Genomic DNA, 230,686 nt, shown 5'->3' on the forward strand with positions numbered 1-230,686 from the left:
GACTAACGCCGATATGCTTCGGGGAGCTGTAAGTAAGCTTTGATCCGAAGATTTCCGAATGGGGAAACCCACTATACGTAATGGTATGGTATCCTTACCTGAATACATAGGGTATGGAAGACAGACCCAGGGAACTGAAACATCTAAGTACCTGGAGGAAGAGAAAGCAAATGCGATTTCCTGAGTAGCGGCGAGCGAAACGGAATCTAGCCCAAACCAAGAGGCTTGCCTCTTGGGGTTGTAGGACATTCTATACGGAGTTACAAAGGAACGAGGTAGACGAAGCGACCTGGAAAGGTCCGTCACAGAGGGTAATAACCCCGTAGTCGAAACTTCGTTCTCTCTTGAATGTATCCTGAGTACGGCGGAACACGTGAAATTCCGTCGGAATCTGGGAGGACCATCTCCCAAGGCTAAATACTCCCTAGTGATCGATAGTGAACCAGTACCGTGAGGGAAAGGTGAAAAGCACCCCGGAAGGGGAGTGAAAGAGATCCTGAAACCGTGTGCCTACAAATAGTCAGAGCCCGTTAATGGGTGATGGCGTGCCTTTTGTAGAATGAACCGGCGAGTTACGATCCCGTGCGAGGTTAAGCTGAAGAGGCGGAGCCGCAGCGAAAGCGAGTCTGAATAGGGCGTTTAGTACGTGGTCGTAGACCCGAAACCAGGTGATCTACCCATGTCCAGGGTGAAGTTCAGGTAACACTGAATGGAGGCCCGAACCCACGCACGTTGAAAAGTGCGGGGATGAGGTGTGGGTAGCGGAGAAATTCCAATCGAACCTGGAGATAGCTGGTTCTCCCCGAAATAGCTTTAGGGCTAGCCTTAAGTGTAAGAGTCTTGGAGGTAGAGCACTGATTGAACTAGGGGTCCTCATCGGATTACCGAATTCAGTCAAACTCCGAATGCCAATGACTTATCCTTAGGAGTCAGACTGCGAGTGATAAGATCCGTAGTCAAGAGGGAAACAGCCCAGATCGCCAGCTAAGGTCCCAAAGTGTGTATTAAGTGGAAAAGGATGTGGAGTTGCTTAGACAACTAGGATGTTGGCTCAGAAGCAGCCACCATTTAAAGAGTGCGTAATAGCTCACTAGTCGAGTGACTCTGCGCCGAAAATGTACCGGGGCTAAATACACCACCGAAGCTGCGAATTGATACCAATGGTATCAGTGGTAGGGGAGCGTTCTAAGTGCAGTGAAGTCAGACCGGAAGGACTGGTGGAGCGCTTAGAAGTGAGAATGCCGGTATGAGTAGCGAAAGACGGGTGAGAATCCCGTCCACCGAATGCCTAAGGTTTCCTGAGGAAGGCTCGTCCGCTCAGGGTTAGTCAGGACCTAAGCCGAGGCCGACAGGCGTAGGCGATGGACAACAGGTTGATATTCCTGTACCACCTCTTTATCGTTTGAGCAATGGAGGGACGCAGAAGGATAGAAGAAGCGTGCGATTGGTTGTGCACGTCCAAGCAGTTAGGCTGATAAGTAGGCAAATCCGCTTATCGTGAAGGCTGAGCTGTGATGGGGAAGCTCCTTATGGAGCGAAGTCTTTGATTCCCCGCTGCCAAGAAAAGCTTCTAGCGAGATAAAAGGTGCCTGTACCGCAAACCGACACAGGTAGGCGAGGAGAGAATCCTAAGGTGTGCGAGAGAACTCTGGTTAAGGAACTCGGCAAAATGACCCCGTAACTTCGGGAGAAGGGGTGCTTTCTTAACGGAAAGCCGCAGTGAATAGGCCCAAGCGACTGTTTAGCAAAAACACAGGTCTCTGCGAAGCCGTAAGGCGAAGTATAGGGGCTGACACCTGCCCGGTGCTGGAAGGTTAAGGAGAGGGGTTAGCGTAAGCGAAGCTCTGAACTGAAGCCCCAGTAAACGGCGGCCGTAACTATAACGGTCCTAAGGTAGCGAAATTCCTTGTCGGGTAAGTTCCGACCCGCACGAAAGGTGTAACGATTTGGGCACTGTCTCAACCAGAGACTCGGTGAAATTATAGTACCTGTGAAGATGCAGGTTACCCGCGACAGGACGGAAAGACCCCGTGGAGCTTTACTGTAGCCTGATATTGAATTTTGGTACAGTTTGTACAGGATAGGCGGGAGCCATTGAAACCGGAGCGCTAGCTTCGGTGGAGGCGCTGGTGGGATACCGCCCTGACTGTATTGAAATTCTAACCTACGGGTCTTATCGACCCGGGAGACAGTGTCAGGTGGGCAGTTTGACTGGGGCGGTCGCCTCCTAAAGTGTAACGGAGGCGCCCAAAGGTTCCCTCAGAATGGTTGGAAATCATTCGTAGAGTGCAAAGGCATAAGGGAGCTTGACTGCGAGACCTACAAGTCGAGCAGGGACGAAAGTCGGGCTTAGTGATCCGGTGGTTCCGCATGGAAGGGCCATCGCTCAACGGATAAAAGCTACCCCGGGGATAACAGGCTTATCTCCCCCAAGAGTCCACATCGACGGGGAGGTTTGGCACCTCGATGTCGGCTCATCGCATCCTGGGGCTGTAGTCGGTCCCAAGGGTTGGGCTGTTCGCCCATTAAAGCGGTACGCGAGCTGGGTTCAGAACGTCGTGAGACAGTTCGGTCCCTATCCGTCGTGGGCGCAGGAAATTTGAGAGGAGCTGTCCTTAGTACGAGAGGACCGGGATGGACGCACCGCTGGTGTACCAGTTGTTCTGCCAAGGGCATAGCTGGGTAGCTATGTGCGGAAGGGATAAGTGCTGAAAGCATCTAAGCATGAAGCCCCCCTCAAGATGAGATTTCCCATAGCGTAAGCTAGTAAGATCCCTGAAAGATGATCAGGTTGATAGGTTCGAGGTGGAAGCATGGTGACATGTGGAGCTGACGAATACTAATAGATCGAGGACTTAACCATATAATATGAAGCAATGTTATCTAGTTTTGAAGGAATATGCCTTCAATAGTTTGGTGATGATGGCAGAGAGGTCACACCCGTTCCCATACCGAACACGGAAGTTAAGCTCTCTAGCGCCGATGGTAGTTGGGACCTTGTCCCTGTGAGAGTAGGACGTCGCCAAGCAACTAAAACACGAGTCAAATGACTCGTGTTTTTTCGTGTTTCTTTTTATAATTCATAGTAATTTAAAAAATCTTTACTTAAAGAATCGTTCTTTTGATTAAAGACTGGGAAATGTGGCTAGGATAGTGAATAAGCAAAAGAGTTGCAAATTTTTTTAATACGTATATAATTAAAGTCAAAGATAGTCAAAGTCAATAAAGGTGGCGGATAAATGAGAAATATATCTGATATCATTGAGAAATATCTAAAGCAAGTTATTGACTTAAGCAATAATAATGCGATTGAAATCAAGAGGAATGAGGTCGCTGATCGATTCGATTGTGTGCCGTCTCAAATCAACTATGTAATCAATACCCGTTTTACGTTAGAAAGAGGATTCGTAGTAGAAAGTAAACGAGGTGGAGGAGGTTACATTCGCATTATAAAAGTCAAACTGCATGATGATATAGACATTATTGATCAAATGCTTCATATGATTGATCATAGCGTTGCACAAGGAAATGCAGAAAGCATGATTATACGTTTAATAGAAGAGGGTATTATAACAAATCGTGAAGCTAAACTTATGTTAAGTGTACTAGATCGTTCTGTATTATTAATGGATGTTCCTTCTCGAGATGAACTTAGGGCTCGAATATTATGCGCAATGTTAAGAACACTGAAATATAAATAAATATAACTTTTGTTAAGAATGATAACTAAGATAATGCAGTTTAATATTGTAGGGATTTTGAAAGATGACATGTGCTTTTACTAAATGGATTAAGGAAAGAGAACAATCTAGTAATGTATGAAAAGTATCATGAGATAGATCGTTCCTGTTGTAAAGGTGGGGGATAGCGATGACTTGTCAAAACTGTAATATAAGACCAGCAACTTTACATTATACAAAAGTAATCAACGAAAAAAAGGCGGAAGTTCATCTTTGCGAGCAATGTGCAGAACAAAGTGGCTATACGTCTTTCTTTCAATCACCGCAGTCTAATTTTTCATTCCATGACCTATTAGCCGGATTATTGCATGGTGAACCAGCAATGTTTGAAGAAGGGCAAGATGCATTTTCAAATACAAATATATCAAGATGTCCAAATTGTAAGATGACATATGAACAATTTACAAAAGTGGGACGCTTTGGATGTGCTTCTTGTTACGATACATTTAAGGGGCATTTAAAACCATTGTTAAAACGTCTTCACGGTGGGCATACAGATCATTGTGGGAAAATTCCTGAACGTATAGAAGGAAATATCTACTTAAAGAAAGAATTAGATGAACTAAAACTCAATCTGAAACAATATGTACAGAAAGAGGAATTTGAGAAAGCGGCTGAAGTACGAGATAAAATTCGATGTCTTGTAAATCAGCTTAGTGAGCATAGAGAGGGGGAATAGTTCTATGTCACTGGACAGAATTATGAATGAAGCGATTAGTCCATGGATGAAGGGGGATGGCCCTGATTCTGATATTGTTTTAAGTAGTCGAATTCGTTTGGCTCGTAACTTTAAAAAATATCAATTCTCTACTATGCAAAACGAGGAAGAAGCTAAACAGATTCATGAGTTATTTAAGAAGAAGTTTATAAATAAACCTGTAGAACCTTTTGGGGAGTTTGAACTATTAAAAATGAATGAATTAAATCCTCTTCAAAGGAGAGTTTTAGTTGAGAAGCATTTAATTAGTCCAAATCTTGCAGGAACAGAATACGGAGCATGCCTACTATCAGAAAGTGAACATATAAGTATCATGCTTAATGAAGAGGATCATGTTAGGATTCAGTGCCTATTTTCAGGTTTACAGTTATCAGAGGCGCTTCAAAGTGCCAATCAAATAGATAACTGGATCGAGGAACAGGTTGAATATGCTTTTGATGAATCGCTTGGATATATTACGAGTTGCCCCACTAACGTCGGTACAGGATTAAGGGCTTCGGTAATGATTCATTTGCCGGGACTGGTTTTAACGAAAAGAATTAACCGTATTATACAAGTAATTCAAAAATTAGGGCTAGTAGTAAGAGGAATATACGGTGAAGGTAGCGAAGCGTTAGGTAATATATTTCAAGTGTCAAATCAAATGACACTAGGGAAGTCAGAAGAAGATATTATTGCAGATTTAAAGAGTGTCATTCAACAAATCATCCATCAAGAAAAAATGGCTAGAGAATTAATTGTACAAAATTCAAGTATTGAGCTTGAAGATAAAGTATATCGTTCTTACGGAATACTAGCTAACAGTCGTTTAATTCAATCTGCAGAAGCAGCCACTTGCTTATCAGATGTACGACTTGGTATTGACTTAGGATATATACAAGGTATATCGAGAAATATTTTAACTGAGTTAATGGTTCTTACTCAGCCGGGCATTTTGCAACAATATGCAGGAGGACCTCTAGGACCAGAAGAAAGAGATTATCGAAGAGCAACCTTAATCCGTGAGCGATTACGAATTGAACAAAATTAAGCGCAAGTAGGAGGCGATTTCTATGATGTTTGGAAGATTTACAGAACGAGCACAGAAAGTATTAGCTTTATCTCAAGAGGAAGCAATTCGCATTGGGCACAATAATATTGGAACAGAACATATTTTACTTGGGCTTGTACGCGAAGGTGAAGGAATTGCAGCAAAAGCGTTAATTGCTCTTGGATTAAGTCCAGAGAAAGTTCAAAAAGAGGTAGAAGCATTAATTGGACGTGGAACGGAAGCTTCTCAAACAGTACATTACACACCTCGTGCTAAAAAAGTTATTGAGTTGTCTATGGACGAAGCTCGTAAATTGGGCCATTCCTACGTTGGAACAGAACATATTTTACTTGGTTTAATCCGTGAAGGTGAAGGTGTAGCAGCACGTGTTTTAAATAATTTAGGTGTAAGCCTAAACAAAGCAAGGCAACAAGTGTTACAACTTCTTGGAAGTAATGAAGCTAGTTCAGGTCACCAAGGTGGTTCATCAACAAATGCGAATACACCTACACTTGACAGTCTAGCACGTGATTTAACAGTTGTTGCACGTGAAAATCGTTTAGATCCTGTTATTGGGCGTAGTAAAGAAATTCAACGTGTAATTGAAGTGTTAAGCCGTAGAACAAAAAACAATCCAGTATTAATTGGAGAACCTGGTGTAGGTAAGACAGCAATTGCGGAAGGATTAGCACAGCAAATTGTAAATAATGAAGTTCCTGAAACTTTAAGAGATAAGCGTGTTATGACATTAGATATGGGTACAGTTGTTGCTGGAACAAAATATCGTGGTGAATTTGAGGATCGTTTAAAGAAAGTGATGGATGAGATTCGCCAAGCTGGTAACATCATTCTATTTATTGATGAGCTTCATACGTTAATTGGTGCAGGAGGGGCAGAAGGTGCAATTGATGCATCGAATATTTTAAAACCATCTTTAGCACGTGGTGAATTACAATGTATTGGTGCAACAACTTTAGACGAATATCGTAAATATATTGAAAAGGATGCGGCATTAGAAAGACGTTTCCAACCAATTCATGTTGATGAACCAAACTTAGAAGAATCAGTTCAAATTTTAAAAGGTTTACGTGACCGTTATGAGGCGCATCACCGCGTATCTATTACAGATGATGCAATCGATGCGGCTGTAAAACTTTCAGATCGTTACATTACAGACCGTTTTTTACCTGATAAAGCAATCGATTTAATTGATGAGGCTGCATCAAAAGTGCGCTTACGTTCTTATACAACACCGCCAAACTTAAAAGAGCTTGAAGTGAAGCTTGAGGAAATTAGAAAAGAAAAAGATGCAGCTGTACAAAGCCAAGAATTTGAAAAAGCTGCTTCCTTACGTGATATGGAACAACGTTTACGTGAAAAGTTAGAAGATACAAAGCGTCAGTGGAAAGAGAAACAAGGACAAGAAAATTCAGAAGTAACAGTAGAAGATATTGCAAATGTCGTTTCCACATGGACACGTATTCCAGTTTCTAAACTTGCACAAACAGAGACAGATAAATTATTAAACTTGGAATCAATTTTACATGATCGTTTAATTGGGCAGGATGAAGCAGTTGTAGCTGTGGCAAAAGCTGTTCGTCGTGCGAGAGCGGGATTAAAAGATCCGAAACGTCCAATTGGCTCATTTATTTTCCTAGGACCGACTGGTGTAGGTAAAACAGAACTAGCGAGGGCTTTAGCAGAATCTATGTTCGGTGATGAGGATGCAATGATCCGCATCGATATGTCTGAGTATATGGAAAAACATTCTACTTCTCGCTTAGTTGGATCTCCTCCAGGATATGTTGGATATGAAGAAGGTGGACAATTAACAGAGAAAGTTCGTCGTAAGCCATATTCAGTTGTCTTATTAGATGAAGTAGAGAAAGCCCATCCGGATGTGTTTAATATTTTACTACAAGTATTAGAAGATGGCCGTTTAACAGATTCTAAAGGACGTACAGTTGATTTCCGTAATACAATTGTTATTATGACGTCTAATGTTGGTGCAGACGCATTAAAACGTAATAAACATCTTGGATTTAACGTACAAGATGAGAGCCGCGATTATTCAGATATGAAAGGTAAAGTAATGGATGAATTGAAAAAGGCATTTCGTCCAGAATTTTTAAACCGTATTGATGAAATTATCGTGTTCCATATGCTTGAGAAAAAACATATTCAAGAAATCGTAACTCTTATGGTGAATCAGTTGGTGAATCGCTTAAAAGAACAAGAGATTGAATTGCACTTAACAGAAGGAGCAATTTCAGCAATTGCTGATAAAGGATTTGATCGAGAGTACGGTGCTCGTCCGCTTCGTAGAGCAATTCAAAAACATGTAGAAGATAGACTATCAGAAGAACTGTTAAAAGGTGCTATTGAGAAAGGGCAAAAAGTTATCTTTGATATAGAAGGAGAATCATTTGTCATTCATAGTGCGGAAAAGGTAAAATAAGTATAGACAAACAAAGAGGGCTACGCGATAGCCCTCTTTCTTGTACGAGAAGGATAAACGTTTGTAGATGAAAGTGAAGTGAACTATAAAAGATATGGCTAAAAAGAAAACAAAATTCACATGTCAAGAGTGTGGTTATCAGTCGCCAAAATATATGGGGAAATGTCCTGGATGTGGTAAATGGAATACGCTTGTTGAAGAGATGGAACCAGTTGTATCATCAAGGCGCCTTAATTATGTCAATGCAATTCAATCAGAAGTAACAAAACCAAGACGCTTAACAGAGGTAGAAACAAATTCTGAGGCGCGTATTGAAACGAAATTTCAAGAGTTTAACCGTGTACTTGGTGGCGGGATTGTAGATGGATCTTTAGTACTTATTGGTGGAGACCCTGGGATTGGAAAATCAACATTGTTATTACAAATTTCATCGCAATTAGCAGATTCTTCATATGATGTACTATACATATCAGGCGAGGAGTCAGCAAAGCAGATTAAACTTCGTGCAGATCGTTTGCATGTAAAGGGTAGTAATCTATTTGTTGTAGCAGAAACTGATCTACAGCGAATTGCAGCGCACATTGAAGAGATGAATCCAGCTTTTGTTGTTATTGACTCTATTCAAACGATACATTTACCTGAAGTGACGTCAGCCCCAGGAAGTGTAGCGCAAGTACGTGAATGTACAGCGGAATTAATGAAGCTTGCAAAGACGAAAGGGATTCCTATTTTTATCGTCGGACATGTGACAAAAGAAGGGGCAATTGCAGGACCACGTATGCTAGAACATATGGTTGATGCAGTTCTTTACTTTGAAGGAGATCGTCACCATACATATCGTATTTTGCGAGCTGTGAAGAACCGTTTTGGTTCCACAAATGAAATGGGTATCTTTGAAATGAAGGAACTAGGTCTTGCAGAAGTACTAAATCCTTCTGAAATTTTCCTTGAGGAACGTCCAGTTGGAGTTGCAGGATCCACAGTGGTTGCTTCAATGGAAGGAACCAGACCGGTTTTAGTAGAAATACAAGCATTAATCTCCCCTACTAGTTTTGGAAATCCTCGAAGAATGGCGACGGGAATTGATCATAACCGCGTTTCACTTATTATGGCAGTGCTAGAAAAAAGAACAGGTTTATTGTTGCAAAATCAAGACGCATATTTAAAAGTCGCGGGTGGCTTGAAATTAGATGAACCAGCAATCGATTTAGCTGTTGCCTTAAGTATTGCTTCAAGTTTCAGAGATAAAGCTACTGCACCAACCGATGCGGTAATAGGAGAAGTAGGCCTAACTGGAGAAATAAGAAGAGTATCAAGAATTGAACAACGTGTACAAGAAGCAGCAAAATTAGGATTTCAACGTGCTATTATTCCTAGAAAAAATTTGGGAGGATGGACAATTCCAGATGGGATTGAGGTAGTAGGTGTTTCTAATTTAGGAGAGGCGCTTCGTTTGACATTAGGAGGCTAGGCTATGGAGGAAAACAAGCAACGTGTCAAAAGTATGATTAACATTCTACAGCTCGTTGCCCCAGGAACACCACTACGCGAAGGGATAGATAACGTACTTCGTGCGCAAACTGGAGGGCTAATTGTTCTTGGGTATAATGAGCAGATTAAAAGTATTGTTGATGGAGGATTTCACATTAATTGTGCATTCTCCCCGGCTAGTTTATATGAATTAGCAAAAATGGATGGGGCACTTATTTTAAATGAAACTGGGAGCAAAATTTTAATTGCAAATGCACAATTAGTTCCAGATCCATCCATTGATTCTATTGAAACAGGTATGCGTCACCGAACGGCAGAGCGTGTAGCAAAGCAGACGGCTAGCCTTGTTGTGGCTATTTCACAAAGACGTAACGTAATTACACTATATCAAGGGAACTTACGTTATACACTAAAAGATATAGGTGTAATTTTAACAAAGGCAAACCAAGCTATTCAAACGTTAGAAAAATATAAAGCTGTATGGAATGATGGGATTACGAATTTGGGCATTCTAGAATTTGAAGAGGTCGTTACAATGTCCGAGGTAGTTCACGTTTTACATAGTGTTGAAATGGTACTGCGTATTAAAAATGAAATAGTGAGCTACATTCATGAGTTAGGAACGGAAGGAAGGTTAATTCGTTTACAACTTACAGAATTACTAGCCGACTTAGAAGCAGAGGCAGCGTTATTAATTAAGGATTATTATCAAGAAAAAACGCAGGATCACCATCAAATTTTGAAAAAGTTACAAGATCTTGCAAATACACAGCTTTTAGAGGATAGCGATTTAGTTAAATTGCTTGGCTATCCAGGGCAAATGAGCTTAGAAGAAAGCGTGACACCGAGGGGATACCGAATCGCAAGCAAAATTTCTCGTGTTCCACCACTTATCATTGAAAATTTAATTAATCGATTTAAAACGCTACAAGGTGTTTGTCGTGCAACTATTAATGAATTGGATGATGTGGAAGGAATTGGGGAAGTTAGGGCGAAGAAAATACGAGAGGGCCTAAAAAGAATTCAAGAGCATCTCTATATGAGTAGACACAATTAAGAATATTACATTGATTCCATAATATAACGACACTAGAACATTTTTGGTATATGATATGGTATATTGGTAAATAAAACTATTTATATAAAAAAAACACGTCCGCTTTTGCATTCGGCGTTTTGATTAGCAAAACAATGGTTAATAATGAGTAGGAGGTGGTTGGATGTTAAAAAGGATCGTACAGCTCTTCTTTTTAGTGATCGGGGGAGCGTTAGGGATTTTTCTAATCCCAAAAGTTATTAATGTATTGGACGTCGGTGCTGTTCCTTGGCTTGAGGGATCGTACGTTCGTGCAATTATTGGTGCAATTATTTTATTTTTAACAACATTTTGGCTTGTGGATTATATTGTTCAACTTATTAAACATATCGAAGAAGCCCTTGTAAAGGCACCGGTAGCGGATGTTTTATTTGGTACATTAGGGTTGATCTCTGGTCTTATTGTTGCATATTTAATTTTGATACCAATTCGTGAATTCACGATTCCAGTCATTAGTACAGTATTACAAGTGTTCTTTACTCTTTTACTTGGTTATTTAGGATTCCAAGTAGGATTTAAAAAGAGAAATGAATTGCTAGGATTATTTACATTACCCCAGCGCGGAGGTAAGAAGAAAAACAATAGCGAGAACGAAGAGGTAGAGGTAGAAAAATCTACAACTCATTGGAAAATTCTCGATACAAGTGTAATTATTGATGGACGTATTGCGGATATTTGCCAAACGAAGTTTTTAGAAGGAACAATTGTGATTCCACAATTCGTATTAGAAGAGCTTCAGCATATTGCCGATTCTTCTGATGCTTTAAAGCGTAATCGTGGTCGCAGAGGATTAGACATTTTAAATCGTATTCAAAAAGAGCTACCAATTCCGGTGGAAATTTATGAAGGTGATTTTGAGGATATCCAAGAGGTGGATAGCAAGCTTGTAAAGTTAGCTAAAATCACTGGTGGAACTGTTGTAACAAATGATTTCAACTTAAACAAAGTTTCTGAACTACAAGGAGTAACAGTGTTAAACATTAATGATTTAGCAAATGCAATTAAACCAGTCGTACTCCCTGGTGAAGAATTAAGTGTTTATGTTGTGAAAGATGGTAAAGAACAAAATCAAGGTGTTGCATACTTAGATGATGGCACGATGATTGTAGTAGAAGACGGTAGAGAATATGTCGGTTCGCAACTTAATGTACTAGTTACAAGTGTGTTGCAAACATCGGCTGGTCGTATGATTTTCGCAAAACGTAAATTATTAGAAAAAGCATTATAAGTAGAGGGTTATTAATATGTATACATTAATTATTCCGGCAGCGGGTCAAGGGAAACGGATGGGTGCTGGCAAAAACAAGTTGTTCTTACTTATAAATGGAGTACCTATCATTGTGCATACATTACGTGCTTTTGAAAAAGATAAAGCATGTAAACGTATTATCATGGCAATTAACGAAGAGGAACGTCCTTATTTTGAGGAGTTAATACAGAAGTACCCGGTTGAAAAGCAGGTGCAATTTATTCAAGGCGGGGCTGAAAGACAAGATAGTGTGTATAATGCGCTTCAGTATGTGAGCGGAGTTGAGTATGTTCTCGTACACGATGGTGCGCGCCCGTTCGTAACGAATAAGATGATGCAAGATGTATTAACTGTAGCAGAGAAATATGGTGCTTCCATTTGTGCAGTGCCAGTGAAGGATACAATTAAGAAAGTAGAACAGGGTGTTGTTGTTGAAACGGTAGAACGTTCTCAGCTTAAAGCGGTTCAAACACCGCAAGGATTTTCTGTTCCTCTTTTATTAGAAGCTCATAGAAGTGCAAAGCAAAGTTGTTTTCTTGGTACAGATGATGCAAGTCTCGTAGAACGTGTCGGGAAGCAAGTAGGCGTGGTAGAGGGGAGTTACTATAATATTAAAGTGACGACTCCAGAGGATTTACTAATTGCTGAAAGTTTCCTTCATGTTCAGAAGAAATAGAAGTGATGGTATTATAGTAAAGAAAAGCTCGGCAGTTGCCGAGCTTTTCTTTATAGAGATAGCAATATAATATAGAATTCATAAAGTAGTTTAGATTGAGGAGGATGTAAAGAATGTTTCGAATTGGACAAGGTTTTGATGTACATGAATTTGCGGAAGGTAGACCGTTAATTATCGGCGGAATTACAATTCCTCATGAAAAAGGATTAATCGGTCACTCGGATGCAGATGTATTGTTACATACGATTGCTGACGCATGTCTAGGAGCAATTGCAGCAGGAGATATTGGAAAACATTTTCCTGATACAGATCCTGCCTTTAAAGATGCGGATTCAGCTGTATTGTTACAAAAGGTTTGGGAATTTGTGTGTGAACAAGGTTATGAGCTAGGGAACCTAGATTGTACAATTATTGCCCAAAAGCCAAAAATGGCACCGCATATTGAAAGCATGCGTAAACGCATTAGTGAACTACTAGAAACGTCTATTGATAATATTAATGTAAAGGCAACAACAACAGAAAAATTAGGATTTACAGGTAGAGAAGAAGGGATTGCTTCTCAAGCGGTTGTTTTATTACAGAAAAAATAGTGGTTTTTAATTCGTAAGATGGATAATCACGTTTTTTTGGTGTACAATTATAGAATGTGTTGACATTAAGATTGGAAGGTGTACCAACTATGGAAAAGCAAGTGAGAGTGCGCTATGCGCCAAGTCCAACAGGACACTTACATATCGGAAATGCGCGTACGGCATTATTTAATTATTTATTTGCTCGTCATCAAGATGGTAAGTTTATTATTCGTATTGAAGATACTGATGTGAAACGTAATGTTGCTGGTGGAGAAGAAAGCCAATTAAAATACTTGAAATGGCTCGGTATGGACTGGGATGAAGGTGTTGATGTTGGTGGTGAATTTGGACCATATCGTCAAACAGAGCGTTTAGATATTTATAAAAAATTATATGAAGATTTATTAGAGCGTGATTTAGCTTACAAATGTTATATGACAGAAGAAGAGCTAGAGGCAGAGCGTGAAGGACAAATCGCTCGTGGTGAAACACCGCGTTATGCAGGAAACCACCGTGATTTAACTGAGGAGCAAATTAAAGGATTTGAGGCTGAAGGCCGTATTCCAAGTATTCGCTTCCGTGTGCCGGCTGATAGCGACTTCACGTTTAAAGATATCGTAAAAGATGAAGTTGCATTCCATTCAAATGATTTTGGTGATTTCGTTATCGTGAAAAAAGATGGAATTCCAACTTATAACTTTGCGGTAGCGGTAGATGATCACTTAATGGAGATTACACACGTACTTCGTGGTGATGATCATATTTCAAACACGCCAAAACAAATGATGATTTATGAAGCTCTCGGTTGGGATATCCCGAAGTTCGGTCATATGACTTTAATTGTAAACGAAAGCCGTAAAAAGCTAAGTAAGCGTGACGAATCTATTATTCAATTTATTGAGCAATATAAAGAGCTTGGATATCTTCCAGAAGCAATCTTTAACTTTATTGCATTACTAGGTTGGTCACCAGTAGGTGAAGAAGAAATCTTCTCTCAAGATGAGTTTATCAAAATGTTTGATGCAGCTCGTTTATCAAAATCACCTGCATTATTTGATTCTCAAAAACTAAAATGGATGAACAACCAATATATGAAAAAACAAGATTTAGATACGGTTGTTGAACTAAGCTTACCGCATTTAGTGAAAGCGGGTCGCGTAGGTGAAAACTTAAGTGAACAAGAACAAGCATGGGTTCGTGATGTAATTGCTTTATATCATGACCAAATGAGCTTTGGAGCTGAAATTGTAGAGCTTTCTGAAATGTTCTTTAAAGATCATGTTGATCATGAAGAAGAGGGACAAGAAGTATTGAAGGGTGAACAAGTACCTGAAGTGCTTCGTACATTTGCCGATCAATTAGAAGCTTTAGAAGCAATGGAGCCAGCGGCGGTTAAGGCGGCTATTAAAGCAGTTCAAAAGGAAACAGGACATAAAGGTAAAAACCTATTTATGCCAATCCGTGTTGCTACTACTGGACAAACACATGGTCCAGAGCTTCCTAACGCTATTGCTCTTCTTGGAAAAGAAAAAGTTTTAAATCGTATTCAAAAAGTAATTGGTTAACATTTTCTAGGTTTAGCAATATAATAAGTATACCTAAAATCTAATAAGGAAAAGCGACGAGAAGGAGAAGTAGAAAATCAGGCTTTTTACAGAGAGAACCACCCTTAGGCTGGAAGTGGTTTATAAGCGGATTTTTGAAATGCCCCTTCGAGTCTTCTGTTGAACAGCGAAGTATTTCGCGGAACGTCTTAGGGCGCAAAGTAAACAGAAGCGGTGTAAACCGTTATCATGGATGAGTTTGAGGCTTCTTTAGCCTAAACAGAGTGGAACCGCGCTTAAAAGGCGTCTCTGTCTATATGACAGAGGCGTCTTTTTTTTATACCATGTAAATGGGTGTGAGTATAAGTTTTATCCCCTTGTATAAAGATTCAGGGGGAGTTAGGGGAGTTAGTTCACTCGAAAAAAGCAGCCCATAAAGGGGAGGGAACATCGATGTTTAAGAGGCTTCGGGAAGATATTGAAGTCGTTTTTGAACAGGATCCAGCGGCACGAAGTTATTTCGAAGTCATTTTAACTTACTCTGGATTACATGCAGTTTGGGGCCATCGAATTGCACATGCTTTTTATAAAAGGAATTTTTTCTTTATGGCACGTTGGATTTCGCAAGTTAGTCGTTTTTTTACTGGCATTGAGATTCATCCAGGAGCAACTATTGGTCGTCGTTTTTTCATTGATCATGGAATGGGGGTTGTAATTGGCGAAACGTGTGAAATTGGCGAAAACGTAACAATTTATCAAGGTGTCACATTAGGTGGTACAGGTAAAGAAAAAGGAAAGAGGCACCCTACAATTCAGGATAATGTATTAATTGCAACAGGTGCTAAAGTACTAGGTTCTATTACTGTTGGAGAGAATTCTAAAATTGGAGCAGGATCTGTCGTGTTGAAGGAAGTTCCTGCACATTCTACAGTTGTAGGTATACCTGGCCGAGTCGTTATTCAAAATGGAGTAAAGATTGGTCAAGAATTAAATCATTCTGATCTCCCGGATCCGATTTTTGATAAATTAAAGGTTATGGAAGCAGAACTTGATAAATTGAGAAAGCAACTCGAAGTAAAGGTAGAAAGGAAGGATAAAAATGACTATTCACATTTATAATACGTTAACGCGTCAAAAAGAAGAGTTTATGCCATTAGAAGAAAATAAGGTAAAGATGTATGTGTGCGGACCTACAGTGTATAACTACATTCACATTGGGAATGCAAGACCACCTATGGTATTTGATACAGTACGCCGTTACTTAGAATATAAAGGATATGATGTGCAGTATGTATCTAACTTTACTGACGTGGATGATAAATTAATTAAGGCGGCAAATGAATTAGGTGAAGATGTGCCAACAATTGCAGATCGTTTTGTTGAAGCTTACTTTGAAGATGTAACGGCACTAGGTTGCAAGCATGCAACGGTTCATCCACGTGTAACAGAAAATATGGATATCATTATTGAATTTATTCAAGAACTTGTGAATAAAGGGTATGCATATGAATCAGAAGGTGATGTGTACTTTAAAACGAAAGAATTCGAAGGTTACGGTAAATTATCACATCAACCGATTGCAGACTTACGTCACGGTGCACGTATTGAAGTAGGAGAAAAGAAACAAGACCCTCTTGACTTTGTTTTATGGAAAGCTGCGAAAGAAGGAGAAATCTTCTGGGAAAGCCCTTGGGGGAAAGGACGCCCAGGGTGGCATATTGAATGCTCAGCAATGGCGCGTAAATATTTAGGGGATACAATTGATATTCATGCTGGTGGTCAAGATTTAGCATTTCCTCATCATGAAAATGAAATTGCGCAGTCTGAGGCGTTGACAGGAAAAACATTTGCACGTTATTGGATGCATAATGGATATATTAATATTAATAACGAGAAGATGTCTAAGTCGCTTGGAAACTTCATTTTAGTTCACGATATCATCAAACAATATGATCCACAGTTAATCAGGTTCTTTATGCTATCGGTACATTACCGTCACCCAATTAACTTTAGTGAAGATTTATTGCAAAGTACGAATAATGGACTAGAAAGAATTAAAACAGCTTACGGTAACTTAAAGCATCGTATGGAAAGTAGTACGGATTTAACGGACCATAATGAAGAATGGTTAGCTGAAATGGAAAAATTCCAGGTTGCATTCGAAGAAGCGATGGATGATGATTTCAATACGGCTAATGCGATTACTGAATTATATAACGTAGCAAATCACGCAAATCAATATTTGTTAGAAGAACATACTTCTAAAATTGTAATTGAAGCGTATGTAAAACAACTTGAAACATTATTTAGTATTTTAGGATTAGAATTAGCGCAAGAAGAGTTGCTTGATGAAGAAATTGAAGCGCTAATCCAAAAGCGTATTGAAGCTCGTCAAAATCGTGACTTCGCATTATCTGATCAAATTCGCGATGATTTAAAAGGACGTAATATTATTTTAGAAGATACCGCTCAAGGTACAAGATGGAAAAGAGGATAAGAATGATTGATGCAAAGCAATTGAACAGCTTAGCGTTAGCATATATGGGTGATGCGGTATATGAACAATATATCCGCTATCACCTCCTTCAAAAGGGGAAAGTTCGCCCTAATCAATTACATCGATTAGGGACGAGCTTTGTTTCGGCAAAAGCACAGGCGAAAGTTGTTTATCATTTATTAGAGACGGCATTTTTGACAGAAGAGGAAGAGGCGGTATTAAGAAGAGGGCGTAATGCGAATTCGGGTACTGTTCCAAAAAATACAGATGTACAAACATATCGACACAGTACAGCCTTTGAAGCGCTAATCGGTTATCATCACTTGTTGAATAATCGTGAAAGATTGGACGAGATTGTATATAAGGCGATTGACGTTTTGGACGAAAAGGAAGGGAGCACATCATCATGAGTAGTGAATATATTATCGGACGTAACCCTGTAATTGAAGCTTTAAGAGCGGGGCGAGATATTAATAAAATTTTGGTAGCAGAAGGTGCTGCCAAAGGACAAGTGCAGATTGTACTAGCATTAGCAAAAGAGAATAAGGTTATTTTGCAACACGCACCAAAGAAGAAATTAGATCAATTGGTTGAGGGAAATCATCAAGGTGTAATTGCTCAAGTAGCTGCATATCAATATGCTGAGTTAGAGGATTTGTTTAAATTAGCAGAAAAACGCAATGAAGATCCGTTCTTCTTAATTTTAGATGAAATTGAAGACCCACATAACTTAGGTTCTATTATGCGTACTGCGGATGCAACAGGGGCTCATGGGGTTATTATTCCAAAAAGAAGAGCGGTGGGACTTACAGCGTCAGTTGCGAAAGCGTCGACTGGGGCAATTGAATATATTCCTGTTGCACGTGTAACAAATTTATCGCGTACAATTGATGAATTAAAAGAACGCGGACTTTGGATTGCTGGTACAGATGCCAAAGGGAAAACAGATTACCGTAATTTAGATGGTAATATGCCAATCGGACTAGTAATTGGTAGTGAAGGAAAAGGTATGAGTCGTATTATTGGTGAAAAGTGTGATTTCCTAATTACTTTACCGATGGTCGGTAAAGTTACATCCTTAAATGCTTCAGTAGCCGCAAGTTTGTTAATGTATGAGGTATATCGTAAACGTCACGAAATTGGTAAATAAAAAATGAACGATATTTTAATCGTTGACGGTTACAACATTATCGGGGCTTGGGGAGACTTGAAGAAACTGCGGGATGTAGATTTACAGTCATCAAGAGACGCACTTATTGATAAGATGGCGGATTATCAAGGCTATACAGGCACAAAGGTAATGATTGTCTTTGATGCCTATACAGTCTATGGTATTGAAAAAAAGATGAAACAATCGCGGGTGGAAGTAATATTCACGAGAAAGAATCAAACTGCAGATGAAAAGATAGAACAACTTGCGATTGAGCTTAGAAATATAAATACACAAATATACGTTGCAACTTCGGATTATACGGAGCAATGGATTATATTTGCGCAAGGTGCACTTCGAAAATCTGCGCGTGAATTAGAGTTAGAAGTGCAAGCGATGGAACAACAAGTAAGAAGGTGTACAAAAGACACGAAAGAAAAGCAACCCGCCATGCGAAAGATATTTAGTGAAGATATTACAGAAAAATTAGAAAAATTAAGAAGAGGAGAGCGTTGAGGCATTGACGCTCTTTATCTTTTTACTGTATAATATTGCTAAATATATAGCGGTCGGAGGGATCAAGGTGGAAGCAGGCTTCGTAAGTGTAGGCGACGTTACATTTCGTGATTTAGAGGATGAGGCAATCGTTGAGTTAGTTCGAAAAGGTAATACTGACGCTCTAGAATATTTAATTCACAAATATAAGAACTTTGTTCGCGCGAAATCAAGATCTTATTTCTTAGTGGGTGCCGATCGAGAAGACATTGTTCAAGAAGGCATGATTGGGTTGTTTAAAGCCATTCGTGATTATAAAGGGGACAAGCTGTCTTCGTTCAAAGCATTTGCTGAACTGTGTATCACTCGACAAATTATTACCGCTATTAAAACAGCAACAAGGCAAAAACATATTCCGTTAAATTCGTATGTGTCTTTAGACAAGCCAATTTACGATGAGGAATCTGATCGAACATTATTAGATGTTATTTCGGAATCGAAAGTAACTGATCCAGAAGAGATGATTATCAGTCAGGAAGAATATACAGACATAGAATCAAAAATATCTGAATTATTAAGCGATTTAGAAAGAAAAGTGCTCTCTTTATACTTAGATGGTCGTTCCTATCAAGAAATTTCAGAACAGTTAAACAGGCACGTGAAATCTATTGATAACGCATTGCAGCGTGTAAAAAGGAAATTAGAAAGATATATGGAGATGAGAGAGAGTACAACTTTAAATTCATAGCAAGTGCCGCAGGTGTAAAATAATTCACCTGTTTTCTTTTTGTTAAGAGAGTGAAAGTCATGACATTGACATTGTCTTTTGTTGTATGATACATTTTTAGGGACAATGTTACAAGGTTGGTGTAACTAATGAGGAAAAAAGTTGTACTCTCATGTGAAGAGTGTAAAAATCGAAACTACTCTACGATGAAAGATACGAGCTCAGTAGAGCGACTTGAGATAAAGAAGTTTTGTAAAACATGCAATAAGCATACAGTTCACAAAGAAACAAAATAAATAATACACTGGAGGTCCCGTAGATGCGTTTAACGAACTTTTTCGGCGATGTAGGTCGCGAAATGAAAAAAGTAAGTTGGCCTAAAAAAGATGAATTACTCCGCTCAACAACGACTGTTATCGCGACAGTTGTGTTCTTTGCGATTTTCTTCGCAGTGGTTGATATGGGCATTTCTTCTTTAATTCGGTTAATTCTTGGTTAATTCTTGAATAAGAAGCACTTATCCATGATATAATGTTATTTATAAGAACTGTGTAAAAGCCCGGTGAACGGGTTTTTTCATTTGCGCAAAAAAATGTACGTCAGGGAGGGAAGGACGCTCGTCCTAAATGAATGGAAAAAAGTTGGTATGTTGTCCATACTTATTCTGGATATGAAAATAAAGTAAAAGCAAACCTAGAGAAACGTGTAGAATCAATGGGTATGCAAGATAAAATTTTCCGTGTTGTTGTCCCGGAAGAAGTAGAAGTAGAAATGAAAAATGGTAAAGAAAAAATAACGAAAAGAAAAGTGTTCCCAGGTTACGTATTAGTAGAACTAATCATGACTGACGATTCTTGGTATGTTGTTCGTAATACGCCAGGTGTAACAGGTTTTGTTGGTTCTTCTGGTTCAGGATCTAAACCATCGCCTCTATTAGAAGAGGAAGTTGTTACCATCATGAAGCATATGGGAATGGACAATGAAGTGGTTGATTTCGAATTTGAACTTCATGAAACAGTGCGTGTAAATGAGGGGCCATTCGCGGATTATACAGGTGCGATTGAAGAAATTGATGTGGAAAAGAAAAAAGTTAGCGTGCTTGTAGACATGTTCGGTCGCGAGACTCCGGTTGAACTTGATTTCCATCAAATTGAAAAATTATAAAATGAAACTTGAAATGAATTGTAAAAAGTGATAATATCTTTTAAGTCAGTACGTCTTCGGTAACGGAGACGTTTTTTGAAAAAGATTTTATCATTATGATAAAATATGAAGTGGGAGGGCAAATCACTGCCCAATTGACCACATCACGGACTTAAGGAGGTGTGTCTCGTGGCTAAAAAGGTAATTAAAATAGTAAAACTTCAAATTCCTGCAGGTAAAGCTAATCCAGCTCCGCCGGTTGGTCCAGCATTAGGACAAGCAGGTGTTAACATCATGGGCTTCTGTAAAGAGTTTAACGCTCGTACAGCTGATCAAGCTGGTCTTATCATCCCTGTTGAAATTACGGTATTTGAGGACCGTTCATTCACTTTCATTACTAAAACTCCTCCTGCTGCTGTTCTTCTTAAGAAAGTAGCTGGTATTGAGTCTGGTTCTGGTGAACCAAACCGTAATAAAGTGGCAACTGTTAAGCGTGATAAAGTACGCGAAATCGCTGAAACTAAAATGCCTGACCTAAACGCTGCTAGTGTAGAAGCTGCAATGCGTATGGTTGAAGGTACTGCGCGCAGTATGGGCATCGTTATCGAAGACTAATTCGATTTGTTTTTTGTAAAAAAGGTTGCGGGTCTGGAATTCCAATTCGCAACCTTTATTATCGTAAATGATTATCATTTTTAAATAAATGGATGGGCGCACATCCTCGGGGGTTCCCGGAATGAAGGCGTAAACGTGGGAGGTTATTCCGCTAAAACCACATTCAAGGAGGAAACAAACATGGCTAAAAGAGGTAAAAAGTACGTTGAAGCTGCGAAGCTTGTTGATCGTGCATCTGCTTACTCTGCAACAGAAGCAGTAGAATTAGTAAAGAAAACAAACACAGCTAAATTTGATGCAACTGTAGAAGCTGCATTCCGTTTAGGTGTTGACCCTAAGAAAGCTGACCAACAAATTCGTGGTGCAGTTGTTCTTCCACACGGTACTGGTAAAGTACAACGTGTATTAGTATTCGCTAAAGGCGAAAAAGCAAAAGAAGCAGAAGCTGCTGGCGCTGAATTCGTAGGCGATGCTGATTACATCGGTAAAATCCAAAAAGGTTGGTTCGATTTCGATGTAGTAGTAGCAACTCCTGACATGATGGGTGAAGTTGGTAAACTTGGTCGTGTATTAGGACCTAAAGGTTTAATGCCAAACCCTAAAACTGGAACAGTTACTTTCGATGTAACTAAAGCTGTTAACGAAATCAAAGCTGGTAAAGTTGAATACCGCGTTGATAAAGCTGGTAACATCCACGTTCCAATCGGTAAAGTATCTTTCGAAGATGCTAAATTAGTAGAAAACTTCAAAACAATTGCTGACACGCTACAAAAAGCTAAGCCAGCTGCTGCAAAAGGTACTTACATGAAGAACGCAACTGTTGCTTCTACAATGGGACCTGGCGTACGCGTAGACGTTTCTACACTTGCGTAAAAATTGGAAGTTGACTTCTTAAAGAAGTTTTAATATAATCATTTATGTTGTGAATTTTAATAGTGTACCGTAGACAGTAGGAGTCGATTCGACTTAATTCCCTACCTAGGTGTTAATATACGAAGCGGAATCTTTTTTCTGTGACTATATGCCTCCATGTCTACAAGTTGGGCATGGAGGTTTTTAGTGCACTTTCGGTACATCTTCTATATAATCTACAGGAGGTGTAATAACATGAGCAAAGTAATCGAAACTAAACAACAAGTTGTAACTGAAATCGCTGAAAAACTTCGCGCGAGTAAATCTACAATTGTTGTTGACTACCGTGGTTTAACAGTTTCTGAAGCAACAGAATTACGTAAAAACTTACGTGAAGCTGGCGTTGAGTTCAAAGTTTACAAAAACTCTTTAACTCGTCGTGCTGCAGAGTCTGCTGAAATGGCTGAGTTAAACGAATTCTTAACAGGACCAAACGCAATCGCGTTCAGTAACGAGGATGTAGTTGCTCCTGCGAAAGTATTAAACGACTTCGCTAAAAAACATGAAGCTTTAGAAATTAAAGCAGGCGTAATCGAAGGTAAACTTGTAACACTTGATGAGGTTAAAGCTATCGCTACTCTTCCATCACGTGAAGGCTTACTTTCTATGCTTCTTAGCGTTCTTCAAGCTCCAATCCGTAACCTTGCACTTGCTACTAAAGCAGTTGCAGATCAAAAGGAAGAGCAAGGCGCTTAATTTTTTAAAAGATAATTACTTGTTATCTATAAAACAATACAAACCTATTTAAGGGAGGATATTTACAATGACTAAAGAACAAATCATTGAAGCAGTTAAATCTATGACTGTATTAGAACTTAACGACTTAGTAAAAGCTATCGAGGAAGAATTCGGCGTAACTGCTGCTGCTCCTGTAGCTGTAGCTGGTGGCGCTGGTGAAGCTGCTGCTGAGCAAACTGAATTTGACGTAGTACTTGCAAGTGCTGGCGCTCAAAAAATCAAAGTTATCAAAGCTGTACGTGAAATCACTGGTCTTGGCTTAAAAGAAGCTAAAGAATTAGTTGACAACACTCCAAAAGCAATCAAAGAAGGCGTTACTAAAGAGGAAGCTGAAGAAATGAAAGCTAAACTTGAAGAAGTTGGCGCTGCTGTAGAAGTTAAGTAATTAACTTTTGGTGCTTTTAAAAAAAGCTCGCTCTCATGCGAGCTTTTTTTTTAACTGTAAAGAAAAGAGGTGGCCATATGGCAGACCATTATTTTTCTAACGACCCTTCTAGTAAAAGTGATCGTAAACGATGGGAATTTACACTTCGTGAATCTCGATTTACTTTTTTATCTGACCATGGGGTGTTCTCGAAAAACGAAGTGGACTTTGGTTCTCGTCTTTTAATTGAAGCGTTTCAAATGCCAGATGTTAAAGGTAATGTGTTAGACGTAGGATGTGGGTACGGTCCAATCGGTTTGTCGTTAGCGAAAGAGTTTCAAGATCGTGAAATTCACATGGTGGATGTGAATGAAAGGGCCTTGGGACTTGCAAAAGAAAATGCCGCTAATAACAGAATCGAAAATATACGTATTTTGCAAAGTAGTGTCTATGAAAATGTAGATGGCAAGTATGCTGCTATTCTATCTAATCCTCCAATTCGTGCTGGTAAAGATATCGTGCATGAGATTTTAGAAAAGGCTGTGGAGTATTTAGTTTCAGGTGGAGAATTGTGGATTGTTATTCAAAAGAAACAAGGTGCGCCATCTGCGCTTAAAAAACTAGAAGAAGCATTTTCTGAAGTTGAAGTTGTAGAAAAGAAAAAAGGATATTATATCATAAAATCAAAAAAGCGTTGACGGTTATTTTTGGCTATGTTAACATTATACAATGCCAATATATGATTTTCTGCGTTGAGAAAGATGTATATTTTTGTTTCTCTTGGAAAAGATAGTAAAATCAGCAGATTATGAAACAGAATGATGGTTTTCTTATAGAAGCCATTTTTCTTTTTTGAGCAGATAGAAAGACTCAACGTATCTATCTTTAAGAGAAAAAACTACGCTAATAGCAGTAGTTGTATTTATTTGTGATTTTTGCACAAATTTTTTTGTGCATTTATAATACTCATGATTTGAGGGGTGAAGCAGTTGACAGGTCAACTAGTTCAATACGGACGCCACCGCCAACGAAGAAGTTATGCCCGTATTAGTGAAGTATTAGAGTTACCAAATCTTATCGAAATTCAAACCTCTTCTTATCAGTGGTTTCTTGATGAGGGTTTGCGAGAAATGTTCCAAGACATTTCTCCGATCGAAGACTTTACGGGAAATCTATCGCTTGAATTTATCGACTACAGCTTAGGTGAACCTAAATACTCTGTAGAAGAATGCAAAGAGCGTGATGTGACGTATGCAGCACCACTTCGTGTAAAAGTGCGTCTAATCAACAAGGAAACTGGTGAAGTAAAAGAACAAGATGTGTTCATGGGAGATTTCCCACTCATGACAGAGACTGGAACATTCGTAATTAACGGTGCAGAACGTGTTATCGTTTCCCAGTTAGTTCGCTCTCCAAGCGTATACTATAGTGGCAAAGTGGATAAAAACGGAAAACGTGGTTTTACTGCTACTGTAATTCCAAACCGCGGAGCTTGGTTAGAGTATGAAACAGATGCTAAGGATGTTGTATATGTGCGTATTGACCGTACGCGTAAACTTCCTGTAACTGTTTTGTTACGCGCATTAGGGTTTGGCTCTGATCAAGAAATCACCGAGCTTTTAGGTGATAACGAATACTTAAGCAATACGTTAGAAAAAGACAACACAGATAGCACAGAGAAAGCATTGCTTGAAATTTATGAGCGTCTACGCCCTGGTGAACCACCAACAGTAGAAAATGCAAAGAGCTTACTTGTGTCTCGTTTCTTTGATCCGAAGCGCTACGATTTAGCAAATGTAGGTCGCTATAAGATCAACAAAAAGCTACACATTAAAAACAGATTGTTTAACCAACGTTTAGCTGAAACACTGGTGGATCCAGAAACTGGTGAAATTTTAGCGGCAGAAGGAACAGTCTTAGATCGTCGTACACTGGATCGTATTCTACCTTACTTAGAGAAAAACATTGGATTCAAAACAGCGAAACCAATGGGTGGAGTGGTAGCAGGCGATGTTGAGCTGCAATCTATTAAGATCTATGCTCCAGAATCAGAAGGCGAACGATCTATAAACGTAATTGGGAATGCAAATATTACTCGTGATATAAAAAATATCACACCAGGTGATATTCTTGCTTCTATTAGCTACTTCTTTAACTTGCTATATAAAGTAGGGGATACAGATGATATTGACCACTTAGGAAATCGTCGTCTGCGTTCTGTAGGAGAGTTACTACAAAACCAATTCCGTATCGGTCTTTCTCGTATGGAACGTGTTGTTCGTGAGAGAATGTCGATTCAAGATACAAATGCAATTACACCACAAGCGTTAATTAACATTCGCCCGGTTATTGCATCTATTAAAGAGTTCTTCGGAAGTTCTCAGTTATCTCAGTTCATGGATCAAACAAACCCATTAGCAGAGTTAACTCACAAACGAAGACTATCTGCATTAGGACCCGGTGGTTTAACGCGTGAGCGCGCAGGCTTTGAAGTACGTGACGTTCACTACTCTCACTATGGTCGTATGTGTCCAATCGAAACACCAGAGGGACCAAACATCGGTTTGATTAACTCATTATCTTCGTTTGCGAAAGTAAATGAGTTTGGTTTCATTGAAACGCCATACCGTCGTGTTGACCCAGAAACTGGTCTTGTAACAGGGCAGGTTGATTATTTAACAGCAGATGAAGAAGATAACTATGTTGTAGCCCAAGCGAATATGAAATTATCTGAAGTAGGGGAATTCCTTGATGAAGATATCGTAGCTCGTTTCCGTGGTGAAAACATTGTCACAAATAAAGAACGCATCGACTACATGGATGTATCTCCAAAACAAGTAGTGTCGGCAGCGACAGCTTGTATTCCGTTCTTAGAAAACGATGACTCTAACCGCGCACTTATGGGAGCGAACATGCAACGTCAGGCGGTTCCGTTAATAAATCCGGAATCTCCGATTGTAGGTACAGGTATGGAGTACGTATCAGCAAAAGACTCAGGTGCTGCAGTAATCTGTAAACAGCCTGGTGTTGTTGAGCGCGTAGAAGCACGTGAAGTTTGGGTACGTCGTTATGTAGACGTTGACGGCCAAACAGTAAAAGGCGACTTAGATCGCTACAAAATGCAAAAATTCATTCGTTCTAACCAAGGAACTTGCTACAACCAACGTCCAATCGTAAGTGTTGGAGACCAAGTTGTAAAAGGTGAAATCCTTGCGGATGGTCCTTCTATGGAACTAGGTGAACTAGCGCTTGGACGTAACGTGCTTGTTGGCTTTATGACATGGGACGGTTATAACTATGAGGATGCGATCATCATGAGTGAGCGCCTTGTAAAAGATGATGTGTACACTTCTATCCATATTGAAGAATATGAATCAGAAGCTCGTGATACGAAGCTTGGACCAGAAGAAATTACACGTGATATCCCGAATGTTGGAGAAGATGCACTTCGTAATCTTGACGAGCGCGGTATTATTCGCGTCGGTGCTGAAGTAAAAGATGGAGATCTACTTGTTGGTAAAGTAACACCAAAAGGTGTAACAGAATTAACGGCAGAAGAACGTCTATTACATGCAATCTTCGGTGAGAAAGCACGTGAAGTACGTGATACATCACTACGTGTACCACACGGTGGTGGCGGTATTATCTTAGACGTAAAAGTGTTTAACCGTGAAGATGGCGATGAATTGCCACCAGGCGTGAATCAACTTGTACGTGCATATATCGTTCAAAAGCGTAAAATTTCTGAAGGTGACAAAATGGCCGGTCGTCATGGTAACAAAGGTGTTATTTCTCGTATTTTACCAGAAGAAGATATGCCTTACTTACCAGATGGTACGCCAATCGATATCATGTTAAACCCATTAGGGGTACCATCTCGTATGAATATCGGTCAGGTATTAGAGCTTCATCTTGGTATGGCAGCAAGATACCTTGGTATTCACATTGCAACACCGGTATTCGATGGTGCTCGTGAGGAAGATGTATGGGGCACAATTGAAGAAGCTGGTATGGCAAATGACGCGAAAACAATCCTGTATGACGGACGTACTGGTGAGCCATTCGATAACCGTGTATCTGTTGGTGTCATGTATATGATCAAACTTGCGCACATGGTTGACGATAAGCTTCATGCTCGTTCTACTGGACCATACTCACTTGTAACGCAGCAACCTCTTGGAGGTAAAGCTCAGTTCGGTGGACAGCGTTTCGGTGAGATGGAGGTTTGGGCACTTGAAGCTTATGGTGCCGCTTATACTCTTCAAGAAATCTTAACAGTGAAGTCTGATGATGTTATTGGACGTGTTAAGACGTATGAAGCAATTGTTAAAGGTGAAAATGTTCCAGAACCAGGCGTTCCTGAATCATTCAAAGTATTGATTAAAGAACTGCAAAGTTTAGGTATGGACGTTAAAATGATGTCTATCAACGACACAGAAATTGAAATGCGTGATACGGAAGATGATGATCATCAATCAGCAGATAAATTGAATGTTGAAGTTGAGACAACTAAGGAATAATTGGGATAACCTGTAGACTAAAAGGGAGGTAGGCCCCTTGATAGATGTAAATAACTTTGAATATATGAAGATTGGACTTGCTTCACCTGACAAGATTCGTTCTTGGTCATACGGTGAAGTTAAGAAACCAGAAACAATTAACTATCGTACGTTAAAGCCTGAAAAAGATGGCTTGTTCTGTGAGCGTATTTTCGGACCACAAAAGGACTGGGAATGTCATTGCGGAAAATATAAACGTGTACGTTATAAAGGTGTAGTTTGTGATCGATGTGGCGTTGAAGTAACGCGTGCAAAAGTTCGTCGTGAACGTATGGGTCATATCGAATTAGCTGCTCCTGTATCTCATATTTGGTATTTCAAAGGTATCCCGAGCCGCATGGGACTTGTCTTAGACATGTCCCCTCGCGCGCTTGAAGAAGTAATTTATTTCGCTTCTTATGTTGTAACAGAAAGTGGAGATACACCACTTGATAAGAAGCAATTACTTTCTGAAAAAGAATACCGTGCATATCGTGATCGATATGGCAGTACATTCCATGCTGCTATGGGTGCAGAAGCGATTAAAAAATTACTGCAAGACATCGATTTAGATAAAGAAGTAGACTTCTTAAAGGAAGAATTAAAAACAGCACAAGGACAACGCCGTACTCGTGCTATTAAACGTCTAGAAGTATTAGAAGCATTCCGTAACTCTGGAAATCACCCATCTTGGATGATCTTAGAGGTTCTTCCAGTTATCCCACCAGAACTACGCCCGATGGTACAGTTAGATGGTGGACGTTTTGCTACTTCTGACTTAAACGACTTATATCGTCGTGTAATTAACCGTAACAACCGTTTAAAACGTCTATTGGACTTAGGTGCACCAAGCATCATCGTTCAAAACGAAAAACGTATGTTACAAGAAGCTGTAGACGCATTAATCGATAATGGTCGCCGTGGCCGTCCAGTTACTGGACCAGGTAACCGTCCATTAAAATCACTATCTCACATGCTTAAAGGTAAACAAGGACGTTTCCGTCAAAACTTATTAGGTAAACGTGTTGACTACTCTGGCCGTTCTGTAATCGTTGTAGGACCGAACTTAAAGATGTACCAATGTGGATTGCCGAAAGAAATGGCACTTGAATTGTTTAAACCTTTCGTTATGAAAGAGTTAGTTGGAAAAGGATTAGCACACAACATTAAGAGTGCTAAACGTAAAATCGAGCGTGTACACCCTGAAGTTTGGGACGTTTTAGAATCTGTGATCAAAGAGCATCCAGTACTTCTAAACCGCGCACCAACACTTCACCGTCTTGGTATCCAGGCGTTTGAACCTACACTAGTAGAGGGTCGTGCAATCCGTCTTCACCCACTTGTATGTACTGCATACAACGCGGACTTTGACGGTGACCAAATGGCGGTTCACGTTCCGTTATCATCAGAGGCACAAGCGGAAGCTCGTATTCTTATGTTAGCGGCACAAAACATCTTGAATCCAAAAGACGGAAAACCAGTTGTTACTCCATCTCAAGATATGGTATTAGGTAACTATTACTTAACACTTGAGCGCGAGGGTGCAATCGGTGAAGGTATGGTCTTCAAAGATGCAAACGAAGCAATACTTGCATACCAAAATGGATATGTACATCTGCACACACGTGTTGCAGTTGCTGCGAGTTCGGTAAATAATGTAACGTTTACTGAAGAGCAAAAGAGTAAGCTTCTATTAACGACAGTTGGTAAATTAATATTTAACGAAATCTTACCAGAGTCGTTCCCTTATATTAATGAACCAACAAACTCAAACCTTGAAAAAGAAACACCAGCGGAATATTTCGTTGAAAAAGGTGCGAACATTAAAGAAATTATTGCTAGTCGCGAAGAAGTGGCGCCATTTAGCAAGAAAATCCTTGGTAACATTATTGCGGAAGTATTCAAACGTTTCCAAATTACGGAAACATCTCGCATGCTTGACCGTATGAAAAACTTAGGATTTAAATACTCTACAAAAGCTGGTATTACAGTTGGGGTATCAGACATTCTTGTATTAGGCGAAAAAAATGAAATTCTCCATGAAGCACAAGCAAAAGTAGATAATGTAATTAAACAATTCCGTCGCGGTTTAATCACGGAAGAAGAACGTTACGATCGCGTTATCTCTATTTGGAGTAATGCAAAAGATGTTATCCAAGGAAAACTGATGAAATCCTTGAATAAACGCAACCCAATCTTCATGATGAGTGATTCTGGTGCCCGTGGTAACGCATCGAACTTTACTCAGCTTGCTGGTATGCGTGGTCTGATGGCCAATCCATCTGGTCGTATCATTGAGCTTCCGATCAAATCAAGTTTCCGTGAAGGTTTAACAGTACTTGAGTACTTCATCTCTACGCATGGTGCGCGTAAAGGTCTTGCCGATACAGCACTTAAAACTGCCGATTCTGGTTACTTAACACGTCGTCTTGTAGACGTTGCACAAGATGTAATTGTTCGTCAAGATGATTGTGGGACAGATCGTGGTTTACTAATTGGTGCGATTAAAGAGGGTAATGAAGTTATTGAGTCACTATATGATCGTCTTGTTGGACGTTTTGCGAGAAAAACTGTAAAACATCCTGAAACAGGTGAAGTATTAATTGCTGAAAATCAATTAATTACTGAAGATATTGCTCATATCGTTGAAAAGTCGGGTGTTGAAACTGTAAATATTCGTTCAGCGTTTACGTGTAATACTCGCCATGGTGTATGTAAAAAGTGTTACGGTCGTAACTTAGCAACTGGTACAGACGTAGAAGTAGGAGAAGCGGTAGGTATTATCGCAGCTCAATCTATCGGTGAGCCAGGTACACAGTTAACGATGCGTACGTTCCATACAGGTGGGGTTGCCGGAGATGATATCACACAAGGTTTACCTCGTATCCAAGAGATCTTCGAGGCTCGTAATCCGAAAGGTCAGGCAGTTATCAGTGAAATCGACGGTGTTATCGCAGCGATCAACGATGTTAAAGATCGCCAAGAAGTAGTTGTACAGGGTGAAGTTGAAGCTCGTACGTATGCTATTCCTTACGGTGCTCGTCTGAAAGTAATTCTAGGACAGCCAATTAGCCACGGTAAAGAGTTAACAGAAGGTTCTATTGATCCGAAGGAATTACTAAAAGTAACGGACATTACAGCAGTTCAAGAATACTTATTACGTGAAGTTCAAAAAGTATACCGTATGCAAGGGGTAGAAATTGGTGACAAACACGTAGAAGTAATGGTACGTCAAATGCTACGTAAAGTTCGTGTAAGTGATGCGGGTGAAACAGATGTATTACCAGGAACATTACTAGACATCCATCAGTTTACTGATGCGAATGCGAAGGTGTTACTGAAAGGTAAACAACCAGCAACAGCTAGACCGGTTCTACTTGGTATTACTAAAGCTTCACTTGAAACTGATTCGTTCTTATCTGCAGCATCGTTCCAAGAAACAACTCGTGTTCTAACAGATGCAGCAATTAAGGGTAAACGCGATGAGCTTCTAGGATTGAAAGAGAATGTTATTATCGGTAAGCTTGTTCCTGCTGGAACAGGTATGAATCGTTATCGCCAAGTGGATCTTGTAAAAACAACACAAGATAACATGAATGTAGAAAACGATGAAGTTTATGTGGAACAGTAAAATTTTCCGTCGTAAATTTTGTATAAAAACAGCTAATCCTAGTTGACATTGTATGAGACAAAATGTTACTATAATCAAGGTTGCTCCTGAACGATGCTTTGGAGGATATTTATATGTCTTATCAAAAAGTGTCAAATGCTGAAAATGTAGTCGTTGGTTATAAACGAACATTGGAAGCAATCAAAAATGGTATAGTTAAAGAAGTTGTTATTGCGGAAGATGCTGATGTGCGGTTAACCCATGTTATCATTCGTACTGCCTTGCAACATAACATACCCATAACCAAAGTTGAATCAGTTCGTAAGCTTGGAAAAGTTTCGGGGATTCAAGTGGGAGCTTCAGCAATAGGAATAATAAGTTAAAACTGTTTTTGTGAGGAGAGAGCATTTGCTCTTCCTTGCAAAAACTTTGTTTTCAACTAATAATGAACCACCTGGATATGTGGTCATACAAACATGCGAAGGGAGGATAAACAAATGCCTACTATTAACCAATTAGTGAGAAATGGTCGTACTGATAAAGTATGGAAGTCTAAATCACCTGCGTTAAACAAAGGTTTTAATTCTTTAAAGAAAAAATCAACTGATATCTCTGCACCTCAAAAACGTGGTGTGTGTACTCGTGTTGGTACAATGACTCCGAAGAAACCGAACTCAGCGTTACGTAAATACGCTCGTGTACGTTTAACAAATGGTATTGAAGTTACAGCTTACATCCCAGGTATCGGTCATAACCTACAAGAGCATAGCGTAGTATTAATTCGCGGTGGTCGAGTAAAGGATTTACCAGGGGTACGTTACCACATCGTTCGTGGTGCGCTTGATACAGCTGGTGTTGACAAACGTATGCAAGGACGTTCTAAATATGGTACTAAGCGACCAAAACCTGCTAAAAAATAATAAACTTATAATGAAAGGAGGAACTCAATATGCCTCGTAAAGGACCTGTTGCGAAACGTGACGTGTTACCAGATCCAATGTACAATTCTAAGCTTGTAACACGCCTAATCAACAAAATGATGGTTGACGGTAAAAAAGGTAAATCTCAAACAATTCTTTATAACGCTTTCGAAATCGTTCGTGAACGTTCAGATAAAGAACCAATGGAAGTATTCGAGCAAGCTCTTAAGAACATCATGCCTGTTCTTGAAGTACGTGCTCGTCGTGTTGGTGGTGCTAACTACCAAGTTCCGGTTGAGGTTCGTCCAGAACGCCGTACAACTTTAGGTCTTCGCTGGTTAGTAAACTATGCTCGTCTTCGTGGTGAAAAAACTATGGAAGAGCGTCTAGCTTACGAAATCTTAGATGCATCTAACAACGCTGGTGCAGCTGTTAAGAAACGTGAAGACACTCATAAAATGGCAGAAGCTAACAAAGCATTTGCTCATTACCGTTGGTAGGATTCAACGTAAAATAAATGTAAGCATAAACCGCTTTATTTGTCGCTTATGGAAGTGTGGAGAGGGAGAATGCCTCTCCCTTTCGTTGGGCGCTCGTTTTACATAATGAGGGTACTGGACACTGGCATATGTAACAATATAAAGTGGCTTTTTTGCTACTTAAAATAAAATAATCCAATCCATATATGGAAGGAGCAAGACACCAAATGACTAGAGAGTTCTCTTTAGAAAACACTCGTAATATTGGTATCATGGCTCACATCGATGCTGGTAAAACAACAGCAACTGAGCGTATTCTGTATTACACAGGACGTATTCATAAAATCGGTGAAACTCATGAAGGTGCATCTCAGATGGACTGGATGGAGCAAGAGCAAGAACGTGGTATCACAATTACTTCTGCTGCAACTACAGCACAATGGAAAGGTCACCGTGTAAATATCATTGACACTCCAGGACACGTAGATTTCACAGTAGAAGTAGAACGTTCTTTACGCGTACTTGATGGAGCAGTAGCAGTACTTGATGCACAATCTGGTGTAGAACCACAAACAGAAACTGTTTGGCGTCAGGCTACTACTTATGGTGTACCTCGTATCGTATTCGTTAACAAAATGGATAAGATTGGTGCAGATTTCTTATACTCTGTAGGAACAATCCACGATCGTTTACAAGCAAACGCACATCCAATTCAGTTACCAATCGGTGCTGAAGATGAGTTCAATGGTATCATTGACCTTGTTGAAGAGTGTGCTTACATGTACGCTAACGATTTAGGAACAGACATCGAGCGTGTTGAAATTCCTGAAGAGCACAAAGAATTAGCTGAAGAATACCGTGGAAAACTTATTGAAGCGGTAGCTGAGCTTGATGAAGAAATGATGATGAAGTACCTAGAAGGTGAAGAAATCACTGTAGAAGAGCTTAAAGCTGGTATCCGTAAGGCTACAACTTCTGTTGAATTCTTCCCAGTAATCTGTGGTTCTGCATTCAAAAATAAAGGTGTTCAAATTCTGTTAGACGCAGTTATTGACTACCTACCATCTCCATTAGATGTACCTGCTATTAAAGGTACTCTTCCGGATACGGAGGAAGCTATCGAGCGTAAGTCTAGCGATGAAGAACCATTCGCAGCTCTAGCATTCAAAATCATGACTGACCCTTATGTTGGTAAGTTAACGTTCTTCCGTGTGTATTCTGGTGTGTTAAACTCTGGATCATACGTGAAAAACTCAACTAAAGGTAAGCGTGAGCGTGTAGGTCGTATCCTACAAATGCACGCTAACAGCCGTGAAGAGATTTCAACAGTTTACGCTGGTGATATCGCTGCTGCTGTAGGTTTAAAAGATACTACTACTGGTGATACTCTTTGTGACGAGAAGAGCCTTGTTATCCTTGAGTCTATGGAATTCCCAGAGCCAGTTATCTCTGTAGCTATCGAACCAAAATCTAAAGCTGACCAAGATAAAATGGGTACAGCATTATCTAAGCTTTCTGAAGAAGATCCAACATTCCGTGCTCACACTGACCAAGAAACTGGCCAAACAATCATCGCTGGTATGGGTGAACTTCACCTTGATATCATCGTTGACCGTATGCGCCGTGAATTCAAAGTGGAAGCAAACGTTGGTGCTCCTCAGGTAGCATACCGTGAGACTTTCCGCGCTGCTGCGAAAGTTGAAGGTAAGTTCGCTCGTCAATCTGGTGGTCGTGGACAATTCGGTCACGTTTGGATTGAGTTTGAACCTAATGAAGAAGGTAAAGGATTCGAATTCCAAAACAAGGTTGTCGGTGGTGTAGTTCCACGTGAATACATCCCAGCTGTTGGAGCGGGTCTTGAAGACTCACTTAAAAATGGTGTACTAGCTGGTTATCCACTAGTTGACATTAAAGCTGCGTTAGTTGACGGATCTTACCATGATGTTGACTCCTCTGAGATGGCGTTCAAAATCGCTGCATCTATGGCGCTTAAAGCTGCGGTTTCTAAATGTAGCCCAGTAATTCTTGAGCCAATGATGAAAGTTGAAGTTGTAATTCCTGAAGAGTACATGGGTGACATTATGGGTGACGTAACATCTCGTCGTGGACGTGTAGAAGGTATGGAAGCTCGCGGTAACGCACAAGTTGTTCGCGCTATGGTTCCACTTTCTGAAATGTTCGGTTATGCAACGGCATTACGTTCTAACACTCAAGGACGCGGAACATTCTCAATGACATTTGATCATTATGAAGAAGTACCGAAGTCTGTTTCTGAAGAAATTATTAAAAAAAATAAAGGTGAATAATTGATTTTTATCGATTGTTCAAGTATAACTACTTATGTAAGCTTAGAAAGTGAGACTTAAGTTTCATTTTCTAGTCTAAATATAAAATAACCTATATAAACTAAGGAGGAATTTAGAATGGCTAAAGCTAAATTCGAACGTTCTAAACCCCATGTTAACATCGGTACAATCGGCCACGTTGACCATGGTAAAACTACATTAACTGCTGCGATCACTACAGTTCTTGCAAAAGCTGGTGGTGCTGAAGCACGCGGATACGATCAAATCGACGCTGCTCCAGAAGAAAGAGAGCGCGGAATCACAATCTCAACTGCACACGTTGAGTACGAAACTGAAACTCGTCACTATGCACACGTTGACTGCCCAGGTCATGCTGACTATGTTAAAAACATGATCACTGGTGCTGCTCAAATGGACGGCGGTATCTTAGTAGTATCTGCTGCTGATGGTCCAATGCCTCAAACACGTGAGCACATCCTTCTTTCTCGTCAAGTAGGTGTTCCTTACATCGTTGTATTCTTAAACAAATGCGACATGGTAGACGACGAAGAATTATTAGAATTAGTTGAAATGGAAGTTCGCGACCTATTATCTGAATACGGATTCCCAGGCGACGATATTCCTGTAATTAAAGGTTCTGCTCTTAAAGCTCTTCAAGGAGAAGCTGAGTGGGAAGAAAAAATCATCGAATTAATGGCTGAAGTTGATGCTTACATCCCAACTCCAGAACGTGAAACTGACAAACCATTCTTAATGCCTATCGAGGATGTATTCTCTATCACAGGTCGTGGTACAGTTGCAACTGGTCGTGTTGAGCGTGGAATCGTTAAAGTTGGTGACGTAGTAGAAATCATCGGTCTTGCTGAAGAGAATGCTAATACAACTGTAACTGGTGTAGAAATGTTCCGTAAGCTTCTTGACCAAGCTCAAGCTGGAGACAACATCGGTGCTCTACTTCGTGGGGTTGCTCGTGAAGACATCCAACGTGGACAAGTTCTTGCTAAAACTGGCTCTGTAAAAGCACACGCTAAATTCAAAGCTGAGGTTTTCGTATTATCTAAAGAAGAAGGTGGACGTCACACTCCATTCTTCGCTAACTACCGTCCACAGTTCTACTTCCGTACAACTGACGTAACTGGTATCATCCAATTACCAGAAGGTACTGAAATGGTAATGCCTGGTGACAACATCGAAATGACTATCGAACTTATCGCTCCAATCGCTATCGAAGAGGGAACTAAATTCTCTATTCGTGAAGGTGGACGTACAGTAGGTTACGGTGTAGTTGCTACAATCGTTGCTGAGTAGTCTTTAATTAGATTATTAAAAACTCAAGGGATTCTCCCTTGAGTTTTTTTATTGCTTATTACTATAGAAGAAAGAGATGCATTTTCTATTTTTGAATGAGTTTCTTCTATAGTATATAAAACGAAAGTGACACCCAAAAACTGTAAGTTAAATAAGAGTAGATGAAAACTTGATATTCTTTAAAGTGCCATGTATAATAGCAAAAGTAGAGAAAAGCAGATGCAAACAAAAAGATGCTTGCATCTAGACGAATAACATTGTATAATAGACAATGTTGGTCTTTGACTGCGATGAAGTGGAAGGTTGCTGACACACCCGGCCGCTTTGCCATGGCATGGTGTGGGGAAATTTCCATGGAGAAGGTCTATTTTAGAAATAGGCGAACGAAGGAGGGAAAATAATGGCAAAAGAAAAAATTCGTATCCGTTTAAAAGCTTATGATCACCGTATTCTTGATCAATCAGCTGAGAAAATTGTAGAAACAGCTAAGCGTTCTGGGGCAACAGTTTCTGGTCCAATCCCATTACCAACTGAGAAGACTATTTACACAATTCTTCGTGCTGTTCATAAGTACAAAGATTCTCGTGAACAATTCGAAATGCGCACGCACAAACGTTTAATCGACATCGTGAGTCCTACTCCACAAACAGTAGATTCATTAATGCGTTTAGACTTACCATCTGGTGTAGATATCGAAATCAAATTATAATTCATATAACTTAAAAATGTAGGAGGTGTAACTCATGACCAAAGGAATCTTAGGAAGAAAGATCGGTATGACTCAAGTATTTGCTGAGAACGGTGAGTTAATCCCAGTAACGGTAATCGCTGCTAATCCAAACGTTGTTCTTCAAAAGAAAACAACTGAAACTGATGGCTACAACGCAATTCAGTTAGGATTTGAAGATAAACGTGAAAAGTTAACTAACAAACCTGAACAAGGCCACACTGCTAAAGCATCTACAACTCCTAAGCGCTTCATTCGCGAAATCCGCGATGCAGACGTGGACGGATTAGAGGTTGGTCAAGAGGTAAAAGTTGAAGTTTTCGCTGCAGGTGAAATCGTTGACGTAACAGGAATTTCTAAAGGTAAAGGTTTCCAAGGTGTTATTAAACGCCACGGACAATCTCGCGGACCTATGTCTCATGGTTCTCGCTATCACCGTCGTCCAGGTTCAATGGGGCCAGTTGCTCCGAACCGTGTATTCAAAGGCAAAAAACTTGCTGGACGTATGGGTGGAGACCAAGTTACTATCCAAAACTTAGAAATCGTTCAAGTTGACACTGAGCGCAACTTATTACTAGTAAAAGGTAACGTTCCAGGTGCTAAGAAATCTCTTGTAGTTGTTCAAGGCGCTGTGAAGGTTAGCAAATAATTCACAATAGGAAGGAGGAATTCCAATGCCAAAAGTTACTGTATATAACCAAACTGGTTCACAGGTTGGTGAAATCGAATTAGCTGAAGCTATTTTCGGTATCGAACCAAATGAAGCTGTACTATTTGAAGCTGTAATGATGCAACGTGCATCTTTACGTCAAGGTACACACAAAGTAAAAACTCGCTCTGAAGTTCGCGGTGGTGGTCGTAAACCATGGCGTCAAAAAGGAACTGGACGTGCTCGTCAAGGTTCTATCCGCTCTCCTCAATGGCGTGGTGGTGGTACGGTATTCGGACCTACACCAAGAAGCTATGCGTACAAACTTCCTAAGAAAGTTCGTCGTTTAGCAATCAAATCTGCATTAGCTACTAAAGTAGTTGAGAACAACATTGTAGTTCTTGAAGACCTAGTGTTAAATGCACCAAAAACAAAAGACATGGTAGCAGTACTTAAAGGATTAACTGTTGAGAAGAAAGCTCTTATCGTAACTGCTGATGCAAACGAATCTGTAGAGTTATCTGCTCGCAATATCCCAGGAGTAACAGTAATCACTGCTGATGGCGTAAACGTGCTAGATGTGCTTCATCATGATAAGCTAATCATGACAAAAGCGGCAGTGGAAAAAGTAGAGGAGGTGCTTGCATAATGAGAGATCCTCGTGATATCATTAAGCGCCCAGTTATCACTGAACGTTCTATGGAAATGATGGCTGAAAAAAAATACACGTTCGACGTGGACGTTAAATCTAATAAAACAGAAGTTAAAGACGCGATAGAAGCGATCTTTGGTGTTAATGTAGACAAAGTAAATATCATGAACTACAAGCCGAAAGCAAAACGCGTTGGTCGTCACGCTGGTTTTACTAGCCGTCGTCGTAAAGCAATCGTTAAGCTAACTGCTGACAGCAAAGAAATCGAAATCTTCCAAGGCGTTTAATTCTTACTAAAGAAGGAGGGAAATTGAGATGGGAATTAAAAAGTATAATCCAACTACTAACGGTCGTCGTAACATGACTACGAATGATTTCGCTGAAATCACGACCGACAGACCGGAAAAGTCTTTACTTGCTCCTTTAAGCAAAAAGGCTGGTCGTAATAACCAAGGTAAAATTACTGTACGTCATCAAGGTGGCGGACATAAGCGTCAATACCGTATCATCGACTTTAAGCGTAACAAAGATGGAATTCCAGGACGCGTTGCTACGATCGAATATGATCCAAACCGCTCTGCGAATATCGCATTAATTAATTACGTTGACGGTGAAAAACGTTACATTCTTGCTCCTAAAACTTTAGAAGTAGGTATGGAAGTTGTGTCTGGCCCTGAAGCTGACATTAAAATCGGTAACGCATTACCATTAATCAACATTCCAGTAGGTACTGTTGTTCATAACATCGAGCTTAAGCCTGGTCGTGGCGGACAATTAGTTCGTTCTGCTGGTACATCTGCTCAAGTACTTGGTAAAGAAGGAAAATACGTACTTGTACGTTTAACTTCTGGTGAAGTACGTTTAGTATTATCTGCTTGTCGCGCTTCAATCGGTCAAGTTGGTAACGAACAACACGAACTTATCAAAATCGGTAAAGCAGGTCGCTCTCGCTGGTTAGGTAAGCGTCCAACAGTTCGTGGTTCTGTAATGAACCCGGTTGATCACCCACACGGTGGTGGTGAAGGTCGCTCTCCAATCGGACGTAAGTCTCCAATGTCTCCATGGGGTAAACCAACTCTTGGATTCAAGACTCGTAAGAAAAACAAAGCGTCTGATAAATTTATCGTTCGTCGTCGTAAAAAATAATGGGATTGTAGTACGGTTCGCTTCAAGAACCGTACGCCAATCACGAAGGGAGGCACCAAAATGGCTCGTAGCTTAAAAAAAGGACCATTTGTCGATGATCACTTAATGAACAAAATGGAAAAATTAGTTGCATCTGAGCAAAAACAAGTTGTTAAAACTTGGTCTCGCCGTTCAACAATCTTCCCTCAGTTCATCGGACATACAATTGCTGTATATGATGGTCGTAAACACGTACCTGTGTACATCACTGAGGATATGGTTGGCCATAAGTTAGGTGAATTCGCACCAACTCGTACGTATAAAGGTCACCTTGCTGACGATAAGAAAACTAGAAGATAATGAGAGGAGGCACTTCAATGCAAGCTAAAGCAGTAGTGAGAACAGTTCGTATTGCTCCTCGTAAGGTTCGTTTAGTAGTAGACTTAATCCGAGGTAAGCAAGTGGGTGAAGCGATTGCTATCCTTAACCACACACCAAAAACTGCTTCTCCAGTTGTAGAAAAAGTTTTAAAATCTGCAATCGCAAATGCAGAGCACAATTATGAGATGGATATTAACAACCTAGTTGTTGAAAAAGTCTTCGTTGACGAAGGTCCAACGTTGAAACGTTTCCGTCCACGTGCAATGGGTCGTGCAAGCCAAATTAACAAACGCACAAGCCACATCACAGTTGTGGTATCAGAAAAGAAGGAGGGATAATCGATGGGTCAGAAGGTTAATCCAATTGGTCTTCGTGTCGGTATTATCCGCGACTGGGAATCTCGTTGGTTCGCTGAGAAAGATTATGCTACGTTATTACATGAAGACATCAAAATCCGTGAGTACATTACTGTACGCTTAAAAGATTCTGCTGTTGCTAAAGTAGAAATCGAACGTGCAGCAAATCGTGTAAATGTTACAATTCACACTGCGAAACCTGGTATGGTAATTGGTAAAGGTGGTACTGAAGTTGAAGCGCTTCGTAAAGCTCTTAACCAATTAACGGGCAAGCGTGTACACATCAACATTTTAGAAGTTAAGAGAGCTGATCTTAACGCTAAATTAGTAGGCGAAAACATCGCTCGTCAATTAGAAAACCGTGTATCATTCCGTCGTGCACAAAAGCAAGTTATTCAACGTGCTATGCGTGCAGGAGCAAAAGGTATTAAAACACAGGTTTCTGGTCGTCTTGGCGGAGCTGATATCGCTCGTGCAGAATCTTACAGTGAAGGAACTGTTCCACTTCATACACTTCGCGCTGATATTGACTATGCAGCAGTTGAAGCTGATACAACATACGGTAAATTAGGCGTAAAAGTATGGATCTACCGTGGAGAAGTCCTTCCTACAAAAAAGAAAGCTTCTGAGGAAGGAGGAAAATAATATGTTAATGCCTAAACGCGTAAAATATCGTAGAGAGCATCGTGGTAAAATGCGTGGTCGTGCAAAAGGTGGAACTGAAATCGCTTTTGGTGAATTCGGTTTACAAGCACTAGCTGCTTCATGGATTACAAACCGTCAAATCGAAGCTGCTCGTCGTGCAATGACTCGTCACATGAAACGTGGCGGTAAAGTATGGATTAAAATTTTCCCTTCTAAACCTTACACTGCAAAACCTCTAGAAGTACGTATGGGTTCCGGTAAAGGGGCACCAGAAGGCTGGGTAGCAGTAGTAAAACCTGGGAAAATTATGTTTGAAATTGCGGGTGTATCTGAAGAGGTAGCACGCGAAGCATTACGTCTTGCAGCTCACAAATTACCAGTGAAATGTAAATTCGTAAAACGTGAAGTAAATGGTGGTGAATCTAATGAAAACTAATGATATTCGTGAATTAACCACTGCCGAAATCGAAACAAAAGTTAAAGCTTTAAAGGAAGAGTTGTTTAATCTTCGCTTCCAACTTGCTACAGGACAATTAGAGAATCCAACTCGCATCCGTGAAGTACGTAAAGCGATTGCTCGTATGAAAACTGTAGTTTGTGAAAGAGAGATCGGAATTAATCGATAAATTGAGGGGAGGTTTGCATAGTGAGCGAACGTAACCAACGCAAAGTTTATACTGGTCGTGTTGTTTCTGACAAAATGGACAAAACGATTACAGTTTTAGTTGAAACTTACAAAACTCATTCCTTGTACGGAAAACGTGTTAAGTATTCTAAAAAGTATAAAGCCCATGATGAGCAAAACCAAGCGAAACTTGGCGATATCGTTAAAATCATGGAAACTCGCCCGCTTTCTGCTACTAAGCGTTTCCGTTTAGTTGAAATCGTTGAAGAAGCGGTTGTTATCTAAATAGACGAATCGGAATTTTTAGTCCGAAGGGAGGTTTCATAACATGATCCAACAAGAATCTCGTTTGAAAGTTGCTGACAACTCTGGTGCCCGCGAACTTTTAACAATTAAAGTATTAGGCGGCTCTGGTCGTAAATATGCTTATATTGGTGATATTATCGTTGCTACGGTAAAACAAGCAACACCAGGTGGCGTTGTTAAAAAAGGTGACGTTGTTAAGGCAGTAGTGGTACGTACGAAGAGCGGAGCTCGTCGTCCGGACGGTTCTTACATTAAATTTGATGAAAACGCAGCGGTTATCATCAAAGACGATAAGAGCCCACGTGGTACTCGTATCTTCGGACCAGTAGCTCGTGAATTACGTGATAGCAACTTCATGAAGATCGTTTCTTTAGCTCCAGAAGTTCTATAATTTAAGGTATTGCCTTGCTAAGGAGGTGCAGAATTAAGATGCATGTAAAAAAAGGTGATAAAGTTCAGGTAATCACTGGTAAAGACAAAGGAAAACAAGGTGTTATCCTTGTGGCTTTCCCAAAGCAAAACCGTGTTATCGTTGAGGGTGTTAACATCGTTAAAAAACACTCTAAGCCATCTCAATTAAATCCACAAGGTGGAATTATTACGAAAGAAGCACCTATTCACGTTTCTAATGTTATGGTATTAGATCCGAAAACAGGCGAACCTACTCGCGTAGGCTTCAAAGTAGAAGATGGTAAAAAAGTGCGTATTGCAAAAAAATCTGGTGAATTATTAGATAAATAATTTTCTTAAGAAAGGAGGTCACTTCATTGAATCGCCTTAAAGAGAAGTTCCAAAAGGAAATTACTCCTGCTCTAATGAGCAAGTTTAACTATAAATCTGTGATGGAAGTACCGAAAATCGAAAAGATCGTAATCAACACTGGTGTTGGTGACGCGGTATCTAACTCAAAAGCTTTAGACAATGCAGTAGAAGAATTAACTCAAATCGCAGGTCAAAAACCTGTTGTAACTCGCGCTAAAAAATCAATCGCTGGTTTCCGTCTTCGTGAAGGTATGCCAATCGGTGCGAAAGTAACTTTACGCGGTCAGCAAATGTATGAGTTCTTCGACAAATTAGTATCAGTTTCTTTACCACGTGTACGTGATTTCCGTGGTGTTTCTAAGAAATCATTTGATGGTCGTGGGAACTACACATTAGGTGTTAAAGAGCAACTAATTTTTCCTGAGATTGATTATGATAAAGTAAGTAAAGTCCGAGGTATGGACATCGTAATCGTTACTACAGCGAAAACTGATGAAGAAGCTCGTGAACTTTTAACACAATTCGGTATGCCATTCCAAAAATAATGGAAGCCAACGCTAAGTAGAGGAGGCGAAAACGTGGCTAAAAAATCTATGATCGCGAAACAAAAGCGTACTCCTAAGTTTAAAGTACAAGAGTATACACGTTGCGAACGCTGCGGTCGTCCGCATTCTGTATACCGCAAATTTAAGCTTTGCCGTATTTGTTTCCGTGAACTTGCATATAAAGGTCAAATTCCTGGTGTTAAAAAAGCTAGTTGGTAAAACCCACAAATGGGAAGGAGGTAAAACACATGGTGATGACAGATCCAATTGCAGACATGCTTACTCGCATCCGTAATGCGAACATGGTACGTCATGAGAAATTAGAGGTTCCTGCTTCTAAAATCAAAAAAGAGATCGCTGATCTTTTAAAACGTGAAGGTTTCATTCGTGATGTAGAATACATCGGGGATAACAAACAAGGTATCCTTCGTATTTTCCTGAAATATGGTGCAAACAATGAACGTGTAATCACTGGATTAAAACGTATCAGTAAACCTGGCTTACGCGTTTACGCAAAAGCTGATGAAGTACCTCGTGTACTTAACGGATTAGGTATCGCTCTTGTTTCTACATCTAAGGGAGTAATGACGGACAAAGACGCTCGTCAATTACAAACTGGTGGAGAAGTAGTAGCATACGTTTGGTAATATATATTTAAAACGAACGGAGGTGTGACCACATGTCTCGTATTGGTAAAAAGATTCTTGAAATCCCTGCAGGTGTTACTATTACAGTTGCAGAAGACAATACTGTAACAGTAAAAGGCCCTAAAGGTGAATTAACTCGTACTTTCAAAACTGATATGTCTATCAAAATTGAAGAAAATACACTAACAGTTGAGCGTCCATCTGAACAGAAGGAACACCGTGCATTACACGGTACAACTCGTGCTTTAATCGGAAACATGGTTGAAGGTGTAACTACAGGTTTTGCACGCGGACTTGAATTAGTCGGTGTTGGTTACCGTGCTCAAAAACAAGGTGATAAACTTGTTTTAAGCGTAGGTTATTCTCATCCAGTAGAAATGACTCCAGAAGCAGGACTTGAAGTTGAAGTACCTGTACCAACTAAAATCGTAATTAAAGGTATCGACAAGCAACGTGTTGGCGAATTTGCTGCTAACATCCGTGCTGTACGTGCTCCTGAACCATATAAAGGTAAAGGTATTCGTTACGAAGGCGAAGTTGTTCGTCGTAAAGAAGGTAAAACTGCTAAGTAAACCCGTTAGGTGAAAGAAAGGAGTGACAAGAATGATCACTAAAGCTGCTAAAAATGCGACTCGTAAGAAAAGACATGCACGTGTACGTGCTAAACTTACTGGTACTGCAGAACGTCCACGTTTAAACGTGTACCGTTCTAACCAACATATTTACGCTCAAGTTATTGATGATGTAAATGGTGTAACATTAGTAAGTGCATCTACTCTTGATAAAGACCTTGCTCTTAACGGTACTAGCAATACTGAAGCTGCTACGAAAGTTGGAGAATCAGTTGCTAAGCGTGCTGTAGAGAAAGGCGTTAAAGAAGTAGTATTTGATCGCGGTGGTTACTTATACCATGGCCGTGTTAAAGCTCTAGCTGAAGCTGCTCGTGAGGCTGGATTACAATTTTAATGGTCAAAGGAGGGAAAATTGATGCAACGCATTGACCCAAGTAAATTAGAACTTGAAGAACGTGTAGTTACGATAAATCGTGTCGCGAAAGTTGTTAAGGGTGGTCGTCGTTTCCGCTTTGCTGCACTAGTTGTAGTTGGCGATAAAAACGGTCATGTTGGATTCGGTACTGGTAAAGCACAAGAGGTACCAGACGCAATCCGTAAAGCTATCGAAGACGCTAAGAAAAACCTAATCGCAGTACCATTAGTTGGTACAACAATTCCACACACAATCAACGGTCATTTTGGAGCTGGTGAAGTATTCTTAAAACCTGCTGCTGAGGGTACTGGTGTTATTGCTGGTGGACCTGTTCGTGCGGTACTAGAATTAGCTGGTGTACAAGATATTCTTTCGAAATCTCTTGGTACTAACACACCAATCAACATGATTCGCGCTACTGTGAACGGATTAAGCGAACTTAAGCGCGCTGAAGATGTTGCAAAATTACGCGGTAAATCTGTAGAAGAGCTACTAGGTTAAGGAGGGAAAACAAATGGCGAAAAAGTTAGAAATTACCCTCACTCGTAGTGTAATTGGTCGTCCACAAGATCAACGTGCGACGGTAGAAGCTTTAGGTCTTAAAAAGTTGAATTCAACTGTAGTTAAGGAAGAAACTCCTGCTATTCTTGGTATGATCAACAAAGTTTCTCACCTTATAACTGTAAAAGAAGCTTAAGGATAACTCATTAATATAAGGAGGTGCCTGGGAATGAAACTTCATGAATTAAAACCTGCAGAAGGTTCTCGTAAAGTACGTAACCGTGTCGGTCGTGGTATCGGTTCTGGTAACGGTAAAACTGCTGGTAGAGGTCATAAAGGACAAAACGCACGTTCTGGCGGCGGTGTTCGTCTTGGCTTCGAAGGTGGTCAAACTCCACTATTCCGTCGTTTACCAAAACGCGGCTTCACAAACATTAACCGTAAAGAGTTTACTATTGTAAACTTATCAACGTTAAATCGTTTTGAAGATGGTACAGAAGTAACACCTGAATTATTGCTGGAAACTGGCGTTATCAGCAAATTAAACGACGGTGTTAAAATTCTTGCAAGCGGAGCAGTAGAGAAAAAATTAACTGTTAAAGCGCACAAGTTCTCTTCAAGTGCTAAAGAAGCAATTGAAGCAGCTGGCGGATCAGTTGAGGTGATCTAATGTTTCGTACAATCTCCAACTTTATGCGCGTTGCTGAGATAAGACGTAAAATATTATTCACTTTAGCGATGTTAGTCGTATTCAGAATTGGCACGTTTATCCCAGTGCCATTTACAAATGGAGACGTACTGAAAGCACAAGATCAATTAAATGCCTTAGGTATCCTAAATACATTTGGCGGTGGCGCCTTGAAGAACTTCTCCATCTTCGCGATGGGAATCATGCCGTATATTACAGCATCCATCATCGTGCAATTATTGCAGATGGATGTTGTTCCTAAATTTTCGGAATGGTCGAAGCAAGGCGAAATGGGCCGTCGTAAACTAACGCAATTCACGCGTTACTTTACAATTGTTCTTGCGTTTATTCAGGGGTTTGGTATGTCAATCGGTTTTAACGGTATGGTAGGTGGGCAATTAATTTTGAATCCAGGTTGGAGCACTTATTTATACATTGCTACGGTACTGACTGCTGGTACTGCATTTTTAATGTGGTTAGGTGAACAGATTACATCTAAAGGTGTAGGTAATGGTATTTCCATTCTTATCTTTGGTGGTATTGCCGCAGCGATCCCAAGTGTTATATCTCAAGTGTATCAACAACAGTTTCAAAATATCGGAGATCAATTGTTCATGAGTATCGTTAAAGTTGCATTGATTTTACTAGCTGTGCTAGCAGTTATTGTTGGTGTTATTTTCATTCAACAGGCTGTTAGAAAGATCCCAATTCAATACGCGAAGCGTGTAACAGGAGGGAATGGGAATCATGCTGGAGCACAAAACACTCATTTACCACTTAAGGTAAATAGTGCGGGTGTTATTCCAGTCATTTTTGCTGTTTCATTCTTAATTACGCCTCCAACTATTGCACAGTTCTTCCCGAAACATGATGTATCGCAGTGGATTATTGCAAACTTTAACTATTCTCACCCAGTGGGAATGATCATATATGTTGCGCTCATTGTGGCCTTCACATACTTCTATGCATTTGTTCAGGTTAATCCAGAGCAAATGTCAGAGAATCTAAACAAGCAAGGTGGATATGTTCCAGGTATTCGTCCGGGTAAGAATACAGAACAATATCTAACAAAAATCTTGTATCGTTTGACCTTTGTGGGATCAATTTTCCTAGCAGCGATTGCAATCTTACCAGTTATCTTTACGAAATTGGGAAATCTTCCTCCATCTGCACAGATTGGCGGAACGAGTATGTTAATCGTTGTCGGCGTTGCTTTAGAAACAATGAAGCAGCTAGAAAGCCAATTAGTAAAACGCCATTACAAAGGGTTTATCAAGCAGTGAGTAAGTGGGAAGAATTATCTTCCCTACATGCTCATGTACTGAGGGGGAACAAGGATGAACTTAATTTTAATGGGGCTTCCTGGTGCTGGTAAAGGTACACAAGCCGAACAGATTGTTGCCAAGTATAACATCCCTCACATCTCAACGGGAGATATGTTCCGTGCAGCTATGAAGGCTGAAACTGAACTTGGTTTACAAGCAAAATCTTTTATTGATAAAGGTGCGCTTGTTCCAGATGAAGTTACAATCGGAATTGTTCGTGAACGTTTAAGTCAAGAAGACTGTATTAAAGGATTCTTATTAGATGGTTTCCCACGAACTGTTGCACAAGCATCAGCTCTTGAAGAGATTATGAAAGATCTTGGCAAAAAAATCGATTATGTTTTAAACATTAATGTGGATTCAGGGTTGTTATTAACACGCCTTACAGGTCGTCGCATTTGTAAAGAGTGCGGTGCGACTTACCACTTAGAATTCAATCCGCCAGCAAAAGCTGATGTGTGCGATAAATGTGGTGGCGAATTATATCAACGCTCTGATGACAACGAGGAAACTGTAGCAAATCGTTTAGATGTAAATATTAAGCAAACAAAACCTTTGCTTGATTTCTACGGGGAGCTTGGTTACTTAGAAAGCATTAATGGTGAGCAAGATATCAATAAAGTATTTGCTGATATCGATGTTCTCATCGGGTGCTTAGCGTAATGATCATCTGCAAAACTCCTCGCGAGATAGAAATCATGCGAGAAGCTGGCAGGATCGTTGCTTTAACTCATCAAGAGTTGAAACAACATATTACTCCAGGAATTACAACGAAAGAGCTCAATCAAATAGCGGAAAAGACGATTCGAAAATATGGTGCTATGCCATCTTTTAAAGGATATAACGGATTTCCGGGGAGCATATGTGCTTCTGTAAATGAAGAGCTTGTACACGGGATTCCAGGGAAGCGTAAGCTCGAAGAGGGCGATATCATCAGTATCGATATTGGTGCGAAATACAATGGGTACCATGGAGATTCTGCATGGACATATCCAGTTGGAAACATTTCTGAATCTGTTCAAAAGTTACTTGATGTCACAGAAAAATCGTTGTATCTTGGTCTAGAACAAGTAAAACCAGGCGAAAGATTATCAAATATCTCACATGCGGTTCAAACCCATGCTGAAGAGAATGGATTCTCGATCGTTAGGGAGTATGTTGGTCACGGAATCGGGCAAGACTTACATGAGGACCCTCAAATCCCGCACTATGGTCCACCAAATAGAGGCCCTAGATTAAAGCCGGGAATGGTCATCTGTGTTGAGCCGATGGTGAATCAAGGAAGACGATATGTAAAAACACTATCTGATGACTGGACAGTGGTAACGGTAGATGGTAAATGGTGTGCCCACTTTGAGCACACGATTGCTCTTACAGAAGCAGGATACGAAATCCTTACCACTTTATAAGTAGCTGGCTCTCCGGGATTTCAGAGCAGTGTAAAATGTTACTGATTTGAAGAAGGGAGAACTATTGAATGGCTAAAGATGATGTAATTGAAGTCGAAGGTACCGTTCTTGAAACGTTGCCAAATGCTATGTTCAAAGTAGAATTAGAGAATGGGCATGTCGTATTGGCTCACGTTTCTGGTAAAATCCGTATGAACTTCATTCGTATTTTACCAGGAGACAAAGTTACGGTAGAATTATCTCCGTACGATTTAAATCGTGGTCGTATTACGTACCGTTTTAAATAATATAGCACTCCGTAATCTTTAAGGAGGTTCGAGACATGAAAGTAAGACCGTCAGTTAAACCAATCTGCGAAAAATGTAAAGTTATTCGTAGACGTGGAAAAGTAATGGTTATTTGTGAAAACCCTAAACATAAACAAAAACAAGGTTAATCAGAAGGAGGTGCATTCATAATGGCACGTATCGCAGGTGTAGATATTCCTCGTGACAAGCGCGTTGTTATTTCTTTAACTTACGTATTCGGCATTGGTCGCCCAACTGCTGAAAAAATTCTTACAGAAGCTGGTATTTCTTCGGAAGCACGAGTTCGTGATTTATCGGAAGATGAATTAGGACGTATCCGTGATATCATCGATCGTATTAAAGTTGAGGGAGACCTTCGTCGTGAAGTATCTCTTAACATTAAACGTCTAATGGAGATCGGTTCTTACCGTGGTCTTCGTCACCGTCGTGGTTTACCAGTTCGTGGTCAAAACTCTAAAAACAATGCTCGTACACGTAAAGGTCCACGTCGTACAGTAGCAAATAAAAAGAAATAATAAGTAAAGGAGGTTGAACTAACAATGGCACGTAAAACAAACACTCGTAAAAAACGTGTGAAAAAGAATATTGAAGCTGGTATAGCTCATATTCGTTCTACTTTCAACAACACAATCGTAACACTTACAGATACTCACGGTAACGCACTTTCTTGGTCTAGTGCTGGTGCACTTGGTTTCCGTGGATCTCGTAAATCTACTCCATTCGCTGCGCAAATGGCTGCTGAAGCTGCTTCTAAAGTTGCAATGGAGCATGGTTTAAAAACTTTAGAGGTTACTGTTAAAGGTCCTGGTGCTGGTCGTGAAGCTGCAATTCGTGCTCTTCAAGCGGCAGGTCTAGAAGTAACAGCAATTAGAGATGTTACTCCAGTTCCTCATAATGGATGTCGTCCACCAAAACGTCGTCGTGTGTAATTTTTCTGTATAGAATTTTCCCTTTTGTCTATAATGGATATGATGCATTATCGAGAAATTTCGTACAGAAACATCGCTTGTTGTGCACAATCGGGAACTGCCTAAGGGGGACTTTCGGTTAAACAGAGGTTCTTCCTTTGTTTAACCGGGGTTTCGACGTTTTGAAGGAGGGTTTAGTTAATGATTGAAATCGAAAAACCGAAAATCGAAACGGTTGAACTTAACGAAGATGCTAAGTATGGCAAATTCGTGATTGAACCGCTTGAGCGTGGATATGGTACTACTTTGGGTAACTCCTTACGTCGTATTCTTTTATCCTCACTCCCTGGTGCCGCTGTAACTGCTATCCAAATCGATGGCGTTTTACACGAATTTTCAACAGTAGAGGGCGTAGTAGAGGATGTTACTACGATGATCTTAAACTTGAAAAAGTTAGCTCTTAAAATCTACTCTGAAGAAGAGAAGACGTTGGAAATCGATGTACAGGGCGAAGGTATTGTCACAGCTGCTGATATTACTCACGATAGTGATGTTGAAATCTTAAATCCAGATTTACACATTGCAACGTTAGCAAAAAATGCGCATTTCCGCATGCGTTTAACTGCAAAGCGTGGCCGTGGGTATACGCCAGCTGTTGCAAATAAAAGCGAAGATCAACCAATAGGAGTAATTCCTATTGATTCTATTTATACTCCAGTATCACGTGTGACTTACCAAGTGGAAAAGACACGTGTCGGACAAGTGGCTAATTATGATAAGCTTACGCTTGATGTATGGACGGATGGAAGCATCGGGCCAAAAGAAGCTATCTCTTTAGGTGCCAAAATCTTAACTGAGCATTTAAATATCTTTGTTGGTTTAACTGACGAAGCACAAAATGCTGAGATTATGGTCGAGAAGGAAGAAGATCAAAAAGAAAAAGTTCTTGAGATGACTATCGAAGAACTAGATCTTTCTGTTCGTTCTTATAATTGCCTAAAACGTGCAGGAATTAATACTGTACAAGAGCTTGCGAACAAAACAGAAGAAGATATGATGAAAGTTCGTAACTTAGGACGTAAATCCCTAGAAGAAGTTAAACATAAACTTGAGGAATTAGGTTTAGGTTTACGTAAAGACGACTGAGGATTTAAACCCATCAACAAAGGAGGGAACTACGAATGGCATACAGAAAATTAGGCCGTACAAGTGCGCAACGTAAAGCTATGTTACGTGATTTAGCTACTGATTTAATTATCAACGAGCGCATCCAAACGACAGAAACTCGTGCAAAAGAACTTCGTTCTGTAGTGGAAAAAATGATCACTTTAGGTAAACGCGGAGATCTTCATGCTCGTCGTCAAGCAGCAGCTTTCATCCGTAATGAGGTTGCTAACGCTGAGACTGGTCAAGATGCACTTCAAAAATTATTCGCTGATGTAGCTCCACGCTATGCTGAGCGCCAAGGCGGATACACTCGTATTGCAAAAATTGGTCCACGTCGCGGAGACGCAGCACCAATGGTAATTATCGAGTTAGTATAATGATGATTAAAAGGGCAGGACAGTTCTTTTCAAGTAACTGGTCATGGCCCTTTTTTTTTAAGTATAAAAAAATAGGCTAACTTGGCGGAAGAAAGGGTGCCTTGTATTGAAAAAAGAGAAACTTCGGACAGAAAATATATCATTTCAATATCCTGGGGCAGCCTCTTATGCATTAAAAGATGTTTCGTTTTCCTTATATGAAGGAGAATGGGTATCTGTTATTGGACAAAATGGTTCAGGGAAGTCTACACTTGCAAAATTATTGAATGGCTTATTTTTACCGGAATCAGGGACAATTACTTTAAATGATACAATGATTTTATCAGAGGAAACAGTATGGGATGTTCGAAAGCAAATTGGGATGGTATTTCAAAATCCAGATAATCAATTTGTTGGAACGACAGTACAAGATGACGTTGTATTCGGCCTAGAGAACATCGGAATGCCAAGGGAGCAGATGATAGAAAGACTAGAACAAGCTCTGCAACTTGTCCGTATGGAAGATTTTTTAAATGAAGAACCCCATTCGTTATCTGGTGGACAAAAGCAGCGAGTCGCAATAGCAGGTGTTCTAGCACTTCAGCCATCTATTTTAATACTAGATGAAGCAACTTCAATGTTAGACCCTCAGGGGAGACGTGAAGTAGTAGAAACGGTCAGACAACTTGTTAATCAAAAGGGTATTACGGTGTTATCGATTACGCACGATTTAGAAGAAGCGGCACAGTCAGACCGTATTATTATTTTGAACAAGGGAGAAATATTAGAGGAAGGTATTCCAGAGAAAATTTTCAAATCCTCTCATATGCTCCAAGAGATTGGATTAGATGTACCTTTTTCGGTGAAAATAGCAGAATTATTAAAAAGAAATGAAATTCACTTGCAAAATACGCATCTTACAATGGAAAGCTTGGTGAACGAACTTTGGAGATTACATTCCAAAAAGTAGAACATCGTTATCAATATAAAACTCCATTTGAAAGACGCGCACTTTATGATGTAGACGTGTCGTTTCCAAGTGGGGGCTATTATGCCATTATCGGTCATACTGGTTCAGGTAAGTCGACGATGATTCAACATTTAAATGGTTTATTGCAGCCGACAAATGGTACGGTTCAAATTGGTGAACATTTAATTTCAGCAGGGAAGAAAGAGAAGAAACTTAAGCCGCTACGAAAAAAAGTAGGGGTTGTCTTTCAGTTTCCAGAACATCAACTATTTGAAGAAACAGTTGAAAAGGACATTTGTTTTGGGCCTACTAATTTTGGTGTATCTGAAGAAGAGGCGAAACAAAAGGCGAAAGATGCAATCCAGCTTGTTGGATTGGACATAGAGTTATTAGCACGTTCTCCGTTTGAATTAAGCGGTGGGCAAATGAGGCGTGTTGCAATCGCAGGTGTACTTGCGATGGAACCCGAAGTGCTTGTATTAGATGAACCTACAGCAGGGCTTGATCCGAAAGGACAGCACGAGCTCATGGAGATGTTTTACAATTTGCATAAGGAGCAGGGGCTTACAGTCATTCTTGTTACCCATAATATGGAGGATGCCGCTAAGTATGCAGATCAAATAGTGGTCATGCATAAAGGAACGGTCTTTTTGCAAGGAAGAGCAGAGGAAGTATTTTCACATGCTGATGAATTAGAACAAATCGGTGTGGATCTTCCAATGTCTTTAAAGTATAAACGTGCAATTGAAGAGAAGTTTGGTATTTCAATTTCGAAGGCTACCTTATCTTTAGAGGATCTTACTCATGAAGTTGTGCAGGTGTTACGAAAAGGTGGTCATGAATCATGCAGCAGTTGATTATTGGGAGATACATTCCAGGTCAGTCACTCATTCATCAACTTGATCCTCGTACGAAGCTGTTGATTGTCTTTTTATATGTATTTGTTGTTTTCTTAGCAAATAATGCGATTTCATATGGATTTTTATTTTTATATGCACTCATTGCTTTATTTTTTGCAAAAGTGCCGATTCGTTATGTGCTTTCGGGCTTAAAACCAATTTTATGGATTTTTCTTTTTACATTTTTCCTGCATATTTTTACAAATAAAGAAGGGGAAGTACTATTCCAGCTTGGTTGGTTTTCGATACATGAAAAAGGATTAGAGCAAGGGATCTACATTTCTATACGATTTTTCGTTATTATTTTAATGACGACATTATTAACGTTAACAACGACACCAATTGAGATTACAGATGGTTTAGAGACGTTATTAAAGCCGTTGAAGCGTATGAAAGTTCCTGTTCATGAAATCGCATTAATGATGTCAATTTCTCTTCGATTTATCCCCACATTAATGGATGAAACGAGTAAAATTATGAAAGCGCAGGCGTCACGTGGTATTGATTTTGCTGGAGGACCGATAAAAGATAGGATGAAAGCTATTATCTCACTACTCGTTCCACTATTTATCAGTGCTTTTAAGCGTGCAGAGGACTTAGCGATTGCGATGGAATCTCGTGGATATAAAAGTGGCGAAGGACGTACTAAATTTAGGCAACTACGCTGGAAAATAAGTGATACAGTAACAATTGTAAGCTTACTTTGTTTAGCTTGTATTTTGGCATGGGTGCGGTCGTAATGGAGAATAGAGAAATGGAAAGAATAAAATGTACAGTTGCATATGATGGCATTCATTTTTGTGGTTACCAAATTCAACCACAGCATCGTACTGTTCAACAAGAAATAGAGAAAGCATTGCAGAAGTTGCATAAAGGAGAACTTGTTCGTGTGCAGGCATCAGGCAGAACGGATTCTACCGTTCACGCCAAAGGACAAGTGATACACTTTGATACACCTTTGTCTCTTGAAGAGTGGCAATGGAGTAATGCTTTAAATACAATGTTGCCGGATGATATTATTATCAGGCAGGTAGAGAAAAAAACAGAAGAATTTCATGCACGTTACGGTGTCGAGAAAAAAGAATATCGCTATCGTGTATTATTATCAAAGACTGCGGATGTATTTCGTAGAAATTATGTATATCAATATCCATATCCGCTCGAAATAAACTCTATAAGAAAAGCGATTCCTTATTTTATTGGAACGCATGACTTTACTTCTTTTTGTTCGGCAAAAACTGACAAAAAAGATAAAGTGCGAACAATTTATGAAATCGAATTAATTGAGCAAGACGATGAATTAATTTTTCGCTTTGTAGGTAATGGATTTTTATATAATATGGTCAGAATTATTGTTGGTACGTTACTTAGCGTAGGCCAAGGAAAGCTTGATCCTGATAGTATTCCAGAGATTTTAGCGAAACAAAATCGCCAGTTTGCTGGAAAGATGGCTCCAGGTCATGGACTTTACTTATGGCAGGTAAACTATAACAACTAATCCTGGTGTAACATTTGCTTGACATTAGAAACTCAAAAGTATATCATAACATATGGTATTGTTTCTAAAACCACGATTAGCCCCGGAAGGAAATCGTGTTTAAGATAAACAATAGATTTTTTCTATGGAAAAGATAACGAGGAGGGAAACACATGCGTACGACTTTTATGGCAAAAGCTAACGAAGTTGAGCGTAAATGGTATGTGGTTGATGCTGAAGGTCAAACTTTAGGTCGCCTATCTACTGAAGTAGCATCCATTTTACGTGGTAAACACAAACCTACATTTACACCACACGTTGACACGGGTGATCATGTAATTATTATTAACGCTGAGAAAATTCATTTAACAGGTAATAAATTAAACGATAAAATTTACTACCGTCACACTAACCACCCAGGTGGACTTAAGCAAAGAACAGCTCTAGAAATGCGTACAAACTACCCTGTACAAATGTTAGAGCTTGCAATTAAAGGCATGCTTCCAAAAGGACGTTTAGGACGTCAAGTGTCTAAGAAATTAAACGTGTATGCTGGAGCAGAGCATCCACACCAAGCACAACAACCAGAAGTTTACGAACTTCGCGGATAATTAATTAAAGGAGGGCTTACTTTGGCACAGGTTCAATACTATGGCACTGGACGTCGTAAGAGTTCAGTAGCGCGCGTACGCCTAGTTCCAGGCGAAGGACGCGTTATTATTAACGGTCGTGATTTTGAAAACTATATCCCATTTGCTGCATTACGTGAAGTAGTGAAACAACCTCTAGTTGCAACAGAAACTTTAGGTAACTACAATGTACTTGTAAACGTAAATGGTGGTGGATACACTGGTCAAGCTGGTGCTATTCGTCACGGTATTTCTCGCGCTTTATTAAAAGCTGATCCAGAATACCGTCTAACATTAAAACGTGCAGGTCTATTAACTCGTGACGCACGTATGAAAGAGCGTAAAAAATACGGTCTTAAAGGCGCACGTCGTGCACCTCAGTTCTCAAAACGTTAATCAATTTCTTATTGCATCAACGTTTACAAAAGTTTTTTGGTTCAAGTTGGTGCAAATCAGCTTAAACCTCATAAAGAACTTAACAGATTTAAAGCATCGGCATCTTGCTGGTGCTTTTTTTCTGGCATTAATTCCAGATAATAATTTTGCGTTGTCTGAATGTTTATGTGTCCTAATCTTTTTGAAACATAAGCAATATCTATATCTTGGGCAAATAAAAAAGATGCGTGTGTATCTCTCAGACCGTGAAAGGTAGTTCTTTTAATGTTTAACCCTTTCAATAACTCTGCTAATCGTTCGGATTGTTTAAAGCCGCCAAAGCCAAAAATATAACCATTTTCCTTAACAGGAATCTTGCTAATAAGGAGATAAACTTCTTTGTTTATAGAAACATCACGTTTTGCATTTTGTGTCTTTAGTGAAGTATCATTGGAAGTAGGACTGATTGAGTGCCTAACTTCTATTCCGTATTCATATAGACTTTCTGGGCGAATAGCTAATAATTCCCCCCGTCGCATACCCGTTTCTAAGGCAAGTAATACAAGTAAGTTAAATTCCTCTTCTGGATGCTTTAAAACGTAATTACGAAGCTTTTTAAATTCGGTTATAGATAAAGCTCTGTTTCGCTTAGGTGGATTTTCCCCACGTGTTTTTACTAGACGAGCAAAATCATTTGAAATATAGCCACGAGCATATGCATCACGCAAAGATGTTTTTATTTTAAGAAGAACCTCATGTGTTGTTTTTCGAGAATGTGTTTTCGCATATTCGTCAATTTTCTTTTGAACGACAATATCATTTAAGTCTTTTAGTTGGATATCCTGAAATAAGTTTCTGATAACCCCTAAAGTACGAACATAATTTTGAAATGTTGTTTCCTTAACATCATTTACTTTTACAAGGTAAATCCAATTCTCGAAAAAATCCGCAAAGGTTGTTGTTCTTTGTGCAATTTCTTTGCCTTCTCCTTTCGCTAATTCCATTTCTAATGCCCAAAGTTGTGCTTCCTTCTTTGTCGGAAAAGTTTTAGAAAGCTTTTTATGTTTTCCTTGTTTGTATAAGGAAACTTGCGCCCGATACGATGTTCCTCTTTTTATAATACTAGCCATGCTATCAATCCCTCTCATAAAAATAGTTGATAGATGCCAGTTGAATACACCCGTATTGTATTCTGGATTTGGCATATTATCAACTATTAGTAATTTAAACAGAGTGTCTCTCGATAAAATTTATTAAAGACTTTATTGTGTATCGTTCTTGTCGACCAATCAAGAAACGTTCAAGATGCTTATTTGAACGAATATATTTATCAAATGATTTTGGGTCTATTCCTAAAAAACGGGATGCCTGTTCTCTTGTTAGTAAATACGGAAAAGGGAAACATTCCTTGTTTTCCATGTGTTGATACTCCTCTCTGTTCTTTTTTTGAGAAAAAAGAGATACTTAGAATAAGACAGTTTGCGAATGGTCTTTTGGCTTGTTATTATTTACTTTGTCTGGTTTATTTTTAATCCCATTGAGTACCTGTTTATATAATTTTTCTGATTTCAAAATTTGTAGTAGATCCTCATTCTTTGTTACTTCAATATATGGATTCGGTTCTTTGCTTGATTTTTCAAGGAAAAAATTATCTAGCTTGCTGTCATAAAAAGCAATTTGTATTGAATCTTTATCAAGGTACAAAACTAAGTTTATTCGTCTTGCTAGTTGCTTGAATGAATCAGTATGTAAGTCAAATTTCTTATTGTCCTCTATTATTTTTATATAAAAATCTCTAGGTTTATATGGGGAAGTGATAATAAAAATATTTGCTGTAAGTGGTTTATCAAAATATCGACTAGCTCCCATTACATCATCATTGAAAGGGTCAAGCATTTTTAGTAAATCACTGTATTGAAATATAGACGGTCTTAATTCGTCCAAAATAATAATTTTCTGACCTTGATAATGCTGAAATGGATCTCTACTAGAACCAGTAACAAAATAGTCTTCATCATATTTAGAAGCATAGTCTTTTGCAAGCCTTGTTTTTCCTACGCCCGAAGCTCCATATAACCAAATAACTTCAATGGATAGATTATTTTCCCTCATGTATTCTCTCCATTCATCTGCTACAATTTTCATACGCTTTTGATAAACGGAGTCAATACGGGTTTTAGCCTTCGCATATTGTGAACCTGATAGTTGTCTCTCTACCTCTTCCTTGGTGATTCCACCTATATATAATTTGTCTAGTAGTCCCTTGATAATCAATTCATCTTTTCCAGTTAAGGTAAATTTAACGCGCTTTTTCGCTTTTTCTATTAAATCTTTGTAGTCAAAGCTGGCTTCTACTTCATTGACATCATATTGATGTTGTTCTTGGGCATCAGTAGTAGCATGAATCAAATAAGAGTAACCGTTTGTAGAGTCTCCCTTCCATTGTTGAATATATTGGGGTCTATCCTTTAGTATTTTTGCAACATTGTCAATGCTTCTGGCATTTTCAAATTGTAACATTACATGAATGTGAGGTGTTTTAAGAGAACCATCTTCGTTCATATCCTTGTTGTGAAGGATACCAGCGTATTTGGTAGGGTTTAGCTCTTTTCTAATATGTTCTAAGCATTCTGTTAAGTCTTTAAAGGGTAAGTGTTCTAAATTTTGGACATACATCATATTTTTGGCTTTAACCATAGGACTAACCTCATTTCATATATATTGGCAACACTGACACTTTTAAAATAAGGGGTGATAACAAGCCCTCACCCCTTGATAATAAAGGCTTTCAACGTTTTGGCACCAATCTGTAATACTTTTTCTATGATTGGGTAGCGTGCTTTGAGTCTTTGACTCCGCACGCCACCCAATCACAGGATGATTACTATTCGATCAAACGGATATCGTCAGCCTTAATACTTAAAGTTGCTCTGTTATTAGCAACGAAAGGTGTTCCTACCGCATTGATTATTTCCACATAAGTTTGTGGTACTAGATTCTTTTTGTGTGGAATTGTAATATTTAGGATTTCTCCATTTGAAACATCGATGAGTCGATAAGAATATCCATCAACCGTTTCAGTACGCTCACCGTTAACGTATTTGAATTTTTCCCTTGGCTCTGCGTTTGTAGTTAATAAATCTTCCAAGTTAATGCTATAGCTTGCCATATTTATGGCTCCTTTCTCACCAAAGAAATTTTAATTTGCTTGAAAAAATTACTATATCTTTGGATTGCTCAGCTTTTATGGTCGTTCAGAGCTTTGGACATATTTTTAAATCATATTCTCCTTTTTCTTCCCAAGGCCCTTAGCTATTAAGCTATTAGCATGTCTAATATTGTACTCTGGGACAAAAACTTTTAGCATGTCCGAGCTATCCGTTTGTAAATATCCTTCTCCACGTTTCAAAGGTATGTAATCGTCTTTTTCCAAATCGGGAAATAACATGCGTCTAGACTCGTCTGATAGCCTGCCTAAGCCTAAGCGAATAGGGAAGTTATCACGTGCCCCATTCACAAAGTACGAAGAGTCAGCACGTTGTAACGCCATAATAATATGGACATTGAAACTTCGTCCAAGCATCAAAAGTTCTGCAATTTTCTTCTTAAAATCATCTGCTTCCTTCTTGTCTAAAACTGTTAAAAAACTAGCAAATTCATCAATAAATAAATAGAGTGGTGTTCTTGTTGTATCTGCTCCATTTTGTCGCTGATGAAATCTATCCAAAAAGTTTAATATGCCGCCTTTTGCTTCATTGTAACGATAGCAATTCTGAAAATCTGCAAAAGGTTCGAAGTCTGTATCGCCTTTATAATCAATAACATAAAGCTCAATTTCTGGATTTTGTGCTACTAGAGAGGCTAAGAGATATTTGCTAGCATAGGTTTTTCCAGCTCCACTTGCCCCTGTAATGAGGGCATGAGGTAATTTTGTCCAATCTATAAATATTTTCTTTCCTCTATTTTGCAGGTCATAGAATGCGAAGAAAGTCATTTTATTAACTCCATTGCGATAATAAAATTTCCGTTCTGAACTGCCATTCCTAAAACGTTTAGATTAGGCACTTGTCCGAACGTATGTTGTTGACGTAATGCTTCCTGTAGCTTGTCTTTAAGATAGTCTCCGTTTACAGAAAGCTCCTTTTGGAGATTTTCTACATCTGATGTTCGGATGATTTCCATACTATAAATTCGATTACCATTTTGATAACAGAGAGATTTGTCGTCAGAAGGGTTCAAAGATACAGATTGTATTTCGCCTTCTAAACTTTGATATATTATTTTGTTTTTGAACCACCGTAATGATTCGGGAGAGTATTGGTGTAAAACTTTTTTTTCATCGAATCCAAGGTATTTTTGATAAAGAAATAATACTAATATTACTAGTAAAAACAACAATAACAGCAAAATATCCATCTTAGTTCCGCCCCAATCTTTTAATGTTTTGATAACTGCAATGACTTATAATAGTATGGAAGAATTTTTTATCACCTCACTTTTTGGTGTTTTGAGTAATACACTTTGTTTGCTACTCATGTAACCTATACGAGAATGATAATTTAAAATGAGCAGTAGAAAAATGCATGCATTTTTTTTATTTATTTATTTTTGATGTCTTGACAAAGGGAGAGAAATACGATTGGGGAATGGCGATAAAATTGAAAAAAAATTAGCGGATAAAGAATATTTAGAAATACTGCAGCAGGAAAAGTATGAAAAAAAAATTACAACAAAGATAACAGAAGATTATGAGGATAATTTGGATGAGATTCTTAATACTAAAGAAGCGCTAGACCCTAGAACTATAAAAAAATATAAAGATAAACTTCCAGGGAAGGAATTTCTGGAAAAGTTTAGAAGGGCAGATGTCTATTCAGAATATTTAAAGGGATTTGTTGAAGAAAAAGAAGATGAATACGAAAAACGATTCTTCTACTTTCAAAAAATTGAACTAGAAGAGCCTTTAGAACAATCAACTTTAGGAAAAAAGTTCGATAGTGAACTAACTAATTCAAAGTTTTATATGGACGATGAAGGGAATTTTTATATACGAAAAAAACTACCTGCAGGAATAGCTACTGATGAAATTGAGGCAGAATTAGTAAATAAAAAGATAGACAACAAAGTAGAAGAATTTCATAAGAAACTTATAAAGAGAGTAGAAAATTTAAGCTTTAGTAATTTAAATGATTTACAATATTCGTCATTCTTTAAAGCCTCTTTGGATTTTTATGAAAAATATCCAAATGCAGACTTTCTATTTAATCATTTTTTTTCACAACAATATGATTTATTCAGCCAATTACTGGACAATAAGATTAGTCTAGGGAAATTTTCAGACGAACTAGATAAGCTAATAGAAATTGTTTATACAAAAATTGAATTTGAAAATGACAAATAAGAAAGCGAGGAGTGTAAAAACTTTAAAAGGGAATTTTATAAGATGAAGTAGTTATAACATCAGCTTTAACGGCTACTTTTATAGAACCAGTCTATTGTGATTAAGGATTTAACAATCATGGTAGACTTTTTTTATTGCCTTTGAATACGGGTATTTACTTTTCAGCTCTCCTAATTATAATCTTCTAATGCGTCTGTAAAGGGGAGACGCATTAGAAGATTATGTAAAGGGTCTTCGTTCTTCGGATGTTATGAGTCAGCCAAGTAAGATAAGGGTGTGCAGAAAGCAAATTACGCTTTTAACGCACCCGAATTCATTGGGCTTCCCCAAAACATATACGAATCACTTGATAGCTTTGCTACTTACGCCACTTGACATTAATCGATGCAAAGATTCTCTATATGGTGACCTAAAAGGTCAAAAACTATAGAGATGTTGATCCAAATGGAAACCATTTTAGAAGTAGTTCGCATTGAACAAATTATTCGAGAGGCAGAAGTAGGAGTTAATTACAGTATTCGTAGCCCAGAAGACGGAGCAAAGATAGCGTCTCGCTTTATTGGTCGTGATGATCGCGAAGTGTTTAAATCAGCAATTCTCAATAACGCAGCAAGTGTAATTGTTGCACATCAGCATCCAAGTGGTGACATAACAAATGAAGATATTAACGTTACAAAGAGATTAGTCGAAGCTGGAAGGTTACTTGGTATCGGAGTGCTTGATCACTTAGTGGTAAATAGCGATAACAGTTTTACGAGCCTGAAAGAAAGAGGCTATATTTAAAAGGGAGAAGTGACTCCCTTTTTTTCTTCAAGATTTAATATAATTAAAAAGGAATAATTAGTTAGTGATCATTTAAGTGTAAAGCGTATAGAAGAGTGAAACCTTAGATTATTACGATTTTTGTCCGTGTACTAAATAATTAGCAGTTGATATAATAATATTAATTGGGAAATTTTTTTGCATATTATTACATGTTGGAGGCAATTAATTATGAATGTCAGACAAAGAAAAAAGGTAGCTAAAGAATTCAGCGAGCGATGGAAAGACCGTGGAAACGAAAGACAAGACAGTCAAACGTTTTGGTTGGATTTACTAGGAAATGTTTATGGAATTGAAAATCCTGGAGAATATATAGCGTTTGAAGATTCAATAGTTAATATGATGGATAGAACAAGTTTTATTGATGGCTATATTGAAAAAACGAATGTTTTAATTGAACAAAAAGGAAGTAACAGAGATTTAACTAAAGCTATTCGTCAATCTGATGGTTCATTACTTACACCATTTCAACAAGCTATGCGCTATTCTGCAACATTACCGTATTCAAAAAGACCTAGGTGGATAATTACATCAAATTTTAAAGAATTCTATATTTATGATATGGAGAAGCCTAATGTCGAGCCCGCAATAGTTGAATTAGTAAATTTAGAGAATGAATATTATCGTTTAGAAATACTTATTGATAAAACGAATACACAAATTGAAAAAGAAACAAAAGTTTCCATCCGGGCAGGAGAACTAGTAGGACAAATTTATGATGAACTTCTCGAACAATATAATGATCCTGATAATCCATACAGCTTAGAGAGCATAAATCAACTTTGTGTACGCTTAGTATTTTGTTTTTATGCTGAAGATGCTGGGTTGTTTGGGAAAAAAGGAATGTTTCATGATTACTTAATTGATTTCAACACAAGATACTTTCGGAATGCGATAATTGATTTATTCCGTGTGTTAAACACAAAAGTGGAAGATAGAGACTCTTATCTTGATGAAAAGCTTGCTGAATTCCCTTATGTGAATGGTAATCTTTTTGAAGATATGAGTATCGAAATACCGCAATTTACAGATCATTTGCGAGAACTAATTCTAGATAATGCAACAAGTGACTTCAATTGGTCAGAAATTAGTCCAACTATTTTTGGAGGTGTGTTTGAAAGTACGCTAAACCCAGAACAAAGGCGTGAAGGCGGAATGCATTACACATCTATTGAAAATATACATAAGGTGATTGACCCGTTATTTCTAGATGAATTGAAGGAAGAATTAAATGAGATAAAACAGTTTAAGCAACCAGCCACTATAAAACGAAAAGCTCAAGCATTCCAAGAAAAAATAGGTAATCTAACATTTTTTGATCCTGCAGCTGGTTCAGGTAACTTTTTAACTGAAACATACTTATCCTTAAGAGAATTAGAAAATGAGGCTCTATTACTAGTAGTCGGAGACCACGCTCGCCTAGATACAAATGAAGATTTAATCAAAGTAACGCTTGATCAGTTTTATGGTTTGGAAATAAATGATTTCGCTGTATCTGTAGCTAAAACAGCGTTATGGATAGCGGAAAGTCAGATGTTCGAAAAAACGAAGGATTTAATTTTTTCTGAAGCTGATTTTTTTCCATTAAAATCCTATACAAATATAAAAGAAGGAAATGCGTTAACAATAAATTGGAATACTCTAATTGATAAACGGGATTTAAATTATATAATTGGCAATCCTCCGTTTATAGGCTATTCTGATCAAACTAAAGTTCAAAAGAAAGATTTGAAAACAGTGTTTACTGACAATAATGGTAAAACCTATAGAGGTTCAGGAAAAATAGATTATGTGGCAGGATGGTTTATCCAAGCTGCTAAGTATATCCAAAATAAGAACATATCAGTCTCTTTTGTTGCAACAAATTCTATCGTTCAAGGTGATCAAGTTTCGTATATTTGGAAACCATTATTTGAAGATTGCGAAGTTGAAATGGATTTTGCATATCGTTCTATCCAATGGAGAAATGAATCCAGTAATATTGCACAAGTCCAAGTTGTAATAATTGGTTTCAGTCATAAAAATAAGTCAAAAAAAGAAAAAAAAATCTATGACGGGTCATTAAAATATCCAGCAAAGAATATTAATCCTTACTTACTTGATATGCCTAATATTTTTATAGATTCGAAGACAAAACCGATTTGTGATATCTTAGAGATGGTTTCTGGAAATAGAGCCGCTGATGGAGGTAATTTAATTATCACTGAATCTGATTTAAATGATTTTGTCCAGAGAGAACCGAATTCAAAAAAATATATCAAAGAGCTTATCGGCGGAAACGAGATGCTTAATAATGAAAAACGGTATTGTTTGTGGCTAGAGAATGTTGAACCATCAATAATACGGAAGATGCCACTAGTTATGAATCGTATTGAGGAAACCAAAAAGAGTAGATTAAGTGGTGCTCCTGATAGACAAAAATTAGCAGCCACACCTTCTTTATTTAGAGAAACCAGAAATCCTGAAAAATATATGTTGATTCCAAGTGTTTCTTCTGAAAAGAGAAAATACATTCCTATGGGATTTTTTGGAAAAGACCACATTCCCCTTGCACCGGCTTTAATTATTCCGAATGCTGACATGTTTTATTTTGGTCTATTAAATTCCAATGTCCATATGGCGTGGGTAAGAGTAGTAGCTGGAAGAAGAGAGGGAAGATATCGTTATTCAAAAAACGTAGTATATAATAATTTTCCATGGCCTAAAGTTTCCGATAAAGATAAAAAGAAAATCGAAATAACAGCCCAGGGAATTCTTGATGCACGAAAACTATATCCTAATAGTTCTTTGGCCGATTTATACGATGAATTAACAATGCCACCTGCACTAAGAAAAGCTCACCAAGACAATGATAGAGCCGTCATGGAAGTCTACGGCATGGATGTAAGAACAACATCAGAGAGTGGTGCTGTTGCCAAATTGTTTGAGTTATATAATGTGTTAATTCAAAAGTAAAAAATATACTTTAATTGTAAATGCGGAGGGGAGTTTTCTAACCTAATAGAAAAAAGTTTGTTAAATTGAGAAAACTCTCTCCTTTTTTTTCAAGAGATTTATTTTAGTTTGTATGTAACTGTTCTCCAATTTTATTTTCAGTGACGACTTCATCACTTTATATGTTGTTTATTTTCGATAGATTTCTCAAAAGTGCCGATTTTCTTAGATTAAAATTACAAATGTCGCTTATATTTCCAAGAAATTCCCATGGTAAGATAAACATCATGTAGTGTAACAAGAATAGTATTAAAAAGAATAATTTATATTGTATTCAACTAGCATCTATAGAATTGGTTCAAATTGGTTCAAGTATTATCAATTTCAATCCTCTGTCATACATTATTATCCAAGTAACAATTCTGAAAACGTTGATATAAATGGATTGAAGTGGATTCAATATACTTGAAATTGATAAGTATATTTCTCAAAACGTTAATTTTTGTGAACTTCAAACCCCAACCATTTTGGTTGGGGTTTTTTTATGTTTAATTCTTCTTTTGTAATTTTTGTAGCTTGGAATATTTTAGTGCTACCGTCCTGCGTATGCTTCTTCTTTAGAAGCTTAGACTAATACGTATTAGGGAGGTTTATAAGTACTATGAATGTCATTGTCAGCTTACAAGAAAAACAAAAAGAAAAGCAGTTAAAATACGAGCGGAAGATGCTGCGAGAATTATCATTAAAAACATTGCGTTCAAATATTCGTGATGCCTTTCAGATGCAAGAACTTCATCGTCAGTATGAAGATTATTGTATTGAACTAGGGATAGAATCTTATTTATTAGGAGCGAGATACAGTAAATTTGGTTATCATGGTGAATCATTCTTTGATGTGAAATATAGGGCTTTAGAAGAAGAACAACAATTAACTGAAACGTTATTTCAATTTTTAACGAGTATGACTATACGTGAAATTAAGTTGCAAGACGAGGAATTGCTTTTTGAATCTTGCCAGCAGTTTATCGGCTTGTGGTGGCAGGAAGGGTATGAAAAAGGCGAAAGAAGATATCGATTAAAGCTACACTAAGACAAGCATAAACTTTCCTCTTGTCCCATATAAGTAATTAGAGGGACTAGCTGGAGGAGGAAAGGTATGAAGAGAATTCGAATTATCTCTTTTGCGCTCGCTGCGGTTGTTTTGTTTTTTTTAGTTAAACAAGAATTTCAAATTACAAAATCGTGGCGAGCTTGGAATTTACCCTTATCAGGGAAAGTGATTGTACTAGATGCTGGGCATGGTGGTCCAGACGGAGGGGCTGTTGGTGGAAAGGATATTGTAGAAAAAGATATTACGCTTGAGATTACAAAAAAGGTACAAGATTATTTACAAGAACAAGGTGCTTTAGTCATTTTAACGCGTGAAGGAGATTATGATTTAGCTAATAAAGATACAAAGTCATATAGTAGACGTAAAGCAGAGGATTTAAAAAAGCGTGTGGAGATCATTAATAAGCCTGATGTAGACTTTTTTGCGAGTATTCATTTAAATGCCCTAACTAGTAGTGGATCTAGGGGCGCACAAACGTTCTATTATCGTTCTTCGATTGAAAATGAACGGGCTGCGAAATTTATACAAGCTGAATTGAGAACAAGCTTAGAAAATACGAATCGTTCTGCTAAAACAATTCCTCACGTGTATTTATTGAAGTATGCCAAAAAACCAGGTGCTTTAATTGAGGCTGGCTTTTTATCGAATGTGAATGAAAGATATATGTTAAATTCGGAGAAATACCAGCAAAAAGTAGCGGCTGCAATATATCGTGGTATATTACGTTATTTTACGGAAAAAGGAAATCCTCCAGAATAAGGAGGATTTTTCGAGTTTCTCTCGTTAACGAAGTTTTCCGAAAATATGTTATACTGGAAATGTAAACGCATTTATTTCAAAAATAAAGAGAGATAAATTTAATTAACATTACGTTATTTTTCATACAGGGGGCTGGGCTAATTATGGTAACAAAAGAGCAGGTAGTGGAAGCATTGGAAGGGATTGTAGATCCGTTTATACATAAAACGTTAAAAGAAACAAATGCAATTAAAGAGGTAACAGTCAAGCCTGAGAAGGAACATGTAAGTGTTAAAATTGCAATTGTAAAGACAGGTACAGCGGAACAAATGCAGTTGCAGTCTGGAATTGTAAAGTTAGTAAAAGAACTTGGAGCAACAACAGTTGGACTTCGTTTTGCAGAATTTACAGAAGAGGAATTAGCTCAGTTTGCACCAACGCAAGAGGAAGAGAAAAGTGAATCCTTATTATCACCGAACTCAAATACAACATTTTTAGCAGTAGCAAGTGGAAAAGGTGGAGTAGGGAAATCGACTGTTTCAGTTAACCTTGCAATTGCTTTAGCTCGTTTAGGAAAAAAGGTTGGTATCATTGATGCGGATATTTATGGTTTTAGTGTACCGGATATGATGGGTATAGAAAAACGCCCAATCGTAAGAGGTGATAAGATAATACCAGTGGAGCGTCTAGGTGTGAAAGTAATCTCAATGGGATTCTTTGTAGAAGATAACGCACCTGTTATTTGGAGAGGACCGATGCTTGGGAAAATGTTAAATCACTTTTTCACAGAAGTAGAATGGGGTGATTTAGATTACTTAGTATTGGATCTACCACCAGGTACGGGTGATGTTGCTTTAGATGTGCATTCGATGTTGCCGGCTTGTAAAGAGATTATTGTAACAACGCCGCATCCAACAGCGGCATTTGTAGCAGCGCGCGCTGGAGCCATGGCTTTACGTACAGAACATAGTATTCTTGGTGTTGTTGAAAATATGGCGTATTTTGAAAGTAAAGCAACTGGTGAAAAAGAGTATGTGTTTGGAAGAGGTGGAGGAGATAAACTAGCTACGGAACTCCAAACGGATGTACTTGGCCGAATTCCACTTCAACAACCTGATTGGAATAAAGAGGACTTTGCGCCGTCAGTATATGAAGATACACATACAACGGGTCTTATTTATCGTACGATAGCTGAGACAGTTATTGATAAAACAGCTGTTACACAAAAATAAAGTAGTAATGAGTGGACAATATATACATTGTCCGCTCATTACTATAATTTTTATTGTTGTTCTTTGTTCCCATCTTGAGAACCGCCTTCACCACCTGCGCCTTTCTTATCAGACCCACCTTTTTCGGCTTTTTGTACACCTTTACTAATAATGTCAATCATCTTAGCTTGGAAGAGCGGACTTTCGGCAGTTTCGGTTAGTACTTGCTGTAAATATTGACGATATTCTTTACTCTTCATTGTTTGTAACATAATTTTCTCTACTTCAGGATTTTTCATAATCTCTATAACACCTGATTGGTATTCAGGATCTTTTAGTAAAGTTTTCATTAAGTTCGTTTGTTCTTTTCCCATACTTTTAGCAAATTTCGATGAGAACTCAGGGTCTTTAAAGAGCTTTTCCCAGAATTGTTGCCCTTTTTCAGATACCATCGCATCTTCAATCGTTTTCTTTACTACTGTTTCATCTAGTATGAGGGCTTGTTTCATTTTTTCATCAGTTAATACATCTTGGATCGCCTTTTTTCCTTGGTCGGTTTTTAAAATATCAACAATCATTTTTTTGGTTTGATCATAATCAAGTTCGGATTTTGCTTCTTTTTCTTGTGCACATGCCACTAGTGCTATAAATAGAAAAGAAGAAATCAAAACGAGCAGCATCCGTTTCATAAGTTGGAGCTCCTTTCAGCAAAGTTCTCTTTTTTTAATATAAATCTCTTTAAGGAATTTATACATTAACATGGCTAGCTTTTTGAAATTGTCATTGATACAATTCAATTAGAAATATAAGAATAATGGGGGATGTGTTGTGAATAGCCGCAAGTGGGTACGACTATTTTTTACGACGTTGTTTCTTGGTGGGATTAGCACAGTCTTTATTGGTTTTGTTTTAGAGTGGGACAAGTACGTTAAATTTTTTCAAAATTTTGACGGAAAGGAGATTCTAGCAGTTTCTTTTTGGTTGATGGGCGTAGGATTTATTTTTAGTGTTATAAGTCAAATGGGGTTCTTTGCATATTTAACGATTCATCGTTTTGGGTTAGGGATGTTTCGGTCATCTTCTTTATGGAATGCAGTGCAACTGTTCTTTATTGCGTTCGTATTGTTTGATTTCGTTTATTTAAGGTCAGTACTTATTGCAAATGGGGAAGTTTCGTTAGGGAATAACATACTTGTTGCTGGGATGTTATTTGTGTTTGGGGCAATTGTCGCTTACATAAAGAGTAAAGAAACGAATAAAAAAGCATTTGTTCCCGCTTTGTTCTTTATGGTTGTTGTAACAATTCTTGAATGGGTACCAGCGCTTCGGATTAATGATACAGATTGGTTATATTTAATGGTGATACCACTTCTATTATGTAATGCATATCAGTTACTTGTATTGCATCGTTTAATTGGACAAAAGAGTAAGTCAGTTTAATGAGAAGAGAATGGGTTTTTAATTAACCAGATTCTTATCGTCTGTAAACACTAGGATAAAAAAAGCTCTGCTATCTTAACGAAAGATAGCAGAGCTTTTTATGTGTGAAGAACCGTGTGGAAAGGAATTACTTAATATCTTCGCTTTTTGTACTTGTGTTGGAAATAAGTTGTGATACAGATGTTTGTTCATATCCGTCGCTCTTTAATTTTTGTAAGAGTAATGGTAAAGCCTTATTTGTTTGAAGGGCAGAATCAGAAGCATGTAATAAGACAATATCTCCACCCTTTAAATTGCTAGAGACGGTGGAAACGATTTTATTTACGCCGGGATTTTTCCAGTCATTTGAATTGTTACTCCAATGAACGATGGTGTATCCGAGTGATTCCGCTATTTTAAGAGTCGTTTTGTTAAAGTCGCCACTAGGTGGACGTAATAGCTTGACTTGTTTTACGCCAAGTTTTGTAAAAACATCTTGTGCCCGTAAAAGATCTCTTCGTATTTCATTTGCTTCTAGTGAAGTGTAGGACGTGTAATTATAACCCATACTACCAATCTCATGTCCATCTTTCATGATGCGTTCGACAATATCAGGGTGTCTTTCAGCCCATGCAGCAGAGAGAAAGAAGGTTGCATTCTTAATTTCTCTTTCTTTGAGTGTATTAAGGATTGGAATAGCTTTTTGGTCTCCCCAACTAATGTCAAACGTGAATGCAACTTGTTTTTTTGCAGTGTCCCCTTTGTAAATCACTTTAGGGCCGGTAGCAGTTGAAAAAGCAGATTCATGTGAATATGTTTTTAAAAAGAGTAGCCATGCTGTAAATAAGGAAAGTACGACTATTAAGCTAATGTGTTTAAATGTCCTTTTACTCGTAATAAAAAAGAAAAACATAATATTACGCCCCTTTGTCCAATCCTTTTCAGTTACATATATGCTTTAAATTTAAAAAAGAGAACAAGGGATTAACATCGTAAGTGGTGGATATAATGAGTGATAGAATTTTGTTTTTTGATGATACATTATTGATAATTGAAAATGAGTGCGGTGTTTATCGGTACACGTAAGGAGTTATTGGGGTGATAATTTGCTTGGGATTATGTTGACGAAGGAAGAGAAAAAAGAAATGGAATACATACTGAAGAGAGAACTAGAGGAACTTTTATTTGATTTTGAAGATGAGCGTATACATAGCATTGTAAAAAAGGCGATGGAAGAAAGGTATAAAATCATTTTTTGTTTATTTCGGAGAGTTGCTAATAGGGAAGAATGTATTCGTTATGTAAGAAAAAGAATTTTTTATTAAAAAGTATTGACGTTAAGAGTAAGTATATGATAAATTAATAAACGTCGCTGATGCAGAAACGCAGAAAACGACAAAAAAGAAATTGAAAAACTTAGTTGACATCGAAAAATGAAGATGTTAACATAAGGAAGTCGCAAATGAGCGACCGAGTAGTTCTTTGAAAACTGAACGAAACAAACAACGTGAACGTCAATTTTTATTTTTAGATGCTAGACAAACTAACTTTATTGGAGAGTTTGATCCTGGCTCAGGATGAACGCTGGCGGCGTGCCTAATACATGCAAGTCGAGCGAATGGATTAAGAGCTTGCTCTTATGAAGTTAGCGGCGGACGGGTGAGTAACACGTGGGTAACCTACCCATAAGACTGGGATAACTCCGGGAAACCGGGGCTAATACCGGATAATATTTTGAACTGCATAGTTCGAAATTGAAAGGCGGCTTCGGCTGTCACTTATGGATGGACCCGCGTCGCATTAGCTAGTTGGTGAGGTAACGGCTCACCAAGGCAACGATGCGTAGCCGACCTGAGAGGGTGATCGGCCACACTGGGACTGAGACACGGCCCAGACTCCTACGGGAGGCAGCAGTAGGGAATCTTCCGCAATGGACGAAAGTCTGACGGAGCAACGCCGCGTGAGTGATGAAGGCTTTCGGGTCGTAAAACTCTGTTGTTAGGGAAGAACAAGTGCTAGTTGAATAAGCTGGCACCTTGACGGTACCTAACCAGAAAGCCACGGCTAACTACGTGCCAGCAGCCGCGGTAATACGTAGGTGGCAAGCGTTATCCGGAATTATTGGGCGTAAAGCGCGCGCAGGTGGTTTCTTAAGTCTGATGTGAAAGCCCACGGCTCAACCGTGGAGGGTCATTGGAAACTGGGAGACTTGAGTGCAGAAGAGGAAAGTGGAATTCCATGTGTAGCGGTGAAATGCGTAGAGATATGGAGGAACACCAGTGGCGAAGGCGACTTTCTGGTCTGTAACTGACACTGAGGCGCGAAAGCGTGGGGAGCAAACAGGATTAGATACCCTGGTAGTCCACGCCGTAAACGATGAGTGCTAAGTGTTAGAGGGTTTCCGCCCTTTAGTGCTGAAGTTAACGCATTAAGCACTCCGCCTGGGGAGTACGGCCGCAAGGCTGAAACTCAAAGGAATTGACGGGGGCCCGCACAAGCGGTGGAGCATGTGGTTTAATTCGAAGCAACGCGAAGAACCTTACCAGGTCTTGACATCCTCTGAAAACTCTAGAGATAGAGCTTCTCCTTCGGGAGCAGAGTGACAGGTGGTGCATGGTTGTCGTCAGCTCGTGTCGTGAGATGTTGGGTTAAGTCCCGCAACGAGCGCAACCCTTGATCTTAGTTGCCATCATTAAGTTGGGCACTCTAAGGTGACTGCCGGTGACAAACCGGAGGAAGGTGGGGATGACGTCAAATCATCATGCCCCTTATGACCTGGGCTACACACGTGCTACAATGGACGGTACAAAGAGCTGCAAGACCGCGAGGTGGAGCTAATCTCATAAAACCGTTCTCAGTTCGGATTGTAGGCTGCAACTCGCCTACATGAAGCTGGAATCGCTAGTAATCGCGGATCAGCATGCCGCGGTGAATACGTTCCCGGGCCTTGTACACACCGCCCGTCACACCACGAGAGTTTGTAACACCCGAAGTCGGTGGGGTAACCTTTATGGAGCCAGCCGCCTAAGGTGGGACAGATGATTGGGGTGAAGTCGTAACAAGGTAGCCGTATCGGAAGGTGCGGCTGGATCACCTCCTTTCTATGGAGAATTGATGAACGCAGTTCATCAATAAACGTTGACTTGTTTTGTTTCGTTCAGTTTTGAGAGAACTATCTCTCAAGTTTAAATGTATGTTCTTTGAAAACTAGATAACAGTGTAGCTCATATTTTTTTAATTTTAGTTTGGTTAAGTTAGAAAGGGCGCACGGTGGATGCCTTGACACTAGGAGTCGATGAAGGACGGGACTAACGCCGATATGCTTCGGGGAGCTGTAAGTAAGCTTTGATCCGAAGATTTCCGAATGGGGAAACCCACTATACGTAATGGTATGGTATCCTTACCTGAATACATAGGGTATGGAAGACAGACCCAGGGAACTGAAACATCTAAGTACCTGGAGGAAGAGAAAGCAAATGCGATTTCCTGAGTAGCGGCGAGCGAAACGGAATCTAGCCCAAACCAAGAGGCTTGCCTCTTGGGGTTGTAGGACATTCTATACGGAGTTACAAAGGAACGAGGTAGACGAAGCGACCTGGAAAGGTCCGTCACAGAGGGTAATAACCCCGTAGTCGAAACTTCGTTCTCTCTTGAATGTATCCTGAGTACGGCGGAACACGTGAAATTCCGTCGGAATCTGGGAGGACCATCTCCCAAGGCTAAATACTCCCTAGTGATCGATAGTGAACCAGTACCGTGAGGGAAAGGTGAAAAGCACCCCGGAAGGGGAGTGAAAGAGATCCTGAAACCGTGTGCCTACAAATAGTCAGAGCCCGTTAATGGGTGATGGCGTGCCTTTTGTAGAATGAACCGGCGAGTTACGATCCCGTGCGAGGTTAAGCTGAAGAGGCGGAGCCGCAGCGAAAGCGAGTCTGAATAGGGCGTTTAGTACGTGGTCGTAGACCCGAAACCAGGTGATCTACCCATGTCCAGGGTGAAGTTCAGGTAACACTGAATGGAGGCCCGAACCCACGCACGTTGAAAAGTGCGGGGATGAGGTGTGGGTAGCGGAGAAATTCCAATCGAACCTGGAGATAGCTGGTTCTCCCCGAAATAGCTTTAGGGCTAGCCTTAAGTGTAAGAGTCTTGGAGGTAGAGCACTGATTGAACTAGGGGTCCTCATCGGATTACCGAATTCAGTCAAACTCCGAATGCCAATGACTTATCCTTAGGAGTCAGACTGCGAGTGATAAGATCCGTAGTCAAGAGGGAAACAGCCCAGATCGCCAGCTAAGGTCCCAAAGTGTGTATTAAGTGGAAAAGGATGTGGAGTTGCTTAGACAACTAGGATGTTGGCTCAGAAGCAGCCACCATTTAAAGAGTGCGTAATAGCTCACTAGTCGAGTGACTCTGCGCCGAAAATGTACCGGGGCTAAATACACCACCGAAGCTGCGAATTGATACCAATGGTATCAGTGGTAGGGGAGCGTTCTAAGTGCAGTGAAGTCAGACCGGAAGGACTGGTGGAGCGCTTAGAAGTGAGAATGCCGGTATGAGTAGCGAAAGACGGGTGAGAATCCCGTCCACCGAATGCCTAAGGTTTCCTGAGGAAGGCTCGTCCGCTCAGGGTTAGTCAGGACCTAAGCCGAGGCCGACAGGCGTAGGCGATGGACAACAGGTTGATATTCCTGTACCACCTCTTTATCGTTTGAGCAATGGAGGGACGCAGAAGGATAGAAGAAGCGTGCGATTGGTTGTGCACGTCCAAGCAGTTAGGCTGATAAGTAGGCAAATCCGCTTATCGTGAAGGCTGAGCTGTGATGGGGAAGCTCCTTATGGAGCGAAGTCTTTGATTCCCCGCTGCCAAGAAAAGCTTCTAGCGAGATAAAAGGTGCCTGTACCGCAAACCGACACAGGTAGGCGAGGAGAGAATCCTAAGGTGTGCGAGAGAACTCTGGTTAAGGAACTCGGCAAAATGACCCCGTAACTTCGGGAGAAGGGGTGCTTTCTTAACGGAAAGCCGCAGTGAATAGGCCCAAGCGACTGTTTAGCAAAAACACAGGTCTCTGCGAAGCCGTAAGGCGAAGTATAGGGGCTGACACCTGCCCGGTGCTGGAAGGTTAAGGAGAGGGGTTAGCGTAAGCGAAGCTCTGAACTGAAGCCCCAGTAAACGGCGGCCGTAACTATAACGGTCCTAAGGTAGCGAAATTCCTTGTCGGGTAAGTTCCGACCCGCACGAAAGGTGTAACGATTTGGGCACTGTCTCAACCAGAGACTCGGTGAAATTATAGTACCTGTGAAGATGCAGGTTACCCGCGACAGGACGGAAAGACCCCGTGGAGCTTTACTGTAGCCTGATATTGAATTTTGGTACAGTTTGTACAGGATAGGCGGGAGCCATTGAAACCGGAGCGCTAGCTTCGGTGGAGGCGCTGGTGGGATACCGCCCTGACTGTATTGAAATTCTAACCTACGGGTCTTATCGACCCGGGAGACAGTGTCAGGTGGGCAGTTTGACTGGGGCGGTCGCCTCCTAAAGTGTAACGGAGGCGCCCAAAGGTTCCCTCAGAATGGTTGGAAATCATTCGTAGAGTGCAAAGGCATAAGGGAGCTTGACTGCGAGACCTACAAGTCGAGCAGGGACGAAAGTCGGGCTTAGTGATCCGGTGGTTCCGCATGGAAGGGCCATCGCTCAACGGATAAAAGCTACCCCGGGGATAACAGGCTTATCTCCCCCAAGAGTCCACATCGACGGGGAGGTTTGGCACCTCGATGTCGGCTCATCGCATCCTGGGGCTGTAGTCGGTCCCAAGGGTTGGGCTGTTCGCCCATTAAAGCGGTACGCGAGCTGGGTTCAGAACGTCGTGAGACAGTTCGGTCCCTATCCGTCGTGGGCGCAGGAAATTTGAGAGGAGCTGTCCTTAGTACGAGAGGACCGGGATGGACGCACCGCTGGTGTACCAGTTGTTCTGCCAAGGGCATAGCTGGGTAGCTATGTGCGGAAGGGATAAGTGCTGAAAGCATCTAAGCATGAAGCCCCCCTCAAGATGAGATTTCCCATAGCGTAAGCTAGTAAGATCCCTGAAAGATGATCAGGTTGATAGGTTCGAGGTGGAAGCATGGTGACATGTGGAGCTGACGAATACTAATAGATCGAGGACTTAACCATATAATATGAAGCAAATGTTATCTAGTTTTGAAGGAATATATATTTAAAATTCCTTTTGACATTCTCAAAAGAATGTGCATAATGATAAAAGTCTGGTAATGATGGCAGAGAGGTCACACCCGTTCCCATACCGAACACGGAAGTTAAGCTCTCTAGCGCCGATGGTAGTTGGGACCTTGTCCCTGTGAGAGTAGGACGTTGCCAGGCTTATATTATTCCGCAGTAGCTCAGCGGTAGAGCTATCGGCTGTTAACCGATCGGTCGTAGGTTCGATTCCTACCTGCGGAGCCATTATGCTTCCATAGCTCAGCTGGTAGAGTACTTCCATGGTAAGGAAGAGGTCACCGGTTCAAGCCCGGTTGGAAGCTTGGGAAAAGTTTTTATTTTTTTGGCCCGTTGGTCAAGTGGTTAAGACACCGCCCTTTCACGGCGGTAACACGGGTTCGAATCCCGTACGGGTCACCACTTTTGGAGGATTAGCTCAGCTGGGAGAGCACCTGCCTTACAAGCAGGGGGTCGGCGGTTCGATCCCGTCATCCTCCACCATATATTTTTAAATGTCGGAGGGGTAGCGAAGTGGCTAAACGCGGCGGACTGTAAATCCGCTCCTTCGGGTTCGGCAGTTCGAATCTGCCCCCCTCCACCATTTTCTTTAAAATAACCTGAAAGGGTTTATTTTTTTGAAAAGATAACCATACTAGTAAATATTAATGGGCTATAGCCAAGCGGTAAGGCAACGGACTTTGACTCCGTCATGCGCTGGTTCGAATCCAGCTAGCCCAGCCATTTACGAGCCATTAGCTCAGTTGGTAGAGCATCTGACTTTTAATCAGAGGGTCGAAGGTTCGAATCCTTCATGGCTCACCATTTTCGCGGAAGTAGTTCAGTGGTAGAATACAACCTTGCCAAGGTTGGGGTCGCGGGTTCGAATCCCGTCTTCCGCTTAATTACTAAGGGGCCTTAGCTCAGCTGGGAGAGCGCCTGCCTTGCACGCAGGAGGTCAGCGGTTCGATCCCGCTAGGCTCCATATAAATAGGGAAAGCTTACATCAAATGATGTAAGCTTTTTTTGTGTTTAAATTCCATTCCAAAAGGCAACTTTTCCATATATCGTTTAAAATGAAAAAAGGGGATTGAATAAGGGGGAGGTAATTATGAAAGTTGTCATTGCATCGGATTCATATAAAGAAAGCTTGAAAGCTATAGAGGTATGTGAAGCTATTGAAAGAGGCTTTGCAGCAATTTTTCCTAAAGCAGAGTATGTTAAAGTACCAATTGGAGATGGAGGCGAAGGAACGGTTGAATCTCTTGTTGGCGCTACAATGGGGAGAATTATATCACTTAATGTGACAGGGCCGCTTGGAGAGAGCGTGCAAGCCTTTTATGGTATGTCTAAAGATAAGAAGACAGCATTTATTGAAATGGCGGCAGCATCAGGATTACAACACGTTCCAACTGAAAAGAGAAACCCACTTATTACAACGACAAAAGGGACAGGCGAACTTATATTACATGCATTAGATCAAGGAGCCAAACACATTATTTTAGGGCTTGGAGGAAGTGCTACAAATGATGGTGGGGCTGGTATGCTATCTGCCTTAGGCGCAAGATTTATAAATAAGAAAGGTGAGATAATAGAACCCTCTGGAGGGACATTGCATTGGATAACCACTGTTGACCTTTCTAGGATTGATTCACGCCTGGAGGATATAAAGTTAGAAGCAGCATGTGATGTAGATAACCCTTTAGTTGGACTGAGCGGGGCGTCTTTTGTATTTGCGAGACAAAAAGGTGCGAATGTAGAGATGATGAAAGAGCTAGATGAGAATTTAAAACATTATGCTAATATACTTAAACAACATGTGTCTTTTGATGTATCTGAGATACCGGGTGCGGGGGCAGCTGGAGGAATGGGAGCTGCTGTCGTTGCAGTGCTAAAGGGACAGCTAAGAAAAGGGATTGAAATTGTATTAGATTATACAAATTTTGATAAGTGTATAGAGGGTGCCGATCTTATTGTAACTGGTGAGGGAAGAATAGATGAACAAACAGCTTATGGAAAAGCTCCTGTTGGTGTCGCGAAGCGGGCGAAATGTCGTCATATTCCTGTAATTGCTATTGGTGGATCTGTATCTCCGAACTATACAATTGTTTATGAAAAGGGAATTGATGCAGTGTTTAGTATTACGGCTAGTCCAATGACATTAGAAGAAGCATATAAAGCGGCAGAAGAGAATATCGAAATGACAGCAAAAAATATTGCAGCAGTGTGGAAACTAGCATCAGAAAAACGCTCCTAAATGTAGAAGTGTTTTTTAAATCCAGTTATTTGAGGATATTTTGTGTAATTCTAGGTGGTGATGGAGAAAAGAACTGATAAAAATATCAGCTGATAGAAAAGTTAGTTGGTTCATTAAGTTAACTTTATACATCGAATAGTTTAAAGATTGGGATTCTAACGTAAATATAAGTGAATAAAATGTATATCCATGCAGAAAAATGTCGAGTTGAGTCAGACTATATAAAAGATTTAAAATATTTAGTGAAGGCATAAAAGGGGGATACTATCTATGAAAAAAGAAATCTCAGTTATTGGAGTTCCAATGGATTTAGGACAGATGCGTCGCGGGGTTGATATGGGACCAAGCGCGATCCGTTATGCAGGGGTAATTGAAAGAATCGAAGAAATTGGATATAACGTAAAAGATATGGGAGATATATGTATAGAGAGAGAAAAAGAAATAGCTGAAAATACAAAGTTAAGAAACCTTACACAAGTTGCAACTGTATGTAATGAATTAGCAAGTAAGGTTGATCATATTATAGAAGAAGGTCGTTTTCCACTTGTATTGGGTGGCGATCATAGTATTGCTATCGGTACGTTAGCTGGTGTAGCGAAACATTATAAAAATTTAGGTGTTATTTGGTATGATGCACACGGTGATTTAAATACAGAAGAGACTTCACCATCTGGAAATATTCATGGTATGTCACTTGCTGCAAGTTTAGGATATGGGCATTCTTCACTTGTAGAATTATATGGGGCATATCCAAAGGTGAAGAAAGAGAACGTTGTAATTATCGGTGCACGTGCATTAGATGAAGGAGAAAAAGACTTTATTCGTGAAGAAGGCATTAAAGTATTCTCAATGCATGAAATTGATCGTATGGGTATGACGGCTGTTATGGAAGAAACAATTGCGTATTTATCTCATACTGATGGTGTTCATTTATCATTAGATTTAGATGGGCTTGATCCTCATGACGCACCAGGAGTTGGAACACCTGTAATTGGTGGTCTATCTTATCGCGAAAGCCACTTAGCGATGGAGATGTTAGCAGAAGCTGATATTGTTACATCTGCTGAATTTGTTGAAGTAAATACAATTTTAGATGAGAGAAACAGAACAGCAACAACAGCGGTTGCTTTAATGGGTTCTTTATTCGGTGAAAAACTGAAATAAATGTAAGAAAAGCAACTGTGAAGTTGCTTTTTTTATTGGAAAATAGGCGTATAATAACTTGTATTACACTGTTGGATAAGAAAGTTTGACATCTTACCAATTTAAGCTAAGGGGGCGTTTGTAATTGTTGTTTGTTTCATGTATGGTATAATTAACTAGTTGTTGGAAATACATACAGATAGAGCATAAAATAATATTTCAATATATGGATAGAATTGCTCGTAAGTAGGAGGAAGGGTTAGCATGCCTTTTGAAGATACGACCATTTTGAAATATCTTAGTACGGCATTAGATATTGCTGTTGTATGGTTTATTATATATAAGCTAATTCTTATAATCCGGGGCACGAAGGCTGTTCAACTTTTAAAAGGTATTACAGTTATTATTGTCGTTCGGATGATCAGTATTTTACTTGAATTGCATACGCTATATTGGCTAACGGAACAAGTATTAACGTGGGGATTCTTAGCTGTTATTATTATCTTTCAGCCAGAATTGCGAAGAGCACTTGAGCAGCTAGGACGAGGTAGCTTGTTTTCACGTGTGGGAACTCACGAGGACGATGAACCTGAAATTGTTGCAACAGCGATAGCGAAAGCAACGGAATATATGGGAAAACGTAGAATTGGTGCATTAATTACGTTGTCAAAAGAGACTGGGATGGGTGACTATGTGGAAACGGGTATTCCGCTGAACGCAAATATTTCATCAGAATTACTCATTAATATTTTTATCCCTAATACGCCTCTTCATGATGGAGCAGTAATTATGCAGGGAAGTACAATTAAAGCAGCAGCATGTTATCTTCCGCTATCAGAAAGTCCGTTTATTTCTAAGGAGTTAGGAACAAGGCATCGTGCTGCAATGGGAGTTAGTGAAGTTACTGATAGTATTACAGTAGTTGTGTCGGAAGAAACGGGGCAAATTTCTTTAACAAAAAACGGTGAGTTACATCGTGATTTGAAGACAGAACAGCTGAAGGATATGTTGTTAACAGAATTTAGTGGGAATGAAAAAACGACTTCTTCGTCTTTATGGAATTGGAGGAGAAAGCGTCATGGATAAGTTAATGGAGAATAATTGGTTTTTAAAAGGAATCTCATTACTATTGGCGTGTATGCTTTTTATGTCAGCAACTTTAACTGAAAAAAATACAACATCAAGTATATTACCTTTCGTAAATGAATCGAAAGAAACATTAACTGATTATCCCATTACCCTTAAATATGATGAAGAGAAGTATATTGTAAGTGGTATTCCACAAGGTGGAGTCAAGGTGAAGTTAGAAGGGCCAAAAGCAGCGGTTGCTACAGCAAAAGCAAAAAGCCAATTTAATATACCTGTTGATTTGCGGGATCGTCCAGAAGGAACTTATGAAGTTTCTTTAAAAGCAAATGGTCTCCCAGATGATGTGAAAGGGATAGTTCAACCAGCAACAATTAAAGTCACTCTTCATGAAAAAGCCAAAAAATATGTTCATGTAGATTTAAAATTATCAAATGAAGATCAGATGCCAGCAGGTGCTACTATTGAGAAATCAAGTATTAAGCCCGACACTGTTGAAGTCGTTGGAACAAAAGAAGAAATAGAAAGTATCTCATCGGCTAAGGCATATATCGACTTAAAAGGCGTTAATAAAACTGTTACAAAAACAGCAGACGTTACATTATACAATAAAGAAGGAAAACGTTTAAATGTAAAAACAAATCCATCTAAAATAAGTGTAACGGTGAATGTAGCGACACAAGCTACAGCAAATAACGTCGAAAAAACAGTTCCTTTAACATATTCGAAAAAAGGGAATTTACCAGAAGGTTTAGCTGTTACAAATATTAGTGTTGAACCAAAAGAAGTAACGATAGCAGGTTCAAAAGACATTTTGGATAATATACAATCTATAGAGGGGGTCGAGGTAGATCTTAGTCAATTGACGGATTCTACAACATTCGATGCCTCTGTTTTATTGCCAAAAGGTGTAACAAGTGCAAAACCAAATCAAGTGAAGGTTTCCGTAGGGGTACAAAAGGTAAAACAAACGAAAAGTAAAACTATTGATGGTATTCCGATTCAAAAAAATGGAATTCCGAATGATGTTACTGCTCAGCTACTTTCGCCACAAGATGGAAAGATAAGCGTTGATATTTCAGGAGAAGCAAGTATAGTAGATAAAATAACAGCTGCTCAAATAACAGCAGCGATTAATCTGCAAAATGTATCTCCGGGGACGAAGGATGTTTCTATTCAAGTGAGCGGTCCTGGTAATATTTCGATAGAAGCAAAACAAAAAAGTGCTAAAGTCACAATTGTGAAGAAAGAAAAGCCGGATAAAGAAGTACAAGGTAATATTGAACCACCAGATTCAAAAAACAATCAAGAAAATCAAACTGAAAAACCAAAAAATCCTGAACCGGATCCAGAAAAGGATCAGGAAAAAGATAAAAATAAAGAACAAGAACAAGACAAAGAAAACGGCCAAGAAACGAGCCAAGAACCAACAGTAGATAATCAAAAAGAGCACGAAAAAGGAGCGAATAATAATGGGTAAATATTTTGGTACAGACGGAGTACGCGGGGTTGCAAATAAGGAATTAACACCTGAATTAGCATTCAAAATTGGACGTTTTGGCGGCTATGTATTAACAAAAGATACAGATCGTCCAAAAGTAATTATTGGTCGTGATACACGTGTATCTGGACATATGTTAGAAGGAGCTTTAGTAGCAGGTCTATTATCAACTGGAGCAGAAGTAATGCGTCTTGGTGTTATTTCTACACCAGGTGTGGCTTATTTAACAAAAGCTTTAGATGCACAAGCGGGTGTTATGATTTCTGCATCTCATAATCCAGTACAAGATAACGGAATTAAGTTCTTCGGTTCAGATGGTTTCAAATTAACAGATGAGCAAGAAGCAGAAATTGAAGCATTATTAGACAAAGAAGTTGACGAGTTACCACGTCCAACAGGTACTAACCTTGGCCAAGTGAGTGATTACTTTGAAGGTGGACAAAAATATTTACAATACATTAAACAAACTGTAGAGGAAGATTTCTCTGGTTTACATATCGCTTTAGATTGCGCACACGGTGCGACTTCTTCTTTAGCTCCATACTTATTTGCAGACTTAGAAGCTGATATTTCAACGATGGGAACTTCTCCAAACGGTATGAATATTAACGAAGGCGTAGGATCTACACATCCAGAAGTCTTAGCTGAATTAGTAAAAGAAAAAGGTGCGGATATCGGACTTGCTTTTGATGGTGATGGCGACCGTTTAATCGCTGTAGATGAAAAAGGAAACATCGTTGATGGCGATCAAATTATGTTTATTTGCGCGAAGTATATGAAAGAAACTGGTCAATTAAAACATAATACAGTTGTTTCAACAGTTATGAGTAACTTAGGTTTCTACAAAGCACTTGAAGCAAACAGTATTACAAGTGATAAAACAGCAGTTGGTGACCGCTACGTAATGGAAGAAATGAAACGTGGTGGATATAACCTGGGTGGAGAACAATCAGGTCACATTATCTTACTTGATTACATTACAACTGGTGATGGAATGTTAAGTGCACTTCAACTTGTAAACATCATGAAAATGACGAAAAAGCCATTATCTGAGCTTGCAGGTGAGATGACAAAATTCCCACAATTACTAGTAAACGTTCGTGTAACAGATAAAAAACTAGCATTAGAAAATGAAAAAATTAAAGAAATTATTCGTGTTGTAGAGGAAGAAATGAACGGAGACGGTCGTATTCTTGTTCGTCCATCTGGAACAGAACCACTTATTCGTGTAATGGCAGAAGCACCGACACAAGAAATTTGTGATGGGTATGTACATCGTATTGTAGAAGTTGTGAAAGCTGAAGTTGGCGTTGAATAATTAGCCGATTTTATTTAAAAGGAGCACAAAAAGTGCTCCTTTTTCATATGTTTTATAGACAATGAAAAAAATTTCATTGACGATTTATATTGTTTGTTATACGATGGTCTTGTTCTTTTTCTCAAAGGAAATATTGTAAATTATAAAAGCGCCAGAACTACAAGTAGTGTAGTTGACGAGGTGGAGTTTATCGAGATTTCGGCGGATGACTCCCGGTTGTTCATCACAACCGCAAACTTTTACTTAAAACATTAAGGTGACTTAGTGGACAAAGGTGAAAGTGTGATGAGAGAAGAGGAACGGATGAATACTAGCTGTATAAGTATATACGGACTTTAACCCAATCGAGAGGAAGGTGAAAGCCGTTACAAGCTTACAGGGCTAGCAATATGTAATCCGTTTTTTAGTATAAATAAAAATGGTATCGGACTATGTCGTTACATGTTCGCAGAGCAGTGTAAGCATTTGTAACGGCGACTAAACATGTGTGGAATCGTAGGATTTATTGGAGAGCAAGATGCAAAGGAAATTTTATTAAAAGGTTTAGAAAAGCTAGAATATCGCGGATATGATTCAGCAGGTATTGCAGTACAAGCAGAGAACGGTGTTATTGTATACAAAGAAAAAGGCCGTATCGCAAAACTTCGCGAAGTCGTAGAAGAGAATGTAGCAGCAAGCGTGGGAATCGGTCACACACGCTGGGCTACACATGGTGTTCCAAGCAAACTAAATGCGCATCCGCATCAAAGTACATCAAAACGCTTTACACTAGTTCATAACGGTGTAATTGAAAACTATGAGTTAGTGAAAAAGGAATATTTACAAGATGTAACGTTCGTAAGTGAAACAGATACAGAAATTATCGTGCAGCTTATGGAACAACAAGTAAGTACAGGACTAAGTGTAGAAGACGCGTTCCGTCAAACGTTATCTCTTTTACATGGTTCTTACGCAATTGGACTACTTGATGCTGAAAATCCAAACATGATTTATGTTGCTAAAAACAAAAGCCCGCTATTAGTAGGTGTTGGTGACAACTTTAATGTTGTGGCGAGCGACGCTATGGCGATGTTACAAGTTACAGATCAATTTATCGAGTTAATGGATAAAGAAATCGTAATTGTAACGAAAGAAAGCATTACAATTAAAAACTTACAAGGTGAAACGATTGAACGTGCACCGTTTACAGCGGAATTAGATGCAAGTGATATTGAAAAAGGAACGTATCCTCATTTCATGCTAAAAGAAATCGATGAGCAACCACTTGTAATCCGTAATATTATTCAAAAGTATCAAGGTGAAAATGGCGAGATTGAACTGGATGCAGATATCCGTAACGCAATTTTAGATAGCGATCGCATTTACATCATTGCATGCGGAACAAGTTATCATGCAGGTCTTGTTGGAAAGCAATTCATTGAGAAATTTGCGAAAGTACCAGTTGAAGTACACGTAGCAAGTGAATTCTCTTATAACATGCCATTATTAACAGAAAGACCATTCTTTATTTACATTTCACAAAGTGGTGAAACAGCTGATAGCCGTGCAGTACTTGTGCAAACAAATGAAATGGGTCATAAAGCATTAACGATTACAAATGTACCTGGTTCTACGCTTTCTCGTGAAGCTGATTATACACTTCCTTTATATGCGGGACCGGAAATCGCAGTTGCATCGACGAAAGCATACACAGCACAGCTTGCAGTACTTTCAATCTTAGCAGCTGACATTGCAAAAGCGAAAGGTGAAGTTCTTGATTTCGATTTAACACACGAATTAGGACTTGTAGCAAATGCAATGGTAGTACTTTGTGATCAAAAAGAAGAAATGGACGCATTAGCAAAACAATTTTTAGCAACAACGCGTAACTGCTTCTTCATCGGACGTAGCGTAGACTTCTTCGTAGGTTTAGAAGGTGCGTTAAAACTAAAAGAAATCTCTTACATCCAAGCAGAAGGATTTGCTGGAGGAGAATTAAAACACGGTACAATCGCCTTAATCGAAAACGGTACACCAGTGATCGCACTTGCTACACAAGAGCACGTAAACCTTGGAATTCGTGGTAACGTGAAAGAAGTAGTAGCACGCGGAGCTAACCCATGTATCATCTCAATGAAAGGCTTAGAAATGGAAGGTGACAGCTTCATATTACCAGCTGTACACGAAGCACTAGCACCGCTAGTAGCAGTAATTCCATTACAACTTATTTCATACTACGCAGCGCTTCACCGCGAGTGTGATGTTGATAAGCCACGTAACTTGGCTAAGTCTGTTACTGTTGAGTAGGAAATTGGTAGAGTAACTAGTTTATTGTGGATTTAAAATAAAGTTGTGAAGCTTTGCCCCTTTGGATATTTTTATCTAAAGGGGTGTTTTTGTGTCGAAAAGAAAAAGAACAACTAAAATCGATAAGTGGCTTAAAGAGGGTGGTGAAGCAGATTATCAGCCTTGGCTTAAAATTTAAAGTGTTTCCTCATTAGGGTGTTCAACAAGATTAAAAGGTATAAAGACCGCCAGACAACAGGAATTTTTATCAGATTTGGAACGGAACTACTTTCATTTAACTGAATTTTCCGTTATTGTTTAGATATTCGTGAACAATTTCCTTTATTACCACAAGAAGAGGCGATTATTATTGCTGAAGAGCTTGGGATTAAACACCCAGCTGATCCAATTATTATGACAACGAACTTTTTATTAACAGTTAGTAAAGGTTGGGGTATTACAGTGGTGAAAGCTAAACACAGTTCTAAAGGGTTCAGCATATGGCAGAGGTTTTATCCCGCTATTTGCGGGCAGTAAGACTCCCCGAAATTCGGCGAATGCGAGGAAGTTAGGTGGGAGTCGGGCTGCCCGTAAAAACCCGATTGGTGGGGGCTAATAATCAGTGGGTGATGGAAACCACCCCCACTGATTAAAGTTTCACTTTATTGAACAAATTAGATTACTAGATATTACGAGGGGGTATTAATGAAAATGAAGGAAAAAACATATCTAAGTATAGAAGAGATTATTTCGTTACCAACCTTATCAAGTACAAACATAAGTGATGATGGAAAAAACGTAGCATTTGTTAAGAAGACGACTAACTGGAAAGACAATACATATAGGAATCATGTATGGGTATATGAAAAAGATAAGGAGCAGAGTTTCTCATTAACAAATGAGGATATAGATAGTACATGCCCGTTATGGTCCCCGGATTCTAGGAATATCGCATACCTTAGCCCTGTTGATGGCGGGAAAAATCAGATCTTTGTTAAGTCACTAGATGGTTATAACCGTGTGCAAATTACTGATGAGGAAGAAGGGATTAGTACATTCAAATGGGAGCCTACTGGTAAAGGTTTTTATTATGTTGCACAGTTAAAAGAATGTGAGGAAATAAAGAAACGTAAGGAACTATATGGAGATTTCCACCATGTAGGTAAGGAACATCGGAATAATTGTTTATACTACATTGAAATAGAAAAAGTGATACAAAATGATAAAGAGGAACGAGAGGTTAGCGGTGTTTATCAATTAATTGAGGGTAAGGATTTTTATATACATAACTTTGACATTTCAAATGATGGGACAAAGGTTGTATGTATGGCTACACCAAGCCTAAACGATCATATGAATGGTGATCTATACATATTAGATGTTGAAGTTGGGGAACTACAAAAGATGAATATAGATAAGTTGTTGGGCGGGAGCGTTTGCTTTTCTCCTGAGGGCAGCAAAATATGTTACTCAGCAAGCATAAGAGAGAAGGAATACTATAGAAACCATATACAAGAAAGCACATTAGAGATATATGATATGAATACTGGAGAGGTAATTCAGCCTCTAACAAACTTTGATAGTACGGTTATGCCATTACAGTGGACAGCTAAGGGGATTTTAATTAGATGGCAGGATAAAACGAATTACCTTATTGGATTGCTATGTGAGGATGGCACTGTGGAAGTGTTAAGCGAAAAAGCAGATAGTTTTATAATGGATGCTTCTATAACAAGGGATGGAAATCATATATCCTATAATAAGGCTATAACAAATGAAACCTTTGAAGTCTATTTAGACGATGAAAAAATAACGAATGAGAATAGCTTTTTCAAAGGGAAGCTTAAAAGTAACAGGGAAATCATCTCATGGAAAAGTAGTGATGATCTTGAAATAGAGGGTGTTTTATCAACTCCAGTAGAGTTTGACGCAAATAAAAAATATCCCTTATTAGTAGTAATCCATGGTGGTCCAGCTTGGGCATCCTTTCCGATATTTTCAGACTGTTTTAATGAGAAATATCCTATTGAACAGTTTATCGAAAAGGGTTTTATCGTTTTAGAACCAAACTACAGAGGAAGTTCTGGTTATGGTAATGAATTCTTAAAAGCAAACTATAGAAAACAGGGAATCGCTGACTACGATGATATTATATCTGGAGTGGATAAACTAGTTGATCAAGGGATTGCAGATAAAGATAGAGTAGGAGTTATGGGATGGAGCAACGGGGGATATATATCAGCTTTCTGTTCTACATTTAGTAGTAGATTTAAAGCTATTTCAGTTGGTGGTGGAATTACTAACTGGAGTACCCATTATGTAAATACAGATATCCCTTACTTCATTAGAATGCATTTAGGAAATACTCCATGGAATGATCCAGAGATATATACTAAAACATCACCAATGACGTATATTAAATCAGCCTGTACCCCCACCTTAATCCAACATGGGGAAAAGGATGCAAGAATTCCAATTCTAAATGCATATGAGCTATATGAAGGATTAAGGGATATGGAAGTTGATACAGAATTAATTATATTTAAAGGAATGGCATATAGTTCTGACCAGCCAGGAATTCATGTGGCTATTATGAAGCAGAATTTGATGTGGTTTTCACACTATATTCTTGGAGAAAGTATGGAAGGTTTTAGGGTTTTATAATGGCTTGTTTTAGTCTTTAAGCTTTTTAGGTGCTTGAAATAAAGTCGTACACATTTATCTGGTTATATATGATTGAGTTTAACATTTCGGATAAGGCAAACTGTGAAATATTTTGGTGTAAATGAGAAAAGAGCCTGAATGTAGGCTCTTTCCTTATTTATATTTAAAAGATGAACTGTTCTTATGCAGTTTTACTTAATTTATATGCTTCACGGTTATTTTTTTTGAAAAGTTTTGGGAAAACATAACCATCTAATCCAATACGTCCAGCATTCTGTCCTGCAACTAAAATGAGCATAGTTAAAATAAGTAGGTTTGGGTTTACACTAACAGTTCCGCTTAATAAAAATGAAAGGTTCATTATGATGCCGAAAAATGCAGCTGTTTTTGTTAATCCACCTAAAATCAAACCTAGTCCTACTAAAATTTCTCCCCATTGAACTAAAAAGCTAAATAGGTCTGCGTTTGGAAGAACAAAATGTTGAAGGAAATCTGCCCACCAACCTTGTACTGCAGGGTGGTCACCTGATGCTTGAGCGATAGCTCCTTTTAGAAAACCACTTGCGTCAAAAGATTGTCCAAAAACTTTTCCTATTCCAGCAGCAAGCCATGCATATCCTATGTAAAGTCGTAAAAATAATAATATGAAAGTAGCGCGTTTATCAGTTCTTAAAAAATTGATAACCATTGAAATCCCTCCAATGTATTGTATTTACATGTTTATTATATATCCATTGTGAATAAATTCACAATGGATAAAGTGTGAACAAAAATTATGATTTTTCATTTGTACATAAAGTATTTGGAAATTTATTTTTTGGAGGGTGAACAATAAATGAAGGACGGGAGCTCTCAACTAAAATAGATAGCTCCCATAGTAAACAGATTAATGTACGTTCTTTTAACTAGCTACTATTAGTTTATCTTGTCCTTTCTTTTCCTTAGTATTTCTCTGGTTTTATATAAGGAACTACTTGCGCAGTAGCTCCTACAGAAGCACCACGAATAAAGCCTTGGTTTTCTAAAGCCTTAAAGTTTTCCGTTTTTCCTGTTAGCATGACACCTAAAATTTTCACTTGATCAAAGGGTTTGTTTTTGTTTGATTTTAAAAACTTCTGAATGTCTTCGTCATGTCCATCGTCATCGTATTGTTTAAGTGAATCAACGAACTCTTTGTACGCTTCTTCAGGGGACTTATCTGGATTGAATCCGTAAACTGGCATACCAGCAGGCCCTTTACTTTCATCTCCAATTGGTGATGTCATATATAGCCATACAATGTTTAAGGTATCTGGAATTTTTTCTTTAATTTCTTGTAATGTATAGGGTTGATTGAATGAGAGAGCAACTTCCGCAACATAGTTGTTCATTTGTGAAACTTCACCTAATTCATTTTGGACACCATCATGGTATTCTTTAATAGCCGGATTATAAAATGTCGCGAATTTATTTTTAGTTTGTTTATCGTACTCATAGAACTCTGTATCGGACCAATAAAATCCGGGCGTTAATTCATTGGTATCAATGTTGGTACGGAGCCAACCATAGGAACTTGTTAAAGTGTTCCATGGGACTACATAACCATTAATATTTTTAGAACGATTTGATATAATATTGCCTCCAAACATAGATGAATTACTCGTTACTTGAGAATCAATTTGTACATTCGGTTCTGCAATTGCGTTATGTAAAAAGAGATGTTCGTGAAGTTTCGTAGAACTTTTCGCTGCGAAGTAATTACCAATCTTATAAATTATAGGGATAAGCATAATTACAACGATCATAGAAGTAATAATGGTTTTGAGTAATTGTTTCCTTTTAGCTTTTTTTAATGCATCTTTTAAAGAAGTATCCATTAAGGTTTTCCTCCTACTCTTGAGTGAATTGTTTTACGTGCACGATGTAACTTTTGTTTGACGCTGTTCACTTGAATATCTAGTATTAGGGCGATTTCTTCATATGTAAAATCGTAATAATATTTTAAAAAGAAGGCCTCTTTATATTCTAGTTTTATATCTTTTAATAGATAGAAAATCTCATCTTTATTTAAAACAGCATTCAATTCTCGGTCTGTATATTGTAGTTTTGAATAAATCTCTTCAGTTAAATAGATGTTTTGCTGTTCTTTTTTTCTCTTTAAGTCAATGTATTCGTTTAGTGCGACTCTGAAAAACCATGGACGTATGTTACTCTCAGTTAGATTCTCTAGCAATGTATATACTTTATAGAAAGTATTTTGGATGATATCTTCTGCATCTTCTTTTATAGCCCCTTTCGTTAGTAATAGCTTGAACACTTCCTCTCCTAAATTGATAAGATAGGAGGTCAATATATTTTCTTTTCCCATCATTTTTCCTCCCTACATTTATACAACGAATAGGTAATGATAAATGTATACACTTAAATTAAAGTTTTGTTCTTTATACAAATAGAAAAGGCATATAACAATCATATGTTATATGCCTTTTCTAATATAGATTTAGTAATTTATTTAGGTAATGTAAATTTAGCTTTTTTACCTTGTGAAATATCTTTAGCTTCTTTATTTCTCATAGGTCCTAACTCAATCTCAAAGCTTTTATCTTTCCAAATCTTTTCATACTGCTCTTGATCTAAAATATATACTTGCAGTAACTCTCCAGATGTTCCTGTTTTGACTGAAGCGTTATAGTCGTAATTTAATAGCATACCTTCGCTAATTGTATATTGTGTACCATCATTAACTCTCAATGTAGAGCTTATAGGAGATAGTGCAACGTCTTGCGTATCTTTGTTATCAAGTTTTAATTTTACTGTTAATAGAACAATACCATTCTTGAAATTTGCAAATCGCGGAGCCTCGACGGAATTTGGTGTGAATTGAGCGAATTGATATCCATCTAATGTAACATTGACAGCACCTAATTCTTGACTGTTATTAATATCGGATTGTTCTTTTAGCATTTTTTTATCGCCCATGTTATTAGCAGTTACTTTATCTTGGTAGAAAGTTTTATCTGCTGCAACCTTTTCAGCGCCTTGTTTGTTTAAACTTAATGAAAAGTTTCCAGGGCTTCCGATTGGGGCATCAAATTTTCCTTTATTAGCTTGTGCAGTTGGGACTGAGACTGAGACTGTTGAGAGACTTAAAATTTTTGCTAGATCATCTTTTCCAAATGGATAAGCGATATAACCAGAAATGGTTTCTCCTGCTTTTACTAAATAATCATTTGTTGGAGCAAGCTTAGTTGGTAGCTGATCTTCTGTTGGAATTAAATCTCTATAGTTACTATATGCTTTCTGAGCACCAGTAAATGACATGTCCAATGCTGGCATATAATAAAGATCTTTAGCTGAACTATTTTTTACGCTATAGTTCACAAGAATAACTCCGCCCTCTGTTTGACGGTTAAATGGAATGTTAAAGTCCGTATGTAATCCATTTAATTCAACTAATGTATAGCTATTCATTGATACTGAAATATCTTCGGCTTTATGGACTTGTGGTTCCTTATTTTCAAAAAGAACTTTTGTTTTACCACCTGTTTCTTTTTCCATATAGGAAATCAGCTTGGAATAATCGCTGGAACTAGTAGCTGTATTTTCGGTCTTTTTATCTTCGGATTTTTTTTCTTCAGGTTTATTTTCTTTCGTTGTATCCGTTTTTTCTGTTTTGTTTTCTTTCGTTACATCTTCTTTTTTTTCTTTATTTGTCGTATCGCTTTGACCACAGCCAGTTATTACAAAAGCTGCTACGATTATTGTAGAAAATAAAGAAAGTAATTTTTTTGACATGTTTCTTCCCCCTATTTGTTTAAAACTAGTTGAGTCTGTATAATCAGACCCTTTATACCTCTCACATTAGCCCCACGTTTTATTATAAGAAAGCGAACCAGTATTTACCAGCGTTTTTCTGATTGTTTTTATTATTTTGATATCTTAATGATTATTTTTAATAGAGACATAGTTAAAGCTTATATGTAGGTAAGTCACAATACTTTTCCTCTGAAAGAGAGGTGAGATTATCTTTTCTATTTTAAATATTTAATCTTTTTGGTACAGTAAATAATAGAGATATATTGAAGGGGGATAAAGAATAGATATGTGGATGAGCTTGTAATGATTAGAAATTAGATAGATGAATTTTTCTCTCACAAGTGAGGGTTTATTTAGCTATCTATAAATCATTCAAGGACTGCATATTTGGCTTGTACATCCCTTTTGTAAGAATAGATGCCTATGTGGGGAAAGTTTATATCTCTTATATAAAATATGCGTCCTTTAACTTGGGAGGAGTGTATGATGAATCAATTAAAAAATAAAGTAGCTGTTGTTACAGGTGTTAGTCGTTTAGATGGTATTGGTGCAGCGATTTGTAAAGAATTAGCTGAAGCAGGATACGATATATTTTTTACGTACTGGACGAATTACGATAAAGAGATGCCTTGGGGCGTCGATCCAAATGAACAAATACAATTAAAAGAAGAGCTGATAAAGAACGGTGTTGAAGTATCAAGTATGGAGTTAGATTTAACTCGGAATGATGCGCCGGAACAACTTATAAATAAAGTTACTGAACAACTGGGATACCCTCATATATTAATTAATAATGCAGCGTATTCTACGAATAATGATTTCTCTAATTTAACTGCTGAAGAGTTAGATAAACATTATATGGTAAATGTTCGCGGCACTACATTATTAAGTAGTAAGTTTGCTCAAGGATTTGATAAAAAATCCGGCGGTAGAATTGTTAATATTACTTCGGGGCAATTTAAAGGGCCTATGGCTGGAGAACTAGCCTATGCAACGACGAAGGGAGCTATTGATGCTCTCACTAGTACTTTGTCAGCCGAGGTAGCCCATTTAGGTATAACTGTTAATGCAATTAATCCAGGTCCAACTGATACGGGATGGATGACAGAAGAGATAAAAAGAGGATTAAAACCGATGTTTCCTTTTGGTAGAATAGGCGAACCGAAAGATGCAGCAAGACTTATTAAGTTTTTAGTGAGCGAAGAAGCCGGATGGATTACAGGGCAAGTTATTCATTCAGAAGGTGGATTTAAGAGATAAATTTATAAATAAAAAGAAGGTATCTCATTTCAGTGAGATACCTTCTTTTTAATCTTTCTTCAATCTTCGTGCTATACCATTCCCTAATGACTGTAATCCTTGAACGAGAATGATTAAAATAAAGACTGTTGCATACATTACTTCAGGTTCGTAACGTAAATGACCGAATCGATATGCGAGATCACCAAGGCCTCCAGCACCTACAAGTCCAGCCATTGCTGTTGCACCGATTAAGCCAATCGTTGCGATTGTTAATCCAAGTACGAGAGATGGACGAGCTTCTTTAACCATGACGTGCCAAATGATTTTAATAGTAGAAACTCCCATCGCTTGATATGCTTCAATAACACCACGATCTACTTCTAGTAAAGCTGTCTCCATTAAACGTGCAATATAAGGGGCTGTGAAGACAACAAGTGGTACGATAACACCTTGCACGCCAATGGACGTTCCCATTAGAAACTTTGTAAAAGGTAAAATGAAGAATAATAGAATGATAAATGGAAGAGAACGAATGATATTAATAACTGTATTAAGAATAGGATAGATAATTTTATTTTCTCGCTGTCCACCAGGTCTCGTTAAAACAAGTGTGACACCGAGTGGTAATGCAATAAGGATAGATATAAGTAGTGAAATAGATGTCATTTGAAATGTTTGAATTGTTGCTTCCCATATTACGTTACCCCACTCATCCAAAAAGGACTTGTTTCCCATAATCTGTTCTACCTCCTTCTACGATAATTCCTTGTTCTTGTAAAAATGATAAGGCACGGTGTACTTCACTTTTTTCACCTTGCATATGAACGACCAGTTTTCCATATGCCTCATGTTTTAACTGCGTAATATTGCCTGATAAAATATTAGGATATACGTGGAAACGTTTTGTAGCGATAGCTAACGCGGGTTCTCCTGAAGCGGTTCCTATAAATGAAAGTGTTACGATTTCTCCAGTACTTTGTAGCTCTTTCTGTACCTCTTCTGGAATTTTAGCTGCAAATGCGCTATTTACAAATTTCTTCGTTGTTACATGTTGTGGGTTTGTAAAAATGTCCTTCACTGTTCCACTTTCAACGACAGATCCATGTTCCATTACAGCAACTTGGTCACAAATACGCTGGATGACATTCATTTCGTGTGTAATTAGCAAAATCGTAATTCCGATTTCTTCGTTGATCTTTAATAATAAATCAAGAATAGAATCGGTCGTTTCCGGATCTAATGCGCTCGTTGCTTCATCACTTAATAAAACTTCAGGCTCATGAGATAGTGCGCGAGCGATCGCTACACGCTGTTTTTGACCACCAGAAAGTTCACTTGGATAGGCATCTTTTCTATTGAAAAGATCAACAATACGTAAATACTTTTCTACCCTTTTTTCAATTTCATTTTTGGGAAGACCAGATAGACGTAAGGGTAGTGCGATGTTTTCATAAACGGTAACGGTTTTAAGTAAATTGAATCCTTGAAAAATCATGCCGATCTTTTGTCTCGCTTTTGCGAGTTCTTTTGTCGATAAGGTTGTTAAATCTTGTTCGTTTACAATGATATTTCCTGTCGTTGGTTTTTCTAATAAATTTACACAGCGAATTAATGTACTTTTACCAGCGCCGCTATATCCGATGATTCCAAATACTTCGCCCTTTTTTACTTTAAGGGAAGTTGGTTTAAGGGCCTCAACATTCCCTTTTTTTGTTGAGAATACTTTGGAGACGTTTTTTAATTCAATCATTATAGTCAGCTCCTACCAAGACGGTAAAATAGAACCATCGAATTTTTTCTCAATGAAATCTTTTACTTCTTTAGATTGATAAGCTTTCTTTAACTTATTTACAACTGCATCATCTTTATTTTCAGTACGAACAACGACCCAGTTCACATATGGTGAATCTTTTCCTTCGCGGAAAATCGAATCTTTTGCTGGACTTAATTTTGCACCTAATGCAAAGTTTGTATTAATTGCAGCTGCCTTCACTTCACCTAGCTGCGTTGGTAATTGAGATGCCTCTAATTCAACAATCTTTAAATTTTTCGGATTTTCAATTACATCTTTTGCAGTCGCTTTTTCTGTAGCTTTTGGATCCACTTTTAAAACCCCTGCTTTTTCAAATAGCTTTAAAGCACGAAGCTCATTTGTTGGATCGTTTGGGACAGCAATTGCGTCGCCCTCTTTTAATTCTTTTACATCTTTTAAGTTTTTAGAGTATATGCCCATAGGGAATGTTACTGTGGAAAATACTTCAGTTAATTTCATATTACGTTCAGCTTTAAATACGTCTAAATAAGATTTAGTTTGATAGCTGTTTACATCGAGGCTTTTTTCATCTAAAGATACGTTTGGCGCTACATAATCATTAAATACTTTTACATCGATTTGGAGGCCATCTTTTGCTGCAACTTCTTTCACCTTTTCAAAAATTTGTTCATGCGGTCCGCCTGTTACACCAACGGTAATCTTTTTCTCATCTAATGCTTTTACCTCTTTATCAGAAGTAGCACCACATGCGCCTAACAATAATACAGCTCCACTTACAATACTTAATAATACCTTTTTCATTTATAATTCCTCCTTAATATGCGTTCCAAAATAAAAAGCACCTCTCAAAAATAAGAGAGGTGCCGAATAGACGAAATAGGTTCCTCTCTTATCTTCCAAAACGAAAATCGTTCTGCAGGAATTAGCACCTTAGCTTATACGTTATAAGCTCGGTTGCCGGGCATCATCGGGCCAGTCCCTCCGCCACTCTTGATAAGAGTATGTGTATTTAGTTTTTGAATATGGTACTAATAGTAAATCTTACAAAAAGAATTGTCAATGTTATTTTCTGAATATATTTTATTTTAAGGTAATGGAAACATTCCCTTTTTTATGTCCGGTCTCTACGTACGTATGAGCCTCTGAAATTTCTTCTAACGGGTAAGTTTTATCAATAACTGGCTTTAATTTTTCTTCTTCCGTTAGCATTTTTAGTAGAAGCATATCTTCTTTGCTCACTTTTGCCATCATTCCATTAACAGATACATATTTTCCATTGGGCGTTAATACTTTTTGACAAAGGGATTTTTTAATTTTTCCAACTGCATCAAATATAATATCGTAGCGTTCAGCTCGCCTTGTAAAATCTTCTTTCGTATAATCAATTACGTGATTAGCTCCTAAAGATTGCACGAGTTCAAAATTTGAATTACTACAAACAGCCGTAACGGTCGCTTCGAAATATTTAGCAAGTTGTACGGCGGCGGTACCTACTGATCCGGAGGCGCCATATATCAGCGCTTGTTGCCCTTTTTTTATATGCGCCTTTCGTAGGAAGTGTAATGCTGAAGTTCCGCCGAAAGGAATAACTGCAGCTTCCTCATACGTCACATTGGTAGGTTTTAATGATATCAATCCGCTTTCATGTACACATGTATATTCTGCATAACCACCGACATTAAGCTCTGTTAATGCGAAAACTTGGTCTCCTTTTTTAAATTGAGTTACATCTGTTCCTATTTCTTCGATTTCACCAGATAGCTCCACGCCGAGTATAGGTTTTCTTGGTTTTTTAAAACCTAATATAATCCGCATAGGAATCCAAAATAAAAGGGGGCTATTAAAGCCGCGCATTCTACAATCTCCAGTCGTTACACTTGTTGCGTGAATTTTAACTAATACTTCATTCTTTTTTGGAGTAGGTTTCTCTACATCTTGAAGTTTGAGAACATTAGGCGGCCCATACTTTGTGCAAATAATTGCTTTCATAATGACCTCCTGAATTTAGTTGTTTTTATTTACATCATATTTAAGTATTTCTTTAAACATGTTGTTATTCGAGAAATAAAGTTAAATAGAAATATTAAAAAGTATATAGATTTCAAAGGAAAATAGATGATATCCTTTTGGAAAGGAGGAGAAATTATGAAAAAACTTATTTTAACTTCTAGTATGATCCTTGCAGTTATTTTAGGTGCAGGGTGTAGTAATGAGAAAACAACAAAGACTGATGAACCGAAAAAAGAAGCCATGCAGAAAGAAAAAGAATTAGCAGCGAAGGATATTTTCAAGAAAACGAATGACGCTTTTAAAAATGAAGAACATGTAACGATGACATATGATGTAGAGATAAAAGCTGAAGGAACAGAGATGAATATACTAAAGGCTAAAATGCAATTAGAGCCAAAGAAAAAGAATTCTCGTTCTGAAATGAATATTTCTGGTACAGATGTTGTAGTGTATGCTGTGGATGGTAAAGTTGCTGGTCAGGTGAAAAATCCTAATACAGGAGAAGTTATATCTGTACCGGAGGAGCAATTAAATACTGGCGGGATGAAAGCAACTCAAGATATTGTAGATAATTTAGAAGTGCCAGCAGTAGTTTTAGATAAAATGAAGATGGAGAAAAGTGGAGACAAGTATAAACTGAAGTTCATATTAAAAGGGAAAGAAACAGAAAGTATGTTAGCTAGCATGGATGAAACGCAGAAGAAAATGCTACAAGCACAAAACGCAAAGATAGAAGAAGTAGATGCAGAATATATCATTACAAAAGATTTTAAATATGAATCAGCGAAGATAGATATGATTATGAGTAGTAATGGTGAGGATAAGGCACACATTATTACGAATGCAAAATATACATCGTACGAAAAGTTTGAGCCAATACAGCTGCCAGCAGTAAAGTAACAGTCTTGATGAGGGAGGGACCTAAAATAAAGGGTCGCTCTCTTTTTTGTTAATACTTTTTTAAGGAAAATAGGTAAAATATGAAGAGGAAGAACGTTAGAAAAGGAGAGTGCCGTTTGAAAAAAAGAAAGATAGCAGTTGTTATTGTAGCGTATACAGTGTTGCTCGCGACTTCTATATATACATACAAAGAGCAACTAGAACATCCTATTATGAGCGATGTAGGAAAGTTGCTTCCAACGAAAATTAAACGTGTTGAAAATGCTGAGGATGAAAGTTCATTAAAAAAGTTAGTGCAAGATGCAAATGTTTCTGGAGAGAAGATTTCTATTGCAGGTATGCAACATAGCCAAGGCGGGCAGACGTATTATCCGAACGGTACGATGCTTGATATGAAAGGGTATAATGAAATATTAGAATTCGATCCGGAGAAGAAGAGGATTAGGGTGCAAAGCGGTATCACATGGAATGACATTCAAAAGAAAATCAATCCATATGGTCTTGCAGTTCAAGTGATGCAATCTCAAAATATTTTTACTGTTGGTGGTTCATTAAGTGTAAATGTACATGGGCGTGATATTCGTCATGAAGCATTGATTGATACAGTAGAGTCGTTCAGATTGTTAATGGCAGATGGTACAGTGCGTAATGTAAGTAGAGAAGAAAATGCTGATTTGTTTCCGTATGTAATTGGGGGATATGGATTGTTTGGTGTGATTTTAGATGTGACGCTACAGTTAACAAACGATGAATTGTATGAAACGCATACGAAGGTACTAGATTATAAAGAATACTCTTCATACTTTAAGAATAAAGTGCGAAGGGACGAGAATATACGTATGCATTTAGCACGTATTTCTGTTGCCCCAAATTCATTTTTAAAAGAAATGTATGTGACAGATTATGTACTAGCAGAAGATCAACAGAAGTTGAAAGAGTACAGCAAATTAAAAGAAGAAAATATTATAGCTGCGCCGAAATTCTTACTTGGATTATCACGTTATAGTGACTGGGGAAAGGGCGCATTTTGGGATATACAAAGAAGTTATTTTGAACGTACAGATGGTAAGTACGAAACTCGAAATAACGTAATGAGATCTGATAGTGCTTTTATGGAATACGATAATCCAAACTTGACCGAAGTTTTACAAGAGTACTTTGTACCGATAGATGGTTTTGCAGAGTATATAGATGATTTGCGAAGCGTTTTAAATGAAGAGGAATTAAACCTTCTTAACATTACAATCCGCTATGTAGAAAAGAATGAGAATGCGGTGCTATCTTATTCGAAAGATGATATGTTTGCGCTGGTGCTTCTAATTAATCAAGGGCGTTCTGAGGATGAAATAAAGAAAACAAAAGTGGTCATTCAGAAGATGATTGATGTTACTTTAAAGCATAATGGAAGTTATTATTTACCGTATTATTCTTATCCGGAAAAGGAGCAACTAAAGAAAGCATATCCTCGCATAGAAGAATTCCTTCAGAAAAAGAAGGAAGTAGACCCAGAGGAAAGGTTTGTGAATTTATTTTATAAGGAGTATAGCAAATGACATATAGAAGATTTGTGGCCTCACAAAGCATTATTATGATGGCGGGTAGCATGGTATTTCCTTTTTATATACTATTGCTTCGAAATGTTGGAAATAGTTTCTCGCAATTTGGCTGGGCGTACGGTTTATTTGCCTTAACTTCAGCTCTAGTATATCCGTTAGTTGGAAGAACCTCTGATAGGATAGGTGATAGAAAGTTATTAATTATATACGCATGGTCCATGGCTATATTAATGCTTTGTTTCCCTATTGCAACAGAAGTTTGGCATGTATACATTCTCCAAATTTTAATGGGTATTTTAGGTGCTGTGCAGCGTAATACGGAGAAGACATCGTTAGCACGAAAGGTAGCGCATAAGGAAGCTGGTTACGAAATTGGAAAATACCATGTATGGACATCAATTGGTGGCGGAGTAGCTATAATTGCAACTGGTTACCTAGTGGATTTCTTTACGATAGGGACTATTTTTTACATTGCTTCAGTTTTATATGTAGTGAGTGGAATTGTATTAAGTAGCAAAAAAATATAATCATACCCATTTTTACCTGATTACCCTTTATTTGTTATACTTATGGAGAAGACAAAAGAAAAGGGGACATTGCCTTTGATGAAATTTATAGTTTTAGCTATTCTCACTTTATTTTTGATTCCATGGACTAGAAGCGGTAATAAAATTCGCGCGGTGGATAAAGGAGGAAATGAGAAAGTTGTAAAGGGTAAGAAATCATCTATTTTAGTTATTCCTGTTTTATTTTGGATAGGTATTGCAATCTATGAATATTTTTGGCTAATTGATGATCGAGCAGATTCTATTCTTACTCATTATTCTGTTGCAGTAGCGATTTTAATTGGGCTTGTTTTATTTTCACAAGAGCAGGTAGGGAAATTAGAAGGTACGTTAAAAGGACTTCTAATGTTTGTTTTACTCGCAAGTTACGGCTATTTTGGTTATTTGCACGATATAGTAATCTCGCAAAAGAAATATGATTCGGTCGTGAAGGTAGAGAAAGATATTTCAGAGCCATTTACTGAAAATGACCAACCGTTTACAGTTCCGCCTAAAACAGCGGAAAATAAAATGAAAAAGGTATTTGGTGATATTCCGAAAGTAGCTTATTTTGAGCTAGGGGAATTAACGCCACAAATGGTAAATGGTGAAGCCTTGTATGTAGCACCGATAGAAGTTTCGGGATTTTTTAAAGCACGTAAAGCGGAAACAATTCCAGGTTACGTAACAATGTCAGGTACAAATCCTGATGCGGAAGCGAAATTACATCTTGGATATAAAATGAAGTATGTACCAAGCATGTTTTTCGGTAGTAAATTAGAACGTGTCGTTCGAAAAGCAGAGCCAGATTTAGTTTTTAAAGGGAAACCAAAATTTGAAGTTGATGATAAAGGAAAACCGTATTATACAATGACATACGGTGAGTTTATTTCAGGAAGATCAGGGTTTGAAGTAGAAGGCGTTGTCGTTGTTGATGCACAAACAGGTGATGTGAAACGATACGATAAAGGGAATGCACCTAAATTCGTTGATGGTGTATTAAATCATGAAACAGCATCTACGTTAAATACGTACTTCGGAAAATATATTCACGGATTTTGGAATACGAAATTCTCACAAACTGACATGAAGATTCCGACTGAGTGGGGGACGAAGGAAGGCGTTACGCCAATCTTCGGAAAGGATGGTAAACTGTATTACTTTACAGATTTCACCTCTCCGAAAGAAGGAGTAGATTCTGCCCTCGGTTACTCATTAGTTGATGCACGTACAGGAAAGTTGTATTACTATAACGGAAAAGAAGTGAAGGGAATTATGGACGGTTCGGCTGCTACAGAAGTAGTGGATAATTCCTTTAAGAGAGAGAAATGGCATGGAACAATGCCGGTTATTTATAACGTATATGGTAAACCTTCTTGGATTGTACCGGTTATTGATGACGGGGGATTAGTACGTGCTCATACTGTTATATATGCTTCTAATGCAAAAGTGTTTGCAACAGGTTCAACGCAAAAAGAAGCACTTGAGAATTATAAAAATGCGCTGAGTGGAAGTGGTGATTCATTTAGACCGACTTCAAATGGAAAAGAAGCGCAAAAAGAAGGTACTGTACAACGTGTGTATAAAGAAAAATCAGGTGAAAATACGATTGTGTACGTACTATTAGAAAACGAGCAAAAAGTATTCATGGTACCGGCGAAGAAATTCCCATATGCAATGTTTACAGAAGTAGGAGATCCAATTCAAATCACATATTTAGACACAGGAGAAATGATGGCATCTGTATCTAAATTTACAAATAGTAATTTGAAACAGTAAAGCGATAGAGATTCTATCGCTTTTTTTACATTATTAAACAGGAAAATACGGTATACTTGACGTATATTTATGTTGTAACTATAATTGTTACGGTTAAGTGGTTATATGAAAGGGTGAATGGAAAAAGTGAATGAAGTTAATCACGAAGTATATAAACCTGTAAAGACAAACAGGTTATGGATGATTCTTGTATTAGGGACACTTACGGCAATTGGGCCATTATCTATTGATATGTATTTGCCTTCTTTACCAAAGTTAACGGATGATTTACAAACGGGTGCATCCCTTGCGCAGCTTACATTAACTGCTTGTCTGCTTGGGCTTTCAGTGGGACAGTTATTTGTTGGTTCAATTAGTGACATTTACGGAAGACGCAAACCTCTTATTATCGCTCTTATTATTTATGTTGCTTCTTCTTTACTTTGTGCTGTTGCACCATCTATTTGGAGTTTAGTACTTTTACGTTTCTTACAAGGTGCTTCAGGATCTGCTGGTATCGTTATATCACGTGCAATGGTACGTGATATGTATTCGGGTTCTGAAATGACGAAGTTTTTCTCACTGCTTATGCTAGTAAACGGAGCAGCACCTATTTTGGCACCGATTATTGGAGGGCAATTATTACAGTTCACATCATGGCGCGGCGTTTTTATCGTTCTTGGAGCAATTAGTGTATTCATGCTAATATCATCTACTTTCGTATTACGTGAAACATTACCTCCTGAAGAAAGAGAGACAGGTGGTTTGTCGGGAACGCTGGCGACATATGGAAAGCTTCTGAAAGATCGTTTATTTATGGGTTATGCATTGTCGCAAGGATTAGTAACAGCTGCAATGTTTGCTTATATTTCTGGTTCACCGTTCGTGTTGCAAAATATATACGGGGCATCACCACAACAGTTTAGTTTGTTCTTTGCAATTAACGGTATCGGTATTATTATTGCTAGCCAAGTTACTGGCCGCTTAGCAGGGAAAGTGAATGAGAAGACATTATTTGTTTCCGGTATTGTTATTGCGGCTGTTGGCGGTCTATCGTTACTACTTACAATCGTATTAGGAATAGGTCTAATCGGTGTTTTATGCTCGCTATTTCTCGTTGTATCAAGTGTTGGGGTTGTATCAACAACTGGCTTCTCGTTAGCGATGAGAAATCAAAAACAAGCAGCAGGAACAGCATCAGCTTTACTAGGTTTATTACAGTTCATTTCAGGAGCGCTTGTTGCACCGCTAGTAGGTATTGGCGGAAGTAATACAGCACTTCCTATGGGTGTTGTTATAGCTCTTTGTGAAATTGGTGCTGTGTTATGCTATTTATTCATGGCAAAAAGAAGTGAACAGCAGTTTGAACTGCAACAAAAACAAAATTTAGAGGCTTAACAAAAAAGAGCTGATTCAAACATTTCTCTGAATCAGCTCTTTTTTTCATTTCTTTGAAATAACTCATACATATTATTCATGATCGCATCATATAAGAAAGCAAGTTTATCCCATACCCAGCGGTTACTGTCGACCTCTTTCTCCCCGCAGTCAATAATATCAGTATGATCTGTAATTCTATATGCCCTCTCAACGATAATAGGAGCAATCTTCGGTATGCGTGGAATTTCTTTTAAGACATCTGCAAAATTTCCAATGTAGACATGACCGATAATCTCGATTGTTAATGATTTATCCGATATATTTAGCACAGTATGAAATTGATTTGTATGTTGTTGTTTTAAATATTGGGCTAACTTAAATGGAGCATGTTGCTTTTTTAATACGCGGCGAAGGTTTTCTGTGTTTTCAATATGAAGTGATCTTTCACGAATAAGGACACGAATATCTTCTCCCATAAAAGGTATTGTATTGTACATAGGTGATTCTCCTTAAAAACTTAACTACGCTTGCGTTATGCATATGTAAGTCTAGCATGGTTTGTTCTCTATGTGTGCTTACAGTTTTGTAAGGTAGAGTGGTGAAGTTACTTGCATAAAGTGACGATAATGTGACAAAAATGTGTGTATATTTATTAAGAGATCATCTTAAGTGCAAAATTTAGGACGTTCTCGGTATAATAAAACAAGTGGAGATAAGAGAAACTGTAATTCGTAGTAGATGTAGATAAAAGGAGAATAAGAGATGAAGAAGGTTTTCGGTATTGCAATGCTTGGGGGTATGCTCCTTCTAGCGGGATGTAATGGAAATAAAGACACGAAAGATACGAAAGAACCGAAAGAAAAGGTAGAGCAATCTACTGAACAGACAGAAGATACGAAAGTGTATCGTGAGGTACATGAAAAGTATGATGCGAAGATGAACAAGGAAATTAATAAAGCGTTACAGTTATTTGAAGTGGCAAAAGAAAAGGGCGGTAAGGAAATAACTAATGCTAAATTTAAGGAAGACGTGCAAAATGTAACAACGGGCATGTTAGAAGATATAGATCATATGCGTAAAGAAATTCATGTACCGAAGTCGAAAGAACAAGAACATGAAATGTATGTTGGTTTCTTAAATGAATCAGAACAAGCGATGAAAAAATTACAGAAGTTAGCTAAAGAAGAAGACTCATCGTTGATTCGTGATATAGAAATTAATTTTTCAACAGCATCGACATACTATAAACGTTTTCAAACAGAAACGAAAAAATAACCTTGCGCATGCGCAAGGTTATTTTTTCTTCTTACCATCTCCGTCTTCATCCTCGCATACTAATACCTTCTGCTCTTCGTGAAATTCTGAAATTGTTTGTCCAGTAATATTATCGAAGGGTGTATAAAAAGAAGTGATACGTTTCTTTTTAATGAAGAGTTTATAGAAACCAATGATAACGAGTATGACAATTGTTAATGGCAATCCTATAGTAGCCAGAAGTAAGGGATCCATCGTATAACTCCTTTAAAGTAATTACCTTTATTATAAGTTAAAGTAGTGATTTTAAGAAATAACGCCATCAAAAACTGATTTTTCTAAACATATCCAATTATATTGACTTTTCATTTTTTCAGAATTATAATTCAAAATATACAATTTGAACCAAATAATAATATAGCAATTTACTTATCCAGAGAGGTAGAGGGACTGGCCCTATGACACCTCAGCAGCGGGTTCTGTAATAGAACACCGTGCTAATTCCAGCAAGCAAGGCTTGAAAGATAAGTGATGGGCATAGTTTTATTAAGCCTTGATCTTATTTTTTAAGATCAAGGCTTTTTGTGTTTTAAGAAGTGGAAAAGGAGTAATAGGAACAAATATGTCAATAAAACAAAGTAAATTCATTTGTTTAGGGGGTTATTAAAGTGTATGTTATTAAAAAACTATCGGTTATGGTGTTTACGCTATGGGTCATTACGACAGTAACATTTTTAATTATGCATATTATTCCAGGGGATCCATTTTCGTCAGATGCGAAAATCTTTCCTGAAGAAGTGATACAAAACATGAGAGCTAAGTATCACCTTGATGAACCGTTATGGAATCAGTATGTTGCTTATTTGGATGGGGTAGTTCATTTTGATTTTGGTGAATCTGTTCAATCAACAGGTCAAGGTGTATCGGAAATTATAACAACTGGTTTTGGACCGTCGGCAATTATTGGTTTACAAGCACTTGTTATTTCATTGTTAGTCGGAATTGCCGCAGGTACATTTGCCGCGCTATATCATGGGAAAGTGATTGATTATAGTGTGAGCTTGCTTGCGATTCTCGGTATTTCTATTCCTAGTTTTATTTTAGCGCCACTATTTATACAAGTGTTCGCCATCCAATTTGAATTACTACCAGTGGCGTCGTGGGGAACGTTTGAGCATACTGTATTACCTTCTTTCGCATTAGCGCTCGGGCCAATCGCAGTTATTACAAGATTTGTTCGCTCTAATATGATTGAAGTGTTGCAGAGTGATTATATTAAGCTAGCGAGAGCGAAAGGTATACCAATTAAGAAAATCATTATAAGACATGCTCTTCGAAATGCAATTGTTCCGGTACTTACATTTGTTGGCCCATTAATGGCTGGACTTTTAACAGGAACTTTCGTTATTGAAAAAATCTTTTCAATTCCTGGTTTAGGAAAATATTTTGTAGATAGTATTTTTAACCGAGATTATCCGGTAATTATGGGAACAACCATTTTCTATAGTTCGCTATTAATTGTATGTATTTTTATTACAGATATCATTCATCGTATTGTTGATCCGCGTATTCGTTCTATTACGTAAGGAGGGGAATGTTTAAATGGGGGCTTATGAAATTAATGAACAGTTATTAACGAATGAAGAGAAAAAAGAATTAACGATAAATAAAGATCAGCAAACGATTAGCCGAAAAAAGGAAGTGTTTCGCAAGTTTATATCAAACCCTATAGCAGTTTTAGGGGCAGTGACGTTATTACTAATTATTGTTTTCTCGCTTATTGGCGAAAGTTTAACGTCATTTACTGCAAGTGAACAAGTAAAAGAAGCAACTAATTTACCGCCTAGTAGTGAGCATTGGTTCGGAACAGACGATTTAGGGAGAGATATTTGGGCGCGTACTTGGGCTGGTGGGAAAATTTCATTAACAGTTGGATTAGTAGCGGCAGCTCTTGATATAGGGCTTGGTGTACTTATCGGAGGTTTTAGTGGATATGTGAGAGGGCGTAATCGTCTTGGAACGTTAATTGATGAGTGGATTATAAGAGGGATTGAAGTGTTATACGGTATCCCATATTTATTAATTGTTATTTTACTATTAATCGTTATGAAACCAGGACTTTTTACAATTATAATCGCCCTTGCGTTAACGGGATGGATTGGCATGGCACGTCTCATTAGAGCACAAGTCTTGTCTTTAAAGCAAAGAGAATTTGTTATCGCAGCAGAGCGATTAGGTACACCTCATATGAAAATTATATATGGGCATTTAATTCCAAACTTAACAGGGATTATTATCGTAAATTTATCATTTACAATTCCAGCAGCTATTTTCTCAGAATCATTTTTAAGTTTTATCGGACTTGGAGTACAATCACCAGCAGCGAGCTGGGGCACGATGACGAACGATGCACTCGGGACATTACTAAGCGGAGAATGGTGGCAACTTTTCTTCCCGGCAATCATGATTGCACTAATCATGTTCGCATTTAATGCGATTGGTGATGGTTTGCAAGATGCGATTGATCCGAAAATCGTAAAACGTAATCGAAAGGAGAAAAAACATGGCACAAATCTTATCTTTAGAAAACGTAACGTTGGCCGTTGAAAAAGAGAATAGTAAGCAAGCAATTGTGAAGCATGTTTCCTTTTCTATTAACGAAGGTGAAATAGTTGCACTTGTTGGAGAAAGTGGTTCAGGAAAAAGTGTTACAGCACAATCAATTATCGGCTTAAATCAAGAATCGATTCATATTGATGATGGAAATATATCTTTCCAATCAAAGGAATTAACGGATTTACAAGAATCAGAATGGAATCAAATTCGCGGGAAAGATATTTCCTTTATCTTTCAAGACCCGCTTTCATCTTTAAATCCGACGATGAAGGTGGGAAGACAAATTACAGAAGTAATTGTGCAGCATGAAAAGAAATCGAAAAAAGAGGCAAAAGAAATTGCAATTAACTTACTAAATGATTTAGGGATACATGAAGCAGAGAAACGCTTTGAACAATATCCGTATCAGTTGAGCGGAGGTATGAGGCAGCGTATTTGTTTAGCAATTGCGTTTGCATGTCATCCGAAGCTCGTTATTGCAGATGAACCTACAACGGCGTTAGATGTAACAATTCAAAAACAAATTATGGGGTTATTAAAAGAGCGAAAAGAAAAACAAAATACTAGTATTTTATTAATTACTCACGATTTGGCACTTGTGCGTGAAATAGCTGACCGAGTAGTTGTTATGTACGGGGGGCGCATTGTTGAAAAAGGAACGATTCAAGAAGTAATTGGCTCTCCTAAGCATCCTTACACGAAAAGCTTATTGCAAGCAATTCCAAATATGGATGATTCAGAAAAGGTACTTAGAGCAATTGAGGGAACAACACCTTCAATTGAAACGTTAAATAGTTTTGGGTGCCCGTTTGTGAATCGTTGTCCAGTAGCGATAAAAGAATGTATTCATCGTTTCCCAGAGAGAACAACATATTCTGAGGAGCATAGTTCACATTGCTGGCAGCATATTCTGGAGCATAATAAAGCGAAATCAAAAGAGAAGGTGAATGCTTCATGACGACAGATTTAATAGCTGTAAAACAAGTCACAAAAACATATGGAAGTAAAAATAAAGAAATTGCGGCGCTAAAAGGTATATCACTTTCTATTCCGAAAGGAACAACTCTTGGCATTATCGGAGAAAGTGGTTCAGGAAAAACAACACTTGGTAAGCTCATAGCTGGGATTGAAAAACCAACGTCTGGTGAAATTGATTATAACGGTCAAGTTGTTCACACGCTGAAGTCAGCTAATAAGCGAAATTTCTTACAGAAAGTACAGTTTATTTTTCAAGATTCCACAGCTGCATTAAATCCGCGCTGGAAAGTACGCGATAGCGTAACGGAAGGATATATTTCATTCGGTTTAGGCGATAAAGGATTGAAAGATAAAGTCGCAGGTGATGCACTAGAGCGTGTTGGATTAGATAGACGATATATTGATCGTTATCCCCACGAATTTAGCGGTGGACAGCGTCAACGTATTGCCATTGCAAGAGCGCTATTATGTGAGCCAGAAGTATTAATCCTTGATGAACCAATTTCAGCATTAGATGTTTCACTGCAAATCCAAATTGTACATTTGCTGCAAAAGATTCAAAAGGAACAAGGCTATACATATTTATTTATCGCACATGATTTACCGATGGTTCACTATTTATGTGAAAAAGTGGCTGTCTTATACAAAGGAGAACTTGTTGAATTTGGAAATACGGAAGAAGTATTCCGTAATCCACAACATTCTTATACAAAAACATTATTAGCATCAACACCAAAAATTTCAGGTTAAAGGAGAATGTAGGATGAAGAAGTTTTTACTGTTTGTCATTATGACTGTTTTAGCAATAACTTCTGTCGCTTGCGGTAAGAAAGAGACGCAAAAGGCAAGTGCTGGTAAGGGGGAAGGAGATCGATTAGTAACGAATATTAGTAGTGATCCATATACACTTGATTCCGCTATTGCGACAGATAGCACGTCAGGTTATGTAATTGGGCAGTTGTTTTCAAGTTTATATACGCAAGATAGTGACGGGAAATATCAAAATGAATTAGCAGAGAAAGAAGAAGTAAATGCTGATGGAACTGAATATACAATACATTTAAAGAAAGATATTAAATGGTCAGATGGTTCTCCTATTACAGCAAATGATTTTGAGTTCGCATGGAAGCGATTATTAAATCCGAAAACGGGTTCTATGAATGCGACAGAAATGTATTTTATTAAAGGAGCAGAGGCATATAATACTGGAAAAGGTGAAGAAGGCCAAGTTGGTATTCAAGTCGTTGATCCTCAAACATTAAAGGTAACACTTGAGCACCCAGTTGCTTCTATTAAACAAAAGTTAGCAAGTTCATTATTTATTCCATTATCTAAAAAATCAATTGATGATAACAATAAATTAAAAACAGATCCAAAAGAGTTAATTACGAACGGACCATTCACATTAAAAGAGTGGAAGCATAACCAAGCAATTACAGTACAAAAAAATAAAGAATACTACGATAAAAAGGTAACATTAAAAGAAATTGAGTTTCGTATTATTCCAGATTCTAAAACAGCGTATCAATTGTACAAATCAAAAGAATTAGATTTATTAAGTGGCTTACCACAAGAGATGATTGAGAAAGAAAAAGGGAATAAAGAATATAAACGTGTTGCGGGATTCTCATCTTATATTTACTCGTTTAACGTAGAAAAAGAGCCGTTTACAAATGCGAAAGTACGTAAAGCATTTTCATTAGCGGTTGATCGTAAGTTCATCGTTGAAAAATTGTATAAAAATAATGCACAAGAAGCATATGCATTCGTTCCAGAAGGGGCAAAAACACAAGGTGGTCGTGATTTCCGTAAAGAAAAAGGTGATTACATAAAATTTGATTCAGCGGAAGCGAAAAAATTATTAGAAGAAGGTATGAAAGAACAAGGATGGTCTACATTACCTGAAGTAACATTAAAATTCACTACAGATACACAACATAAAAAAGTAGCAGAAGCAATGCAAGAAATGTTTAAGAAAAATCTTGGAGTAGATATTAAATTAGAAAATAAAGAATGGAAGAGTTACATCGACACATATAAGCAAAGTGATTTCCAATTAGCTTATATGGGATGGGGCGGCTCTCTATTAGATCCAATTACTAAACTAGATTTATATGCAGGTGATGGTCCGAATAACTATGCAAAATGGCATAATAAAGAATTCGACGCTTTAGTAAAAGAAGCAGAAGTTGAACAAAACGAGGATAAGCGTTTTGACTTATTGCATAAAGCGGAAGATATTATGTTTGATGATACACCGTTAATCCCAGTTATTTTCCCAAGTGCTTCATATTTACAAAAATCATCAGTATCTGGCGTCCAATTCATTATCGGTTCTAGTCCAGAACTAAGATACGTAAAAATTAAAAAATAAAGAAGTAGGCAACCGCCTACTTCTTTATTTTATTTCGCGTTTATATTCTTTTTTCGTTCCATCAGAAAAGACAACTTCTAAATCGAATTTTTGGTAGTCTTTATCAAGTTTGAACACATTTACTACTTGATCGATTACTTCTTGGTCAGGAGTATCTTTATTAAATTTCAGCTCTTGTAGAAGAGGGCTTAATTTCGTAATAGCCTCGTCACCTGTGAACTTTACATCTGTTTTATGGTCTTCAATTTTTGCTTCCATTTTCTTATCCGCGGCTACATTTTTATAATCAGCTTCGTAGTCTTTCTTCGTATCTTGATAGTCTGCTTTTAAATCAAATTCATTAAAGTTTAGTTTTAAATCTGCAGGAGCCTCATTTTTTGCTTCTTCAGTTGTCTTTTTATTAGAAGTTGTATCTTCTTTTGCAGGAGCTTTACATCCTGTTAATGCAGGTACTAGCATAAGAGCTAATAAAGCTGATAGTAAAATTCTCATTATAAATTCCTCCTTATGTAACTTCTTTCTATACAAGTTTTTCCCAATTTCATGTAATTATGTATGTGTTGAAAATAAATTATTTTCTCATAGCTTTAAGGGTTAATCCGCAATTTAAATCAAAAATGATTTGTATGTATATGGTAAATTGAAGTTGTAAGGAGGTACTGAAATGCATGAAGAATATAAAGAGATGATAAAAAAAGCGATTGAATATATAGAGAATCATTTACATGAAGAGCTTACAACAGAAAGAGTGGCATTTCACGGTGCAGTATCGATGTACCATTTTCATCGTATTTTTCAAAGTTATATCGGGATGAGTGTAACGGATTATGTTCGTAAGAGAAGATTAACTCATGCTGCACAGGCTTTAGTATCGACTGAAAGAGCAGTCATTGATATTGCAGTGCAATATGGCTTTTCCTCACAAGAGGCATTTACTAGAGCTTTTAAAAGAATGTTTCAATTACCACCAAAAAAATATCGAAAGTACTTCCAGTCATTTTATATAGAAAGAGAGGGCGTTTCAATGGAAAAAGGTATACCGAAAGGATGGGTATTAAGTGGAAGTCATCCTGCTGAATATGAGATGGGTTTAGATTACGAAGTTGTTCATCAAGGAAAAGTATCTGCATATATAAAAGGAAAAGAGAACGTTACACACGGAGGGTTTTCAACATTAATGCAAATGTTCCGAGCGGATAAATATGTAGGTAAGAGATTACGTTTAACAGCATTTATTAAGAGTGAGAGTGTAAGAGACTGGGCGGGATTATGGATGCGAGTAGATGGAAAAGATACAGAGCCACTTGCTATGGATAACATGCAAAATCGCCCAATCAAAAATACGAATAACTGGCAATCGTACTCGGTTGTATTAGATATAAAAGAAGAAGCACTTGGTATTGCATTTGGTGTTTTATTATCAGGAGAAGGTTGTGTGTGGCTAGATAGTATTCGATTTGATGAAGTGGATGAAAAAATTCCTTCAACAGATTTGGCAGAAAACTTTTATGAAACACTCCTAGAAGAGCCGGTGAATCTGCAATTTGAAGAAATAGAAAATTAAAAAGTAAGGAGAAAAGATATGCTCGAATATGTAAAACTAATAAGTATTAGTTTAGTAGTATCGTCTTGTATTATGGGAATTAACTATTTAATTAGCTATCTTTGGTCAGGGCATATACCTTCTTTGACGTGGAGAACATATTTGATGTTTATGGTTATATTTATGATGAGTTTTGGTTCAATACAAAAAGAGAGCTATGAAGAGAGTTGATAATCGTCCTTTTAGTCTTCTTAGTATTAATACATATGTATTTATCATTGCATTGGAAAAACAGGTTTGCCGTTCGGGATTATTTCCCGCAACATACGCAGCGAATGGTTATTACACAATAATATTTGGTGGAGTTAATTTAGAGAAAAATATTATTTCGTTATTATTTATTATACTAGTTACATAATTGGTAGCGGGAATCGCTATAGGTATAAAAGGAATAGTAAAGGGAAGAGGTTTTGTAGCTAAAGACGTATAAAGTAAAAAAGGTATCCTTCATGTGGATACCTTTTTTACTAGCGTTTGTTATTTTGCAACTTCTGTCCACTTGTAGTTAAATTCACCGCCGAAGTCAGTTGTTACAAGTCCTTTAATAAATCCGCGTTGTAAGTAAGAACGGCCTTGTTGGTATAAAGGAGCGACAGCACCATCTTGTAATAAGATTTTTTCAGCTTGCTTCATTGCTTCAAAGCGTGCTTTTTCATCACCAGCTAAATCAGTTTTTACTTTACGAATAAGCTCGTCGTACTCTTTGTTAGAGTATTTATCGAAGTTATAAGCACTATCTGTTGTGAATAGATTTAAGAATGTAATAGGATCCGCGAAGTCAGGGCCCCAGCCATCGATTCCGATTTCGTAATCACCACTTAATAGTAGTTTTAACTGTTGTTTACGTGGTTGAGGCTTTAAGTTCACTGTTAATCCATCTAGATTCTTTTCTAGTTCACCTTTTAAATATTCGCCAGTCTTTTTAGCTAAAGCATTATCACTTGTTAATAGTTCAATTGTTACTTTGTCAGTACCAAGTTCTTGTTTCGCTTTTTTCCAGTTTTCTTTTGCTGTTTTCACATCATCTTTAACCAGGTTTCCGTTTTCTTTACGGAAGTCGTTTCCATCTGGACTCTTTGCGAACTTCGCAGGAACCATTCCTTCGGCTGGAATTGCACCGTTATTTAAAATTGTTTCTACGTAAGCCTTTTTATTCATTGCTCCGTTAATAGCAAGACGTGCATGTTGATTCTTTAATACTGTATTTTTTTGATTCAGTCGTAAGAATTGAATACCGACTTCAGCGCGTTCTTTGAAGTTTGCATCGTTTTTATATTTATCAACAAACTCCGCAGTTAAAGCAACACGATCAATTTGTCCTGAATCATATAAGTTAACTTCTGTAGACTTATCTTTAACGACATTGAAGTTGATTTCTTCTAGTTTTACAGTTTTAGCATCCCAATAGTTAGGATTCTTTTTCAATTGGAAGCTTTGTTCGTGTTTCCAGTTATCTAACGTGAAAGCACCGTTGTAAATTAAATGATTCGTTTCTAAACCGTATTTATCACCTTGAGATTTTAAATATTCTTCATTAATTGGTAAGAATGTTGAAAATGTTGTTAAGCTTAAGAAGTAGGGAACAGGGCGCTCCAGTTGTACTTCTACAGTTTTATCATCAAGAGCTTTAACACCTAATTGATCGATCGCTGCTTCTTTTTGGTTTATTTGTTTCGCATTTTTTATATCAAAGAATAAGAATGCATATTCAGCAGCTGTTTCAGGATTTACGGCACGTTGCCAAGCGAAGACAAAGTCTTTTGCTGTAACAGGAGTACCGTTTGACCATTTTGAATCACGAAGATGGAAAGTATACTTTGTTTTATCTGGACTAATGTCAACCGACTCAGCAACACCAGGAATCGGTGTATTATCTTCTCCCATTGCATATAAACCTTCAAAAACATTTCTCATTACGTTCATGGATTCCCCGTCCGTTGCTTTTGCAACATCCATTGTTGGGATTTCTGAAGCGAATGATAAGTTAATCGCTTGTTTATTAGGTGCTTTATCGTTTGCTTTCGCTCCGCTTGCATTATCTTTATTTCCTCCGCAAGCTGTTAGTAGTAGACTTACCCCTAAAACAGATGCAACAACAGGTACAACTTTTTTCTTCATTGTTCTTTCCTCCCTAAATGTGTTGTTCGTAACGTCATAATGTCCATGTCTTGAAGTGTAGCTATAGAAGAAGAGAAAACCTATTATAAATATGTGTATATAGGTAATAGGGTGTTCTATATGTGTATACAAGTTGAACTATAATCTATCGTTATATGTTTCAACTTAGTAGACATTACATTTTGATGGTAAAATATTTCGTTTCTTTGATTGTTTAGAATATTAACACTGGAGAGAACTATATGTCAATAATAAAAAGTGGAGTGTTAATTTCTTGGAATAATATATTAAAAAAGCAGATTTCCTCGTATTAGGGAATCTGCTTTTAATATATTTTGCTAAAAAAACAATGGGTGTGGGTGGGAACACGATGATCCAAGTTGCATTTTATCCCGCATTAACGGGCAGTAAGATCCCCACCTCAAAATTCAGTGAAAGCAAAGAAGTTAGGTGGGGGATCAACTGCCCGTAAAAGCCCGATTGGTGAGGGCTGATAATCAGTGGGGGATGAAGAACCCCCCACTGATTAAAGTTTCACTTTATTTTTCAATTTTTGCCCATTTGAAGTTTAATTGACCAGCAAAGTCTACTTGCACAATGCCTTTTACAAAGGATCGCTCTAAATAAGATTCTCCCTTTTGGTAAAGAGGAGCAATAACAGAGTCTTTAAATAATATTTTTTCTGATGCTAGTAACGCTTCCCAGCGAGCTTTTTCATCACCAGCCAAGGTAGTTTTAACTCTTTCAATTGTTTCATCAAACTCTTTATTAGAGTAATGATCTAAGTTGTAAGGGTTATTCGTTGTAAACAATTCAAGGAATGTAATTGGATCAGCAAAGTCAGGACTCCAACCGTCAATTCCAATTTCGTAATCACCTTTTAATAAGAGTGAAACTTGTTGTTTACGTGGTTGCGGTTTTATATTTACTGTTAAGCCATCTAAATTCTTTTCTAGTTGTCCTTTTAGGAACTCACCAGTTGTCTTTTCAAGGTCACCATCACTAGTTAATAATTCTAATGTGATTTTTTCAGATCCAAGTTCTTGTTTTGCCTTTTTCCATAATTCTTGTGCAGATTTTGTATCGATTTTTGTTAAATCGCCGTTTGCAGTACGGAAGTCTGTTCCGTCAGGTCCTTTTGCAAAGTTTTTTGGAACGAGACTAAAGGTTGGTGTAGAGCCATCGTTTAATAACGTATTTACAAAGGATTTTCGATCAATAGTTTGATCAATCGCTTGGCGCGCAGAAACGTTTTGAAGTATTTTATTTTGTTGATTCATACGTAAAAATTGTACCCCTACGTTCGGACGTTCTTTAAAGTTAGCATCCTTTTTATATTTATCAACGAAGTCAGATGTTAGTTTTATACGGTCTAATTGTTTGGATTCGAATAAATTTACTTCTGTCGATTTCTCTTTCACAACGTTGAAATTGATTTCTTCGAGTTTGACATTATCTTTATCCCAATAGGTAGAGTTTTTCTTAAATTTAAAGCTTTGTTCATGCTTCCAATCGTTTAGTGTAAAAGCTCCGTTGTATAAGATTTTATTATCTTCTAAAGCGTACTTATCACCTTGTGCTTTAAAGAATTCCTCGTTGATTGGTAGAAATGTTGGGAACGCCGTTAAGCTAATAAAATAGGGAACAGGACGCTCTAATTCTACTTCAAACGTATGGTCATCAACTGCTTTTACACCAAGTTGATCGGCTGGAAGCTCTTTACTATTAATTTTTTTAGCGTTTTTAATATCAAAGAATAAAAAAGCATATTCAGAGGCTGTTGCTGGATCAACAGCTCTTTGCCAAGCGAAGACAAAATCTTTCGCTGTAACAGGAGTACCGTTTGACCATTTTGAATCTCGTAAATGGAATGTGTATTTCGTTTTATCGCTACTTACTTCATGAGATTTTGCAACACCTGGGACAGGTTTGTTACCTTCACCAAGATTATACAAACCTTCAAATACGTTTCTCATTACCTGACCAGAATCAGTATCTGTAGCACGAGCCGTATCCATTGTTCGAATCTCAGTAGGTGAAGATAAGTTTAAAACTTGTTTACTAGGTGCCTCATCTTTTGCATTTGCTCCGCTCGCTTCGTTTTTATAACTACCGCAACCAGATAATAAAATACTTACTCCTACAACTGATGCAATACCGGGTACAAACTTCTTTTTCATTTGATTTTCCTCCTAAATAGTTAATAAGATTGGATGATGATGAGGGAAATGAAAAACAAAAAATCCCTCTTTTCGTATTGAGAAAGAGGGATTTCTACGTACAAGTTATGCACCCGTATATAAACGAAGTCCCTCATTCTATCTTTCAAGCACAAAGCTTGCAGGAAGTGGCACAGTATTCAAAATGAACCTGCTGCCGAGGTTTCAAAGGGCCAGTCCCTCCACCTCTCTTGATACAATGAGTAAACAAATAAATTTTATTAATTTTTGTGTTTCTTTGATAATTCAAAATATTACACCTTAGATAATGAAGTGTCAATCGAATGAAATATAGTTTAAATTTTCAGTTTTATTAAAAATAAAAAAACCACTGCATATGGCAGTGGTTTCCTTACTAGAAGTTAAAGTTATCTGGATCTGGACCAACGCGATGATTTTCATTTAAAGCTTGAATTGCTTTCATATCATCCGAGCTTAATTCAAAATCGAAGATGTTTGCATTTTCAATAATGCGGTGTTCTTTAATAGACTTAGGGATTGTTACAACTTCATTTTGTAGATCCCAACGTAAAATAACTTGTGCAGTCGATTTATTATATTTTGTAGCGATTTCTTGTAATGTTGGGTGATCAAGTAGCTGCCCCTGCATTAATGGTGACCAAGCTTCAAGTTGAATGCTATGTTCTTTACAGAAAGCATGTAGTTCTTCTTGTGCCAAACGTGGGTGGTATTCCACTTGGTTAACCATTGGTTTAATTTCTGCAATTTCAAATACGTCTTGCAGATGATGAATATGGAAATTACTCACACCGATAGCACGAACACGACCGTCTTTATAAAGTTTCTCTAAAGCTTTCCATGATTCAGTGTATTTTCCTTTTACAGGCCAATGCACTAAGTATAGATCTAAATATTCTAGACCTAATTTTTCTAATGTAGTTTCAAATGCTTGTAATGTTGACTCGTAACCTTGATCACTATTCCACACTTTTGAAGTGATGAATAACTCTTCACGAGGAATACCAGATTCGCGAATTGCCTGTCCAACGCCTTCTTCGTTTTTATATATGGCAGCAGTATCGATGCTACGGTATCCATTTTTTATAGCTGCTTTTACAGAATCAATTACTTCTGTACCATCTTCAACTTTAAAAACACCTAAGCCGAACCAAGGCATTTTCACGCCGTTATGTAATGTTGTATAGTCGTTTAAACTTGTTAAAGTCATATTAATTCCCCCTAGCTTTTTTATTGGTCGCTTCAACTGCTTGTTGAATGACTTCTGAAAAATTATTTTCATATAGAACTTTTAAGCCTTCAGCCGTTGAACCTCCTGGTGTTGTTACTTGTTCGCGGAGCATAGCTGGATCCTGATTTTGCTGGAGCATAGCGGCAGAGCCAGCAATCATTTGAATGACAAGGTGTTTTGCTGTTTCCTCATCAATACCATAGCTTTTCGTTGCTTCAATTAAACCTTCAGCAAAGTGATAGAGAAAAGCAGGTGCACTACCAGTAACTGCGGTAAGTTGGTGAACTTCCTCTTCGGTACAAAACTGTGAGATACCAATACCTTTTAAAAGAAGTTGTAACGTTTCATGATGTCTTTCATCTACGGAATTTCCCGTCGTGTATAAGGAGATAGACTTTCCAATGCCAGCAGCTGTATTAGGCATAATCCAGGCAACAGGTGTGTTTTCTGGGAGTCTAGCTTCTAAATAAGATGGGCCAATGCCAGCAGCTACTGTTACAACAAGTTGATTTGATATTAACGGAGATAACTCTGCTAATAGCTCTTCATGTGCAGAAGGCGGCATTGCTAAAACAATCGTATCTACAGATTTAATATGCTGCTTCCAATCCGTTGTAATCGAGAGATCATATTGAGTTTGTAATTGTGTTAGTTTTTCTCTGTTACTTCGGTTGGAAACAATAATTTCTTCGATGTATTCTTTACTTGTTGTAAGTAGTCCAGCAAATATAGCTTCTGCCATACGACCGGCACCAATAAATAAAATTCGATGTTTATTAGGCATATCCTTTATTCCTTTCTGATGAGAATATGTTATAAAAAACGATACCATTTTTAAGAGAATTTTGTAAAAAGAAACGGCTTATAGTAGAGGGAATACAATTGGAGAGAGGGCAGGTTATATAAAAAGGGCTATGAAGATTATTATATTTGAAAAATAGTTATAATCAAAAATCCCTGAAGCATTTATGCTTCAGGGATTGATAAATTATAAGCTTATGCTTTCGTCATACCAAGCAATACAGCGCCGCCGATAATTAAAACACTACCTAGTGCAATAAAGATCAATTGACGTTTTGTTTTCTTTTCACCTAAGAAGACAATCGCACCGAATGTTGAGATAACGATTCCAGTTTGAGATAATGGGAAGCTTGTTGCTACTCCAACACGTGGTAATGAAAGAAGTAAGAATAAGTTTCCTGTTCCCCATAGTAAACCAGATAAAGCATTACGCATTGCATATTTGTTAAATGGTTTATGTTTAGATGTCAGTACAACCGCACCAACAAACATACCAACTGCCTGTGGTAAAATAGCAGACCAACCATCAATGTTATACCAACGAATAATAATTACATATACAAGATAACCGAAAGTAGAAACAATTAAAGTAAGAAGTCCCTTTTTCAATTGTCCTGGTGGCTGTGCATTTTCTTTATCATCTAGTGATGTGAATACAACACCAACTACGATTAATAGGATTGCAATCGTTCCCAGAACAATCGTTGTAGTAGTAGTCCACTCACGAAAAGCGATAACGCCAAAGATAGAAGTTGCAACAAGTTGCATACCAGTAGAAATAGTTACAGTAGTTGAAACACCTAGTTTTTCAACTGTTTTTAATTGGTTTACTTGTCCTAAAGCCCAGAATAAACCTGAAATAAAGCCAACAATCAAGATTGTCATTGTTAAAGTTGGTTGAGTAAATACATACATAGTTGTTGCGAAGAATAGAGCACCGATTGTCATACCTACCGTTTGGCTATATGCACCACCGCCCATTTTTACGCTTACTAATAAGATGTTTCCCCATGCGATTGCAGGAAGAAGCGCTAATAAAATGTCCATTACAAGACTCCCTTCGGTTTTCTATACCAATATAATTACATATCGTTCTAACGATCGGTAATGCCCCACTAATAGAGTAGAAGATTACCGATCGCTAAAACAGGATGAAGAATTCACGATATAAATGCGTTTTCATTTCTTCATTTTTTGAAACACTTTCATATAATAACAGGAAATTACCTATTTTAGAAAGTGAATTCAAATAAAATGTATATTTAAATAAGAGGTAAAATTCAGTCATTAATCAAATCATTTTATTTTTCGGGAAATAAAAAGCAACTTTTGTCGAAAGTTGCTTTAAGAAGTAGTAATTCTGCTATTAATGAGTTGAATACATAGTAAGAATAGAAGGGACATACTAATCGTTATGATTACAAGTGTCCAAGCTAGTTGCATATTACTTGCATCAATAGCCATATAAATCGCCGTTGGAATCGTCTGAGTTTTGCCGGGTATATTTCCTGCAAACATTAAAGTTGCACCAAATTCACCAAGTGCGCGAACAAAGCTTAAAATCATACCACTTAGTAACGCAGGAAATGCAAGCGGGAGTGTGACATGTAGAAAAACTTGGTATTCACTTGCACCAAGATCGCGCGCGCCATCTTCAATTTGTACATTTGCGATAGAAAATCCTGTTTTTGCTGATTGGTACATGAGCGGAAATGCAACAACTGTAGAAGCAATGATAGCAGCAGTAGATGTAAACATAATGGACTGCTGAAATAATGATTCAATCCACTTTCCAATGGGACTGTTATTTCCGAAAATGATAATTAGAAAAAAGCCGATAACAGTTGGTGGAAGCACCATTGGTAATAAGAAAATAGTTTCTAGTAGTACTTTATATCGCCACGAGGAGCGCGCTAATGCTCGTCCAATAATCGTTCCCAAAATCGTAACGATAATGGTGGCGCACGCAGCTACTCGTAAAGATAGAAAGACAGGTGACAAAATTGTATCAAAGCTCATAGCAATTATGGTAGGAGTGTAAATCCATATTTCTTAAAGATAGATTGTGCATCTTTTGACTGTAAATATTCATAGAATGAAGTCGCCTCTTTCTTATGCTTAGATTCCTTTATAACACCTAAAGGATAGTGGATTGGCTCATGAGAATTAGCCGCTGCCGCCTCTACAATTTTCACCTTGTCTGAAACGAGAGCGTCTGTTTTATATACAATACCAGCATCAACATTACCTGTTTCTACATATGTTAACACTTGGCGAACATCTTTTGTAAATACGATTTTATTTTGAACGTCATTCCAAAGATTTTCATGTGTGAGAGAAGCTTTTGCATATTTTCCTGCAGGTACGGATTCGGGTGTACCAAGTGCGATTTTCTTGATTTTCTCATCTTTTAAATCTTGAAATTTTGTAAGAGAACTATCTTTTGGAACGACTAGAACTAGTTCATTTCCAAGAAGGTTTTTCCCTTCTTTTTCATTAATGAATCCTTTTTTAACAAGGGTTTGGAATTTATCTTCTGCTGCAGAGAAGAATAAATCAGCAGGCGCACCTTGTTCAATTTGTTGTTGAAGTGCACCAGAAGCACCGAAGTTAAAAGAAAGCTTAGTGTTTGGTTCTTTTTCTTTATATTGCTGTTCAATTTCTTTTAATGCATCTTGTAAACTTGCAGCCGCTGATATAGTCAGCTCCACTGATTCTCCCTCTTTAGCAGCTGACTTTTCTTCGCTTGAACAAGCTACACTGAATATAAGAAGAAAAGAAAGTATAAGTACCCCAATGGATCTTAATGTAAATTTGTTCATAAAAAATCCCCCTTCGTTTACTAAATTAATTATAACTAATTATAACTAAATATAACTAGTTATAATTGAATATAATTTGAACGATATAGTTGTTTTTAAAAACTAGGAGAAATATTCTTTTCTTTGTTACAATGAAGGGAGAAAGTGAGGAATCGTCTATGGATCATCATTCCTACACAACGGAAGAAGTAGCAAAGCGATTAAAAGTATCAAAATTAACTGTATACGACCTAATTAAAAAAGGAGAACTTCCTTCTTATAGGGTTGGTAGACAAATGCGTATTGATGCAGCGGATTTAGAACAATATATCAAGCAAATGAAAACAGGTAAGGTGCAATTTACTTCTGTAAAGAAGTACGAAATTAGTAGTTCGAATACACGCATCATTAGTGGTCAAGAACTAACGTTAGATATGTTGGCGAAACATATAGAAAATCGTCTGCCAAATTCTAATATATTAAGAGCATATCAAGGTAGTTTAACGAGTTTAGTGAAGATGTACCAAGGAGAAGGAAGCGTCGTTAGCTTGCATTTATTTGATGGCGAAACAGGTACATATAATGTTCCGTACGTAAAGCGTATTTTAGTTGGACAACCATATATTATGATTAATTTATTAGCAAGAAATGTTGGGTTTTATGTGCAAAAAGGGAATCCACAAAATATAAAAACATGGGCTGATTTAGCTCAGTCATCTATACGATTTGTAAATCGAGAAAAAGGTTCTGGTATTAGGGTGTTAGTGGATGAGCAATTGCGAATTCAAAAATTAAGTAAAGATATTAACGGGTATGAATGGGAAGAATCGAATCATCTTGGTGTTGCCTCGCAAGTCGCGAATGGAAAAGCTGATGTTGGGGTAGGTTCAGAAAAGTTTTCCCAAATTGTGAACGTAGACTTTATTCCGATAATGAAAGAGCAGTATGATTTAGTACTTCTGAAGAATAAAGAAAATGAGGAACTTATTGAGGTTATAAAAGGGATTTTGCAATCTGAAGAGTTTCACAATGAATTAAAAGCAATTGGTGGATATGATATAAGCAAAACAGGCCAAATTATATATGAAACAAACTAAAAGGCTGCTTGTCTATAAGACGAGCAGCCTTTTCTATATATAAAGGGGGTTGGGGAAACAAAGTGTTAAACAAGACTTTGAGCAAGTGCGTAAATGAAAGCCGTAAGAAGAGCTGCTCCACTTGCAAGTCCGATAAAGTCTGATTTGTTGAAAGTAATGTTGTTCATTATAATCTCTCCTTATTTGTTTAATGTAGTTGCAACTGCTTTTGCATCGATAAGTGCGGATAGCACCATGCCCATTGTATTGAAAAATTTGTTTGTTTTCATTTTGTTCATCATGCGTATCCGCTCCTTTTCGAATTTTTGTTGCCCTGCTTCATGTCTTAATTATAGGGGAGATGATGAATTACAACTATCGAATTAGCTTACGGAAGACTTACACTTTTGTAAGAAAAAAAGACATTCGTGTAAGAATGTCTTTTAAAGCATATTGATGTGATGATGCTCTTTAATTGTTTTTAAAAAGCTTCGCATCGAATTGGTCATGTAACTATCTTTACGGCGTATGAAAACAGTTGAAATACTACCGTATTTCTCGGGAATCGGATGACAGTGTACTTTACCTGCTGTAGAAAGATGCTGAACGGCAGACTGTGGTACGAGTGTAATTCCAAGACCGAGTGCAACACTGTTTAATATTGTTTCTAATATGTTAAATTCCATAATTCTTTTTGGTAGCAAACCTTCATCTTTAAGCCATCGTTCTAGCTTGGAACGGTACCCACATCCTTGATTAAAAACGAGTAGGGGCGTCGTAGTAAATTCTTCTATATGAAAAGCTTTATTTTGTGTAACAAGCATTAATTTCTCGGTACTAACATCGTATTGTTCAATTAGTGGGTGTTTTATTGGTCCTGATATAAAAGCACCATCTAATTGATGATCGAGTACTTCTCTAATAAGTTCTTCCGTTAGACCGGCTTGTAATGATAAATCGACATTTGGATAGCTTTTATAGTAAGAAGACAAAATGGTAGGTAATGTACTTACTGTTTCAACTGTACCGATTTTTAATATACCAGATGGTGTTTCACCATCTAAAAATACTTGTTTTAGCTCGTCAACATCTTGCAAAATTTTATTAACATAGACGAGCATTTTTCTACCTTCAGCTGTTAAAGTCATGCCTCGTTTATGACGGTAAAAGAGCGGTGTTTTTAATTCGTTTTCTAACTGTTTAATACGTGCTGTTACATTTGATTGTACGTAATTTAATTCTTTTGCTGCGCTACTTACACTACCTCGGTCAGCAACGCTCTGGAAGATTTGTAAGTCTCGTAATTCCATTGTATGCTCCCCCTTGATGTTAACTATCATTATAAATGATAGTTAACATCATTTTGAATCATTTTACGTGATATATTTTTTCTTTTACAATTCTCTTTGTGCAAATAGAAAGAAGTGAGGGATTGCGGTGAGAAGAAGTCAAATGATAATAGGTGCGTTGGCATGTTTAATTGCAAGTATGTCATGGGGAGCGATGTTTCCGGTTGCTGATCATGCGCTAGAATACATAGATCCGTTTTATTTTTCGTTTATTCGTTATGGGGCGGTAGCAATTGTACTGATTGTATTATTGCTAATGAAAGAAGGAAAGAAAGCATTTCGCTTAGAAGGAAGAAGAAAGTTACTCATCTTTTTTGGAACAATGGCGTTTACCGTATACAATGTATTAATTTTTCTAGGACAAATGTTAATGGGAAAATCAGGTGTAATGGTAGCTTCTATTATGGAGGCGCTTATGCCGATGATTTCAATTTGTATTTTATGGGGATATAAAAATATAAAGCCGAAGAAGTATATGATAACGAGCATGATTATCGCGTTTGTAGGGGCTGTATTTGTTATTACGAAAGGTGATATGAGTTTCTTTTTAACATTGAAAGATAATATGTTTTCACTAGCATTTATATTTGTTGGTGTTGTAGGCTGGGTTATTTATACGATGGGTGGTCAAACGTGTAGCGATTGGTCAACATTACGTTATTCAACATTAACTTGTGTATTTGGGACAGCAGTTACAGGAATTATAACTATGATCATTACCTCACTTGGATATGTATCAGTTCCAAGTATGGGAACGATTTCTGTTGTGAAGTATGATTTGTTATTTATGATGACATTACCAGGTATCGTAGCACTACTTGCTTGGAACTACGGTGTGAAAATTTTATCATCAATTAATGGTATTTTATTTATTAACTTTGTGCCAATTACTACGTTAGTTATTATGATGATGAAAGGATATAAAATAACGACATTTGATGTATTAGGAACATTATTTGTTATTGCAGCGCTTATTCGTAATAATGTTTGTCAGAGAAAAGAAGAAAATATAAATAAACAAGTTTTACAAGAAGAGCAATTGCGTCAAGCTGTTTAATAGGCAACTGGAGGATTTTTACATGTTAGAAAGTTTATTGTTTTTCTTTGCTGCTGGAGTTGCCTGCGAGCTTGCAGCAATTAATCGAAATGGTCGTAAGAATATAAAACAACAAGCTGAACTGATACAGCTTTTAAAAGAATTGAAGGAAAGAAAAAATTAAAAAGACGACCGGCATAGACGGTCGTCTTTTTCTATATAAAGTGAAACTTTAATCAGTGGGGATTTTGTTCATTCCCCACTGATTATTAGCCCTCACCAATCGGGCGTTTACGGGCAGTGGATCTCTCACCTAACTTCTTTGCTACAGCCGAATTTTGAGGTGGGAGTCTTACTGCCCGCAAATAGCGGGATAAAGGGGAAAGGGGACACAAAGTTATATAAGCGTAGCGGCGTAAATGAAAGCAGTAAGAAGAATCGAGCCGCTAGCTAGGCCTAAAAAATCTAATTTGTTAAAAGTCATGTTATTCATTATAAATTCTCCTTACTTGTTTAATGTAGAAGCAACAGATTTTGCATCGACAAGAGCGGATAATACCATGCCCATTGTATTTAAGAAATTGTTCGTTTTCATTTTGTTCATCATATAGATCCGCTCCTTTTCAAATGGTTGTTGTTACTTTCTGACTTAATTGTATAAGATAGTGGAGGGAGTCAATATCGAATTAGCTTACAAGAAAATTACATTTTTGTAAGAATTGAAATTTAACAATAAATACTTATTTTTATTACCAACTCCTAAAACTTAGTGTTATAATCGTTATAAGAAAATGATTATACTTCGGATATTCAGAAAGGAACGAAACAAATGTATAAACTAATTACATTTTCGTTGAAATATATATTTAAAACAGCTGGGAAAGTAGAAGTACAAGGGAGAGAGAAATTACCAGAAGGTGGCCCTTACGTTGTTGCTTGCACACATACAAGCTTTATGGACGTTTTAATGTTAGCAGCAGGAATGTACCCAACCCAAATTCATTACATGGCAAAAAAAGAATTGTTTGAAGGGAAATTTAAAAATTGGTTTTTTAAAAATGTAAATGCATTCCCTGTAGACCGTGCGAATCCAGGGCCAAGCACATTAAAAATTCCATCGCGTTTATTAAAAGAAGGAAAAGTAGTAGGGATTTTCCCAAGTGGGACGAGATCATCAGAAGACGTTTCATTAAAAGCTGGGGCTGTTACGATTGCAATGCGTTCTAACGTTCCGTTAATACCGGCCGCTTATGTTGGTCCATCAAGTGTAAAAGAATTGATAAAAGGAAAAAAAGCGCAATTAGTTTTTGGAGACCCAATTCAAATTGATGCTGAAGAACAAATAGATCGAAAAACGGCTATGAAAATGATGACAGATGAATTAAATGCAAAGTTTGAAGAACTAAAGGAAGTTTTACAGCCAAATTAAAAGTAAGAAAAGACGACCGGGCATAGACGGTCGTCGTTTCTATTATTATTTATATAAAGGGGAAAGGGGACACAAAGTTATATAAGCGTAGCAGCGTAAATGAAAGCAGTAAGAAGAATCGAGCCGCTAGCTAGTCCTAAAAAATCTAATTTGTTAAAAGTCATGTTATTCATTATAAATTCTCCTTACTTGTTTAATGTAGAAGCAACAGCTTTTGCATCGATAAGAGCGGAAAACACCATGCCCATTGTATTTAAGAAATTGTTCGTTTTCATTTTGTTCATTATATAGATCCGCTCCTTTTCGAATAGTTGTTGCCTTGTTTCTGACTTAATTGTATGAAATATTGAGGAGAGTCACTATCGAATTAGCTTACAGGAAAATTACACTTTTGTAAGAAAAGCAAATGAAAGTGTAATGATGAGAAGATTTGACATATGTTCATGTGATTTATTAAGTTAAAAGTAGAGGTGAGTGTATGGCTAATATTAAAGATATTGCAAAGATGGCTGGGGTTTCAGTTACGACTGTTTCGAGGGTATTAAATGATCATCCATATGTAAGTGAAGAAAAAAGGAAAGTTGTTTTAGAAATAGTTGAGAAATTGAATTACTCACAAAATGCAAATGCTGTTCATTTATCAAAAGGGAAGACGAATATTGTTGGCGTGATTTTACCTTATATTAATCATCCGTCTTTTGATGCGATGGTGGGTGGAATGATGGAAGTTGCGTTAGCTCATAATTATCGAGTGCTTCTTTGTCAAACGAACTACAATAAAAAAGAAGAAATGAAAAGTTTACATATGTTGAAAACAAAGCAACTAGACGGTCTTATCATTTGTTCTCGTGCCAATGAGTGGGAAATTATAGAGCCTTATGCAGCATATGGGGCGGTTATTGCTTGTGAGGATAATGATATTGAAAGCATATCGAGTGTATATACAGATCATTTTAATGCCTTTCAATTAGGGATGAGTTACCTTATTGAAAAAGGTTATAAGAAGATTGGATATTGTACGGGAAGAAAGTTAGGGCCAAGTAGTAAGAAACGTTTTGATGCTTATAAACAACAGCTACAATTAATAGATGAAGAAGTGATGGAAGATCGGATTTTCACAGAATGCTTTACATTAGAAGATGGTGTAAGAGTTGCACATCAATTCAAGGAGATGGAGAATCCTCCTGAAGCATTAATAGTGGCAGGGGATGAAGTTGCTATTGGGATCATGACAGAAGTTAAAAAATTAGGTATTAAAGTTCCTGAGGATTTGGCGATTATTGGCTTTGATAATCAACCCATTTCACAAGTGTTACAGTTGACAACTATTGATCAAAATTTAAAAGAGATAGGTAAAACAGCTTTTGAAATGTTTTATCGACAAGTAAGCGATGAGAATTTTTCTAGACAAGAAAAGGTGGAAATTCCGTATGAACTTGTGGAGCGTTCTACAGTTTAGCCTTTATCCGTTATGTGTATAATCGCATAACGGATTATTTTTTTGAAATGTCTTTGACAGGAAACGCGTTTCATACTTTATAAATGATTTACACCGGTATGTAATAATCCATGGATTCTTTTCGAGTGTTAAAACAATGAATAGAATTTGGAGGAATATGCATGAATGAACTTTTATCGAGTATGAAAAAATATGTAAAGGATGACGAAGAGATTTTAGCCGTTATGGTAGGGATATTTGAGAATGATAATTTTACGCTATGTTATCAACATGGAATTTTTGCTGCCACTACTAGACGTCTCCTTTTTTACGGGAAATTTCCGTACTATCCCGCAATATTTAAAGATTACTCATATTTGCATATAGATGACATAGATTTCCGTCCATGTTTCGAGTTTACTTGTAATCATGAAACCGTTAGCGCTAAGTATATTCAGAAAGGGAATGTGGAGCAATTTGTTCGTGCAGTTAGAGCAAATATGAATAATTAATCACCCCTTTGTTTAAACATAATATCATGGTCATTATGAGAAAGAATGCGTAATAAAAACCACTTCTAAACCTCTAGGAGATAGTGATACAATGTCAAATGGGGGGAGGGATGAACTATGGTTAATCAACGTATAAAGGAAATCGCATTAATTACAATCGGTTCATTACTATTTGCAATTGGTATTAATTACTTCGCAATTCCAAACCGTTTATCAGAGGGCGGAATCATCGGTTTAACGGTTGTTACTTATTATTTATTTGATTGGTCACCAGGAATTGTGAATTTTGGTTTAAATGCAATTTTATTAGCTGTAGGTTATAAATTTTTTGATAAGAAAACGATGGTTTACACAATTATAGGTATTGTGGAAACATCTTTGTTTTTATACGTTACAGAGCACATTCAGTATCAAGTAAATAGTGATACATTATTAGCGGCTTTATTCGCTGGTGTATTTGTAGGTGTCGGATTAGGATGTATGTTCAAAGCTGGAGGTACATCAGGAGGATCGGCAATTTTAGCGCAGTTAGCAAATCAATATTTAGGTTGGAGCGTCGGAAAAGGCGTACTTATTATTGATATCATTGTAATTGCTGGTTCTGTATTTATAATAGGACAAGAAAAGGCGATGTATACACTTGTAGCTGTATTTGTCGGAGCGAAAGTGATTGATTTCATCGTGGAAGGTATGGATACAAAAACAGCTGTTACGATTATTTCGAATCAACCAGACTTAATTCGAGAGACTATTACGAAAAACATGACACGCGGTGTCACTGTATTAGAAGGACGCGGCGGATATACTGGTAAAAATAAAGAAGTATTGTATGTCGTTATTAATAAACAAGAGCTTGTTAAGTTAAAGCAAGTTATTAGTAGAGTTGATGAAGATGCCTTCGTTGTCATTCACGATGTGCGTGATGTACTTGGTGGTGGCTTTAAAGCGAGCTAAAAGATGAACGAGAAAATTCGTTCATCTTTTTTTATTCTTACAAAAATGTAAGGGTAATGTAATGGGATTGAATGGTAGATTAAATTCCTGCTCTTTAGAATGGATGTATAAGTATCCTGTAGAGGAGGAAAATCAGTATTATGAAGAAAAAAATGATTACTATTGTGATAGCTATGGTGACGATAGTAGTAGTATTGCTACCTACAAAACTTGGACCGGTTATCGATAAATATAATCCGCTTTATACGACGAAAGAATACTATACAATTGTGGATACGATCGGTCAGCACGTCGGTGATGAATGGTATGAATATGAATTTATTGCATTTGATGAACGTGGAAGAGAACAAAAAATAAAGAAAACTGTTAAACATATGTTAAAGAGAGACGAAGCGTTAAAGTTGTTCGCAAAAGGGCGTTACGGTGAGTCAATTGAAGAGATTGAGACTACAAGTATTCCTATAAATGCGAAGAGTAAACTTTTGGTGGTGAGATAGCGAAAATATACCCCCATCTATTTTTTGTCGAAAGGAAAAATACTAGGTGGGGGTATATTTTTGACTCATAAAAAAACCCCCTAGTTCGTATAAACTAGGGGGTTTTTTATATAAAGGGGAAGGGGACACATTGCAGTAATAAAAATGAAAGTATAAGAAGATTGGGCTACCGGCAATGTAATTTGGTTATGTGAGTATGCTTCTTATTTGGCTTACTTTCTAACCTTATTGTACGAGATATAGGTAAGGGAAACTATCGAATTACATTACACATATCTTACAAACATGTAAGTATCCTGTAATGTAATTCGATAGTTAGAAGATAGTGAATATAATATATTATAACTAGAAAGTCTTACTGTATTACTTTCTGATTCGTAATGTTAATGAAGAACGAAAAACCAACTAACTTTGAATAGCCCTTATCTTAGCTTAAGATGAGGGCTTTTTTTAAACCTTACAATATTGTAAGGTTTACGTAAGTTAATTCGATAGTAATTTTGTCATATTTTTTGCATAATAGATACAAATAGATAAAAAATAATTAGGGATATATTAAGAAGGGAGAAAACTGGGATGCGTAAAGAAGAAGTAGTGAAGTTTCCAATTAAAGATTTCTGTAGCTACTTTACTGTTGCCATAGTATGTATTGGATTATTTGATATAATAACAAATTTAATTGTTAACTAATATAGATGATAAAACAAGAAGGGAGACCCTTTCTTGTTTTTTTTATGGGGGGGGGCATAAAGATGAAATGGATTGATAGCCATATACATGTTGATCAATATGAGGATGAAGAGAAAAGTAGATTACTTACAGATGTGGAAAACAGTAAAGAGATACAAGGGCTTATTGCAGTATCTATGAATTATCAATCATGCCTAGAAACTCTATCTTTAGCAAAGCGATATCCTTTTATACATCCAGCAATAGGTTTTCATCCGGAGCAACCGACTCATAAAGAGGAATGTGAGCAAATTTATAAATTAATTGAAGATCATATAGAGGAAATCGTTGCGATTGGTGAAGTGGGGCTCCCATATTATTTAAGGAAAGAAGATGAAAATATTGCTGTCGATCCATACATAGCGGTGTTAAAAGAGTTTGTTGAACTAGCTAGTAAATATGATTTACCGATTGTATTACACGCAGTTTATGAAGACGCTGATATTGTATGTGATTTACTTGAAGAATATAAAGTTGTACGTGCACACTTTCACTGGTTTAAAGGAAGTGAAGCGACAATGAAACGGATGATGAGGAACGGTTATTATATTTCTATCACACCGGATGTTTTACATAAGGAGAAAATTAGAAAAATTGTTTCGTATTATCCTTTAAAATATATGATGGTAGAAACAGATGGGCCATGGGAATTTCAAGATGGTGTTATGACGCACCCTAAAATGATTAAAGATGTATTACAAGAAATTAGTGTAATAAAAAGAATGTCTGTAGAGAAAGTTGCAGAGAAAATATATGAGAATACGGTGCGATTTTATCAAGTTATTGAGTGATAGCAAAAAACACCAAGCATCTCGCTTGGTGTTTTTATTATGACTCTAATTTTTTCGCGCGTCTTAATAATAAAAGAAAGACAATTATAATGAACCCAATTATAAGGAAGAACCCATGTTGTTTTATATAATCAATTATGTCCTTCGCACTTGTTGGCTGTTCAGCATGAATGCCGTCTTTATTAGTAGTAATATGAATATCTTTCATTTTTACTTCATTCGTTTCTTTTTGTAAATCAATCCACTCTATGTTTGGAATACTTTCTAGTTCTTTTAATACTTCTTTTAATGGTTTAACGCCCAAGTAAGGATGATAAAATGCACCGATAATTCCATCGGATAATTTTTCGACAGATAAAGCACGTTCTTTCATTTTTGCTATAGCTTGTGGCTTATCTTCTTCAATAAAGCCAACAGTTTCAGGAATTAATTTCATCCCATGTAAAAATGAAGGTGTACTTATATAAGCCGGTGAGTGCATCGATTTCCAAGTTTTATCGTTTAGTTGTATTTGTCCTACATAAGTTGAAAAATATTGTGATAGTATTTCATATCCTTTTTGAGACATTGTATAGTGCGGAGCTTCAAAAGCAACTGGATACAATTTAGCTTCTACAAGCTCTGTAATCCCTTTTTCAATATGCTCTTTAATATACTTTTCTTCAAAGGCTTTTCCGTTTTTAACGTATTTATTATAGTCCTCTGTAGATTGGAAATCGTCTTTTGTTTTTGGTTTTTCATGGTTCGGTTGACGAATTGGTTGATCAGTTTTTACATCCCAAAATTCAAAACCTTCGCCAGTTTCACTATCATAAAACTGATGTGTGTAACCATGCATAACGATAGAGCCACCATTATCTTGCATAAAGCGTAAAACATCGATTAATTCAGAGTTATCCTTTAAATGTACTGTTTTTCCTGTGTCTGGATCTTTGTAAACAGGGATAACGGTAATCATATAAGGGAGCTTTTTCTCTTTTAGTAATTCAGCGATTTCTTTTAATTGCTTTACATCTACAGCTGGGTGAACGTCTTCAAGACGTAAATAAGCTGTAGTTTTATTTGTCATAGGCTCTTGTTCGAAGTAAGAAAATAGCATTTCACCGACGTAATGGGACATCCAATCAAAAAGGTTCGGAGTTGCAACATAATAGGATGTTCCTTGCTGCACGATTAACGGATGGGTTCCATCGGCACTCAAGGCGTAAGCAAGAGCTGTTCCTTTTGTTTCAACCTTCTTCATTAAGCGTTCTTCATGTAATTCATTTTTTAACTGGTGAGTCGGATATTCTATAGTGTGAGTTCGTATATCGGTTTCTTTCGAGGTAATGAAAGAAAAACGATTAGATAATTGTTCAACATTTTGTCCTAAAACTAATACTGGACCCGAGAAGTTTTCTAGAAATTGTTTTGCTTTAGTAGAAAAATCTTCTTTTTTCTCTCCAATATAAACAATATGTGTATAAGAAGATGAGTTAGTAGTTTCATTCATTTCTTTTAAACTTTTTACTGTTATATTATTTGTAAAGTGTCCTAACTGAGTATTAAGGATTTGTACATTGTTTGTAATTTTGTTGTTTTCTGTACTATACAAAATAAGTACTTTTGGCTTGGATGATGTTTGTGCAGAGATATGTATAGGAAAGAGTAGTAAAATGCTAAAAAAGAGTAGTAGGAATTTTTTCATTTATATATGCTCCTAGTCTATATAGAATTCAATTTACAATTATATACAATAAATGAGTTGTAGTCCATGTAAGTTACATTTTTGTACGTATTTACCAACTGTTTTTTCGCAAAATCGGTCTAAAGCATGATGATAATATGTATAGTTATTTGCTATGATTGAAGGGTAAGAGAATGATAGAGTGTAGGTAATTGTAAAGGGAAGGCTGAAGGGGGACAAATTTCAGCGGAGAAAGAGGTAGAGGTAGTGAAGAAATTCTTTGTAGGATTTTTAGTTGTTCTTGGAGTGTATTTATATTTCCAAGGAAAGTCTGAAGGAATGGGTAAGCTAATGAATGAAACAAGCTATGTTGATTCAGAAGAAGTAAAACAGATGAAACAAATCATTATAGAGGAAGCAAAGAAAGTAAACCTTCCGGAATGGATACCTCTTACAATTGCCGAACATGAAAGTAGGTTAAATCCAAGAAGTGTTGGAGATAACGGAACTTCATTCGGATTGTTTCAATTACACCGCGGTGGTGGGCTTGCGCCAGATCATTTAACTGATGAAGAGCTGAAAGATCCACGTATAAATGCACAAATTGCAATGCCGCATTTAATGAAAGGTTATAAGCGCGGGGTGCAAAAAGGTTTGACTGATTTTGCATTACTGAAATATATAGCGAATACATCTGGATGGCCAGGGAATTTAGGACCAGAGTGGACGGATAACAATATGAAGTATAACATCGGATTAGAGGATGTATACTATCGAAATAAAGGTGTAATAAAAGAGTAGGTTTTCTATACCTACTCTGTTTTTTTATGAATAGTTTCATCCTTTTCTCTCGTGAAATACTGCACTAGTTGTATTTTCACATCTTCTAGTTTTGTAGAAACTTGTGGTATTTTATATCCTACATACAACGGTGAAACTACAAATCTGGGAACAACTTTACAAATGATTTTCCTGTTTAAGTGATAGAAGAATAAGTTATAACTACTACACCCTTTGTGGAAATCTGTCAGTATGTAACGTACAGTTTGCTGAATATAATTTGCCATTTCATCTATAAATGCAATATCTTCAATGATTATGTTAAATTCAGTAAAGCCGATAATAGGACGCTCTGAAATGTTGAGTTCAATGCGTTCATTTTTTTGAACAATTACCCCTTGGAAATTTACTTCATCAATATTGTCAAGATAGTCTACATGTTTCATTCCGATAATTTGCATGTGTGCATGATGCAAACTTCCACCTGAAAATGGACCATGATTTTTGTATAAAATCACAGAGGTGAATTCTTTATTTTCCTGTAAGTTTAACCAATGGTGAATAGAGAAGCGAATTAGTTTTCTCATATGGTCTTCTGTATATGTTGCAATATGTTCTTCGCAATTATCTGTTTCGATTAACACTGTTTGAAAGGTATCCTTTAATGTAGGGAATTTATTTTTCAACCAAATAATAGAACCCTCAGTTGCTAAAATATCCGTTAAATTTTCTCTGTCACAAAAAGGACATGTAGCGCTTCTGTTCCGAATGCTTTCTGGTTTTTGTTTACCGATATCGTTTAAAAAATATAGTTGTTGTGTATCCATTTGTATATATGCCCCTTTAAAATATATGTAAAAATCCCGCTTAATACATTCGGGAAAAGGAGAAGGAAATCCTTTAAAGGGAATAGGGAAAAATAAAAGACAAGATATCCTCATTGCAATAGGGTACCTTGTCTTTTATTTTTTCTTTAATAGTGTGTATGGATAATATAGAGCATTTTCATTTTGTTTCTTTTTTCTATTTTTTATTGTGTATAAGGCAATTGCTGTACTTGCGATTACAATAATGGCTTTCTTCATATTCATATACCCCTTTTTATTGTTGGTTTAATTCTTGGCTAACTGCTTTTGCATCGACTAAAGCGTGTAAAACCATTTTTACCATGTTCATCATATTCCTTCACTCCTTTTTATAATTCGTTTAGTTCTTTTACAACTGCTTGTCCGTTCACTAATACCTCGAAGATTGCTTTTATGATTTCTTTCATCAGGATTGTTTCCTCCTTGTTTTGTCTCTCTTGTTTATATCTTTATTGTATAGGGAGGCATCTTTTCGTACTATCGCTTTTCATTACGTGAACATAACAGTTTTGTAAGATTTGATGTCACTTATTGAAATGTTTAGTCTATCTTCATTATTTTCAGAAAAATGACTATTCAAACATGGAATGGGAAAGTATAATAAAGAAGTAAGTATTAAATTCCGTACGAAAGGGGTGAATGAGATGAAACGTTCTTTAGCTGCGCGTGCCAAATTTTTAGATTATATCTATTTTTGTCGTGCGATTTTTCATGATGTAGTTGTTAACGGGATACGTATGCCCTTTTTTAACAATTGCATAGTAGCTATTGAACGATAGAAGTCTCTTCACCCATTTTTGATAAACGTGTGAAAAGGGAGCTATTTGGCTTCCTTTTTCTATGCCAAAAACCATGGGGAATGTTTCTTTCCCATGGTTTTTTATATTGAAAGGAGTACGGAAAATGACAATTTGTAGTGTAAATAATGTAAAGAAATCTTTTGGTGGAAACATCATATTTGAAAATATATCGCTTGAAATAAAGAATGGAGAACGTATTGGATTAGTTGGTCGTAACGGTAGTGGGAAGACAACTATCTTTCAGCTTCTAACAGGAATGGAGAGTTTGGATGCAGGAGCCATTCATATGAAGAAAGGTACATGCATCGGTCATGTAGCACAAATTCCAAAATTCAATAATGAAATGAATGTATATGATGTATTAAGCTCCGCTTTTAAAAAGGAAAAAGAGTTGGAGATAGAAATGCATGCTTTAGAAAAAAATATGGCGGAAGAACAGGAATCATCTGCTTTACAAAAATTGATGGAGAGGTACGGAGTAATTCAAGAAAGGTACGCGTTTCTCGGTGGTTATGAGATAGAAGCGAATATTATGAAGGTAGCAAATGGTCTACAGGTGACGGAGCTGTTTCCCCGATCATTTATGGAGTTAAGTGGTGGAGAACAAACAAAAGTAAGCCTTGCGTACATGCTATTGCAGAAACCAGATTTACTTTTATTAGATGAACCAACAAATCATCTGGACTTATTTGCAGTCGAGTGGTTAGAGCAATTTCTAAAAGAGTATACAGGAACAGTTATGGTCATTTCACATGATCGCTATTTCCTTGATGAAGTTGTAACGAAAATTTTTGATTTAGAAGATGGAGAAATTCACGTATATCATGCGAACTATTCACAGTTTGTTGAGGAAAAGGAAGAAAGATTGCTTCAAGAATTTCAAGCGTATCAAGAACAACAAAAGAAAATAAAGAAAATGAAAGAAGCAATTAAGCGCCTACGTGAATGGGCAAATCAAGCGAATCCGCCGAATGAAGGATTGCATAAGAGAGCGAGAAATATGGAACGTGCATTAGAGCGCATAGAGAAACTAAAGAGACCCATTTTGGATAGAAAACAGATGGGACTTCAGTTTGACGGGCAAGAGAGAAGCGGGAAAGATGTTGTTGTAATGAAAGAAGTGAGTAAAGGATTTGCTGACAGATCTTTATTCGAGAAAGTAAATTTGCATATTCGTTTTCAGGAACGCGCAGCTATCGTTGGACGTAACGGTACAGGAAAGACTACGTTATTAAAACTACTACTAGAAGAAATGAAGCAAGATACTGGTGAAATTCGGATTGGTAGTAGTGTGAAAATCGGTTATTTATCGCAACATGCGTACGGGAATATGAAGAACAATGTATTGGAAGCTTTTAGAGAGTGTGTAGCTGTAGCAGAGGGAGAAGCAAGACATATATTAGCGCGGTTTTTATTTTATGGTCCAGCTGTTTTTAAGAAAGTAACGCAACTTAGCGGTGGAGAAAAAATGAGGTTAAGACTCGCGCAACTTATGTATCAAGATGTTAACTTTCTTATTTTAGATGAACCGACGAATCATCTTGATATTGAATCAAGGGAAGTTTTAGAGGAAGCCCTTGAACAATATAACGGGACGATTTTGGCTGTTTCACATGATCGTTATTTCTTAAATAAGTTATTTGAAAAAACATATTGGATTGATGAGCACAAATTATTTGAGTTTGCAGGGAACTATGCATGGGCTCGTCAAAAGTGGGAAGAAAGAATTGAGAAACAAGTAGCAAAACAGAAGCAGCAACAGCAAGGGAATAAAGCGTTAGAAGTAATGCCTATAAAAAAGAAGAAGGCTAGGAATTTAGAGGAAGTTGAAAACGAGTTAATGCATATAGAAGAAGATATATATGTACTTGAATGTAAAATGGAACATGTAGTTGATGTTGAAATGCTTGAACAATTGTATGAAGAAAAAACGAAAAAAGAGTTTTTACGAGCGGAGTTATATAATGAGTTAGAGAATATTGTGGAGTAAAGAGTAGAAAGCTAATTCTTTTCAGTTTTGCTGAAGGGATTAGCTTTCTTTTTTTATAATAATATTTTACGTAAAGGATAAAGTGAAACTTTAATCAGTGGGGGGTGTTCATCCCCCACTGATTATTAGTTGAACCAATCGGGCGTTTACGGGCAGTTAATCCCCCATCTAACTTCTTTACTCCAGCCGAATTTTGAGGTGGGAGTTTTACTGCCCGTTAATGCGGGATAAATAAAAAATGTGTTTCACGTGAAACAGTAATTTTGATAAATCTTTGTTACGCAATTTTCATAGGTTGAGAAACATATGAAATGGTAAGAAGGAAAATAAACGTTATTAGAAGTGTTTTTGATAAGAGTAATTACAAAAGTATTGGCTAATTATTTCCCAAGACATAAGTGTGTGTAATAGAGACTTGGGGATTGAAGATAAAAAAGAAAGCAGAGTTACAGCTTTACGCGCTGAACTCTGCTTTCTTTTTGTGTGGTATCTTCCCTCGTTGAAATTATAATAGCGATCCCGAGCATAATAAAAAAAGCTAAAAAGAGGACGAACTTTGGGAAGAAAGGGAATAGTAATAACGCCCCGACTATCATGATTGTTAATAATACATAGTGCAGGACATATTGGAATAGGTTGTCCATATTTTCGCCCCCTTCTTGGTAGTTAATTATTATTATTCTATGCGGGACTATTAGGTAATAGAAGGTGTTTTTTATTTTTTGAAAGAAATCAATTAGCCAGGATTGACATAACTAGTGAAAAGGAATAATCTTGAAATTAATTCATACTATTTTTATATGAAAAATAAGGATAGTTACAGAAAGGAGCTTTATGTTACTACTCAATTAGAAAATAGGAAAGTAAGGGTGAGAATTATGCGAAAGGTCTTTAAAGGGTTATTTGCTACGTTTCTTAGTACATCGGTTTTATTAGCAGGATGCGCTCAAGAAGAGACAAGTACAAATAAAGCAACAAAGATGCCAAAAGTGAAAGATGAATTTATTAAAGCGAGTGACAAAGTAAAAAGTCCAGCAAAGGCAAAGGAAAGAAAAGATACTTTTGTAATTGGAATGCCGAGCCCTGGCGGGATATTCCTTCCGCATTTCATGGAGAATGGATGGGATGGCAATATAACGCAAGCTATCTTTGCTCCTCTTGTTGGGCTGGATAAGGAAGGAAAACCAATCCCGATTCTAGCGAAGAAGTGGGATATTTCGGAGGATCAGCTTACATATACGTTACATTTGAAAGATGATGTAAAGTTTAGTGATGGTTCGCCGTTAACAGCGGACGATGTAGCATTTACATTAACGTTACTACATGACCAGACATATAGCGGAGCAACTGATATAAGTCAAACAGCAATAAAGGGTGGGCAAGCATATAAAGAAGGAAAAGCTACATCTATTGAGGGGATTCAAGTCATCGATCCGAAAACAATTACGATTACAACTGAAAAGGTAAATGCCCAAACATTATCGTTAATTGGTGGAGAAGTTATATCAAAAGCTTATTACGGTAAAGAATATAAGCAAGGGAATTTAGAGTATTTAAAAGAGTTATATGGAAAACCGATGGGAGCAGGAGCTTATAAACTAGATAAATATATTCCAGGTCAAGAAGTTCGTTTTGTAGCAAATGAAAATTATTTTGAAGGTAAACCGAAAATTGAGCACTTTATTTATAAAATTACAAAAGGTGATACGAGTTTGCAACAATTTCAAGCGGGAGAAGTAGATTATGATGGCTTCACGACAAGTGCGGAAACGATTGAGCAATTAAAAGAGCTAGGTTTCGCTAATATTAATGTGTATACAGGAAGTTCTTACGGCTACATTAAAATGAATTATAAGAAGCCATACTTTAAAGATAAACGTGTACGCCAAGCGTTTATTTACGGATTAGAGCGCCAAAAAGTAATTGATACGTATTTCCAAGGTTATGCCTCACTCGTTAATGTACCAATTACACCAGTTTCGTGGGCGTATACAGAAGAAGGAATCAATAAATACGAATATAATTTAGAAAAAGCAAAGAAATTACTTGATGAAGCAGGATGGAAGGCTGGGTCAGATGGTATTCGTGAAAAAGATGGTCAGAAATTGAAGGTAAGTTATTTTGCCTCATCAGCAAGTAAAATCAATGATGTGATGATCCCTGTTATGAAAGAGGATTATAAAAAGATTGGGGTAGATTTCAACCCAGAATACATGGACTTTAATACGATGATTTCCAAGGTAATTAAAGGAGATTATGATTTAGCGATGGTCTCCACACCGATGATTGATGATCCGAGCGGAACAATTGAGGAGTTTGTTTCGACAAGTAAGCGTAATTATGATGGATATCATAATCCGAAAGTAGATGAATTAGCTAAGCAGGCATTAGAAACATTGGATATTGAAAAACGAAAAGAAATCTATAAAAAACTATATCAAGAGTTAAGTGAAGATCCACCTGTTATTTTCTTAAACAATAGTAAGGTCATTTCTGCTCACAACGCACGAATTCAAGGATTACAAGAAGATAACTATAATGGTATATTGTTAAGTTTACCTAAATTGAATATTGCTCAATAATTTTTGGAGAACTCTCAAAATATTTATATAGAAATAATTGACAAAATATACTGAAAGATATAAGCTAATAACAATAAAGTCTACCGGAAAGGTCGGAATAAGATTGTTACCCCTCAAAAACATCTGTTTTTTTTACGTTTAAAACCGACTTTTCCGATTGGCTATAAAATGTTGCTGTGGGAGGCATACATAAGGCAAGCAGTTCATAAGGTGTAATTATTAAAAAAAAGTTAGGGTGGGGACAATGAAGAAAAAGACAAAAAAATGGGCTGGTTTATTTTCAGTATTACTGAGTAGTTCGTTTGTGTTATCTGCTTGCGGGGGACAGGAGGATACGGCTTCTACAGAACCAGTTAAACAGCAAGATTTAAAAAATATAAAAATCGAAAAGATTGCTGCTACAGATAAGACGAAAGTGCCTGACAAAGCAAAAAGTCGAAAAGACACGTTAGTTGTTGGGATTAGTAAACCAGGTGGTGTCTTTTTACCATACTTCCAGCAAAATGGCTGGGATGGAAATGTAACTTCTGTTATTTTTGCATCTCTTGTATCGACAGATAAACAAGGAAAACCAACTCCAGAATTAGCTGAGAAGTGGGATGTTTCCTCTGATCAGTTAACATATACATTCCATTTACGTAAAGATTTAAAATTTAGTGATGGTTCACCGTTAACAGCGGATGATGTAGCGTTCACATTGACGCTTTTACATGATAAGGCATATGAGGGTGAAATGGATATTTCTCAATATGCTGTTAAAGGCGGAAAAGAATATAAAGAAGGTAAAGCAACTTCTATTGAAGGAATTCAAGTTGTTGATCCACAGACAATTAAAGTTACGACTGAAAAAGTTAATTCCCAGACACTAACTGCTTTAGGTGGCCCAGTGTTATCAAAAGCTTATTATGGAAAAGACTATAAACAAAATACAAGTTTAGATTATTTAAAAGAGTTATATGGAAAACCGATAGCTGCGGGCCCATATAAATTTGAAAAGTATATTCCTGGTCAAGAAGTTCGATTTGTAGCAAATGAAAATTATTATGCAGGTAAACCGAAAATTCCAAACTTCATTTATAAAATTACTGCTGGTGATACGAAGCTTCAATTATTCCAAACAGGTGAGGTTGACTACACTGGCCTAGGTACTGGTGATGAAGTTCTTGAACAAGCGAAAGGTTTACAATTCGCGAATATTCAAATCGAAACAGCAGCATCATTTAGTTATATTTATATGAATAATAATAAGCCGTACTTAAAGGATAAAAAGGTTCGCCAAGCACTTATTTATGGGTTAGATCGCCAAAAGTATGTTGATACAGCATTAAAAGGGTACGGTACAGTAGCTAGTGTACCAATCCATCCAACTTCTTGGGCTTATACGGAAGAAGGAGTTAATAAATATGAATACGATAAAGAAAAAGCGAAAAAATTATTAGATGAAGCAGGGTGGAAAGTTGGTTCGGATGGAATTCGTGAAAAAGATGGTCAAAAATTAAAGCTTTCTTATTTCGGCCCAAGTTCGGCTAAGGATAGTGATTTATTAATTCCAATTGCGAAAGAGAATTATAAAGAGATAGGTGTAGAATTTAATCCTGAATTTATGGACTTTAATACTATGCTGTCTAAGGTAAATAAAGGTGATTATGATTTAGCTTCTGTTTCGACACCGATTACAAGTGATCCAAGTGAAACAGCTGGTGAATATTTGTCTAGTGCAAATGAAATTAGCCTTGGTTACAAGAATGCAAAAGTAGATGAGTTAATTCAAAAAGGTATTGAAACGGTAGATATTGAAAAACGTAAACCAATCTATAAAGAGCTGTATAAAGAATTAAGTGATGACCCACCAGTCATTCTATTAAACTACCGTAGAACAATTACGGGTTATAACGGGAATATAAAAGGAATTGACCCTGAAAAATACAATAGTATTAGTGCAAACTTACCAGTATTATCATTTGAAAAATAACGATAAGAATGTATAAGTAGAAGGCATTTTTTCATCCGGCAATTAATAGTGCCGCTTTGAAAAAATGTTCTTCTATTTTAAGCATAAGATTGGAGAGAAAAAGGGTGAAAACATATATCATTCGTAGGTTGTTACAAATGATTCCTACATTGTTGGGTGCGTCAGTTATTATCTTTTTTTTGTTCGCGCTTCTTCCAGGTGACTATATTGATTCAAATCCAAAGATTACACCACAAAGAGCTGCGGAGCTTAGAGAGCTATATGGTTTAAATAAACCAATTGTTGAGCGATATTTCCACTGGCTAGGTAATGCATTGCAGGGGGATTTTGGTTTTTCTCTTCAATATCAAGAACCTGTAACATCATTGTTAAATAAATTCATATGGAATTCATTTATTGTTGCGGTTATTGCATTGTTCTTTATTTGGCTAATTGCACTTATTATCGGTGTATTTTCAGCAACAAAGCAACATTCCTTATTCGATAAGCTTGTAACAATTGGTGTTTTTGCAGCGATGTCATTTCCTTCATTCTTTATCGGTTTGTTTTTAATTAAAGTGTTCGCGGTTGATTTAAAGTTATTACCGATAGGCGGGATGATTGATGTTGGCAGTAATTCGACTGGACTTGCTTACGTAATAGAGGTTTCAAAGCATATGGTTTTACCGGTGTTTATTTTAACTCTCCTTGGAGTAGGCTCATTAACTCGCTATTTTAGAACGAGTATGTTAGAAGTTGTACGGCAAGATTATATTCGAACGGCTAGAGCAAAAGGTTTAAAGGAGAAGACTGTTATTTATAAACATGCATTAAAAAATGCAATTTTACCGGCTATTACATTGCTTGCATTTGAGTTACCAGGATTGTTTTCAGGGGCAATTATTATTGAACAAATTTTCAACTGGCCAGGTATCGGCAATATTCAATTAGAAGCGCTTAATTTCCGTGATTATACAGTATTAATGGCGTTTACGATGTTTCTTTCTTGTTTAACAATTGTTTCAAACTTTTTAGCGGATGTTGTATATGCAGTTGTTGATCCACGTATTCGGTTGAAGTAAGGGGGGAAAGAGATGGAAACTGTTACAGCAATTACAGAGAAAAAAGCAAAAAAGAAAAGACGGAATGAATCATCACCGTGGAGGCAAGCTTTTAAAAGGATAAAGAAAAATAAGATGGCACTTATAGGGTTTTATGCATTAGTTTTTATGTTTTTATTTTGTTTTATCGGTCCATTCTTTTCACCGTATGCATCCGGAAAAATACAAGTTGCGCTAATTAACAAACCACCTAGTTTTTCTCATTGGCTTGGTACAGATCAATTAGGAAGGGATATTTTAACAAGGCTTATGCAAGCGGGGCGGATTTCATTAACAATTGGCTTAGCTTCAATGGTTTTATCAGTTATACTAGGAGCTTTATTAGGAGCTATTGCAGGTTTTTATCGTGGCATCGTCGACAATATTATAATGCGTCTTGCAGATATTTTAATGTCGATGCCAGGATTACCCTTACTTATTATAATGGGAGCTATTTTATCAGAATGGAAAGTACCATCTGACTATCGTCTTTATGTCATTATGATTATTTTAAGTTTAGTAGGTTGGCCAGGGCTTGCACGTCTCGTACGAGGTCAAATTTTATCGCTTCGAGAACAATCGTTCATGCAGGCTGCTGATGTGTTAGGAATAAAAGATTACCGCAAAATTGTATATCATTTAATCCCAAATGTTTTACCAATATTAATTGTTGTATCAACATTAGGTGTTGCGGGTTCTATATTAGGAGAGTCTGCACTAAGCTATTTAGGTCTTGGTGTCGTTCCACCTACACCATCGTGGGGGAATATGATTAGCGCAGCAAACTCATTAATTGATTTCCAAAAGCGTCCTTGGTTATGGATTCCACCCGGTTTTGCAATTTTTATAACAGTTGTATCAATTAATTTACTGGGCGATGCACTTCGTGATGCATTAGATCCAAAGATGAAGCGGTAGGTGAGGAAGCATGAGTAAAGCAGTAGTAGAGATAAAGGATTTACAAACACACTTTCAGACGGAAGAAGGGACAGTAAAGGCTGTTAATCATGTTAGCTTTTCAGTTCGGGAAGGTGAAACAGTTTGTGTAGTAGGCGAATCAGGTTGCGGGAAAAGTGTAACGGCCTTATCTATTATGGGACTTATTGCTGAATCTGGCGGCATCGTTGGTGGCGATATTCTTTATGAAGGAAAAAGCCTTTTAGGAATGAAAGAGAAAGAACTTCGTAGTTTAAGAGGAAATGATATTGCGATGATTTTCCAGGAACCGATGACATCGCTTAATCCAGTCTTCACTGTTGGAGAGCAAATTGTTGAGACGTTAAGAGAGCATGAACTACTTAGCAAAAACGAAGCATACAAAAAAGCAATTGAATTAATTCGTAAAGTTGGTATTGCTCGTGCTGATGAAATTGTCCATTCTTATCCGCATGAACTGAGCGGTGGAATGTTACAACGTATTATGATTGCTGTTGCACTTAGTTGTAATCCAAAGTTATTAATTGCAGATGAACCGACAACAGCTCTTGATGTTACGATTCAAGCGCAAATATTAGACTTATTAAGACAAGTAAAAGAGGAATTTAAAACGTCTATCTTATTAATTACACATGATCTAGGTGTTGTAGCGGAAATGGCCGATTACGTTGTTGTTATGTATGGTGGTAAAGTCATTGAAGAAGCTCCAGTAGTAGAGCTATTTCAAAATCCTAAACACCCATATACGAAAGGATTGCTAAAATCAAAACCAGTAATGGGGAAACGAACAGATAAACTTTATTCTATTCCAGGGCAAGTTCCAAATTTAGTTGGCTTAGATGAATTTTGCTACTTTAGTGGTCGATGTGAACATTGCATGGAAATATGCAAAAATGAAGCGCCAAATCTTAATGTGCATGATGAGGATCATAAAGTAGCTTGTTGGTTATATGAGGAGCGTGCTGGGCAATGAGTGAACCATTATTAGAAGTGAAGAACTTAAAAACGTATTTTCCGATTAAGGGCGGCGTATTTAGTAGGACGATTGGACATGTGAAAGCGGTAGATGGGGTAAGCTTTACAATTGATAAAGGAGAAGTGTTTGGCCTTGTAGGAGAGTCTGGAAGTGGGAAAACGACGATAGGGAAAACAATTCTCCGTCTCGTTCAAAAAACAGAAGGTGAAGTGAAATTTAAAGGTCAAGATGTTCATACTTTATCAAAAGAGGAGCTGAGAAAGCATCGTCCTAATATGCAGCTCGTCTTTCAAGATCCATTTAGCTCATTAAATCCAAGAATGAGAATTGGAGAAGCGCTTGGTGAGCCAATGTTGGCTCACGGGCTAGCGACGAAAGAAAATGTCCGTGAAAAGGTGATAGAAGTATTGGAGTTATGTGGTTTAGCGCCGTATCATATTGACCGGTACCCTCATGAGTTTTCCGGTGGGCAACGTCAGCGTATCGTTATTGCAAGGGCAATGGTATTAGATCCAGAATTTATTGTGGCTGATGAGCCTGTTGCGGCATTAGATGTATCTATTCAAGCGCAAATCATTAATTTGTTTAGTGAATTACAGGAGAAAAAGGGATTGTCCTATTTATTCATTTCACATGATTTAAGTGTTGTGGAGCACTTATGTACGAAAATTGGAATTATGTACTTAGGAACTATTGTGGAAACAGCAGCACGTGATGAGTTATTTGCGAATCCACTTCATCCATATACAAAAGCATTATTATCAGCAGTACCAATACCTGATCCAACGGTTAAACGAGAACGGATTATTTTAGAAGGGGATATTCCAAGTCCGGCAAATCCGCCGTCAGGTTGCCGTTTTCATACACGCTGTCCGTTTGCTACAGATGTTTGTAAAAAGAATGTACCAGAATTCCGTAATGTGGGTGAAAATCATTTTGTTGCTTGTCACCATGTGTGAAAAAAAGGACTCTTTCAAAAAGTGAAAGAGTCCCTTTTTTTATTTACTAGATGAAGTTTGTTTCAATACAAATTGCTCGATTGCATGAGCAACACCATGTTCATTGTTTGTTAATGTTACAACGTCACATAGTTTTTTTACATCTTCTTCGGCATTTCCCATTGCAACTGATAAGCCTGCAACTTGTAACATTGGCACGTCATTAAAGTTATCGCCGATTGCAACAGTATCTTCAATTGGTATATTGAAATAAGCTGCCATTTCTTGCAAACCATTGCCTTTATGGCCATGCTTATCCATAATTTCTACATTAGTAGGAGCTGATGCCGTAACTGAAATGTCCGTATCTCCTTGTAAAGTTTGTAATAGCTGTGAACGATGAGCAGCATTAAATGTTAAAATGAAGAATTTAGATATTTCTAATTCTGGATTATTTACGACATCTTCTATTTTTTGGAAATCAGTAATTAAGTTAGATTTCTTTTGTTTTTCTGTAATTCTTTCAAGTTCTTCAAGTGTAACATCTAGTGTATGTTTGTTTTCTTCGAATGTCTGCATGACTTGACCTTGCCATGTATAAGGAGAATAAACCCCTTTATTTGTGTACAACTTATATGGGAAACCTTCAGATTCTAGTAATTTTGCAAGCTTGTATACTTTATCATTGTGTAAACAACGCGAGTTAATTACTTTTCCGTCCACATAAACAATTGCCCCATTGCTTGCTCCAACTGGAAGAGATAGTTTATATTCTTCCAATAATTTCAAAGCATCCTCCTTCGCGCGGCCAGAACAAATCATTACAATATGACCAGCTTCTTTTGCGGTTTGGATAGCTTGTAAGTTCTCTTTGGAGATTTCAAGATTAGATGATAGTAGTGTACCATCCATATCTAGTGCGATTAATTTCAAAATGACCACCTCTTTGTTTCCATTATACATAGTTATATAGAGGAAACATATAAACTTATCTTGGAAAGATAGTATTTAATCCCGCATTAATTTGCCAGTAAAAGCTCGATTGGTGAGGGGGAATAATCAGTAGGGAATGGAACCCTTGCTGATTAAAGTTTCACTTTGTTTTGTAACAAAATAGAGATGAATAATATTATATTTCGCTTTATGACCGTAATGTTACACTAGTGTTACGAACATGATTGTAGTAGAAAACGCATTAGAACAAGGTTTTTGAGTGTTTATTTAAAAAAACGTAAAAAAAGTGTAATAAAATTTACGTAATTATATTGCAACGTAATAATACTTATGTTACATTAATGTTACAAACGTTACGTAATTAATTTCAATGTAACGTTAATATGAAAACTATGAACTAATCATTTCTTAGAAATTACATATAGATAACTTATAAAAAGGAGAATGAATGATATGAACAACGAGCAAGTATTAAACGTAACAAAAGGTGACTTCTTAGGATCAGCAAGCGGAGCAGTAGTATTAACAGCATTAATCGTATTTCTTTCAAGCGTATTAGTATAATAGAAGCTTTGTAACAAAAATAAGAGAAGGGAGAATGAAAATTATGAACAACGAGCAAGTATTAAACGTAACAAAAGGTGACTTCTTAGGATCAGCAAGCGGAGCGGTAGTATTAACTGCATTAATCGTATTTCTTTCAAGCGTATTAGTATAATAGAAGTTTTGTAACAAAAATAAGAGAAGGGAGAATGAAAATTATGAACAACGAGCAAGTATTAAACGTAACAAAAGGCGACTTCTTAGGATCAGCAAGCGGAGCAGTAGTATTAACAGCATTAATCGTATTTCTTTCAAGCGTATTAGTATAATAGAAATTTTGTAACAAAAATAAGAGAAGGGAGAATGAAAATTATGAACAACGAGCAAGTATTGAACGTAACAAAAGGCGACTTCTTAGGATCAGCAAGCGGAGCAGTAGTATTAACAGCATTAATCGTATTTCTTTCAAGCGTATTAGTATAATAGAAATTTTGTAACAAAAACAAAAGAAGGGAGAATGAGGAATATGAACAAGGAACAAGTATTACAAGTAACAAAAATGGATATTTTAGTATCAGCAGGTGGAGCGGCTGTATTGACAGCGTTTATTATATTCCTTACAAATGTATTAGTATGATGAATATGGATAACAATAAGTTTTTATATACCGTACGTACCATTATTCTAAAAAAATAAAGACTCTGGCATATTAGTAAATAGTTAATATGTTGGGGTCTTTTTTGTTTTCCTCTCATATATCCCCTCAAGTATTAATGTTATCCCCTTATCCCGTAAAAGCCCGCTGATTAAAGTTTCACTGTATTTTAAAGAGAAAAAGGTCGAATTTTATATGTAAGAAAAAAAGAGGAATTTGACAGAAAAGATAGAAAATTTTAAAGGTCATAATTTGTTAGCTTGCTAACTAATTTCTATTAACGAACATTGGAAGCGTTTTTGGTTAGGTTTAATTATGGACCATTTAATCTATTTACAGGGGGATGAGGAATTTATGAAACAAAAATCTATGGATACGCTAGCTGCACAAATGGAGGATTTTTTCCCGGTACGTGATGTAGATCATATAGAATTTTACGTAGGAAATGCAAAGCAATCAAGTTATTATCTTGCGAGAGCGTTTGGATTCAAAATTGTAGCTTATTCTGGATTAGAAACAGGAAACCGTGAAAAGGTATCTTATGTTCTTGTGCAAAAGAATATGCGTTTTGTTGTGTCTGGAGCTTTAAGTAGCGATGGCCGTATTGCAGAGTTTGTAAAGACTCATGGTGATGGAGTGAAAGATGTGGCTTTACTTGTTGATGACGTTGATAAAGCTTACTCTGAAGCGGTGAAGCGTGGCGCTGTTGCGATTGCTCCTCCTGAAGAGTTAACAGATGAGGAAGGTACCTTGAAGAAAGCGGTTATTGGTACGTATGGTGATACAATTCATACGCTTGTAGAGCGTAAAAATTATAAAGGAACATTCATGCCAGGATTTCAAAAGGTAGAGTTCAATATTCCATTTGAAGAATCCGGTTTAATTGCTGTAGACCATGTCGTTGGTAACGTTGAGAAAATGGAAGAATGGGTTAGTTATTATGAGAACGTCATGGGATTTAAACAAATGATTCACTTTGATGATGACGATATTAGCACAGAGTATTCGGCATTAATGTCAAAAGTTATGACGAATGGAAGCCGTATTAAGTTTCCAATTAATGAACCAGCAGATGGAAAAAGAAAGTCGCAAATTCAAGAATATCTAGAGTTCTATAACGGAGCGGGTGTACAGCATCTTGCTTTATTAACAAGTGACATTGTAAAAACAATTGAAGTACTTCGTGCGAATGGTGTTGAGTTTTTAGATACGCCAGATACGTATTACGATGAGTTAACTGCAAGAGTGGGGAAAATTGATGAAGAAATTGATAAATTAAAAGAATTGAAGATTCTAGTAGACCGTGACGAAGAAGGTTATTTATTACAAATCTTTACGAAACCAATTGTAGATCGTCCAACTCTATTTATTGAAATCATCCAACGTAAAGGTTCTCGTGGATTTGGCGAAGGGAACTTTAAAGCGTTATTCGAATCAATTGAAAGAGAACAAGAGCGTCGCGGAAATTTATAAAATTTGTATCCACCAGCAAGAGTTCCTTTGTTGGTGGAAATTTCATTTTCATAGGGAGGAATCATGATGAAATTTGTTACATTTCGTCTCCCCTCGAAAGAAATGCGAGCTGGATGGCTTGAAGGTGACAAAGTAATTGATATGAATCTTGCGAGTGATGGACAAATACCTTCTTCTATGTTCGCCTTTTTAGAGAAAGCAGATGCGTATGTAGAAGTATTGCGTAATATTAAGCATCCTGAAAAGGGTATATATTCCTTAGATGAAGTTCAATTAGCAGCGGCAATTCCTAATCCGAGTAGCATTCGAGATTTTTATGCATTTGAACAGCATGTAAAAACAGCCCGCGGAAGAAGAGGGTTAGATGTTGTACCTGAATGGTATGATATCCCGGTTTTTTATTTTACTAACCACCGTGCTGTTATTGGACCAGATGATTTTGTTATTGGTCCGAAGAAGTCTAAAAAACTTGATTATGAGTTAGAGATTGCTTGCGTAATTGGGAAAGAAGGACGAAACATTTCTCGTGAGCAAGCAGAGGAATATATTTTTGGGTACTGTATTATGAACGACTGGAGTGCAAGGGACTTACAAGCAACAGAAATGAAAGTAGGGCTTGGCCCAGCGAAAGGGAAAGACTTTGCAACTTCATTAGGAGCGTATCTCGTTACGAAAGAGGAATTAGACGTTTATCGTAACGGTGATCGTTATGATTTAGAGATGACTGCTCATGTAAATGGGCAACTGTTATCAAAAGGGAATTTCCAAGATATTTATTATGCATTCTCTGAAATGATTGAACGTGCTTCGGAAGATGTTACGTTATATCCAGGGGATGTTATCGGGTCTGGAACAGTAGGAACAGGCTGTATTTTGGAGCTTGGTACGGAAGAGTGGCTGCAAGATGGAGATGTTGTAGAACTTACGATTACTGGTTTAGGTACATTACGTAATACGGTCAAAAAAGAGATGGAAGCAGGTGATGGGCATGTATTATCGTCACATGGGGGAGCTACCTCATAAACGACATGTACAATTCCGTAAAAAGGATGGATCGCTTTATCGTGAACAGGTAATGGGAACAAAAGGTTTTTCTGGTACGCAGTCTATTTTGTATCATCATTATATGCCAACGGAAGTAGGTCATGCGGCATTATCGCATTCTTGTCAGTTACAGTATGAAGAGGATGCCCTTCTTGCTCATCGTCACTTTCGCACGAAAGAAAATAAGAAAAATGGTGATGCAGTAAGTGGAAGAACCTTCATACTTGGAAATGAAGATTTGTTAATTGGAGTAGTGAGTCCGGCAGAAAAAATGGATTATTTCTATCGTAATGGTGATGGCGATGAAATGTTATTCGTTCATTATGGAACAGGAAAAATTGAGACGATGTTTGGAACGATTCACTATAGAAAAGGTGATTATGTAACGATTCCAATTGGAACGATTTATCGTGTTATTCCAGATGAGGGAGAGACTAAGTTTCTTGTTGTAGAGGCAAATAGCCAAATTACAACACCAAGTCGCTATCGCAATGAGTATGGGCAACTGTTAGAGCATAGTCCGTTTTGTGAAAGAGATATTCGTGGTCCGGAGAAATTGGAGACATATGATGAAAAAGGTGAGTTTGTCGTAATGACAAAGTCGAGGGGTTATATGCATAAGCATGTTTTAGGGCACCATCCGTTAGATGTTGTTGGCTGGGATGGCTATTTATATCCATGGGTATTTAATGTTGAGGATTTTGAACCAATTACAGGTCGTATTCATCAGCCGCCACCAGTACATCAAACATTCGAAGGTCATAATTTTGTTATTTGCTCTTTCGTACCACGCTTATATGATTATCATCCAGAATCAATTCCGGCACCATATTATCATAGTAATGTGAATAGTGATGAGGTACTTTACTATGTAGAAGGTAACTTTATGAGCCGAAAAGGTGTGGAAGAAGGTTCTATTACGCTTCATCCGAGCGGGATCCCACATGGGCCGCATCCTGGAAAAACAGAAGCGAGTATAGGGAAGAAAGAAACACTTGAATTGGCTGTTATGATAGATACATTCCGTCCGCTTCGTATTGTGAAACAAGCACATGAGACGGAAGATGAAAAGTATATGTATAGCTGGATTGAAGAGGGTTCATATACTGTGAAATAAGTAAAAAGAGGCATGCTCAATAAAGGAGCATGCCTCTTTTGTGAAATCGACATGTATACTAATACCAAAAACAGTTATGAAAAGGTATATAGATATGATTGTGTGAATCTTTTTATAGAAAGAATGATAAGGGTATAGCGCGTATCTCGATAGTTTTCTGTTTATTCCGACAAAAGCATTGACTAAAAAACATACTGTAGGTAAAATGAAAAAAGTAAATTAAATTTTCAGAAAACTAAAATCATGGAGGAGCACAGTATGAAGCAAATTTTTCAAAAGAAGCCGATTTCAACGTTACTGCAAGAAAGTAAACAAAAGACATTATCGAGAACGTTAGGGGCACTTGATTTAACAATGCTTGGAATCGGAGCAATTGTTGGAACTGGTATTTTTGTTCTTACTGGCGTTGTAGCAGCGAAACATTCTGGACCAGCTATTATATTATCATTTGCTATAGCTGCATTAGCTTGTGCCTTTGCTGCATTTTGTTACGCTGAATTTGCTTCTTCAGTTCCTGTCTCAGGGAGTGTGTACACGTACACGTATGCGACGATGGGAGAAGTATTTGCATTCTTAATTGGATGGGATTTAATGCTCGAGTATTTATTAGCTACATCTGCTGTAGCCAATGGATGGTCAGCGTATTTTCAATCGTTATTAAAGGGATTTGGGATTCATATTCCGACCATTCTCTCCTCGGCTCCTGGTACAGGAAAGGGTGGAATAATTGATCTACCTGCAGTTCTAATTATTCTAGTTATGACAGCTCTTTTATCTAGAGGTGTTCGTGAAAGTGCACGAATAAATAATATCATGGTATTTATTAAAATAGCGGTTGTTCTTATCTTTATCTTTGCTGGTTTTAATTATGTGAAACCTGAAAATTGGACGCCTTTTATGCCATTTGGTTTAGATGGTGTAATGGCTGGAGCTGCTACAGTATTCTTCGCATTCATAGGATTTGATGCAGTTTCAACAGCTGCAGAAGAAGTGAAACGTCCGCAACGTGATTTACCAATCGGCATTATCGCATCGTTATTAATTTGTACTGTTCTTTATATCGTTGTTTCACTTATTTTGACAGGAATTGTTCCATACGGACAGCTAAATATATCAGATCCAGTTGCCTTTGCACTTCAATTTATTGGACAAGATAGTTTAGCGGGAGTAATTTCGGTAGGAGCAATTACAGGGATTACAACTGTAATGCTAGTTATGATGTATGGGCAAGTTCGTGTTTCGTATGCGATGAGCCGAGATGGGCTTTTGCCGAAGCGTCTTGCTAAAGTTCATCCGAAATTTAAAACACCATTTTTAAATACATGGACAACTGGGATTATTGCAGCACTTATTTCAGGGCTAATTGATTTAAATGTTTTAGCACACCTTGTAAATATGGGGACATTGTCAGCCTTTGCACTTGTAGCAGTTGCGGTTATTGTCCTGAGAAGAACTCATCCTGACTTACCAAGGGCATTTAAGGCGCCTCTTGTACCATTTTTACCAGCGTTAACGGTAATTTTTTGTTTATACTTAATGCTTCAGTTATCCGGAACAGCGTGGATTAGTTTTGGGGTATGGATGGTTATTGGTATAGCAGTTTACTTTTTATATAGCCGAAAACATAGTGCTTTAAGTAATAGTAAAAAAGAAGAAGATGTAGCAAATTTATAAGTGGAAAAATCCATTCTAATTCTGTTAGAATGGATTTTTGTTTTGAAAATTTACATTTTTCTGAATTTGTTGTAAGATAATTGTTGGTTAATTAAAGGGGGGGAAGTATGAAAAATACATGGCGTGAGCTAAGGGCGATGGATCGTAACGTATGGATTCGATTTATCGGTGAGACATTGAACGGAATTGCGATGATGATGTTAATGCCTTTTTTTGCACTATATTTAAAAGATAAGGTAGATTCTTTATTACAAGTTGGAATTATTATGGCGCTTTCTCCAATTGCTGCAAGCTTTGGCTCACTTATAGGCGGAAGAATAGCTGATATATATGGAAGAAAGCCAATTATGATATTTTCGATGGCGAGTAATGCATTACTAATGCTCGGTTTTTTATTTATAGAAGGGTTTATCCCATATGCTATTTTATCTATTTTTTTAGGGTTAAGTAATTCTCTATTTCATCCAGCGGCATCAGCGATGGTTGCAGATGTGACGGCGCCAGAAAAAAGAACAGAGGCATATGGTTTATTGCGAATGGGACACAATATTGGTGCTGCAATTGGGCCGATAATGGGAGTATCAGTAGTTGTTTTATCGAAGAACCTTGTTTTTATTATCGCTTCGTCGACAATGCTATTTTATGCATTACTTGTATTGATTTTTATTCAGGAGACAATGCCAAAAGCCGCAGATAAAAAAGAAGAGAATGAAGAGAGGGAATCAGGTGCGGTTTGGAAAATTTTAATGAGAGATAAGGCGTTAATGATTTATTTGTTAGCGGGAATCATTATTTCTATGGGATTTTCTCAAACAGAAGGCATGTTGCCGCTGCACTTTGATAACGAAATGAAGGGCATTAATAATCCATATCCATATTTAATGGCGCTAAATGGACTATTAGTTGTTTTATTTCAGTTTCAAATTTCAAAATGGGCGGCAGATAAACCTGTCGGAAAGACGATGTTATACGGTGCGTGTTTGTTCGGAATTGGTTTGTTTTTTATAGGGTGGTTACCGAAGTGGTTTGGAGGATTAGATACAAATGCTACAATTATTTTAATAACGTTACTGTTCGTTTATGCAATATACACGTTAGGTGAGATGATTATGTCACCTGTACAGATGACGTTTGTAGCGAATTTGGCCCCTGAGCATTTGAGAGGAACATATATGGGAGCGGCCAGTTTGCAGTGGATCACAGGGGGGGCATTTGGTCCACTTCTTGGTGGTTTTCTATTGGATCGTTTGCTTGGTCACTTCTTATTTACAATTTTAGGTGTTGGATGTGTAGTTGCAGGCTTTGTATATGTTTCTTTAGATCGTCTTGTTGAGCAGAGGCAAAAAGATACGCTTACAAAACAGTCTTCTTAATAAAATGAAACTTTAATCAGTGTTTTTTCATTCTCCATAAATGGTAGGATAATATAGATGACATACACAAAAAGTGGATTTCTACATATTTTAGGTACATAACCAGATTAGATAGCAATCTTACTTTAAAGTTTAATTATGTTTAGGTGTGTAGAAAATTAAAGAGGAAAAGTGTAGAAAACCAATAAGTGGTGTCTTTTAATTATTTATGGAAGTTACATTTTATTTCAAATAGGAACTACCTATTTTTATAAAAAGTGCTAAAATAGAAAAATGAAAACAATTGGTTAGGGTGATTTCAGTGACAAAAATTAAATTAGGTTTATTATACGGTGGAAAATCAGCTGAGCATCAAGTTTCGTTACAAACGGCTCTTGCTGCTATTAAAGCATTAAATCAAGATAAATTCGAGATTCATCCAATTTATATTACAGAACAAGGTCAATGGGTACGCGGTGAGCGTATTGAAGGTGAAGTAACAGATGTTGAAACTTTAAAAATGAGCGGTGCAGAAAATGCGATTTCCCCGTTATCATTAAGCACAGAAATTATTCCGTCTGCAACTTCTCAAGAAGATGCGATTGACGTTATTTTTCCATTACTACATGGGCCAAACGGTGAAGATGGAACGGTTCAAGGATTATTAGAATTAATGAACATTCCTTATGTAGGTAACGGTGTATTAGCATCAGCTGCTGGTATGGATAAAGTCGTTATGAAAAATATCTTTGCAGAAGCTGGATTGAAACAAGCGAAATATGCATCTTTCATTCGTAGCGCATGGGAAAAAGATAGTGAAATAGCGTATGAAAAAGTAGAAGAAGTATTAGGATATCCTTGCTTCGTAAAACCAGCAAACCTTGGTTCAAGTGTTGGTATTAATAAGTGTAACGATCGTGAAGAGCTTGAGAATGCATTCGAAGAGGCATTCCAATTTGACCGTAAAATTATTGTAGAAGAAAATATTGTAGGTCGTGAAGTAGAAGTTGGTGTATTAGGTAATGATGAGCCGAAATGTTCTGTTGTAGGTGAAATTGTACCGAAAAAAGATTTTTATGATTACAAATCGAAATACATCGATGGTGATACAGCGTTAATTATTCCAGCTGAAATGACAGAAGAAGAGTCTAATGTAATTAAGCGAGATGCAATTATTGCATTCCAATCATTAGATGGTTCTGGCTTAACACGAGCTGATTTCTTCTTAACGAAAGATGGAGAACTATATATTAACGAAGTAAACACAATGCCAGGATTCACGCCGTTTAGTATGTTCCCGCTATTATGGCAACATACAGGGTTACCGTATCCGGAATTAATTGAAGAGTTGATTCGTTTAGCGATTGAACGTCACGAAGAAAAACAAAAAATTAAATATACAATCTAACAAAAAAGGAGGAAGCACTATTCGAAGGAATAGTGCTTCCTCTATGTAAGGAGTGTTTTTTTATGATTAAGCGAACGTTAAAACAAGTAGAGAAAATGGTAGATGGTACTGGATTAGCAGAGAAATATGAGGGGATTACTATACAAGGAGCATCTATTGATACGAGAAAGATTGAAAAAGGAAACTTATATGTTCCGATTCAAGGTGAACGTTTCGATGGACATGCTTTTGTAGATAAAGCTGTTGAAAACGGGGCGATTGCTACATTGTGGATGAAAGATGTAGAAAACCCACCTGAAAATCTTCCAGTTATTTTTGTAGAAGATACACTAGCAGCATTGCAAATGTTAGCGAAAAACTATCGTGATCAATTGGATGTAAAAGTTGTTGGTGTAACGGGTAGTAATGGTAAAACATCTACGAAAGATATTGTAACAAGTATTCTTGCGACTAAATTTAAAGTTCAAAAAACAGAAGGTAATTTCAACAACCATATCGGTTTACCTCTTACTATTTTAAATTTAGAGGAAAATACAGAAGTAGCTGTATTAGAAATGGGCATGTCAAGCCGAGGTGAAATTGAATTTCTATCTAAGTTAGCTCGTCCTAATGCAGCTATTATCACGAACATTGGTGAGGCACACTTAATGGATTTAGGCTCTCGTGAGGCAATTGCTGAAGCGAAGTTAGAAATTGTTACAGGTTTACAAGAAGGTGGAGTTTTTGTATATAATGGGGATGAGCCGCTATTAACAAATCGTGTTCCGGAAATGAATTTAGCAGCTGAAACAGTTACATTTGGTGATGCGAGAGCAAATGATTATTATCCAACTACTGTAACATTACAGGCGACTGGGACACACTTTAAGATGAATAGAGATGAAACTTTGTCATTCTATCTGCCAGTACTAGGAAAGCATAATGTATATAATACGCTTGCTTCAATGGCAATTGCAAAAAATTTTGGTGTAACGTGGGAAGAAATGAAAAAAGGTTTAGTAACACTTCAAATGACAGGTATGCGTATGGAAATTGTAAAAAAAGATAGTGGTTTAACAATTATCAATGATGCTTATAATGCTAGTCCAACAGCTATGGAAGCTGCGTTCCACCTAATGAATGGTTTAGATGGATTTGCTAAAAAAATTGTTGTACTTGGTGATATGTTAGAACTTGGAAATCAAGAAGTGCAATTTCATTATGAAGTAGGTAAATTAATTGATCCAGCAAAAATCTCATATGTATTCACATATGGTAGATTAGGGGCTCAAATTGCTGAAGGTGCAAAAATTAATTTCCCTAAAGACCGTGTAAAAGCGTATGATAGTAAAGAAGAGTTAATAAAAGAGTTGCAAGCAGTAGTTGATGCAAAAGATGTTGTGCTAGTAAAAGCGTCTCGCGGTATGAAATTAGAAGAAGTAATTACGATGTTGAAATAATTGGTGTATATAAATAGGGATGATAGCCACGAAAATAGTGGAAACTTATAATAAGCGCTTACAGTAAATGATAAAAAAATAAAAGTAAAGAAAAAAGCTCTGAATATGAAATAAGGTAACAGTTGGGGTTTGCTTTTTACACCTACAAAACTTATAATTGATAAAGTGTAATAACGTTTAGAAGTATTTTCGTGAAGAATATACGCCCGGTTATACGTCAGTATTCAGGAAAAGGGCTTTTCCGCAAGTTCGGAAAACGCCTTTTTTTAAATGATAAGTATAGGATAGAAAAGGAGAAGTAACATTGACAACATTTCGAGAATTAGGATTAAGTGAGTCTTTACTACAATCTGTTGAAAGTATGGGCTTTGAAGAGGCTACGCCGATTCAAGCTGAAACAATTCCATATGCATTGCAAGGTAAGGATATTATTGGGCAAGCGCAAACAGGTACAGGGAAAACAGCAGCATTCGGATTACCACTATTAGATAAAGTGAATACAAATAAAGAAGCAGTTCAAGGTATTGTTATCGCGCCAACGCGCGAATTAGCAATTCAAGTTGGAGAAGAGCTATACAAACTTGGTAAACATAAACGTGTTCGTATTCTACCAATTTATGGTGGTCAAGATATTAACCGCCAAATTCGTGCTCTAAAAAAACACCCACACATTATTGTTGGTACGCCGGGTCGTATTTTAGATCATATTAACCGTAAAACACTTCGCTTACAAAACGTAGAGACTGTTGTTCTTGACGAAGCGGATGAAATGTTAAACATGGGCTTCATTGAAGATATTGAAGCGATTTTAACAGATGTGCCAGAAACACATCAAACATTATTATTCTCAGCGACAATGCCAGATCCAATCCGTCGTATTGCTGAGCGTTTCATGACTGAGCCTCAACACATTAAAGTAAAAGCAAAAGAAGTAACAATGCCAAACATTCAGCAGTTCTATTTAGAAGTGCAAGAAAAGAATAAGTTTGACGTGTTAACACGCTTACTAGATATTCAATCTCCAGAGCTTGCAATCATATTCGGTCGTACAAAGCGTCGTGTTGATGAATTATCAGAAGCATTAAACTTACGTGGTTATGCAGCAGAAGGTATTCATGGTGACTTAACACAAGCGAAACGTATGTCTGTATTACGTAAATTTAAAGAAGGTGCTATTGAAGTTCTTGTTGCAACAGACGTTGCTGCACGTGGTCTTGATATTTCAGGCGTAACACACGTATACAACTTCGATATCCCACAAGATCCAGAATCATACGTTCACCGTATCGGTCGTACTGGCCGTGCAGGTAAAAAAGGTATTGCAATGTTATTTGTAACACCACGTGAATCAGGACAATTAAAAAATATCGAGCGTACAACAAAACGTAAGGTTGACCGTATGGAAGCACCGACACTTGACGAGGCATTAGAAGGTCAACAACGTTTAATCGCTGAAAAACTTCAAAGCACAATCCAAAATGAAAACTTATCATACTACAAGCGTATTGCAGAAGAAATGTTAGAAGAAAATGATTCTGTAACAGTAGTAGCTGCTGCTTTAAAAATGATGACAAAAGAGCCGGATACAACTCCAATCGCTTTAACATCAGAACCACCAGTTGTTTCAAGAGGTGGCGGTTCTAAAAAACGCGGTGGTAACGGAAGTGGATACCGTGATGGTAACCGTAATCGTAGTCGTGATGGACGTGGAAGCGGAAGTGGCGATGGTCGTAACCGTGATCGTAATCGTGATGGACGTGGAAGCGGAAGTGGCGATGGTCGTAACCGTGATCGCAATCGTGATGGTGGTAGTGGTAGCCGTGATGGTAACCGTGGTCGTAAAGGTGAAGGTCGCCCTGGATCTTCAAATGGACGCGGCGAAAGAAAACATCATAGCCGTCCACAAGCTTAATAAAAAAGAGAATGCCCTTTGCTGGCATTCTCTTTTTTTATTTCTGTAATTGTGCATACTACATAATAACTCGTATAGAAATGAGGTGCTATATGCTTGTAAGACTTGGGTATGTTGCGATGAGTGTGCATTTGAAGAATGCATCTCCATCTCAAACGATGACATATGCACAGTTTCGGCGGATTGATGATCGAGAGGCTGCGATTCGTAAACTCGAAAGAATCGCTAATTCGAATTTGGAAAATTGCTTACGATTATTAAAGCATAATAAAGGACATGATATATCTTTCTTTCGACTTAGTTCCAAGCTCATTCCTTTAGCGAATCATGAGGAGTTGTTAGATTGGAACTATATTCGTCCTTTAAAAGAAAATCTGAAAGAATTAGGTGAATATGCAATTCGTATGAATATGCGAATTGACTTCCATCCAGATCATTTTGTTGTACTAAATTCACCTGAGGAGAGTATTTTTAAACAATCTGTAAAGACATTGCAGATGCACAAAAAATTGTTAAAGGGTATGGGAATTGAACATAAGCAACGATGTGTATTACATGTGGGAGGAGGTTATAAAGATAAGGAGCTCGCATTAGAACGCTTTATAGAAAATTGGTCAACTGTTCCAAGAGGTATTCAAGAGATGATTATATTAGAAAATGATGACACGACCTTTTCTTTAGAAGAAACATTGTATTTAGGTGAGAAATTAGACATTCCAGTCGTGTTTGACTTGCACCATCATATGATGAATAATGACCAGGAAGATTGGCATGAAGATTGGGCACGTGTTGTACATACGTGGGAATCGTCTTTATTACCAGTTAAAATGCACATCTCTAGTCCTAGAGATGGAAAAGATCCAAGAGCACATGCGGATTTTATTGATGTAGATACCTTCTTATCTTTTTTGAAAAAGATAAAGGGGAGTGTTCCGCAAATTGATTGTATGATTGAGGCGAAGAAAAAGGATGAGTCTTTATTTCAACTAATGAGAGAGTTAAGTAAACAAACAGATGTGGAAATTGTCGGTGGTGCGAGCTTTTATATTAAATAAGCTCTGCGCCATCGGTTTTTTTTGTCCGATTGGTGCGGGCTAATAATCAGTGGGGGATGGACAACCCCCCACTGATTAAAGTTTCACTTTATTAAAAAAGGGGTGCACATGCCGCCGATGATCAGTCCTGTTAAATGGCTTATAGGATTGGCAGAGGGATTAAAGAAAGTAAATAGTAGTAATATAAGTATCATTATTGAAAAAATAGCGATGTCTCTTGGTTTTGAAGAACGATATCGACTATACAATAAAAATAATTGGGCGCCTAGTAATCCGAAAATACCACCAGATGCTCCGGCGTGAATATATTCAAAAGGCATAATAATATAAGAAGAAATATTCCCGAGAATGCCAGAAAGGAAAAAAATAATGATGAAAGAAAAGTGTCCTAGTTGTTTTTCAATAGAAGAACCAAGTACAAATAAACAAATACTATTAGAAAGAAAATGTTGTAAGTCTACGTGTACAAGTAAGGAAGTTATGACACGCCACCATTCTCCTTTAGCGATATATTCATTGTAGGCTGCCAGGTGAAAGAGGGAAAAGTCGCTCAATATAATCATGACTAATTGTATAAGAAGTAAAGAGATGATAATCGGTTGTAAGGAAATGCGAGTGGATGGTATTAGCATGTTGTTAGTATCACTCCTTTTGCATCAGAAAGATTCTCTGTTATTCTTACAATATGAATGAAGAAAGCTAAATAGAAGAAGGGGATTTTGAAATGATTGTAGGGATTGGAATCGATATTATTGAGTTAAATCGAATTGAAAAAATGCTAGATGGAAAGCTTAAATTTATGGAACGTATTTTAACTGAAAGAGAACGTGGTGTTGCCGAGGGGCTGAAAGGAAGTCGCCTTACAGAATTCGTAGCTGGAAGATTTGCAGCAAAAGAGGCGTATTCTAAAGCGGTAGGGACCGGTATCGGGAAAGAAGTGAGTTTTTTAGATATTGAAGTAAGGAATGATGATAGAGGTAAGCCGATTATCATTACAAATACAGAGCATATTGTTCATTTATCAATTAGTCATAGTAAAGAATTTGCCGTTGCTCAAGTTGTTTTGGAAAGCTCGTCACGCTAGTCTGCATATTTTATATCTTTGTCTCATATATTTGAGGTAGCGATAAGGAAGGCATACCTTCCATTCATTTATAGGGGCAAAGGGGCTGAAGTGATGAAAAGGCGTCTGTTTTTAGTTCTTGTCGGTTTGTTGACCGTTTTTGTGTTGGCGGGTTGTATGGAAAAGAAACAGGAAGATGTTGTGAGAGATTTAGAAGCGAAAGTTAAAAGTATGAAGAGTTATCAAGCTGAAGCGAAATTATCTATTAAAACAGGAAATGAGCCTCAGGAGTACAATGTAGAAATTTGGCATAAAGAACCTTCGTATTATCGTGTGAATTTGCAGAATGCGAAAAAGGATCAGAGTCAAATTATTTTAAGAAATGATGAAGGTGTATTTGTATTAACACCGGCGCTTAATAAGAGTTTCCGTTTTCAAAGTGATTGGCCGCAAAATAGTAGCCAGGCTTATTTATATGAATCACTTGTAAGAGATATTTTGCAAGATAAGAAAAATCTCTCTTTCGAGAAAACAGATAAGTATTATGTATTTAAAACAAAAACAAATTATCAACATCAAAATATGTTGCCGAAACAAGAAATTAAGCTGAATAAAAGTGATTTAACACCAGTTTCTGTGAAGCTGATGGATAATGACCAAAATGTCCTTGTAAAAGTAGATTTCACTAAAGTAAAGTTTGATGCAAAGTTTGATAAAGGTGCATTTGATACGAAACAAAATATGTCTAGAGCACAAGTGGATGTTCAGACGGCAGCGAAAGAAGACAAACCGTTTGCTATTTTGTATCCGCGTGATACGCCGCAAGGCATGACTTTGAAAGAGGAAGAAGAGTTGAAGACAGACAGTGGCAAGCGTGCAATACTCACATACACTGGAAGTAAGAAATCCTTTACTTTGATACAAGAAAAGGCAAAAGTTGCAGAGGCCTCATCGGCGGTAAGTGTAAGTGGAGAGCCGGTTGATCTTGGTTTCACGATTGGTGCATTGACGAAAGACTCTGTAACGTGGTCGCATAACGGAGTAGAATATATGCTCGTGTCTAAAGGTTTAGAGCCGAATGAGTTGTTGATGGTTGCTCGTTCGGTTACAGCGAAGCAGGTGAAGTAAACATCTAGGTGAAGTAAACATCTTAGACGTGGTGATATATGTGCACCGCGTCTTTTCTTAGTTTGAAGGTGGATTTCATAAAAGAAGCATATAAAAGAATAAGCTTCGCATATCGTGTATAAGGAAGTGTATTTATGGAAGACGCACCGTTTTACCGTGACACCTGGGTGGAAGTTGATTTAGATGCGATTTATAACAATGTTACGCATATTAAAGAGTTCATTCCAAGTGATGTAGAGATTTTTGCTGTAGTTAAAGCGAATGCATATGGGCACGATTATGTACCGGTGGCTAAAACTGCATTAGAAGCAGGAGCGACAAGATTAGCAGTTGCTTTTTTAGATGAAGCTTTAGTGCTTCGGAGGGCTGGTATTACTGCACCGATTTTAGTATTAGGTCCTTCCCCGCCCCGTGATGTAAATGTAGCTGCTGAAAATGATGTAGCATTAACTGTTTTTCAAAAAGAATGGGTGGAAGAAGCGATAAAGCTCTGGGATGGTTCATCAATAATGAAATTCCATATTAATTTTGATAGTGGTATGGGGAGAATCGGAATACGTGAACGCAAAGAATTAAAAGGGTTCTTAAAGAGTTTAGAAGGTGCGCCATTTTTAGAGTTAGAAGGAGTATATACGCATTTTGCAACAGCGGATGAGGTTGAGACTTCTTACTTTGATAAGCAATATAATACATTCTTGCAGCAGTTAAGTTGGTTGAAAGAATTTGGAGTAAATCCTAAATTTGTCCATACAGCCAATAGCGCTGCAACGTTAAGGTTTCAAGGGATTACATTTAATGCGGTGCGAGTTGGTATTGCGATGTATGGATTATCCCCATCTGTAGAAATACGTCCTTTTTTACCATTTAAATTGGAACCGGCGTTGTCACTTCATACGAAAGTTGCTCATATTAAGCAAGTGATTAAAGGGGATGGAATTAGTTATAATGTCACATACCGAACGAGAACTGAAGAATGGATTGCGACAGTTGCAATTGGATATGCAGATGGCTGGCTTAGAAGATTGCAAGGGTTTAAAGTACTTGTAAATGGTGAAAGAGTACCGATTGTGGGTCGAGTAACAATGGATCAATTCATGATACATCTTCCTTGTGAAGTGCCACTTGGTACGAAAGTTACACTCATTGGGAGACAAGGTGATGAGTATATTAGTGCTACTGAGGTCGCTGAATATTCCGGGACTATTAATTATGAAATTATCGCAACGATAAGCTTCCGTGTACCGAGAATATTTATACGAAACGGTAAAGTTGTAGAAGTAATCAATTATTTGAACGATATATAGAAGAAGGTATTATCGCTCAGTATCTCGTCATTTAGGGGATTTTCGCTAATGGAAAATAGGCTCTTTTTTGCTAGGGAGCTTCTTTTTATAATTGTTATTAATATAAGTTACAATGAAATGTTGCGGAAAGAATTGCTTTATTTCTTGTTTGAAAGAGATGAAAAGTAAAAGAAGATGAATGTTTTGTTTATGAATTGGAAAACATAAGCAGGGAATAAGGAAGTCTTTGCAACAGGCTCCATACAATGGTATTATTACAATAGGTGTCATATATATATTTGGGTGTGTAGTTGACGGTGGAGGTGTATTTTTGTGTCCGAATCAAGTGTAACTACTGAAATCGTGGTTCGGTTGCCAAAGCAAATGGTAACGGAATTGGACGGAATTGGAAAACAAGAGAATAAGAATCGCCATGAACTAATTTGCCAGGCAACACAACTGTTATTGCGTCAACATAAGACGAAGAAACGCTACCAACATGAATCAATGCGACGTGGGTACATTGAAATGGGAAAAATTAATCTTGGTATTGCATCTGAAGCTTTCTTAGCAGAGTATGAAGCAGCTCATACAGTAGAACGCTTAGTTAGCGGGGGGTAATATTTTGATTGTAAAACGCGGCGACGTGTATTTTGCAGACCTTTCCCCAGTTGTTGGTTCTGAGCAAGGAGGCGTTCGTCCGGTTCTTGTCATTCAAAATGACATCGGAAATCGTTTTAGTCCGACTGTGATTGTAGCGGCTATTACTGCACAGATTCAAAAAGCGAAATTACCCACTCATGTGGAAATTGATGCGAAAAAGTATGGTTTTGAGAGAGATTCTGTTATTTTACTTGAGCAGATTCGAACAATCGATAAGCAACGCTTAACGGACAAAATCACTCATTTGGATGAAGTGATGATGAGTCGTGTAGATGAAGCGTTACAAATTAGTTTAGGACTAATAGATTTTTAAATCGGCAGTTTAAGTTGCTCTCTTTACAGGGCAACTTTTTTTTATTATAGAGGAGGTTACGGTTGGATATGGAAATGGTAGATAATCGACAAGGGTTAATGAAAATGTTAGTGAAAGAATTAGGCTTTACAGAAAAGCAAGTTCGTCATGTTATTCAATTAACAGAAGAAGGTAACACAGTTCCATTTATCGCTCGTTACCGAAAAGAATGGACAGGATCTCTAGATGAGGTGCAAATTCGTGCAATCTTAGAAAGATGGCAATATATGATGCAACTAGAAGATAGGAAAGAAGAGGTTCTTCGTCTTATTGGTGAAAAGGGTAAACTAACCGAAGAGTTGCGTCGTCATATTGTTGCTGCAAAAAAACTTCAGGAAGTAGAAGATTTATATCGTCCATATAAAGAAAAAAGAAGAACGAAAGCTACAATTGCTAAAGAAAAGGGATTAGAACCGTTAGCTGAGTGGCTATTGTTATATAAAAAAGAAAATCCAGCAGAGAAGGCTATGGAATTTGTTAATGCAGAAAAAGAAGTGGCGTCTGCAGAAGATGCGTTGCAAGGTGCGCAAGATATTATTGCGGAACTTGTTTCGGATAATGCGGCATATCGTAGTTGGATTCGCAATACTACTTTCCGACAAGGGATTATGTCTTCATCTGTAAAAGATAAAGAAAAAGATGAAAAGAATATATATGAAATGTATTATGGCTATGAAGAACCGTTGCAAAAAGTAGTGCCACATCGTGTACTAGCTATGAATCGTGGTGAAAAGGAAGATGTATTAAGAGTTTCTGTTATCACGCCAATTGAAGAAATCCTTCAGTTTTTACATAAAAAAATGATTCTTGATGAAGCTTCTAAAAGTGCGCATTATGTACAATTAGCGATGGAAGATGGATATAAGCGATTAATTCAACCTTCAATAGAAAGAGAAATTCGTAAAGAATTAATGGAAACGGCCGAAGAACAAGCGATTCACATTTTCTCTGAGAATTTACGTAATTTATTATTACAACCTCCGATGAAAGGGAAAGTTGTGTTAGCGGTAGATCCAGCGTATAGAACCGGTTGTAAATTAGCTGTAGTAGATGATACAGGAAAAGTTCTTCACATAGATGTTATTTATCCGCATCCGCCTGTTCGTAAATATGAGGATGCAAAAACGAAAATCCTCTCAATTATAGATAAATATGAAGTTGAAATGATAGCGATTGGAAATGGTACAGCTTCGAGAGAAACGGAAGAATTTATAGTAGATGTATTACAAAATGTAGAACGAGATGTATTTTACATTATTGTAAATGAAGCGGGTGCTAGTGTGTACTCAGCATCTGATGTAGCTCGCGAGGAGTTTCCGAATTTACAGGTTGAAGAAAGAAGTGCTGTTTCAATTGGGAGACGTCTGCAAGATCCACTTGCAGAGCTTGTGAAAATTGACCCTAAATCTGTTGGGGTGGGACAATATCAACATGATGTATCTCAAAAGAGATTAAATGAATCATTAACATTTGTAGTAGAGACAGCAGTTAACCGAGTTGGTGTTAATGTAAATACAGCTTCAGTTGCATTGTTGCAATATGTTTCGGGGTTATCAAAAACAGTTGCGAAAAATATTGTAGCTAAGCGTGAGGAAGATGGAAAATTCACGAAGCGTACTGAATTAAAGAAAATCCCGCGTTTAGGTGCAAAAACATATGAACAATGTATCGGGTTTTTACGTATATTAGAAGGAGCGAATCCGTTAGATCGCACAGGGATTCATCCAGAGCAATATAAAAATGTTGAATTGCTATTAAAGAGCTTAGGGTTATCGAAGAGTGATGTGGGGAAACCAAACTTGCAAAAGAGTTTAGAAGGAGTAGATATTTCTAAATTATCTCAAGAGACGGAGATTGGTGAGCCAACACTAGTTGATATTATGGATGCTTTAATTAGCCCGGAACGAGATATGAGGGATGAGTTGCCAAAGCCACTTTTGAAAAAGGGGATTTTAAAATTAGAAGATTTAAAGCGTGGTATGGAATTAGAGGGAACGATCCGCAATGTTGTTGATTTCGGTGCCTTTGTTGATATTGGTGTGAAGCAAGATGGTTTAGTACATATTTCTAAACTAAGCAAACAATTTGTAAAGCATCCATTAGATATTGTATCCGTGGGACAAATTGTAAAGGTATGGGTAGATGATATTGATACGAAAAAAGGTCGTGTTGCATTATCAATGTTACCGATTGAATAGTTAAGAAAAGAGAGCAGATGAAACTGCTCTTTTTTTATGAACTGGAAAGTTTAATTGATTATGAGCTTTGATGTATTTTACTATAATAAAACCAGCATTCATTTAGTAACTTGATTTGATACCGGTTTTTCTCAAAATATGCACGTTGCATTTGTTTCTTTAGCCACGTGGGCATAGGAATCCCTCCTTGTTTAATCCTGCTCTCAAAAAAGTAGCTCCTTTTAGTTAAGGTAACTTTGATGAGAGGTTGGTGAGTGGATTTCTAGCAATGCTGCATTTTTAGAAATCACGCTTCTTGAATGAGGATGGGTATATGTACTATTTACTATATGTATAAGAAGAGAGAAAAGTGTAAAAATATTTTTTAGTTTAGGAGGAATGAGAATGGATGAGCAAGAAATTCAGCGGTTAGTGGAAGAGGTATCGTTACAATGCTTTGGAATGCCGTTTTTACATAAAGCAATGTTTAATAGTAGGTTACGTACAACTGGTGGGCGCTATCTATTGAAGAATCATAATATAGAATTGAATTATCGATATTACGAAATATATGGTAAAGAAGAGTTAGTCGGGATTGTTAAACATGAACTTTGTCATTATCACTTACATATCACAGGAAAAGGGTATAAGCACCGAGATAGAGATTTTCGTGAGTTATTAAAGAAAGTAGCTGCACCACGTTTTTGCAAACGAATGATTAGTGAGGAGGAAACGAAAGTTTCTATGTATGAATGTATGGGGTGTTCATTTCAATATGTAAGAAGACGTCAAATAAATACACAAAGATATGTATGTGGAAAGTGTAAAGGACAACTAAAACTGGTAGTGAAAACATCTTGACAGTGAAAACGCAATCCAGTATATTATAAACATGTCCCGTTTGCGCAAGACGTTGTGAAAAAACTTCTTGACTTACGATGAGAAATTTTATAAGATACAAATTGTCTTTATTATTCCGCAGTAGCTCAGTGGTAGAGCTATCGGCTGTTAACCGATCGGTCGTAGGTTCGAGTCCTACCTGCGGAGCCATATACAGAGAAGTACCCAAGTGGCTCAAGGGGCTCCCCTGCTAAGGGAGTAGATCGCTAACGCGGTGCGAGGGTTCGAATCCCTTCTTCTCTGCCATATATATTGGCCCGTTGGTCAAGTGGTTAAGACACCGCCCTTTCACGGCGGTAACACGGGTTCGAATCCCGTACGGGTCACCACTTCGGAGGATTAGCTCAGCTGGGAGAGCACCTGCCTTACAAGCAGGGGGTCGGCGGTTCGATCCCGTCATCCTCCACCATATAAATTATATAAATAATATTATCGCGGGGTGGAGCAGTACGGTAGCTCGTCGGGCTCATAACCCGAAGGTCGCAGGTTCAAATCCTGTCCCCGCAACCAAATGGTCCCGTGGTGTAGTGGTTAACATGCCTGCCTGTCACGCAGGAGATCGCCGGTTCGACCCCGGTCGGGACCGCCATTTTAACTTCTGCTATATGGCAGTTGTTTTTTATTGGACATTATGGTACAATAACATTTGTCTTTGAAAAGAAGATAACTATTTCGATGGGCTATAGCCAAGCGGTAAGGCAACGGACTTTGACTCCGTCATGCGCTGGTTCGAATCCAGCTAGCCCAGCCATTTACGAGCCATTAGCTCAGTTGGTAGAGCATCTGACTTTTAATCAGAGGGTCGAAGGTTCGAATCCTTCATGGCTCACTTTTGTTTTTTCCGCGCGGTCGTGGCGGAACGGCAGACGCGCTAGGTTGAGGGCCTAGTGGGGGAAACCCCGTGGAGGTTCAAGTCCTCTCGGCCGCATCAAAAAATCTTTTAAAAAAAGTACTTGCATTTGAAAATGTAGTATGATAAGATAATTGAGTCGCCAAAATACAACGACGAAAAAACATCATGAATAAGCGCCCGTAGCTCAATTGGATAGAGCGTTTGACTACGGATCAAGAGGTTAGGGGTTCGACTCCTCTCGGGCGCGCCATAACGGGAAGTGGCTCAGCTTGGTAGAGCACCTGGTTTGGGACCAGGGGGTCGCAGGTTCAAATCCTGTCTTCCCGACCACGCGGGTGTAGTTTAGTGGTAAAACAAGAGCCTTCCAAGCTCTGGTCGAGAGTTCGATTCTCTTCACCCGCTTTTAGTTCTTTGAAAACTGAACGAAACAAACAACGTGAACGTCAATTTTTATTTTTAGATGCTAGACAAACTAACTTTATTGGAGAGTTTGATCCTGGCTCAGGATGAACGCTGGCGGCGTGCCTAATACATGCAAGTCGAGCGAATGGATTAAGAGCTTGCTCTTATGAAGTTAGCGGCGGACGGGTGAGTAACACGTGGGTAACCTACCCATAAGACTGGGATAACTCCGGGAAACCGGGGCTAATACCGGATAATATTTTGAACTGCATAGTTCGAAATTGAAAGGCGGCTTCGGCTGTCACTTATGGATGGACCCGCGTCGCATTAGCTAGTTGGTGAGGTAACGGCTCACCAAGGCAACGATGCGTAGCCGACCTGAGAGGGTGATCGGCCACACTGGGACTGAGACACGGCCCAGACTCCTACGGGAGGCAGCAGTAGGGAATCTTCCGCAATGGACGAAAGTCTGACGGAGCAACGCCGCGTGAGTGATGAAGGCTTTCGGGTCGTAAAACTCTGTTGTTAGGGAAGAACAAGTGCTAGTTGAATAAGCTGGCACCTTGACGGTACCTAACCAGAAAGCCACGGCTAACTACGTGCCAGCAGCCGCGGTAATACGTAGGTGGCAAGCGTTATCCGGAATTATTGGGCGTAAAGCGCGCGCAGGTGGTTTCTTAAGTCTGATGTGAAAGCCCACGGCTCAACCGTGGAGGGTCATTGGAAACTGGGAGACTTGAGTGCAGAAGAGGAAAGTGGAATTCCATGTGTAGCGGTGAAATGCGTAGAGATATGGAGGAACACCAGTGGCGAAGGCGACTTTCTGGTCTGTAACTGACACTGAGGCGCGAAAGCGTGGGGAGCAAACAGGATTAGATACCCTGGTAGTCCACGCCGTAAACGATGAGTGCTAAGTGTTAGAGGGTTTCCGCCCTTTAGTGCTGAAGTTAACGCATTAAGCACTCCGCCTGGGGAGTACGGCCGCAAGGCTGAAACTCAAAGGAATTGACGGGGGCCCGCACAAGCGGTGGAGCATGTGGTTTAATTCGAAGCAACGCGAAGAACCTTACCAGGTCTTGACATCCTCTGAAAACTCTAGAGATAGAGCTTCTCCTTCGGGAGCAGAGTGACAGGTGGTGCATGGTTGTCGTCAGCTCGTGTCGTGAGATGTTGGGTTAAGTCCCGCAACGAGCGCAACCCTTGATCTTAGTTGCCATCATTAAGTTGGGCACTCTAAGGTGACTGCCGGTGACAAACCGGAGGAAGGTGGGGATGACGTCAAATCATCATGCCCCTTATGACCTGGGCTACACACGTGCTACAATGGACGGTACAAAGAGCTGCAAGACCGCGAGGTGGAGCTAATCTCATAAAACCGTTCTCAGTTCGGATTGTAGGCTGCAACTCGCCTACATGAAGCTGGAATCGCTAGTAATCGCGGATCAGCATGCCGCGGTGAATACGTTCCCGGGCCTTGTACACACCGCCCGTCACACCACGAGAGTTTGTAACACCCGAAGTCGGTGGGGTAACCTTTATGGAGCCAGCCGCCTAAGGTGGGACAGATGATTGGGGTGAAGTCGTAACAAGGTAGCCGTATCGGAAGGTGCGGCTGGATCACCTCCTTTCTATGGAGAATTGATGAACGCAGTTCATCAATAAACGTTGACTTGTTTTGTTTCGTTCAGTTTTGAGAGAACTATCTCTCAAGTTTAAATGTATGTTCTTTGAAAACTAGATAACAGTGTAGCTCATATTTTTTTAATTTTAGTTTGGTTAAGTTAGAAAGGGCGCACGGTGGATGCCTTGACACTAGGAGTCGATGAAGGACGGGACTAACGCCGATATGCTTCGGGGAGCTGTAAGTAAGCTTTGATCCGAAGATTTCCGAATGGGGAAACCCACTATACGTAATGGTATGGTATCCTTACCTGAATACATAGGGTATGGAAGACAGACCCAGGGAACTGAAACATCTAAGTACCTGGAGGAAGAGAAAGCAAATGCGATTTCCTGAGTAGCGGCGAGCGAAACGGAATCTAGCCCAAACCAAGAGGCTTGCCTCTTGGGGTTGTAGGACATTCTATACGGAGTTACAAAGGAACGAGGTAGACGAAGCGACCTGGAAAGGTCCGTCACAGAGGGTAATAACCCCGTAGTCGAAACTTCGTTCTCTCTTGAATGTATCCTGAGTACGGCGGAACACGTGAAATTCCGTCGGAATCTGGGAGGACCATCTCCCAAGGCTAAATACTCCCTAGTGATCGATAGTGAACCAGTACCGTGAGGGAAAGGTGAAAAGCACCCCGGAAGGGGAGTGAAAGAGATCCTGAAACCGTGTGCCTACAAATAGTCAGAGCCCGTTAATGGGTGATGGCGTGCCTTTTGTAGAATGAACCGGCGAGTTACGATCCCGTGCAAGGTTAAGCTGAAGAGGCGGAGCCGCAGCGAAAGCGAGTCTGAATAGGGCGTTTAGTACGTGGTCGTAGACCCGAAACCAGGTGATCTACCCATGTCCAGGGTGAAGTTCAGGTAACACTGAATGGAGGCCCGAACCCACGCACGTTGAAAAGTGCGGGGATGAGGTGTGGGTAGCGGAGAAATTCCAATCGAACCTGGAGATAGCTGGTTCTCCCCGAAATAGCTTTAGGGCTAGCCTTAAGTGTAAGAGTCTTGGAGGTAGAGCACTGATTGAACTAGGGGTCCTCATCGGATTACCGAATTCAGTCAAACTCCGAATGCCAATGACTTATCCTTAGGAGTCAGACTGCGAGTGATAAGATCCGTAGTCAAGAGGGAAACAGCCCAGATCGCCAGCTAAGGTCCCAAAGTGTGTATTAAGTGGAAAAGGATGTGGAGTTGCTTAGACAACTAGGATGTTGGCTCAGAAGCAGCCACCATTTAAAGAGTGCGTAATAGCTCACTAGTCGAGTGACTCTGCGCCGAAAATGTACCGGGGCTAAATACACCACCGAAGCTGCGAATTGATACCAATGGTATCAGTGGTAGGGGAGCGTTCTAAGTGCAGTGAAGTCAGACCGGAAGGACTGGTGGAGCGCTTAGAAGTGAGAATGCCGGTATGAGTAGCGAAAGACGGGTGAGAATCCCGTCCACCGAATGCCTAAGGTTTCCTGAGGAAGGCTCGTCCGCTCAGGGTTAGTCAGGACCTAAGCCGAGGCCGACAGGCGTAGGCGATGGACAACAGGTTGATATTCCTGTACCACCTCTTTATCGTTTGAGCAATGGAGGGACGCAGAAGGATAGAAGAAGCGTGCGATTGGTTGTGCACGTCCAAGCAGTTAGGCTGATAAGTAGGCAAATCCGCTTATCGTGAAGGCTGAGCTGTGATGGGGAAGCTCCTTATGGAGCGAAGTCTTTGATTCCCCGCTGCCAAGAAAAGCTTCTAGCGAGATAAAAGGTGCCTGTACCGCAAACCGACACAGGTAGGCGAGGAGAGAATCCTAAGGTGTGCGAGAGAACTCTGGTTAAGGAACTCGGCAAAATGACCCCGTAACTTCGGGAGAAGGGGTGCTTTCTTAACGGAAAGCCGCAGTGAATAGGCCCAAGCGACTGTTTAGCAAAAACACAGGTCTCTGCGAAGCCGTAAGGCGAAGTATAGGGGCTGACACCTGCCCGGTGCTGGAAGGTTAAGGAGAGGGGTTAGCGTAAGCGAAGCTCTGAACTGAAGCCCCAGTAAACGGCGGCCGTAACTATAACGGTCCTAAGGTAGCGAAATTCCTTGTCGGGTAAGTTCCGACCCGCACGAAAGGTGTAACGATTTGGGCACTGTCTCAACCAGAGACTCGGTGAAATTATAGTACCTGTGAAGATGCAGGTTACCCGCGACAGGACGGAAAGACCCCGTGGAGCTTTACTGTAGCCTGATATTGAATTTTGGTACAGTTTGTACAGGATAGGCGGGAGCCATTGAAACCGGAGCGCTAGCTTCGGTGGAGGCGCTGGTGGGATACCGCCCTGACTGTATTGAAATTCTAACCTACGGGTCTTATCGACCCGGGAGACAGTGTCAGGTGGGCAGTTTGACTGGGGCGGTCGCCTCCTAAAGTGTAACGGAGGCGCCCAAAGGTTCCCTCAGAATGGTTGGAAATCATTCGTAGAGTGCAAAGGCATAAGGGAGCTTGACTGCGAGACCTACAAGTCGAGCAGGGACGAAAGTCGGGCTTAGTGATCCGGTGGTTCCGCATGGAAGGGCCATCGCTCAACGGATAAAAGCTACCCCGGGGATAACAGGCTTATCTCCCCCAAGAGTCCACATCGACGGGGAGGTTTGGCACCTCGATGTCGGCTCATCGCATCCTGGGGCTGTAGTCGGTCCCAAGGGTTGGGCTGTTCGCCCATTAAAGCGGTACGCGAGCTGGGTTCAGAACGTCGTGAGACAGTTCGGTCCCTATCCGTCGTGGGCGCAGGAAATTTGAGAGGAGCTGTCCTTAGTACGAGAGGACCGGGATGGACGCACCGCTGGTGTACCAGTTGTTCTGCCAAGGGCATAGCTGGGTAGCTATGTGCGGAAGGGATAAGTGCTGAAAGCATCTAAGCATGAAGCCCCCCTCAAGATGAGATTTCCCATAGCGTAAGCTAGTAAGATCCCTGAAAGATGATCAGGTTGATAGGTTCGAGGTGGAAGCATGGTGACATGTGGAGCTGACGAATACTAATAGATCGAGGACTTAACCATATAATATGAAGCAATGTTATCTAGTTTTGAAGGAATATGCCTTCAATAGTTTGGTGATGATGGCAGAGAGGTCACACCCGTTCCCATACCGAACACGGAAGTTAAGCTCTCTAGCGCCGATGGTAGTTGGGACCTTGTCCCTGTGAGAGTAGGACGTCGCCAAGCTATTTATATCATCGCGGGGTGGAGCAGTACGGTAGCTCGTCGGGCTCATAACCCGAAGGTCGCAGGTTCAAATCCTGTCCCCGCAACCAAATGGTCCCGTGGTGTAGTGGTTAACATGCCTGCCTGTCACGCAGGAGATCGCCGGTTCGACCCCGGTCGGGACCGCCATTTTATATAAAGAAAAGAACGAAACAAGTTGTTTCGTATTTTTTTATTTGTTTTAACAAAAAACTAATAAAGACAGTCAAACTATCCTTAGGAAAACTCCTAAGGACTTTTTTATATATTTAAAACCTGTATAATAAAGAGCAGAGAACATTGTGAGTAAAGTAGGTGAAGTCTGTGAGTAAACATGAAGTAACAACAAAATCTTCTGAAGAAACCCAGCGATTATCAGAAAAATTAGGGAGACTTGTAAAGGCACAAGATGTAATTATTTTAGAAGGTGATCTTGGAGCTGGCAAGACGACTTTTACAAAAGGACTAGCAAAAGGTCTTGGAGTGAAAAGAGTCGTAAATAGTCCTACCTTCAATATTATTAAAGAATATAAAGGAAGATTACCGCTATATCATATGGATGTGTATCGTTTAGCGGAAAGTGAAGAAGATTTAGGATTTGATGAGTATTTCTATGGTGAAGGGATTACAGTAGTAGAATGGGCTCATTTAATAGAAGCATATTTACCGAATGAGAAGTTGCAAATTAGTTTATTCCATGCTGGAGATGATACAAGAAAAATTGTACTCGAGCCAATTGGAGATCGCTATATTAGATTATGTGAGGAGCTATTACAAGATGAAAGTACTAGCAATTGATACTTCAAATTACGTAATGGGTGTATCCCTTATTGAGGAAGGGAACGTGATTGGGGAAATCATTACAAATTTAACAAAAAACCATTCTGTACGTCTTATGCCAGCTGTAGAGAAACTGTTAAAAGAATGCGGTGTAAAACCGAAAGAATTGACTAAAATTGTTGTAGCAGCTGGACCCGGATCATATACAGGTGTTCGTATAGGTGTGACAGCTGCAAAAACATTAGCTTGGTCACTTCAAATACCAATTGTAGGTGTATCAAGTTTAGAAGTGGTGGCTGCAAATGGTACTAATTTTAATGGACTAATTTGTCCTTTATTTGATGGCCGACGTGGTCAAATTTACACGGGGTTATATACATATGAAGGAGAGCGTATAACTTCAATCGAAGAAGACCGAATTATTCTTATTGTTGACTGGTTGCAAATGTTAAAAGATAAAGAACAGCCTGTTTTATTTATTGGTAACGATGTTAAATTGCATAAAGAAACAATTGTAGAATATTTAGGTGATCAAGCTGTATTTGCTCCGTTCACTAAGAATAACCCAAGACCAAGTGAATTAGCATTTTTAGGATTACAAAAAGAAGAACAAGACGTGCATACGTTTGTTCCTAGCTATCTTCGTTTAGCTGAAGCTGAAACAAAATGGTTAGAAAGTCAAAAACAATAGGGGCCTACAGAAGATGGATATGATATTTAGAAAGATGGCACTTGATGATATTGCTCAAATTGTAGCTATTGAAGAAGCATCTTTTTCAACCCCTTGGACTGCAGATGCATTTCACCATGAATTAGAGATGAATGAACATGCACATTATGTCGTGCTAGAAAAAGATGGTCTCGTAATTGGATATTGTGGATTGTGGATAATTATTGATGAATCACATGTAACAAATATAGCTATCCTACCAGAATACAGAGGTCAAAAGCTAGGGGATGCCTTATTGAAAGAAGTCATTTCCGAAGCGAAAGGGTTAGGAGTAAAAACAATGACACTTGAAGTACGCGTGTCAAATGAAGTAGCAAAGCAGTTATACAGAAAATACGGATTTCAAAATGGTGGGATTCGTAAACGATACTATGCAGACAATCAGGAAGATGGTCTTGTAATGTGGGTGAATATATAATGGAAAAAAACACAATTATACTTGGTATTGAAACAAGCTGTGATGAAACAGCTGTAGCAGTTGTTAAAAATGGAACGGAAATCATTGCGAATGTCGTTGCATCGCAAATTGAAAGTCATAAGCGTTTTGGCGGAGTTGTACCAGAGATTGCATCCCGTCATCATGTAGAAGAAATCACAGTTGTGTTAGAAGAAGCTTTAAAAGAAGCGAATATCACTTTTGAGGATATTGATGCAATTGCTGTAACAGAAGGCCCAGGTTTAGTCGGAGCACTTTTAATAGGTGTAAATGCAGCGAAAGCTGTGGCTTTTGCTCATGATATCCCTCTAGTTGGTGTTCATCATATTGCTGGTCATATTTATGCGAACCGTTTAGTAAAAGAAGTACAATTCCCGTTACTATCGCTTGTTGTATCCGGTGGACATACGGAGCTTGTTTATATGAAAGAACATGGTTCATTTGAAGTGATTGGTGAAACGCGAGATGATGCGGCAGGAGAAGCTTACGATAAAGTAGCTCGTACATTATCAATGCCTTATCCAGGTGGTCCTCATATTGATCGCCTTGCGCATGAAGGAAAACCAACAATTGATTTGCCTCGTGCGTGGCTAGAACCTGATTCGTATGATTTCAGCTTTAGTGGATTGAAATCAGCAGTTATCAACACTGTGCATAACGCAAAACAGCGCGGTATAGAAATTGCACCAGAAGATTTAGCAGCAAGTTTCCAAGAAAGTGTAATAGATGTGCTTGTAACGAAAGCGTCCCGTGCAGCAGATGCTTATAATGTAAAACAAGTGCTTCTTGCTGGTGGAGTAGCTGCTAATAAAGGGCTTCGTGCACGTTTAGCAGCAGAATTTGCACAAAAAGAAAATATAGAGCTAATTATTCCTCCTCTATCTTTATGCACAGATAATGCAGCGATGATTGCGGCTGCAGGTACAATTGCATACGAACAAGGAAAACGCGCTACATTAGCTTTAAATGCAAATCCAGGATTAGATATTGAAGCATAGTTATACACAAAATTAACCACAGATTGTGGATAAAACCCGTATTATCTGTTGATAATACGGGTTTTTTTGTGTACATAAAATGTGTATAACTTTTTGTGTGACTGTGGATAATGTGGAAAAGTTATTTGGGAGTTTATATTATAAAGGTGGATATGTGCATAACCTTGTGGATAACATAGGGGAAGTCTGACCTTTGTAGAAATTCTTTTTTGGGAAATAAAAAACAAGGAGATGTCCAAAAAACATGTTGAAACATCCTCCACTTGTTATATAAGGTGCTACTATTGTCAATCCTTGTCGGTAAATCGATATTTCTTGTCGAATCGTTTATATAATTTCATTTACTATGGTATTGATTCTAAAAGAGAAAATAAAAAGGAGGTCATCTCGTCAAAAAGACCGACTTATGAGACATCCCCCTCTTTTAAATTCTCTTATATATGCAGTTCTTCCCATTCTGCCATACAAGCTTCAAGCTGTTCTTGCAGTGTTTGTTTTTTAGTTGTAATTTCACTAGCCTTTTCATAATCTGCATATATTTCTGGTAAGCAAAGCTGATCTTCTAACGTAGCAATTTCTTCTTCTAAGCCTACGATATTTTGTTCCAGTTCTTCAATTTTTCGAGTACGTTGACGCTCTAACTGTTTACGTTCTTTTTCTTCGAGATAATTTAATTTTTCTTGTGCCACCACTTTTTGAACAGGTACTTCATCTTCTTGCTCTAGTTCCGCACGTTCAATCATTTCATTTTTCTTTTCAACGTAATAATCGTAATCACCTAAATATTCTTGTGCACCTTCTGTTGATAACTCAACAACGGTTGTCGTTACGCGATTAATAAAGTAGCGGTCATGAGAGACGAATAGAAGAGTACCCGGGTAATCAATTAAAGCATTCTCCAAAATCTCTTTACTATTTAAATCAAGATGGTTTGTTGGTTCATCGAGAATTAATAAATTGGATTTTTGCATCATAAGTTTTGCAAGAGCTAGTCGAGCCTTTTGTCCACCACTAAGAGAAGATACTGGTTTGAGTACATCATCCCCTGTGAATAAAAAGTTGCCTAGTATAGTGCGAATTTCTTTTTCAGGTTGCAGGGGATATTCATCCCATAGTTCATTTAAAACTCGCTTCGAAGATGTTAAGTTGGCTTGTTCTTGATCATAATAACCAACAGATACATTTGACCCGAAAGCAACGTTTCCATGTAATAGCTGTAACTTATTCACAATGGATTTTAATAATGTAGATTTTCCAATTCCGTTTGGCCCAACTAAGGCAACACTGTCACCGCGAGTTAAGCGCATATTTACATGTGCAATAATCGGTTCCTGATAATAGCCAATAGTGGCATCTTTAACTTGTAAAACATCATTTCCACTTTGTTTTTCAATATCGAAGTGGAAGGAAGCTGATTTAGAATCGCCTAATGGTCTAGCTAATACTTCCATTCTGTCTAATTGTTTACGGCGACTTTGAGCACGTTTTGTCGTAGATGCACGAGCTATATTTTTTTGCACAAAGTCTTCCAGTTTAGAAATTTCATCTTGTTGTTTTTCATAACGCTTCATCTCTTGCTCGTATAGAGCTGATTTTGAGTCTAAATATTTACTGTAGTTACCAACAAATCGTCGGCTTTCCTTATTAGAAATTTCGTATACTTGTGTAACGAGTTTATCTAAGAAATAACGGTCATGGGAAACGATTAAAATCGCGCCAGGATAGCCTTGTAAATATTGTTCAAGCCATGTTAGTGTCTCAATGTCCAAATGGTTTGTAGGTTCGTCTAAAATAAGTAAGTCTGGTCTAGTTAATAATAATTTCCCAAGAGCTAATCGAGTCTTTTGTCCACCACTTAATGTGGAAATTGTCGTCTGATGCGTTTCAACTGGGAAGCCAAGACCGCTTAAAATCGAGCGTATATCCGCTTCGTACTGATAGCCGCCTTGATCTTTATAATCTAATTGTAATTGGTCATAATCAGCTAGTAATTTCTCATATATAGCCGCATTTGAAAAGTTTTCTTCTTTTCCCATCTCTTGCTCTAGCTTTCGGAGTTTTGTCTCCATCTGCTGTAGATGTGTAAAGACGGTTAACATTTCATCCCAAATTGTTAAAGACGTTTCTAATCCGGTATTTTGAGCTAAATACCCCATTGAGACATCTTTCGGTTTTATAATTTCACCACCATCATGAGATAACTCGCCAGCTATTATTTTTAATAATGTAGATTTTCCGGCTCCATTTCGTCCGACTAATGCGATACGATCTTTTGTTTGTACTTCCAATTTTATGTTTGCAAGAATCGTTTCTGCACCGTATAATTTCGAAAGCCCATTCACTTGTAATAATATCAATGTTTTCACCTCAAATAATTTCTTAACTTTGCCATGTTTATATTTCTCAATCATACTAAAAATAGTGTATAGTTTAAAATAAAGAGAGAATACTTCTTCTCTTTATTATACAAGGAAATTCATGAGTACTAAACTTCTGTATTTGATTCAAGTATAAGAATAAAGATAGGAAGAGAGGAGAGGTTATATGGATCAGCAAAAAATTCCACAGGCCACTGCCAAACGATTGCCTCTATACTATCGATTTATCCAAAACTTATCTCTTTCTGGTAAGCAACGTGTTTCATCAGCCGAATTGAGTGAAGCGGTAAAGGTTGATTCCGCAACTATTCGAAGAGATTTTTCATATTTTGGAGCGTTAGGGAAAAAAGGATATGGATATAACGTAAATTATTTATTATCATTTTTCCGTGAAACACTCGACCAAGATGATATAACACGTGTGGCACTTATTGGAGTAGGTAATTTAGGGACCGCTTTCTTACATTATAATTTCACGAAAAACAATAATACAAAAATTGAAATGGCGTTTGATGTTAGTGAAGAGAAAGTTGGAACAGAAATCGGAGGAATTCCTGTATATCATTTGGATGAATTAGAAGAACGTTTATCAACTGATATACAAGTGGCAATATTAACGGTACCCGCTACAGTAGCGCAATCTGTGGCAGATAGATTGGCAGAAACGAACGTGCATGGTATTTTAAATTTCACACCAGCACGCTTAAATGTGTCAGAGAATATAAGAATTCATCACATTGATTTAGCTGTAGAGTTACAAACGCTTGTTTACTTTTTGAAGAATTATCCACAATAAAACGCAGAGGAGATGACCTCTGCGTTTTATTATTGTTTTTTCTTTGTGAATTTAACTAAGATAAGGCGAAGTGCCAAATTAAAATCAATTGTTGCCATAACTGCAAATAGTATTGTCCACATATTCCAGATTGTATCTGTTACGTTCGTAATGGCGAAGCGTGTAAAGATACATCCAAGAAGAAAGTACAATGCAGCCATGAACAATGGTGAGTTTCTCATACTAAAAATCCTCCGATAAAGCCTTGCATTTTCTCAGCTTCTTTAATCATTTCTTGAATTTGCTCATTGCTCATGAAAATCTGTCCAATTGCAACTAATGTATTCATTGCCACATGGGCTGCTATAGGAACGATAATGCGTTTCGTTTTTACATATAAGAAGGCGAATACAAGCCCCATAGAAGTGTATACCAATAAATGAGTAAAATCAAAATGAATCGCTGCGAATACTAGTGAACTAATGATAGCAGCAATAAAGAAGTTAAATCTCTTGTAAAGTGTACCAAATAAAATTTTTCTAAATACAATCTCTTCTAAAATAGGGCCTATAATTGAAACGACAATAAGGAACCAAGGTGTAGTTCGTGCAATTTCCATGAGTCTCATTGTGTTTTCTGAACCTTGTTTAATCTTTAGTAGCTGCATTTCAATCATCCCTGCAAGTATTTGGGAGAAGAAAGCTAAGAAAATACCAATAAAAATCCACCCAATTGTAGCTGGAACAGTAGAGCGCATTTTATCTAAATGTCTGTCACGAATATCTGTTCTGAGTAACCAAAGTACAACGCATAATGCAATGAAAAAGCTAATGATAGCCCAATGACCAGTTATGAGCTGAATTTTTTCCTCTCTAGTAAATCCCCTATTATCGTATAGTCCAGTTTTCAGGAGAAGCGGTAACCCGGCAATGCCTGATAACTGCATTAAAATGTATGTAACGATAATCCACCAATATTGTTTTTTCAAATGGTTTAACCATCCTTTCTAACGCTAGTGTATGAGATAAGGTAGGATAACATGTAAATATGCTACCTACGATATAAACTTTCATTTGAATTATGTTTTTTTTGTAAATTAGCATTTGAAAATAAAATAGGAGACAGGAAAAAGTTGTACGTTTAGCGAAAACAACTTAGGGTGTCTTTCATATTGTAACATACAAGAAGTGGGAACAACGATTCATATAGTAAAGGTAGTAGAAGAAGTAATCCTATCTAGGAAAGTGCATAAAGTAATTTGCGAAAAAATTATGATTTTTTTACTTGCAAAAGAAATTGAGATTATTTATTATTAGAAGTGTGTTAGCACTCGTGTGACTTGAGTGCTAATAAATAAAATTTACATAACAAAATGAGGAGGTTATTGTTCATGCTAAAGCCATTAGGTGATCGCGTTGTAATTGAACTTGTTCAAGCAGAAGAAAAAACAGCAAGTGGTATTGTATTACCAGAAACTGCAAAAGAAAAACCACAAGAGGGTAAAGTTATTGCAGTAGGTACAGGCCGAGTGCTTGAAAATGGTGAGCGTGTTGCTTTAGAGGTAGCAGCAGGTGATCTTATCATCTTCTCAAAATATGCAGGTACTGAAGTGAAATACGAAGGTACAGACTACTTGATTTTACGTGAAAGTGACATTTTAGCAATTATCGGTTAATTATATACATTTTAAAAATCCAAGGGGGTCAATTATTATGGCAAAAGATATTAAATTTAGTGAAGAAGCACGTCGTTCGATGCTTCGCGGTGTCGACACTCTTGCAAACGCAGTAAAAGTAACGCTTGGACCAAAAGGTCGTAACGTTGTACTTGAGAAAAAATTCGGTTCACCACTTATTACAAATGACGGTGTAACAATCGCAAAAGAAATCGAATTAGAAGATGCATTCGAAAACATGGGTGCGAAATTAGTGGCAGAAGTTGCTAGCAAAACAAACGATGTAGCTGGTGACGGAACGACAACTGCAACTGTATTAGCGCAAGCTATGATTCGTGAAGGTCTTAAAAACGTAACAGCTGGTGCAAACCCAATGGGTCTTCGTAAAGGTATCGAAAAAGCTGTTACTGCTGCAATTGAAGAATTAAAAGCGATTTCTAAACCAATCGAAGGTAAATCTTCTATCGCACAAGTAGCTGCTATTTCTTCGGCTGACGAAGAAGTAGGTCAATTAATCGCTGAAGCAATGGAGCGCGTTGGTAACGACGGCGTTATTACTTTAGAAGAATCTAAAGGATTCACAACAGAATTAGACGTAGTAGAAGGTATGCAATTTGATCGTGGATATGCATCTCCTTACATGATTACTGATTCTGATAAAATGGAAGCAGTTCTTGATAACCCATACATTTTAATTACTGATAAAAAGATTTCTAACATCCAAGAAATCTTACCAGTATTAGAGCAAGTGGTACAACAAGGTAAACCACTTCTTATCATTGCTGAAGATGTAGAAGGCGAAGCGTTAGCTACATTAGTAGTGAACAAACTTCGTGGTACATTCAATGTAGTAGCTGTTAAAGCTCCTGGATTTGGTGACCGTCGTAAAGCAATGCTAGAAGATATCGCAATCTTAACTGGTGGCGAAGTAATCACTGAAGAATTAGGACGTGACTTAAAATCTGCTACAGTTGCATCTTTAGGACGCGCTGGTAAAATTGTTGTAACGAAAGAAAACACAACTGTAGTTGAAGGTATTGGAAACACAGAACAAATCGAAGCTCGCATCGGTCAAATCCGTGCGCAATTAGAAGAAACAACTTCTGAATTCGATCGTGAAAAATTACAAGAGCGTCTTGCGAAACTTGCGGGCGGCGTAGCAGTAATTAAAGTAGGTGCAGCAACTGAAACTGAGTTAAAAGAGCGCAAACTTCGCATTGAAGATGCACTTAACTCAACTCGTGCAGCAGTAGAAGAAGGTATCGTTGCAGGTGGTGGTACTTCACTTATGAACGTATACACAAAAGTAGCTTCTATCGTAGCTGAAGGCGACGAAGCAACAGGTATCAACATCGTACTTCGTGCACTAGAAGAGCCAGTTCGTCAAATCGCAATCAACGCTGGTCTAGAAGGATCTGTAGTTGTAGAGCGTCTAAAAGGCGAAAAAGTAGGCGTTGGTTTCAACGCAGCTACTGGCGAATGGGTTAACATGCTTGAGTCTGGTATCGTAGATCCAGCTAAAGTAACTCGTTCTGCACTTCAAAACGCAGCATCTGTTGCAGCTATGTTCTTAACGACTGAAGCTGTAGTTGCTGACAAGCCAGAACCAAATGCACCAGCAATGCCTGACATGGGCGGCATGGGCATGGGCGGTATGGGCGGAATGATGTAATTCCGTTCTCCCGAAAAACATCCACTTCTATATAGAAGTGGATGTTTTTTTGTGTTTTTGAGAGCAGGAAATTAATTTCTGTAGAATTTTGTCGCTTTCTCTCTTGACCATACTGATACTTCATTGTTAGAATCTAGGGAGATAATATAAAACGATCCTTCATATATCCTCAATGATATGGTTTGAGAGTCTCTACCGGGTTACCGTAAACAACCTGACTATGAAGGCAGTGTGTCTTATATTTATAAAGAGCGGAAGACTATCTTTCTTTATAAAGCCAGACCCCTGCCTTTTCTTTGTTATGAGACTAGAGGCGGAGGACTGGCTTTTTTTATTATATTGGTAATTCTTTTTGCTAAATTGGTGAAAATATTTATATACGAGAACTAACGTTGGGGTGATTATTTTGAAGAAGCAGCATGATACAATTATCGTTTTAGATTTTGGGAGTCAGTACAATCAGTTAATAGCACGTCGAATTCGTGAGTTCGGTGTATACAGTGAACTTCATCCGCATACAATTACTGCAGAAGAAATTAAAGCAATGAATCCAAAAGGGATTATTTTCTCTGGTGGACCAAATAGTGTATACGGTGAAGGTGCATTACATTGTGATGAAAAAATCTTTGAGCTAGGATTACCGATTTTCGGTATCTGTTACGGTATGCAGCTTATGACGCAACACTTCGGTGGTAAAGTAGAACGTGCCAACCACCGTGAGTACGGAAAAGCTGTTCTTAAAGTAGAGAACGAATCAAAATTATATGCGAACCTTCCAGAAGAGCAAGTTGTATGGATGAGCCATGGTGACTTAGTAACTGGTTTACCTGAAGGATTCGTAGTAGATGCAACAAGTGAGTCTTGTCCAATCGCTGGTATGAGCAATGAAGCGGAAAACTTATACGGTGTACAATTCCACCCAGAAGTACGTCACTCTGAGCACGGTAACGATTTAATTAAAAACTTCGTATTCGGCGTATGTGGTTGTTCTGAAGGATGGAACATGGAGAACTTTATCGAAGTAGAATTAGAAAAGATCCGTGAAACTGTTGGAGACAAAAAAGTACTATGCGCACTTAGCGGCGGTGTAGACTCTTCTGTTGTAGCAGTATTAATTCATAAGGCGATTGGTGACCAATTAACATGTATTTTCGTGGACCACGGTTTACTTCGTAAAGATGAAGCAGAAGGTGTTATGAAAACATTTAGCGAAGGCTTCCATATGAACGTTATTAAAGTGGATGCGAAAGAACGCTTCATGAACAAGTTAAAAGGTGTAGAAGATCCAGAACAAAAGCGTAAAATCATCGGTAATGAATTCATTTACGTATTTGATGATGAAGCTTCTAGATTAAAAGGAATGGACTTCCTAGCGCAAGGTACACTTTACACGGACATCGTTGAAAGTGGTACAGCAACTGCACAAACAATTAAATCTCACCATAACGTTGGTGGACTTCCAGAAGACATGCAGTTCAAATTAATTGAGCCTTTAAACACTTTATTTAAAGATGAAGTACGTGTATTAGGATCAGAATTAGGAATTCCTGATGAAATCGTATGGCGTCAACCGTTCCCAGGTCCAGGACTTGGTATTCGTGTATTAGGTGAAATTACAGAAGAGAAATTAGAAATCGTTCGTGAATCTGATGCGATTTTACGTGAAGAAATCCAAAAAGCAGGATTAGAACGTGAAGTTTGGCAATACTTCACTGCGCTTCCTGGTATGCGTAGTGTAGGTGTTATGGGTGACGAGCGTACTTACGATTACACAGTAGGTATCCGTGCAGTAACATCTATCGATGGTATGACAGCTGACTGGGCACGTATCCCTTGGGACGTATTAGAGAAAATCTCTGTACGTATCGTAAACGAAGTAAAACACGTTAACCGTATCGTGTATGATATAACGAGTAAGCCACCAGCAACTATTGAGTGGGAATAGTATTATAATGAAAGATCCATCTATCATTTTATGCATAGATGGATCTTTTTGTTTTTAAGTGATTATACGAACGAAAATATAAAAATATATAAAAATGTTCGTTTTTAAATTGACACACACCCTATTGTGAGTTAATATGAGTATGTAATTCAAACAAAAAGTGAATATTATGCCGTCGTATAATATCGGGGATATGGCCTGAAAGTTTCTACCTAGCTACCGTAAATGGCTTGACTACGAGGCGTTTGTATAAAGATGAGGGGAAACTTGTCTTTGTTTATAGAACGCTTCCATGTATATGCAATGGAAGCCTTTTTTATTTTCATAAATAAAAGAGGGCTAGGGAGAATTACGGCGAGTAATCATATAACGGGGGAAACGTAGGATGAAACGCTATTTTCAGTTTGATGAGCTCGGTACGAATTATAAGACTGAGTTCATAGCAGGGTTAACGACATTTCTATCTATGGCTTACGTACTATTTGTCAATCCTGCTACGCTGTCGCTTGGAAATGTTAAAGGATTACCAGCAGGTACAGGAATGGATCCAGGTGCAGTATTCGTTGCTACAGCATTAGCAGCGGCGATTGGTTCGTTAATTATGGGGATATTTGCGAAGTATCCGATTGCTTTAGCGCCAGGTATGGGAATAAACGCGTTCTTTGCTTATACAGCGGTGTTAACGATGGGAATTCCGTGGCAAACGGCGATTGCTGGAACATTAATGTCAGGTATTATCTTTATTATTCTTACTGCTTCAGGTATTCGTGAAAAAATCATTAATGCAATTCCAGTAGAGTTAAAGTTTGCAGTAGCGGCGGGTATCGGATTATTCATTGCCTTCCTTGGATTCCAAAATGCCGGAATTATCGTGAAAAATGATGCCGTCCTTGTTGGATTGGGGGATTTAACGAAGGGTACAACGTTGCTGGCGATTTTCGGAGTTGTTACTACAATCATCTTCATGATTAGGAAAATAAATGGTGCTGTTTTCTACGGTATGATTCTTACGGCAATCTTAGGAGTAGCAACAGGATTAATTGATACTCCGAAAGCTGTAGTGGGAGCAATACCGAGTCTAGAACCAACGTTCGGTGTGGCGTTAACTCACTTTGGAGATATTTTCACTGTTGAAATGGCGATTGTTATTATCACGTTCTTCTTTATCGATTTCTTTGATACAGCAGGTACGCTTGTAGCGGTTGCGAATCAAGCGGGATTAATGAAGAACAATAAATTACCACGTGCAGGAAAAGCATTATTTGCAGATGCGGTTGCAACTGTAATTGGTGCAATTCTAGGTACATCTACTACAACGTCTTACATTGAATCGTCTGCAGGGGTAGCAGCAGGAGGACGTTCTGGATTTACAGCAGTTGTAACAGCAGGATTCTTCTTACTGGCACTTTTCTTCTCGCCACTATTAAGTGTTGTGACACCAGCTGTAACGGCACCAGCTCTAATTATTGTAGGAATCTTGATGGTTTCATCTTTAGGAGAAATTGATTGGAAGAAATTCGAGATTGCAGTACCGGCATTCTTTACAATCATCTCTATGCCACTTACGTATAGTATCGCAACAGGAATCGCGATTGGATTTATCTTCTATCCAATTACAATGGTTGTGAGTGGTCGTCGTAAAGAGATTCATCCAATTATGTATGTTATGGGAGTTTTATTCGTACTATATTTCATCTACGTTCGTAAATAAAAGGGGTTTTTTGAAAGGTCTAGACTTAAGGGGAGTCTAGACCTTTTTTGCGTCTTCAGAAAATCTTAAGGATTTCCGAGCGTTTTTCTTCAGAAGTTTTCTTATAATAGAAGTTAGGGATTAAAAACTGATGGGGGAGATATTATGGCCGGGGAAACAATACTTGTCGTAGATGATGAAAAAGAAATTAGGAACCTTATTACAATTTATTTAAAGAACGAAGGATATAAAGTACTGCAAGCAGGGGACGGAGAAGAAGGGTTACGTATATTAGAAGAAAATGAAGTGCACTTAGTTGTATTAGATATTATGATGCCGAAAGTAGATGGTATTCATATGTGTATGAAAGTAAGGGAAGCGAAGGAAATGCCGATTATTATGCTTTCGGCAAAAACGCAAGATATGGATAAAATTTTAGGATTAACAACAGGTGCAGATGATTACGTAACGAAACCGTTTAATCCGTTAGAGTTAATCGCAAGAATTAAATCTCAGCTACGTCGTTATATGAAAATGAATGGTTTTGCTATTCAAAATGAGGACGAGTTAGAAATTGGGAATATGGCAATAAACATTTCAACTCATAAAGTCATTGTAGAGGGAGAAGAAGTGAAGTTAACTCCAAGGGAATTTTCAATTTTAGAATTGCTAGCTCGTAATCCAGGTATGGTCTTTAGTGCTGAGCAAATTTATGAAAAAGTTTGGAACGAAAGATCTTTCCAGTCTGATAACACTGTAATGGTACATATTCGAAAAGTACGTGAAAAGATTGAGGAGAATCCAAGGAAGCCGAGATATATAAAAACAGTATGGGGAGTGGGGTATAAGATTGAAAAAGATATTTAATCCATTTACTTATGTTAGGAAAGCTAGAACATTAGTGGAGAAATTAGTGAAGAGTGTACGGCGGAGTATAAGAATTCAACTGATTACTACTTTCGCAGCTTGTGCGTTATTAGGAGTTTTATCAACGAAAGCAGCAGCACCATTTTTTGAAAATGCAAATCGTGAGGCTACTATCGATTATCGAGCTGGTATGGAGCGAATTAATCAACAAGCTCAAAGTGCTGCAAATAGCTCAGTTCATGAAAATAAATTAGAAGCCATATCAAATATGATTGAAATAGAGAACCAAAATTTAGAGCAAGGATCTAGAGCTTTAAAGATATTGGTTACTGACGAAAGCGGGAAAGTTTTATATAAAACGAAGCAGGCACAAGAAGAGCAAATAGATTTGCATAATACGATTCGTAATGCAGCATCGTTTGCGATTAATTATACAAATGGTAGAGAAGTATTTGAAAGTACAAGAAAAGAGTTTATAGCTTTTTCACCTATTACTATAGAAGGAAAGAATTTGTACATGTTTGTTAGTGGAATTCCAGAGGGAGAAGTAATGTATGACACGCAAGAAGGGCCATTCCCGTTTTTAATTGGTGTGCTCGTATTCATTTTCTCTTTCTTCTATATAACAAAGAGAAAGATGAAGCAGATCGAAGCGATGGCAGAAGGTGTGAAAGAAATAGAAAAAGGAAACTTGGCTTATCGTATTGAGAAGAAAGGTGAAGATGAGATTGCGTCTTTAACTGAGAATATTAATAATATGGCAGAAGAGCTTATGAATAATATAGAAAAGGAACGTAAATTAGAGAAGCAAAAGAATGAGCTTATTACGAATGTATCTCATGATTTGCGTACGCCGCTTACTTCTATTATGGGATACTTACGATTACTTAGAGACTCTAAATATGAAAATAAAGAGCAACATGATGAGTATACTAAAATTGCTTTTGCAAAGTCGGAGCAGTTAAAGAATTTAATAGAAGATTTATTTGAGTATACGAAGTTAACAAATGAACAAGTTGTATTAGAAAAACAAGAAGTATGTGTAAATGAGTTGCTTGATCAATTAATAGAAGAGTTAGTACCACAGGCAGAAGAGCACGGGCTTTCATTTGTTAAGAAATTTCCTGAAGAACGTGCGCATGCAATGATTGACTCGGAAAAGATGGTCCGTGTATTCGACAACTTGCTAATGAATGCGATTAAGTATAGTAAAGATGATGGAGAGATAAAAGTTTCTCTGCAAAGACAGCGCAGGGATATACAAATTGTTATTGCAAATCATAGTGAAGAGTTTACGAGAGAAGAGTTAGGGAACTTGTTTGAACGGTTTTATAAGAAAGATCAATCTAGAAGTAGAGTAACAGAAGGTTCGGGGCTCGGATTAGCTATTGCGAAAAGCATTGTTGAGTTGCAAGGTGGTAGTATTCGAGCTGAGTATGAGGATGGGATCGTTCAGTTCATCGTTTCATTACCAATTATAGAAAAATAATAAATGAATAGAATGTTATAGGATAAAAAGGCTTATTTTAAAAGGAATAAGTCTTTTTATATTTTTTTAGAAAAACATATTGACGATTAGAGTATAGAGGTGTAATATAGGAAAAGTCGCCGATAGCAACAACGCAGAAAGCGACAAAAGAAATAAAAAAACTTGGTTGACATTGAAATATGAAAATGTTAACATAAGGGAGTCGCAAATGAGCGACAAACAAGTTCTTTGAAAACTGAACGAAACAAACAACGTAAACGTCAATTTTTATTTTTAGATGCTAGACAAACTAACTTTATTGGAGAGTTTGATCCTGGCTCAGGATGAACGCTGGCGGCGTGCCTAATACATGCAAGTCGAGCGAATGGATTAAGAGCTTGCTCTTATGAAGTTAGCGGCGGACGGGTGAGTAACACGTGGGTAACCTACCCATAAGACTGGGATAACTCCGGGAAACCGGGGCTAATACCGGATAATATTTTGAACTGCATAGTTCGAAATTGAAAGGCGGCTTCGGCTGTCACTTATGGATGGACCCGCGTCGCATTAGCTAGTTGGTGAGGTAACGGCTCACCAAGGCAACGATGCGTAGCCGACCTGAGAGGGTGATCGGCCACACTGGGACTGAGACACGGCCCAGACTCCTACGGGAGGCAGCAGTAGGGAATCTTCCGCAATGGACGAAAGTCTGACGGAGCAACGCCGCGTGAGTGATGAAGGCTTTCGGGTCGTAAAACTCTGTTGTTAGGGAAGAACAAGTGCTAGTTGAATAAGCTGGCACCTTGACGGTACCTAACCAGAAAGCCACGGCTAACTACGTGCCAGCAGCCGCGGTAATACGTAGGTGGCAAGCGTTATCCGGAATTATTGGGCGTAAAGCGCGCGCAGGTGGTTTCTTAAGTCTGATGTGAAAGCCCACGGCTCAACCGTGGAGGGTCATTGGAAACTGGGAGACTTGAGTGCAGAAGAGGAAAGTGGAATTCCATGTGTAGCGGTGAAATGCGTAGAGATATGGAGGAACACCAGTGGCGAAGGCGACTTTCTGGTCTGTAACTGACACTGAGGCGCGAAAGCGTGGGGAGCAAACAGGATTAGATACCCTGGTAGTCCACGCCGTAAACGATGAGTGCTAAGTGTTAGAGGGTTTCCGCCCTTTAGTGCTGAAGTTAACGCATTAAGCACTCCGCCTGGGGAGTACGGCCGCAAGGCTGAAACTCAAAGGAATTGACGGGGGCCCGCACAAGCGGTGGAGCATGTGGTTTAATTCGAAGCAACGCGAAGAACCTTACCAGGTCTTGACATCCTCTGAAAACTCTAGAGATAGAGCTTCTCCTTCGGGAGCAGAGTGACAGGTGGTGCATGGTTGTCGTCAGCTCGTGTCGTGAGATGTTGGGTTAAGTCCCGCAACGAGCGCAACCCTTGATCTTAGTTGCCATCATTAAGTTGGGCACTCTAAGGTGACTGCCGGTGACAAACCGGAGGAAGGTGGGGATGACGTCAAATCATCATGCCCCTTATGACCTGGGCTACACACGTGCTACAATGGACGGTACAAAGAGCTGCAAGACCGCGAGGTGGAGCTAATCTCATAAAACCGTTCTCAGTTCGGATTGTAGGCTGCAACTCGCCTACATGAAGCTGGAATCGCTAGTAATCGCGGATCAGCATGCCGCGGTGAATACGTTCCCGGGCCTTGTACACACCGCCCGTCACACCACGAGAGTTTGTAACACCCGAAGTCGGTGGGGTAACCTTTATGGAGCCAGCCGCCTAAGGTGGGACAGATGATTGGGGTGAAGTCGTAACAAGGTAGCCGTATCGGAAGGTGCGGCTGGATCACCTCCTTTCTATGGAGAATTGATGAACGCAGTTCATCAATAAACGTTGACTTGTTTTGTTTCGTTCAGTTTTGAGAGAACTATCTCTCAAGTTTAAATGTATGTTCTTTGAAAACTAGATAACAGTGTAGCTCATATTTTTTTAATTTTAGTTTGGTTAAGTTAGAAAGGGCGCACGGTGGATGCCTTGACACTAGGAGTCGATGAAGGACGGGACTAACGCCGATATGCTTCGGGGAGCTGTAAGTAAGCTTTGATCCGAAGATTTCCGAATGGGGAAACCCACTATACGTAATGGTATGGTATCCTTACCTGAATACATAGGGTATGGAAGACAGACCCAGGGAACTGAAACATCTAAGTACCTGGAGGAAGAGAAAGCAAATGCGATTTCCTGAGTAGCGGCGAGCGAAACGGAATCTAGCCCAAACCAAGAGGCTTGCCTCTTGGGGTTGTAGGACATTCTATACGGAGTTACAAAGGAACGAGGTAGACGAAGCGACCTGGAAAGGTCCGTCACAGAGGGTAATAACCCCGTAGTCGAAACTTCGTTCTCTCTTGAATGTATCCTGAGTACGGCGGAACACGTGAAATTCCGTCGGAATCTGGGAGGACCATCTCCCAAGGCTAAATACTCCCTAGTGATCGATAGTGAACCAGTACCGTGAGGGAAAGGTGAAAAGCACCCCGGAAGGGGAGTGAAAGAGATCCTGAAACCGTGTGCCTACAAATAGTCAGAGCCCGTTAATGGGTGATGGCGTGCCTTTTGTAGAATGAACCGGCGAGTTACGATCCCGTGCAAGGTTAAGCTGAAGAGGCGGAGCCGCAGCGAAAGCGAGTCTGAATAGGGCGTTTAGTACGTGGTCGTAGACCCGAAACCAGGTGATCTACCCATGTCCAGGGTGAAGTTCAGGTAACACTGAATGGAGGCCCGAACCCACGCACGTTGAAAAGTGCGGGGATGAGGTGTGGGTAGCGGAGAAATTCCAATCGAACCTGGAGATAGCTGGTTCTCCCCGAAATAGCTTTAGGGCTAGCCTTAAGTGTAAGAGTCTTGGAGGTAGAGCACTGATTGAACTAGGGGTCCTCATCGGATTACCGAATTCAGTCAAACTCCGAATGCCAATGACTTATCCTTAGGAGTCAGACTGCGAGTGATAAGATCCGTAGTCAAGAGGGAAACAGCCCAGATCGCCAGCTAAGGTCCCAAAGTGTGTATTAAGTGGAAAAGGATGTGGAGTTGCTTAGACAACTAGGATGTTGGCTCAGAAGCAGCCACCATTTAAAGAGTGCGTAATAGCTCACTAGTCGAGTGACTCTGCGCCGAAAATGTACCGGGGCTAAATACACCACCGAAGCTGCGAATTGATACCAATGGTATCAGTGGTAGGGGAGCGTTCTAAGTGCAGTGAAGTCAGACCGGAAGGACTGGTGGAGCGCTTAGAAGTGAGAATGCCGGTATGAGTAGCGAAAGACGGGTGAGAATCCCGTCCACCGAATGCCTAAGGTTTCCTGAGGAAGGCTCGTCCGCTCAGGGTTAGTCAGGACCTAAGCCGAGGCCGACAGGCGTAGGCGATGGACAACAGGTTGATATTCCTGTACCACCTCTTTATCGTTTGAGCAATGGAGGGACGCAGAAGGATAGAAGAAGCGTGCGATTGGTTGTGCACGTCCAAGCAGTTAGGCTGATAAGTAGGCAAATCCGCTTATCGTGAAGGCTGAGCTGTGATGGGGAAGCTCCTTATGGAGCGAAGTCTTTGATTCCCCGCTGCCAAGAAAAGCTTCTAGCGAGATAAAAGGTGCCTGTACCGCAAACCGACACAGGTAGGCGAGGAGAGAATCCTAAGGTGTGCGAGAGAACTCTGGTTAAGGAACTCGGCAAAATGACCCCGTAACTTCGGGAGAAGGGGTGCTTTCTTAACGGAAAGCCGCAGTGAATAGGCCCAAGCGACTGTTTAGCAAAAACACAGGTCTCTGCGAAGCCGTAAGGCGAAGTATAGGGGCTGACACCTGCCCGGTGCTGGAAGGTTAAGGAGAGGGGTTAGCGTAAGCGAAGCTCTGAACTGAAGCCCCAGTAAACGGCGGCCGTAACTATAACGGTCCTAAGGTAGCGAAATTCCTTGTCGGGTAAGTTCCGACCCGCACGAAAGGTGTAACGATTTGGGCACTGTCTCAACCAGAGACTCGGTGAAATTATAGTACCTGTGAAGATGCAGGTTACCCGCGACAGGACGGAAAGACCCCGTGGAGCTTTACTGTAGCCTGATATTGAATTTTGGTACAGTTTGTACAGGATAGGCGGGAGCCATTGAAACCGGAGCGCTAGCTTCGGTGGAGGCGCTGGTGGGATACCGCCCTGACTGTATTGAAATTCTAACCTACGGGTCTTATCGACCCGGGAGACAGTGTCAGGTGGGCAGTTTGACTGGGGCGGTCGCCTCCTAAAGTGTAACGGAGGCGCCCAAAGGTTCCCTCAGAATGGTTGGAAATCATTCGTAGAGTGCAAAGGCATAAGGGAGCTTGACTGCGAGACCTACAAGTCGAGCAGGGACGAAAGTCGGGCTTAGTGATCCGGTGGTTCCGCATGGAAGGGCCATCGCTCAACGGATAAAAGCTACCCCGGGGATAACAGGCTTATCTCCCCCAAGAGTCCACATCGACGGGGAGGTTTGGCACCTCGATGTCGGCTCATCGCATCCTGGGGCTGTAGTCGGTCCCAAGGGTTGGGCTGTTCGCCCATTAAAGCGGTACGCGAGCTGGGTTCAGAACGTCGTGAGACAGTTCGGTCCCTATCCGTCGTGGGCGCAGGAAATTTGAGAGGAGCTGTCCTTAGTACGAGAGGACCGGGATGGACGCACCGCTGGTGTACCAGTTGTTCTGCCAAGGGCATAGCTGGGTAGCTATGTGCGGAAGGGATAAGTGCTGAAAGCATCTAAGCATGAAGCCCCCCTCAAGATGAGATTTCCCATAGCGTAAGCTAGTAAGATCCCTGAAAGATGATCAGGTTGATAGGTTCGAGGTGGAAGCATGGTGACATGTGGAGCTGACGAATACTAATAGATCGAGGACTTAACCATATAATATGAAGCAAATGTTATCTAGTTTTGAAGGAATATACCTTCAATAGTTTGGTGATGATGGCAGAGAGGTCACACCCGTTCCCATACCGAACACGGAAGTTAAGCTCTCTAGCGCCGATGGTAGTTGGGACCTTGTCCCTGTGAGAGTAGGACGTCGCCAAGCAAGCTAAAACACAAGTCAAAAGACTTGTGTTTTTTTGTATATTTGTTTCGTTAGAAACAAGAGTGGAAATATGGATTGCTAAATCATACCAGATGGAAAATTATTTACAGAATCATGATAAAGGCGAAGTGTTTTCGCTATTTTTATTAAGCGTTCATTAAACTATATGTATTTCGTCATAGGACCATTATTGGTCATATCTTCAATATAAGAGGAAATCTCTCTTCTTTTATAATTAATTTCTAAAAAATTTGGCGCATAATTGAAGCTTCTATGCTCTAAATGATTTAATGGTTTATGAATTGTATAGCTATTTTTCCTTGAAACCCTGTATGCAGTATCCCTTAACTAATAAACATTAGAGGTATTTCTGCCGGTAAATATTTCTTCTTCATGATTGGACATCTAAATCTTCTTCACTAATATACTTTTGAAAATAACTCCGTTCATAATTTCAATAATATAGATTTGTATAATTGCTTCCTTTGAGTTTGCAGTTTGCTAAATCTATTAAACAAGCCCGTCTATATAATTGCATTTTATATAGACGGGCTTGTTTAATTTTTTATTCTTATAATAGTAGCGTTTTGAGGGATATTTTTTTGTTATTAAGTATAGGGAAGTAGTACATAATCTATGGAAATAATACAGGTGCTTTTCAACTATTATGAGAACAGCTATATTATGGCTAAATATGTAGTGAGATATAGGAATGTTGAACAAGGAGCTCATTTACAATTGAAGTGTATATATGTGCATGAAATCTTCTTTGATTAGTAGTCGTAACTTCTTGAGGCATAAATTTTTGAATTCCGTAACGTCAGTGCTACAATGATTGAAAAATAAATGTTAATGAGGTGTTCATATGAAAATTGAAGTTTGGTCTGATTTTGTATGCCCGTTTTGCTATATTGGGAAGCGTAGATTAGAAATGGCTTTAGAGCAATTTCCACATAAGAAAGATGTTGAAGTTGAGTTTAAAAGTTTTGAATTAGATCAAAATGCTCCGATCTACTCTGGAACGAGTATTAATGAAGTACTTGCATCGAAGTATGGAATTAGTGTTGAAGAAGCTGATCGTAATAATATACAACTAGGCAATCATGCAGCTAGTATGGGTTTAAGTTTCAATTTTGAAGAGATGAAGCCAACAAATACTTTTGATGCACATCGTTTGGCGAAATTCGCAAAGGATCAGGGGAAGGAAAAGGAGATTACAGAAAATCTACTTTTTGCATATTTCACTGAATCGAGAAACTTAAGTGATGTGGAAACACTAGCTAATATTGCTGAAGCTTCCGGTCTAGATAGGGAAGAGGCTTTAAATGTTATTCATAATAAAAATGCTTATGCCAATGAGGTTAGGATTGATGAATCAATTGCCCAACAATATAAAATTACAGGGGTACCTTATTTTATTGTTAATCAAAAGTATGCTATTTCAGGTGCACAACCACTTGAAACCTTTGTTGGTGCACTTCAGCAGGTGTGGGAAGAAGAGAATCCTAAGTCTGAACTTCAAGATCTTTCAATAAATAGTACAACAGATGATTATTGTGCAGATGGTAGCTGCTCGATACCTTCAAAGGAATAATATTTAATTCTTTCTTTCTATTATGGTGTACATAATGTAATGAGGGGATAAATTTAAAATGTCATATGTATATTAATGACAACTAAATACGAATAACCTACAGTGACTTTTATAGGTTATTCGTATTTAGTTTATTTTTGGGGAGTTACATTCAAGTGTATTATTATTGTGCTAACGGATTGTTGGTATAGTTAATTCATATTTTTATAAAAAACTTATTTAAAACTATTGACGATTAACATACATAGGTGTAATATAGAACAAGTCGCCGATAGCAACAACGCAGAAAGTGACAAAAGAAATAAAAAAACTTGGTTGACATTGAAATATGAAAATGTTAACATAAGGGAGTCGCAAATGAGCGACAAACAAGTTCTTTGAAAACTGAACGAAACAAACAACGTAAACGTCAATTTTTATTTTTAGATGCTAGACAAACTAACTTTATTGGAGAGTTTGATCCTGGCTCAGGATGAACGCTGGCGGCGTGCCTAATACATGCAAGTCGAGCGAATGGATTAAGAGCTTGCTCTTATGAAGTTAGCGGCGGACGGGTGAGTAACACGTGGGTAACCTACCCATAAGACTGGGATAACTCCGGGAAACCGGGGCTAATACCGGATAATATTTTGAACTGCATAGTTCGAAATTGAAAGGCGGCTTCGGCTGTCACTTATGGATGGACCCGCGTCGCATTAGCTAGTTGGTGAGGTAACGGCTCACCAAGGCAACGATGCGTAGCCGACCTGAGAGGGTGATCGGCCACACTGGGACTGAGACACGGCCCAGACTCCTACGGGAGGCAGCAGTAGGGAATCTTCCGCAATGGACGAAAGTCTGACGGAGCAACGCCGCGTGAGTGATGAAGGCTTTCGGGTCGTAAAACTCTGTTGTTAGGGAAGAACAAGTGCTAGTTGAATAAGCTGGCACCTTGACGGTACCTAACCAGAAAGCCACGGCTAACTACGTGCCAGCAGCCGCGGTAATACGTAGGTGGCAAGCGTTATCCGGAATTATTGGGCGTAAAGCGCGCGCAGGTGGTTTCTTAAGTCTGATGTGAAAGCCCACGGCTCAACCGTGGAGGGTCATTGGAAACTGGGAGACTTGAGTGCAGAAGAGGAAAGTGGAATTCCATGTGTAGCGGTGAAATGCGTAGAGATATGGAGGAACACCAGTGGCGAAGGCGACTTTCTGGTCTGTAACTGACACTGAGGCGCGAAAGCGTGGGGAGCAAACAGGATTAGATACCCTGGTAGTCCACGCCGTAAACGATGAGTGCTAAGTGTTAGAGGGTTTCCGCCCTTTAGTGCTGAAGTTAACGCATTAAGCACTCCGCCTGGGGAGTACGGCCGCAAGGCTGAAACTCAAAGGAATTGACGGGGGCCCGCACAAGCGGTGGAGCATGTGGTTTAATTCGAAGCAACGCGAAGAACCTTACCAGGTCTTGACATCCTCTGAAAACTCTAGAGATAGAGCTTCTCCTTCGGGAGCAGAGTGACAGGTGGTGCATGGTTGTCGTCAGCTCGTGTCGTGAGATGTTGGGTTAAGTCCCGCAACGAGCGCAACCCTTGATCTTAGTTGCCATCATTAAGTTGGGCACTCTAAGGTGACTGCCGGTGACAAACCGGAGGAAGGTGGGGATGACGTCAAATCATCATGCCCCTTATGACCTGGGCTACACACGTGCTACAATGGACGGTACAAAGAGCTGCAAGACCGCGAGGTGGAGCTAATCTCATAAAACCGTTCTCAGTTCGGATTGTAGGCTGCAACTCGCCTACATGAAGCTGGAATCGCTAGTAATCGCGGATCAGCATGCCGCGGTGAATACGTTCCCGGGCCTTGTACACACCGCCCGTCACACCACGAGAGTTTGTAACACCCGAAGTCGGTGGGGTAACCTTTATGGAGCCAGCCGCCTAAGGTGGGACAGATGATTGGGGTGAAGTCGTAACAAGGTAGCCGTATCGGAAGGTGCGGCTGGATCACCTCCTTTCTATGGAGAATTGATGAACGCAGTTCATCAATAAACGTTGACTTGTTTTGTTTCGTTCAGTTTTGAGAGAACTATCTCTCAAGTTTAAATGTATGTTCTTTGAAAACTAGATAACAGTGTAGCTCATATTTTTTTAATTTTAGTTTGGTTAAGTTAGAAAGGGCGCACGGTGGATGCCTTGACACTAGGAGTCGATGAAGGACGGGACTAACGCCGATATGCTTCGGGGAGCTGTAAGTAAGCTTTGATCCGAAGATTTCCGAATGGGGAAACCCACTATACGTAATGGTATGGTATCCTTACCTGAATACATAGGGTATGGAAGACAGACCCAGGGAACTGAAACATCTAAGTACCTGGAGGAAGAGAAAGCAAATGCGATTTCCTGAGTAGCGGCGAGCGAAACGGAATCTAGCCCAAACCAAGAGGCTTGCCTCTTGGGGTTGTAGGACATTCTATACGGAGTTACAAAGGAACGAGGTAGACGAAGCGACCTGGAAAGGTCCGTCACAGAGGGTAATAACCCCGTAGTCGAAACTTCGTTCTCTCTTGAATGTATCCTGAGTACGGCGGAACACGTGAAATTCCGTCGGAATCTGGGAGGACCATCTCCCAAGGCTAAATACTCCCTAGTGATCGATAGTGAACCAGTACCGTGAGGGAAAGGTGAAAAGCACCCCGGAAGGGGAGTGAAAGAGATCCTGAAACCGTGTGCCTACAAATAGTCAGAGCCCGTTAATGGGTGATGGCGTGCCTTTTGTAGAATGAACCGGCGAGTTACGATCCCGTGCAAGGTTAAGCTGAAGAGGCGGAGCCGCAGCGAAAGCGAGTCTGAATAGGGCGTTTAGTACGTGGTCGTAGACCCGAAACCAGGTGATCTACCCATGTCCAGGGTGAAGTTCAGGTAACACTGAATGGAGGCCCGAACCCACGCACGTTGAAAAGTGCGGGGATGAGGTGTGGGTAGCGGAGAAATTCCAATCGAACCTGGAGATAGCTGGTTCTCCCCGAAATAGCTTTAGGGCTAGCCTTAAGTGTAAGAGTCTTGGAGGTAGAGCACTGATTGAACTAGGGGTCCTCATCGGATTACCGAATTCAGTCAAACTCCGAATGCCAATGACTTATCCTTAGGAGTCAGACTGCGAGTGATAAGATCCGTAGTCAAGAGGGAAACAGCCCAGATCGCCAGCTAAGGTCCCAAAGTGTGTATTAAGTGGAAAAGGATGTGGAGTTGCTTAGACAACTAGGATGTTGGCTCAGAAGCAGCCACCATTTAAAGAGTGCGTAATAGCTCACTAGTCGAGTGACTCTGCGCCGAAAATGTACCGGGGCTAAATACACCACCGAAGCTGCGAATTGATACCAATGGTATCAGTGGTAGGGGAGCGTTCTAAGTGCAGTGAAGTCAGACCGGAAGGACTGGTGGAGCGCTTAGAAGTGAGAATGCCGGTATGAGTAGCGAAAGACGGGTGAGAATCCCGTCCACCGAATGCCTAAGGTTTCCTGAGGAAGGCTCGTCCGCTCAGGGTTAGTCAGGACCTAAGCCGAGGCCGACAGGCGTAGGCGATGGACAACAGGTTGATATTCCTGTACCACCTCTTTATCGTTTGAGCAATGGAGGGACGCAGAAGGATAGAAGAAGCGTGCGATTGGTTGTGCACGTCCAAGCAGTTAGGCTGATAAGTAGGCAAATCCGCTTATCGTGAAGGCTGAGCTGTGATGGGGAAGCTCCTTATGGAGCGAAGTCTTTGATTCCCCGCTGCCAAGAAAAGCTTCTAGCGAGATAAAAGGTGCCTGTACCGCAAACCGACACAGGTAGGCGAGGAGAGAATCCTAAGGTGTGCGAGAGAACTCTGGTTAAGGAACTCGGCAAAATGACCCCGTAACTTCGGGAGAAGGGGTGCTTTCTTAACGGAAAGCCGCAGTGAATAGGCCCAAGCGACTGTTTAGCAAAAACACAGGTCTCTGCGAAGCCGTAAGGCGAAGTATAGGGGCTGACACCTGCCCGGTGCTGGAAGGTTAAGGAGAGGGGTTAGCGTAAGCGAAGCTCTGAACTGAAGCCCCAGTAAACGGCGGCCGTAACTATAACGGTCCTAAGGTAGCGAAATTCCTTGTCGGGTAAGTTCCGACCCGCACGAAAGGTGTAACGATTTGGGCACTGTCTCAACCAGAGACTCGGTGAAATTATAGTACCTGTGAAGATGCAGGTTACCCGCGACAGGACGGAAAGACCCCGTGGAGCTTTACTGTAGCCTGATATTGAATTTTGGTACAGTTTGTACAGGATAGGCGGGAGCCATTGAAACCGGAGCGCTAGCTTCGGTGGAGGCGCTGGTGGGATACCGCCCTGACTGTATTGAAATTCTAACCTACGGGTCTTATCGACCCGGGAGACAGTGTCAGGTGGGCAGTTTGACTGGGGCGGTCGCCTCCTAAAGTGTAACGGAGGCGCCCAAAGGTTCCCTCAGAATGGTTGGAAATCATTCGTAGAGTGCAAAGGCATAAGGGAGCTTGACTGCGAGACCTACAAGTCGAGCAGGGACGAAAGTCGGGCTTAGTGATCCGGTGGTTCCGCATGGAAGGGCCATCGCTCAACGGATAAAAGCTACCCCGGGGATAACAGGCTTATCTCCCCCAAGAGTCCACATCGACGGGGAGGTTTGGCACCTCGATGTCGGCTCATCGCATCCTGGGGCTGTAGTCGGTCCCAAGGGTTGGGCTGTTCGCCCATTAAAGCGGTACGCGAGCTGGGTTCAGAACGTCGTGAGACAGTTCGGTCCCTATCCGTCGTGGGCGCAGGAAATTTGAGAGGAGCTGTCCTTAGTACGAGAGGACCGGGATGGACGCACCGCTGGTGTACCAGTTGTTCTGCCAAGGGCATAGCTGGGTAGCTATGTGCGGAAGGGATAAGTGCTGAAAGCATCTAAGCATGAAGCCCCCCTCAAGATGAGATTTCCCATAGCGTAAGCTAGTAAGATCCCTGAAAGATGATCAGGTTGATAGGTTCGAGGTGGAAGCATGGTGACATGTGGAGCTGACGAATACTAATAGATCGAGGACTTAACCATATAATATGAAGCAAATGTTATCTAGTTTTGAAGGAATATACCTTCAATAGTTTGGTGATGATGGCAGAGAGGTCACACCCGTTCCCATACCGAACACGGAAGTTAAGCTCTCTAGCGCCGATGGTAGTTGGGACCTTGTCCCTGTGAGAGTAGGACGTCGCCAAGCAACTTTAAGATGAGTCAGAATGACTCGTCTTTTTTGTGTTTAATGAAATAAGCTTGTTATCTATGGTTCAAGAAACCTATTGATAACAAGCTTATTTGTTTAAAGGTAAGTGTATTTATATAGGCTTCACTTTGTTTCTTACATCGATAAGCTCAAAACGTTCATGAGCAAGTAGCATAGTGTTTATTTGTAATAGCTTTGTAGTTATTTGAAATCCACGGATCAATGAAGATAATAAACTGAATAAATATGGCTTTTAAACAAGTTCACTCCATTTATGAGGATCTTTTTCTTAGACATCTTTAATGACGGGATGTTTAATCTCTGAATTGTTTCGTATGATAATGGCTTTAATTCGTGAATAGCAAAGAAGCTACCACATGTTAAATTGAAGTGAACCCGAATAGTGGTACATGAAAAAGTTTGAAGAAAAAAGTTCATTGTAACAGGCTATTTGTTTCATTTATCCCGCTATTCGCCGGGCAGTAAAACTCCCACCTCAAAATTCAGCTGGAGCAAAGAAGTTAGGTGGGAGCCCTGCTGCCCGTAAACCCCCACTGATTAAAGTTTCACTTTATTTGTTTTAAATAGTTATATGGTGAAAGTGGTGGAGTTAAAAAGATAATAGCGCGTGTTCTTTTTTCTGAATCTGGCTTTTGAAGAGCGGCGATAATTTCAAAATATAGTTCTTGAAAGTCTTATGTAGTACTTTCGCATATAACATTTTGGATAAAGATGTGTGGATTAATGTTTAGACTCTATAATCTTCTTTGTAGTTTGTTACACGAAATTCCCAAGGAAATCTCTGGGGCGGGAAGATCAGTTGTGAGTAGTAATATTGGAACTGCTCTTGTACATAGTGTTCAGCTTTTTTATAAGTTCTACTTGTTTCCTCTAGTAGTTGGATAAGAATCTTTTTTTGTGTAGCCTTATAAATAAGATAACTAAAGTATAGTTGGCCACTGGTTGCTATTTGAACAGCATATTTGTCTTTATTATCACGTTGATATAAATAAGTTGGAGGAAGAATGGGTTCATCGGGAATAAATGCAGGTAGTTATATACTCTATTTGTAATTTGGTTGGAAATAATGAAACTATATGCTTTGTTAGCAATGCTATTTGCTCTTCTAACGGAAAAGCTTACTGTTTTCTGTATATAGATATAGGATACAACTCTTTAAATTTTATAATTTTGGAGCTTTTATATAGAAGATAAGTGTAAGTGAAAAATTATAGTGTGATTACTTAAATGCAAGGAAGTAGTGGTGTATAACAAGAGGTTAGAACGTTTGTTCTTGAATGGTGTAATGGGCATACTCAATCAATTGAGGCGCTTATTTTCTATTGGACATATGTGTTTAAAGAAGAGCTGCCATACTAGGTTCGGATTTCCAGTATAGCTTGTAACTTTACATACCTTAGTGAGGTGGTTCTTCAGTAAAGTATATTTCAATTATTAATATTGGATTTATTGACACTCCCATTGTTAAAGGGGCAACCTGATTAACATCAGTGTGATTCTTGCTACCAAAGGCGAAGTCCATTTTTGGTATCGCTGACGTGCAAGATTGTAGTGTGCCATCACTACTCTCACTATAGATCGTATAGGTTCGTGAGCCACGGTGCTATGACAGCGGCATGTTCATATGTTTTAGTGTCTTGTTCTTGTCTATAGTTGACGTGTATCAAAATAATGAGTGTTTTTCTATGAAAGTATCGTGAAATCTGTAAACGAACCAATTATTCTATTTCCAACTGGTTTTATGAAATAATCTACGAATGGTCCTTTACTCATCATAATTTTTAATATTAATTGAATCTAGTCTATAGTCGGTTCATTCTATTATGAATGGTTCAGGAGAGTGAAGAAGAGTGTGTGCACTGTTAGAAAGAGATATTGTAATTAAGATAAGGAGAGTAAATGAAGTTGCTAGAAAAGAATTTCTTGTGGAACCCAGTAATGTACGGGGGATAATCCTCTTGAAATAGAGAGGTTTGTTAGGGGAGATTAGTAGATAGAGGTAGACAATGATTGCTATTTAGTAAAGTCTTCGTGGATTCTTATGTAACCTTTACTAATCGGGAATTTATGGATCGTCAGGCTCACTACTAACTTCTTTGCTTCAGCCTAACTTTGAGGTGGGAGTCTTACTGTCCGCAAATAGCGGGATAAAGTGGTGTGAACATATTAAATTAAATATCTTTATAAAAAGGTGTTGACGATTATCCTATAGAGGTGTAATATAGAACAAGTCGCCGATAGCAACAACGCAGAAAGCGACAAAAGAAATAAAAAAACTTGGTTGACATTGAAATATGAAAATGTTAACATAAGGGAGTCGCAAATGAGCGACAAACAAGTTCTTTGAAAACTGAACGAAACAAACAACGTAAACGTCAATTTTTATTTTTAGATGCTAGACAAACTAACTTTATTGGAGAGTTTGATCCTGGCTCAGGATGAACGCTGGCGGCGTGCCTAATACATGCAAGTCGAGCGAATGGATTAAGAGCTTGCTCTTATGAAGTTAGCGGCGGACGGGTGAGTAACACGTGGGTAACCTACCCATAAGACTGGGATAACTCCGGGAAACCGGGGCTAATACCGGATAATATTTTGAACTGCATAGTTCGAAATTGAAAGGCGGCTTCGGCTGTCACTTATGGATGGACCCGCGTCGCATTAGCTAGTTGGTGAGGTAACGGCTCACCAAGGCAACGATGCGTAGCCGACCTGAGAGGGTGATCGGCCACACTGGGACTGAGACACGGCCCAGACTCCTACGGGAGGCAGCAGTAGGGAATCTTCCGCAATGGACGAAAGTCTGACGGAGCAACGCCGCGTGAGTGATGAAGGCTTTCGGGTCGTAAAACTCTGTTGTTAGGGAAGAACAAGTGCTAGTTGAATAAGCTGGCACCTTGACGGTACCTAACCAGAAAGCCACGGCTAACTACGTGCCAGCAGCCGCGGTAATACGTAGGTGGCAAGCGTTATCCGGAATTATTGGGCGTAAAGCGCGCGCAGGTGGTTTCTTAAGTCTGATGTGAAAGCCCACGGCTCAACCGTGGAGGGTCATTGGAAACTGGGAGACTTGAGTGCAGAAGAGGAAAGTGGAATTCCATGTGTAGCGGTGAAATGCGTAGAGATATGGAGGAACACCAGTGGCGAAGGCGACTTTCTGGTCTGTAACTGACACTGAGGCGCGAAAGCGTGGGGAGCAAACAGGATTAGATACCCTGGTAGTCCACGCCGTAAACGATGAGTGCTAAGTGTTAGAGGGTTTCCGCCCTTTAGTGCTGAAGTTAACGCATTAAGCACTCCGCCTGGGGAGTACGGCCGCAAGGCTGAAACTCAAAGGAATTGACGGGGGCCCGCACAAGCGGTGGAGCATGTGGTTTAATTCGAAGCAACGCGAAGAACCTTACCAGGTCTTGACATCCTCTGAAAACTCTAGAGATAGAGCTTCTCCTTCGGGAGCAGAGTGACAGGTGGTGCATGGTTGTCGTCAGCTCGTGTCGTGAGATGTTGGGTTAAGTCCCGCAACGAGCGCAACCCTTGATCTTAGTTGCCATCATTAAGTTGGGCACTCTAAGGTGACTGCCGGTGACAAACCGGAGGAAGGTGGGGATGACGTCAAATCATCATGCCCCTTATGACCTGGGCTACACACGTGCTACAATGGACGGTACAAAGAGCTGCAAGACCGCGAGGTGGAGCTAATCTCATAAAACCGTTCTCAGTTCGGATTGTAGGCTGCAACTCGCCTACATGAAGCTGGAATCGCTAGTAATCGCGGATCAGCATGCCGCGGTGAATACGTTCCCGGGCCTTGTACACACCGCCCGTCACACCACGAGAGTTTGTAACACCCGAAGTCGGTGGGGTAACCTTTATGGAGCCAGCCGCCTAAGGTGGGACAGATGATTGGGGTGAAGTCGTAACAAGGTAGCCGTATCGGAAGGTGCGGCTGGATCACCTCCTTTCTATGGAGAATTGATGAACGCAGTTCATCAATAAACGTTGACTTGTTTTGTTTCGTTCAGTTTTGAGAGAACTATCTCTCAAGTTTAAATGTATGTTCTTTGAAAACTAGATAACAGTGTAGCTCATATTTTTTTAATTTTAGTTTGGTTAAGTTAGAAAGGGCGCACGGTGGATGCCTTGACACTAGGAGTCGATGAAGGACGGGACTAACGCCGATATGCTTCGGGGAGCTGTAAGTAAGCTTTGATCCGAAGATTTCCGAATGGGGAAACCCACTATACGTAATGGTATGGTATCCTTACCTGAATACATAGGGTATGGAAGACAGACCCAGGGAACTGAAACATCTAAGTACCTGGAGGAAGAGAAAGCAAATGCGATTTCCTGAGTAGCGGCGAGCGAAACGGAATCTAGCCCAAACCAAGAGGCTTGCCTCTTGGGGTTGTAGGACATTCTATACGGAGTTACAAAGGAACGAGGTAGACGAAGCGACCTGGAAAGGTCCGTCACAGAGGGTAATAACCCCGTAGTCGAAACTTCGTTCTCTCTTGAATGTATCCTGAGTACGGCGGAACACGTGAAATTCCGTCGGAATCTGGGAGGACCATCTCCCAAGGCTAAATACTCCCTAGTGATCGATAGTGAACCAGTACCGTGAGGGAAAGGTGAAAAGCACCCCGGAAGGGGAGTGAAAGAGATCCTGAAACCGTGTGCCTACAAATAGTCAGAGCCCGTTAATGGGTGATGGCGTGCCTTTTGTAGAATGAACCGGCGAGTTACGATCCCGTGCAAGGTTAAGCTGAAGAGGCGGAGCCGCAGCGAAAGCGAGTCTGAATAGGGCGTTTAGTACGTGGTCGTAGACCCGAAACCAGGTGATCTACCCATGTCCAGGGTGAAGTTCAGGTAACACTGAATGGAGGCCCGAACCCACGCACGTTGAAAAGTGCGGGGATGAGGTGTGGGTAGCGGAGAAATTCCAATCGAACCTGGAGATAGCTGGTTCTCCCCGAAATAGCTTTAGGGCTAGCCTTAAGTGTAAGAGTCTTGGAGGTAGAGCACTGATTGAACTAGGGGTCCTCATCGGATTACCGAATTCAGTCAAACTCCGAATGCCAATGACTTATCCTTAGGAGTCAGACTGCGAGTGATAAGATCCGTAGTCAAGAGGGAAACAGCCCAGATCGCCAGCTAAGGTCCCAAAGTGTGTATTAAGTGGAAAAGGATGTGGAGTTGCTTAGACAACTAGGATGTTGGCTCAGAAGCAGCCACCATTTAAAGAGTGCGTAATAGCTCACTAGTCGAGTGACTCTGCGCCGAAAATGTACCGGGGCTAAATACACCACCGAAGCTGCGAATTGATACCAATGGTATCAGTGGTAGGGGAGCGTTCTAAGTGCAGTGAAGTCAGACCGGAAGGACTGGTGGAGCGCTTAGAAGTGAGAATGCCGGTATGAGTAGCGAAAGACGGGTGAGAATCCCGTCCACCGAATGCCTAAGGTTTCCTGAGGAAGGCTCGTCCGCTCAGGGTTAGTCAGGACCTAAGCCGAGGCCGACAGGCGTAGGCGATGGACAACAGGTTGATATTCCTGTACCACCTCTTTATCGTTTGAGCAATGGAGGGACGCAGAAGGATAGAAGAAGCGTGCGATTGGTTGTGCACGTCCAAGCAGTTAGGCTGATAAGTAGGCAAATCCGCTTATCGTGAAGGCTGAGCTGTGATGGGGAAGCTCCTTATGGAGCGAAGTCTTTGATTCCCCGCTGCCAAGAAAAGCTTCTAGCGAGATAAAAGGTGCCTGTACCGCAAACCGACACAGGTAGGCGAGGAGAGAATCCTAAGGTGTGCGAGAGAACTCTGGTTAAGGAACTCGGCAAAATGACCCCGTAACTTCGGGAGAAGGGGTGCTTTCTTAACGGAAAGCCGCAGTGAATAGGCCCAAGCGACTGTTTAGCAAAAACACAGGTCTCTGCGAAGCCGTAAGGCGAAGTATAGGGGCTGACACCTGCCCGGTGCTGGAAGGTTAAGGAGAGGGGTTAGCGTAAGCGAAGCTCTGAACTGAAGCCCCAGTAAACGGCGGCCGTAACTATAACGGTCCTAAGGTAGCGAAATTCCTTGTCGGGTAAGTTCCGACCCGCACGAAAGGTGTAACGATTTGGGCACTGTCTCAACCAGAGACTCGGTGAAATTATAGTACCTGTGAAGATGCAGGTTACCCGCGACAGGACGGAAAGACCCCGTGGAGCTTTACTGTAGCCTGATATTGAATTTTGGTACAGTTTGTACAGGATAGGCGGGAGCCATTGAAACCGGAGCGCTAGCTTCGGTGGAGGCGCTGGTGGGATACCGCCCTGACTGTATTGAAATTCTAACCTACGGGTCTTATCGACCCGGGAGACAGTGTCAGGTGGGCAGTTTGACTGGGGCGGTCGCCTCCTAAAGTGTAACGGAGGCGCCCAAAGGTTCCCTCAGAATGGTTGGAAATCATTCGTAGAGTGCAAAGGCATAAGGGAGCTTGACTGCGAGACCTACAAGTCGAGCAGGGACGAAAGTCGGGCTTAGTGATCCGGTGGTTCCGCATGGAAGGGCCATCGCTCAACGGATAAAAGCTACCCCGGGGATAACAGGCTTATCTCCCCCAAGAGTCCACATCGACGGGGAGGTTTGGCACCTCGATGTCGGCTCATCGCATCCTGGGGCTGTAGTCGGTCCCAAGGGTTGGGCTGTTCGCCCATTAAAGCGGTACGCGAGCTGGGTTCAGAACGTCGTGAGACAGTTCGGTCCCTATCCGTCGTGGGCGCAGGAAATTTGAGAGGAGCTGTCCTTAGTACGAGAGGACCGGGATGGACGCACCGCTGGTGTACCAGTTGTTCTGCCAAGGGCATAGCTGGGTAGCTATGTGCGGAAGGGATAAGTGCTGAAAGCATCTAAGCATGAAGCCCCCCTCAAGATGAGATTTCCCATAGCGTAAGCTAGTAAGATCCCTGAAAGATGATCAGGTTGATAGGTTCGAGGTGGAAGCATGGTGACATGTGGAGCTGACGAATACTAATAGATCGAGGACTTAACCATATAATATGAAGCAAATGTTATCTAGTTTTGAAGGAATATACCTTCAATAGTTTGGTGATGATGGCAGAGAGGTCACACCCGTTCCCATACCGAACACGGAAGTTAAGCTCTCTAGCGCCGATGGTAGTTGGGACCTTGTCCCTGTGAGAGTAGGACGTCGCCAAGCAACTTTAAGATGAGTCAGAATGACTCGTCTTTTTTGTGTTTAATGAAATAAGCTTGTTATCTATGGTTCAAGAAACCTATTGATAACAAGCTTATTTGCGTAAAAGTAAGGGTATTACTTCTATTTATTATAGTTTCACTTTATTTTTTATATCGATAAGCTCAAAACGTTCACAAACGAGTAGCATATCTTCAGAAAAGCCAAGGCCAAGCTCATATAGTTCCTTTGTAAAGAACTGTATATGGGTGTCTCTCCAGTAATTATAAGTATGATCGCCTTCACCTTCAGCTATAGCAAATTCTTCGGTTACTTCATTCATTGGTGTTACAGTTACTTCTATTGTCTTAATAAGTGCTACAGGTTCATCCTGACTATTGAGTATAATACTATAATCTTTAGTTGTCGGCAGCGGTTCGTTTTCTAATTCATAAAAAATATGACCGGAGCATGTTGCGGTTTTAACACCATCAATGACTAGTTTAGCGAGATAATCAGGAGAATCACCAAATTGCCAAGCTGTAACGGATTTCGGTTTTTCATTGTTCCCCCAATAAGTATCCCAATATGTTTGCGCTAATGGATTCATTTGTATATTTACCTCACTTTAGTTAAAGTTCATTTTCTTTATAAGCCCTGGGCAATTTGCTTATTTGTAATAGTTTTGTAGTCATTTAAAATTTGTATTGCTGTATTACGGATCAATAAAAGTAATAGCTGAATGAATATGGTTTATAAACCCGTTCTGTCCATTTATGGCCATTTTTCCCGTAGACGCCCATAGTAATAGACGGGATTTTTAATTTGCGGATTGTTTCATATGGTAATGGATATAGTTGTTATGTAGTCTATTTGTGATTTGGGTTGCAATAAAATTAGGATCAATGCCAGACAATGTATCGCCTACGTGTACTTCTCTTCCGTAAATATAGAAACGAGGAAGAAGTTTACCTGCAGTTCCTGTATAAATGTAGCGCTGAGTATCTCCATCATATAAAGGTGTTATAAAATCATTGTTAATAGCCAAACGATACTGTAATTGTTTTTCTTGCTTCAATCTTTTTAGTTCGGTTAAGGCAGAGATAATTTCACGATGTTCCCCTTCTTCATCTCCATTGAATAAGAGAAGTAGATTTCCTTCGATTAAATGCACATGTTCTGAGAAGTATAGTATATTGGCTAGATGAATGGCAGCACCGATTTTCATATCAAGAGAACCACGGCCAAAGAACCACTCTCCAGATTTTGCGTCGGTTTGAACATTTGTATCACTTTTATAGGTTTCAAAATATTGTTCGAGTGTTTCAGGAGAGAAAGCATGTTCCTTTAACGATCTGAAGTCTTCAATGCCGACCGTATCTAAATGAGAATGATAGATAATAGTAGAAGTTGAATCATGTTTCCCTTTTACAAACGCAAATGCATTTTTCCTCCCTATTGGATTATGAGGGATATATTGAATCCATACATGCTCAGGATGTTCTTGAAAATAAGGGAAGTTTTTTAAGATGCCATATAGTTCATCTATAATACCGACTTCGTGTTAATACTATTAAATGAAACTAAATGATTTGTTAGCAATCCGATTTGTTTTTCTAACGTTAAACCTTGCAGCTGTTTGTATATGGACATAGGATAAAACCTACTTAAATCTTATAATTGGGGGTCTTTCGAAGAGAAGATAAGTGCAAGTGAAAAAACTATAGTACGATTACTTAAATACAAGGAAGTAGTGATGTAAAGGGTTGGGAACATTTGTTCTATCGTGGTGTAATAGGTATACTTAATCAATTGAGGTGCTTATTTTTAATTCAGTATATGTGTTTAAAGAAGAAATGCTATTACTAGGTTCGGATTTCAAATATAGCTTTTAACGTTACATATTTTAATGAAGTGTTGATTGGTAGTAAAGAATATTGGGAATATTAATATTGATCTATTACCCACTATGCCATATTGAAGCGAGTAATACTAGAGGTGAAATAGATAAAAACCGATATTCCTTGAATATCGGTTTAATAATATGTGGCTTATATGAAGCTATAGCAATACGAAAAGTGTAAATAAGATGGCTAACAAAATACGATAATATGCAAAAGGTTTTAAACCTATCTTTTCTAAAAGCTTCAGGAAAGTTATTACCGCTAGCATTGCTACAAGAAAAGAGGTAATGAATCCTACCGCAAACATAGGAATATCATCTACACTTAAATACTTCCAACTTTTTAATAAGTCTAACCCTGTAGCTCCGACCATTACAGGAATGGCAATGAGAAAAGAGAACTCAGATGCAGCCTTATAATTTACTTTCGCTAATAGCCCTCCAGAAATAGTAGAGCCAGCCCTTGAGAAGCCAGGATATACTGCTAAGCATTGAAACAATCCAATTGTTAATGCTTGACGGTATGTTAAATCATCTAGTGAAAAAGAGGTTGCCTCTGCCTTTTTTACTTCTGCAAAAATCATAAGAATTGCTCCTGCTACAAGTCCGATTACGACAGTATACGGCTGGAATAAGTATGTTTTAATAACATCATGTAATAATAAGCCAACAACTACTGCTGGGAATACACCTAGAAAAACATGTAATGCATTGAATTTTTTCTCTTTCCGTAGAAGGGGTTTAATATTACATAAAGAAACAAGGCGTTTATGATATAAAATCGCGATAGCTAAAATTGCCCCTAACTGTATGACAATTTCAAACGTTTTTGCCCTTTCTCCTTCAAAACCTAATAAATGTCCGACTAATATAAGATGGCCAGTAGAAGAGATGGGTAAAAATTCTGCTAACCCTTCTACAATGCCAAGTATGAAGGCAATGATAAGATCGCTCATAGTTTCACTCCTATAAATTAATGAATATCTACTCTTTTAAAATAGAATAGTGTTGTAATAAATCCGAAAATAGCTGTTACTGCAATGATGATATAAGAATACTCTGGTGGATATGTGGATTGTAATTCGTTATTTGCTATATCTAGGGTAGCGGTCCACGGAAATAAATCTTTATGCTTTGAGTTTACGAGCATAAGGTTAGTCATTGTAATAATGATTGTTAATATAATAGGCGGTACATAGGTCTTCATTACAAGAGTTAATAGTACAATAGGTGAAGACAAAAGAAAGAGAAGTCCACCACATATTAAAAATTTCACGAGAGAGCCTAAAAGTAAGGTGATACTAAATCCAGGGAAGCTACCTATTAGCCCTAATAATAAAGTTAGCGCCCAAGCGACTAAAGTTAGCATCATAATCCAAAGAAATAGAAGGATAAATTTACTTATAATAAAGCTAATACGTGATACTGGGATAGTTAGCAAATTTTTTAATGTATCTTCCGTGTATTCGCGGGTAAATAGATAAGCGATTACAACTCCATATAAGGGGAATCCTATAACTAAAGTAGTATACAAGTTAACTTCAGTGAATAATTGATGAAACAAAATAGTAGGGGTAGGCTGTTTTGTTTTTATATGTATATAAGATGCTACAACTACTAGAAAAGGTGCGACACCTGCCCCGATAATACTAATCAAAAACATATTAGAGCGTTTTAATTTTAATAGTTCTGTATAGAGTAGATTAACCAATTGTGCCACCTCCAACTAGTTTGGTGAAATAATCTTCTAGTCTATCTTCGCTCATCATAATTTTTAATACTTCAACATCATTGCGAACTAACGTTCTATTGATGTGTCCTTGCTGTCCAAAGTGAGAATAAACGCGAATATTTCCTTCATCATGTACCTCATAATCAAAAATTTGAAAATGATTTTCTAATAGCATCGCAGCTTTATTATCATTATTTACCTGGAATTCTATGTACTTACGATTGGCTTTACGCAGTGTATCAAGAGAAACTTCTTCTAATAACCTTCCTTCATGAATAATTCCCATACGATCGACTAGTTGTTCCACCTCAGCTAATATATGACTAGAAATGAGTATCGTTATATTTCTGTCTTGAGCTAAAGATTTAATGAGTTTTCGCATTTCTTTAATACCGATTGGATCTAGTCCGTTAGTTGGTTCATCTAGTATGAGTAGTTCAGGATAATGGAGGAGAGCACGTGCAATTCCTAAGCGTTGCTTCATTCCTAAAGAGTATTTTCCTACTAGTTTTTTTGTTTCGTGCTGCAAGCCTACAATTTCTAATGCTTCTTCAATTGCATTCCTTTTGTGAACTCCAATTATCTTTGCATTAATTAATAAGTTCTCTCTTGCAGTTAAGTTTTCATAAAATCCTGGGACTTCAACGATAGAACCAATTCTTCTTAAAATGTCTTTTTGATTCCGAAGTAAATCCTCACCGAATATTTCTATATTTCCACTTGTAGGTTTTATAAGACTAAGCAGCATACGGATTGTAGTTGTTTTACCAGCACCGTTACGCCCTATGAATCCATAAATCTCTCCTTGCTGTACATTTATATTTAGATTATCTACTGACTTTTGGGTCCCATAAACTTTAGTAAGGTTTGTCGTTTTTATAATTGTATTTATAGGGGGCACCTACTTTCTATAAGTTCTTAATTACATAATAAAAAGGAAGGTTTAACTGCATATTAATCATTTCTTAACTATTTCTTAAAAATAGTGTGTTTTGGGACGGAAAAACTAAAAGTAGTTCGTTCCCGGGGAATACTGTCAACCCATATACGCCCACCATTTTTTTCAACGAGGGCTTTAGAAATAGAAAGTCCGAGGCCACTACCACCGTAAGAAGGATTTCTTGATTGTTCGCTGCGGTACATCCGCTTAAATACGTTTTGTAAATCATGTTTTGGAATACCGGGTCCCTTGTCCCAAATAAGAAGCTCATATTCTGTATTGGTTTCTAGTAGTTCGACTCCTACTATTTTCCCAGCTTTTCCGTGATGGATAGCGTTTTTTATTAGATTACCTATAATTCGTATAAGGCTAAGGTGATCTGCAATAATAGGAGAAGTAGATTCTGGTATGAGAACTTGTAGTTCAATGTTATGTTTTGATAGCTCGGGTAAGAATTCGATTAATACTTCTCTAGTAACTTCAGAAAAATCGAGTTCTTCTTCTTTTAATGGAAATTCATCAGCATCTAGCTTGGCCATATTAAAGATTTCATCGACCAGATGTTTTAAGTCATTCGATTTCTTATAAAGTATTTCAAGATATTCTTGCTTTTCTACTTCAGAAGTAGCGACATCATCTTTTAAAGCATCAATATATCCAATAATAGAAGTGAGTGGTGTCCGGATATCATGTGAGATATTAGATAAAAGTTGTTTTCTAGCTTCTTGGGATTTCCTTGCTTCGATCTGACCCTTTTCTAATGCAGCTATTAATTCGTTTATTGAAAACACGATATTATTTAATGAACGGTCGTTATTTGTGAATAGCCTCGTTTGTAAATTCCCTTTAAGTGCACGGCTTAATTTAGTAACCATCGATTCGTTGCTTTGAATAAAGTGAACTCTTGAAAAGAAAAGGTATATTGTGATTATGATAAGAGCAATAAATAAAGATACTTTTACATGGTATCCCATATCTATATTTAAAAGTCCGCAAATGATAAGTTGTAATGAAATAAGAAAGAGGACCTTATCAATTTTCAACCTTTTCACCTACAAACTTATAACCGATTCCCCATACAGTCTGAATAAATTTTGGATTGGAAGAATTGATTTCTATTTTCTTTCTAAGCTTTCTAATATGCACCATAACGGTATTATCATCTTCTATATAATTATCGTCCCATACATTTCGAAAGAGTTGTGTTTTTGTAAATACTTGCTCTGGGTTTGAAGCGAAGAATCTTAATAGTTCAAGTTCTTTTCCAGTTAAGTTGATTTCTTTTCCGTTCGTATGGACTGTGTATTTTTTAAAATCGATAGTTAGTCCTTTAAATGTTAAAGCTGTTTTCTCTTGTACGTTAGTATTACTTCCAAGAACTAAAAAACGTCGCATAAGAGCTTTTACTCTTGCAATCACTTCGTGAATACTGAAAGGTTTCGTAATATAATCATCAGCACCTATGCTTAAGCCCAAAATTTTATCAACTTCGTGATCTTTAGCAGTTAGCATTAATATAGGAATGTTGGTTGTATCTCTAAGTTTTCTGCACACCTCGATACCATCTACTTTCGGCATCATAAGATCTAATATAACGAGGTTGTAGTTATTTTGGTTAAATAAGCACAACGCTTCTTCGCCATTAATTGCAGTATCTACCATATATAATTCTCGCTCTAAATATCTTTTTAATAAGTCTCGAATTTCTTTATCGTCATCTGCTATAAGAATACGTATATCTTTCATATCGTCACCTGTTTCTAATAGAATGTTATTAATATTACAATTTGATAAACAAAGGGGAATAGGGAGTGGTAATAAAAAATAAAACAACTTTCTAATTATATACTATTAATTGTTAAAATAAGGTTGCTAGTTTAGCTGAAAAGAATCAATCGTATGAGTTCGGTAAGATGGGGGAAGCGAGTCCTTTGAAATAGAGAAGTGCCTAAATTGAATAGTGTTTAGAAGAATAGATTGGTAAAGAAAAGTAGACGAAGGTTGCTATTTTAATGAAACCTTTGTAGGTCCTTATCTAGAGTTAAAAGAGTGCAAAGGTACTAAATTAAATTTCTTTATAAAAAGGTGTTGACGATTAGAGTATTGAGGTGTAATATAGGACAAGTCGCCGATAGCAACAACGCAGAAAGCGACAAAAGAAATAAAAAAACTTGGTTGACATTGAAATATGAAAATGTTAACATAAGGGAGTCGCAAATGAGCGGCAGATAAGTTCTTTGAAAACTGAACGAAACAAACAACGTGAACGTCAATTTTTATTTTTAGATGCTAGACAAACTAACTTTATTGGAGAGTTTGATCCTGGCTCAGGATGAACGCTGGCGGCGTGCCTAATACATGCAAGTCGAGCGAATGGATTAAGAGCTTGCTCTTATGAAGTTAGCGGCGGACGGGTGAGTAACACGTGGGTAACCTACCCATAAGACTGGGATAACTCCGGGAAACCGGGGCTAATACCGGATAATATTTTGAACTGCATAGTTCGAAATTGAAAGGCGGCTTCGGCTGTCACTTATGGATGGACCCGCGTCGCATTAGCTAGTTGGTGAGGTAACGGCTCACCAAGGCAACGATGCGTAGCCGACCTGAGAGGGTGATCGGCCACACTGGGACTGAGACACGGCCCAGACTCCTACGGGAGGCAGCAGTAGGGAATCTTCCGCAATGGACGAAAGTCTGACGGAGCAACGCCGCGTGAGTGATGAAGGCTTTCGGGTCGTAAAACTCTGTTGTTAGGGAAGAACAAGTGCTAGTTGAATAAGCTGGCACCTTGACGGTACCTAACCAGAAAGCCACGGCTAACTACGTGCCAGCAGCCGCGGTAATACGTAGGTGGCAAGCGTTATCCGGAATTATTGGGCGTAAAGCGCGCGCAGGTGGTTTCTTAAGTCTGATGTGAAAGCCCACGGCTCAACCGTGGAGGGTCATTGGAAACTGGGAGACTTGAGTGCAGAAGAGGAAAGTGGAATTCCATGTGTAGCGGTGAAATGCGTAGAGATATGGAGGAACACCAGTGGCGAAGGCGACTTTCTGGTCTGTAACTGACACTGAGGCGCGAAAGCGTGGGGAGCAAACAGGATTAGATACCCTGGTAGTCCACGCCGTAAACGATGAGTGCTAAGTGTTAGAGGGTTTCCGCCCTTTAGTGCTGAAGTTAACGCATTAAGCACTCCGCCTGGGGAGTACGGCCGCAAGGCTGAAACTCAAAGGAATTGACGGGGGCCCGCACAAGCGGTGGAGCATGTGGTTTAATTCGAAGCAACGCGAAGAACCTTACCAGGTCTTGACATCCTCTGAAAACTCTAGAGATAGAGCTTCTCCTTCGGGAGCAGAGTGACAGGTGGTGCATGGTTGTCGTCAGCTCGTGTCGTGAGATGTTGGGTTAAGTCCCGCAACGAGCGCAACCCTTGATCTTAGTTGCCATCATTAAGTTGGGCACTCTAAGGTGACTGCCGGTGACAAACCGGAGGAAGGTGGGGATGACGTCAAATCATCATGCCCCTTATGACCTGGGCTACACACGTGCTACAATGGACGGTACAAAGAGCTGCAAGACCGCGAGGTGGAGCTAATCTCATAAAACCGTTCTCAGTTCGGATTGTAGGCTGCAACTCGCCTACATGAAGCTGGAATCGCTAGTAATCGCGGATCAGCATGCCGCGGTGAATACGTTCCCGGGCCTTGTACACACCGCCCGTCACACCACGAGAGTTTGTAACACCCGAAGTCGGTGGGGTAACCTTTATGGAGCCAGCCGCCTAAGGTGGGACAGATGATTGGGGTGAAGTCGTAACAAGGTAGCCGTATCGGAAGGTGCGGCTGGATCACCTCCTTTCTATGGAGAATTGATGAACGCAGTTCATCAATAAACGTTGACTTGTTTTGTTTCGTTCAGTTTTGAGAGAACTATCTCTCAAGTTTAAATGTATGTTCTTTGAAAACTAGATAACAGTGTAGCTCATATTTTTTTAATTTTAGTTTGGTTAAGTTAGAAAGGGCGCACGGTGGATGCCTTGACACTAGGAGTCGATGAAGGACGGGACTAACGCCGATATGCTTCGGGGAGCTGTAAGTAAGCTTTGATCCGAAGATTTCCGAATGGGGAAACCCACTATACGTAATGGTATGGTATCCTTACCTGAATACATAGGGTATGGAAGACAGACCCAGGGAACTGAAACATCTAAGTACCTGGAGGAAGAGAAAGCAAATGCGATTTCCTGAGTAGCGGCGAGCGAAACGGAATCTAGCCCAAACCAAGAGGCTTGCCTCTTGGGGTTGTAGGACATTCTATACGGAGTTACAAAGGAACGAGGTAGACGAAGCGACCTGGAAAGGTCCGTCACAGAGGGTAATAACCCCGTAGTCGAAACTTCGTTCTCTCTTGAATGTATCCTGAGTACGGCGGAACACGTGAAATTCCGTCGGAATCTGGGAGGACCATCTCCCAAGGCTAAATACTCCCTAGTGATCGATAGTGAACCAGTACCGTGAGGGAAAGGTGAAAAGCACCCCGGAAGGGGAGTGAAAGAGATCCTGAAACCGTGTGCCTACAAATAGTCAGAGCCCGTTAATGGGTGATGGCGTGCCTTTTGTAGAATGAACCGGCGAGTTACGATCCCGTGCAAGGTTAAGCTGAAGAGGCGGAGCCGCAGCGAAAGCGAGTCTGAATAGGGCGTTTAGTACGTGGTCGTAGACCCGAAACCAGGTGATCTACCCATGTCCAGGGTGAAGTTCAGGTAACACTGAATGGAGGCCCGAACCCACGCACGTTGAAAAGTGCGGGGATGAGGTGTGGGTAGCGGAGAAATTCCAATCGAACCTGGAGATAGCTGGTTCTCCCCGAAATAGCTTTAGGGCTAGCCTTAAGTGTAAGAGTCTTGGAGGTAGAGCACTGATTGAACTAGGGGTCCTCATCGGATTACCGAATTCAGTCAAACTCCGAATGCCAATGACTTATCCTTAGGAGTCAGACTGCGAGTGATAAGATCCGTAGTCAAGAGGGAAACAGCCCAGATCGCCAGCTAAGGTCCCAAAGTGTGTATTAAGTGGAAAAGGATGTGGAGTTGCTTAGACAACTAGGATGTTGGCTCAGAAGCAGCCACCATTTAAAGAGTGCGTAATAGCTCACTAGTCGAGTGACTCTGCGCCGAAAATGTACCGGGGCTAAATACACCACCGAAGCTGCGAATTGATACCAATGGTATCAGTGGTAGGGGAGCGTTCTAAGTGCAGTGAAGTCAGACCGGAAGGACTGGTGGAGCGCTTAGAAGTGAGAATGCCGGTATGAGTAGCGAAAGACGGGTGAGAATCCCGTCCACCGAATGCCTAAGGTTTCCTGAGGAAGGCTCGTCCGCTCAGGGTTAGTCAGGACCTAAGCCGAGGCCGACAGGCGTAGGCGATGGACAACAGGTTGATATTCCTGTACCACCTCTTTATCGTTTGAGCAATGGAGGGACGCAGAAGGATAGAAGAAGCGTGCGATTGGTTGTGCACGTCCAAGCAGTTAGGCTGATAAGTAGGCAAATCCGCTTATCGTGAAGGCTGAGCTGTGATGGGGAAGCTCCTTATGGAGCGAAGTCTTTGATTCCCCGCTGCCAAGAAAAGCTTCTAGCGAGATAAAAGGTGCCTGTACCGCAAACCGACACAGGTAGGCGAGGAGAGAATCCTAAGGTGTGCGAGAGAACTCTGGTTAAGGAACTCGGCAAAATGACCCCGTAACTTCGGGAGAAGGGGTGCTTTCTTAACGGAAAGCCGCAGTGAATAGGCCCAAGCGACTGTTTAGCAAAAACACAGGTCTCTGCGAAGCCGTAAGGCGAAGTATAGGGGCTGACACCTGCCCGGTGCTGGAAGGTTAAGGAGAGGGGTTAGCGTAAGCGAAGCTCTGAACTGAAGCCCCAGTAAACGGCGGCCGTAACTATAACGGTCCTAAGGTAGCGAAATTCCTTGTCGGGTAAGTTCCGACCCGCACGAAAGGTGTAACGATTTGGGCACTGTCTCAACCAGAGACTCGGTGAAATTATAGTACCTGTGAAGATGCAGGTTACCCGCGACAGGACGGAAAGACCCCGTGGAGCTTTACTGTAGCCTGATATTGAATTTTGGTACAGTTTGTACAGGATAGGCGGGAGCCATTGAAACCGGAGCGCTAGCTTCGGTGGAGGCGCTGGTGGGATACCGCCCTGACTGTATTGAAATTCTAACCTACGGGTCTTATCGACCCGGGAGACAGTGTCAGGTGGGCAGTTTGACTGGGGCGGTCGCCTCCTAAAGTGTAACGGAGGCGCCCAAAGGTTCCCTCAGAATGGTTGGAAATCATTCGTAGAGTGCAAAGGCATAAGGGAGCTTGACTGCGAGACCTACAAGTCGAGCAGGGACGAAAGTCGGGCTTAGTGATCCGGTGGTTCCGCATGGAAGGGCCATCGCTCAACGGATAAAAGCTACCCCGGGGATAACAGGCTTATCTCCCCCAAGAGTCCACATCGACGGGGAGGTTTGGCACCTCGATGTCGGCTCATCGCATCCTGGGGCTGTAGTCGGTCCCAAGGGTTGGGCTGTTCGCCCATTAAAGCGGTACGCGAGCTGGGTTCAGAACGTCGTGAGACAGTTCGGTCCCTATCCGTCGTGGGCGCAGGAAATTTGAGAGGAGCTGTCCTTAGTACGAGAGGACCGGGATGGACGCACCGCTGGTGTACCAGTTGTTCTGCCAAGGGCATAGCTGGGTAGCTATGTGCGGAAGGGATAAGTGCTGAAAGCATCTAAGCATGAAGCCCCCCTCAAGATGAGATTTCCCATAGCGTAAGCTAGTAAGATCCCTGAAAGATGATCAGGTTGATAGGTTCGAGGTGGAAGCATGGTGACATGTGGAGCTGACGAATACTAATAGATCGAGGACTTAACCATATAATATGAAGCAAATGTTATCTAGTTTTGAAGGAATATACCTTCAATAGTTTGGTGATGATGGCAGAGAGGTCACACCCGTTCCCATACCGAACACGGAAGTTAAGCTCTCTAGCGCCGATGGTAGTTGGGACCTTGTCCCTGTGAGAGTAGGACGTCGCCAAGCAAAAACCTAAGTCGTTTCGACTTAGGTTTTTTTGTGTATATTTTTATTTACCAAATGTTAAAATCCATAAGTTTAATAACGTTAAAGACGAAAAAATAATGAAATAGAAACGGTATAAAATGAAATTTGGATATTAAAGTGATAAGAAGGTTATAAAGTAATACGTTTAAATATCAATTGAAGGTAAGAATTACCTTTTTATGTTAATTTAGTTGTAGAGTGAACAATAATGTTTTTGATCTAATATGAAAAGGTTATGCGAAAAAGAGCTGGATGGCTATTTTTCACATAACCTTTTTGTGGTTTTAAAGGATTTTACTTAAGAAAAAATCTATAATTAAGGTAGTTAACATATATTTTTTGATGGGTGTGGGGGATTATGAAAGAAATATGCATGTTATTAGTGGCTGTTATATTATGGGGGACGGCAATTGCGCCAACGAAATGGGCATTAGAATCTATTCAACCATTTACTTTGTTATTTATTCGTCTTTTCTTTGCGGGTGGAATTTGTATGCTTTTTTCATATGGCCAACTTCAAAAAGCGATCGTACATAAACATATTCCATGGAAAAGAATGAGTTTGCTATCTTTTACTGGTGTAGCTGGGTATTTTATGTTCACATCCTACGGGATTTCTTTAACAAGTGGATTACATGTTAGTATCATTGATGCTGCATTGCCATTAGTTACAATTCTTTTTTCAGCGTTCTTTTTGAAAGAGAAAATTCAGCCGAATTATTGGATCGGTATTATATTGGGGGCTATAGGGGTACTTCTTATTACAATTTCATCTAACAATGCTGATCAAGAGGTATCTTTAATAGGAGATATCCTTATTTTATTAAGCACCTTCTTATTTGCTTTCTATACAGTATTGTTAAAACAGCCGAAACAGGAACAGTATCTATCAAACAAGGTTTTTACAACATTAACTTTAATTATTGGATCGGTTATTTTATTACCATTTGCAATGGTAGAAACTTTTTATTACGGTTTCCCAAAGATTGAAACCTGGAAGACTGGATTTAGTGTAATGTATCTTGTTATTGGAGCGACAATTTTAGCATATTGGTGTTGGAATAAAGCACTAGAGAGAGTTACAGCATCAGTAAGTGGATTATATTTAAATGCATTGCCGCTAATAAGTATTGTTGCTTCAATTGTTCTATTAAATGAATCTTTAACGTGGAGAATAGTAATAGGCGGCGGCTTAGTTTTATTTGGAGTGGTATGGGCGGATAAAAGTAAATTAATTGATCTATTTATCATTTCCCGACAGAAAAGTCCCGCCTCAAGGAATGAGTAGGACGATAGTTTAAATAGAGAGGAGGAGTTCGAAAGTTTAAAGAGTGCATGTATATAATGTGTAATTAAAAGGACGTCTTGTATGTAATGGGATGTCCTTTTTTATTATTTTCATTGAAATAGAGAAATAGGATAACTGAAATAAATATAGAAAATACCTTTGGGAATTTTTTTATTATTAATTGAATAAAAGGTGTTGACGATTAGCGTATAGAGGTGTAATATAGAACAAGTCGCCGATAGCAACAACGCAGAAAGCGACAAAAGAAATAAAAAAACTTGGTTGACATTGAAATATGAAAATGTTAACATAAGGGAGTCGCAAATGAGCGACAAACAAGTTCTTTGAAAACTGAACGAAACAAACAACGTAAACGTCAATTTTTATTTTTAGATGCTAGACAAACTAACTTTATTGGAGAGTTTGATCCTGGCTCAGGATGAACGCTGGCGGCGTGCCTAATACATGCAAGTCGAGCGAATGGATTAAGAGCTTGCTCTTATGAAGTTAGCGGCGGACGGGTGAGTAACACGTGGGTAACCTACCCATAAGACTGGGATAACTCCGGGAAACCGGGGCTAATACCGGATAATATTTTGAACTGCATAGTTCGAAATTGAAAGGCGGCTTCGGCTGTCACTTATGGATGGACCCGCGTCGCATTAGCTAGTTGGTGAGGTAACGGCTCACCAAGGCAACGATGCGTAGCCGACCTGAGAGGGTGATCGGCCACACTGGGACTGAGACACGGCCCAGACTCCTACGGGAGGCAGCAGTAGGGAATCTTCCGCAATGGACGAAAGTCTGACGGAGCAACGCCGCGTGAGTGATGAAGGCTTTCGGGTCGTAAAACTCTGTTGTTAGGGAAGAACAAGTGCTAGTTGAATAAGCTGGCACCTTGACGGTACCTAACCAGAAAGCCACGGCTAACTACGTGCCAGCAGCCGCGGTAATACGTAGGTGGCAAGCGTTATCCGGAATTATTGGGCGTAAAGCGCGCGCAGGTGGTTTCTTAAGTCTGATGTGAAAGCCCACGGCTCAACCGTGGAGGGTCATTGGAAACTGGGAGACTTGAGTGCAGAAGAGGAAAGTGGAATTCCATGTGTAGCGGTGAAATGCGTAGAGATATGGAGGAACACCAGTGGCGAAGGCGACTTTCTGGTCTGTAACTGACACTGAGGCGCGAAAGCGTGGGGAGCAAACAGGATTAGATACCCTGGTAGTCCACGCCGTAAACGATGAGTGCTAAGTGTTAGAGGGTTTCCGCCCTTTAGTGCTGAAGTTAACGCATTAAGCACTCCGCCTGGGGAGTACGGCCGCAAGGCTGAAACTCAAAGGAATTGACGGGGGCCCGCACAAGCGGTGGAGCATGTGGTTTAATTCGAAGCAACGCGAAGAACCTTACCAGGTCTTGACATCCTCTGAAAACTCTAGAGATAGAGCTTCTCCTTCGGGAGCAGAGTGACAGGTGGTGCATGGTTGTCGTCAGCTCGTGTCGTGAGATGTTGGGTTAAGTCCCGCAACGAGCGCAACCCTTGATCTTAGTTGCCATCATTAAGTTGGGCACTCTAAGGTGACTGCCGGTGACAAACCGGAGGAAGGTGGGGATGACGTCAAATCATCATGCCCCTTATGACCTGGGCTACACACGTGCTACAATGGACGGTACAAAGAGCTGCAAGACCGCGAGGTGGAGCTAATCTCATAAAACCGTTCTCAGTTCGGATTGTAGGCTGCAACTCGCCTACATGAAGCTGGAATCGCTAGTAATCGCGGATCAGCATGCCGCGGTGAATACGTTCCCGGGCCTTGTACACACCGCCCGTCACACCACGAGAGTTTGTAACACCCGAAGTCGGTGGGGTAACCTTTATGGAGCCAGCCGCCTAAGGTGGGACAGATGATTGGGGTGAAGTCGTAACAAGGTAGCCGTATCGGAAGGTGCGGCTGGATCACCTCCTTTCTATGGAGAATTGATGAACGCAGTTCATCAATAAACGTTGACTTGTTTTGTTTCGTTCAGTTTTGAGAGAACTATCTCTCAAGTTTAAATGTATGTTCTTTGAAAACTAGATAACAGTGTAGCTCATATTTTTTTAATTTTAGTTTGGTTAAGTTAGAAAGGGCGCACGGTGGATGCCTTGACACTAGGAGTCGATGAAGGACGGGACTAACGCCGATATGCTTCGGGGAGCTGTAAGTAAGCTTTGATCCGAAGATTTCCGAATGGGGAAACCCACTATACGTAATGGTATGGTATCCTTACCTGAATACATAGGGTATGGAAGACAGACCCAGGGAACTGAAACATCTAAGTACCTGGAGGAAGAGAAAGCAAATGCGATTTCCTGAGTAGCGGCGAGCGAAACGGAATCTAGCCCAAACCAAGAGGCTTGCCTCTTGGGGTTGTAGGACATTCTATACGGAGTTACAAAGGAACGAGGTAGACGAAGCGACCTGGAAAGGTCCGTCACAGAGGGTAATAACCCCGTAGTCGAAACTTCGTTCTCTCTTGAATGTATCCTGAGTACGGCGGAACACGTGAAATTCCGTCGGAATCTGGGAGGACCATCTCCCAAGGCTAAATACTCCCTAGTGATCGATAGTGAACCAGTACCGTGAGGGAAAGGTGAAAAGCACCCCGGAAGGGGAGTGAAAGAGATCCTGAAACCGTGTGCCTACAAATAGTCAGAGCCCGTTAATGGGTGATGGCGTGCCTTTTGTAGAATGAACCGGCGAGTTACGATCCCGTGCAAGGTTAAGCTGAAGAGGCGGAGCCGCAGCGAAAGCGAGTCTGAATAGGGCGTTTAGTACGTGGTCGTAGACCCGAAACCAGGTGATCTACCCATGTCCAGGGTGAAGTTCAGGTAACACTGAATGGAGGCCCGAACCCACGCACGTTGAAAAGTGCGGGGATGAGGTGTGGGTAGCGGAGAAATTCCAATCGAACCTGGAGATAGCTGGTTCTCCCCGAAATAGCTTTAGGGCTAGCCTTAAGTGTAAGAGTCTTGGAGGTAGAGCACTGATTGAACTAGGGGTCCTCATCGGATTACCGAATTCAGTCAAACTCCGAATGCCAATGACTTATCCTTAGGAGTCAGACTGCGAGTGATAAGATCCGTAGTCAAGAGGGAAACAGCCCAGATCGCCAGCTAAGGTCCCAAAGTGTGTATTAAGTGGAAAAGGATGTGGAGTTGCTTAGACAACTAGGATGTTGGCTCAGAAGCAGCCACCATTTAAAGAGTGCGTAATAGCTCACTAGTCGAGTGACTCTGCGCCGAAAATGTACCGGGGCTAAATACACCACCGAAGCTGCGAATTGATACCAATGGTATCAGTGGTAGGGGAGCGTTCTAAGTGCAGTGAAGTCAGACCGGAAGGACTGGTGGAGCGCTTAGAAGTGAGAATGCCGGTATGAGTAGCGAAAGACGGGTGAGAATCCCGTCCACCGAATGCCTAAGGTTTCCTGAGGAAGGCTCGTCCGCTCAGGGTTAGTCAGGACCTAAGCCGAGGCCGACAGGCGTAGGCGATGGACAACAGGTTGATATTCCTGTACCACCTCTTTATCGTTTGAGCAATGGAGGGACGCAGAAGGATAGAAGAAGCGTGCGATTGGTTGTGCACGTCCAAGCAGTTAGGCTGATAAGTAGGCAAATCCGCTTATCGTGAAGGCTGAGCTGTGATGGGGAAGCTCCTTATGGAGCGAAGTCTTTGATTCCCCGCTGCCAAGAAAAGCTTCTAGCGAGATAAAAGGTGCCTGTACCGCAAACCGACACAGGTAGGCGAGGAGAGAATCCTAAGGTGTGCGAGAGAACTCTGGTTAAGGAACTCGGCAAAATGACCCCGTAACTTCGGGAGAAGGGGTGCTTTCTTAACGGAAAGCCGCAGTGAATAGGCCCAAGCGACTGTTTAGCAAAAACACAGGTCTCTGCGAAGCCGTAAGGCGAAGTATAGGGGCTGACACCTGCCCGGTGCTGGAAGGTTAAGGAGAGGGGTTAGCGTAAGCGAAGCTCTGAACTGAAGCCCCAGTAAACGGCGGCCGTAACTATAACGGTCCTAAGGTAGCGAAATTCCTTGTCGGGTAAGTTCCGACCCGCACGAAAGGTGTAACGATTTGGGCACTGTCTCAACCAGAGACTCGGTGAAATTATAGTACCTGTGAAGATGCAGGTTACCCGCGACAGGACGGAAAGACCCCGTGGAGCTTTACTGTAGCCTGATATTGAATTTTGGTACAGTTTGTACAGGATAGGCGGGAGCCATTGAAACCGGAGCGCTAGCTTCGGTGGAGGCGCTGGTGGGATACCGCCCTGACTGTATTGAAATTCTAACCTACGGGTCTTATCGACCCGGGAGACAGTGTCAGGTGGGCAGTTTGACTGGGGCGGTCGCCTCCTAAAGTGTAACGGAGGCGCCCAAAGGTTCCCTCAGAATGGTTGGAAATCATTCGTAGAGTGCAAAGGCATAAGGGAGCTTGACTGCGAGACCTACAAGTCGAGCAGGGACGAAAGTCGGGCTTAGTGATCCGGTGGTTCCGCATGGAAGGGCCATCGCTCAACGGATAAAAGCTACCCCGGGGATAACAGGCTTATCTCCCCCAAGAGTCCACATCGACGGGGAGGTTTGGCACCTCGATGTCGGCTCATCGCATCCTGGGGCTGTAGTCGGTCCCAAGGGTTGGGCTGTTCGCCCATTAAAGCGGTACGCGAGCTGGGTTCAGAACGTCGTGAGACAGTTCGGTCCCTATCCGTCGTGGGCGCAGGAAATTTGAGAGGAGCTGTCCTTAGTACGAGAGGACCGGGATGGACGCACCGCTGGTGTACCAGTTGTTCTGCCAAGGGCATAGCTGGGTAGCTATGTGCGGAAGGGATAAGTGCTGAAAGCATCTAAGCATGAAGCCCCCCTCAAGATGAGATTTCCCATAGCGTAAGCTAGTAAGATCCCTGAAAGATGATCAGGTTGATAGGTTCGAGGTGGAAGCATGGTGACATGTGGAGCTGACGAATACTAATAGATCGAGGACTTAACCATATAATATGAAGCAAATGTTATCTAGTTTTGAAGGAATATACCTTCAATAGTTTGGTGATGATGGCAGAGAGGTCACACCCGTTCCCATACCGAACACGGAAGTTAAGCTCTCTAGCGCCGATGGTAGTTGGGACCTTGTCCCTGTGAGAGTAGGACGTCGCCAAGCAAAAACCTAAGTCGTTTCGACTTAGGTTTTTTTGTGTTTATTTTTATTTACCGAAGGTTAAAATCCATAAATTTAATAACGCTAAAGACGAAAAAAGAATGAAATAGAGGCTGTTTAAAATAATGGCAATGATTTTTTGTACTCCTGATTTTCCGAATGCTCCTAAAATAATCCCTAAGATAGGAAAGATTATTTCTATCATAAGTGTATATTTTAAATAATGAGAGTAGAAAAAATGGGCTGATATAAATAAGTATTCAATAATTATAGAAATTACTGCGATGGAGAAAAATAAATAGGATAATAACACAGTTATTTTTTTCACGGTTATTCCTCCTTAGAAATTAAATCGTTATAATATAAGTTCTATTGATGTATAGAACACAAGAGTGTATATATATTAATTAAAACATACTGAAGTACCATATAAACAGTTATACGTAAAATAGATCTCTAGAAATATATATTCTAATTCCCTTGCCTTCTTGTATATAGTTGCAATTCTTCTTTTGAATATAACTAAAACACGAACGTTATCGATGACTAATAAAAAAACATTCGATTATTTATTGACATTGTTTATGAAATATTGTTAATATAGCCATAGAAACAATAATATATAAGACCTCATATAATCGCGGGGATATGGCCTGCAAGTCTCTACCTAACGACCGTTATTCGTTAGACTATGAGGGAAAGTCACTCGGTATTTTTCTATTCACAAGGGATACGTATGCCTGAGTAGAGCGCTTTCTCTCATAGTAAAAGAGAAACTGTTCTATTTCAGGCTTTTTTTATTTGAATCGGGGGGATTCTAATATGAAATCACTAGTTGGAGTCATAATGGGAAGCACGTCAGACTGGGAAACAATGAAATATGCTTGTGACATTTTAGATGAATTAAATATACCGTATGAGAAAAAAGTTGTATCTGCTCATCGGACTCCGGATTATATGTTTGAATATGCAGAAACAGCTCGTGAACGTGGATTAAAAGTTATTATTGCTGGAGCTGGTGGAGCAGCACATTTACCAGGAATGGTTGCAGCGAAGACAAATCTTCCTGTAATCGGTGTCCCAGTTCAATCAAAAGCGTTAAACGGCCTAGATTCGTTATTATCCATTGTCCAAATGCCAGGAGGGGTTCCAGTTGCAACTGTTGCAATTGGTAAGGCTGGTTCAACAAATGCTGGATTGCTTGCTGCACAAATACTTGGATCATTTCATGATGACATACATGATGCATTAGAGTTGAGACGAGAGGCTATTGAGAAAACTGTGCGTGAAGGTAGTGAGCTAGTATGACGAGAATCATCTTACCTGGAAAAACAATCGGCATTATTGGAGGCGGCCAGCTTGGAAGAATGATGGCGATGGCAGCTAAGGAGATGGGTTATAAAATTGCTGTTTTAGATCCTACAAAGCATTCACCATGTGCACAAGTTGCTGATATTGAGATTGTTGCATCTTATGACGATCTAAAAGCAATTCAGCATTTAGCAGAGATAAGCGACGTTGTCACATATGAATTTGAGAATATTGATTATAGATGTTTACAATGGCTTGAGAAACATGCGTATTTACCACAAGGTAGTCAATTATTAAATAAAACGCAAAATCGTTTTACTGAAAAGAATGCAATTGAAAAAGCGGGGTTACCGGTAGCATCGTATAGATTGGTTCAAAATCAAGATCAACTTACAGAAGCAATTAAAGAGTTATCTTTCCCTTCTGTCTTAAAAACAACGACAGGTGGATACGATGGTAAAGGGCAAGTGGTTTTAAAGAGTGAAGCTGATGTTGTGAGAGCAAAAGAGCTTACTAATAAAGCAGAATGCATTCTTGAAAAATGGGTACCTTTTGAAAAAGAAATATCAGTTATTGTAACTCGTAGTGTAAGTGGTGAAACGAAAGTATTTCCCGTAGCAGAAAATATTCATGTGAATAACATTTTACATGAATCTATCGTTCCAGCTCGCATTACAGAAGAACTTTCTCAAAAAGCAATTACTTATGCAAAAGTACTTGCGGATGAATTAAAACTTGTGGGAACACTAGCGGTAGAGATGTTTGCTACAGCTGACGGTGAGATTTACATTAATGAATTAGCACCAAGACCTCACAACTCAGGGCATTATACGCTTGATGCATGTGAAACGAGTCAATTTGGTCAACATATTCGAGCAATCTGTAATTTACCTCTTGGAGAAACAAATTTGTTAAAACCAGTTGTCATGATTAACATTTTAGGCGAACATATAGAAGGGGTCCTAGGACAAGTGAATAGATTAACCGGGTGCTATTTACACTTGTATGGAAAAGAAGAAGCAAAAGCGCAGCGAAAAATGGGGCATGTTAATATTTTAAATGATAATATTGAAGTCGCTCTAGAAAAAGCGAAGAGTTTGCATATTTGGGACCATCAAGAACAACTGTTGGAGGGAAAAAGATGATTAATCGTTATACACGCCCTGAAATGGGTGCGATTTGGACGGAAGAGAACAAATTTAAAGCGTGGTTAGAAGTTGAGATTTTAGCGTGTGAAGCATGGGCTGAGCTTGGCGATATTCCAAAAGAAGATGTGAAAAAAATTCGTGAACATGCATCATTTGATATTGATCGTATTTATGAAATTGAAAAAGAAACACGTCATGACGTAGTTGCTTTCACTCGTGCTGTATCAGAAACACCAACATTAGGTGAAGAACGTAAATGGGTTCATTACGGTTTAACATCTACAGACGTAGTAGATACAGCTTTATCTTATATCTTAAAACAAGCAAATGAAATCTTGTTAAAAGACTTAGAAAACTTTGTTAGCATTTTAGCTAATAAAGCGAAAGAGCATAAATACACGATTATGATGGGAAGAACACACGGTGTACATGCAGAGCCAACAACATTTGGTTTAAAACTTGGTCTTTGGTATGAAGAAATGAAACGTAACGTAGAGCGTTTCAAACAAGCTGCTGATACAGTTCGCGTTGGTAAATTATCTGGTGCGGTTGGTACATATGCAAATATTGATCCATTCGTAGAAAAGTATGTTTGTGAAAACTTAGGATTAGAAGCAGCACCAATTTCAACACAAACATTGCAACGTGATCGTCATGCACATTACATGTCAACACTTGCACTAATCGCAACATCTGTTGAAAAGATGGCAGTTGAGATTCGTGGTTTACAAAAGAGTGAAACACGTGAAGTTGAAGAGGCTTTCGCAAAAGGTCAAAAAGGTTCTTCTGCAATGCCGCATAAACGTAATCCAATTGGATCTGAAAATATGACTGGTTTAGCTCGTGTTATCCGCGGTTATATGATGACAGCTTACGAGAATGTTCCGTTATGGCATGAGCGTGATATCTCTCACTCTTCTGCAGAACGCGTAATTTTACCAGATGCTACAATCGCGTTAAATTACATGTTAAATCGCTTTGGTAATATCGTTAAAAACTTAACTGTATTCCCAGAGAATATGAAACGCAATATGACAAGAACATACGGCTTAATTTACTCTCAGCGCGTAATGCTTACACTAATTGACAAAGGTCTGGTACGTGAAGAAGCTTATGATATCGTACAGCCTAAAGCAATGGAAGCTTGGGAAACACAAGTACAATTTAAAGAGCTTGTAGAAGCTGACGAGCGTATTACAAGTAAGTTAACGCAAGAAGAAATTAACGAATGTTTCAATTATGAACATCATATGCAACACGTTGATACAATCTTTGAACGCCTTGGATTAAACGAAGCGTAAAATTTCATATGGCACAGAATAGAGTCATTCTGTGCCATTCTTTATAAAAATATTATTCACATTTTTCAAACTACAGGGGGCTTGCGAAATGCAAAAGCTAGAATTGCTGTATGAAGGTAAGGCAAAAAGAATTTATCGTACAGAAGCAGCAGATATGGTTTGGGTAGAGTACAAAGATAGTGCGACTGCTTTCAATGGGGAGAAAAAAGCGACAATTACAGGAAAAGGTCGTTTGAACAATGAGATTACAACTTTATTGTTCAGAAAGTTACAAGAAGTTGGAATTAAAACACATTTTGTAGAGAAGTTATCTGATACAGAACAACTTGTCAAAAAGGTGAGTATTATTCCATTAGAAGTTGTCACAAGAAACGTAATTGCAGGTAGTCTTTCAAAAAGACTAGGAATGGAAGAAGGAACTGCTCTTACAGCACCAATCGTAGAATTTTACTACAAAGATGATGATTTAGGAGATCCACTTGTAACGGAAGATCATATTCGTTTGTTAAATGTTGCAACACCAGAGCAAGTAAGCGTATTACGAGATGCAGCTCTACAAATCAATCAAGTGTTGATTGAGCATTTCGCAAGCTGTCGTGTAAGATTAGTAGATTTCAAATTAGAGTTTGGCGTAACAGAAGAAGGGGAAATCATATTAGCAGATGAAATTTCACCAGATACTTGCCGTTT

199 protein-coding genes, 23 tRNA genes, 23 rRNA genes, 4 pseudogenes, 6 riboswitches and 2 other annotated features (2 of these 257 running past the window's edge) are annotated in these 230,686 nt (G+C 38.9%); of the genes and pseudogenes, 201 read left to right on the top strand and 48 right to left on the bottom strand.

The window, feature by feature from the left end:
* From NSQ47_RS21130 to rpsI, 69 genes are all read left to right on the top strand, one after another.
* Positions 1-2,863, top strand: a 23S ribosomal RNA gene (locus NSQ47_RS21130); it begins 59 nt to the left of the window's first position.
* A gap of 49 nt (positions 2,864-2,912) precedes the next feature.
* Positions 2,913-3,028, top strand: a 5S ribosomal RNA gene (rrf, locus tag NSQ47_RS21135).
* A gap of 211 nt (positions 3,029-3,239) precedes the next feature.
* Positions 3,240-3,701 carry a transcriptional regulator CtsR gene (ctsR, locus tag NSQ47_RS21140; protein WP_002029353.1) on the top strand — a complete coding sequence of 154 codons (462 nt, stop codon included), beginning with the start codon at positions 3,240-3,242 and terminating at the stop codon, positions 3,699-3,701.
* 169 nt (positions 3,702-3,870) lie between these two features.
* Complete coding sequence (locus NSQ47_RS21145) at positions 3,871-4,419, top strand: UvrB/UvrC motif-containing protein (protein ID WP_002159618.1); 549 nt, start codon at positions 3,871-3,873, stop codon at positions 4,417-4,419.
* Positions 4,420-4,423: 4 nt separating this feature from the next.
* On the top strand, positions 4,424-5,488 hold the full coding sequence (locus NSQ47_RS21150) for a protein arginine kinase (RefSeq protein ID WP_002091490.1): 1,065 nt from the start codon (positions 4,424-4,426) through the stop codon (positions 5,486-5,488).
* 22 nt (positions 5,489-5,510) lie between these two features.
* Positions 5,511-7,946, top strand: a complete 2,436-nt coding sequence (gene clpC, locus NSQ47_RS21155) for an ATP-dependent protease ATP-binding subunit ClpC (protein WP_002063405.1) — start codon at positions 5,511-5,513, stop codon at positions 7,944-7,946.
* Positions 7,947-8,040: 94 nt separating this feature from the next.
* Positions 8,041-9,417 carry a DNA repair protein RadA gene (gene radA / locus NSQ47_RS21160; protein ID WP_002159617.1) on the top strand — a complete coding sequence of 459 codons (1,377 nt, stop codon included), beginning with the start codon at positions 8,041-8,043 and terminating at the stop codon, positions 9,415-9,417.
* Between the two features lie 3 nt (positions 9,418-9,420).
* Positions 9,421-10,494: a DNA integrity scanning diadenylate cyclase DisA gene (gene disA, locus NSQ47_RS21165; protein ID WP_000392162.1), complete on the top strand. Its 1,074-nt coding sequence runs from the start codon at positions 9,421-9,423 to the stop codon at positions 10,492-10,494.
* Between the two features lie 163 nt (positions 10,495-10,657).
* Positions 10,658-11,761: a PIN/TRAM domain-containing protein gene (locus NSQ47_RS21170; RefSeq protein WP_002159616.1), complete on the top strand. Its 1,104-nt coding sequence runs from the start codon at positions 10,658-10,660 to the stop codon at positions 11,759-11,761.
* A 16-nt stretch (positions 11,762-11,777) separates the two neighbouring features.
* Positions 11,778-12,458, top strand: coding sequence for a 2-C-methyl-D-erythritol 4-phosphate cytidylyltransferase (gene ispD / locus NSQ47_RS21175; RefSeq protein ID WP_016103295.1), 681 nt, complete (start codon positions 11,778-11,780; stop codon positions 12,456-12,458).
* Between the two features lie 113 nt (positions 12,459-12,571).
* Positions 12,572-13,048, top strand: a complete 477-nt coding sequence (gene ispF, locus NSQ47_RS21180; protein ID WP_002159614.1) for a 2-C-methyl-D-erythritol 2,4-cyclodiphosphate synthase — start codon at positions 12,572-12,574, stop codon at positions 13,046-13,048.
* An 89-nt stretch (positions 13,049-13,137) separates the two neighbouring features.
* Entirely contained in the window at positions 13,138-14,595 is a 1,458-nt protein-coding gene (gltX, locus tag NSQ47_RS21185; RefSeq protein ID WP_340821433.1) for a glutamate--tRNA ligase, read from the top strand.
* Between the two features lie 47 nt (positions 14,596-14,642).
* Positions 14,643-14,888 (top strand) — a binding site (T-box leader).
* Positions 14,889-15,027: 139 nt separating this feature from the next.
* A complete protein-coding gene (gene cysE, locus NSQ47_RS21190; protein WP_016103297.1) occupies positions 15,028-15,693 on the top strand; it encodes a serine O-acetyltransferase in 666 nt (221 codons plus the stop codon).
* Entirely contained in the window at positions 15,674-17,071 is a 1,398-nt protein-coding gene (cysS, locus tag NSQ47_RS21195; protein WP_341037951.1) for a cysteine--tRNA ligase, read from the top strand. The genes cysE and cysS overlap by 20 nt, the downstream gene beginning before the upstream one ends.
* Before the next feature lie 2 nt (positions 17,072-17,073).
* Complete coding sequence (locus NSQ47_RS21200) at positions 17,074-17,481, top strand: Mini-ribonuclease 3 (protein WP_002159611.1); 408 nt, start codon at positions 17,074-17,076, stop codon at positions 17,479-17,481.
* On the top strand, positions 17,478-18,221 hold the full coding sequence (rlmB, locus tag NSQ47_RS21205; RefSeq protein WP_002091503.1) for a 23S rRNA (guanosine(2251)-2'-O)-methyltransferase RlmB: 744 nt from the start codon (positions 17,478-17,480) through the stop codon (positions 18,219-18,221). The genes NSQ47_RS21200 and rlmB overlap by 4 nt, the downstream gene beginning before the upstream one ends.
* Positions 18,222-18,224: 3 nt before the next feature.
* Complete coding sequence (locus NSQ47_RS21210; protein ID WP_002009801.1) at positions 18,225-18,737, top strand: NYN domain-containing protein; 513 nt, start codon at positions 18,225-18,227, stop codon at positions 18,735-18,737.
* Positions 18,738-18,804: 67 nt separating this feature from the next.
* Complete coding sequence (locus NSQ47_RS21215) at positions 18,805-19,464, top strand: RNA polymerase sporulation sigma factor SigH (protein ID WP_002009799.1); 660 nt, start codon at positions 18,805-18,807, stop codon at positions 19,462-19,464.
* A gap of 128 nt (positions 19,465-19,592) precedes the next feature.
* On the top strand, positions 19,593-19,739 hold the full coding sequence (gene rpmG / locus NSQ47_RS21220; RefSeq protein ID WP_012260172.1) for a 50S ribosomal protein L33: 147 nt from the start codon (positions 19,593-19,595) through the stop codon (positions 19,737-19,739).
* Between the two features lie 23 nt (positions 19,740-19,762).
* Complete coding sequence (gene secE, locus NSQ47_RS21225) at positions 19,763-19,942, top strand: preprotein translocase subunit SecE (protein WP_002009797.1); 180 nt, start codon at positions 19,763-19,765, stop codon at positions 19,940-19,942.
* Positions 19,943-20,073: 131 nt separating this feature from the next.
* A complete protein-coding gene (gene nusG, locus NSQ47_RS21230; RefSeq protein ID WP_002009795.1) occupies positions 20,074-20,607 on the top strand; it encodes a transcription termination/antitermination protein NusG in 534 nt (177 codons plus the stop codon).
* A gap of 168 nt (positions 20,608-20,775) precedes the next feature.
* On the top strand, positions 20,776-21,201 hold the full coding sequence (gene rplK / locus NSQ47_RS21235; protein ID WP_002159610.1) for a 50S ribosomal protein L11: 426 nt from the start codon (positions 20,776-20,778) through the stop codon (positions 21,199-21,201).
* A gap of 180 nt (positions 21,202-21,381) precedes the next feature.
* Positions 21,382-22,074, top strand: coding sequence for a 50S ribosomal protein L1 (rplA, locus tag NSQ47_RS21240; protein ID WP_002009792.1), 693 nt, complete (start codon positions 21,382-21,384; stop codon positions 22,072-22,074).
* 49 nt (positions 22,075-22,123) lie between these two features.
* Positions 22,124-22,269 (top strand) — a sequence feature (ribosomal protein L10 leader region).
* 39 nt (positions 22,270-22,308) lie between these two features.
* Entirely contained in the window at positions 22,309-22,809 is a 501-nt protein-coding gene (rplJ, locus tag NSQ47_RS21245; protein WP_204209847.1) for a 50S ribosomal protein L10, read from the top strand.
* 67 nt (positions 22,810-22,876) lie between these two features.
* Positions 22,877-23,236, top strand: a complete 360-nt coding sequence (gene rplL, locus NSQ47_RS21250) for a 50S ribosomal protein L7/L12 (protein WP_002009788.1) — start codon at positions 22,877-22,879, stop codon at positions 23,234-23,236.
* A gap of 77 nt (positions 23,237-23,313) precedes the next feature.
* A complete protein-coding gene (locus NSQ47_RS21255; RefSeq protein WP_016103300.1) occupies positions 23,314-23,913 on the top strand; it encodes a class I SAM-dependent methyltransferase in 600 nt (199 codons plus the stop codon).
* A 291-nt stretch (positions 23,914-24,204) separates the two neighbouring features.
* Positions 24,205-27,735 carry a DNA-directed RNA polymerase subunit beta gene (rpoB, locus tag NSQ47_RS21260; protein WP_002159608.1) on the top strand — a complete coding sequence of 1,177 codons (3,531 nt, stop codon included), beginning with the start codon at positions 24,205-24,207 and terminating at the stop codon, positions 27,733-27,735.
* A gap of 37 nt (positions 27,736-27,772) precedes the next feature.
* Positions 27,773-31,384 carry a DNA-directed RNA polymerase subunit beta' gene (gene rpoC / locus NSQ47_RS21265; RefSeq protein ID WP_341037953.1) on the top strand — a complete coding sequence of 1,204 codons (3,612 nt, stop codon included), beginning with the start codon at positions 27,773-27,775 and terminating at the stop codon, positions 31,382-31,384.
* A gap of 113 nt (positions 31,385-31,497) precedes the next feature.
* Complete coding sequence (locus tag NSQ47_RS21270; protein ID WP_002159607.1) at positions 31,498-31,746, top strand: 50S ribosomal protein L7ae-like protein; 249 nt, start codon at positions 31,498-31,500, stop codon at positions 31,744-31,746.
* 114 nt (positions 31,747-31,860) lie between these two features.
* Positions 31,861-32,283, top strand: a complete 423-nt coding sequence (gene rpsL / locus NSQ47_RS21275; protein ID WP_001142341.1) for a 30S ribosomal protein S12 — start codon at positions 31,861-31,863, stop codon at positions 32,281-32,283.
* A 29-nt stretch (positions 32,284-32,312) separates the two neighbouring features.
* Positions 32,313-32,783, top strand: a complete 471-nt coding sequence (gene rpsG, locus NSQ47_RS21280; RefSeq protein WP_002063416.1) for a 30S ribosomal protein S7 — start codon at positions 32,313-32,315, stop codon at positions 32,781-32,783.
* A gap of 206 nt (positions 32,784-32,989) precedes the next feature.
* Positions 32,990-35,068 (top strand): elongation factor G, encoded by a 2,079-nt coding sequence (gene fusA, locus NSQ47_RS21285; RefSeq protein ID WP_002159606.1) that lies wholly within the window; start codon positions 32,990-32,992, stop codon positions 35,066-35,068.
* A 117-nt stretch (positions 35,069-35,185) separates the two neighbouring features.
* The gene (tuf, locus tag NSQ47_RS21290; protein ID WP_002159605.1) at positions 35,186-36,376 is read left to right on the top strand and encodes an elongation factor Tu; all 1,191 of its coding nucleotides are present in this window, start codon (positions 35,186-35,188) and stop codon (positions 36,374-36,376) included.
* A gap of 400 nt (positions 36,377-36,776) precedes the next feature.
* Complete coding sequence (gene rpsJ / locus NSQ47_RS21295; protein ID WP_001040595.1) at positions 36,777-37,085, top strand: 30S ribosomal protein S10; 309 nt, start codon at positions 36,777-36,779, stop codon at positions 37,083-37,085.
* 34 nt (positions 37,086-37,119) lie between these two features.
* Positions 37,120-37,752: a 50S ribosomal protein L3 gene (gene rplC, locus NSQ47_RS21300; protein WP_000160209.1), complete on the top strand. Its 633-nt coding sequence runs from the start codon at positions 37,120-37,122 to the stop codon at positions 37,750-37,752.
* A 25-nt stretch (positions 37,753-37,777) separates the two neighbouring features.
* The gene (gene rplD / locus NSQ47_RS21305) at positions 37,778-38,401 is read left to right on the top strand and encodes a 50S ribosomal protein L4 (protein ID WP_001127261.1); all 624 of its coding nucleotides are present in this window, start codon (positions 37,778-37,780) and stop codon (positions 38,399-38,401) included.
* Positions 38,401-38,691, top strand: a complete 291-nt coding sequence (gene rplW, locus NSQ47_RS21310) for a 50S ribosomal protein L23 (protein WP_001205557.1) — start codon at positions 38,401-38,403, stop codon at positions 38,689-38,691. The genes rplD and rplW overlap by 1 nt, the downstream gene beginning before the upstream one ends.
* 28 nt (positions 38,692-38,719) lie before the next feature.
* The gene (gene rplB / locus NSQ47_RS21315) at positions 38,720-39,550 is read left to right on the top strand and encodes a 50S ribosomal protein L2 (protein ID WP_002159604.1); all 831 of its coding nucleotides are present in this window, start codon (positions 38,720-38,722) and stop codon (positions 39,548-39,550) included.
* Positions 39,551-39,610: 60 nt separating this feature from the next.
* Positions 39,611-39,889, top strand: coding sequence for a 30S ribosomal protein S19 (gene rpsS / locus NSQ47_RS21320; RefSeq protein ID WP_000124452.1), 279 nt, complete (start codon positions 39,611-39,613; stop codon positions 39,887-39,889).
* A gap of 17 nt (positions 39,890-39,906) precedes the next feature.
* Positions 39,907-40,248: a 50S ribosomal protein L22 gene (rplV, locus tag NSQ47_RS21325; RefSeq protein WP_002009773.1), complete on the top strand. Its 342-nt coding sequence runs from the start codon at positions 39,907-39,909 to the stop codon at positions 40,246-40,248.
* A gap of 3 nt (positions 40,249-40,251) precedes the next feature.
* Positions 40,252-40,911 (top strand): 30S ribosomal protein S3, encoded by a 660-nt coding sequence (rpsC, locus tag NSQ47_RS21330; protein WP_002009771.1) that lies wholly within the window; start codon positions 40,252-40,254, stop codon positions 40,909-40,911.
* Position 40,912: 1 nt separating this feature from the next.
* Entirely contained in the window at positions 40,913-41,347 is a 435-nt protein-coding gene (rplP, locus tag NSQ47_RS21335) for a 50S ribosomal protein L16 (protein ID WP_002159603.1), read from the top strand.
* Entirely contained in the window at positions 41,337-41,537 is a 201-nt protein-coding gene (gene rpmC, locus NSQ47_RS21340) for a 50S ribosomal protein L29 (protein WP_002091523.1), read from the top strand. The genes rplP and rpmC overlap by 11 nt, the downstream gene beginning before the upstream one ends.
* 20 nt (positions 41,538-41,557) lie before the next feature.
* A complete protein-coding gene (gene rpsQ, locus NSQ47_RS21345; RefSeq protein WP_002091526.1) occupies positions 41,558-41,821 on the top strand; it encodes a 30S ribosomal protein S17 in 264 nt (87 codons plus the stop codon).
* 43 nt (positions 41,822-41,864) lie between these two features.
* Positions 41,865-42,233, top strand: a complete 369-nt coding sequence (rplN, locus tag NSQ47_RS21350) for a 50S ribosomal protein L14 (protein ID WP_002063420.1) — start codon at positions 41,865-41,867, stop codon at positions 42,231-42,233.
* 38 nt (positions 42,234-42,271) lie between these two features.
* Positions 42,272-42,583: a 50S ribosomal protein L24 gene (rplX, locus tag NSQ47_RS21355; RefSeq protein WP_000558201.1), complete on the top strand. Its 312-nt coding sequence runs from the start codon at positions 42,272-42,274 to the stop codon at positions 42,581-42,583.
* A 26-nt stretch (positions 42,584-42,609) separates the two neighbouring features.
* Complete coding sequence (gene rplE / locus NSQ47_RS21360) at positions 42,610-43,149, top strand: 50S ribosomal protein L5 (protein ID WP_002091528.1); 540 nt, start codon at positions 42,610-42,612, stop codon at positions 43,147-43,149.
* 33 nt (positions 43,150-43,182) lie between these two features.
* Positions 43,183-43,368 (top strand): 30S ribosomal protein S14, encoded by a 186-nt coding sequence (gene rpsN / locus NSQ47_RS21365; RefSeq protein ID WP_001085700.1) that lies wholly within the window; start codon positions 43,183-43,185, stop codon positions 43,366-43,368.
* A 29-nt stretch (positions 43,369-43,397) separates the two neighbouring features.
* Positions 43,398-43,796 (top strand): 30S ribosomal protein S8, encoded by a 399-nt coding sequence (rpsH, locus tag NSQ47_RS21370; protein ID WP_002091529.1) that lies wholly within the window; start codon positions 43,398-43,400, stop codon positions 43,794-43,796.
* Positions 43,797-43,828: 32 nt separating this feature from the next.
* Positions 43,829-44,368 (top strand): 50S ribosomal protein L6, encoded by a 540-nt coding sequence (rplF, locus tag NSQ47_RS21375; RefSeq protein ID WP_002063425.1) that lies wholly within the window; start codon positions 43,829-43,831, stop codon positions 44,366-44,368.
* A 31-nt stretch (positions 44,369-44,399) separates the two neighbouring features.
* A complete protein-coding gene (gene rplR, locus NSQ47_RS21380) occupies positions 44,400-44,762 on the top strand; it encodes a 50S ribosomal protein L18 (protein ID WP_002009761.1) in 363 nt (120 codons plus the stop codon).
* Positions 44,763-44,783: 21 nt separating this feature from the next.
* Positions 44,784-45,284, top strand: a complete 501-nt coding sequence (gene rpsE, locus NSQ47_RS21385; RefSeq protein ID WP_002063426.1) for a 30S ribosomal protein S5 — start codon at positions 44,784-44,786, stop codon at positions 45,282-45,284.
* A gap of 13 nt (positions 45,285-45,297) precedes the next feature.
* Positions 45,298-45,480 carry a 50S ribosomal protein L30 gene (gene rpmD, locus NSQ47_RS21390; protein ID WP_001085231.1) on the top strand — a complete coding sequence of 61 codons (183 nt, stop codon included), beginning with the start codon at positions 45,298-45,300 and terminating at the stop codon, positions 45,478-45,480.
* 33 nt (positions 45,481-45,513) lie between these two features.
* The gene (gene rplO / locus NSQ47_RS21395; RefSeq protein ID WP_002009754.1) at positions 45,514-45,954 is read left to right on the top strand and encodes a 50S ribosomal protein L15; all 441 of its coding nucleotides are present in this window, start codon (positions 45,514-45,516) and stop codon (positions 45,952-45,954) included.
* On the top strand, positions 45,954-47,255 hold the full coding sequence (secY, locus tag NSQ47_RS21400; RefSeq protein ID WP_002091534.1) for a preprotein translocase subunit SecY: 1,302 nt from the start codon (positions 45,954-45,956) through the stop codon (positions 47,253-47,255). Before rplO ends, secY begins: the two co-directional genes overlap by 1 nt.
* Before the next feature lie 54 nt (positions 47,256-47,309).
* On the top strand, positions 47,310-47,960 hold the full coding sequence (locus tag NSQ47_RS21405) for an adenylate kinase (RefSeq protein WP_002091536.1): 651 nt from the start codon (positions 47,310-47,312) through the stop codon (positions 47,958-47,960).
* Positions 47,960-48,706 (top strand): type I methionyl aminopeptidase, encoded by a 747-nt coding sequence (gene map, locus NSQ47_RS21410; RefSeq protein ID WP_341037955.1) that lies wholly within the window; start codon positions 47,960-47,962, stop codon positions 48,704-48,706. The genes NSQ47_RS21405 and map overlap by 1 nt, the downstream gene beginning before the upstream one ends.
* Before the next feature lie 68 nt (positions 48,707-48,774).
* On the top strand, positions 48,775-48,993 hold the full coding sequence (gene infA / locus NSQ47_RS21415) for a translation initiation factor IF-1 (RefSeq protein ID WP_001029884.1): 219 nt from the start codon (positions 48,775-48,777) through the stop codon (positions 48,991-48,993).
* 35 nt (positions 48,994-49,028) lie between these two features.
* A complete protein-coding gene (rpmJ, locus tag NSQ47_RS21420) occupies positions 49,029-49,142 on the top strand; it encodes a 50S ribosomal protein L36 (RefSeq protein ID WP_000868344.1) in 114 nt (37 codons plus the stop codon).
* A gap of 21 nt (positions 49,143-49,163) precedes the next feature.
* Positions 49,164-49,529, top strand: a complete 366-nt coding sequence (gene rpsM, locus NSQ47_RS21425) for a 30S ribosomal protein S13 (RefSeq protein ID WP_002159602.1) — start codon at positions 49,164-49,166, stop codon at positions 49,527-49,529.
* A 24-nt stretch (positions 49,530-49,553) separates the two neighbouring features.
* A complete protein-coding gene (rpsK, locus tag NSQ47_RS21430; RefSeq protein WP_002009745.1) occupies positions 49,554-49,943 on the top strand; it encodes a 30S ribosomal protein S11 in 390 nt (129 codons plus the stop codon).
* Positions 49,944-50,123: 180 nt separating this feature from the next.
* Positions 50,124-51,068 carry a DNA-directed RNA polymerase subunit alpha gene (locus NSQ47_RS21435; RefSeq protein ID WP_002091540.1) on the top strand — a complete coding sequence of 315 codons (945 nt, stop codon included), beginning with the start codon at positions 50,124-50,126 and terminating at the stop codon, positions 51,066-51,068.
* A gap of 35 nt (positions 51,069-51,103) precedes the next feature.
* A complete protein-coding gene (rplQ, locus tag NSQ47_RS21440; RefSeq protein WP_000331490.1) occupies positions 51,104-51,466 on the top strand; it encodes a 50S ribosomal protein L17 in 363 nt (120 codons plus the stop codon).
* Between the two features lie 106 nt (positions 51,467-51,572).
* Entirely contained in the window at positions 51,573-52,415 is an 843-nt protein-coding gene (locus tag NSQ47_RS21445; RefSeq protein ID WP_204209846.1) for an energy-coupling factor ABC transporter ATP-binding protein, read from the top strand.
* The gene (locus NSQ47_RS21450) at positions 52,391-53,272 is read left to right on the top strand and encodes an energy-coupling factor ABC transporter ATP-binding protein (RefSeq protein ID WP_002113327.1); all 882 of its coding nucleotides are present in this window, start codon (positions 52,391-52,393) and stop codon (positions 53,270-53,272) included. The genes NSQ47_RS21445 and NSQ47_RS21450 overlap by 25 nt, the downstream gene beginning before the upstream one ends.
* Positions 53,260-54,054 carry an energy-coupling factor transporter transmembrane component T family protein gene (locus tag NSQ47_RS21455; RefSeq protein ID WP_002091546.1) on the top strand — a complete coding sequence of 265 codons (795 nt, stop codon included), beginning with the start codon at positions 53,260-53,262 and terminating at the stop codon, positions 54,052-54,054. The genes NSQ47_RS21450 and NSQ47_RS21455 overlap by 13 nt, the downstream gene beginning before the upstream one ends.
* Before the next feature lie 14 nt (positions 54,055-54,068).
* Positions 54,069-54,812, top strand: coding sequence for a tRNA pseudouridine(38-40) synthase TruA (truA, locus tag NSQ47_RS21460; protein WP_002124694.1), 744 nt, complete (start codon positions 54,069-54,071; stop codon positions 54,810-54,812).
* Between the two features lie 152 nt (positions 54,813-54,964).
* The gene (rplM, locus tag NSQ47_RS21465) at positions 54,965-55,402 is read left to right on the top strand and encodes a 50S ribosomal protein L13 (protein WP_002029337.1); all 438 of its coding nucleotides are present in this window, start codon (positions 54,965-54,967) and stop codon (positions 55,400-55,402) included.
* Between the two features lie 21 nt (positions 55,403-55,423).
* Positions 55,424-55,816, top strand: a complete 393-nt coding sequence (gene rpsI, locus NSQ47_RS21470; RefSeq protein ID WP_002009728.1) for a 30S ribosomal protein S9 — start codon at positions 55,424-55,426, stop codon at positions 55,814-55,816.
* A 68-nt stretch (positions 55,817-55,884) separates the two neighbouring features.
* Here rpsI and NSQ47_RS21475 read toward each other — a convergent pair whose 3' ends face one another.
* From NSQ47_RS21475 to NSQ47_RS21500, 6 genes are all read right to left on the bottom strand, one after another.
* Positions 55,885-56,925: a site-specific integrase gene (locus tag NSQ47_RS21475; RefSeq protein WP_341037956.1), complete on the bottom strand. Its 1,041-nt coding sequence runs from the start codon at positions 56,923-56,925 to the stop codon at positions 55,885-55,887.
* Positions 56,926-57,019: 94 nt separating this feature from the next.
* A complete protein-coding gene (locus tag NSQ47_RS21480; protein ID WP_341037957.1) occupies positions 57,020-57,214 on the bottom strand; it encodes a DNA-binding protein in 195 nt (64 codons plus the stop codon).
* Between the two features lie 45 nt (positions 57,215-57,259).
* Positions 57,260-58,492, bottom strand: a complete 1,233-nt coding sequence (locus NSQ47_RS21485) for a Rep family protein (protein ID WP_341037958.1) — start codon at positions 58,490-58,492, stop codon at positions 57,260-57,262.
* Positions 58,493-58,679: 187 nt separating this feature from the next.
* Positions 58,680-58,964, bottom strand: a complete 285-nt coding sequence (locus NSQ47_RS21490; RefSeq protein WP_341037960.1) for a hypothetical protein — start codon at positions 58,962-58,964, stop codon at positions 58,680-58,682.
* 105 nt (positions 58,965-59,069) lie between these two features.
* Positions 59,070-59,789 (bottom strand): FtsK/SpoIIIE domain-containing protein, encoded by a 720-nt coding sequence (locus tag NSQ47_RS21495; protein ID WP_341037961.1) that lies wholly within the window; start codon positions 59,787-59,789, stop codon positions 59,070-59,072.
* On the bottom strand, positions 59,786-60,211 hold the full coding sequence (locus NSQ47_RS21500) for a hypothetical protein (protein ID WP_341037962.1): 426 nt from the start codon (positions 60,209-60,211) through the stop codon (positions 59,786-59,788). The genes NSQ47_RS21495 and NSQ47_RS21500 overlap by 4 nt, the downstream gene beginning before the upstream one ends.
* A gap of 223 nt (positions 60,212-60,434) precedes the next feature.
* Between NSQ47_RS21500 and NSQ47_RS21505 the strand changes: the two genes are divergently transcribed.
* From NSQ47_RS21505 to NSQ47_RS21530, 6 genes are all read left to right on the top strand, one after another.
* Positions 60,435-61,196, top strand: a complete 762-nt coding sequence (locus tag NSQ47_RS21505) for a hypothetical protein (protein ID WP_341037963.1) — start codon at positions 60,435-60,437, stop codon at positions 61,194-61,196.
* A 444-nt stretch (positions 61,197-61,640) separates the two neighbouring features.
* Entirely contained in the window at positions 61,641-61,979 is a 339-nt protein-coding gene (locus NSQ47_RS21510) for a JAB domain-containing protein (protein WP_341037964.1), read from the top strand.
* A 210-nt stretch (positions 61,980-62,189) separates the two neighbouring features.
* Positions 62,190-64,973, top strand: coding sequence for a DNA methyltransferase (locus NSQ47_RS21515; protein ID WP_341037965.1), 2,784 nt, complete (start codon positions 62,190-62,192; stop codon positions 64,971-64,973).
* A gap of 640 nt (positions 64,974-65,613) precedes the next feature.
* Entirely contained in the window at positions 65,614-66,042 is a 429-nt protein-coding gene (locus tag NSQ47_RS21520; RefSeq protein WP_002113330.1) for a DUF2521 family protein, read from the top strand.
* Between the two features lie 66 nt (positions 66,043-66,108).
* Entirely contained in the window at positions 66,109-66,822 is a 714-nt protein-coding gene (gene cwlD / locus NSQ47_RS21525; RefSeq protein WP_078174991.1) for an N-acetylmuramoyl-L-alanine amidase CwlD, read from the top strand.
* A gap of 143 nt (positions 66,823-66,965) precedes the next feature.
* Entirely contained in the window at positions 66,966-68,033 is a 1,068-nt protein-coding gene (locus NSQ47_RS21530) for an Mrp/NBP35 family ATP-binding protein (protein WP_002159599.1), read from the top strand.
* A 50-nt stretch (positions 68,034-68,083) separates the two neighbouring features.
* Here NSQ47_RS21530 and gerD read toward each other — a convergent pair whose 3' ends face one another.
* Positions 68,084-68,701: a spore germination protein GerD gene (gene gerD / locus NSQ47_RS21535; protein WP_078180865.1), complete on the bottom strand. Its 618-nt coding sequence runs from the start codon at positions 68,699-68,701 to the stop codon at positions 68,084-68,086.
* Between the two features lie 139 nt (positions 68,702-68,840).
* Between gerD and kbaA the strand changes: the two genes are divergently transcribed.
* Positions 68,841-69,452, top strand: a complete 612-nt coding sequence (gene kbaA, locus NSQ47_RS21540; protein WP_016103304.1) for a KinB signaling pathway activation protein KbaA — start codon at positions 68,841-68,843, stop codon at positions 69,450-69,452.
* A gap of 127 nt (positions 69,453-69,579) precedes the next feature.
* On the opposite strand, the gene pdaB is transcribed toward kbaA, so the two are convergent.
* The gene (pdaB, locus tag NSQ47_RS21545) at positions 69,580-70,344 is read right to left on the bottom strand and encodes a polysaccharide deacetylase family sporulation protein PdaB (RefSeq protein WP_002063440.1); all 765 of its coding nucleotides are present in this window, start codon (positions 70,342-70,344) and stop codon (positions 69,580-69,582) included.
* Between the two features lie 193 nt (positions 70,345-70,537).
* Between pdaB and NSQ47_RS21550 the strand changes: the two genes are divergently transcribed.
* The 22 genes and pseudogenes from NSQ47_RS21550 to NSQ47_RS21655 all read left to right on the top strand — a co-directional run bounded on the left by NSQ47_RS21550 (position 70,538) and on the right by NSQ47_RS21655 (position 87,876).
* Entirely contained in the window at positions 70,538-70,756 is a 219-nt protein-coding gene (locus NSQ47_RS21550) for a hypothetical protein (RefSeq protein ID WP_033710542.1), read from the top strand.
* 224 nt (positions 70,757-70,980) lie between these two features.
* A 16S ribosomal RNA gene (locus NSQ47_RS21555) occupies positions 70,981-72,532 on the top strand.
* Positions 72,533-72,678: 146 nt separating this feature from the next.
* Positions 72,679-75,600: ribosomal RNA gene (locus NSQ47_RS21560) — 23S ribosomal RNA — on the top strand.
* A gap of 91 nt (positions 75,601-75,691) precedes the next feature.
* A 5S ribosomal RNA gene (gene rrf, locus NSQ47_RS21565) occupies positions 75,692-75,807 on the top strand.
* Together the 16S, 23S and 5S rRNA genes with 9 tRNA genes alongside form the textbook arrangement of a ribosomal RNA operon.
* Before the next feature lie 9 nt (positions 75,808-75,816).
* Positions 75,817-75,891, top strand: a tRNA-Asn gene (locus NSQ47_RS21570).
* Between the two features lie 4 nt (positions 75,892-75,895).
* Positions 75,896-75,968, top strand: a tRNA-Thr gene (locus NSQ47_RS21575).
* A 22-nt stretch (positions 75,969-75,990) separates the two neighbouring features.
* Positions 75,991-76,065, top strand: a tRNA-Glu gene (locus tag NSQ47_RS21580).
* Positions 76,066-76,070: 5 nt separating this feature from the next.
* Positions 76,071-76,146 (top strand) — tRNA-Val (locus NSQ47_RS21585).
* A 16-nt stretch (positions 76,147-76,162) separates the two neighbouring features.
* Positions 76,163-76,246, top strand: a tRNA-Tyr gene (locus NSQ47_RS21590).
* Between the two features lie 65 nt (positions 76,247-76,311).
* Positions 76,312-76,386, top strand: a tRNA-Gln gene (locus NSQ47_RS21595).
* Positions 76,387-76,391: 5 nt separating this feature from the next.
* A tRNA-Lys gene (locus tag NSQ47_RS21600) sits at positions 76,392-76,467 on the top strand.
* A gap of 5 nt (positions 76,468-76,472) precedes the next feature.
* Positions 76,473-76,544, top strand: a tRNA-Gly gene (locus NSQ47_RS21605).
* 10 nt (positions 76,545-76,554) lie between these two features.
* Positions 76,555-76,627: transfer RNA gene (locus tag NSQ47_RS21610), tRNA-Ala, on the top strand.
* Between the two features lie 126 nt (positions 76,628-76,753).
* Positions 76,754-77,899, top strand: coding sequence for a glycerate kinase (locus NSQ47_RS21615; protein WP_131232305.1), 1,146 nt, complete (start codon positions 76,754-76,756; stop codon positions 77,897-77,899).
* Between the two features lie 270 nt (positions 77,900-78,169).
* Positions 78,170-79,063, top strand: coding sequence for an arginase (rocF, locus tag NSQ47_RS21620; protein ID WP_341037966.1), 894 nt, complete (start codon positions 78,170-78,172; stop codon positions 79,061-79,063).
* Between the two features lie 243 nt (positions 79,064-79,306).
* The gene (gene cdaA, locus NSQ47_RS21625; RefSeq protein WP_002159595.1) at positions 79,307-80,128 is read left to right on the top strand and encodes a diadenylate cyclase CdaA; all 822 of its coding nucleotides are present in this window, start codon (positions 79,307-79,309) and stop codon (positions 80,126-80,128) included.
* Complete coding sequence (locus tag NSQ47_RS21630) at positions 80,121-81,608, top strand: CdaR family protein (RefSeq protein WP_341037967.1); 1,488 nt, start codon at positions 80,121-80,123, stop codon at positions 81,606-81,608. Before cdaA ends, NSQ47_RS21630 begins: the two co-directional genes overlap by 8 nt.
* Positions 81,601-82,947: a phosphoglucosamine mutase gene (gene glmM / locus NSQ47_RS21635; protein ID WP_002113341.1), complete on the top strand. Its 1,347-nt coding sequence runs from the start codon at positions 81,601-81,603 to the stop codon at positions 82,945-82,947. The genes NSQ47_RS21630 and glmM overlap by 8 nt, the downstream gene beginning before the upstream one ends.
* Positions 82,948-83,232: 285 nt before the next feature.
* Positions 83,233-83,418, top strand: a pseudogene (locus tag NSQ47_RS21640) (hypothetical protein).
* 12 nt (positions 83,419-83,430) lie between these two features.
* On the top strand, positions 83,431-85,233 hold the full coding sequence (glmS, locus tag NSQ47_RS21645; protein WP_002159592.1) for a glutamine--fructose-6-phosphate transaminase (isomerizing): 1,803 nt from the start codon (positions 83,431-83,433) through the stop codon (positions 85,231-85,233).
* A 91-nt stretch (positions 85,234-85,324) separates the two neighbouring features.
* Positions 85,325-85,671 (top strand): annotated as a pseudogene (locus NSQ47_RS21650) (TnsA endonuclease N-terminal domain-containing protein); the annotation flags it as partial.
* 246 nt (positions 85,672-85,917) lie between these two features.
* On the top strand, positions 85,918-87,876 hold the full coding sequence (locus tag NSQ47_RS21655) for a S9 family peptidase (protein ID WP_341037968.1): 1,959 nt from the start codon (positions 85,918-85,920) through the stop codon (positions 87,874-87,876).
* Positions 87,877-88,057: 181 nt separating this feature from the next.
* On the opposite strand, the gene NSQ47_RS21660 is transcribed toward NSQ47_RS21655, so the two are convergent.
* From NSQ47_RS21660 to NSQ47_RS21675, 4 genes are all read right to left on the bottom strand, one after another.
* Positions 88,058-88,564, bottom strand: coding sequence for a DoxX family membrane protein (locus tag NSQ47_RS21660; RefSeq protein ID WP_002159590.1), 507 nt, complete (start codon positions 88,562-88,564; stop codon positions 88,058-88,060).
* 253 nt (positions 88,565-88,817) lie between these two features.
* Positions 88,818-89,732 carry a sigma factor regulator N-terminal domain-containing protein gene (locus tag NSQ47_RS21665; RefSeq protein ID WP_088077243.1) on the bottom strand — a complete coding sequence of 305 codons (915 nt, stop codon included), beginning with the start codon at positions 89,730-89,732 and terminating at the stop codon, positions 88,818-88,820.
* Positions 89,732-90,223 carry an RNA polymerase sigma factor gene (locus NSQ47_RS21670; RefSeq protein ID WP_341037969.1) on the bottom strand — a complete coding sequence of 164 codons (492 nt, stop codon included), beginning with the start codon at positions 90,221-90,223 and terminating at the stop codon, positions 89,732-89,734. Before NSQ47_RS21670 ends, NSQ47_RS21665 begins: the two co-directional genes overlap by 1 nt.
* Positions 90,224-90,363: 140 nt before the next feature.
* Positions 90,364-91,650: a DUF5068 domain-containing protein gene (locus NSQ47_RS21675; RefSeq protein WP_341037970.1), complete on the bottom strand. Its 1,287-nt coding sequence runs from the start codon at positions 91,648-91,650 to the stop codon at positions 90,364-90,366.
* 504 nt (positions 91,651-92,154) lie between these two features.
* Between NSQ47_RS21675 and NSQ47_RS21680 the strand changes: the two genes are divergently transcribed.
* Complete coding sequence (locus tag NSQ47_RS21680) at positions 92,155-92,931, top strand: SDR family oxidoreductase (protein ID WP_078173672.1); 777 nt, start codon at positions 92,155-92,157, stop codon at positions 92,929-92,931.
* 48 nt (positions 92,932-92,979) lie between these two features.
* Here the strand turns inward: NSQ47_RS21680 and NSQ47_RS21685 are convergent, their stop codons facing one another.
* The 4 genes from NSQ47_RS21685 to NSQ47_RS21700 all read right to left on the bottom strand — a co-directional run bounded on the left by NSQ47_RS21685 (position 92,980) and on the right by NSQ47_RS21700 (position 96,676).
* Positions 92,980-93,648, bottom strand: coding sequence for a methionine ABC transporter permease (locus tag NSQ47_RS21685; protein ID WP_000527155.1), 669 nt, complete (start codon positions 93,646-93,648; stop codon positions 92,980-92,982).
* On the bottom strand, positions 93,623-94,663 hold the full coding sequence (locus NSQ47_RS21690; protein WP_088077251.1) for a methionine ABC transporter ATP-binding protein: 1,041 nt from the start codon (positions 94,661-94,663) through the stop codon (positions 93,623-93,625). Before NSQ47_RS21690 ends, NSQ47_RS21685 begins: the two co-directional genes overlap by 26 nt.
* A gap of 12 nt (positions 94,664-94,675) precedes the next feature.
* Positions 94,676-95,488, bottom strand: a complete 813-nt coding sequence (locus NSQ47_RS21695) for a MetQ/NlpA family ABC transporter substrate-binding protein (protein ID WP_341037971.1) — start codon at positions 95,486-95,488, stop codon at positions 94,676-94,678.
* A gap of 85 nt (positions 95,489-95,573) precedes the next feature.
* Positions 95,574-95,687: riboswitch (SAM riboswitch) on the bottom strand.
* Positions 95,688-95,767: 80 nt separating this feature from the next.
* Positions 95,768-96,676: an NAD(P)-dependent alcohol dehydrogenase gene (locus NSQ47_RS21700; RefSeq protein WP_002159583.1), complete on the bottom strand. Its 909-nt coding sequence runs from the start codon at positions 96,674-96,676 to the stop codon at positions 95,768-95,770.
* 156 nt (positions 96,677-96,832) lie between these two features.
* Between NSQ47_RS21700 and NSQ47_RS21705 the strand changes: the two genes are divergently transcribed.
* The 5 genes from NSQ47_RS21705 (at position 96,833) to NSQ47_RS21725 (ending at position 102,854) form a co-directional block, all read left to right on the top strand.
* The gene (locus NSQ47_RS21705) at positions 96,833-97,597 is read left to right on the top strand and encodes a hypothetical protein (protein WP_341037972.1); all 765 of its coding nucleotides are present in this window, start codon (positions 96,833-96,835) and stop codon (positions 97,595-97,597) included.
* A 116-nt stretch (positions 97,598-97,713) separates the two neighbouring features.
* Positions 97,714-99,150, top strand: coding sequence for an FAD-binding oxidoreductase (locus tag NSQ47_RS21710; protein WP_341037973.1), 1,437 nt, complete (start codon positions 97,714-97,716; stop codon positions 99,148-99,150).
* Positions 99,147-99,680: an MFS transporter gene (locus tag NSQ47_RS21715; protein ID WP_002113356.1), complete on the top strand. Its 534-nt coding sequence runs from the start codon at positions 99,147-99,149 to the stop codon at positions 99,678-99,680. The genes NSQ47_RS21710 and NSQ47_RS21715 overlap by 4 nt, the downstream gene beginning before the upstream one ends.
* A 78-nt stretch (positions 99,681-99,758) precedes the next feature.
* Positions 99,759-101,477: a DUF3981 domain-containing protein gene (locus tag NSQ47_RS21720; protein WP_078173574.1), complete on the top strand. Its 1,719-nt coding sequence runs from the start codon at positions 99,759-99,761 to the stop codon at positions 101,475-101,477.
* Between the two features lie 117 nt (positions 101,478-101,594).
* Positions 101,595-102,854 (top strand): multidrug effflux MFS transporter, encoded by a 1,260-nt coding sequence (locus NSQ47_RS21725; RefSeq protein ID WP_002159578.1) that lies wholly within the window; start codon positions 101,595-101,597, stop codon positions 102,852-102,854.
* A gap of 32 nt (positions 102,855-102,886) precedes the next feature.
* On the opposite strand, the gene NSQ47_RS21730 is transcribed toward NSQ47_RS21725, so the two are convergent.
* Positions 102,887-103,333, bottom strand: a complete 447-nt coding sequence (locus tag NSQ47_RS21730) for a hypothetical protein (protein WP_002113359.1) — start codon at positions 103,331-103,333, stop codon at positions 102,887-102,889.
* Between the two features lie 265 nt (positions 103,334-103,598).
* On the opposite strand from NSQ47_RS21730, the gene NSQ47_RS21735 reads away from it, so the two are divergent.
* Complete coding sequence (locus NSQ47_RS21735; RefSeq protein ID WP_002113360.1) at positions 103,599-104,111, top strand: hypothetical protein; 513 nt, start codon at positions 103,599-103,601, stop codon at positions 104,109-104,111.
* A gap of 18 nt (positions 104,112-104,129) precedes the next feature.
* Here the strand turns inward: NSQ47_RS21735 and NSQ47_RS21740 are convergent, their stop codons facing one another.
* Positions 104,130-104,345, bottom strand: a complete 216-nt coding sequence (locus tag NSQ47_RS21740) for a DUF3951 domain-containing protein (RefSeq protein ID WP_000371385.1) — start codon at positions 104,343-104,345, stop codon at positions 104,130-104,132.
* A gap of 171 nt (positions 104,346-104,516) precedes the next feature.
* A riboswitch (SAM riboswitch) is annotated at positions 104,517-104,621 on the top strand.
* 137 nt (positions 104,622-104,758) lie between these two features.
* Between NSQ47_RS21740 and NSQ47_RS21745 the strand changes: the two genes are divergently transcribed.
* From NSQ47_RS21745 to NSQ47_RS21765, 5 genes are read left to right on the top strand one after another with little or no spacing between them, the layout of a single operon-like run.
* A complete protein-coding gene (locus tag NSQ47_RS21745; protein ID WP_000289323.1) occupies positions 104,759-105,676 on the top strand; it encodes an ABC transporter permease in 918 nt (305 codons plus the stop codon).
* A 16-nt stretch (positions 105,677-105,692) separates the two neighbouring features.
* Entirely contained in the window at positions 105,693-106,697 is a 1,005-nt protein-coding gene (locus NSQ47_RS21750; RefSeq protein WP_341037975.1) for an ABC transporter permease, read from the top strand.
* Positions 106,654-107,664 (top strand): ABC transporter ATP-binding protein, encoded by a 1,011-nt coding sequence (locus NSQ47_RS21755; protein ID WP_088077261.1) that lies wholly within the window; start codon positions 106,654-106,656, stop codon positions 107,662-107,664. Before NSQ47_RS21750 ends, NSQ47_RS21755 begins: the two co-directional genes overlap by 44 nt.
* The gene (locus tag NSQ47_RS21760) at positions 107,661-108,434 is read left to right on the top strand and encodes an ABC transporter ATP-binding protein (protein WP_070127835.1); all 774 of its coding nucleotides are present in this window, start codon (positions 107,661-107,663) and stop codon (positions 108,432-108,434) included. The genes NSQ47_RS21755 and NSQ47_RS21760 overlap by 4 nt, the downstream gene beginning before the upstream one ends.
* A 13-nt stretch (positions 108,435-108,447) precedes the next feature.
* Entirely contained in the window at positions 108,448-110,058 is a 1,611-nt protein-coding gene (locus NSQ47_RS21765; protein WP_002113368.1) for a peptide ABC transporter substrate-binding protein, read from the top strand.
* Between the two features lie 24 nt (positions 110,059-110,082).
* Here NSQ47_RS21765 and NSQ47_RS21770 read toward each other — a convergent pair whose 3' ends face one another.
* A complete protein-coding gene (locus tag NSQ47_RS21770) occupies positions 110,083-110,550 on the bottom strand; it encodes a YusW family protein (protein WP_002113370.1) in 468 nt (155 codons plus the stop codon).
* 172 nt (positions 110,551-110,722) lie between these two features.
* Between NSQ47_RS21770 and NSQ47_RS21775 the strand changes: the two genes are divergently transcribed.
* The 3 genes and pseudogenes from NSQ47_RS21775 (at position 110,723) to NSQ47_RS21785 (ending at position 112,091) form a co-directional block, all read left to right on the top strand.
* Positions 110,723-111,622 carry a helix-turn-helix transcriptional regulator gene (locus tag NSQ47_RS21775; RefSeq protein WP_002113371.1) on the top strand — a complete coding sequence of 300 codons (900 nt, stop codon included), beginning with the start codon at positions 110,723-110,725 and terminating at the stop codon, positions 111,620-111,622.
* Between the two features lie 18 nt (positions 111,623-111,640).
* Positions 111,641-111,832, top strand: coding sequence for a hypothetical protein (locus NSQ47_RS21780; protein ID WP_002159572.1), 192 nt, complete (start codon positions 111,641-111,643; stop codon positions 111,830-111,832).
* Positions 111,819-112,091, top strand: a pseudogene (locus NSQ47_RS21785) (hypothetical protein). Before NSQ47_RS21780 ends, NSQ47_RS21785 begins: the two are co-directional and overlap by 14 nt.
* Positions 112,092-112,138: 47 nt before the next feature.
* Here NSQ47_RS21785 and NSQ47_RS21790 read toward each other — a convergent pair.
* The 7 genes from NSQ47_RS21790 to modA form a co-directional block, all read right to left on the bottom strand.
* Positions 112,139-113,779 carry a peptide ABC transporter substrate-binding protein gene (locus NSQ47_RS21790; protein ID WP_341037976.1) on the bottom strand — a complete coding sequence of 547 codons (1,641 nt, stop codon included), beginning with the start codon at positions 113,777-113,779 and terminating at the stop codon, positions 112,139-112,141.
* 539 nt (positions 113,780-114,318) lie between these two features.
* Positions 114,319-115,959: a peptide ABC transporter substrate-binding protein gene (locus NSQ47_RS21795; RefSeq protein WP_341037978.1), complete on the bottom strand. Its 1,641-nt coding sequence runs from the start codon at positions 115,957-115,959 to the stop codon at positions 114,319-114,321.
* A 135-nt stretch (positions 115,960-116,094) separates the two neighbouring features.
* Positions 116,095-116,199: riboswitch (SAM riboswitch) on the bottom strand.
* A 154-nt stretch (positions 116,200-116,353) separates the two neighbouring features.
* Positions 116,354-117,187: an aldo/keto reductase gene (locus tag NSQ47_RS21800; protein ID WP_078173581.1), complete on the bottom strand. Its 834-nt coding sequence runs from the start codon at positions 117,185-117,187 to the stop codon at positions 116,354-116,356.
* 1 nt (position 117,188) lies between these two features.
* A complete protein-coding gene (gene proC, locus NSQ47_RS21805) occupies positions 117,189-117,992 on the bottom strand; it encodes a pyrroline-5-carboxylate reductase (RefSeq protein WP_341037980.1) in 804 nt (267 codons plus the stop codon).
* Between the two features lie 212 nt (positions 117,993-118,204).
* A complete protein-coding gene (locus NSQ47_RS21810) occupies positions 118,205-119,056 on the bottom strand; it encodes a GRP family sugar transporter (protein ID WP_016103329.1) in 852 nt (283 codons plus the stop codon).
* 297 nt (positions 119,057-119,353) lie between these two features.
* Entirely contained in the window at positions 119,354-120,028 is a 675-nt protein-coding gene (gene modB, locus NSQ47_RS21815; RefSeq protein ID WP_002151307.1) for a molybdate ABC transporter permease subunit, read from the bottom strand.
* 5 nt (positions 120,029-120,033) lie between these two features.
* The gene (modA, locus tag NSQ47_RS21820; RefSeq protein ID WP_341037981.1) at positions 120,034-120,831 is read right to left on the bottom strand and encodes a molybdate ABC transporter substrate-binding protein; all 798 of its coding nucleotides are present in this window, start codon (positions 120,829-120,831) and stop codon (positions 120,034-120,036) included.
* 131 nt (positions 120,832-120,962) lie between these two features.
* Here modA and NSQ47_RS21825 point away from each other — a divergent pair, with 131 nt between their 5' ends.
* Complete coding sequence (locus NSQ47_RS21825; protein ID WP_033710535.1) at positions 120,963-121,907, top strand: substrate-binding domain-containing protein; 945 nt, start codon at positions 120,963-120,965, stop codon at positions 121,905-121,907.
* Positions 121,908-121,972: 65 nt separating this feature from the next.
* On the opposite strand, the gene NSQ47_RS21830 is transcribed toward NSQ47_RS21825, so the two are convergent.
* Together NSQ47_RS21830 and NSQ47_RS21835 are read right to left on the bottom strand one after the other, a co-directional pair.
* Positions 121,973-122,074, bottom strand: a complete 102-nt coding sequence (locus NSQ47_RS21830) for a DUF3948 family protein (RefSeq protein WP_016103331.1) — start codon at positions 122,072-122,074, stop codon at positions 121,973-121,975.
* Positions 122,075-122,329: 255 nt separating this feature from the next.
* On the bottom strand, positions 122,330-123,196 hold the full coding sequence (locus NSQ47_RS21835) for a LysR family transcriptional regulator (RefSeq protein ID WP_016103332.1): 867 nt from the start codon (positions 123,194-123,196) through the stop codon (positions 122,330-122,332).
* A gap of 127 nt (positions 123,197-123,323) precedes the next feature.
* Between NSQ47_RS21835 and NSQ47_RS21840 the strand changes: the two genes are divergently transcribed.
* Both NSQ47_RS21840 and NSQ47_RS21845 read left to right on the top strand, forming a co-directional pair.
* The gene (locus NSQ47_RS21840) at positions 123,324-124,292 is read left to right on the top strand and encodes a DMT family transporter (RefSeq protein WP_341037982.1); all 969 of its coding nucleotides are present in this window, start codon (positions 123,324-123,326) and stop codon (positions 124,290-124,292) included.
* 22 nt (positions 124,293-124,314) lie between these two features.
* Positions 124,315-124,455: a YrzO family protein gene (locus NSQ47_RS21845; RefSeq protein WP_002151322.1), complete on the top strand. Its 141-nt coding sequence runs from the start codon at positions 124,315-124,317 to the stop codon at positions 124,453-124,455.
* Positions 124,456-124,668: 213 nt separating this feature from the next.
* Here the strand turns inward: NSQ47_RS21845 and NSQ47_RS21850 are convergent, their stop codons facing one another.
* Positions 124,669-124,764: a DUF3948 family protein gene (locus tag NSQ47_RS21850; RefSeq protein WP_002124767.1), complete on the bottom strand. Its 96-nt coding sequence runs from the start codon at positions 124,762-124,764 to the stop codon at positions 124,669-124,671.
* A gap of 336 nt (positions 124,765-125,100) precedes the next feature.
* Between NSQ47_RS21850 and NSQ47_RS21855 the strand changes: the two genes are divergently transcribed.
* Complete coding sequence (locus NSQ47_RS21855) at positions 125,101-125,700, top strand: lysophospholipid acyltransferase family protein (RefSeq protein ID WP_016103340.1); 600 nt, start codon at positions 125,101-125,103, stop codon at positions 125,698-125,700.
* Between the two features lie 77 nt (positions 125,701-125,777).
* Here the strand turns inward: NSQ47_RS21855 and NSQ47_RS21860 are convergent, their stop codons facing one another.
* Positions 125,778-125,873 (bottom strand): DUF3948 family protein, encoded by a 96-nt coding sequence (locus NSQ47_RS21860; RefSeq protein WP_002124767.1) that lies wholly within the window; start codon positions 125,871-125,873, stop codon positions 125,778-125,780.
* Between the two features lie 305 nt (positions 125,874-126,178).
* Here NSQ47_RS21860 and NSQ47_RS21865 point away from each other — a divergent pair, with 305 nt between their 5' ends.
* The 5 genes from NSQ47_RS21865 (at position 126,179) to NSQ47_RS21885 (ending at position 130,621) form a co-directional block, all read left to right on the top strand.
* Positions 126,179-127,159: a LacI family DNA-binding transcriptional regulator gene (locus NSQ47_RS21865; RefSeq protein ID WP_341037983.1), complete on the top strand. Its 981-nt coding sequence runs from the start codon at positions 126,179-126,181 to the stop codon at positions 127,157-127,159.
* 161 nt (positions 127,160-127,320) lie between these two features.
* Positions 127,321-127,650 (top strand): PH domain-containing protein, encoded by a 330-nt coding sequence (locus tag NSQ47_RS21870; protein ID WP_341037984.1) that lies wholly within the window; start codon positions 127,321-127,323, stop codon positions 127,648-127,650.
* 117 nt (positions 127,651-127,767) lie between these two features.
* Complete coding sequence (locus NSQ47_RS21875) at positions 127,768-128,604, top strand: YitT family protein (protein ID WP_002159558.1); 837 nt, start codon at positions 127,768-127,770, stop codon at positions 128,602-128,604.
* 140 nt (positions 128,605-128,744) lie between these two features.
* The gene (locus tag NSQ47_RS21880; RefSeq protein ID WP_341037985.1) at positions 128,745-129,101 is read left to right on the top strand and encodes a YxeA family protein; all 357 of its coding nucleotides are present in this window, start codon (positions 128,745-128,747) and stop codon (positions 129,099-129,101) included.
* A gap of 752 nt (positions 129,102-129,853) precedes the next feature.
* The gene (locus NSQ47_RS21885) at positions 129,854-130,621 is read left to right on the top strand and encodes a TatD family hydrolase (RefSeq protein ID WP_341037986.1); all 768 of its coding nucleotides are present in this window, start codon (positions 129,854-129,856) and stop codon (positions 130,619-130,621) included.
* Between the two features lie 37 nt (positions 130,622-130,658).
* On the opposite strand, the gene NSQ47_RS21890 is transcribed toward NSQ47_RS21885, so the two are convergent.
* Positions 130,659-132,308 (bottom strand): DUF2334 domain-containing protein, encoded by a 1,650-nt coding sequence (locus NSQ47_RS21890; protein WP_002159555.1) that lies wholly within the window; start codon positions 132,306-132,308, stop codon positions 130,659-130,661.
* A 246-nt stretch (positions 132,309-132,554) separates the two neighbouring features.
* Here NSQ47_RS21890 and NSQ47_RS21895 point away from each other — a divergent pair, with 246 nt between their 5' ends.
* Entirely contained in the window at positions 132,555-133,088 is a 534-nt protein-coding gene (locus NSQ47_RS21895; RefSeq protein ID WP_002159554.1) for a transglycosylase SLT domain-containing protein, read from the top strand.
* A gap of 11 nt (positions 133,089-133,099) precedes the next feature.
* Here NSQ47_RS21895 and NSQ47_RS21900 read toward each other — a convergent pair whose 3' ends face one another.
* Positions 133,100-133,894 (bottom strand): DUF4931 domain-containing protein, encoded by a 795-nt coding sequence (locus tag NSQ47_RS21900; RefSeq protein WP_445662099.1) that lies wholly within the window; start codon positions 133,892-133,894, stop codon positions 133,100-133,102.
* A 135-nt stretch (positions 133,895-134,029) separates the two neighbouring features.
* Complete coding sequence (locus NSQ47_RS21905; RefSeq protein ID WP_002029408.1) at positions 134,030-134,158, bottom strand: hypothetical protein; 129 nt, start codon at positions 134,156-134,158, stop codon at positions 134,030-134,032.
* 419 nt (positions 134,159-134,577) lie between these two features.
* On the opposite strand from NSQ47_RS21905, the gene NSQ47_RS21910 reads away from it, so the two are divergent.
* Positions 134,578-134,712, top strand: coding sequence for an RAxF-45 family protein (locus NSQ47_RS21910; protein ID WP_079999070.1), 135 nt, complete (start codon positions 134,578-134,580; stop codon positions 134,710-134,712).
* Between the two features lie 124 nt (positions 134,713-134,836).
* The gene (gene abc-f, locus NSQ47_RS21915) at positions 134,837-136,723 is read left to right on the top strand and encodes a ribosomal protection-like ABC-F family protein (protein ID WP_341037988.1); all 1,887 of its coding nucleotides are present in this window, start codon (positions 134,837-134,839) and stop codon (positions 136,721-136,723) included.
* A gap of 446 nt (positions 136,724-137,169) precedes the next feature.
* On the opposite strand, the gene NSQ47_RS21920 is transcribed toward abc-f, so the two are convergent.
* Positions 137,170-137,367 (bottom strand): hypothetical protein, encoded by a 198-nt coding sequence (locus tag NSQ47_RS21920; protein WP_000369259.1) that lies wholly within the window; start codon positions 137,365-137,367, stop codon positions 137,170-137,172.
* Between the two features lie 234 nt (positions 137,368-137,601).
* Here NSQ47_RS21920 and NSQ47_RS21925 point away from each other — a divergent pair, with 234 nt between their 5' ends.
* From NSQ47_RS21925 to NSQ47_RS21950, 6 genes are all read left to right on the top strand, one after another.
* Positions 137,602-139,305, top strand: a complete 1,704-nt coding sequence (locus NSQ47_RS21925; protein ID WP_341037989.1) for an ABC transporter substrate-binding protein — start codon at positions 137,602-137,604, stop codon at positions 139,303-139,305.
* Between the two features lie 244 nt (positions 139,306-139,549).
* Positions 139,550-141,277: an ABC transporter substrate-binding protein gene (locus NSQ47_RS21930; protein ID WP_341037990.1), complete on the top strand. Its 1,728-nt coding sequence runs from the start codon at positions 139,550-139,552 to the stop codon at positions 141,275-141,277.
* A 104-nt stretch (positions 141,278-141,381) separates the two neighbouring features.
* On the top strand, positions 141,382-142,338 hold the full coding sequence (locus NSQ47_RS21935; RefSeq protein ID WP_016103351.1) for an ABC transporter permease: 957 nt from the start codon (positions 141,382-141,384) through the stop codon (positions 142,336-142,338).
* A 12-nt stretch (positions 142,339-142,350) separates the two neighbouring features.
* A complete protein-coding gene (gene opp4C / locus NSQ47_RS21940) occupies positions 142,351-143,274 on the top strand; it encodes an oligopeptide ABC transporter permease (RefSeq protein ID WP_002063509.1) in 924 nt (307 codons plus the stop codon).
* A gap of 10 nt (positions 143,275-143,284) precedes the next feature.
* Positions 143,285-144,265 (top strand): ABC transporter ATP-binding protein, encoded by a 981-nt coding sequence (locus NSQ47_RS21945; protein WP_016103352.1) that lies wholly within the window; start codon positions 143,285-143,287, stop codon positions 144,263-144,265.
* Positions 144,262-145,227, top strand: a complete 966-nt coding sequence (locus tag NSQ47_RS21950; RefSeq protein ID WP_341037992.1) for an ABC transporter ATP-binding protein — start codon at positions 144,262-144,264, stop codon at positions 145,225-145,227. The genes NSQ47_RS21945 and NSQ47_RS21950 overlap by 4 nt, the downstream gene beginning before the upstream one ends.
* A gap of 39 nt (positions 145,228-145,266) precedes the next feature.
* On the opposite strand, the gene NSQ47_RS21955 is transcribed toward NSQ47_RS21950, so the two are convergent.
* Positions 145,267-146,139 (bottom strand): Cof-type HAD-IIB family hydrolase, encoded by an 873-nt coding sequence (locus tag NSQ47_RS21955; RefSeq protein WP_341037993.1) that lies wholly within the window; start codon positions 146,137-146,139, stop codon positions 145,267-145,269.
* Positions 146,140-146,613: 474 nt separating this feature from the next.
* Between NSQ47_RS21955 and NSQ47_RS21960 the strand changes: the two genes are divergently transcribed.
* The 14 genes from NSQ47_RS21960 (at position 146,614) to uvsE (ending at position 159,832) form a co-directional block, all read left to right on the top strand.
* Entirely contained in the window at positions 146,614-146,724 is a 111-nt protein-coding gene (locus NSQ47_RS21960) for a DUF3948 family protein (protein WP_001058532.1), read from the top strand.
* A 34-nt stretch (positions 146,725-146,758) separates the two neighbouring features.
* A complete protein-coding gene (locus NSQ47_RS21965) occupies positions 146,759-146,878 on the top strand; it encodes a DUF3948 family protein (protein ID WP_002074222.1) in 120 nt (39 codons plus the stop codon).
* 34 nt (positions 146,879-146,912) lie between these two features.
* Positions 146,913-147,032 (top strand): DUF3948 family protein, encoded by a 120-nt coding sequence (locus tag NSQ47_RS21970; protein WP_002074222.1) that lies wholly within the window; start codon positions 146,913-146,915, stop codon positions 147,030-147,032.
* Between the two features lie 43 nt (positions 147,033-147,075).
* Entirely contained in the window at positions 147,076-147,186 is a 111-nt protein-coding gene (locus NSQ47_RS21975) for a DUF3948 family protein (RefSeq protein WP_001058532.1), read from the top strand.
* A 43-nt stretch (positions 147,187-147,229) separates the two neighbouring features.
* Entirely contained in the window at positions 147,230-147,340 is a 111-nt protein-coding gene (locus tag NSQ47_RS21980) for a DUF3948 family protein (RefSeq protein ID WP_002113412.1), read from the top strand.
* A gap of 372 nt (positions 147,341-147,712) precedes the next feature.
* On the top strand, positions 147,713-148,831 hold the full coding sequence (hppD, locus tag NSQ47_RS21985) for a 4-hydroxyphenylpyruvate dioxygenase (protein ID WP_002113414.1): 1,119 nt from the start codon (positions 147,713-147,715) through the stop codon (positions 148,829-148,831).
* A gap of 66 nt (positions 148,832-148,897) precedes the next feature.
* Entirely contained in the window at positions 148,898-149,854 is a 957-nt protein-coding gene (locus tag NSQ47_RS21990; protein WP_341037994.1) for a fumarylacetoacetate hydrolase family protein, read from the top strand.
* Positions 149,820-150,992 (top strand): homogentisate 1,2-dioxygenase, encoded by a 1,173-nt coding sequence (locus tag NSQ47_RS21995; protein WP_016103359.1) that lies wholly within the window; start codon positions 149,820-149,822, stop codon positions 150,990-150,992. Before NSQ47_RS21990 ends, NSQ47_RS21995 begins: the two co-directional genes overlap by 35 nt.
* A gap of 258 nt (positions 150,993-151,250) precedes the next feature.
* A complete protein-coding gene (locus NSQ47_RS22000) occupies positions 151,251-152,666 on the top strand; it encodes an amino acid permease (RefSeq protein ID WP_002159541.1) in 1,416 nt (471 codons plus the stop codon).
* Positions 152,667-152,773: 107 nt separating this feature from the next.
* The gene (locus NSQ47_RS22005; RefSeq protein WP_199709970.1) at positions 152,774-154,039 is read left to right on the top strand and encodes an MDR family MFS transporter; all 1,266 of its coding nucleotides are present in this window, start codon (positions 152,774-152,776) and stop codon (positions 154,037-154,039) included.
* Positions 154,040-154,340: 301 nt separating this feature from the next.
* The gene (locus tag NSQ47_RS22010) at positions 154,341-155,426 is read left to right on the top strand and encodes a D-alanine--D-alanine ligase (protein ID WP_002159539.1); all 1,086 of its coding nucleotides are present in this window, start codon (positions 154,341-154,343) and stop codon (positions 155,424-155,426) included.
* 62 nt (positions 155,427-155,488) lie between these two features.
* Complete coding sequence (murF, locus tag NSQ47_RS22015) at positions 155,489-156,865, top strand: UDP-N-acetylmuramoyl-tripeptide--D-alanyl-D-alanine ligase (protein ID WP_016103361.1); 1,377 nt, start codon at positions 155,489-155,491, stop codon at positions 156,863-156,865.
* 304 nt (positions 156,866-157,169) lie between these two features.
* The gene (locus NSQ47_RS22020) at positions 157,170-158,777 is read left to right on the top strand and encodes a DEAD/DEAH box helicase (protein WP_002159537.1); all 1,608 of its coding nucleotides are present in this window, start codon (positions 157,170-157,172) and stop codon (positions 158,775-158,777) included.
* Positions 158,778-158,869: 92 nt separating this feature from the next.
* Positions 158,870-159,832 (top strand): UV DNA damage repair endonuclease UvsE, encoded by a 963-nt coding sequence (gene uvsE / locus NSQ47_RS22025; protein ID WP_341037995.1) that lies wholly within the window; start codon positions 158,870-158,872, stop codon positions 159,830-159,832.
* Between the two features lie 83 nt (positions 159,833-159,915).
* Here the strand turns inward: uvsE and NSQ47_RS22030 are convergent, their stop codons facing one another.
* Entirely contained in the window at positions 159,916-160,464 is a 549-nt protein-coding gene (locus NSQ47_RS22030) for a rhomboid family intramembrane serine protease (protein ID WP_002159535.1), read from the bottom strand.
* Between the two features lie 92 nt (positions 160,465-160,556).
* Between NSQ47_RS22030 and acpS the strand changes: the two genes are divergently transcribed.
* From acpS to NSQ47_RS22060, 6 genes are all read left to right on the top strand, one after another.
* Entirely contained in the window at positions 160,557-160,916 is a 360-nt protein-coding gene (gene acpS, locus NSQ47_RS22035) for a holo-ACP synthase (protein ID WP_002009969.1), read from the top strand.
* Between the two features lie 156 nt (positions 160,917-161,072).
* The gene (locus tag NSQ47_RS22040) at positions 161,073-162,023 is read left to right on the top strand and encodes a LolA family protein (protein ID WP_002151402.1); all 951 of its coding nucleotides are present in this window, start codon (positions 161,073-161,075) and stop codon (positions 162,021-162,023) included.
* A gap of 134 nt (positions 162,024-162,157) precedes the next feature.
* Positions 162,158-163,327: an alanine racemase gene (gene alr, locus NSQ47_RS22045; protein ID WP_002159533.1), complete on the top strand. Its 1,170-nt coding sequence runs from the start codon at positions 162,158-162,160 to the stop codon at positions 163,325-163,327.
* Between the two features lie 312 nt (positions 163,328-163,639).
* Positions 163,640-163,927, top strand: a complete 288-nt coding sequence (locus tag NSQ47_RS22050) for an antitoxin EndoAI (RefSeq protein WP_000004570.1) — start codon at positions 163,640-163,642, stop codon at positions 163,925-163,927.
* Between the two features lie 4 nt (positions 163,928-163,931).
* Positions 163,932-164,282 (top strand): type II toxin-antitoxin system endoribonuclease NdoA, encoded by a 351-nt coding sequence (ndoA, locus tag NSQ47_RS22055; protein ID WP_000635965.1) that lies wholly within the window; start codon positions 163,932-163,934, stop codon positions 164,280-164,282.
* Positions 164,283-164,350: 68 nt separating this feature from the next.
* The gene (locus tag NSQ47_RS22060; RefSeq protein WP_016103364.1) at positions 164,351-166,519 is read left to right on the top strand and encodes a Tex family protein; all 2,169 of its coding nucleotides are present in this window, start codon (positions 164,351-164,353) and stop codon (positions 166,517-166,519) included.
* Positions 166,520-166,577: 58 nt separating this feature from the next.
* On the opposite strand, the gene cmpA is transcribed toward NSQ47_RS22060, so the two are convergent.
* Complete coding sequence (gene cmpA / locus NSQ47_RS22065) at positions 166,578-166,694, bottom strand: cortex morphogenetic protein CmpA (RefSeq protein WP_001143642.1); 117 nt, start codon at positions 166,692-166,694, stop codon at positions 166,578-166,580.
* Positions 166,695-166,903: 209 nt separating this feature from the next.
* On the opposite strand from cmpA, the gene NSQ47_RS22070 reads away from it, so the two are divergent.
* From NSQ47_RS22070 to tsaD, 22 genes are all read left to right on the top strand, one after another.
* The gene (locus tag NSQ47_RS22070) at positions 166,904-167,359 is read left to right on the top strand and encodes a SprT family protein (protein WP_002159531.1); all 456 of its coding nucleotides are present in this window, start codon (positions 166,904-166,906) and stop codon (positions 167,357-167,359) included.
* A 114-nt stretch (positions 167,360-167,473) separates the two neighbouring features.
* Positions 167,474-167,548: transfer RNA gene (locus NSQ47_RS22075), tRNA-Asn, on the top strand.
* A gap of 5 nt (positions 167,549-167,553) precedes the next feature.
* Positions 167,554-167,644 (top strand) — tRNA-Ser (locus tag NSQ47_RS22080).
* Between the two features lie 8 nt (positions 167,645-167,652).
* Positions 167,653-167,727 (top strand) — tRNA-Glu (locus NSQ47_RS22085).
* Between the two features lie 4 nt (positions 167,728-167,731).
* Positions 167,732-167,807 (top strand) — tRNA-Val (locus NSQ47_RS22090).
* 24 nt (positions 167,808-167,831) lie between these two features.
* Positions 167,832-167,908: transfer RNA gene (locus NSQ47_RS22095), tRNA-Met, on the top strand.
* A 3-nt stretch (positions 167,909-167,911) separates the two neighbouring features.
* Positions 167,912-167,987 (top strand) — tRNA-Asp (locus NSQ47_RS22100).
* Between the two features lie 87 nt (positions 167,988-168,074).
* Positions 168,075-168,149 (top strand) — tRNA-Gln (locus NSQ47_RS22105).
* A gap of 5 nt (positions 168,150-168,154) precedes the next feature.
* Positions 168,155-168,227, top strand: a tRNA-Lys gene (locus tag NSQ47_RS22110).
* A 16-nt stretch (positions 168,228-168,243) separates the two neighbouring features.
* Positions 168,244-168,326: transfer RNA gene (locus tag NSQ47_RS22115), tRNA-Leu, on the top strand.
* A 98-nt stretch (positions 168,327-168,424) separates the two neighbouring features.
* Positions 168,425-168,501: transfer RNA gene (locus NSQ47_RS22120), tRNA-Arg, on the top strand.
* 3 nt (positions 168,502-168,504) lie between these two features.
* Positions 168,505-168,581, top strand: a tRNA-Pro gene (locus tag NSQ47_RS22125).
* A 1-nt stretch (position 168,582) separates the two neighbouring features.
* Positions 168,583-168,653: transfer RNA gene (locus NSQ47_RS22130), tRNA-Gly, on the top strand.
* Between the two features lie 76 nt (positions 168,654-168,729).
* Positions 168,730-170,281 (top strand): 16S ribosomal RNA (locus tag NSQ47_RS22135).
* Between the two features lie 146 nt (positions 170,282-170,427).
* Positions 170,428-173,349 (top strand): 23S ribosomal RNA (locus NSQ47_RS22140).
* Between the two features lie 49 nt (positions 173,350-173,398).
* A 5S ribosomal RNA gene (gene rrf, locus NSQ47_RS22145) occupies positions 173,399-173,514 on the top strand.
* A 12-nt stretch (positions 173,515-173,526) separates the two neighbouring features.
* A tRNA-Met gene (locus tag NSQ47_RS22150) sits at positions 173,527-173,603 on the top strand.
* Positions 173,604-173,606: 3 nt separating this feature from the next.
* A tRNA-Asp gene (locus tag NSQ47_RS22155) sits at positions 173,607-173,682 on the top strand.
* A 174-nt stretch (positions 173,683-173,856) separates the two neighbouring features.
* On the top strand, positions 173,857-174,330 hold the full coding sequence (tsaE, locus tag NSQ47_RS22160) for a tRNA (adenosine(37)-N6)-threonylcarbamoyltransferase complex ATPase subunit type 1 TsaE (protein WP_341037996.1): 474 nt from the start codon (positions 173,857-173,859) through the stop codon (positions 174,328-174,330).
* A complete protein-coding gene (gene tsaB, locus NSQ47_RS22165; RefSeq protein ID WP_002124827.1) occupies positions 174,311-175,003 on the top strand; it encodes a tRNA (adenosine(37)-N6)-threonylcarbamoyltransferase complex dimerization subunit type 1 TsaB in 693 nt (230 codons plus the stop codon). The genes tsaE and tsaB overlap by 20 nt, the downstream gene beginning before the upstream one ends.
* Before the next feature lie 13 nt (positions 175,004-175,016).
* A complete protein-coding gene (gene rimI, locus NSQ47_RS22170) occupies positions 175,017-175,460 on the top strand; it encodes a ribosomal protein S18-alanine N-acetyltransferase (protein WP_341037997.1) in 444 nt (147 codons plus the stop codon).
* Positions 175,460-176,476 (top strand): tRNA (adenosine(37)-N6)-threonylcarbamoyltransferase complex transferase subunit TsaD, encoded by a 1,017-nt coding sequence (gene tsaD, locus NSQ47_RS22175; RefSeq protein ID WP_002009991.1) that lies wholly within the window; start codon positions 175,460-175,462, stop codon positions 176,474-176,476. The genes rimI and tsaD overlap by 1 nt, the downstream gene beginning before the upstream one ends.
* Positions 176,477-176,910: 434 nt before the next feature.
* Here tsaD and NSQ47_RS22180 read toward each other — a convergent pair whose 3' ends face one another.
* Positions 176,911-178,833: an ABC-F family ATP-binding cassette domain-containing protein gene (locus tag NSQ47_RS22180; RefSeq protein WP_341037998.1), complete on the bottom strand. Its 1,923-nt coding sequence runs from the start codon at positions 178,831-178,833 to the stop codon at positions 176,911-176,913.
* Between the two features lie 187 nt (positions 178,834-179,020).
* On the opposite strand from NSQ47_RS22180, the gene NSQ47_RS22185 reads away from it, so the two are divergent.
* The gene (locus NSQ47_RS22185; RefSeq protein ID WP_000372704.1) at positions 179,021-179,650 is read left to right on the top strand and encodes a redox-sensing transcriptional repressor Rex; all 630 of its coding nucleotides are present in this window, start codon (positions 179,021-179,023) and stop codon (positions 179,648-179,650) included.
* Positions 179,651-179,679: 29 nt separating this feature from the next.
* On the opposite strand, the gene NSQ47_RS22190 is transcribed toward NSQ47_RS22185, so the two are convergent.
* On the bottom strand, positions 179,680-179,871 hold the full coding sequence (locus NSQ47_RS22190) for a YdiK family protein (RefSeq protein WP_001246201.1): 192 nt from the start codon (positions 179,869-179,871) through the stop codon (positions 179,680-179,682).
* A complete protein-coding gene (locus tag NSQ47_RS22195) occupies positions 179,868-180,617 on the bottom strand; it encodes a CPBP family intramembrane glutamic endopeptidase (RefSeq protein ID WP_002159527.1) in 750 nt (249 codons plus the stop codon). Before NSQ47_RS22195 ends, NSQ47_RS22190 begins: the two co-directional genes overlap by 4 nt.
* A 402-nt stretch (positions 180,618-181,019) precedes the next feature.
* Here NSQ47_RS22195 and groES point away from each other — a divergent pair, with 402 nt between their 5' ends.
* From groES to rrf (NSQ47_RS22275), 16 genes are all read left to right on the top strand, one after another.
* The gene (gene groES / locus NSQ47_RS22200; RefSeq protein ID WP_002009985.1) at positions 181,020-181,304 is read left to right on the top strand and encodes a co-chaperone GroES; all 285 of its coding nucleotides are present in this window, start codon (positions 181,020-181,022) and stop codon (positions 181,302-181,304) included.
* Between the two features lie 37 nt (positions 181,305-181,341).
* Positions 181,342-182,976 (top strand): chaperonin GroEL, encoded by a 1,635-nt coding sequence (groL, locus tag NSQ47_RS22205; protein WP_078175181.1) that lies wholly within the window; start codon positions 181,342-181,344, stop codon positions 182,974-182,976.
* A 139-nt stretch (positions 182,977-183,115) separates the two neighbouring features.
* Positions 183,116-183,217: riboswitch (purine riboswitch) on the top strand.
* Positions 183,218-183,382: 165 nt separating this feature from the next.
* A complete protein-coding gene (gene guaA, locus NSQ47_RS22210; RefSeq protein WP_133059584.1) occupies positions 183,383-184,921 on the top strand; it encodes a glutamine-hydrolyzing GMP synthase in 1,539 nt (512 codons plus the stop codon).
* Between the two features lie 155 nt (positions 184,922-185,076).
* Positions 185,077-185,178: riboswitch (purine riboswitch) on the top strand.
* A gap of 128 nt (positions 185,179-185,306) precedes the next feature.
* Entirely contained in the window at positions 185,307-186,632 is a 1,326-nt protein-coding gene (locus NSQ47_RS22215; protein WP_002159516.1) for an NCS2 family permease, read from the top strand.
* A gap of 144 nt (positions 186,633-186,776) precedes the next feature.
* Entirely contained in the window at positions 186,777-187,478 is a 702-nt protein-coding gene (locus NSQ47_RS22220; RefSeq protein WP_002113448.1) for a response regulator transcription factor, read from the top strand.
* The gene (locus NSQ47_RS22225; protein ID WP_002159515.1) at positions 187,462-188,967 is read left to right on the top strand and encodes a sensor histidine kinase; all 1,506 of its coding nucleotides are present in this window, start codon (positions 187,462-187,464) and stop codon (positions 188,965-188,967) included. Before NSQ47_RS22220 ends, NSQ47_RS22225 begins: the two co-directional genes overlap by 17 nt.
* 295 nt (positions 188,968-189,262) lie before the next feature.
* A 16S ribosomal RNA gene (locus NSQ47_RS22230) occupies positions 189,263-190,814 on the top strand.
* A gap of 146 nt (positions 190,815-190,960) precedes the next feature.
* Positions 190,961-193,882: ribosomal RNA gene (locus NSQ47_RS22235) — 23S ribosomal RNA — on the top strand.
* 50 nt (positions 193,883-193,932) lie between these two features.
* A 5S ribosomal RNA gene (rrf, locus tag NSQ47_RS22240) occupies positions 193,933-194,048 on the top strand.
* 865 nt (positions 194,049-194,913) lie between these two features.
* A complete protein-coding gene (locus NSQ47_RS22245) occupies positions 194,914-195,642 on the top strand; it encodes a DsbA family oxidoreductase (protein ID WP_002016772.1) in 729 nt (242 codons plus the stop codon).
* A 444-nt stretch (positions 195,643-196,086) separates the two neighbouring features.
* Positions 196,087-197,638, top strand: a 16S ribosomal RNA gene (locus NSQ47_RS22250).
* A gap of 146 nt (positions 197,639-197,784) precedes the next feature.
* Positions 197,785-200,706, top strand: a 23S ribosomal RNA gene (locus NSQ47_RS22255).
* Positions 200,707-200,756: 50 nt separating this feature from the next.
* A 5S ribosomal RNA gene (rrf, locus tag NSQ47_RS22260) occupies positions 200,757-200,872 on the top strand.
* A gap of 2,434 nt (positions 200,873-203,306) precedes the next feature.
* Positions 203,307-204,858: ribosomal RNA gene (locus tag NSQ47_RS22265) — 16S ribosomal RNA — on the top strand.
* A 146-nt stretch (positions 204,859-205,004) separates the two neighbouring features.
* A 23S ribosomal RNA gene (locus NSQ47_RS22270) occupies positions 205,005-207,926 on the top strand.
* Between the two features lie 50 nt (positions 207,927-207,976).
* A 5S ribosomal RNA gene (gene rrf / locus NSQ47_RS22275) occupies positions 207,977-208,092 on the top strand.
* A gap of 127 nt (positions 208,093-208,219) precedes the next feature.
* Here rrf (NSQ47_RS22275) and NSQ47_RS22280 read toward each other — a convergent pair.
* The 7 genes and pseudogenes from NSQ47_RS22280 to NSQ47_RS22310 form a co-directional block, all read right to left on the bottom strand.
* Positions 208,220-208,678, bottom strand: coding sequence for an ASCH domain-containing protein (locus NSQ47_RS22280; protein ID WP_341037999.1), 459 nt, complete (start codon positions 208,676-208,678; stop codon positions 208,220-208,222).
* A 246-nt stretch (positions 208,679-208,924) separates the two neighbouring features.
* A pseudogene (locus NSQ47_RS22285) lies at positions 208,925-209,599 on the bottom strand (M20/M25/M40 family metallo-hydrolase); the annotation flags it as partial.
* Positions 209,600-210,129: 530 nt separating this feature from the next.
* Complete coding sequence (gene uppP, locus NSQ47_RS22290) at positions 210,130-210,927, bottom strand: undecaprenyl-diphosphate phosphatase UppP (RefSeq protein WP_341038000.1); 798 nt, start codon at positions 210,925-210,927, stop codon at positions 210,130-210,132.
* Between the two features lie 17 nt (positions 210,928-210,944).
* A complete protein-coding gene (locus tag NSQ47_RS22295; RefSeq protein WP_341038001.1) occupies positions 210,945-211,682 on the bottom strand; it encodes an ABC transporter permease in 738 nt (245 codons plus the stop codon).
* Positions 211,675-212,604 carry an ABC transporter ATP-binding protein gene (locus NSQ47_RS22300; protein WP_341038002.1) on the bottom strand — a complete coding sequence of 310 codons (930 nt, stop codon included), beginning with the start codon at positions 212,602-212,604 and terminating at the stop codon, positions 211,675-211,677. Before NSQ47_RS22300 ends, NSQ47_RS22295 begins: the two co-directional genes overlap by 8 nt.
* A 68-nt stretch (positions 212,605-212,672) precedes the next feature.
* Positions 212,673-213,686: a sensor histidine kinase gene (locus NSQ47_RS22305; RefSeq protein ID WP_341038003.1), complete on the bottom strand. Its 1,014-nt coding sequence runs from the start codon at positions 213,684-213,686 to the stop codon at positions 212,673-212,675.
* Positions 213,676-214,389, bottom strand: coding sequence for a response regulator transcription factor (locus NSQ47_RS22310; protein WP_341038005.1), 714 nt, complete (start codon positions 214,387-214,389; stop codon positions 213,676-213,678). The genes NSQ47_RS22305 and NSQ47_RS22310 overlap by 11 nt, the downstream gene beginning before the upstream one ends.
* Before the next feature lie 558 nt (positions 214,390-214,947).
* Between NSQ47_RS22310 and NSQ47_RS22315 the strand changes: the two genes are divergently transcribed.
* The 7 genes from NSQ47_RS22315 (at position 214,948) to rrf (NSQ47_RS22345) (ending at position 226,239) form a co-directional block, all read left to right on the top strand.
* Positions 214,948-216,499 (top strand): 16S ribosomal RNA (locus NSQ47_RS22315).
* Between the two features lie 146 nt (positions 216,500-216,645).
* A 23S ribosomal RNA gene (locus NSQ47_RS22320) occupies positions 216,646-219,567 on the top strand.
* A gap of 50 nt (positions 219,568-219,617) precedes the next feature.
* Positions 219,618-219,733, top strand: a 5S ribosomal RNA gene (rrf, locus tag NSQ47_RS22325).
* A gap of 379 nt (positions 219,734-220,112) precedes the next feature.
* Positions 220,113-221,042, top strand: a complete 930-nt coding sequence (locus NSQ47_RS22330; protein WP_002159508.1) for a DMT family transporter — start codon at positions 220,113-220,115, stop codon at positions 221,040-221,042.
* A gap of 411 nt (positions 221,043-221,453) precedes the next feature.
* Positions 221,454-223,005, top strand: a 16S ribosomal RNA gene (locus NSQ47_RS22335).
* A 146-nt stretch (positions 223,006-223,151) separates the two neighbouring features.
* Positions 223,152-226,073 (top strand): 23S ribosomal RNA (locus NSQ47_RS22340).
* A 50-nt stretch (positions 226,074-226,123) separates the two neighbouring features.
* A 5S ribosomal RNA gene (gene rrf / locus NSQ47_RS22345) occupies positions 226,124-226,239 on the top strand.
* Positions 226,240-226,282: 43 nt separating this feature from the next.
* Here the strand turns inward: rrf (NSQ47_RS22345) and NSQ47_RS22350 are convergent.
* Positions 226,283-226,564 carry a hypothetical protein gene (locus NSQ47_RS22350; RefSeq protein WP_341038006.1) on the bottom strand — a complete coding sequence of 94 codons (282 nt, stop codon included), beginning with the start codon at positions 226,562-226,564 and terminating at the stop codon, positions 226,283-226,285.
* Positions 226,565-226,846: 282 nt separating this feature from the next.
* Positions 226,847-226,948: riboswitch (purine riboswitch) on the top strand.
* A gap of 110 nt (positions 226,949-227,058) precedes the next feature.
* Here NSQ47_RS22350 and purE point away from each other — a divergent pair.
* The 4 genes from purE to purC all read left to right on the top strand — a co-directional run.
* The gene (gene purE, locus NSQ47_RS22355) at positions 227,059-227,544 is read left to right on the top strand and encodes a 5-(carboxyamino)imidazole ribonucleotide mutase (RefSeq protein WP_002010008.1); all 486 of its coding nucleotides are present in this window, start codon (positions 227,059-227,061) and stop codon (positions 227,542-227,544) included.
* On the top strand, positions 227,541-228,692 hold the full coding sequence (gene purK / locus NSQ47_RS22360) for a 5-(carboxyamino)imidazole ribonucleotide synthase (RefSeq protein WP_078179985.1): 1,152 nt from the start codon (positions 227,541-227,543) through the stop codon (positions 228,690-228,692). The genes purE and purK overlap by 4 nt, the downstream gene beginning before the upstream one ends.
* Positions 228,689-229,996 (top strand): adenylosuccinate lyase, encoded by a 1,308-nt coding sequence (gene purB / locus NSQ47_RS22365; protein WP_002091361.1) that lies wholly within the window; start codon positions 228,689-228,691, stop codon positions 229,994-229,996. Before purK ends, purB begins: the two co-directional genes overlap by 4 nt.
* A gap of 88 nt (positions 229,997-230,084) precedes the next feature.
* Positions 230,085-230,686, top strand: partial view of a phosphoribosylaminoimidazolesuccinocarboxamide synthase gene (gene purC, locus NSQ47_RS22370; protein ID WP_002159505.1) — the 5' portion only. The gene runs 118 nt beyond the window's last position; only the first 602 of its 720 coding nucleotides appear in the window; it begins with the start codon at positions 230,085-230,087; its stop codon lies off the right edge, out of view.

The organism is Bacillus sp. FSL R10-2780, assembly GCF_038006125.1.
GTDB lineage: Bacteria > Bacillota > Bacilli > Bacillales > Bacillaceae_G > Bacillus_A > Bacillus_A cereus_U.

Coding starts and splice junctions, on each gene's coding strand:
- rpsG (WP_002063416.1), top strand. CDS start 32,313: ATGCCTCGTAAAGGACCTGTTGCGAAACGTGACGTGTTACCAGATCCA.
- NSQ47_RS21515 (WP_341037965.1), top strand. CDS start 62,190: ATGAATGTCAGACAAAGAAAAAAGGTAGCTAAAGAATTCAGCGAGCGA.
- NSQ47_RS21870 (WP_341037984.1), top strand. CDS start 127,321: ATGAATGAACTTTTATCGAGTATGAAAAAATATGTAAAGGATGACGAA.
- NSQ47_RS21500 (WP_341037962.1), bottom strand. CDS start 60,211: ATGGATATTTTGCTGTTATTGTTGTTTTTACTAGTAATATTAGTATTA.
- NSQ47_RS21680 (WP_078173672.1), top strand. CDS start 92,155: ATGATGAATCAATTAAAAAATAAAGTAGCTGTTGTTACAGGTGTTAGT.
- uvsE (WP_341037995.1), top strand. CDS start 158,870: ATGCTTGTAAGACTTGGGTATGTTGCGATGAGTGTGCATTTGAAGAAT.
- NSQ47_RS21810 (WP_016103329.1), bottom strand. CDS start 119,056: ATGGACATTTTATTAGCGCTTCTTCCTGCAATCGCATGGGGAAACATC.
- gltX (WP_340821433.1), top strand. CDS start 13,138: ATGGAAAAGCAAGTGAGAGTGCGCTATGCGCCAAGTCCAACAGGACAC.
- proC (WP_341037980.1), bottom strand. CDS start 117,992: ATGCCTAATAAACATCGAATTTTATTTATTGGTGCCGGTCGTATGGCA.
- NSQ47_RS21655 (WP_341037968.1), top strand. CDS start 85,918: ATGAAAATGAAGGAAAAAACATATCTAAGTATAGAAGAGATTATTTCG.
- NSQ47_RS21865 (WP_341037983.1), top strand. CDS start 126,179: ATGGCTAATATTAAAGATATTGCAAAGATGGCTGGGGTTTCAGTTACG.
- NSQ47_RS21480 (WP_341037957.1), bottom strand. CDS start 57,214: ATGGAAAACAAGGAATGTTTCCCTTTTCCGTATTTACTAACAAGAGAA.
- NSQ47_RS21995 (WP_016103359.1), top strand. CDS start 149,820: ATGTATTATCGTCACATGGGGGAGCTACCTCATAAACGACATGTACAA.
- NSQ47_RS21845 (WP_002151322.1), top strand. CDS start 124,315: ATGTTAGAAAGTTTATTGTTTTTCTTTGCTGCTGGAGTTGCCTGCGAG.
- modB (WP_002151307.1), bottom strand. CDS start 120,028: ATGAGCTTTGATACAATTTTGTCACCTGTCTTTCTATCTTTACGAGTA.
- rpsJ (WP_001040595.1), top strand. CDS start 36,777: ATGGCAAAAGAAAAAATTCGTATCCGTTTAAAAGCTTATGATCACCGT.
- glmM (WP_002113341.1), top strand. CDS start 81,601: ATGGGTAAATATTTTGGTACAGACGGAGTACGCGGGGTTGCAAATAAG.
- rplD (WP_001127261.1), top strand. CDS start 37,778: ATGCCAAAAGTTACTGTATATAACCAAACTGGTTCACAGGTTGGTGAA.
- NSQ47_RS21980 (WP_002113412.1), top strand. CDS start 147,230: ATGAACAAGGAACAAGTATTACAAGTAACAAAAATGGATATTTTAGTA.
- rplB (WP_002159604.1), top strand. CDS start 38,720: ATGGGAATTAAAAAGTATAATCCAACTACTAACGGTCGTCGTAACATG.
- groL (WP_078175181.1), top strand. CDS start 181,342: ATGGCAAAAGATATTAAATTTAGTGAAGAAGCACGTCGTTCGATGCTT.
- opp4C (WP_002063509.1), top strand. CDS start 142,351: ATGGAAACTGTTACAGCAATTACAGAGAAAAAAGCAAAAAAGAAAAGA.
- rpsE (WP_002063426.1), top strand. CDS start 44,784: ATGCAACGCATTGACCCAAGTAAATTAGAACTTGAAGAACGTGTAGTT.
- cysS (WP_341037951.1), top strand. CDS start 15,674: ATGACTATTCACATTTATAATACGTTAACGCGTCAAAAAGAAGAGTTT.
- NSQ47_RS21510 (WP_341037964.1), top strand. CDS start 61,641: ATGGAAACCATTTTAGAAGTAGTTCGCATTGAACAAATTATTCGAGAG.
- rplJ (WP_204209847.1), top strand. CDS start 22,309: ATGAGCAAAGTAATCGAAACTAAACAACAAGTTGTAACTGAAATCGCT.
- rpmD (WP_001085231.1), top strand. CDS start 45,298: ATGGCGAAAAAGTTAGAAATTACCCTCACTCGTAGTGTAATTGGTCGT.
- NSQ47_RS21960 (WP_001058532.1), top strand. CDS start 146,614: ATGAACAACGAGCAAGTATTAAACGTAACAAAAGGTGACTTCTTAGGA.
- rplM (WP_002029337.1), top strand. CDS start 54,965: ATGCGTACGACTTTTATGGCAAAAGCTAACGAAGTTGAGCGTAAATGG.
- NSQ47_RS21615 (WP_131232305.1), top strand. CDS start 76,754: ATGAAAGTTGTCATTGCATCGGATTCATATAAAGAAAGCTTGAAAGCT.
- NSQ47_RS21920 (WP_000369259.1), bottom strand. CDS start 137,367: ATGGACAACCTATTCCAATATGTCCTGCACTATGTATTATTAACAATC.
- NSQ47_RS21950 (WP_341037992.1), top strand. CDS start 144,262: ATGAGTGAACCATTATTAGAAGTGAAGAACTTAAAAACGTATTTTCCG.
- NSQ47_RS21945 (WP_016103352.1), top strand. CDS start 143,285: ATGAGTAAAGCAGTAGTAGAGATAAAGGATTTACAAACACACTTTCAG.
- NSQ47_RS22060 (WP_016103364.1), top strand. CDS start 164,351: ATGGAAATGGTAGATAATCGACAAGGGTTAATGAAAATGTTAGTGAAA.
- tsaD (WP_002009991.1), top strand. CDS start 175,460: ATGGAAAAAAACACAATTATACTTGGTATTGAAACAAGCTGTGATGAA.
- NSQ47_RS21705 (WP_341037972.1), top strand. CDS start 96,833: ATGAAAAAACTTATTTTAACTTCTAGTATGATCCTTGCAGTTATTTTA.
- NSQ47_RS22070 (WP_002159531.1), top strand. CDS start 166,904: ATGGATGAGCAAGAAATTCAGCGGTTAGTGGAAGAGGTATCGTTACAA.
- pdaB (WP_002063440.1), bottom strand. CDS start 70,344: ATGTTTTTCTTTTTTATTACGAGTAAAAGGACATTTAAACACATTAGC.
- tsaB (WP_002124827.1), top strand. CDS start 174,311: ATGAAAGTACTAGCAATTGATACTTCAAATTACGTAATGGGTGTATCC.
- NSQ47_RS21750 (WP_341037975.1), top strand. CDS start 105,693: ATGGGGGCTTATGAAATTAATGAACAGTTATTAACGAATGAAGAGAAA.
- disA (WP_000392162.1), top strand. CDS start 9,421: ATGGAGGAAAACAAGCAACGTGTCAAAAGTATGATTAACATTCTACAG.
- NSQ47_RS22005 (WP_199709970.1), top strand. CDS start 152,774: ATGAAAAATACATGGCGTGAGCTAAGGGCGATGGATCGTAACGTATGG.
- NSQ47_RS21170 (WP_002159616.1), top strand. CDS start 10,658: ATGTTAAAAAGGATCGTACAGCTCTTCTTTTTAGTGATCGGGGGAGCG.
- rplQ (WP_000331490.1), top strand. CDS start 51,104: ATGGCATACAGAAAATTAGGCCGTACAAGTGCGCAACGTAAAGCTATG.
- NSQ47_RS22220 (WP_002113448.1), top strand. CDS start 186,777: ATGGCCGGGGAAACAATACTTGTCGTAGATGATGAAAAAGAAATTAGG.
- NSQ47_RS21150 (WP_002091490.1), top strand. CDS start 4,424: ATGTCACTGGACAGAATTATGAATGAAGCGATTAGTCCATGGATGAAG.
- truA (WP_002124694.1), top strand. CDS start 54,069: ATGGAAAGAATAAAATGTACAGTTGCATATGATGGCATTCATTTTTGT.
- NSQ47_RS21905 (WP_002029408.1), bottom strand. CDS start 134,158: ATGAATATGAAGAAAGCCATTATTGTAATCGCAAGTACAGCAATTGCC.
- clpC (WP_002063405.1), top strand. CDS start 5,511: ATGATGTTTGGAAGATTTACAGAACGAGCACAGAAAGTATTAGCTTTA.
- NSQ47_RS21735 (WP_002113360.1), top strand. CDS start 103,599: ATGAAGAAGGTTTTCGGTATTGCAATGCTTGGGGGTATGCTCCTTCTA.
- infA (WP_001029884.1), top strand. CDS start 48,775: ATGGCTAAAGATGATGTAATTGAAGTCGAAGGTACCGTTCTTGAAACG.
- NSQ47_RS21890 (WP_002159555.1), bottom strand. CDS start 132,308: ATGAAAAAATTCCTACTACTCTTTTTTAGCATTTTACTACTCTTTCCT.
- NSQ47_RS21520 (WP_002113330.1), top strand. CDS start 65,614: ATGAATGTCATTGTCAGCTTACAAGAAAAACAAAAAGAAAAGCAGTTA.
- rplR (WP_002009761.1), top strand. CDS start 44,400: ATGATCACTAAAGCTGCTAAAAATGCGACTCGTAAGAAAAGACATGCA.
- NSQ47_RS21485 (WP_341037958.1), bottom strand. CDS start 58,492: ATGGTTAAAGCCAAAAATATGATGTATGTCCAAAATTTAGAACACTTA.
- NSQ47_RS21780 (WP_002159572.1), top strand. CDS start 111,641: ATGCTCGAATATGTAAAACTAATAAGTATTAGTTTAGTAGTATCGTCT.
- rpmG (WP_012260172.1), top strand. CDS start 19,593: ATGAGGAAAAAAGTTGTACTCTCATGTGAAGAGTGTAAAAATCGAAAC.
- rlmB (WP_002091503.1), top strand. CDS start 17,478: ATGAGTAGTGAATATATTATCGGACGTAACCCTGTAATTGAAGCTTTA.
- rplL (WP_002009788.1), top strand. CDS start 22,877: ATGACTAAAGAACAAATCATTGAAGCAGTTAAATCTATGACTGTATTA.
- radA (WP_002159617.1), top strand. CDS start 8,041: ATGGCTAAAAAGAAAACAAAATTCACATGTCAAGAGTGTGGTTATCAG.
- NSQ47_RS21730 (WP_002113359.1), bottom strand. CDS start 103,333: ATGTACAATACAATACCTTTTATGGGAGAAGATATTCGTGTCCTTATT.
- NSQ47_RS22030 (WP_002159535.1), bottom strand. CDS start 160,464: ATGCTAATACCATCCACTCGCATTTCCTTACAACCGATTATCATCTCT.
- NSQ47_RS21760 (WP_070127835.1), top strand. CDS start 107,661: ATGACGACAGATTTAATAGCTGTAAAACAAGTCACAAAAACATATGGA.
- rplC (WP_000160209.1), top strand. CDS start 37,120: ATGACCAAAGGAATCTTAGGAAGAAAGATCGGTATGACTCAAGTATTT.
- abc-f (WP_341037988.1), top strand. CDS start 134,837: ATGACAATTTGTAGTGTAAATAATGTAAAGAAATCTTTTGGTGGAAAC.
- rplO (WP_002009754.1), top strand. CDS start 45,514: ATGAAACTTCATGAATTAAAACCTGCAGAAGGTTCTCGTAAAGTACGT.
- NSQ47_RS21720 (WP_078173574.1), top strand. CDS start 99,759: ATGAAATTTATAGTTTTAGCTATTCTCACTTTATTTTTGATTCCATGG.
- NSQ47_RS21670 (WP_341037969.1), bottom strand. CDS start 90,223: ATGGGAAAAGAAAATATATTGACCTCCTATCTTATCAATTTAGGAGAG.
- cysE (WP_016103297.1), top strand. CDS start 15,028: ATGTTTAAGAGGCTTCGGGAAGATATTGAAGTCGTTTTTGAACAGGAT.
- NSQ47_RS21695 (WP_341037971.1), bottom strand. CDS start 95,488: ATGAAAAAGGTATTATTAAGTATTGTAAGTGGAGCTGTATTATTGTTA.
- NSQ47_RS21930 (WP_341037990.1), top strand. CDS start 139,550: ATGAAGAAAAAGACAAAAAAATGGGCTGGTTTATTTTCAGTATTACTG.
- rpsK (WP_002009745.1), top strand. CDS start 49,554: ATGGCACGTAAAACAAACACTCGTAAAAAACGTGTGAAAAAGAATATT.
- NSQ47_RS22310 (WP_341038005.1), bottom strand. CDS start 214,389: ATGAAAGATATACGTATTCTTATAGCAGATGACGATAAAGAAATTCGA.
- NSQ47_RS22245 (WP_002016772.1), top strand. CDS start 194,914: ATGAAAATTGAAGTTTGGTCTGATTTTGTATGCCCGTTTTGCTATATT.
- NSQ47_RS22330 (WP_002159508.1), top strand. CDS start 220,113: ATGAAAGAAATATGCATGTTATTAGTGGCTGTTATATTATGGGGGACG.
- NSQ47_RS21835 (WP_016103332.1), bottom strand. CDS start 123,196: ATGGAATTACGAGACTTACAAATCTTCCAGAGCGTTGCTGACCGAGGT.
- map (WP_341037955.1), top strand. CDS start 47,960: ATGATCATCTGCAAAACTCCTCGCGAGATAGAAATCATGCGAGAAGCT.
- NSQ47_RS21455 (WP_002091546.1), top strand. CDS start 53,260: ATGCAGCAGTTGATTATTGGGAGATACATTCCAGGTCAGTCACTCATT.
- NSQ47_RS21925 (WP_341037989.1), top strand. CDS start 137,602: ATGCGAAAGGTCTTTAAAGGGTTATTTGCTACGTTTCTTAGTACATCG.
- NSQ47_RS21885 (WP_341037986.1), top strand. CDS start 129,854: ATGAAATGGATTGATAGCCATATACATGTTGATCAATATGAGGATGAA.
- NSQ47_RS21690 (WP_088077251.1), bottom strand. CDS start 94,663: ATGATTGAATTAAAAAACGTCTCCAAAGTATTCTCAACAAAAAAAGGG.
- NSQ47_RS21855 (WP_016103340.1), top strand. CDS start 125,101: ATGTATAAACTAATTACATTTTCGTTGAAATATATATTTAAAACAGCT.
- NSQ47_RS21405 (WP_002091536.1), top strand. CDS start 47,310: ATGAACTTAATTTTAATGGGGCTTCCTGGTGCTGGTAAAGGTACACAA.
- NSQ47_RS21665 (WP_088077243.1), bottom strand. CDS start 89,732: ATGGATACTTCTTTAAAAGATGCATTAAAAAAAGCTAAAAGGAAACAA.
- NSQ47_RS22185 (WP_000372704.1), top strand. CDS start 179,021: ATGGATCAGCAAAAAATTCCACAGGCCACTGCCAAACGATTGCCTCTA.
- NSQ47_RS21965 (WP_002074222.1), top strand. CDS start 146,759: ATGAAAATTATGAACAACGAGCAAGTATTAAACGTAACAAAAGGTGAC.
- NSQ47_RS21850 (WP_002124767.1), bottom strand. CDS start 124,764: ATGAATAACATGACTTTTAACAAATTAGATTTTTTAGGCCTAGCTAGC.
- NSQ47_RS21660 (WP_002159590.1), bottom strand. CDS start 88,564: ATGGTTATCAATTTTTTAAGAACTGATAAACGCGCTACTTTCATATTA.
- NSQ47_RS21435 (WP_002091540.1), top strand. CDS start 50,124: ATGATTGAAATCGAAAAACCGAAAATCGAAACGGTTGAACTTAACGAA.
- cdaA (WP_002159595.1), top strand. CDS start 79,307: ATGCCTTTTGAAGATACGACCATTTTGAAATATCTTAGTACGGCATTA.
- nusG (WP_002009795.1), top strand. CDS start 20,074: ATGGAAAAAAGTTGGTATGTTGTCCATACTTATTCTGGATATGAAAAT.
- NSQ47_RS21255 (WP_016103300.1), top strand. CDS start 23,314: ATGGCAGACCATTATTTTTCTAACGACCCTTCTAGTAAAAGTGATCGT.
- modA (WP_341037981.1), bottom strand. CDS start 120,831: ATGAACAAATTTACATTAAGATCCATTGGGGTACTTATACTTTCTTTT.
- purE (WP_002010008.1), top strand. CDS start 227,059: ATGAAATCACTAGTTGGAGTCATAATGGGAAGCACGTCAGACTGGGAA.
- rplP (WP_002159603.1), top strand. CDS start 40,913: ATGTTAATGCCTAAACGCGTAAAATATCGTAGAGAGCATCGTGGTAAA.
- NSQ47_RS21145 (WP_002159618.1), top strand. CDS start 3,871: ATGACTTGTCAAAACTGTAATATAAGACCAGCAACTTTACATTATACA.
- tuf (WP_002159605.1), top strand. CDS start 35,186: ATGGCTAAAGCTAAATTCGAACGTTCTAAACCCCATGTTAACATCGGT.
- cwlD (WP_078174991.1), top strand. CDS start 66,109: ATGAAGAGAATTCGAATTATCTCTTTTGCGCTCGCTGCGGTTGTTTTG.
- NSQ47_RS21675 (WP_341037970.1), bottom strand. CDS start 91,650: ATGTCAAAAAAATTACTTTCTTTATTTTCTACAATAATCGTAGCAGCT.
- ctsR (WP_002029353.1), top strand. CDS start 3,240: ATGAGAAATATATCTGATATCATTGAGAAATATCTAAAGCAAGTTATT.
- NSQ47_RS21725 (WP_002159578.1), top strand. CDS start 101,595: ATGGAAAAAGTGAATGAAGTTAATCACGAAGTATATAAACCTGTAAAG.
- NSQ47_RS21210 (WP_002009801.1), top strand. CDS start 18,225: ATGAACGATATTTTAATCGTTGACGGTTACAACATTATCGGGGCTTGG.
- murF (WP_016103361.1), top strand. CDS start 155,489: ATGATTAAGCGAACGTTAAAACAAGTAGAGAAAATGGTAGATGGTACT.
- rpmJ (WP_000868344.1), top strand. CDS start 49,029: ATGAAAGTAAGACCGTCAGTTAAACCAATCTGCGAAAAATGTAAAGTT.
- NSQ47_RS21200 (WP_002159611.1), top strand. CDS start 17,074: ATGATTGATGCAAAGCAATTGAACAGCTTAGCGTTAGCATATATGGGT.
- NSQ47_RS21880 (WP_341037985.1), top strand. CDS start 128,745: ATGAAGAAAAAAATGATTACTATTGTGATAGCTATGGTGACGATAGTA.
- rplF (WP_002063425.1), top strand. CDS start 43,829: ATGTCTCGTATTGGTAAAAAGATTCTTGAAATCCCTGCAGGTGTTACT.
- rocF (WP_341037966.1), top strand. CDS start 78,170: ATGAAAAAAGAAATCTCAGTTATTGGAGTTCCAATGGATTTAGGACAG.
- NSQ47_RS21495 (WP_341037961.1), bottom strand. CDS start 59,789: ATGACTTTCTTCGCATTCTATGACCTGCAAAATAGAGGAAAGAAAATA.
- rplX (WP_000558201.1), top strand. CDS start 42,272: ATGCATGTAAAAAAAGGTGATAAAGTTCAGGTAATCACTGGTAAAGAC.
- cmpA (WP_001143642.1), bottom strand. CDS start 166,694: ATGCCCACGTGGCTAAAGAAACAAATGCAACGTGCATATTTTGAGAAA.
- hppD (WP_002113414.1), top strand. CDS start 147,713: ATGAAACAAAAATCTATGGATACGCTAGCTGCACAAATGGAGGATTTT.
- glmS (WP_002159592.1), top strand. CDS start 83,431: ATGTGTGGAATCGTAGGATTTATTGGAGAGCAAGATGCAAAGGAAATT.
- NSQ47_RS21860 (WP_002124767.1), bottom strand. CDS start 125,873: ATGAATAACATGACTTTTAACAAATTAGATTTTTTAGGACTAGCTAGC.
- NSQ47_RS21975 (WP_001058532.1), top strand. CDS start 147,076: ATGAACAACGAGCAAGTATTGAACGTAACAAAAGGCGACTTCTTAGGA.
- gerD (WP_078180865.1), bottom strand. CDS start 68,701: ATGAAACGGATGCTGCTCGTTTTGATTTCTTCTTTTCTATTTATAGCA.
- rplA (WP_002009792.1), top strand. CDS start 21,382: ATGGCTAAAAGAGGTAAAAAGTACGTTGAAGCTGCGAAGCTTGTTGAT.
- NSQ47_RS21755 (WP_088077261.1), top strand. CDS start 106,654: ATGGCACAAATCTTATCTTTAGAAAACGTAACGTTGGCCGTTGAAAAA.
- purK (WP_078179985.1), top strand. CDS start 227,541: ATGACGAGAATCATCTTACCTGGAAAAACAATCGGCATTATTGGAGGC.
- NSQ47_RS21770 (WP_002113370.1), bottom strand. CDS start 110,550: ATGAGAATTTTACTATCAGCTTTATTAGCTCTTATGCTAGTACCTGCA.
- ispD (WP_016103295.1), top strand. CDS start 11,778: ATGTATACATTAATTATTCCGGCAGCGGGTCAAGGGAAACGGATGGGT.
- rimI (WP_341037997.1), top strand. CDS start 175,017: ATGGATATGATATTTAGAAAGATGGCACTTGATGATATTGCTCAAATT.
- groES (WP_002009985.1), top strand. CDS start 181,020: ATGCTAAAGCCATTAGGTGATCGCGTTGTAATTGAACTTGTTCAAGCA.
- NSQ47_RS21790 (WP_341037976.1), bottom strand. CDS start 113,779: ATGAAGAAAAAAGTTGTACCTGTTGTTGCATCTGTTTTAGGGGTAAGT.
- rpmC (WP_002091523.1), top strand. CDS start 41,337: ATGAAAACTAATGATATTCGTGAATTAACCACTGCCGAAATCGAAACA.
- rplW (WP_001205557.1), top strand. CDS start 38,401: ATGAGAGATCCTCGTGATATCATTAAGCGCCCAGTTATCACTGAACGT.
- NSQ47_RS21990 (WP_341037994.1), top strand. CDS start 148,898: ATGAAATTTGTTACATTTCGTCTCCCCTCGAAAGAAATGCGAGCTGGA.
- NSQ47_RS21715 (WP_002113356.1), top strand. CDS start 99,147: ATGACATATAGAAGATTTGTGGCCTCACAAAGCATTATTATGATGGCG.
- NSQ47_RS22190 (WP_001246201.1), bottom strand. CDS start 179,871: ATGAGAAACTCACCATTGTTCATGGCTGCATTGTACTTTCTTCTTGGA.
- uppP (WP_341038000.1), bottom strand. CDS start 210,927: ATGAGCGATCTTATCATTGCCTTCATACTTGGCATTGTAGAAGGGTTA.
- secY (WP_002091534.1), top strand. CDS start 45,954: ATGTTTCGTACAATCTCCAACTTTATGCGCGTTGCTGAGATAAGACGT.
- rplN (WP_002063420.1), top strand. CDS start 41,865: ATGATCCAACAAGAATCTCGTTTGAAAGTTGCTGACAACTCTGGTGCC.
- NSQ47_RS21700 (WP_002159583.1), bottom strand. CDS start 96,676: ATGAAAGCAATTATTTGCACAAAGTATGGGCCGCCTAATGTTCTCAAA.
- rpsL (WP_001142341.1), top strand. CDS start 31,861: ATGCCTACTATTAACCAATTAGTGAGAAATGGTCGTACTGATAAAGTA.
- rpsS (WP_000124452.1), top strand. CDS start 39,611: ATGGCTCGTAGCTTAAAAAAAGGACCATTTGTCGATGATCACTTAATG.
- NSQ47_RS21825 (WP_033710535.1), top strand. CDS start 120,963: ATGAAGGGAGAAAGTGAGGAATCGTCTATGGATCATCATTCCTACACA.
- acpS (WP_002009969.1), top strand. CDS start 160,557: ATGATTGTAGGGATTGGAATCGATATTATTGAGTTAAATCGAATTGAA.
- NSQ47_RS21775 (WP_002113371.1), top strand. CDS start 110,723: ATGCATGAAGAATATAAAGAGATGATAAAAAAAGCGATTGAATATATA.
- NSQ47_RS21875 (WP_002159558.1), top strand. CDS start 127,768: ATGGTTAATCAACGTATAAAGGAAATCGCATTAATTACAATCGGTTCA.
- NSQ47_RS21490 (WP_341037960.1), bottom strand. CDS start 58,964: ATGGCAAGCTATAGCATTAACTTGGAAGATTTATTAACTACAAACGCA.
- NSQ47_RS21270 (WP_002159607.1), top strand. CDS start 31,498: ATGTCTTATCAAAAAGTGTCAAATGCTGAAAATGTAGTCGTTGGTTAT.
- NSQ47_RS22280 (WP_341037999.1), bottom strand. CDS start 208,678: ATGAATCCATTAGCGCAAACATATTGGGATACTTATTGGGGGAACAAT.
- NSQ47_RS21530 (WP_002159599.1), top strand. CDS start 66,966: ATGGTAACAAAAGAGCAGGTAGTGGAAGCATTGGAAGGGATTGTAGAT.
- NSQ47_RS21740 (WP_000371385.1), bottom strand. CDS start 104,345: ATGGATCCCTTACTTCTGGCTACTATAGGATTGCCATTAACAATTGTC.
- ispF (WP_002159614.1), top strand. CDS start 12,572: ATGTTTCGAATTGGACAAGGTTTTGATGTACATGAATTTGCGGAAGGT.
- NSQ47_RS21970 (WP_002074222.1), top strand. CDS start 146,913: ATGAAAATTATGAACAACGAGCAAGTATTAAACGTAACAAAAGGCGAC.
- purB (WP_002091361.1), top strand. CDS start 228,689: ATGATTAATCGTTATACACGCCCTGAAATGGGTGCGATTTGGACGGAA.
- rpsM (WP_002159602.1), top strand. CDS start 49,164: ATGGCACGTATCGCAGGTGTAGATATTCCTCGTGACAAGCGCGTTGTT.
- NSQ47_RS21630 (WP_341037967.1), top strand. CDS start 80,121: ATGGATAAGTTAATGGAGAATAATTGGTTTTTAAAAGGAATCTCATTA.
- fusA (WP_002159606.1), top strand. CDS start 32,990: ATGACTAGAGAGTTCTCTTTAGAAAACACTCGTAATATTGGTATCATG.
- NSQ47_RS22040 (WP_002151402.1), top strand. CDS start 161,073: ATGGAAAAGAAACAGGAAGATGTTGTGAGAGATTTAGAAGCGAAAGTT.
- rplV (WP_002009773.1), top strand. CDS start 39,907: ATGCAAGCTAAAGCAGTAGTGAGAACAGTTCGTATTGCTCCTCGTAAG.
- NSQ47_RS21800 (WP_078173581.1), bottom strand. CDS start 117,187: ATGACTTTAACAAGTTTAAACGACTATACAACATTACATAACGGCGTG.
- NSQ47_RS21685 (WP_000527155.1), bottom strand. CDS start 93,648: ATGGGAAACAAGTCCTTTTTGGATGAGTGGGGTAACGTAATATGGGAA.
- NSQ47_RS21795 (WP_341037978.1), bottom strand. CDS start 115,959: ATGAAAAAGAAGTTTGTACCCGGTATTGCATCAGTTGTAGGAGTAAGT.
- NSQ47_RS21765 (WP_002113368.1), top strand. CDS start 108,448: ATGAAGAAGTTTTTACTGTTTGTCATTATGACTGTTTTAGCAATAACT.
- NSQ47_RS21475 (WP_341037956.1), bottom strand. CDS start 56,925: ATGGCTAGTATTATAAAAAGAGGAACATCGTATCGGGCGCAAGTTTCC.
- NSQ47_RS21910 (WP_079999070.1), top strand. CDS start 134,578: ATGAAACGTTCTTTAGCTGCGCGTGCCAAATTTTTAGATTATATCTAT.
- rpsC (WP_002009771.1), top strand. CDS start 40,252: ATGGGTCAGAAGGTTAATCCAATTGGTCTTCGTGTCGGTATTATCCGC.
- NSQ47_RS22215 (WP_002159516.1), top strand. CDS start 185,307: ATGAAACGCTATTTTCAGTTTGATGAGCTCGGTACGAATTATAAGACT.
- NSQ47_RS21900 (WP_445662099.1), bottom strand. CDS start 133,894: ATGGATACACAACAACTATATTTTTTAAACGATATCGGTAAACAAAAA.
- NSQ47_RS21830 (WP_016103331.1), bottom strand. CDS start 122,074: ATGAACAACATTACTTTCAACAAATCAGACTTTATCGGACTTGCAAGT.
- NSQ47_RS22000 (WP_002159541.1), top strand. CDS start 151,251: ATGAAGCAAATTTTTCAAAAGAAGCCGATTTCAACGTTACTGCAAGAA.
- alr (WP_002159533.1), top strand. CDS start 162,158: ATGGAAGACGCACCGTTTTACCGTGACACCTGGGTGGAAGTTGATTTA.
- rpsH (WP_002091529.1), top strand. CDS start 43,398: ATGGTGATGACAGATCCAATTGCAGACATGCTTACTCGCATCCGTAAT.
- secE (WP_002009797.1), top strand. CDS start 19,763: ATGCGTTTAACGAACTTTTTCGGCGATGTAGGTCGCGAAATGAAAAAA.